The sequence below is a fragment of the Klebsiella sp. GB_Kp047 genome (genome assembly GCF_040065235.1).
GTDB classification, from domain to species: domain Bacteria; phylum Pseudomonadota; class Gammaproteobacteria; order Enterobacterales; family Enterobacteriaceae; genus Klebsiella; species Klebsiella quasipneumoniae.
In genome coordinates, this window is record NZ_JBEAJG010000032.1 from 1 (window position 1) to 181,708 (window position 181,708).

The 181,708-nt window shown below is 58.7% G+C and carries 168 protein-coding genes, 2 pseudogenes and 1 riboswitch; of the genes and pseudogenes, 81 read left to right on the plus strand and 89 right to left on the minus strand.

Annotated elements, in window-relative coordinates:
• Positions 1 to 74 precede the first annotated feature (74 nt).
• Positions 75 to 237: pseudogene (locus ABLV76_RS13565) on the minus strand (hypothetical protein).
• Between the two features lie 69 nt (positions 238 to 306).
• Here ABLV76_RS13565 and nadA point away from each other — a divergent pair.
• Both nadA and pnuC read left to right on the plus strand, forming a co-directional pair.
• Positions 307 to 1,350, plus strand: a complete 1,044-nt coding sequence (gene nadA / locus ABLV76_RS13570) for a quinolinate synthase NadA (protein WP_023319994.1) — start codon at positions 307 to 309, stop codon at positions 1,348 to 1,350.
• Between the two features lie 35 nt (positions 1,351 to 1,385).
• Complete coding sequence (gene pnuC, locus ABLV76_RS13575) at positions 1,386 to 2,105, plus strand: nicotinamide riboside transporter PnuC (RefSeq protein WP_004151689.1); 720 nt, start codon at positions 1,386 to 1,388, stop codon at positions 2,103 to 2,105.
• Here pnuC and zitB read toward each other — a convergent pair.
• On the minus strand, positions 2,102 to 3,046 hold the full coding sequence (gene zitB / locus ABLV76_RS13580) for a CDF family zinc transporter ZitB (RefSeq protein ID WP_004886012.1): 945 nt from the start codon (positions 3,044 to 3,046) through the stop codon (positions 2,102 to 2,104). The two genes, pnuC and zitB, sit on opposite strands and share 4 nt — an antisense overlap.
• 118 nt (positions 3,047 to 3,164) lie before the next feature.
• Complete coding sequence (locus ABLV76_RS13585; RefSeq protein ID WP_017899606.1) at positions 3,165 to 3,542, minus strand: YbgS-like family protein; 378 nt, start codon at positions 3,540 to 3,542, stop codon at positions 3,165 to 3,167.
• A 316-nt stretch (positions 3,543 to 3,858) separates the two neighbouring features.
• Here ABLV76_RS13585 and aroG point away from each other — a divergent pair, with 316 nt between their 5' ends.
• Positions 3,859 to 4,911: a 3-deoxy-7-phosphoheptulonate synthase AroG gene (gene aroG, locus ABLV76_RS13590; RefSeq protein ID WP_023319995.1), complete on the plus strand. Its 1,053-nt coding sequence runs from the start codon at positions 3,859 to 3,861 to the stop codon at positions 4,909 to 4,911.
• 72 nt (positions 4,912 to 4,983) lie between these two features.
• Here aroG and gpmA read toward each other — a convergent pair whose 3' ends face one another.
• The 7 genes from gpmA to modE form a co-directional block, all read right to left on the minus strand.
• Positions 4,984 to 5,736 carry a 2,3-diphosphoglycerate-dependent phosphoglycerate mutase gene (gpmA, locus tag ABLV76_RS13595; RefSeq protein WP_002895089.1) on the minus strand — a complete coding sequence of 251 codons (753 nt, stop codon included), beginning with the start codon at positions 5,734 to 5,736 and terminating at the stop codon, positions 4,984 to 4,986.
• 290 nt (positions 5,737 to 6,026) lie between these two features.
• The gene (gene galM / locus ABLV76_RS13600) at positions 6,027 to 7,070 is read right to left on the minus strand and encodes a galactose-1-epimerase (protein ID WP_049114953.1); all 1,044 of its coding nucleotides are present in this window, start codon (positions 7,068 to 7,070) and stop codon (positions 6,027 to 6,029) included.
• A complete protein-coding gene (gene galK / locus ABLV76_RS13605; RefSeq protein WP_043521777.1) occupies positions 7,064 to 8,212 on the minus strand; it encodes a galactokinase in 1,149 nt (382 codons plus the stop codon). Before galK ends, galM begins: the two co-directional genes overlap by 7 nt.
• Positions 8,213 to 8,214: 2 nt before the next feature.
• Entirely contained in the window at positions 8,215 to 9,261 is a 1,047-nt protein-coding gene (gene galT, locus ABLV76_RS13610; RefSeq protein ID WP_004886023.1) for a galactose-1-phosphate uridylyltransferase, read from the minus strand.
• A 9-nt stretch (positions 9,262 to 9,270) separates the two neighbouring features.
• Complete coding sequence (gene galE, locus ABLV76_RS13615; RefSeq protein WP_004886025.1) at positions 9,271 to 10,287, minus strand: UDP-glucose 4-epimerase GalE; 1,017 nt, start codon at positions 10,285 to 10,287, stop codon at positions 9,271 to 9,273.
• A gap of 209 nt (positions 10,288 to 10,496) precedes the next feature.
• A complete protein-coding gene (modF, locus tag ABLV76_RS13620) occupies positions 10,497 to 11,969 on the minus strand; it encodes a molybdate ABC transporter ATP-binding protein ModF (protein ID WP_348878353.1) in 1,473 nt (490 codons plus the stop codon).
• A 67-nt stretch (positions 11,970 to 12,036) separates the two neighbouring features.
• Positions 12,037 to 12,825, minus strand: coding sequence for a molybdenum-dependent transcriptional regulator (gene modE, locus ABLV76_RS13625; RefSeq protein ID WP_017899612.1), 789 nt, complete (start codon positions 12,823 to 12,825; stop codon positions 12,037 to 12,039).
• Positions 12,826 to 12,977: 152 nt separating this feature from the next.
• On the opposite strand from modE, the gene ABLV76_RS13630 reads away from it, so the two are divergent.
• The 4 genes from ABLV76_RS13630 (at position 12,978) to modC (ending at position 15,793) form a co-directional block, all read left to right on the plus strand.
• Entirely contained in the window at positions 12,978 to 13,127 is a 150-nt protein-coding gene (locus ABLV76_RS13630; RefSeq protein ID WP_048294400.1) for an AcrZ family multidrug efflux pump-associated protein, read from the plus strand.
• Positions 13,128 to 13,269: 142 nt separating this feature from the next.
• Positions 13,270 to 14,043, plus strand: coding sequence for a molybdate ABC transporter substrate-binding protein (gene modA / locus ABLV76_RS13635; protein ID WP_048323447.1), 774 nt, complete (start codon positions 13,270 to 13,272; stop codon positions 14,041 to 14,043).
• Entirely contained in the window at positions 14,043 to 14,732 is a 690-nt protein-coding gene (gene modB, locus ABLV76_RS13640) for a molybdate ABC transporter permease subunit (RefSeq protein ID WP_004886033.1), read from the plus strand. Before modA ends, modB begins: the two co-directional genes overlap by 1 nt.
• A gap of 2 nt (positions 14,733 to 14,734) precedes the next feature.
• Complete coding sequence (gene modC / locus ABLV76_RS13645; RefSeq protein WP_004886036.1) at positions 14,735 to 15,793, plus strand: molybdenum ABC transporter ATP-binding protein ModC; 1,059 nt, start codon at positions 14,735 to 14,737, stop codon at positions 15,791 to 15,793.
• Here the strand turns inward: modC and ABLV76_RS13650 are convergent, their stop codons facing one another.
• Entirely contained in the window at positions 15,794 to 16,612 is an 819-nt protein-coding gene (locus ABLV76_RS13650) for a pyridoxal phosphatase (RefSeq protein WP_004886041.1), read from the minus strand.
• Between the two features lie 227 nt (positions 16,613 to 16,839).
• On the opposite strand from ABLV76_RS13650, the gene pgl reads away from it, so the two are divergent.
• Positions 16,840 to 17,835, plus strand: coding sequence for a 6-phosphogluconolactonase (gene pgl / locus ABLV76_RS13655; protein WP_049004305.1), 996 nt, complete (start codon positions 16,840 to 16,842; stop codon positions 17,833 to 17,835).
• A 109-nt stretch (positions 17,836 to 17,944) separates the two neighbouring features.
• Here pgl and ABLV76_RS13660 read toward each other — a convergent pair whose 3' ends face one another.
• The 3 genes from ABLV76_RS13660 to ycgZ form a co-directional block, all read right to left on the minus strand.
• A complete protein-coding gene (locus ABLV76_RS13660) occupies positions 17,945 to 18,211 on the minus strand; it encodes a biofilm development regulator YmgB/AriR family protein (RefSeq protein WP_004886050.1) in 267 nt (88 codons plus the stop codon).
• Between the two features lie 51 nt (positions 18,212 to 18,262).
• Positions 18,263 to 18,568 carry a hypothetical protein gene (locus ABLV76_RS13665; RefSeq protein ID WP_017899616.1) on the minus strand — a complete coding sequence of 102 codons (306 nt, stop codon included), beginning with the start codon at positions 18,566 to 18,568 and terminating at the stop codon, positions 18,263 to 18,265.
• Between the two features lie 124 nt (positions 18,569 to 18,692).
• Positions 18,693 to 18,938, minus strand: a complete 246-nt coding sequence (ycgZ, locus tag ABLV76_RS13670) for a regulatory protein YcgZ (RefSeq protein WP_004151693.1) — start codon at positions 18,936 to 18,938, stop codon at positions 18,693 to 18,695.
• Between the two features lie 327 nt (positions 18,939 to 19,265).
• Between ycgZ and ABLV76_RS13675 the strand changes: the two genes are divergently transcribed.
• Both ABLV76_RS13675 and ABLV76_RS13680 read left to right on the plus strand, forming a co-directional pair.
• The gene (locus tag ABLV76_RS13675; protein WP_004886055.1) at positions 19,266 to 20,477 is read left to right on the plus strand and encodes a diguanylate phosphodiesterase; all 1,212 of its coding nucleotides are present in this window, start codon (positions 19,266 to 19,268) and stop codon (positions 20,475 to 20,477) included.
• A 154-nt stretch (positions 20,478 to 20,631) separates the two neighbouring features.
• Complete coding sequence (locus ABLV76_RS13680) at positions 20,632 to 21,366, plus strand: MerR family transcriptional regulator (protein ID WP_017899619.1); 735 nt, start codon at positions 20,632 to 20,634, stop codon at positions 21,364 to 21,366.
• A gap of 41 nt (positions 21,367 to 21,407) precedes the next feature.
• Here ABLV76_RS13680 and ABLV76_RS13685 read toward each other — a convergent pair whose 3' ends face one another.
• The gene (locus ABLV76_RS13685; protein ID WP_211774475.1) at positions 21,408 to 21,962 is read right to left on the minus strand and encodes a helix-turn-helix transcriptional regulator; all 555 of its coding nucleotides are present in this window, start codon (positions 21,960 to 21,962) and stop codon (positions 21,408 to 21,410) included.
• 82 nt (positions 21,963 to 22,044) lie between these two features.
• Complete coding sequence (locus ABLV76_RS13690; protein ID WP_004886058.1) at positions 22,045 to 22,257, minus strand: biofilm development regulator YmgB/AriR family protein; 213 nt, start codon at positions 22,255 to 22,257, stop codon at positions 22,045 to 22,047.
• Between the two features lie 370 nt (positions 22,258 to 22,627).
• On the opposite strand from ABLV76_RS13690, the gene ABLV76_RS13695 reads away from it, so the two are divergent.
• On the plus strand, positions 22,628 to 22,924 hold the full coding sequence (locus ABLV76_RS13695) for a hypothetical protein (RefSeq protein WP_165455318.1): 297 nt from the start codon (positions 22,628 to 22,630) through the stop codon (positions 22,922 to 22,924).
• A 53-nt stretch (positions 22,925 to 22,977) separates the two neighbouring features.
• On the plus strand, positions 22,978 to 23,484 hold the full coding sequence (locus ABLV76_RS13700) for a hypothetical protein (RefSeq protein WP_017899621.1): 507 nt from the start codon (positions 22,978 to 22,980) through the stop codon (positions 23,482 to 23,484).
• A 16-nt stretch (positions 23,485 to 23,500) separates the two neighbouring features.
• On the opposite strand, the gene ABLV76_RS13705 is transcribed toward ABLV76_RS13700, so the two are convergent.
• The 3 genes from ABLV76_RS13705 to ABLV76_RS13715 are packed head-to-tail and all read right to left on the minus strand — an operon-like array spanning position 23,501 to position 28,614.
• On the minus strand, positions 23,501 to 24,424 hold the full coding sequence (locus ABLV76_RS13705) for an acyltransferase family protein (protein ID WP_074186554.1): 924 nt from the start codon (positions 24,422 to 24,424) through the stop codon (positions 23,501 to 23,503).
• Positions 24,425 to 24,462: 38 nt separating this feature from the next.
• Positions 24,463 to 27,528 (minus strand): efflux RND transporter permease subunit, encoded by a 3,066-nt coding sequence (locus ABLV76_RS13710; RefSeq protein WP_109882743.1) that lies wholly within the window; start codon positions 27,526 to 27,528, stop codon positions 24,463 to 24,465.
• Entirely contained in the window at positions 27,529 to 28,614 is a 1,086-nt protein-coding gene (locus tag ABLV76_RS13715; RefSeq protein ID WP_017899624.1) for an efflux RND transporter periplasmic adaptor subunit, read from the minus strand. It abuts the gene before it with no gap.
• Positions 28,615 to 29,148: 534 nt separating this feature from the next.
• Between ABLV76_RS13715 and ABLV76_RS13720 the strand changes: the two genes are divergently transcribed.
• Both ABLV76_RS13720 and ABLV76_RS13725 read left to right on the plus strand, forming a co-directional pair.
• Entirely contained in the window at positions 29,149 to 29,580 is a 432-nt protein-coding gene (locus ABLV76_RS13720; RefSeq protein ID WP_004886076.1) for a universal stress protein, read from the plus strand.
• 51 nt (positions 29,581 to 29,631) lie between these two features.
• Positions 29,632 to 32,319, plus strand: a complete 2,688-nt coding sequence (locus ABLV76_RS13725) for a cation-transporting P-type ATPase (RefSeq protein ID WP_348878354.1) — start codon at positions 29,632 to 29,634, stop codon at positions 32,317 to 32,319.
• A gap of 76 nt (positions 32,320 to 32,395) precedes the next feature.
• Here the strand turns inward: ABLV76_RS13725 and ABLV76_RS13730 are convergent, their stop codons facing one another.
• A complete protein-coding gene (locus tag ABLV76_RS13730) occupies positions 32,396 to 33,679 on the minus strand; it encodes a putative acyl-CoA thioester hydrolase (protein ID WP_135682987.1) in 1,284 nt (427 codons plus the stop codon).
• Between the two features lie 214 nt (positions 33,680 to 33,893).
• Here ABLV76_RS13730 and hutI point away from each other — a divergent pair, with 214 nt between their 5' ends.
• From hutI to ABLV76_RS13760, 6 genes are all read left to right on the plus strand, one after another.
• The gene (hutI, locus tag ABLV76_RS13735; RefSeq protein WP_074422220.1) at positions 33,894 to 35,153 is read left to right on the plus strand and encodes an imidazolonepropionase; all 1,260 of its coding nucleotides are present in this window, start codon (positions 33,894 to 33,896) and stop codon (positions 35,151 to 35,153) included.
• On the plus strand, positions 35,150 to 36,106 hold the full coding sequence (hutG, locus tag ABLV76_RS13740) for a formimidoylglutamase (protein ID WP_348878355.1): 957 nt from the start codon (positions 35,150 to 35,152) through the stop codon (positions 36,104 to 36,106). Before hutI ends, hutG begins: the two co-directional genes overlap by 4 nt.
• A gap of 57 nt (positions 36,107 to 36,163) precedes the next feature.
• Complete coding sequence (locus tag ABLV76_RS13745) at positions 36,164 to 36,889, plus strand: histidine utilization repressor (protein WP_017899626.1); 726 nt, start codon at positions 36,164 to 36,166, stop codon at positions 36,887 to 36,889.
• A 142-nt stretch (positions 36,890 to 37,031) separates the two neighbouring features.
• Positions 37,032 to 38,720, plus strand: a complete 1,689-nt coding sequence (gene hutU / locus ABLV76_RS13750) for a urocanate hydratase (RefSeq protein WP_004886099.1) — start codon at positions 37,032 to 37,034, stop codon at positions 38,718 to 38,720.
• Positions 38,717 to 40,252, plus strand: coding sequence for a histidine ammonia-lyase (hutH, locus tag ABLV76_RS13755; RefSeq protein WP_032455741.1), 1,536 nt, complete (start codon positions 38,717 to 38,719; stop codon positions 40,250 to 40,252). The genes hutU and hutH overlap by 4 nt, the downstream gene beginning before the upstream one ends.
• Before the next feature lie 98 nt (positions 40,253 to 40,350).
• A complete protein-coding gene (locus tag ABLV76_RS13760; RefSeq protein WP_348878356.1) occupies positions 40,351 to 41,733 on the plus strand; it encodes an amino acid permease in 1,383 nt (460 codons plus the stop codon).
• 241 nt (positions 41,734 to 41,974) lie between these two features.
• Here ABLV76_RS13760 and ABLV76_RS13765 read toward each other — a convergent pair whose 3' ends face one another.
• Positions 41,975 to 42,451, minus strand: a complete 477-nt coding sequence (locus ABLV76_RS13765) for a kinase inhibitor (RefSeq protein WP_002895575.1) — start codon at positions 42,449 to 42,451, stop codon at positions 41,975 to 41,977.
• A 70-nt stretch (positions 42,452 to 42,521) separates the two neighbouring features.
• Entirely contained in the window at positions 42,522 to 43,811 is a 1,290-nt protein-coding gene (bioA, locus tag ABLV76_RS13770) for an adenosylmethionine--8-amino-7-oxononanoate transaminase (protein ID WP_348878366.1), read from the minus strand.
• Between the two features lie 85 nt (positions 43,812 to 43,896).
• Between bioA and bioB the strand changes: the two genes are divergently transcribed.
• The 4 genes from bioB to bioD are packed head-to-tail and all read left to right on the plus strand — an operon-like array spanning position 43,897 to position 47,545.
• Positions 43,897 to 44,937 carry a biotin synthase BioB gene (gene bioB / locus ABLV76_RS13775; protein WP_004886109.1) on the plus strand — a complete coding sequence of 347 codons (1,041 nt, stop codon included), beginning with the start codon at positions 43,897 to 43,899 and terminating at the stop codon, positions 44,935 to 44,937.
• Positions 44,934 to 46,091: an 8-amino-7-oxononanoate synthase gene (gene bioF, locus ABLV76_RS13780; protein ID WP_049092841.1), complete on the plus strand. Its 1,158-nt coding sequence runs from the start codon at positions 44,934 to 44,936 to the stop codon at positions 46,089 to 46,091. The genes bioB and bioF overlap by 4 nt, the downstream gene beginning before the upstream one ends.
• A complete protein-coding gene (gene bioC, locus ABLV76_RS13785) occupies positions 46,075 to 46,830 on the plus strand; it encodes a malonyl-ACP O-methyltransferase BioC (RefSeq protein WP_023320009.1) in 756 nt (251 codons plus the stop codon). Before bioF ends, bioC begins: the two co-directional genes overlap by 17 nt.
• Complete coding sequence (bioD, locus tag ABLV76_RS13790; RefSeq protein ID WP_023320010.1) at positions 46,823 to 47,545, plus strand: dethiobiotin synthase; 723 nt, start codon at positions 46,823 to 46,825, stop codon at positions 47,543 to 47,545. The genes bioC and bioD overlap by 8 nt, the downstream gene beginning before the upstream one ends.
• On the opposite strand, the gene ABLV76_RS13795 is transcribed toward bioD, so the two are convergent.
• Both ABLV76_RS13795 and ABLV76_RS13800 read right to left on the minus strand, forming a co-directional pair.
• Positions 47,487 to 48,209, minus strand: a complete 723-nt coding sequence (locus tag ABLV76_RS13795; protein WP_017900923.1) for an ATP-binding cassette domain-containing protein — start codon at positions 48,207 to 48,209, stop codon at positions 47,487 to 47,489. The two genes, bioD and ABLV76_RS13795, sit on opposite strands and share 59 nt — an antisense overlap.
• Before the next feature lie 86 nt (positions 48,210 to 48,295).
• Positions 48,296 to 48,508, minus strand: a complete 213-nt coding sequence (locus ABLV76_RS13800; protein WP_004886124.1) for a hypothetical protein — start codon at positions 48,506 to 48,508, stop codon at positions 48,296 to 48,298.
• 410 nt (positions 48,509 to 48,918) lie between these two features.
• Here ABLV76_RS13800 and uvrB point away from each other — a divergent pair, with 410 nt between their 5' ends.
• A complete protein-coding gene (gene uvrB / locus ABLV76_RS13805) occupies positions 48,919 to 50,940 on the plus strand; it encodes an excinuclease ABC subunit UvrB (protein ID WP_130971904.1) in 2,022 nt (673 codons plus the stop codon).
• A gap of 252 nt (positions 50,941 to 51,192) precedes the next feature.
• On the opposite strand, the gene pmrB is transcribed toward uvrB, so the two are convergent.
• The 4 genes from pmrB to yvcK all read right to left on the minus strand — a co-directional run bounded on the left by pmrB (position 51,193) and on the right by yvcK (position 55,614).
• On the minus strand, positions 51,193 to 52,290 hold the full coding sequence (pmrB, locus tag ABLV76_RS13810) for a two-component system sensor histidine kinase PmrB (RefSeq protein ID WP_004886129.1): 1,098 nt from the start codon (positions 52,288 to 52,290) through the stop codon (positions 51,193 to 51,195).
• A 3-nt stretch (positions 52,291 to 52,293) separates the two neighbouring features.
• Positions 52,294 to 52,965, minus strand: a complete 672-nt coding sequence (pmrA, locus tag ABLV76_RS13815) for a two-component system response regulator PmrA (RefSeq protein ID WP_325926255.1) — start codon at positions 52,963 to 52,965, stop codon at positions 52,294 to 52,296.
• Positions 52,965 to 54,605, minus strand: coding sequence for a phosphoethanolamine transferase EptA (gene eptA, locus ABLV76_RS13820; RefSeq protein ID WP_348878357.1), 1,641 nt, complete (start codon positions 54,603 to 54,605; stop codon positions 52,965 to 52,967). Before eptA ends, pmrA begins: the two co-directional genes overlap by 1 nt.
• Positions 54,606 to 54,708: 103 nt before the next feature.
• The gene (yvcK, locus tag ABLV76_RS13825) at positions 54,709 to 55,614 is read right to left on the minus strand and encodes a uridine diphosphate-N-acetylglucosamine-binding protein YvcK (RefSeq protein WP_348878358.1); all 906 of its coding nucleotides are present in this window, start codon (positions 55,612 to 55,614) and stop codon (positions 54,709 to 54,711) included.
• 208 nt (positions 55,615 to 55,822) lie between these two features.
• Positions 55,823 to 55,961: riboswitch (molybdenum cofactor riboswitch) on the plus strand.
• Between yvcK and moaA the strand changes: the two genes are divergently transcribed.
• The 6 genes from moaA to ABLV76_RS13855 all read left to right on the plus strand — a co-directional run bounded on the left by moaA (position 55,949) and on the right by ABLV76_RS13855 (position 59,411).
• Positions 55,949 to 56,938 carry a GTP 3',8-cyclase MoaA gene (gene moaA, locus ABLV76_RS13830; protein ID WP_348878359.1) on the plus strand — a complete coding sequence of 330 codons (990 nt, stop codon included), beginning with the start codon at positions 55,949 to 55,951 and terminating at the stop codon, positions 56,936 to 56,938. Its footprint overlaps the riboswitch before it by 13 nt.
• Before the next feature lie 23 nt (positions 56,939 to 56,961).
• Positions 56,962 to 57,474, plus strand: coding sequence for a molybdenum cofactor biosynthesis protein B (moaB, locus tag ABLV76_RS13835; protein WP_004886139.1), 513 nt, complete (start codon positions 56,962 to 56,964; stop codon positions 57,472 to 57,474).
• A gap of 3 nt (positions 57,475 to 57,477) precedes the next feature.
• Positions 57,478 to 57,966, plus strand: a complete 489-nt coding sequence (gene moaC, locus ABLV76_RS13840; RefSeq protein WP_004886142.1) for a cyclic pyranopterin monophosphate synthase MoaC — start codon at positions 57,478 to 57,480, stop codon at positions 57,964 to 57,966.
• Positions 57,959 to 58,207 (plus strand): molybdopterin synthase sulfur carrier subunit, encoded by a 249-nt coding sequence (gene moaD / locus ABLV76_RS13845; protein ID WP_004886145.1) that lies wholly within the window; start codon positions 57,959 to 57,961, stop codon positions 58,205 to 58,207. The genes moaC and moaD overlap by 8 nt, the downstream gene beginning before the upstream one ends.
• Before the next feature lies 1 nt (position 58,208).
• Entirely contained in the window at positions 58,209 to 58,661 is a 453-nt protein-coding gene (gene moaE, locus ABLV76_RS13850; RefSeq protein ID WP_004886150.1) for a molybdopterin synthase catalytic subunit MoaE, read from the plus strand.
• A 45-nt stretch (positions 58,662 to 58,706) separates the two neighbouring features.
• Positions 58,707 to 59,411: a Bax inhibitor-1/YccA family protein gene (locus ABLV76_RS13855; protein WP_048294413.1), complete on the plus strand. Its 705-nt coding sequence runs from the start codon at positions 58,707 to 58,709 to the stop codon at positions 59,409 to 59,411.
• Positions 59,412 to 59,592: 181 nt separating this feature from the next.
• Here the strand turns inward: ABLV76_RS13855 and ABLV76_RS13860 are convergent, their stop codons facing one another.
• The 3 genes from ABLV76_RS13860 to ABLV76_RS13870 are packed head-to-tail and all read right to left on the minus strand — an operon-like array spanning position 59,593 to position 62,557.
• The gene (locus ABLV76_RS13860) at positions 59,593 to 60,558 is read right to left on the minus strand and encodes a YbhN family protein (protein ID WP_017900169.1); all 966 of its coding nucleotides are present in this window, start codon (positions 60,556 to 60,558) and stop codon (positions 59,593 to 59,595) included.
• On the minus strand, positions 60,555 to 61,799 hold the full coding sequence (clsB, locus tag ABLV76_RS13865) for a cardiolipin synthase ClsB (RefSeq protein ID WP_053810623.1): 1,245 nt from the start codon (positions 61,797 to 61,799) through the stop codon (positions 60,555 to 60,557). The genes ABLV76_RS13860 and clsB overlap by 4 nt, the downstream gene beginning before the upstream one ends.
• Positions 61,796 to 62,557 (minus strand): endonuclease/exonuclease/phosphatase family protein, encoded by a 762-nt coding sequence (locus ABLV76_RS13870; RefSeq protein ID WP_017900168.1) that lies wholly within the window; start codon positions 62,555 to 62,557, stop codon positions 61,796 to 61,798. Before ABLV76_RS13870 ends, clsB begins: the two co-directional genes overlap by 4 nt.
• Before the next feature lie 131 nt (positions 62,558 to 62,688).
• Here ABLV76_RS13870 and ABLV76_RS13875 point away from each other — a divergent pair, with 131 nt between their 5' ends.
• The gene (locus ABLV76_RS13875; protein WP_012542390.1) at positions 62,689 to 63,099 is read left to right on the plus strand and encodes a YbhQ family protein; all 411 of its coding nucleotides are present in this window, start codon (positions 62,689 to 62,691) and stop codon (positions 63,097 to 63,099) included.
• On the opposite strand, the gene ABLV76_RS13880 is transcribed toward ABLV76_RS13875, so the two are convergent.
• From ABLV76_RS13880 to ABLV76_RS13905, 6 genes are all read right to left on the minus strand, one after another.
• Entirely contained in the window at positions 63,061 to 64,167 is a 1,107-nt protein-coding gene (locus ABLV76_RS13880) for an ABC transporter permease (RefSeq protein WP_004886162.1), read from the minus strand. The genes ABLV76_RS13875 and ABLV76_RS13880 overlap by 39 nt on opposite strands.
• Before the next feature lie 130 nt (positions 64,168 to 64,297).
• Positions 64,298 to 65,431: an ABC transporter permease gene (locus ABLV76_RS13885; protein WP_004886164.1), complete on the minus strand. Its 1,134-nt coding sequence runs from the start codon at positions 65,429 to 65,431 to the stop codon at positions 64,298 to 64,300.
• Positions 65,421 to 67,160, minus strand: coding sequence for an ATP-binding cassette domain-containing protein (locus tag ABLV76_RS13890; RefSeq protein WP_240708692.1), 1,740 nt, complete (start codon positions 67,158 to 67,160; stop codon positions 65,421 to 65,423). The genes ABLV76_RS13885 and ABLV76_RS13890 overlap by 11 nt, the downstream gene beginning before the upstream one ends.
• Entirely contained in the window at positions 67,153 to 68,148 is a 996-nt protein-coding gene (hlyD, locus tag ABLV76_RS13895; RefSeq protein WP_017900166.1) for a secretion protein HlyD, read from the minus strand. Before hlyD ends, ABLV76_RS13890 begins: the two co-directional genes overlap by 8 nt.
• The gene (cecR, locus tag ABLV76_RS13900; protein WP_085956527.1) at positions 68,148 to 68,822 is read right to left on the minus strand and encodes a transcriptional regulator CecR; all 675 of its coding nucleotides are present in this window, start codon (positions 68,820 to 68,822) and stop codon (positions 68,148 to 68,150) included. Before cecR ends, hlyD begins: the two co-directional genes overlap by 1 nt.
• Before the next feature lie 57 nt (positions 68,823 to 68,879).
• Positions 68,880 to 69,803, minus strand: a complete 924-nt coding sequence (locus ABLV76_RS13905) for a LysR substrate-binding domain-containing protein (RefSeq protein WP_032455748.1) — start codon at positions 69,801 to 69,803, stop codon at positions 68,880 to 68,882.
• On the opposite strand from ABLV76_RS13905, the gene ABLV76_RS13910 reads away from it, so the two are divergent.
• The 8 genes from ABLV76_RS13910 (at position 69,795) to ybiB (ending at position 79,119) form a co-directional block, all read left to right on the plus strand.
• The gene (locus tag ABLV76_RS13910) at positions 69,795 to 69,932 is read left to right on the plus strand and encodes a hypothetical protein (protein ID WP_032431308.1); all 138 of its coding nucleotides are present in this window, start codon (positions 69,795 to 69,797) and stop codon (positions 69,930 to 69,932) included. The two genes, ABLV76_RS13905 and ABLV76_RS13910, sit on opposite strands and share 9 nt — an antisense overlap.
• 288 nt (positions 69,933 to 70,220) lie before the next feature.
• Positions 70,221 to 71,555, plus strand: coding sequence for an MFS transporter (locus ABLV76_RS13915; RefSeq protein WP_004886173.1), 1,335 nt, complete (start codon positions 70,221 to 70,223; stop codon positions 71,553 to 71,555).
• Between the two features lie 50 nt (positions 71,556 to 71,605).
• Complete coding sequence (locus tag ABLV76_RS13920; protein WP_004886175.1) at positions 71,606 to 72,355, plus strand: glucose 1-dehydrogenase; 750 nt, start codon at positions 71,606 to 71,608, stop codon at positions 72,353 to 72,355.
• 13 nt (positions 72,356 to 72,368) lie between these two features.
• Positions 72,369 to 73,214 (plus strand): transketolase, encoded by an 846-nt coding sequence (locus ABLV76_RS13925; protein ID WP_017900161.1) that lies wholly within the window; start codon positions 72,369 to 72,371, stop codon positions 73,212 to 73,214.
• Entirely contained in the window at positions 73,214 to 74,206 is a 993-nt protein-coding gene (locus ABLV76_RS13930) for a transketolase family protein (protein WP_348878360.1), read from the plus strand. Before ABLV76_RS13925 ends, ABLV76_RS13930 begins: the two co-directional genes overlap by 1 nt.
• Before the next feature lie 215 nt (positions 74,207 to 74,421).
• Complete coding sequence (rhlE, locus tag ABLV76_RS13935) at positions 74,422 to 75,777, plus strand: ATP-dependent RNA helicase RhlE (RefSeq protein ID WP_004886179.1); 1,356 nt, start codon at positions 74,422 to 74,424, stop codon at positions 75,775 to 75,777.
• A gap of 192 nt (positions 75,778 to 75,969) precedes the next feature.
• Positions 75,970 to 78,126, plus strand: coding sequence for an ATP-dependent DNA helicase DinG (gene dinG, locus ABLV76_RS13940; RefSeq protein ID WP_048294418.1), 2,157 nt, complete (start codon positions 75,970 to 75,972; stop codon positions 78,124 to 78,126).
• A gap of 27 nt (positions 78,127 to 78,153) precedes the next feature.
• Positions 78,154 to 79,119, plus strand: coding sequence for a DNA-binding protein YbiB (ybiB, locus tag ABLV76_RS13945; protein ID WP_004886183.1), 966 nt, complete (start codon positions 78,154 to 78,156; stop codon positions 79,117 to 79,119).
• A gap of 109 nt (positions 79,120 to 79,228) precedes the next feature.
• Here ybiB and ybiJ read toward each other — a convergent pair whose 3' ends face one another.
• The 4 genes from ybiJ to ABLV76_RS13965 form a co-directional block, all read right to left on the minus strand.
• Positions 79,229 to 79,489: a DUF1471 family protein YbiJ gene (ybiJ, locus tag ABLV76_RS13950; RefSeq protein WP_004176772.1), complete on the minus strand. Its 261-nt coding sequence runs from the start codon at positions 79,487 to 79,489 to the stop codon at positions 79,229 to 79,231.
• A 285-nt stretch (positions 79,490 to 79,774) separates the two neighbouring features.
• Positions 79,775 to 80,041 (minus strand): DksA/TraR family C4-type zinc finger protein, encoded by a 267-nt coding sequence (locus ABLV76_RS13955; RefSeq protein ID WP_002895824.1) that lies wholly within the window; start codon positions 80,039 to 80,041, stop codon positions 79,775 to 79,777.
• Between the two features lie 20 nt (positions 80,042 to 80,061).
• The gene (locus tag ABLV76_RS13960) at positions 80,062 to 80,322 is read right to left on the minus strand and encodes a DUF1471 domain-containing protein (protein WP_072206909.1); all 261 of its coding nucleotides are present in this window, start codon (positions 80,320 to 80,322) and stop codon (positions 80,062 to 80,064) included.
• A gap of 140 nt (positions 80,323 to 80,462) precedes the next feature.
• Positions 80,463 to 81,077, minus strand: a complete 615-nt coding sequence (locus tag ABLV76_RS13965) for a flavin reductase family protein (RefSeq protein ID WP_004886190.1) — start codon at positions 81,075 to 81,077, stop codon at positions 80,463 to 80,465.
• A 96-nt stretch (positions 81,078 to 81,173) separates the two neighbouring features.
• Here ABLV76_RS13965 and rlmF point away from each other — a divergent pair, with 96 nt between their 5' ends.
• The gene (gene rlmF, locus ABLV76_RS13970) at positions 81,174 to 82,088 is read left to right on the plus strand and encodes a 23S rRNA (adenine(1618)-N(6))-methyltransferase RlmF (RefSeq protein WP_017900155.1); all 915 of its coding nucleotides are present in this window, start codon (positions 81,174 to 81,176) and stop codon (positions 82,086 to 82,088) included.
• Here rlmF and ybiO read toward each other — a convergent pair whose 3' ends face one another.
• From ybiO to rhtA, 6 genes are all read right to left on the minus strand, one after another.
• Entirely contained in the window at positions 82,089 to 84,284 is a 2,196-nt protein-coding gene (gene ybiO, locus ABLV76_RS13975) for a mechanosensitive channel protein (RefSeq protein ID WP_004886194.1), read from the minus strand. It abuts the gene before it with no gap.
• Between the two features lie 110 nt (positions 84,285 to 84,394).
• The gene (glnQ, locus tag ABLV76_RS13980) at positions 84,395 to 85,117 is read right to left on the minus strand and encodes a glutamine ABC transporter ATP-binding protein GlnQ (RefSeq protein WP_004212183.1); all 723 of its coding nucleotides are present in this window, start codon (positions 85,115 to 85,117) and stop codon (positions 84,395 to 84,397) included.
• Positions 85,114 to 85,773, minus strand: a complete 660-nt coding sequence (glnP, locus tag ABLV76_RS13985; protein WP_002895837.1) for a glutamine ABC transporter permease GlnP — start codon at positions 85,771 to 85,773, stop codon at positions 85,114 to 85,116. Before glnP ends, glnQ begins: the two co-directional genes overlap by 4 nt.
• Before the next feature lie 125 nt (positions 85,774 to 85,898).
• Positions 85,899 to 86,645, minus strand: coding sequence for a glutamine ABC transporter substrate-binding protein GlnH (glnH, locus tag ABLV76_RS13990; protein WP_004886198.1), 747 nt, complete (start codon positions 86,643 to 86,645; stop codon positions 85,899 to 85,901).
• Between the two features lie 415 nt (positions 86,646 to 87,060).
• On the minus strand, positions 87,061 to 87,564 hold the full coding sequence (gene dps / locus ABLV76_RS13995; protein ID WP_004886200.1) for a DNA starvation/stationary phase protection protein Dps: 504 nt from the start codon (positions 87,562 to 87,564) through the stop codon (positions 87,061 to 87,063).
• Positions 87,565 to 87,801: 237 nt separating this feature from the next.
• Complete coding sequence (gene rhtA / locus ABLV76_RS14000; RefSeq protein WP_004886203.1) at positions 87,802 to 88,689, minus strand: threonine/homoserine exporter RhtA; 888 nt, start codon at positions 88,687 to 88,689, stop codon at positions 87,802 to 87,804.
• A gap of 351 nt (positions 88,690 to 89,040) precedes the next feature.
• Between rhtA and ompX the strand changes: the two genes are divergently transcribed.
• Complete coding sequence (gene ompX, locus ABLV76_RS14005; protein WP_004886207.1) at positions 89,041 to 89,553, plus strand: outer membrane protein OmpX; 513 nt, start codon at positions 89,041 to 89,043, stop codon at positions 89,551 to 89,553.
• A gap of 96 nt (positions 89,554 to 89,649) precedes the next feature.
• On the opposite strand, the gene ABLV76_RS14010 is transcribed toward ompX, so the two are convergent.
• Entirely contained in the window at positions 89,650 to 91,230 is a 1,581-nt protein-coding gene (locus ABLV76_RS14010; protein ID WP_165707870.1) for a phosphoethanolamine transferase, read from the minus strand.
• Between the two features lie 268 nt (positions 91,231 to 91,498).
• Positions 91,499 to 91,624 carry a manganase accumulation protein MntS gene (gene mntS, locus ABLV76_RS14015; RefSeq protein WP_004886214.1) on the minus strand — a complete coding sequence of 42 codons (126 nt, stop codon included), beginning with the start codon at positions 91,622 to 91,624 and terminating at the stop codon, positions 91,499 to 91,501.
• A 185-nt stretch (positions 91,625 to 91,809) separates the two neighbouring features.
• Between mntS and mntR the strand changes: the two genes are divergently transcribed.
• The 4 genes from mntR (at position 91,810) to ABLV76_RS14035 (ending at position 95,723) form a co-directional block, all read left to right on the plus strand.
• A complete protein-coding gene (gene mntR, locus ABLV76_RS14020; RefSeq protein ID WP_004886216.1) occupies positions 91,810 to 92,283 on the plus strand; it encodes a manganese-binding transcriptional regulator MntR in 474 nt (157 codons plus the stop codon).
• Positions 92,280 to 93,392 (plus strand): anion transporter, encoded by a 1,113-nt coding sequence (locus tag ABLV76_RS14025; RefSeq protein WP_023320026.1) that lies wholly within the window; start codon positions 92,280 to 92,282, stop codon positions 93,390 to 93,392. Before mntR ends, ABLV76_RS14025 begins: the two co-directional genes overlap by 4 nt.
• Before the next feature lie 170 nt (positions 93,393 to 93,562).
• A complete protein-coding gene (locus tag ABLV76_RS14030) occupies positions 93,563 to 94,939 on the plus strand; it encodes a glycoside hydrolase family 1 protein (RefSeq protein WP_004886222.1) in 1,377 nt (458 codons plus the stop codon).
• A gap of 67 nt (positions 94,940 to 95,006) precedes the next feature.
• The gene (locus ABLV76_RS14035; protein WP_004886227.1) at positions 95,007 to 95,723 is read left to right on the plus strand and encodes a GntR family transcriptional regulator; all 717 of its coding nucleotides are present in this window, start codon (positions 95,007 to 95,009) and stop codon (positions 95,721 to 95,723) included.
• A 130-nt stretch (positions 95,724 to 95,853) separates the two neighbouring features.
• On the opposite strand, the gene ldtB is transcribed toward ABLV76_RS14035, so the two are convergent.
• Both ldtB and ABLV76_RS14045 read right to left on the minus strand, forming a co-directional pair.
• The gene (gene ldtB, locus ABLV76_RS14040; protein ID WP_004886230.1) at positions 95,854 to 96,768 is read right to left on the minus strand and encodes a L,D-transpeptidase; all 915 of its coding nucleotides are present in this window, start codon (positions 96,766 to 96,768) and stop codon (positions 95,854 to 95,856) included.
• A 177-nt stretch (positions 96,769 to 96,945) separates the two neighbouring features.
• Positions 96,946 to 97,861: pseudogene (locus ABLV76_RS14045) on the minus strand (tyrosine-protein phosphatase).
• Positions 97,862 to 97,909: 48 nt separating this feature from the next.
• Between ABLV76_RS14045 and ABLV76_RS14050 the strand changes: the two are divergent.
• Entirely contained in the window at positions 97,910 to 99,502 is a 1,593-nt protein-coding gene (locus ABLV76_RS14050; RefSeq protein ID WP_004886235.1) for an ABC-F family ATPase, read from the plus strand.
• Positions 99,503 to 99,878: 376 nt separating this feature from the next.
• Here ABLV76_RS14050 and ABLV76_RS14055 read toward each other — a convergent pair whose 3' ends face one another.
• Together ABLV76_RS14055 and ABLV76_RS14060 are read right to left on the minus strand one after the other, a co-directional pair.
• Positions 99,879 to 102,242 carry a glycoside hydrolase family 31 protein gene (locus tag ABLV76_RS14055; protein ID WP_049115012.1) on the minus strand — a complete coding sequence of 788 codons (2,364 nt, stop codon included), beginning with the start codon at positions 102,240 to 102,242 and terminating at the stop codon, positions 99,879 to 99,881.
• Between the two features lie 15 nt (positions 102,243 to 102,257).
• The gene (locus tag ABLV76_RS14060; protein WP_004886240.1) at positions 102,258 to 103,559 is read right to left on the minus strand and encodes an MFS transporter; all 1,302 of its coding nucleotides are present in this window, start codon (positions 103,557 to 103,559) and stop codon (positions 102,258 to 102,260) included.
• 300 nt (positions 103,560 to 103,859) lie between these two features.
• Here ABLV76_RS14060 and ABLV76_RS14065 point away from each other — a divergent pair, with 300 nt between their 5' ends.
• Positions 103,860 to 104,933, plus strand: a complete 1,074-nt coding sequence (locus ABLV76_RS14065) for a LacI family DNA-binding transcriptional regulator (RefSeq protein WP_004886244.1) — start codon at positions 103,860 to 103,862, stop codon at positions 104,931 to 104,933.
• On the opposite strand, the gene ABLV76_RS14070 is transcribed toward ABLV76_RS14065, so the two are convergent.
• The 6 genes from ABLV76_RS14070 to moeA all read right to left on the minus strand — a co-directional run bounded on the left by ABLV76_RS14070 (position 104,930) and on the right by moeA (position 112,813).
• Positions 104,930 to 106,195, minus strand: a complete 1,266-nt coding sequence (locus tag ABLV76_RS14070; RefSeq protein WP_017900150.1) for a DUF1479 domain-containing protein — start codon at positions 106,193 to 106,195, stop codon at positions 104,930 to 104,932. The genes ABLV76_RS14065 and ABLV76_RS14070 overlap by 4 nt on opposite strands.
• Before the next feature lie 140 nt (positions 106,196 to 106,335).
• Positions 106,336 to 107,151: a Cof-type HAD-IIB family hydrolase gene (locus ABLV76_RS14075; RefSeq protein WP_032455759.1), complete on the minus strand. Its 816-nt coding sequence runs from the start codon at positions 107,149 to 107,151 to the stop codon at positions 106,336 to 106,338.
• A gap of 179 nt (positions 107,152 to 107,330) precedes the next feature.
• The gene (locus ABLV76_RS14080) at positions 107,331 to 109,763 is read right to left on the minus strand and encodes a formate C-acetyltransferase/glycerol dehydratase family glycyl radical enzyme (protein ID WP_004886253.1); all 2,433 of its coding nucleotides are present in this window, start codon (positions 109,761 to 109,763) and stop codon (positions 107,331 to 107,333) included.
• Positions 109,764 to 109,767: 4 nt separating this feature from the next.
• Positions 109,768 to 110,667 (minus strand): glycyl-radical enzyme activating protein, encoded by a 900-nt coding sequence (locus ABLV76_RS14085; protein ID WP_348878361.1) that lies wholly within the window; start codon positions 110,665 to 110,667, stop codon positions 109,768 to 109,770.
• 155 nt (positions 110,668 to 110,822) lie between these two features.
• Positions 110,823 to 111,578, minus strand: a complete 756-nt coding sequence (gene moeB / locus ABLV76_RS14090) for a molybdopterin-synthase adenylyltransferase MoeB (RefSeq protein ID WP_053810617.1) — start codon at positions 111,576 to 111,578, stop codon at positions 110,823 to 110,825.
• Entirely contained in the window at positions 111,578 to 112,813 is a 1,236-nt protein-coding gene (gene moeA / locus ABLV76_RS14095; RefSeq protein ID WP_053810616.1) for a molybdopterin molybdotransferase MoeA, read from the minus strand. The genes moeB and moeA overlap by 1 nt, the downstream gene beginning before the upstream one ends.
• A 235-nt stretch (positions 112,814 to 113,048) precedes the next feature.
• Here moeA and iaaA point away from each other — a divergent pair, with 235 nt between their 5' ends.
• The 5 genes from iaaA (at position 113,049) to gsiD (ending at position 119,347) form a co-directional block, all read left to right on the plus strand.
• Complete coding sequence (gene iaaA, locus ABLV76_RS14100) at positions 113,049 to 113,990, plus strand: beta-aspartyl-peptidase (RefSeq protein WP_023320035.1); 942 nt, start codon at positions 113,049 to 113,051, stop codon at positions 113,988 to 113,990.
• Between the two features lie 17 nt (positions 113,991 to 114,007).
• Positions 114,008 to 115,867, plus strand: coding sequence for a glutathione ABC transporter ATP-binding protein GsiA (gene gsiA / locus ABLV76_RS14105; RefSeq protein WP_017900145.1), 1,860 nt, complete (start codon positions 114,008 to 114,010; stop codon positions 115,865 to 115,867).
• Between the two features lie 32 nt (positions 115,868 to 115,899).
• Complete coding sequence (gene gsiB / locus ABLV76_RS14110; protein ID WP_004886272.1) at positions 115,900 to 117,441, plus strand: glutathione ABC transporter substrate-binding protein GsiB; 1,542 nt, start codon at positions 115,900 to 115,902, stop codon at positions 117,439 to 117,441.
• A gap of 72 nt (positions 117,442 to 117,513) precedes the next feature.
• Positions 117,514 to 118,434, plus strand: a complete 921-nt coding sequence (gene gsiC / locus ABLV76_RS14115; RefSeq protein WP_087832378.1) for a glutathione ABC transporter permease GsiC — start codon at positions 117,514 to 117,516, stop codon at positions 118,432 to 118,434.
• Between the two features lies 1 nt (position 118,435).
• Entirely contained in the window at positions 118,436 to 119,347 is a 912-nt protein-coding gene (gene gsiD, locus ABLV76_RS14120) for a glutathione ABC transporter permease GsiD (protein WP_348878362.1), read from the plus strand.
• Positions 119,348 to 119,885: 538 nt separating this feature from the next.
• Here the strand turns inward: gsiD and rimO are convergent.
• Together rimO and ABLV76_RS14130 are read right to left on the minus strand one after the other, a co-directional pair.
• Positions 119,886 to 121,211 carry a 30S ribosomal protein S12 methylthiotransferase RimO gene (gene rimO, locus ABLV76_RS14125; protein WP_048294427.1) on the minus strand — a complete coding sequence of 442 codons (1,326 nt, stop codon included), beginning with the start codon at positions 121,209 to 121,211 and terminating at the stop codon, positions 119,886 to 119,888.
• Positions 121,212 to 121,446: 235 nt separating this feature from the next.
• On the minus strand, positions 121,447 to 122,688 hold the full coding sequence (locus tag ABLV76_RS14130) for an oligosaccharide MFS transporter (protein WP_049116963.1): 1,242 nt from the start codon (positions 122,686 to 122,688) through the stop codon (positions 121,447 to 121,449).
• Positions 122,689 to 123,065: 377 nt separating this feature from the next.
• On the opposite strand from ABLV76_RS14130, the gene bssR reads away from it, so the two are divergent.
• Both bssR and ABLV76_RS14140 read left to right on the plus strand, forming a co-directional pair.
• Positions 123,066 to 123,449, plus strand: coding sequence for a biofilm formation regulator BssR (gene bssR, locus ABLV76_RS14135; RefSeq protein WP_004201285.1), 384 nt, complete (start codon positions 123,066 to 123,068; stop codon positions 123,447 to 123,449).
• A gap of 115 nt (positions 123,450 to 123,564) precedes the next feature.
• On the plus strand, positions 123,565 to 124,674 hold the full coding sequence (locus ABLV76_RS14140) for a PQQ-dependent sugar dehydrogenase (protein WP_004201287.1): 1,110 nt from the start codon (positions 123,565 to 123,567) through the stop codon (positions 124,672 to 124,674).
• 2 nt (positions 124,675 to 124,676) lie between these two features.
• Here ABLV76_RS14140 and ABLV76_RS14145 read toward each other — a convergent pair whose 3' ends face one another.
• Positions 124,677 to 125,303 carry a glutathione S-transferase family protein gene (locus tag ABLV76_RS14145; protein ID WP_004201289.1) on the minus strand — a complete coding sequence of 209 codons (627 nt, stop codon included), beginning with the start codon at positions 125,301 to 125,303 and terminating at the stop codon, positions 124,677 to 124,679.
• A gap of 255 nt (positions 125,304 to 125,558) precedes the next feature.
• Here ABLV76_RS14145 and dacC point away from each other — a divergent pair, with 255 nt between their 5' ends.
• The gene (gene dacC, locus ABLV76_RS14150; RefSeq protein WP_004201290.1) at positions 125,559 to 126,761 is read left to right on the plus strand and encodes a serine-type D-Ala-D-Ala carboxypeptidase; all 1,203 of its coding nucleotides are present in this window, start codon (positions 125,559 to 125,561) and stop codon (positions 126,759 to 126,761) included.
• A 39-nt stretch (positions 126,762 to 126,800) separates the two neighbouring features.
• Here the strand turns inward: dacC and deoR are convergent, their stop codons facing one another.
• Both deoR and ybjG read right to left on the minus strand, forming a co-directional pair.
• Positions 126,801 to 127,559 carry a DNA-binding transcriptional repressor DeoR gene (deoR, locus tag ABLV76_RS14155; RefSeq protein WP_348878363.1) on the minus strand — a complete coding sequence of 253 codons (759 nt, stop codon included), beginning with the start codon at positions 127,557 to 127,559 and terminating at the stop codon, positions 126,801 to 126,803.
• 102 nt (positions 127,560 to 127,661) lie between these two features.
• On the minus strand, positions 127,662 to 128,255 hold the full coding sequence (gene ybjG / locus ABLV76_RS14160; RefSeq protein WP_004201292.1) for an undecaprenyl-diphosphate phosphatase: 594 nt from the start codon (positions 128,253 to 128,255) through the stop codon (positions 127,662 to 127,664).
• Positions 128,256 to 128,581: 326 nt separating this feature from the next.
• Here ybjG and kdeA point away from each other — a divergent pair, with 326 nt between their 5' ends.
• Positions 128,582 to 129,814 (plus strand): multidrug efflux MFS transporter KdeA, encoded by a 1,233-nt coding sequence (kdeA, locus tag ABLV76_RS14165; RefSeq protein ID WP_023320039.1) that lies wholly within the window; start codon positions 128,582 to 128,584, stop codon positions 129,812 to 129,814.
• A 38-nt stretch (positions 129,815 to 129,852) separates the two neighbouring features.
• Here the strand turns inward: kdeA and ABLV76_RS14170 are convergent, their stop codons facing one another.
• Together ABLV76_RS14170 and ABLV76_RS14175 are read right to left on the minus strand one after the other, a co-directional pair.
• Entirely contained in the window at positions 129,853 to 130,665 is an 813-nt protein-coding gene (locus tag ABLV76_RS14170) for a Cof-type HAD-IIB family hydrolase (RefSeq protein ID WP_211773437.1), read from the minus strand.
• A complete protein-coding gene (locus ABLV76_RS14175; protein ID WP_057214130.1) occupies positions 130,665 to 131,867 on the minus strand; it encodes an MFS transporter in 1,203 nt (400 codons plus the stop codon). The genes ABLV76_RS14170 and ABLV76_RS14175 overlap by 1 nt, the downstream gene beginning before the upstream one ends.
• Before the next feature lie 82 nt (positions 131,868 to 131,949).
• On the opposite strand from ABLV76_RS14175, the gene ABLV76_RS14180 reads away from it, so the two are divergent.
• Complete coding sequence (locus ABLV76_RS14180) at positions 131,950 to 132,513, plus strand: TetR family transcriptional regulator (protein WP_004201296.1); 564 nt, start codon at positions 131,950 to 131,952, stop codon at positions 132,511 to 132,513.
• A 178-nt stretch (positions 132,514 to 132,691) separates the two neighbouring features.
• Here the strand turns inward: ABLV76_RS14180 and ABLV76_RS14185 are convergent, their stop codons facing one another.
• A complete protein-coding gene (locus ABLV76_RS14185; protein ID WP_004179131.1) occupies positions 132,692 to 134,377 on the minus strand; it encodes an aspartate:alanine antiporter in 1,686 nt (561 codons plus the stop codon).
• Between the two features lie 267 nt (positions 134,378 to 134,644).
• Between ABLV76_RS14185 and ybjM the strand changes: the two genes are divergently transcribed.
• A complete protein-coding gene (gene ybjM, locus ABLV76_RS14190) occupies positions 134,645 to 135,028 on the plus strand; it encodes an inner membrane protein YbjM (RefSeq protein WP_004201325.1) in 384 nt (127 codons plus the stop codon).
• Between the two features lie 6 nt (positions 135,029 to 135,034).
• On the opposite strand, the gene ABLV76_RS14195 is transcribed toward ybjM, so the two are convergent.
• Complete coding sequence (locus ABLV76_RS14195) at positions 135,035 to 135,298, minus strand: GrxA family glutaredoxin (protein ID WP_002896352.1); 264 nt, start codon at positions 135,296 to 135,298, stop codon at positions 135,035 to 135,037.
• 202 nt (positions 135,299 to 135,500) lie between these two features.
• On the opposite strand from ABLV76_RS14195, the gene ABLV76_RS14200 reads away from it, so the two are divergent.
• The 12 genes from ABLV76_RS14200 (at position 135,501) to ABLV76_RS14255 (ending at position 146,620) form a co-directional block, all read left to right on the plus strand.
• Positions 135,501 to 135,788: a YbjC family protein gene (locus ABLV76_RS14200; protein ID WP_032455809.1), complete on the plus strand. Its 288-nt coding sequence runs from the start codon at positions 135,501 to 135,503 to the stop codon at positions 135,786 to 135,788.
• Positions 135,772 to 136,494 (plus strand): nitroreductase NfsA, encoded by a 723-nt coding sequence (gene nfsA, locus ABLV76_RS14205; protein WP_004201327.1) that lies wholly within the window; start codon positions 135,772 to 135,774, stop codon positions 136,492 to 136,494. The genes ABLV76_RS14200 and nfsA overlap by 17 nt, the downstream gene beginning before the upstream one ends.
• A gap of 114 nt (positions 136,495 to 136,608) precedes the next feature.
• A complete protein-coding gene (gene rimK, locus ABLV76_RS14210; RefSeq protein WP_004201328.1) occupies positions 136,609 to 137,511 on the plus strand; it encodes a 30S ribosomal protein S6--L-glutamate ligase in 903 nt (300 codons plus the stop codon).
• An 88-nt stretch (positions 137,512 to 137,599) separates the two neighbouring features.
• Positions 137,600 to 138,079, plus strand: coding sequence for a YbjN domain-containing protein (locus ABLV76_RS14215; protein WP_017899416.1), 480 nt, complete (start codon positions 137,600 to 137,602; stop codon positions 138,077 to 138,079).
• Between the two features lie 348 nt (positions 138,080 to 138,427).
• The gene (gene potF / locus ABLV76_RS14220) at positions 138,428 to 139,540 is read left to right on the plus strand and encodes a spermidine/putrescine ABC transporter substrate-binding protein PotF (RefSeq protein ID WP_004201329.1); all 1,113 of its coding nucleotides are present in this window, start codon (positions 138,428 to 138,430) and stop codon (positions 139,538 to 139,540) included.
• A 161-nt stretch (positions 139,541 to 139,701) separates the two neighbouring features.
• The gene (gene potG, locus ABLV76_RS14225; RefSeq protein ID WP_004201330.1) at positions 139,702 to 140,835 is read left to right on the plus strand and encodes a putrescine ABC transporter ATP-binding subunit PotG; all 1,134 of its coding nucleotides are present in this window, start codon (positions 139,702 to 139,704) and stop codon (positions 140,833 to 140,835) included.
• A gap of 10 nt (positions 140,836 to 140,845) precedes the next feature.
• Positions 140,846 to 141,799: a putrescine ABC transporter permease PotH gene (potH, locus tag ABLV76_RS14230; protein WP_004201331.1), complete on the plus strand. Its 954-nt coding sequence runs from the start codon at positions 140,846 to 140,848 to the stop codon at positions 141,797 to 141,799.
• Positions 141,796 to 142,641: a putrescine ABC transporter permease PotI gene (potI, locus tag ABLV76_RS14235; RefSeq protein WP_002896372.1), complete on the plus strand. Its 846-nt coding sequence runs from the start codon at positions 141,796 to 141,798 to the stop codon at positions 142,639 to 142,641. The genes potH and potI overlap by 4 nt, the downstream gene beginning before the upstream one ends.
• Positions 142,642 to 142,698: 57 nt before the next feature.
• A complete protein-coding gene (locus ABLV76_RS14240; protein WP_004201332.1) occupies positions 142,699 to 143,187 on the plus strand; it encodes a YbjO family protein in 489 nt (162 codons plus the stop codon).
• 41 nt (positions 143,188 to 143,228) lie between these two features.
• Positions 143,229 to 144,356: a 23S rRNA (uracil(747)-C(5))-methyltransferase RlmC gene (gene rlmC, locus ABLV76_RS14245; RefSeq protein ID WP_017899418.1), complete on the plus strand. Its 1,128-nt coding sequence runs from the start codon at positions 143,229 to 143,231 to the stop codon at positions 144,354 to 144,356.
• A gap of 78 nt (positions 144,357 to 144,434) precedes the next feature.
• On the plus strand, positions 144,435 to 145,151 hold the full coding sequence (locus ABLV76_RS14250) for a response regulator transcription factor (protein ID WP_004201334.1): 717 nt from the start codon (positions 144,435 to 144,437) through the stop codon (positions 145,149 to 145,151).
• On the plus strand, positions 145,148 to 146,620 hold the full coding sequence (locus ABLV76_RS14255) for an ATP-binding protein (RefSeq protein WP_004201335.1): 1,473 nt from the start codon (positions 145,148 to 145,150) through the stop codon (positions 146,618 to 146,620). The genes ABLV76_RS14250 and ABLV76_RS14255 overlap by 4 nt, the downstream gene beginning before the upstream one ends.
• 83 nt (positions 146,621 to 146,703) lie before the next feature.
• On the opposite strand, the gene artJ is transcribed toward ABLV76_RS14255, so the two are convergent.
• The 7 genes from artJ to yahO form a co-directional block, all read right to left on the minus strand.
• Entirely contained in the window at positions 146,704 to 147,435 is a 732-nt protein-coding gene (artJ, locus tag ABLV76_RS14260; protein WP_004201336.1) for an arginine ABC transporter substrate-binding protein ArtJ, read from the minus strand.
• Between the two features lie 184 nt (positions 147,436 to 147,619).
• A complete protein-coding gene (gene artM, locus ABLV76_RS14265) occupies positions 147,620 to 148,288 on the minus strand; it encodes an arginine ABC transporter permease ArtM (protein ID WP_004201338.1) in 669 nt (222 codons plus the stop codon).
• A complete protein-coding gene (gene artQ / locus ABLV76_RS14270) occupies positions 148,288 to 149,004 on the minus strand; it encodes an arginine ABC transporter permease ArtQ (protein ID WP_004201339.1) in 717 nt (238 codons plus the stop codon). The genes artM and artQ overlap by 1 nt, the downstream gene beginning before the upstream one ends.
• A 6-nt stretch (positions 149,005 to 149,010) precedes the next feature.
• The gene (gene artI / locus ABLV76_RS14275) at positions 149,011 to 149,742 is read right to left on the minus strand and encodes an arginine ABC transporter substrate-binding protein ArtI (RefSeq protein WP_002896390.1); all 732 of its coding nucleotides are present in this window, start codon (positions 149,740 to 149,742) and stop codon (positions 149,011 to 149,013) included.
• A gap of 20 nt (positions 149,743 to 149,762) precedes the next feature.
• On the minus strand, positions 149,763 to 150,491 hold the full coding sequence (gene artP / locus ABLV76_RS14280) for an arginine ABC transporter ATP-binding protein ArtP (RefSeq protein ID WP_004201340.1): 729 nt from the start codon (positions 150,489 to 150,491) through the stop codon (positions 149,763 to 149,765).
• A 226-nt stretch (positions 150,492 to 150,717) separates the two neighbouring features.
• On the minus strand, positions 150,718 to 151,233 hold the full coding sequence (locus ABLV76_RS14285; protein WP_094311332.1) for a lipoprotein: 516 nt from the start codon (positions 151,231 to 151,233) through the stop codon (positions 150,718 to 150,720).
• Between the two features lie 250 nt (positions 151,234 to 151,483).
• The gene (gene yahO / locus ABLV76_RS14290; RefSeq protein WP_004201342.1) at positions 151,484 to 151,756 is read right to left on the minus strand and encodes a DUF1471 family periplasmic protein YahO; all 273 of its coding nucleotides are present in this window, start codon (positions 151,754 to 151,756) and stop codon (positions 151,484 to 151,486) included.
• A 360-nt stretch (positions 151,757 to 152,116) separates the two neighbouring features.
• Between yahO and ABLV76_RS14295 the strand changes: the two genes are divergently transcribed.
• Together ABLV76_RS14295 and ABLV76_RS14300 are read left to right on the plus strand one after the other, a co-directional pair.
• On the plus strand, positions 152,117 to 153,256 hold the full coding sequence (locus tag ABLV76_RS14295; protein WP_004201344.1) for a GGDEF domain-containing protein: 1,140 nt from the start codon (positions 152,117 to 152,119) through the stop codon (positions 153,254 to 153,256).
• Positions 153,257 to 153,287: 31 nt separating this feature from the next.
• Positions 153,288 to 154,118: an N-acetylmuramoyl-L-alanine amidase gene (locus ABLV76_RS14300; protein WP_004201345.1), complete on the plus strand. Its 831-nt coding sequence runs from the start codon at positions 153,288 to 153,290 to the stop codon at positions 154,116 to 154,118.
• Here ABLV76_RS14300 and ABLV76_RS14305 read toward each other — a convergent pair.
• From ABLV76_RS14305 to poxB, 4 genes are all read right to left on the minus strand, one after another.
• Complete coding sequence (locus ABLV76_RS14305) at positions 154,115 to 155,128, minus strand: NAD(P)-dependent oxidoreductase (protein WP_002896399.1); 1,014 nt, start codon at positions 155,126 to 155,128, stop codon at positions 154,115 to 154,117. The genes ABLV76_RS14300 and ABLV76_RS14305 overlap by 4 nt on opposite strands.
• Positions 155,129 to 155,215: 87 nt before the next feature.
• Positions 155,216 to 156,658: an SDR family oxidoreductase gene (locus tag ABLV76_RS14310; protein ID WP_065878982.1), complete on the minus strand. Its 1,443-nt coding sequence runs from the start codon at positions 156,656 to 156,658 to the stop codon at positions 155,216 to 155,218.
• Positions 156,659 to 156,668: 10 nt separating this feature from the next.
• Positions 156,669 to 157,670 carry a low-specificity L-threonine aldolase gene (ltaE, locus tag ABLV76_RS14315; RefSeq protein ID WP_004201348.1) on the minus strand — a complete coding sequence of 334 codons (1,002 nt, stop codon included), beginning with the start codon at positions 157,668 to 157,670 and terminating at the stop codon, positions 156,669 to 156,671.
• A 38-nt stretch (positions 157,671 to 157,708) separates the two neighbouring features.
• Complete coding sequence (poxB, locus tag ABLV76_RS14320) at positions 157,709 to 159,427, minus strand: ubiquinone-dependent pyruvate dehydrogenase (RefSeq protein WP_023320052.1); 1,719 nt, start codon at positions 159,425 to 159,427, stop codon at positions 157,709 to 157,711.
• Between the two features lie 151 nt (positions 159,428 to 159,578).
• On the opposite strand from poxB, the gene ABLV76_RS14325 reads away from it, so the two are divergent.
• Positions 159,579 to 160,013 carry a DoxX family protein gene (locus ABLV76_RS14325; protein ID WP_064150404.1) on the plus strand — a complete coding sequence of 145 codons (435 nt, stop codon included), beginning with the start codon at positions 159,579 to 159,581 and terminating at the stop codon, positions 160,011 to 160,013.
• Between the two features lie 206 nt (positions 160,014 to 160,219).
• Here the strand turns inward: ABLV76_RS14325 and hcr are convergent, their stop codons facing one another.
• The 4 genes from hcr to aqpZ form a co-directional block, all read right to left on the minus strand.
• The gene (gene hcr / locus ABLV76_RS14330; protein ID WP_049093427.1) at positions 160,220 to 161,188 is read right to left on the minus strand and encodes an NADH oxidoreductase; all 969 of its coding nucleotides are present in this window, start codon (positions 161,186 to 161,188) and stop codon (positions 160,220 to 160,222) included.
• A 10-nt stretch (positions 161,189 to 161,198) separates the two neighbouring features.
• A complete protein-coding gene (hcp, locus tag ABLV76_RS14335) occupies positions 161,199 to 162,851 on the minus strand; it encodes a hydroxylamine reductase (RefSeq protein WP_064150680.1) in 1,653 nt (550 codons plus the stop codon).
• 143 nt (positions 162,852 to 162,994) lie between these two features.
• Complete coding sequence (locus tag ABLV76_RS14340) at positions 162,995 to 163,894, minus strand: lysine exporter LysO family protein (RefSeq protein WP_004201354.1); 900 nt, start codon at positions 163,892 to 163,894, stop codon at positions 162,995 to 162,997.
• Between the two features lie 114 nt (positions 163,895 to 164,008).
• Positions 164,009 to 164,704 (minus strand): aquaporin Z, encoded by a 696-nt coding sequence (aqpZ, locus tag ABLV76_RS14345; RefSeq protein ID WP_004201355.1) that lies wholly within the window; start codon positions 164,702 to 164,704, stop codon positions 164,009 to 164,011.
• A gap of 419 nt (positions 164,705 to 165,123) precedes the next feature.
• Between aqpZ and ABLV76_RS14350 the strand changes: the two genes are divergently transcribed.
• The 3 genes from ABLV76_RS14350 (at position 165,124) to macB (ending at position 169,981) form a co-directional block, all read left to right on the plus strand.
• Positions 165,124 to 166,782 carry an ATP-dependent endonuclease gene (locus ABLV76_RS14350; RefSeq protein WP_048323524.1) on the plus strand — a complete coding sequence of 553 codons (1,659 nt, stop codon included), beginning with the start codon at positions 165,124 to 165,126 and terminating at the stop codon, positions 166,780 to 166,782.
• A 146-nt stretch (positions 166,783 to 166,928) separates the two neighbouring features.
• Positions 166,929 to 168,044: a macrolide transporter subunit MacA gene (gene macA, locus ABLV76_RS14355; protein WP_004201357.1), complete on the plus strand. Its 1,116-nt coding sequence runs from the start codon at positions 166,929 to 166,931 to the stop codon at positions 168,042 to 168,044.
• A complete protein-coding gene (gene macB, locus ABLV76_RS14360) occupies positions 168,041 to 169,981 on the plus strand; it encodes a macrolide ABC transporter ATP-binding protein/permease MacB (RefSeq protein WP_069135075.1) in 1,941 nt (646 codons plus the stop codon). Before macA ends, macB begins: the two co-directional genes overlap by 4 nt.
• A 76-nt stretch (positions 169,982 to 170,057) precedes the next feature.
• Here macB and cspD read toward each other — a convergent pair whose 3' ends face one another.
• The gene (gene cspD / locus ABLV76_RS14365) at positions 170,058 to 170,279 is read right to left on the minus strand and encodes a cold shock-like protein CspD (RefSeq protein WP_002896516.1); all 222 of its coding nucleotides are present in this window, start codon (positions 170,277 to 170,279) and stop codon (positions 170,058 to 170,060) included.
• A 325-nt stretch (positions 170,280 to 170,604) separates the two neighbouring features.
• On the opposite strand from cspD, the gene clpS reads away from it, so the two are divergent.
• Together clpS and clpA are read left to right on the plus strand one after the other, a co-directional pair.
• Complete coding sequence (gene clpS / locus ABLV76_RS14370) at positions 170,605 to 170,922, plus strand: ATP-dependent Clp protease adapter ClpS (protein ID WP_002896520.1); 318 nt, start codon at positions 170,605 to 170,607, stop codon at positions 170,920 to 170,922.
• Positions 170,923 to 170,952: 30 nt separating this feature from the next.
• Complete coding sequence (gene clpA, locus ABLV76_RS14375; protein ID WP_004201360.1) at positions 170,953 to 173,232, plus strand: ATP-dependent Clp protease ATP-binding subunit ClpA; 2,280 nt, start codon at positions 170,953 to 170,955, stop codon at positions 173,230 to 173,232.
• 123 nt (positions 173,233 to 173,355) lie between these two features.
• Here the strand turns inward: clpA and infA are convergent, their stop codons facing one another.
• From infA to trxB, 5 genes are all read right to left on the minus strand, one after another.
• Positions 173,356 to 173,574, minus strand: a complete 219-nt coding sequence (infA, locus tag ABLV76_RS14380) for a translation initiation factor IF-1 (protein ID WP_001040187.1) — start codon at positions 173,572 to 173,574, stop codon at positions 173,356 to 173,358.
• Positions 173,575 to 173,924: 350 nt separating this feature from the next.
• Complete coding sequence (aat, locus tag ABLV76_RS14385) at positions 173,925 to 174,629, minus strand: leucyl/phenylalanyl-tRNA--protein transferase (RefSeq protein ID WP_348878364.1); 705 nt, start codon at positions 174,627 to 174,629, stop codon at positions 173,925 to 173,927.
• Between the two features lie 39 nt (positions 174,630 to 174,668).
• Positions 174,669 to 176,390: a cysteine/glutathione ABC transporter ATP-binding protein/permease CydC gene (gene cydC / locus ABLV76_RS14390; protein ID WP_094311331.1), complete on the minus strand. Its 1,722-nt coding sequence runs from the start codon at positions 176,388 to 176,390 to the stop codon at positions 174,669 to 174,671.
• Positions 176,391 to 178,157: a cysteine/glutathione ABC transporter permease/ATP-binding protein CydD gene (gene cydD / locus ABLV76_RS14395; protein WP_017899437.1), complete on the minus strand. Its 1,767-nt coding sequence runs from the start codon at positions 178,155 to 178,157 to the stop codon at positions 176,391 to 176,393.
• Between the two features lie 114 nt (positions 178,158 to 178,271).
• Positions 178,272 to 179,240, minus strand: a complete 969-nt coding sequence (gene trxB, locus ABLV76_RS14400; protein WP_004201366.1) for a thioredoxin-disulfide reductase — start codon at positions 179,238 to 179,240, stop codon at positions 178,272 to 178,274.
• Between the two features lie 532 nt (positions 179,241 to 179,772).
• Here trxB and lrp point away from each other — a divergent pair.
• Together lrp and ABLV76_RS14410 are read left to right on the plus strand one after the other, a co-directional pair.
• On the plus strand, positions 179,773 to 180,267 hold the full coding sequence (lrp, locus tag ABLV76_RS14405; protein WP_000228469.1) for a leucine-responsive transcriptional regulator Lrp: 495 nt from the start codon (positions 179,773 to 179,775) through the stop codon (positions 180,265 to 180,267).
• A 135-nt stretch (positions 180,268 to 180,402) separates the two neighbouring features.
• Positions 180,403 to 181,708, plus strand: a 1,306-nt coding sequence (locus tag ABLV76_RS14410; RefSeq protein ID WP_348878365.1) for a DNA translocase FtsK 4TM domain-containing protein, incomplete at its 3' end; no start/stop codon positions are given.

Below are 181,708 nucleotides of genomic sequence, written 5' to 3' on the forward strand. Positions count from 1 at the left end.
CTGCACGACCCACCAATGTAAAAAGGCGCCCTAAAGGCGCCTTTTTGCTATGCGTCATTCTCCACAATCCTACTTCAGCATGACCCCCTGCCGCCGCTTACCGTGACGCCATAAGGCACGAACCGGTAGCCCGGGAAGATGCGTAGCATCATCCCCGGGGAATAGGTGCTCATGTACAAAATTCATCACGACTTTTTGCTCGTAATCCGCTATCTTGTTTAGCATATAAAACACCATGACCGTGTTAAGGCGCAGACAGGCCATAGTGACGGTCTTAGAGTTAAGCCAGTAAAACGAGATTGCATGATGAGCGTAATGTTTGATCCTGAAACGGCGATTTATCCCTTCCCACCGAAACCGCAGCCGCTGACCGTCGACGAAAAGCAGTTTTACCGCGAGAAAATCAAGCGTCTGCTGCGCGAGCGCGATGCCGTGATGGTGGCGCATTACTACACCGATCCTGAAATTCAGCAGCTGGCGGAAGAGACCGGCGGCTGTATAGCCGACTCGCTGGAGATGGCGCGCTTTGGCGCCCGCCATTCGGCCTCCACGCTGCTGGTCGCCGGGGTGCGTTTTATGGGGGAAACCGCCAAAATCCTTAGCCCGGAAAAGACCATTCTGATGCCGACCCTGAACGCCGAGTGTTCGCTGGATCTGGGCTGTCCGATTGAGGAATTCAACGCCTTCTGCGACGCCCATCCCGATCGCACCGTGGTGGTCTATGCCAATACGTCCGCCGCGGTGAAGGCTCGCGCCGACTGGGTGGTGACCTCCAGCATCGCCGTGGAACTCATTGACCATCTGGATAGTCTTGGTCAAAAGATCCTCTGGGCGCCGGACCGCCATCTTGGCCGCTATGTCCAGCGTCAGACCGGCGCAGACGTGCTCTGCTGGCAGGGGGCGTGCATCGTGCACGATGAGTTTAAAACCCAGGCACTGACGCGTATGAAGGCCCTCTATCCTGAAGCTGCTGTACTGGTCCATCCCGAGTCGCCGCAGGCAATCGTCGAGATGGCCGATGCCGTAGGTTCCACCAGTCAGCTGATCGCGGCGGCGAAAAGCCTGCCCCAGCGCCAGCTGATCGTGGCCACCGATCGCGGTATCTTTTATAAAATGCAGCAGGCGGTGCCGGAGAAAACGCTGCTGGAAGCGCCCACCGCTGGTGAAGGGGCGACCTGCCGCAGCTGCGCGCATTGTCCGTGGATGGCGATGAACGGCCTGAAAGCCATTGCCGAGGGGCTCGAGCAGGGCGGCGCTGAACATGAAATCCACGTCGACGAAGCGCTGCGGACCGGCGCATTAATTCCCCTTAACCGGATGCTGGATTTTGCGGCTACACTACGGGGATAACGTATTGTCGCGTCGCAAGACGCTGAGGGGATGAAATGGATTTTTTTAGCACGCAGAATATTTTAGTACATATACCCATCGGCGCCGGGGGGTACGATCTCTCCTGGATAGAGGCCGTGGGGACCATCGCCGGGCTGCTGTGTATCTGGCTGGCGAGCCTGGAGAAGATCAGCAACTATGCATTCGGTCTGGTCAACGTCACGCTGTTCGCCATCATCTTCTTTCAGATCCAGCTGTACGCCAGCCTGTTGCTGCAGCTGTTCTTCTTTGCCGCTAACGTTTACGGCTGGTATGCCTGGTCGCGGCAAAGCAGCAATCATGAGGCCGAGCTGCAGATCCGCTGGCTACCACGCAGTAAAGCCCTGGGCTGGCTGGCGGCCTGCGTGGTGGCGATCGGCTTGCTGACCCTGTTTATCAATCCGTTTTTTGCCTTCCTGACGCGAATCGCGGTCAGCCTGATGCAAGCGCTTGGTTTGCAGGTCACGATGCCGGAACTGCAGCCGGATGCCTTCCCGTTCTGGGACTCCTGTATGACGGTGCTGTCGGTAGTGGCGATGATCTTAATGACCCGCAAATACGTTGAGAACTGGCTGCTGTGGGTCATCGTCAACGTCATAAGCGTGGTGATTTTTGCCCGTCAGGGCGTCTATGCTATGTCGCTGGAATATCTCTTGCTGACGTTCATTGCGCTGAACGGCAGCCGAATGTGGATAAACAGCGCGCGTGAGCGAGGTTCTCACGCGTTTTCTGGCTAATGATGGTGGTGATGATCGTGCCCGGCGTGCATCGTGTTGAGATGGCACTCCGGGCCGCTGCAGGGCTGGTACTCCATCTGCACCGTGGCATGCTCAATTTCATATTTATGTTCCAGGAAATGCAGGATGCGGTTGAGTAACGCATCATGATCGTGCGGCGGGACCACCTGCACATGCAGCGTCATCACCGGTTTTTCCCCCACCAGCCAGACGTGAACGTGGTGAACATCGCGCACCTCCGGGATAGAGCGGCGGATATCCCGCTGTAGGGCCGCCACATCCAGCGAACGCGGCGCGCCTTCCAGCAGCTCATTCAGACTCTCCTTCAGCAGCCGCCATGCGCTACGTAGCACCAGGCAGGAAACCAGCACGGAAAGGATCGGATCGACAGGCGTCCAGCCGGTGGTGAGGATCACCACGGCGGCCACAATCGCGCCAACCGAACCCAGCAGATCGCCGAGCACGTGTAGCGCCGCGGCGCGCACGTTGAGATTCCGCTCTTCGCTGCCACGATGTAGGATCCAAAACGCCAGCACGTTGGCCAGCAGACCGGCGACTGCAATGACCATCATCGTCACCCCGGCAACCGGCTGCGGATGCTGGAAGCGCTGAATGGCCTCCCAGACAATCAGCATGGTGATCACCACCAGAGCAATGGCATTGAGAAACGCCGCCAGGGTGGTTAAACGCAGCCAGCCAAAAGTATGGCGGGCGTTCGGGGGACGGCTGGCGAAGCGAACCGCCAGCAGCGCAAACAGCAGGGCGGCGGAGTCGGTGAGCATATGGCCGGCATCCGCCAGCAGGGCCAGCGAGCCGGAGATCGCGCCGCCGATGGCTTCTATCAGCATAAAACCGGCGGTGACGATGAACGCCCAAAGCAGCCGGCGGGCGTTGCCGTTATCCGGAGCCTGGGCAGGGGAGTGCGAATGCGAGTGCGCCATGGTGTCGTCCCTTGATAGTTATCATTATCACGCTATGACAGCATAAACAGAGAACGATAACAAACAGAGAAAAGGCGAGCCCAGCTCGCCTTTTCTCTGTTTGCACTCACCGCATCAATTACTGGGTGGTGCCGTCGGTTTTGCTGTTGTCATGGTTCATGCTGTCGCCGTTGTCCAGTTTCTTACCGGTATCCGGACAGCGGCCGTCTTTACACATCGAGTTTTTATGTACCTCATCGCTCGACATATTGTCCTGGCTCATCGTCGAGCCGTCAGGATGAAGCATGGTGCCGCCAGAGCCAGAGTTAATTTGGCTATTATCCACGTTATTCGGCGCCACGTTTTCACGGGCATCCGGCGCCACCTGGCCGGCATCAGCGGAAGAGTTGGCCTGGCCATTGTTGGACTGGGCGCCGGTGTCTGCCGCCAGGGCCGCGCCGCTGGCAAGACTTAAGGTGGCGGTGAGCAAAAGGGTCGTCAGTTTTTTCATATTCATCGGATACTCCTGTTGGGTCGGGAAGCGGTAAAAAACGCCTCCAGCGGTAAGTGTGCCAGGGATCTGACTCGCTATGGTTTAAGACTCCGCAGACGATCGCAGTGTCACTATATAATCCTGAAACGTAAGACTTAATTAGCTTTAACAGTTAAATATTGTAGTTCATGAGCCTGCTTTCGCTACTTTATGGCGTATTTTTGCCTATTTCCAGGATTATTCCATCACTACTGTAAAATCACGTTTACACTATTTCAGCGAAGAGATAGATTGGAGGGATTGCATTTCATTGAATAAGTATGGCAACGCTGGAAAGAAGATGAATTATCAGAACGACGATTTACGCATTAAAGAGATCAACGAATTATTACCTCCCGTTGCGCTCCTGGAAAAATTCCCTGCTACCGAAAATGCTGCAAACACCGTTGCACATGCTCGCAAAGCGATCCACCAGATCCTCAAAGGCGATGATGACCGCCTGCTGGTGGTGATTGGGCCTTGTTCTATTCACGACCCGGCGGCGGCGAAAGAGTACGCTTCCCGTCTGCTGACCCTGCGCGAGGCGTTGAAGGGCGAGCTCGAGATCGTCATGCGCGTCTATTTTGAGAAACCGCGCACCACCGTCGGCTGGAAAGGGCTTATCAACGATCCCCATATGGATAACAGCTTCCGCATCAACGACGGGTTGCGCATTGCGCGCAAACTGCTGCTGGACATTAACGACAGCGGTCTGCCGGCGGCGGGGGAATTCCTCGATATGATCACCCCGCAGTATGTCGCCGATCTGATGAGCTGGGGCGCCATTGGGGCGCGTACCACCGAATCTCAGGTTCACCGCGAGCTCGCCTCGGGGCTCTCCTGCCCGGTGGGCTTTAAGAATGGTACCGATGGCACCATCAAGGTGGCTATCGACGCGATTAACGCCGCCGGCGCGCCGCACTGTTTCCTGTCGGTCACCAAGTGGGGCCACTCCGCTATCGTTAATACCAGCGGCAACGGCGACTGCCATATTATTCTGCGCGGCGGCAAAGAGCCGAACTACAGCGCGAAGCACGTGGCGGAAGTGAAAATCGGCCTGGCGAAAGCGGGTCTTCCGGCCCAGGTAATGATCGACTTCAGCCATGCCAACTCCAGCAAGCAGTTCAAGAAGCAGATGGAAGTGGGCGCCGACGTATGCCAGCAGATTGCCGGCGGCGAGCGCGCCATTATGGGCGTGATGATTGAAAGCCATCTGGTGGAAGGCAACCAGAGCCTCGAGAGCGGTGAAACGCTGACCTACGGCAAGAGCGTCACCGACGCCTGCATCGGCTGGGAGGATACCGACACGATCCTGCGTCAGCTGGCGGAAGCAGTGAAAACCCGTCGCGGCTAAGCTACTCTGCGTTAGCGCAGGTCATAAAAAAAGCGTGGAGATTTCCACGCTTTTTTGTTTTGACCGGGGAAATTACTTCGCTTTACCCTGGTTGGCGACGGCAGCCGCTTTCGCCGCGATCTCTTCCGCATTGCCCAGATAGTAATGTTTGATCGGCTTGAAGTTTTCATCGAACTCATACACCAGCGGTACGCCGGTCGGGATGTTCAGTTCGAGGATCTCGTCTTCGCCCATGTTGTCGAGGTATTTCACCAGCGCGCGCAGGGAGTTACCGTGAGCGGCGATGATCACGCGCTCACCGCTTTTCAGGCGCGGCAGAATGGTTTCGTTCCAGTAAGGCACGACGCGGTCGATGGTCAGCGCCAGGCTTTCAGTGGTCGGTAGTTCGGCGTCGGTCAGTTTTGCATAGCGCGGATCGTGGCCCGGGTAGCGCTCGTCGTCTTTGGTCAGCTCCGGCGGAGTGACAGCGAAGCCGCGACGCCACTGTTTAACCTGCTCGTCACCGTATTTCTCAGCGGTTTCCGCTTTGTTCAGGCCCTGCAGCGCGCCGTAATGACGCTCGTTCAGCTTCCAGGATTTCTCAACCGGCAGCCAGGCCTGATCCAGTTCGTCCAGTACGTTCCACAGGGTATGGATGGCACGTTTCAGCACGGAGGTATAAGCAAAATCAAAGCTGAAGCCTTCAGCCTTCAGCAGTTTACCTGCCGCTTTCGCTTCGCTAACGCCTTTCTCGGACAGATCAACGTCGTACCAACCGGTGAAGCGGTTTTCGTTGTTCCACTGGCTTTCGCCATGACGAACCAGTACCAGCTTAGTTACAGCCATTCTCTTACTCCTCTCTACACGCCATCCCTCGCGCCGCGAACGGTGCGCTGAATATGTTGGTGTATGTGTTATTGATTGATAACTATTCTCATTATATTGCCGTGATTTGGCTCACGGCAATGCTTATCCCTAACCATAGCGAAAATAGTGGCTCAGTGTAAGGTGCTTGTAAAACACAGGTTATTTTTTTGCCCTTTGGTGACGGAAAATAGAGCAGGTTGCTGAAAAAAGAGGCGCCAGAGAGGAGGGCGGGGACGAAAAGCAGCGCCCCCGGCGGAGGGCGCTGGCGATTATCGGGCGATAAACTGATATTCCGTCAGACTGACGTACTCCTGGCCCGGACGTAACACACAGTCCGGCTGCGGCCATTCCGGATGATTCGGCGAATCCGGGAGGAATTCGCTTTCCAGCGCCAGCCCCTGCCAGTCGGCGTAGGGCTCTGTCGTCTGCGACGGGGTGCCGCCGAGATAGTTGCCGGAGTAAAACTGCAGCGCCGGAGCGGAGGTATAGACCGTCATCTGCAGCTTACCGTCCTGCGACCAGACCTGCGCCGCAGGCTGGCTGGCGTCGCCTCCGGCGTCCAGCAGGAAGGCATGATCGTATCCCTTCACCTTTTGCTGATCGGCGTCGGCGAGGAAGTCGGCGGCGATGGTTTTCGGCTGGCGGAAATCAAAGCTGGTGTTAGCAACATCTTTGAGTTCACCACCCGGGATACCGTCGCTTTCCACCGGCAGATACCTCTGGGCGAGGATCTGCAGCTGGTGCTGGCGCACGTCGCGCTGTTCACCGTCGAGGTTGAAATAGACGTGATTGGTCATGTTCACCGGGCAGGGTTTATCCACGGTGGCGCGATAGGTAATCGCGATGCGGTTATCGTCGGTCAGACGATAGTGCGCGGTAGCCTGCAGCGTGCCGGGAAAGCCTTGATCGCCATCGGGCGAGGTCAGGGCGAAGAGCACTTCCTGCTCGTCGGCGCGGACGATGCGCCAGCGACGTTTATCAAACCCTTCGGGGCCGCCGTGGAGCTGGTGGCCCGCGTCGTTTGAAGGCGTAACGTTGACGAGCTGGCCGTCAAGCGGGAAGCGGCTATTGCCGATGCGGTTGGCGTAGCGGCCTACCGAGGCGCCAAGAAACGCGGCCTGGCGGGTATAGTCTTCCAGCCTGGCGCAGCCCAGCAGCGGGCGGCGCAGGTTGCCATCGGCCAGCGGCACCTCGGCGCTGAGCAGCGTCGCGCCCCAGTCCGCCACGGTGACGGTCATCCCCGCCTTATTGCGCAGGGTTACCTGCTGCCATGGCTGGCCGTCCGGCGCCAGCGCGGTGGTTTGCGTTACCATTGGCCAGCCCCCTGTGACGGTTTGCAGACATAGAACGTCTCTTTAATTCCGGTTTTCGCTTCATACTCGTTGGCAACGGCCTGCTGCACGGTATCGACCAGATCTTCCGGGACCAGCGCTACCACGCAGCCGCCAAAGCCGCCGCCGGTCATGCGCACGCCGCCTTTATCGCCGATTGTCGCCTTGACGATCTCCACCAGGGTGTCGATCTGCGGGACGGTGATCTCGAAATCATCGCGCATCGAGGCGTGGGATTCGGCCATCAGCTCGCCCATCCGCTTCAGGTCGCCTTTTTCGAGGGCGCTGGCGGCTTCCACGGTGCGGGCATTCTCCGTCAGCACATGGCGTACCCGCTTCGCGACCACCGGATCCAGCTCATGGGCGACGGCGTTGAATTGCTCAAGGGTGACATCGCGCAGAGCGGGCTGTTGGAAGAAGCGCGCGCCGGTCTCGCACTGTTCACGACGGGTGTTGTACTCGCTGCCGACGAGGGTGCGCTTAAAGTTGCTGTTGATGATGACCACCGCCACGCCTTTCGGCATCGAGACGGCTTTGGTGCCCAGAGAACGGCAGTCGATCAGCAGCGCATGGTCTTTTTTGCCCAGCGCCGAAATCAGCTGATCCATGATCCCGCAGTTGCAGCCGACGAACTGGTTTTCCGCCTCCTGGCCGTTGAGGGCGATTTGCGCGCCGTCCAGCGGCAGATGATACAGCTGCTGGAACACGGTGCCGACGGCGACCTCCAGCGAGGCTGAGGAGCTTAAGCCCGCGCCCTGCGGCACATTGCCGCTGATCACCAGATCCGCGCCGCCGAAGTGGCTGTTCCGCTGCTGCAGATGCTTCACCACGCCGCGGACATAGTTCGACCACTGCTGGCTGTCGTGGCTGATAATCGGCGCGTCGAGAGAGAATTCATCGCTCTGATTGTCGTAATCGGCGGCAATCACCCGCACGGTACGATCGTCGCGCGGCGCACAGCTGATCACCGTCTGGTAGTCGATAGCGCAGGGCAGCACAAAGCCGTCGTTGTAATCGGTATGCTCGCCGATCAGGTTGACGCGGCCTGGCGCCTGAATGACATGGCTGGCCGGGTAACCGAAGGCCTCAGCAAACAGGGTTTGGGTTTTCTCTTTCAGACTCATCATTACACTCCGGATTCACGAAAATGGACGTCGCTGACGGCGCGCAGTCGTTCAGCAGCTTGCTCGGCGGTCAGATCGCGCTGCGTTTCGGCCAGCATTTCGTAGCCAACCATAAACTTGCGGACCGTCGCGGATCGCAGCAGCGGCGGATAAAAGTGGGCGTGGAGCTGCCAGTGATTATGGTTTTCGTCGTTAAACGGCGCGCCGTGCCAGCCCATGGAGTAGGGGAATGAGCACTGGAACAGGTTGTCGTAACGGCTGGTCAGCTTTTTCAACGCCAGCGCCAGATCGCTACGCTGGGCGTCGGTGAGATCGGTAATACGCTGCACGGGCGCTTTCGGCAGCAGCAGCGTTTCAAACGGCCACGCGGCCCAGTAGGGCACGACCGCCAGCCAGTGCTCGGTGTCGACCACGGTGCGGCTGCCGTCGGCCAGTTCGCGCCGGGCATAGTCCAGCAGCATTGGCTGGCCCTGGCTGGCGTAATATTCTTTCTGCAGACGGTCTTCCCGTTCCGCTTCATTGGGCAGGAAGCTATTGGCCCACACCTGACCATGCGGGTGCGGGTTGGAGCAGCCCATCGCTGCCCCTTTATTTTCAAAGACCTGGACCCACGGGTAGCTTTTCCCGAGGTCCGCGGTCTGTTCCTGCCACGCTTTAACCACGCCTTCCAGCGCTTCAAGGCTCAGTTCCGGCAGCGTTTTGCTGTGGTCTGGCGAGAAGCAGATCACCCGACTGGTGCCGCGCGCGCTCTGACAGCGCATCAGCGGATCGTCACTCTCCGGGGCGTCCGGGGTGTCGGTCATCAGGGCCGCAAAGTCGTTGGTAAACACGTAGGTACCGGTGTAATTCGGATTCGTGTCGCCGGTGACCCGGGTGTTGCCCGGGCACAGGAAACAGTCCGGATCGTGGGCCGGCAAGGTCTGTTTTGCCGGCGTTTCCTGCGCCCCCTGCCAGGGGCGCTTGGCGCGATGCGGAGAAACCAGAATCCACTGCCCGGTTAACGGGTTATAACGACGATGCGGATGGTCAACGGGGTTAAATACGCTCATGAAGGTTCCTTAGTCTGGATAACCCTGCGGATGGCGGGACTGCCAGTGCCAGGTGTCCTGCGCCATTTCGTCCAGGTTGCGCGTCACGCGCCAGTTCAGCTCGCGGTCGGCCTTGGCGGCATCCGCCCAGTAGGCCGGGAGGTCGCCATCGCGGCGCGGCGCGAAATGGTAGTTAATCGGTTTGCCGCAGGCTTTGCTGAAAGCATTGACCACGTCGAGCACGCTGCTGCCGACGCCGGCGCCAAGGTTGTAGATATGAACCCCGGCTTTGTCAGCCAGTTTTTCCATGGCCGCGACGTGACCGTCAGCGAGGTCCATCACGTGGATATAATCGCGCACGCCGGTGCCATCTTCGGTCGGGTAGTCGTTACCAAACACGGCCAGCGATTCGCGACGGCCAACGGCGACCTGGGCGATGTAGGGCATCAGGTTATTCGGGATCCCCTGCGGGTCTTCACCCATGTCGCCCGACGGATGGGCGCCGACCGGGTTGAAGTAGCGCAGCAGGGCAATGCTCCACTCCGGCTGGGCTTTCTGCAGGTCGGTCAGGATCTGCTCCACCATCAGTTTGCTTTTACCGTAGGGGCTTTGCGGGGTGCCAGTCGGGAAGCTTTCGACATACGGGATTTTCGGCTGGTCGCCGTAGACGGTGGCGGAGGAGCTAAAGATGAAGTTCTTCACGCCTGCGGCGCGCATGGCGGAGACTAATTTCAGTGTGCCGGTGACGTTATTGTCGTAATATTCCAGCGGTTTGGCGACGGACTCCCCGACGGCCTTCAGCCCGGCGAAGTGGATCACCGCTTCAATGGCGTGGTCGTGGAGGATCTCGGTCATCAGCGCTTCATTACGAATATCGCCTTCAATGAAGGTGGCTTTTTTGCCGCCGAGACGCTCAATCACCGGCAGTACGCTGCGCTTGCTGTTGCAGAGATTGTCGAGGATCACCACCTCATGCCCCTGCTGCAGCAGTTGAACGCAGGTATGACTTCCAATGTAACCGCTACCACCTGTAACCAGAACTTTCATGATTCGCTCCATTCGGCTTATCGTGTATGAGGAAGATAGCATATCAAAGAAGTGAAAAGTGTGACACAGAACAAGTTAGTGGAATCGTTTACACTTGAGGGTGAAACGACATCATTTAATTTATTTTGTTTTATATACAATTGGTTATATTAGGTTGGCGCTATTTTTCTGAAAAATACCAGGGATCTTTCGATCCCCGGCAGGAGGCGTCAGGCCACGGGGCCGAGCTGATAAGTGTAACCGTCTCCACTGGGAACGAATGCCAGGCGATGGGTAATACAGTCCGGGGCATCTTCCGCATGGTGCGAGACAAACAGCAGCTGCGTGGCGCCTTCGCCAATCAGGACGTCGACAAAGCGGCGTACCAGCTGGCGATTGAGGGGATCCAGCCCCTGCAGCGGTTCATCGAGGATCAGCAGGGTTGGATGCTTGACCAGCGCGCGAACGATAAGCGCCAGCCGCTGCTGGCCCCACGACAGGCTGTGAAACGGCGCGTCGGCGGTGCGCTTATCGATGCCGAGAATATCCAGCCATTGCTGCACCAGCTTATGCTGTTTATCGGACACCGCCTGATAAATGCCGATCGAGTCAAAATAGCCCGACAGAATAACGTTGCGGACGTTGGTGCTGACCCGGTAGTCCAGATGCAGGCTGCTGCTGACGTAGCCGATATGCTTTTTAATATCCCAGATGGTCTCGCCGCTGCCGCGGCGGCGGCCAAAGAGGGTGAGATCGTTGCTGTAGCCCTGCGGATGATCGCCGGTGATAAGGCTCAGCAGCGTGGATTTACCGGCGCCGTTGGGGCCGACGATCTGCCAGTGTTCGCCCGGGCTCACGGTCCATGAGAGATGGTTGATGACCGGACGATCGTTGTAGGAGACCACGCCGTCATTGAGCACGATACGCGGCGCCGAGTCTGCCAGCGCATGACGGGCTGGTGGTACATCTGGCTCCGGTAGGGTGATGCCGTCCAGTTTTTCACTGTGCGCCAGCTGAGCGACCAGCGCCTGCTGCAGAAGAGCGCGCTTCTCGCCGGTCTCGCTGAGGAGGCAATCAGCCAGCACGCCGGCGTATTGCACAAACTCCGGGATCTCATCGAAGCGGTTGAGCACCAGCACCAGGGTGAGGCCGGCGCGATGCAGGTCGGCCAGCAGCGCGGCCAACTGCTGGCGGGAGTTGACGTCGAGGCCGTCGAAAGGTTCGTCGAGGATCAACAGTTGCGGATCGGTCATCAGGGCCTGGCACAGCAGGGTCTTACGCGTTTCGCCAGTGGACAGATACTTAAAGCGGCGGTCCAACAGGGCGCTGATGGCAAACTGTTCGGCAAGCTGCGCGCAGCGAGCAGGATCTTTCACCTCGTCCTGAATAATCTCCGCAGTGGTGCGGCCGGTATCTTCTTCTCCGGGGCTAAGCAGGTCGGTGTTATTGCGCTGCCACTCGTCGCTGACCAGCTTCTGCAGCTGTTCGAAGGAGAGGCGTGTTACGCGGGAGAAGTGGCTTTCGCGCTGACCGCTGAGCAGGGTCAGGTCGCCGGCCAGGGCTCGCGCGAGGGCGGATTTGCCGCTGCCGTTGCTGCCGACGAACGCCCAGCTTTCACCCGCCGCCACGCTCAGGTGGTCTATTTTTAAGGTTTTTGTATCGCTCAGGCGAAACGTGCCTTGCGAAATTTGCAATGATGACATGATGTATCCCATTTTTTGCAGCGATGTGCATCAGGGATACGACTTCAGGCGCGCAATGTCAATGGGGTCAGCATAACGTCGCGAGAATGATGCGATCGGCGTTGAAGTAAGCGATCGCCTCCGTCCCTTCCGCCAGGCCAGACGTCTGCGCCTGCGGCAGAGTGGCGCACAGGGTCTGACCGTCGGCCAGCGTCATCAGCACTTCGCACTGCCCGGAGCCGCATTCGATATGGCTGATACGACCCGACAGCTGGTTCTCGGCCTGGCGGGCCACCGCCGGGTCGAGGGTGATGCCGACCCAGGGCGCTTTCAACAGAACCAGCACCTCCTGGCCCTCATCGAGCCCCAGCTTTTCAGCGCTCTGGGCGGTAATGGCGACGTTCAGGCGGGTCTGACCGTCGGCCAGCAGCACCTCAACGTGCTGCTGCACCTGCTGGCGATCGCGGCCGGTAATGGTGCCGAACCACTGGTTGCGGGCGCTGGTCTGCAGGGAAAAGCGCGAGATGGCCGCCAGCAGGCTGTCCAGCGGCAGGGCGTCGTCATCGCTGAGCACATCAAACGCTTTCTGCTGGATCTGCGCCAGCAGATCGTACAGTTGGATCAGACGCTGCCCGTAGCGGGTCAGCACCGCGCCGCCGCCGCCTTTGCCGCCGGTGGCGCGATCCACCAGCGGCTGTTCGCTGAGCTGGTTCATCTCGTTGATGGCATCCCACGCGCTTTTATAGCTGATGCCCGCGTGCTTCGCCCCCTGGCTTATCGAGCCGGTCTGGTCAATCTGTTTGAGCAGGGCGATCCGCCGGGGGTCGGCAAACAGGCGCTGCTGTAGCTTAAGGGTGAGAAGAATTTCGGCCTGCATAATCGTTTCCTGACAAAAAAGCGTATTGTGACCGATAGTCACCCGGTTGCAAAACCTCTCTGCGCGGTTTGTCATTAACCACCGCACAAATGGGGCGTGTTTTTTCGGCTGAAACCGTTACAATCAGGGAATCATACTATCTGGAGTGAACCATGTTAGAGCTTTTGAAAAGTCTGGTTTTTGCGGTCATCATGGTACCGGTGGTGATGGCGGTCATCCTGGGATTGATTTACGGTCTTGGCGAAGTGTTCAACCTCTTCTCCGCTGTCGGCCACAAAGATCGCAGCCAGCAAAATCATTGATTTCCCGGCGCCCGGTTTAACCGGGCGCTGTGCTATTTCCCTCCTGCATCATTTCCCTTCGTTTTATTGTCCTGCATCACTATAAAAACGTTTCGCATATCGTTATATTGTCAAGTACATAACGCATTGACAGGAGATTCAGATGACAGGTTCTTGGTTACGCGGGGTTGTCGGGGTATCACTCACGCTGTGCGTCGCGGGTCAGGCGCTGGCGGCCGAGGGGAAAGTGACCGTTTTCGCCGCCGCGTCGTTAACCAACGCGATGCAGGATATCGCCCAGGCGTATAAGAAAGAGAAAAACGTCGAGGTCGTCTCGTCGTTTGCCTCGTCGTCGACGCTGGCGCGGCAGATTGAAGCAGGCGCCCCGGCGGATCTGTTTATCTCCGCCGATCAAAAGTGGATGGACTACGCGGCTGACAAAAAGGCCATCGATCCGGCGACCCGCGCCACCCTGCTTGGCAATAGCCTGGTGGTGGTGGCGCCGAAAGCCAGCGCGCAGGGTGCGATTACCATTGATGAGAAAACCGACTGGACCAGCCTGCTGAAAGGGGGCCGTCTGGCGGTGGGCGATCCGCAGCACGTTCCGGCAGGGATCTACGCCAAAGAAGCGCTGCAGAAACTGGGCGCCTGGGAGACCCTGTCGCCGAAGCTTGCGCCGGCGGAAGACGTGCGCGGCGCGCTGGCGCTGGTGGAGCGTAGCGAAGCGCCGTTGGGCATCGTCTACGGATCGGATGCTGTGGCCAGCAAAGGGGTGAAAGTGGTGGGCACCTTCCCGGAGGCGTCGCATCAGAAAGTCGAATACCCGCTGGCGATTGTCGATGGCCATCGCAATGCGGCCGTGAGCGCTTTCTATGACTACCTGAAAGGGCCGGAAGCGTCCGCGATTTTCCAACGTTACGGATTTACCACCCGCTGATGTTTCTGAGCGAACCCGAATGGCAGGCGGTGCTGCTGAGCCTGAAAGTCTCCTCCCTGGCGGTGGCCTTGAGCCTGCCCTTTGGCATCTTTTTTTCCTGGCTGCTGGTCAGGCGCACCTTCCCCGGCAAGGCGCTGCTCGACAGCCTTCTCCATCTGCCGCTGGTGCTGCCGCCGGTGGTGGTGGGATATCTGCTGCTGGTGGCCATGGGGCGGCGCGGGTTTATTGGCAGCTGGCTGTATGACTGGTTCGGCATCAGCTTTGCCTTCAGCTGGCGCGGGGCGGTGCTGGCGGCGGCGGTGATGTCTTTCCCGCTGATGGTGCGCGCCATCCGCCTGGCGCTGGAGGGGGTGGACATCAAACTGGAGCAGGCGGCGAGAACCCTCGGGGCCAGCCGCTGGCGGGTATTTTTCACCATTACGCTGCCGCTGACTCTGCCGGGAATTATTGTTGGCACGGTGCTGGCCTTCGCCCGCTCGTTAGGGGAATTTGGCGCGACCATCACCTTCGTCTCCAATATTCCCGGCGAAACGCGTACCCTGCCTTCGGCGATGTACACCCTGATCCAGACTCCGGGCGGGGAGGGGGCGGCGGCTCGTCTGTGCCTCATCGCTATCGGCCTGGCGCTGGTCTCGCTCTTGATATCAGAATGGCTGGCCCGCGTGAGCCGCCAGCGCATAGGAGGATAATGATGCTGGAGCTGGACTTTACCCAGACCCTCGGCAGCCACTGTCTGCAGATCCGTGAAACGCTGCCCAGCAGCGGGATCACCGCCATCTTTGGCGTCTCCGGCGCCGGGAAAACGTCGTTGATCAACGCTATCAGCGGCCTGACCCGGCCGCAGGCGGGGCGGATCGTGCTCAACGGCAGGGTGCTGAACGACACCGCGCAGCGTATCTGCCTGGCGCCGGAGCAGCGGCGGATCGGCTATGTCTTTCAGGATGCGCGCCTGTTTCCCCACTATAAAGTGCGCGGCAATCTGCAGTACGGCATGGCGAAATCCATGGTCAGCCAGTTCGATAAGCTGGTGGAGCTGCTGGGGATCGCTCCCTTGCTGGATCGCCTGCCTGGCCGGTTATCCGGCGGCGAAAAGCAGCGTGTAGCCATCGGCCGCGCTTTGCTGACCGCGCCGGAGCTGCTGCTGCTGGACGAGCCGCTGGCCTCGCTGGATATTCCGCGCAAACGCGAACTGTTGCCCTATTTGCAGCGACTGGCGCAGGAGATCCATATTCCGATGCTTTACGTCAGCCACTCGCTGGACGAGATCCAGCATCTGGCCGATCGCGTGCTGGTGCTGGAGGCCGGTAAGGTGAAGGCTTTCGGTCCGCTGGAGGAGGTCTGGAGCAGCAGCGTGATGCACCCCTGGTTGCCGGCGGAACAGCAGAGTACGATCCTCAGCGCCACCATCGCCGCGCAGCATCCGCAGTACGCGATGACCGCGCTGACGCTGGGGGATCAAATGCTGTGGGTCAACCGGCTCGAACGTCCCGCAGGTGATACCGCGCGGATCCGCATTCAGGCGTCGGATGTTTCGCTGGTGCTGGCCCAACCGTCCGCCACCAGCATCCGCAACATCTTGCGCGCCGAGGTGGTTCAGTGTCTGGAGGTCAACGGACAGATCGAGGTTCAGCTCAGGGTGAGCGGCCATCCTCTGTGGGCTCGAATCAGCCCGTGGGCGCGGGATGACCTGGCGATAGCGCCAGGCCAGCAGGTGTTTGCCCAGATCAAAAGCGTGTCGATCGCCGCCTGATCACAGCAGCTGACGGTAGATAAACTCGGCGATGCTGGCGGACTCATTGTCCCCGATGACCACGTTGGCGCGGGCTTTGACCTCGTCCACCGCATTGCCCATCGCCACCCCGGTGCCTGCTGCTTCCAGCATACTCAGATCGTTGTAGTTATCGCCGAAGGCCACCACATTCTGCATCGACAGCCCCTGGTCAGCGACCCACTGCGCCAGGCGTTTGCCTTTGCTGTTGCCGGCGCGGGCAATATCCACCTGGTCGTGCCACGACCATTCGCACGCCAGGCCCAGCGTCTCGCCGACCTCCTGCGCAAAGCGCTGCAGACGGGGAATGTCATCGTCGGTGAGGGCGAATTTCCATACCGCCTTGACCTCGCGGACCGCCTGCGCCAGCGAGTCGACCTGGCTGAAGACCGGGCGCTGATCCTCCGGTAGCGCCTGCGCCCAGTTGCGGGTGCGGATCACATGCCCGGTGGGCTGTTCGTAAAGCATCGCGTCATCCACATAGGCCAGACCGTGGATCTGCTGTTCGGCGAGCATGGCGGTGAGGCTTACCGCGTGTTCCACCGACATAGGATCGGCCGCCAAAACCTTTTTTGCGTGATAATCATACAAATAAGTGCCATTACAACAAATTGCAGGTGTATCGAGGGCCAGTGCCTGATAAAAAGGATGAATAGCGACGTGATGACGTCCGGTAACGACGATCACCTGGTAGCCCGCCTCTCTGGCGCGGGCCAGCGCTTCCAGCGAAGCGGGCAGGATGGTTTTTTTGCTGGTAAGCAGGGTGCCGTCTAAATCCAGGGCAATCACGCGTGTTGTCATGTGTTATTTCCGGTTGATGTTGAAAAGTACCTGGCCATGATGGTACACCGCCGTGGCGTCAGGACCAATTTTTCCACATCTGCCGTGAATGTCTGTATGCCCTTTGTGCCGCCTTCCGTCGGTAATTCGGTCGGCGATGCGAGTATCATGGGCGGATGTCTTATAATTTTCAGGGTGCTGTTATCCTGAAAATGAAAAATCCACGTGCAGTGAGGGAAGGAGTAGTCATGAAACAAACCGTTTATACCGCCAGCCCGGAAAGCCAACAAATCCACGTCTGGAGTCTTGAAGCGGACGGCAAACTGACGCTGGTGCAGGTGGTTGATGCCCCGGGTCAGGTCCAGCCGATGGTGGTCAGTCCCAATAAGGAGTATCTGTACGTTGGCGTTCGTCCGGAGTTTCGCGTGTTAGCTTATCGCATCACGCCGGATAACGGGGCGTTGACCTTTGCGGGGGAAGCGGCGCTGCCGGGCAGCCCGACCCACATTTCTACCGATCATCATGGCCGCTTTGTCTTCAGCGCCTCCTACAATCAGGGCTGCGTCAGCGTGACCCCGCTGCAGGATGGCCTGCCGGGTGAAACTATCACCGTGGTGGAAGGGCTGGAAGGCTGCCACTCGGCCAATATCTCCCCGGACAACCGTACCCTGTGGGTGCCGGCGCTGAAGCAGGATCGCATCTGCCTGTTTACCCTCAGCGAAGATGGTTTCCTCTCCGCCCAGGAGCCAGCGGAAGTCACCACCGTCGAGGGGGCGGGTCCGCGCCACATGGTGTTCCATCCGAACCAGCAGTATGGTTATTGCGTCAATGAACTCAACAGCTCCGTTGACGTTTGGGAGCTGAAAGACCCGAATGGCAACATCGAATGCGTACAAACTCTGGATATGATGCCGCCTGATTTCACCGGCGTGCGCTGGGCGGCGGATATTCATATCACTCCGGACGGGCGTCATTTGTACGCCTGCGATCGTACCGCCAGCATCATCACGGTGTTCAGCGTGTCGGAAGATGGTAGCGTGCTGGCGGTGGAAGGCTATCAGCCGACCGAGACCCAGCCGCGCGGCTTTAATCTCGATCACAGCGGTAAGTATCTGATTGCCGCCGGGCAGAAGTCGCACCATATCGCGGTGTACGAAATTACCGGCGAGCAGGGGCTGCTGCAGGAGAAAGGCCGCTATGCGGTCGGGCAGGGACCGATGTGGGTGGTGGTCAACGCTCACTGATCCGTCAGGCGGTAAAAGAAAAAACCTCGCGTGAGCGAGGTTTTTTTGATCAGAGCGGACAGGCTCTGTAGGGAAGGTGTTGCCCTGGTAGACCTGAAGCGTGAAAACCTTAGATATCGTCCATGGTGTAGCCGACGACAATCTCCAGCGTTTTACGGATCACGTCTGCGGTCACCACGTCATCGGTGCTTTCCAGCGCCTGAATCAGCCATAAAATAATGGCCTTATTGTTCAGGTGACCCTCGGACTGGAGAATACTGTTGATGGCCAGCGACATCACGGCGGACTCATCAACCAGCTTATCACCGGCGTTACGGAAATAGTCGGAGAGCGCGGTGTCCTGCAGTCCTGCGTAAATATCGGGTTGCTGATGCATAGTCTGTCTCATCACATTCTCACTCTGTGTTATTCACCATGGTTGGGAGACTCAGTGGATCTTTTTACCTTCCAGCGCCATGGCGCTTTGTGTCGGCGAACCTCGGGTTTCCCAACGGCCATTGATTTTCTTTACCTGCAAAGGCGCTTGCTTGCGCTGACGGGCAAGCTTCGCGCAAATTTCTTCGATCACGGCAGCGATGAGCTTTCTTCGCTGTCGGTCTGACTCTGTCGCCTGCATCAACCGAAGTCGAACCAGCAGGGTCGGGGTGGTAATCGGGCGATTCGTTTTCAGAAGCGCGAGCACCGCCTCGCCGATGATCTCATCGGTGATTTCCTCAGTTTCACTGCTATTCATAACCGTCTCTCTGCATGCCACTCTCTCCCTGAACCTGCGAACGGGCATTCAGGTCAGCAGCAGGTTTGTGGAAGCGATCGCCCCTCATCTGCTACTGCGGCGCAACAGGCGACGATCGATGACGTTATTCCTGACCGGCAAACAGCAGACCAATTAAGGTCTGATAGTGACTCTCTTCCTCGGGGGCACGGGCGCGGTCGAGGCGGCTCAACAGTTTGGTGCACAGCGCTTTGCGGTTGAGATGACGCCCTTCGTTGAGAATATCCATCACAATCTGACCCAGCGTTTCCTGCTGGGAAGGTAACGATGCTTTGTTGAAATACTGGGCAATTGCGTTCGCTGTATCTGGAATGTAACCATTCTGCTGCATATGTGCTCCTTTCATTTCATTCATCTGTTAACTGCCATTAAACTTATACAATATTTATTAACCTGTACACACAAAGTTGCACAGAAATGATTCAAAACGTGTTAACATTTTGATTTATAATCGGTTAATTTTTTATGTTTAGTGTGTTTCTGGCTTGTGAAGGTAGGGTTTAGCGTTGCATGTTGTACAAGAAAAGAAAAATGAAAAAGCCTTGCACAAAAAAGGGATTTTTAGTGTATCTTTTTTGTTAAGACAAAACCTAGTTTTACAAGACGATTAGCCTGATAACTGCTACTGTGAATGCTTACCCTCCCATCTGGAATCACTATGCTAACCACCATCATTTATCGCAGCCATATCTGCGACAATGTCTCATTCAAATCGATCGAGGCCATGGTCGCCAGGGCAAACGAAAGAAATGGGCAGGCGGACGTCACCGGTATTTTACTTTTTAACGGGACGCATTTTTTTCAACTCATTGAGGGGCCTGAAGAAAAGGTTCGGGATATTTATCAGCATATTTGCCGCGATCCCCGCCACTATAACCTGGTGGAGCTTCTGTGCGACTATGCGCCGTCCCGCCGTTTCGGTAATGTCGGCATGGAACTGTTTGATTTACGCGAACATGATCGCGAGGAAGTGCTGCAGACGGTGATGGACCGCGGGACCTCAAAATATCAGCTCACCTATGACGACCGGGCACTGCAATTTTTCCGCACCTTCGTCGAATCAACGGAAAAAGCGAACTATTTTGAGATTCCTTCCGCTGACAGCTGGGTATTCATCCCCGATCAGAATACTTTCTATCCTGATACCCCGATAATTGATAATAAGGAAAGCTGGTCCTTTGCCTTCCAGCCGATCGTCGACCCTTTCGCCTGCGAAATTATTTCGTGGGAAGCGCTGTTACGCGCACCGGACGGCCAGTCGCCTGGCGCCTATTTTGCCGGGCTTTCCGGGGACGACATTTATCTCGCCGATCTGCACAGTAAACGGGTGGCGCTGTCGCTGGCAGGGAAATTAGGCTTACGTAATAAGGCGTTAAGTATTAATCTACTACCGATGACGCTGGTTAAAGCGCCGAACGCGGTGGGTTTCCTGCTCGATCAAATTCAGCGTAATGATCTTATTCCTGAGCAGATTATTGTCGAGTTTACCGAGCGGGAAGTGATTTCGCGGATGGATGATTTTACCGATGCGGTGCGAAAGCTAAAGGGGGCGGGCATCAATCTCGCCATCGATCACTTCGGCGCCGGGTTTGCGGGGCTGTCACTGCTGGCGCAATACCAGCCCGACAGAATTAAAATCGACCATGAGCTGATCCGCAATATCCACCAGGATGGGCCGCGCCAGTCGATTGTACAGGCGATTATCAAATGCTGTTTTTCACTGGAGATTGCGGTCTCAGCCGTCGGCGTTGAGCGCGCTGAAGAGTGGATGTGGCTGGAATCAGCCGGTATTTCACAGTTTCAGGGGAATTTGTTCGCCAGCGCGCGCCTGGGGGGCTTGCCTGCCGTCGCCTGGCCAGAGAAAAAATGATCCATCTCGAAATCAGCTAATTATTTTTTCATCTTTTTCCCAAGCGCTGTGAGCCACAACCTGATATCTTTATCTGTACAAGAAAATAGAGTTGTACAGGATGCCTGAATTCGTTAGTTTAGGTATTAAAGTATCAGGTTGATGTGAGGCTGCTATGGCGTTTTACAGTATCGGTGAAGTCGCCGAACGTTGCGGAATCAATCCGGTCACCCTGCGCGCCTGGCAGCGTCGTTACGGGCTACTGAAGCCGCAGCGTAGCGAAGGCGGGCATCGACAATTTGATGAAGAAGATATCCTGCGCATTGAAGAGATCAAGCGCTGGATAGAGCGCGGTGTATCAGTAGGGAAAGTTAAAGCGCTGCTGGAGGATAACCTGCCGGCGGCGCGCGACGAATCCGCGCATCTTCAGGAAGAGATGATGTCCATTCTGCGTTATATGCAGCCTGCCAGAATCCGTGCCAAATTAATGGCGCTAAGCCATCAACACCCCGTCGACACGCTCATCGATAGCCTGTTAGTGCCGGTACGTCAGCGTCTGAAGCTCGATCAGAATACCTCGCTGGTGATTAGCAGTATGCTGGATGGTCTGTTGATTGACTGCGTGGCGCTGTTTCTTGCCGAAGCGCGTAAGAAGAACGGCAGGGAGACGCTGCTGGTGGGCTGGAGCAATGAGGACAGGACCCGTCTGTGGCTGGAGGCATGGCGTCTTTCCCAGCGTGGCTGGCACGTCAACGTCCTCGCCGAACCGCTGGAGTCGCCGCGGCCCGAGCTGTTTCCCGGCCAGCATATCTTCGTCTGGACCGGACGCGCTGCCACCCCTCTGCAGGAAGAGCTGCTCAGCCACTGGCAAGAGCAGGGCTTCAGCATCCATTTTCACGGTAATAATTAATCGCCCCGATCCGCAAAGCAGACCGGGGCTAACGCGCCGGGTTACAGGTGGATCTGGCTCCAGGATTTAAAGGTTTCGCTGCGGCTGATATTAAAAAAATCGGTCCTACCGCTACAGCCGAGCTTTTTAATCAGATTCAGCCGGATCTGATAAATGGTTTTAATATGCAGATTCAGCGACCGGCCAATGCTGGCGACCGCTTCGCCATTGCTGATAAGTTGAATCACTTTCTTTTCCCGCTCGGTAAACTGCACCGAGGCGCCCGGCGCCGGGTGGGTTTTATAGTAGCGGGTGGGCTGGTGCAGAAATATCTTTAACTCTTCCGGCGTTGAATCGGCCGGTAAGCGCAGCATAGGCAGTTCACTCAGAAAATTAAGATCGTTGCCTTCGGTTAACAGAATAAATAACGTATCCCGACGGTTATAGTTGTGCTGCAGTACTGCGAAATAATTGTCGCTGGTAAAGAAAACATGTTTTTTGCGAAAGTAAGTTGCCGGCAGACTATTCAGGATCAGCGACATCCCGTAGAGAAGAAAACGATTATCAAACCACAGATCGTAATGTTCAGTACGATAGCAGGTATTATGGTGTGACATTTTATTTGCCTCAGTTAGCCGATAGAGACCCAGGCGTGCCGGCACCGCAGGGTTGAGCCTGCTGCCAGCTCCGCGGGGTTAATTAATGATGAGGTTTGCTGGACAGCATATCCAGCGCCTGCAAATAGAGGTCGGAAAGTATTTCATTACTTTCCGTTTGCAGGCGATGCTGGATTTCCGTAATCATCCGCTCATTATTTATCGTTCTGTGCTGCTTAATGAGCGTATTTTCAATATTCTTCATCAGGGCCGAATTGAAGACAAACTCTGCTGGAATGGTATTTTTAATATGCATAGCTCGAACTCTCCCACGTATAACGCAAACTGACAATAAAAGTCGCTACGTACCATTGGTACGCGCTAAGTCACGAACAGGAAATGCAAAACCAGGAACCACCGCCTGACTTGCCGCGCCACCGTTAAACATCCCCGCTTCGTTGCGCAACAAGCAGTTAACACTCCAAAACTATAGACGGTGATTCTGCTATGTACAACTTTTTTCAGGACTATATGTACAACGGAACGACTTATTTTTGTATTTTGTATTAATTAATTGATTTTAAAGAATTTTGTTGTTTGCATTACTTGTACATAAAATCCGGTTTGTGCAAGATACCTTTGTAAAACTGGCGGGAAGAGGCTGACGATAATGAGAAGGTGATGTTTTGACCGGCGTGCTGGATGAAATAGCGCCGACGCAGGAAGGGGTACACAGCAACTCTGTCGTCGACAGGTGGCTTTCTTCCGCGTCGGACGCTAATCATAACGAAAAGCAGGTGAGGTTTTGTCTTTTTTTTGCACAATTAGGTAAAGGGAAACACATCGGTCATTTCGTTGTCGGTTTGCTCAGTTTGTTGGCGGATAAGGGGTGTGCTACGCTTTTTAATAACGATGTGGCGGTTGGGCATCGTTATCTTTCCCCCATTTCCCTCTCGGGCTTTTCCCCTTGTCCCGACGGATAAATATGGCAGAAGCTATCTGTCCAGGGACAGGCCTTGAAGACTGAGGAGGGAAAATGCGCGGTAGAACCGTAATGCTCCTGGCCGGGTTAGCGACTCTCGCGCAGGCGAAAGAGATTAACCTCTATTCGATGAATACCGGTTCCTATGTTTACCATTTGACCAATAACCATGGGCAATATACTGAGAATTTCGAAAACCACTTTTTCTCAGTGGAACGTAAATTCTCAGAAGACTCGAAATACAGTCTGCTGATTGGCACTATGAATAATAGCTTCGACGATCGCTGCCTGGCGCTGGGCGTGAGAAGAGACTGGTACCACAACGGCAGCGGATGGACCTTCAAAGGCATTTACGGCTATACCGGCGAATTCTTCTTCGACGCCTTCGAGCATTGCGGCGATCATGGCTCCTATAAAGATTTTAAGGATGCCACCGGGATCGGCTTTTCACCTTATATTTACCATGCCATCCAGTACAACTTTACCGACTATTTCGCTCTTGAGAGTGGCATCATTATTCCCAGCGTGTTTGTGATCAGCATTCAGTGGAGCTTCCGCTAAATCGCCGCGTTGTCGGTTACAGGGTTATCACCTTCTTGAGCAGCGTACTGGAGAGCGCCGCAAGGGAAATGAGCACCGACAGGACAAACGTTAGCGCAATCACTCCCAGCTTGGTGGCTAACGAGTGTATAGGGATCAGCATCACCAGCAGGTGAAAAACGGAGTAGTGCAGAATATAGACCCCGGTCATCGCTTTGCTAACCGTCGCCAGCACCGCCTCCTTCAGTTCGCGGTTCTTTTTAAACTGCACGGCGTTAGCGGCGATCACCAGCAGGACGATCAGAATATAAATCTGCGACCCCGTGAGAATGAACGCATTGCGATCGGCTTTAAACAGCGCGAAGAAAAAGTGGCGCTCATAAAACCAGGTAAATAAATAGACAAAGGGCAGGGCGATAATCGAACCTTTAATGACCCGCGGGTCGCGTATCCACTCCGTGACTCGCGGATCGTTAAACAACTGCCCGGTTAAATAAAAAAGTAGCCATGTCCACAGACGATACTGCGGCGCCAGGCTGAAAAGATGTCTTTCCGGATAGAGCACTGAGAGCAGGTCGTAACCATAAGAGCAGCACAGCAGCGTCAGGACCACGGTGAAAAACAGGCCGCGCCGCTGACTGAGCCAGGCAATCAGGGGATGGAAGGTATAGATGACGATCAGGGCGAAAATAAACCAGGGCTGGATCAGGTAGCCGCGCTGATAAGGCTCCCAGACATAATAGACCGTCATCCAAAACAGAAAGACGATCACCACGCTTTTAATTTTGCCAATTTGCCAGTTGGCGTCGTGACGCGTCTGCGCATCAAGATAGCCGGCCACCACAAAAAACAGCGGCGTGGCGATGGTCGAGACGAAGGTCAGCAGCCCGAGGATCCAGTGATAGTCATAATCAAAGCGATCCCAGGTGTTATAGATGGTGAAAAAAGTCACCGCTGTCATACAGCCGAGTGTCTTAATAATGCTCAGACCGGTACTGTTCATCGTTGAGGCGTCATATCCTTATGGTGAAAGCAGGCGTAAATCACCGGCAGAACCAGCAGCGTCAGCACGGTGGCGAAGGCCAGACCGAACATAATCACCACCGCCATACTCTGGAAAAAAACATCGCGCAGCAGCGGGGCAAGGCCAAGCACGGTGGTGAAGGCGGTCAGCAGGATTGGCCGCAGACGGGATGTTGCCGCATCAATGATCGCTTGTCGTTGATCTTTCTCTTGTTTTTGTTGCTCTATCTCTTCCACCAGCACAATGCCGTTGCGGATCAGCATGCCGCTGAGGCTGAGAAGGCCGATTAAAGCCATAAAGCCGAAGGGGATGCCAGTCAGCAAAAAGCCGGGCGTGACGCCGATCAGCGCCAGCGGGACGGTCAGCCAGATGGCGACGGCGTTTTTTAGCGAACTGAACATCAGCACCGTAATGATAAACATCACCAGATAGCCAAGCGGTAGGGTCGTGAACAGCCCTTGCTGCGCCTCACTGGAATTCTCCGCATCGCCGCCCCATTCGATACGGTAGCCATGCGGCAGCGTCAATGCGTCAATGCGTGGTTTCACCCGGGCGAGAATATCACCCGAGGTTTGGCCGCTTTGCGGACTGGGGTCGGTCTGGACCGTCAGCACCCGGGTACGATCCCGGCGGAGAATCAATGGATCTTCCCACTCCAGTGAGAAGCCATGGATGACGTTACTCAACGGGATATACTGCTGGCGGCTCTGGCTCCAGACCAGCACGTTATTCAGGTGGTTGGCATCCTGTCGCTCCGTTGCCGGCGGCCGGACGATCACCGGCAGCAGATCGGCGCCCTCGCGATATAACCCGGCGCGACTGCCGGAGAAATTCATCTCCAGCGCATGATCAATGTCCTGTTTATCCACCCCCAGCTCGCGCCCCAGCGCCGGGGAGTACTGTGGGCGGATCACCTTGCTGCGGTTCTGCCAGTCGTTACGCACGCTGTCGGTGGCCGGATCTTCGGCGAGAATATCGCTCACCTGACTGGCCAGCGCGCGCAGCGTATCCGGGTCAGGGCCCTTAATGCGCACTTCAATTGCGCTATCCCCGGAGGGGCCGAACATAATGCGTTTAGTGCTGGCGTTCACCTGCGGGTAGTTTCTGGCGATCCAGGCTTCCACGTGGCGGGTGACGGGGGCGATGCCGCGCTGGTCGTCCATCCGCACCATAATTTGCGCGTAGTTGCTGTACTGCCGCTGGCCGCTGTAGGTAAGAATAAAACGCATACTGCCCTGGCCAATGGTGGCGACGGTGGTGACTACCCCCGGCTGGCCGGCGATCGACCGCTCAATATCGCGGGTCATCTGCTCGGTGGCGTTAATATCGGTACCGTAGGGGAGCCACAGGTCGACAAAGAAAATGGGCGTATTCGATGACGGAAAGAAATTCTGCCGAACGAAGGTGAAGCCCCAGATAGCCGCGGCCAGCAGGGCGCCCATCAGCACCAGGGTCACGGTCTTTTGCTGCAGCAGTATTCGCAGCGTCTGCTGATAGCCGCGATAAAAGCGGCCGCGGTATGGATCGGCTTTTTCCGCCGACGCGGCGGCCGACGGGGCGTGTTTAAACAACCACCACTTAATGAGTACCGGCGTGATGGTCAGGGCGGAGAACCAGCTTAGCATCAGCGAGATCAGCAGCACCTGGAACAGGGATTTGCAATACTCCCCGGTGGAGTCCTGCGAGAGGCCAATCGGCGCGAAGGCGAGGATGGCGATGATCGTGGCGCCGAGCAGCGGCAGGGCGGAGCGGCGGATCACATAGTTAATGGCGCCCAGCAGCGGCGAACCTTGCTGGCGGGCGATCAGCACCCCTTCGACAATGACGATGGCATTGTCCACCAGCATACTCAGGGCGATGATCAGCGCCCCGAGGGAGATCCGCTGTAACTCTATCCCCCAGATATACATGATAAGCAGGGTGCCGAGAACGTTGAGCGCCAGCGACAGAGCGATAATGATCCCGCTGCGTACCCCCATGAACACCAGCAGCACGCCGACCACGATCGCCAGGGCCATCAGGAAGTTGGTAATAAAGCCATTGACCGAGTGGGCGACCTCTGCCGCTTGATCGTAAAAAATGGCGATGTCGATCCCCGCCGGTTTGTCGGCGGCCATCTGCTGGAGGCGGGCTTCAAGGGCGTGCCCGACGTCAATGACGTTGACGCCAGGAATAAAAGAGACCCCCATGGTCACCGCCTGGCGGCCGTTGGCATGATAGGTACTGGACGGCGAGTCGGTCAGCCCGCGCGACAGTGTGGCAATATCCCGCAGTCGGGTGGTGGCGCTGGCGCCGTGAGGGCTGACCAGCAGATCCCCCAGCTCATCGATGCTCTGAAACTCCCCGGTGGGGTGAAGGCGGATCGATTCGCTGCCAACGCGGATCTCTCCGGCGCTGGACACCACGTTGAGCCGGGTCAGGATAGCGGCGAGCTGGTTGAGCGTGATCCCGCGCGCCGCCATCTTCGCCAGCGAGATATCAACATTGATCTGTTGCGGAATGACGCCGCCGATAGCGACTTTACCGACCCCAGGAACCAGCACCAGCTCCCGACGCAGCTGTTCGGCATAGCGCACCAGTTCGGGGTTGGTAAAACTGTCGCCCGAGATGGCGAAGAAAAAGCCAAACACATCGCCAAAGTCGTCATTGACGAAGGGGGTCACGACGCCAGGCGGGAAAAGTCGGCTGGCGTCACCGACGCGGCGACGTAGCTCATCCCAGATTTGCGGCAGCTCGCTGGAATGGTACTGCGAAGCGATATTCACCGTAATTTGCGATAAGCCATTTGAGGAGATGGAGCTGACGTTATCCAGTGAGGGAAGCTGCTGAATCGCATTTTCCAGCGGCAGGGTCACCTCCTCCTCCACCTGCTGAGCGGACGCGCCAGGGTAGTGGGTGACGATCACCGCCGTTTTAATGGTGAAGGCCGGATCTTCCAGACGGCCGATATTGAGCAGGGCGAACAGACCCCCCACCCCCAACAGCAGAATGGCTAACCAGACGCGGGTCGGGTTATTAATAAACTGACGGGAAATGTCCATTTATAATCCTCGTTCACGCGTCCAGATCCGCACCGGCTGCCCGGCATGCAGCTCGCTCACGCCCGCCGCGACCACCTGCTCACCCGCGTGGAGACCGTCGGTGATGGTCACTCCCTGCGCGGTCACCTCGCCGACGGTGACTTTGCGCTCTTCAAGAAACCGATGCGCATTGTCGCCTTTCACCACCCAGACGATGGGTTCATTCTTCGGCCGGTTATCCGGGTTAAACACCGCCTCCACTGGCACCACGAGGGTTTCCTTTCCGGCGCTGGCCGGTAAATTGCCGAGGTTGACCGTCACGGTGCCGCTAACCCCGCCGACGGTGGGAAAATCATCCGGCCGCGGCATGGTTAAAATGATCTGCCAGGTGAGGGTGCTGTTATCGCTGCTGCCGGTATGCTCTTTGTATTCCGCCGTAAATTCGCGGCCCGGCAGGGTATTGATCCTGACGACGGGACGGTAGGCGGTATTACGGATATCCAGGGAGGTGAACAGATTTTCGGGAATGCTGAAGACTACATCCAGCAGGTCGGTCCGCGTCAGGGTGATCACCGGCTGGCCGGCGGCGACCACCTGATGGTTGCGGATATGCACGCCGGCGGCAATCCCGCCGAAGGGCGCGGTGAGGCTCATTTGCGCCAGCTCTTCACGGGCGATTTTTAAGGCCGCGTTGGCGGCATCGCGATTGGCGCGCTGCACGTCCATTTCCGCCTGGGAGATGGCCTGACGTCCCGCCAGGGTCTGGAAGCGGTCGAACTGACGCTGGGCGAGGGTGGCCGCCGTTTGTCGCTCATTGACCCGCTGTTGGGCCTCGCGGGCATTCAGGCGCGCCAGCGTTTGTCCCTGGGCGATGGTCGCCCCCTGGCGAATATCCAGCGATTCCACCTGGCCCCCCCGCTTAAACGACAGCTCGGTGGAGTCGCCAGACTCGATACGTGCCGGAAACGTTCGCTGCTGGGTATTGCCCACGGCGGTCACCTGCGCCACCTTGACCATGCGCGGGGCGGACTCGACGGACGGCGATTTCTGATCGCAAGCGGTTGCCAATAAAATAACAACCGGGATGAGAGAAAAATAACGGTTCACAGTATTCCCCTCAGATTCAGGATTTATTTTACATTTTTATTACGCGGCGCACGCTTATTCGGCGAGGGCGGCGACAACCAGATAGGTGAATAGTCCCACCAGCGTGCAGGCGACAATGGCCAACGCGACAAAGAATCCCAGACGTAACAGGCTATAACCAAACATGATTTTCTCCCTTAACACCCACCCGAACCGCAAATGTCATTTAATTCGGCCCTCGCTGTGACCACTGGACATTCGGAGCGGCACTCCTGCTTGTAATCAGCATAGTCGGAGAAAAGGTGAAGTGTTAAAAAAGTGAATACCCCGAGCGTTGGCGACATCGTTGGGGAAAGGGCAGGAGATTCGCAGGTGATAAGAGCTTTTTATAATATTTTTCAGTCTATTAATCCGTCATTTTCTAATGTTAATTTTCCTGTGCTACGTTTAATAACATCTATTCCGCTCGCCGCTTCTGTTGTTGAGATTTCGTTCCTCCCCAAGTATAGGGTTATTCATCACTACGCATTGTATTGGTAATAAAAGGATTATCTCATGTATAAAAATATCGTTGTTCCCGTTGACGTTTTTGATGCAGGCCTGGCCGACAAAGCGCTCTCTCATGCAAAATTCCTTGCCCAACATTCTGCCGGGCAAATTCATCTTGTCCATGTCATTCCGGCATTCTCTCCGGTGTTAACGCGTGGATTTATCTCTGATGCCCGAAAGATGGAAGACCATTTGATTACTACCGCTAAGGAAAAACTGACCGAGCTGGTTAAAAAAAATGGCCTGGCGGAAGACGCCAGCCATCTTTATGTGCGCAGTGGCAATGTTCGCGATCAAGTGATCGCCCTGGCCGATGAGCTAAAAGCGGACGTAGTGATTGTCGGTTCACGCAATCCGGGGATCCAGACTCACCTGCTGGGCTCGGAAGCGGCCAATATCGTGCGCTATGCCCATGTACCGGTTTTCGTTGTGCGCTGATGACGGCGGGATGTCGTCCTGACTTCCGCTTCATAAATCGAGGGAGAGAGTATGAATACAGATAAACCGGGGGCGCCCTACTATCAGCGCTCCGTCGAGGAGACGCTCGCCAGCGTGCAGAGTTCGCCGGACGGGATTAGCGGAACAGAGGCGGCCACGCGCCTGCAGCAGTATGGCGAAAACGCCCTGCCGCAGAAGCCGGGTAAACCCGCCTGGCTGCGTTTTATTGTGCATTTTAACGATGTGCTGATCTACGTCCTGCTGGCGGCGGCGCTGCTCAAGGCGGTAATGGGCCACTGGATCGACATGTCAGTGATCCTCGCGGTGGCGGTGGTCAATGCGCTGATCGGCTTCATTCAGGAGAGTAATGCGGAAAAATCGCTGCAGAGTATCCGTAATATGCTCTCCAGCGAGGCGGTGGTGATCCGCCAGGGCAACCATGAAACCATCCCCACCACCTCGCTGGTACCCGGCGATATCGTGGTGATCCGCGCCGGCGACCGAATCCCCGCCGATTTACGGGTGATTGAGGCGCACAACCTGCGGGTGGAAGAGGCAATCCTCACCGGCGAGTCGACGGTGGTGGAAAAAACCACCGAGCCGCTAAGCGGTGATTTGCCGCTCGGCGATCGCAGCAACCTGGTGTTTTCCGGGACCACCGTCAGCTCAGGGGCGGGGAAAGGGATCGTGGTGGCCACCGGCGGCGATACCGAGCTGGGCCACATCAACCAGATGATGGCGGGCATTGAGAAACATCGCACGCCGCTGCTGGTGCAGATGGATAAGCTGGGCAAAGCCATTTTTATCCTCATTCTGGTGATGATGGCGGCGCTGTTCGTCTTTAGCCTGCTGTTCCGCGATATGCCGGTCTCCGAACTGATGCTGTCGTTAATTAGCCTCGCGGTGGCGTCGGTCCCGGAAGGGTTGCCGGCGATTATCTCCATTATTCTGTCGCTTGGCGTGCAGGCGATGGCCCGTCAGAAAGCGATTATCCGCAAGCTGCCGACGGTGGAAACCCTCGGTGCGATGACCGTTATCTGCTCGGATAAAACCGGGACCCTGACCATGAACGAAATGACGGTGAAGGCGGTGATCACCGCGGACAGCGTCTATCGGGTGGAAGGGGACAGCTATGAGCCGGTCGGTAAAATCCATGCCATCGACGACCCGACGCCGATCGCCGTGGCGCCAGGATCGCTTCTTGAGCGCTATCTGCGCACCATCGATCTGTGTAACGACAGCCAGCTTATCAAAGAGGAAGGCGGGCTGTGGAAAATTACCGGCGGCCCCACCGAGGGGGCATTGAAGGTGCTGGCGGCGAAGATAACCCTGCCGCCGCAGCCCAGCGAGCTGCGTAGTAAAATTCCTTTTGATTCGCAATATAAATACATGTCGACGCTTTACCGGCTGGGCGAAGAGGAGGTGGTGCTGGTCACCGGCGCGCCTGACGTTCTGTTCCGCCTGTGCCAGTATCAGCAGAGCGACAACGGACTGCAGCCGCTGGATCTCCCGTACTGGGAAAGCAAAATTGAAGAGTACGCCCGGGAGGGGCTGCGCATGGTGGCCGCGGCCTGGAAGCCGGCTGCCGCAGGCCAGACCGAGCTGACCCATCAGGATCTGCAGCAGGGGGTCATTTTATTAGGGGTTGCCGGGATGATGGATCCGCCACGTCCGGAAGCGATCACGGCGATTGCCGACTGCCTGCAGGCCGGGATCCGCGTGAAGATGATCACCGGCGACCATCCGCAAACGGCGATGAGCATCGGCAAAATGTTGGGGATTGGCAATGCGGGTAACGCCATCACCGGGCGCGAGCTGGAGGTGATGGACGACGCGCAGCTGAGCGTCGCCGCGCAGCAGTTCGATATCTTCGCCCGCGCCAGCCCGGAAGATAAGTTCCGTCTGGTGCAGGCTCTGCAGAGCAAGAAAGAGATTGTCGGCATGACCGGAGACGGGGTGAACGATGCCCCGGCGCTGAAGCAGGCTGACGTCGGCGTGGCGATGGGGATCAAGGGAACCGAAGTCACCAAGGAAGCCGCCGATATGGTGTTGACCGACGACAACTTCGCCACCATCGCCAGCGCGGTCCGCGAGGGGCGCCGGGTGTATGACAACCTGAAGAAAACCATTCTTTTTGTCATGCCGACCAACCTTGCGCAGGGTTTACTGATCGTGATCGCGCTGCTGGCAGGCAACGTGCTGCCGCTGACGCCGGTGCTGATCCTGTGGATGAACATGGCCACCTCCGCCACGCTGTCGTTTGGTCTGGCGTTTGAAGCCGGTGAGAAAAATATTATGCGGCGGCCGCCGCGCGACCCGAAAATTCACGTCATGGACGGGTTTGCCATCTGGCGCGTGGCGTTTGTGGGGTCGATGATTGCGGTCAGCGCCTTTATTCTCGAAGCCTGGCTGCAGCCGCGCGGCTATTCGCCGGAGTTTATCCGTACCGTGCTGTTGCAGACCCTGGTCACCGCCCAGTGGTTCTATATGCTGAACTGCCGCGTGTCGGATGGTTTCTCGTTAACCAAAGGTTTGCTGGCTAACAAGGGGATCTGGATCGTCAGCGGCGTGCTGCTGGTGCTGCAGCTTCTGATTATCTATGCGCCGTTTATGCAGATGCTGTTTGGCACCACCGGGCTGCCGTTCCGCTACTGGGTGATCACCTTTATCATCGGCTTCGCCATGTTCCTGATCGTGGAACTGGAAAAACCGCTGACCCGCAAATGGCGAACCGCCTGACGGCGTGAAGCGCTGAACGAAAAAGGAAAGAGGGGGCATCGCCCCCTCTTTTATTATGCTTCACGCTTGTTGCGCTTTACTGTTTCGGCTCGGCGACCACGCTGCTTCCCACGCCGCGGTTGTTATATTCCCACATGCGGTTGAAGCTGTTGTCGTTGAGGTTGCGCTGCAGATTGCCTTTGTCATCCGCGCTGCCGGTGTTGCCGCTGAACGGACGGCCGGAGCCTACCGCTGCCGCCCACGGCTGGGCGATGTTAAAGCCTTCATTGATGGCGCTGTCGCGGATCACGACCTGACCGTTGCTGTTGCCGTCAACATCCAGCGCGCGGCCGAGCTGCGCGACGTTATCCCCGGAGGCGGTGAAGCGGCTGTTAGTCGCCAGGAAGCCGTAGGTCACGCTCTTCAGGGTGGCCGGCGCGAAGACATAGGCTTCTTTCTGCGTACGGGAGTTCACCACGCGGAAGTCGGTGTTATCAAACACCACGGCGCCACGGCCAGAAACGATATCCACGTCGCCTTCAATATAGCTGTTGGTCACCAGGGTGCGAGTCTGACGGTTGTCCTGCAGACGGTTCTGCACGCCGCTGTTGGTCACGAAGAAGGTGTTCTGGCGGCCAAGAATGTTCACCTTATCGATCTGCACCTGGTCGCCATCGCTGCGCAGGGCAACGGCCTGGTGGGTACCGGCATCGACGCTGTCGCCAAGGTTGTTGGCGATGGTCAGGTTCTGCAGCTGCAGGCCGTTATTCTGCGACCAGAAGACCGCGGAGCACATCACGCCGACGGTGGCGGTGGATTTGCTCTGGCAGCTGTCGAACATATACCACGCCGGTTTGCCCGGCATGTATTTACCACCCGGATTGACCAGACGACGCCAGGTGTTGCGATCCATTTCAGAATCAATGGCTTCGCTGATTTTTACGTCAATCGGTTTATCGCCGGTACCATACAGAGTCAGGGCGCCCGGCGCCGCCGGAACGTAGACGGTGCCCGGGTATTCGCCCGGCATGATGGCGATAAACAGGCGACGGTTAGAGTGGCGGGCAATTGCCGCATCCACCGCTGCCTGGACGGTGGTATGGGTCACGCCCTGGGTTCCCGCCGGGCCGACGATAAAGTCAGGCTGCGCCGGCAGGCTGATGGCGGACGGCGTCCAGGCCGCGGCATTGGGGTTCAGCGACTGGAAATAGGCCGCCGGGATAAAGTTTTTCGCTTCATCGGCGTTCAGAATGGGACGCGCGGTGGTGCCCGGTGCAGTCTGCGTTGAGGGCTGTTGATCGGCAGGCGTCGAGCTACAGGCGGACAGCGTCACGCCGAAGGCCAGCGCCAGCGCCAGACGGGAAACGGAATATGTGTTCATGTTGCTCCGGGCAAAATTAAGCGTAGTGAAATACCCCGGCTGAGACGCCAGGGTATAAGTCCTTTAAAACCTGCTGTTTTATACTAACTTGAACGAAACGGGAAGATGCGGGCTGAAAAACTTACCTTCTTTACGCAATGAACGCTTTCCCGGGACGGTCCCTAGTCACAAATAAATAACATTTAGTCGCGCTTTTGTTGACATTCCCGACGTTATGAAAATAAATGTCTATACAACCCATGACAAGTTAAGCGCTATGACTGAAGCCACTTCCGAACTCGTTATCTGGCGAAACGCCCGTCTCGCCACCTTGAACCCCGATCACGCTCAACCGTACGGTCTGCTGGAGCGCCACGCGCTGCTGGTCCACGACGGTCGCATTGCGGCGATCGTCGCCGAAGATGACCTTCCCAGCGGGCGCAGGATCGATCTCGAAGGCCGGCTGGTCACGCCGGGATTAATCGACTGCCACACCCATCTCGTCTTCGGCGGCAGCCGGGCCCAGGAGTGGGAGCAGCGTCTGAACGGCGTCTCCTATCAGACCATCAGCGCCAGCGGCGGGGGGATTAATGCCACCGTGCGCGCCACCCGCGACAGCAGCGAAGCCGAGCTGCTGGCGCTGGCCCAGCCGCGGCTGGCCCGCCTGCTGCGTGAAGGGGTGACCACTCTGGAGATCAAATCCGGCTACGGTCTCGATCTGCAAAACGAGCGCAAAATGCTGCGGGTCGCCCGCCAGCTGGCCGACGACAATGGCGTCGAGCTTTCGGCGACGCTGCTCTCTGCCCACGCCACGCCGCCGGAATATCAAGGCGACGCCGACGGCTATATTACGCTGGTCTGCGAGACGATCCTGCCGACGCTGTGGCGGGAGGGACTGTTTGAAAGCGTCGACGTCTTCTGCGAAAACGTCGGTTTCAGCCCGCAGCAAACCGAGCGGGTGTTTCAGGCGGCGCAGGCGCTAGGCATCCCGGTTAAAGGTCACGTTGAGCAGCTCTCTTCGCTGGGCGGCGCGCAGCTGGTGAGCCGTTATCACGGACTGTCCGCCGACCATATCGAATATCTGACGGAAGAGGGGGTGGCGGCGATGCGCGAGAGCGGCACCGTGGCGGCCCTGCTGCCCGGCGCGTTCTACTTCCTCAATGAAACCCGCAAACCGCCGGTGGAACTGTTGCGCAAGTACCAGGTGCCGATGGCGGTGGCGACGGATTTCAACCCCGGCACCAGCCCCTTCGCCAGCCTGCATCTGGCGATGAACATGGCCTGCGTCAAATTTGGCCTGACGCCGGAAGAGGCGTGGGCCGGCGTGACGCGCCATGCCGCGCGGGCGCTGGGGCGGCAGAACAGCCACGGCCAGCTGGCGGCGGGCTTTGTGGCGAACTTTGCCATCTGGGATGCTGAGCATCCGGTCGAGATGGTGTATGAGCCGGGGCGCAGTCCGCTCTGGCAGCGTGTGGTACGAGGAGAACTACAATGATGCTGTGGCAAGCTACCCCCGCTAACCTTTGGCAAGGTCGCGACGACAGCGCGGAAGCGCCGAATGCGCTGCGTCTGTTCCAGACCATTCCCCGCGCCGAACGCTTCGCGCCGCAGGAGATGCCCGGCGATATCGCGCTGCTCGGCTTCGCCTGTGACGAAGGCGTCCGGCGCAACAAAGGGCGTACCGGAGCGGCTGACGGCCCGGCGACCCTACGCCGGGCGCTGGCCAATATGGCCAGCCATCAGGGCCACGACCGCTGCGTGGATATGGGCACGATTAGCGTCGAAGGCGACCAGCTGGAAGCCGCGCATCAGGCGCTGCGCGAGGCGGTGACCGCCTGCCAGCGCGCCGGCAAACGCACGCTGGTACTGGGCGGCGGCCACGAGACCGCCTTCGGTCACGGCGCCGGGATACTGGATGCCTTCCCCGGCGAAAAAGTGGGCATTATTAACCTCGATGCGCATCTGGATCTGCGCTTTGCCGAGTGCGCCAGCTCCGGGACGCCGTTCCGCCAGCTGGCGCTGGAGTGTGACGCGCAGCAGCGCGGTTTTCACTATACCTGCATTGGGGTCAGTCGGGCGGCCAACACCCAGGCGCTCTGGGAAGAAGCGGCGCGGCGCGAGGTGGCTATTGTGGAGGATCTACAGGTATTAGAGGCCTTCGAAACCCGGGTGCTGGCGGAGCTTGAGCGCAATATCGCGCAATTCGACCGTCTGTATCTGACTATCGATCTTGACGTGCTGCCGGCGCGCGAAATACCGGCGGTGTCCGCGCCGGCGGCGCTGGGCGTGCCGCTGGCGACCCTGCTGCGCATCGTAGAGCCGTTGTGCCGCAGCGGTAAGCTGCAGGCGGTGGATCTGGTGGAGTTCAACCCGCAGTTTGACATTGACGGTCAGGGCGCCCGCGCGGCGGCCCGTCTGGCATGGCAAATCGCCCATTGGTGGCAGTAGCCATTCCGGTATATTCTGGGTGTTTCGCCGCCCATTTTGCAAAAGGAAAGCCAGGCTATGTTTTCACAGCAACCCCGTTCCGCGCCCGCGCCTTTTTATGAGAAGGTGAAGCAGGCTATCGGTGAAAAAATTCACAGCGGCGTCTGGCGACCGCATGACCGTATCCCTTCGGAAGCGGAGCTGGTGGCCCAGTTCGGCTTCAGCCGGATGACCATCAACCGCGCGCTGCGCGAGCTAACGGATGAAGGCCTGCTGGTCAGGTTGCAAGGGGTGGGGACCTTTGTCGCCGAGCCGAAAGGGCAGTCGGCGCTGTTTGAGGTGCGCAGCATTGCCGAAGAAATTCTTGCCCGTCACCATCAGCACCGCTGCGAGGTGCTGCTGCTGGAGGAGACCCGGGCGGATCATATTCAGGCGACGGCGCTCAGCGTAGCGGAAGGCACCCGCATCTTTCACTCGCTGATGGTGCATTACGAAAACGAGGTGCCGGTACAAATCGAAGATCGCTGCGTCAATGCCGCGGTGGTGCCGAACTATCTCCAGCAGGATTATACCGCCACCACGCCCCATGATTATCTGTCGCTGATCGCCCCGTTAACCGAAGGTGAACATATTGTTGAAGCGGTGCAGGCCACAGCGGAAGAGTGCGCGCTGCTGCATATTCACGCCCACGATCCCTGCCTGCTGATCCGTCGCCGCACCTGGTCGACAACCCATATCGTTTCCCACGCGCGCCTGCTGTTCCCCGGCAGCCGTTATCGTCTGCAGGGCCGCTTTGGCTCCTGATCCACACTGGCGTCAGCAAAACGTGATTGCTGACGCAATATAACAAAATTGTATCATTTCTGTTAAATCCTGGCTTGCGCATGCTTGTATAGACAAGTATATGTATCTACGTAAACAACGTTCATTGTCAGGAGAAACCCCGATGTCGCAAAGCAAATATCGCCAGCTGGACGTCCGTGCGCCAAGAGGCACGACGCTGACCGCGAAGAGCTGGTTGACCGAAGCCCCGCTGCGTATGTTAATGAATAACCTCGATCCCGATGTCGCCGAAAACCCGCACGAGCTGGTGGTCTATGGCGGTATTGGTCGCGCAGCGCGCAACTGGGAATGCTATGACGCTATCGTGAAGGCGCTGAAGAACCTGGAAAGCGACGAAACCCTGCTGGTCCAGTCCGGCAAGCCGGTGGGCGTTTTCAAAACCCATGAAAACTCGCCGCGCGTGCTGATCGCTAACTCCAACCTGGTCCCGCACTGGGCGACCTGGGAACACTTCAACGAGCTGGATGCCAAAGGGCTGGCGATGTACGGCCAGATGACCGCTGGCAGCTGGATCTACATTGGCAGCCAGGGCATCGTGCAGGGCACCTACGAAACCTTCGTCGAAGCCGGTCGTCAGCACTATCAGGGCAGCCTGAAAGGCCGCTGGGTGCTAACCGCCGGGCTGGGCGGCATGGGCGGCGCGCAGCCGCTGGCCGCGACGCTGGCCGGGGCCTGCTCGCTGAACATTGAATGCCAGCAGAGCCGCATCGATTTCCGTCTGCGCACCCGCTATGTGGACGAACAAGCTACTTCTCTGGATGACGCCCTGGCGCGCATCAAGAAATACACTGCCGAAGGTCGCGCTATCTCCATCGCCCTGTGCGGCAACGCCGCGGAGATCGTGCCGGAGCTGGTGAAACGCGGCGTGCGCCCGGATATGGTCACCGACCAGACCAGCGCCCACGACCCGCTGCACGGCTATCTGCCGAAAGGCTGGAGCTGGGAAGAGTATCAGCAGAAAGCCGAATCCGATCCGCAGGGCACCATTCTGGCGGCGAAACGCTCGATGGCCGACCATGTGCAGGCGATGCTGGCCTTCCATGAGATGGGGGTCCCGACCTTTGACTACGGTAACAACATTCGCCAGATGGCTCAGGAAGTGGGCGTCAGCAACGCCTTTGATTTCCCGGGCTTCGTGCCGGCCTATATCCGCCCGCTGTTCTGTCGGGGTATCGGACCGTTCCGCTGGGTAGCGCTCTCCGGCGATCCGCAGGATATCTACAAAACCGACGCCAAAGTGAAAGAGATCATTAAGGATGATAAGCATCTGCACCACTGGCTGGATATGGCGCGCGAGCGCATCAGCTTCCAGGGGCTGCCGGCGCGTATCTGCTGGGTCGGTCTGGAATGGCGGCAGAAGCTGGGCCTGGCGTTTAACGAAATGGTGCGCAGCGGCGAAGTCTCCGCGCCGATCGTCATTGGCCGCGATCACCTTGACTCCGGCTCCGTCGCCAGCCCAAACCGCGAAACCGAAGCGATGCGCGACGGCTCTGACGCGGTCTCCGACTGGCCGCTGCTCAACGCCCTGCTCAACACCGCCAGCGGCGCGACCTGGGTGTCGCTGCACCACGGCGGCGGGGTAGGCATGGGCTTCTCGCAACACTCCGGGATGGTTATCGTCTGCGATGGCACCGATGAAGCGGCGGCGCGTATCGCCCGCGTCCTGCACAACGACCCGGCCACCGGTGTGATGCGTCATGCCGACGCGGGGTACGAGATTGCCATTGAATGCGCAGCAGAACAGGGTCTCAATCTTCCGATGGTCGCGGCAACGCAGGGGAACGCGAAATGAAATCTTTAACTCTGATCCCGGGGCAACTCAGCCTGTCGCAGCTCCGCGACATCTACAGCCACCCGGTGAATATTACCCTCGACAGCGGCGCGTTTGCCGCCATTGACGAGAGCGTGGCCTGCGTCAACGCCATCCTTGCCGAAGGGCGGACTGCCTACGGCATTAACACTGGTTTTGGCCTGCTGGCGCAGACCCGGATCTCGACGGAAGATCTGGAGAACCTGCAGCGTTCGCTGGTGCTGTCCCATGCGGCGGGCGTTGGCGAGCCGCTGGACGATGACCTGGCGCGCCTGATTATGGTGCTGAAGATTAATAGCCTGTCCCGCGGTTTCTCCGGGATCCGCCTGAGCGTGATCCAGGCGCTGATTGGCCTGGTGAATGCCGGCGTGACGCCGTGGATCCCGGCGAAAGGTTCCGTCGGCGCCTCCGGCGACCTCGCGCCGCTGGCGCATATGTCGCTGACCCTGCTTGGCGAAGGCAAAGCGCGGGTACGCGGCGGCGAATGGCTACCGGCCACCGAAGCGCTGCGTCAGGTTGGGCTGGAGCCGATTACCCTGGCGGCGAAAGAGGGGCTGGCGCTACTCAACGGCACCCAGGCCTCGACCGCTTTTGCCCTGCGCGGTTTGTTCGAAGCCGAAGATCTGTTCGCCTCCGCGGTCGTTTGCGGGGCGTTAACCACCGAAGCGGCGCTGGGTTCGCGTCGTCCGTTCGATGCGCGTATTCATGAGGTACGCGGCCAGCGCGGGCAGATTGATGCGGCGGCGCTGTATCGCCATCTGCTGACCGACGATAGCGCGATCTCGCAGTCGCACCATAACTGCAGCAAGGTGCAGGACCCGTACTCCCTGCGCTGTCAGCCGCAGGTGATGGGCGCCTGCCTGACCCAGATCCGCCAGGCGGCGGAAGTGCTGCTGGCCGAAGCCAACGCGGTCTCTGATAACCCGCTGGTCTTCGCCGCCGAAAATGACGTCATCTCCGGCGGCAACTTCCACGCCGAACCGGTGGCGATGGCCGCGGATAATATCGCGCTGGCGATCGCCGAAATCGGCTCGCTCTCCGAGCGCCGCATCGCGCTGATGATGGACAGCCATATGTCGCAGCTGCCGCCGTTCCTCGTGAAAAATGGCGGGGTGAACTCCGGGTTTATGATTGCCCAGGTCACGGCGGCAGCGCTGGCCAGTGAAAACAAAGCGCTGTCGCACCCGCACAGCGTCGACAGCCTGCCGACCTCCGCCAACCAGGAAGACCACGTCTCGATGGCGCCGGCGGCCGGTCGCCGCCTGTGGGCGATGGCCGAGAACACCCGCGGCGTATTGGCCGTTGAGTGGCTGGCGGCGGTGCAGGGGCTGGATATGCGCGAAGGGCTGACCACCAGCCCACTGCTGGAAGAAGCGCGTCATCTGCTGCGCGAACGTGTCCCTCATTATACGCAGGATCGCTACTTCGCCCCGGATATCGATAATGCCATTGCGCTTCTGGCGGCCCGTCACCTGACGCGTCTGCTGCCTGCCGTACTGCCAGGCCTGCACTAATCACCGTTGTTCTCTGTACCCGCGTCGGGGGAAGTCATTCCCCCGACCGCCCTACATCGCATATTTGTCGTCATATAAAAAAACCAGGACACCTGTATATGCAACAACAACACAAGCCACATCTGCTGCGCGGGCTCAATGCCCGACACATTCGATTTATTGCGCTCGGCTCCGCTATCGGCACCGGGCTGTTCTACGGCTCGGCCTCCGCCATCAAGGCGGCGGGCCCGGCGGTGCTGCTGGCCTATCTGATTGGCGGCGCGGCGGTGTTTATCGTCATGCGCGCGCTGGGCGAGATGGCGGTGCGCAACCCGGTTTCCGGCTCCTTCGGCAGCTACGCCCGCCAGTATCTCGGGCCGCTGGCCGGGTTTATTACCGGCTGGACCTATACTTTTGAAATGGTGATCGTCGCCCTGGCCGACGTCACCGCCTTCGGCATCTATATGGGATTGTGGTATCCCGATGTCCCGCGCTGGATCTGGATCCTCAGCATCATCTTCTTTATCGGCGCCATGAACCTGTGCAACGTGCGGGTGTTCGGCGAGATGGAGTTCTGGCTGTCGCTGGTGAAGGTGGTGGCGATTATCGCCATGATGCTGGCGGGCGCCGGGATCATCTTCTTTGGCTTCGGCCATAGCTTCCCGGCTACCGGGCTGGAAAATCTCTGGAGCCACGGCGGCTTTGATCCTAACGGCTGGCAGGGCGTTATCGCTTCGCTTGGCATCGTGATGTTCGCTTTCGGCGGGGTGGAGATTATCGGCGTCACCGCCGCGGAAGCGAAAGATCCGAAAAAGGTCATCCCGCAGGCCATCAATACCATTCCGCTGCGTATTATCCTGTTCTACGTCTGCACCCTGGCGGTGCTGATGGCGATTTTCCCGTGGAACAGCTTTGGCGAGCAGGGGAGTCCGTTTGTGCTGATTTTCGACGGTCTGGGGATCCCGGCGGCGGCGACAATCCTTAACATCATCGTGATCAGCGCCAGCATTTCGGCAATTAACAGCGATATCTTCGGCGCCGGGCGCATGATGTACGGCATGTCGAAAGAGGGGCTGGCGCCGAAAAGCTTCCAGCGCATCGCCAGCAACGGCGTACCCTGGATGACGGTGGTGGTCATGGGCGGCGCGCTGCTGGCGGCGGTGGTGCTGAACTATCTGATCCCGGAGCAGGTCTTTGTGCTGATTGCTTCGCTGGCGGCATTCGCCACGGTGTGGGTGTGGCTGATGATCCTGCTGTCCCATTTCGCCATGCGCCGTAGTTTGTCTGCCGAAGAGCGCAGCCAGATTGCCTTCCCCGTCCCGTTCTGGCCGGTTGCGCCGCTGTTGACGCTGCTGTTTATGGGGCTGGTTATCGCGGTGCTGGGGATGTTTGCTGAGACGCGGATGGCGCTGATTGCCGGCCTGGTCTGGCTCGGGCTGCTGACGGTGGTGTGGTACGCGCGGGTGCGTAAAACGGCGCTGCAGGTAGCCACTGAACAGTAAGGCCAATTTCCCCGGTGGCGCTGCGCTTACCGGGGCTACAAATGGCACGGACCGTAGGCCGGGCAAGGCGTCAGCCGCCGCCCGGCATAAAAGCGGCTCCGTGCCCGCGGCAATCGCCCGGCGGCGCTGCGCTTGCGTGGGACTGGGGGTATTGTAGGTCGGGTAAGCGCAGCGCCACCCGAAAAACAAATGGCGCCGCAAGTAGCCCGGATAAGGCGACAGCCGCTATCCGGGGGGGAGATTAACTGAACAGGGCGGTGATGGAGGCGCTGGCGAGGGAATGGAAATGGACGTTAAAGCCGACCATTGCGCCGCTGGCCTCGGCATCCACTTCAATTTTCTCGACGTCCAGGGCGTGGACGGTAAAGATATAGCGGTGGGTTTCGCCCTTCGGCGGCGCTGCGCCGCCGTATCCCGCCTTGCCAAAATCGGTGCGAGTCTGAACGGCCTCTTCCGGCAGCTCCGCCTGACCGGAACCGGCCCCTTGCGGCAGGACGCGGGTATCGGCCGGCAGGTTAGCCACCACCCAGTGCCACCAGCCGGAGCCGGTCGGCGCATCCGGATCGTAGCAGGTCACCACAAAGCTTTTGGTTCCCGCGGGCACATCATCCCACATCAGATGCGGCGAAATATTGTCGCCATCGTAGCCCATGCCGTTGAAGACGTGACGATTAGGCAGCTTACCGCCGTCCTGGAGATCGTGACTGATCAGTTTCATGCTTCATCCTCATTGATAATGCGCTGATTAACCTGGAAGTGTAGCCTGCACCACGACGCAATTCCGCTATTTATTCGCTAAAAAATGTTTCGTCCTGCACCGCCAGGTTAACGGCGCGGGTCAGGCGGGACAGCTGGTCAGGCGCGATGATGTACGGCGGCATCAAATAGATCAGGCGGCCAAACGGGCGGATCCACACCCCCTGCTCGACGAAAAAGCGCTGCAGGGCAGCCATATTGACCGGGCGACGGCTTTCAACCACGCCAATAGCGCCCAGCACGCGGACATCGGCTACCAGGGCGGATCCCCGCGCCGGCGCCAGCTCGGCCAGCAGCTGGGCTTCAATCGCCGCCACTTGCCGCTGCCATTCGCCGCTCTCCAGCAGGCGCAGGCTTTCGCTGGCCACCGCGCAGGCCAGCGGGTTGCCCATAAAGGTCGGGCCGTGCATAAAGCAGCCGGCTTCACCGTTGCCGATGGTTTCCGCCACCTCGCGGGTGGTCAGCGCGGCGGAGAGGGTCATGGTGCCGCCGGTCAGCGCCTTGCCCAGACACAGAATATCGGCGGCGATACCGGCGTGCTCGCAGGCGAACAGCTTGCCGGTGCGGCCAAAGCCGGTGGCAATCTCATCGGCGATCAGCAGTATCCCTTCCCGGTCGCACATTTTACGCACCCGCTTCAGCCACTCCGGATGGTACATCCGCATCCCGCCCGCGCCCTGTACGATCGGTTCGAGGATCACCGCGGCGATGTCGTGACGGTGCGCGGCCATCAGGCGGGCAAAGGGCACTATATCCATTTCATCCCACTCGCCGTCAAAGCGGCTCTGCGGCGCGGGGGCGAACAGGTTATCCGGCAGATAGCCCTGCCACAGGCTGTGCATCGAGTTCTGCGGATCGCAGACCGACATCGCGCCGAAGGTATCGCCGTGATAGCCATTGCGGAAGGTCAGGAAACGTCGACGCGGTTGGCCTTTCGCCTGCCAGTACTGCAGGGCCATTTTCATCGCCACCTCAACCGCCACCGAACCGGAATCAGCGAGGAAAACGCACTCCAGCGATTCCGGAGTCATTGCCACCAGCTGGCGGCACAGGGCCACCGCCGAGGGGTGAGTGATCCCGCCGAACATGACGTGCGACATCTGGTCGATTTGCGCTTTCATCGCCGCATTAAGACGCGGGTGATTGTAGCCGTGGATTGCCGCCCACCAGGAGGACATACCGTCAACCAACTGTTCGCCGCCGGCGAGGGACAGCTCGCAACCGTGGGCGGAAACCACCGGGTAGACCGGCAGGGGGGAAGTCATAGAGGTGTAGGGGTGCCAGATGTGGCGCCGATCGAAGGCGAGATCGTCCAGGGTCATAAGTGACTTGTAAACCATTTTGAAAACATTTAGGTTTACGAGTATAAACCGAACCGTAAATTAACAAAACCCTTTGGAGAAGCCAATGGCTCACCACGTACGTTGGACAATGTCGCAAGTAACTGAATTATTTAATAAACCACTCATCGATCTGTTATTCGAAGCGCAGCAAATCCACCGGCAACACTTTGATCCGCGCCAGGTGCAGGTCAGCACCCTGCTGTCGATCAAAACCGGCGCCTGCCCGGAAGATTGTAAATATTGTCCGCAGAGCGCGCGCTATAAAACCGGGCTCGAAACCGAGCGCCTGATGGAAGTCGAGCAGGTGCTGGAATCAGCGCGTCAGGCGAAAAACGCCGGCTCGACCCGCTTCTGCATGGGCGCGGCGTGGAAAAACCCCAATGACCGCGATATGCCGTATCTGGAGCAGATGGTGAAAGGGGTGAAGGCCCTGGGGCTGGAGTCGTGCATGACGCTTGGCACTCTGACAGACAGCCAGGCGCAGCGCCTGGCCGAGGCGGGCCTCGATTACTACAACCACAACCTCGATACCTCGCCGGAATTTTACGGCAACATCATCACCACCCGCACCTACCAGGAGCGCCTGGATACCCTGGACAAAGTGCGTGACGCCGGGATCAAAGTCTGCTCCGGCGGTATCGTCGGGCTGGGGGAGACCGTGAAAGACCGCGCCGGCCTGCTGCTGCAGTTGGCTAACCTGCCCACGCCGCCGGAAAGCGTACCGATCAACATGTTGGTGAAGGTCAAAGGTACGCCGCTGGCGGATAACGACGATGTCGACGCTTTCGATTTTATTCGCACTATCGCCATCGCGCGCATCATGATGCCCACCTCTTACGTGCGTCTCTCCGCCGGCCGCGAGCAGATGAACGAGCAGACCCAGGCGATGTGCTTTATGGCCGGGGCGAACTCGATTTTCTATGGCTGCAAACTGCTGACGACGCCTAATCCGGAAGAAGATAAAGACCTGCAACTGTTCCGCAAGCTGGGGATCAACCCGCAGCAGACGGCGGTGCTGGAAGGTGATAATGAGCAGCAGCAGCGCCTGGAGCAGGCCTTACTCACCCCGGACACTGAGGAATATTACAACGCGGCGGTGCTATGAGCTGGCAGCAGCGAATCGATCGGGCGCTGGACGAGCGACGAGCGGCGGATGCTCTTCGCCGCCGCCTGCCGGTGACGCACGGCGCCGGGCGCTGGCTGGCGCGGGAAGGGGAGCGCTGGCTTAACTTCTCCAGCAATGACTATCTTGGCCTGAGCCAGCATCCGGCGATTATCGCCGCCTGGCAGCAGGGGGCGGAACGTTATGGCGTCGGTTCCGGCGGTTCGGGACACGTAAGCGGCTATAACGAGGCCCACCGCGCGCTGGAAGAGGAACTTGCCGACTGGCTGGGCTATCCGCGCGCGTTGCTGTTTATCTCCGGCTTTGCCGCCAATCAGGCGCTGATCGCCGCCCTGGCGGATAAAGAGGATCGGATCGTGGCCGACCGCCTGAGCCACGCCTCCCTGCTGGAGGCGGCAAGCCTCAGCCCGGCGCAGCTACGCCGTTTCGCCCACAACGATCCGCAGCAGCTCGCGCAACTGCTGGCTAAGCCGCTGGCGGGCGAACAATTGGCGGTCACTGAAGGCATTTTCAGCATGGATGGCGACAGCGCGCCGCTGGCGGCCATTCACGCCGCGGCGCAGGCAGCAGGGGCATTGTTGCTGGTGGATGACGCCCACGGCGTCGGCGTGGTCGGCGACGAAGGACGCGGGAGCTGCGCCGCGCAGGCGGTGCGCCCTGAGCTGCTGGTGGTTACCTTCGGCAAGGCCTTCGGCGTCAGCGGCGCGGCGGTGCTGTGCGACGAAGCAATGGCCGATTATCTGCTGCAGTTTGCCCGTCATTTGATCTATAGCACCGCGATGCCGCCCGCCCAGGCGGTGGCGCTGAGCGCCGCGCTACGGGTGATTCGCAGCAATGAAGGACAGCAGCGTCGCGACATCCTGGCCGCCCGCATCCGGCAGTTCCGCAAGGGGATGGGCGAGACGTCGCTGGGTTTGACCGACTCCGTCAGCGCGATCCAGCCGCTGATCGTCGGCGATAACGGCCGGGCGCTGAGCCTGGCCGCACGTCTGCGCGACGCGGGCTGCTGGACGACGGCGATCCGTCCACCGACGGTGCCGGTCGGCAGCGCTCGTCTGCGCCTGACCCTGACCGCCGTCCATCAGGCTGAGGACATTAACCGTTTACTGGAGGTGCTGCATGGCCACGGTGAATAAGCAGGCGGTGGCCGCGGCGTTTGGCCGGGCGGCCGGCGGCTATTCGCAACATGATGAACTGCAGCGGCGCAGCGCGGAATTGCTGCTGCGCCAGCTGGCGCGTCGCGATTTTCCCCGGGTGCTGGATGCTGGCTGCGGCCCCGGCGGCATGAGCCGCCGCTGGCGTGAGGCGGGCAGCGTGGTGACCGCGCTGGATCTCTCCCCCGGGATGCTGGCCCAGGCGCAGCGTAACGACGCCGCTCAGTATTACCTGCTGGGCGACATTGAGGCGCTGCCGCTGCCGGACGCCTGCGTCGATCTGGCGTGGAGCAATCTGGCGGTGCAGTGGTGCGACGATCTGCGCGCCGCCCTTGGCGAGCTGTACCGGGTGGTGCGCCCCGGCGGCAGGGTGGCGTTTAGCACGCTGCTGGCCGACTCGCTGCCGGAGCTCAATCAGGCGTGGCAGGCCATCGACGACCGGCCGCATGCCAACCGTTTTCTCAGCGAAGCGGCGGTGCGCGCGGCGCTGAGCGGCCTGCGGGCGTCCGGCGAGGTGCATCAGATTAGCCTGCCGTTCGCCGACGCGCTGAGCGCCATGCGATCGCTGAAGGGCATCGGCGCCACCCATTTGCACCAGGGGCGGGCATCAGCCCCGCTTGGCCGCGGCAAACTGCGCGAGCTACAGCTGGCCTGGCCGCAGCGGCAGGGCGTCTGCCCGCTGACGTATTCTCTTTTTACAGGAGTCATTGAGCGTGACTAAACGTTTTTTTGTCACCGGGACCGATACTGAAGTCGGGAAAACCATCGCCAGCAGCGCCCTGCTGCAGGCAGCGAATCAGCTGGGTTTTCATACCGCTGGCTACAAGCCGGTGGCTTCCGGCAGCGAGCTTACCGCCGCAGGGCTGCGTAATGAAGACGCCCTGGCGCTGCAGCGTCATAGCCGGGTCGCGCTGCGCTATGAACAGGTTAACCCGTATACCTTCGCCGAGCCGACCTCACCGCACATCATCAGCGCCGACGAAGGGCGGCCGATCGCCGCGGCGAGGCTCTCCAGCGGGCTGCGCGAGTTAGAACGCCTCGCCGACTGGGTGCTGGTGGAAGGGGCCGGCGGCTGGTTTACGCCGCTGTCGGAAACCCTGACCTTTGCCGACTGGGCGCAGGCGGAGCAGCTGCCGGTGATTCTGGTGGTGGGCGTCAAGCTCGGCTGCATCAACCACGCGATGCTTACCGCCCAGGCGGTACGCCAGGCAGGGCTGCCGCTCGCGGGGTGGATCGCCAATGACGTGCAGCCGCCAGGCAAGCGCCACGCCGAGTATCTGGCGACGCTGAAAAACCGGCTGGCCGCGCCGTTCCTCGGCGAAATACCGTGGCTTGCCGATATCGCGCAGCGCGACGATCTCGGCCAGTATCTGGATCTCAGGGCGCTGGATCCGGCGTCATCCACTGCGCCAGCAGCGGTTCATCCAGCGCCATAATATCGCCTTCGGCGACGTTACGGCCCCGGTGCAAAACACAGAAACGATCCGCCACCCGGCGGATAAAGGGCAGGTGCTGCTCGGCGAGCAGCACCGTCAGGCCGATATCGCGATTCAACCGCAGCAGCAGATCCGCCAGCTTTTGCAGACAGCGCGGCCCTCTGCCGCGCGAGGGTTCATCAAGGATCAGCAGCCGTGGCTGGACAATCAGCGCCCTGGCCAACGCCAGCTGGTACTGATCGTCGTCGCTCAGCGAGGCGCCTTTGCGCTGCCGTAGGGCATAGAGTTCGGGAAAATGCTCATAGATTTCGCCGCCGCTGGCGTTAGCCCCGGGTTTCCCGGCCGCGAGGGCAATATGCAGATTCTCTTCCACGCTGAGCTGCGAAAAGATGCGTTTATCCTGCGGCACATAGCCGATACCGATGGCGCTGCGCGACTGGGCCGACAGGGGCGTGAGATCCTGCGGCGGGGCGCCAATGTCATGCCAGGTCATCCGGCCGCTGGCCACCGGCAGGTGCCCGGCAATGCAGTTAACCAGGGTGGTTTTTCCCATGCCCTCGCGTCCCAGTACGCCAATGCACTCCCCCGGGCGTAGTTCAAGATCGACATTCCACAGTGAATGCTGGTTGCCGTAAAAGTGATTTACTGCCTGTAAATTCAACATGGACGTTTTCTCCTTATCCTGGCGTCAGGGCGACAGAAAGATGCTGCAAAACTCTTGCCAGGAAAAAGAACGCTCGGAAAAAAACGCTAAATGCCGATACCATCAGGCACAGCCAGCGCCTGGGGTGCACTTTTCCGGTGCCCGACGCTAAAGGGTGGTGCAAAAAGCAGCAAAAATCGAGCGGCTTTAAGCGGATAGTTATCAAAAATAGTTCGATAAAAATTTTTCGCCACGTGATTAAGGCCGCCAGACGATTTGCGCCGGGCGGCGGCGGTCTTGGGCTGCAGACAGTTATCCACTATTCCTGTGGATAACCTTGTGTATTAGAGTTAGAAAACCTGCGGTAAGCTAGAGCGTACGCGGCTTGCGGCTGAATTGGCGCGAAAGGCGTCTTTTCTTTAAAAACATTAAATATCAGCTTGTTAGATAAAATCAATGGGTGTAAGAAAAGCGTCATCTGCTGCCATAAAACTTTCACCCGTCCGCTTGACAAATGTTAAAAGGTAAAAATTTCTGGGGATAACCCTGACGGCCGGAGGATTATTCCGCCCGGCGCGCGTTTTATACCCTGCTTACCGGCAAAAAAGGCCATATTGTGGCGCTATCATAAGCACGCACTGTTTAAATATCCAGTATAATTTATTGGCAAAAAACGGCCCGGGGGGTAGAATTAAACACCGGCCGCTAAATCTTTTTCAGGTTCTGATTGATGAGTAAATCGTTTGTTCTGCATTCCGCCTTTCGCCCCTCCGGAGACCAACCGGAAGCCATCCGCCGCCTGGAAGAGGGGCTGGAGGATGGGCTCGCGCATCAAACGCTGCTGGGGGTCACCGGCTCCGGTAAGACCTTTACCATCGCCAACGTGATTGCCGATCTGCAGCGGCCGACGATGGTGCTGGCGCCAAACAAAACGCTGGCGGCCCAGCTCTACGGCGAGATGAAAGAGTTTTTCCCGGAGAATGCCGTCGAGTATTTCGTCTCCTACTACGATTACTATCAGCCGGAAGCCTATGTCCCCAGCTCAGATACCTTCATTGAGAAAGATGCCTCGGTAAACGAACATATCGAGCAGATGCGCCTGTCGGCCACTAAAGCGCTGCTTGAGCGGCGCGATGTGGTGGTGGTGGCCTCGGTCTCGGCTATTTACGGCCTCGGCGACCCGGACCTGTATCTGAAAATGATGTTGCATCTGACGGTGGGGATGCTGATTGACCAGCGGGCGATCCTGCGCCGCCTGGCGGAACTGCAGTATACCCGCAACGATCAGGCCTTCCAGCGCGGCACCTTCCGGGTGCGCGGCGAGGTGATCGACGTCTTCCCGGCGGAATCGGACGATATCGCCCTGCGCATTGAGCTGTTTGACGAAGAAGTTGAACGCCTGTCGCTGTTCGACCCGCTCACCGGCCATGTGGAATCGACGGTGCCGCGCTACACCATTTATCCCAAGACCCACTACGTGACGCCGCGGGAGCGCATTGTCCAGGCGATGGAAGAGATCAAGCTGGAGCTGGCGGAGCGGCGTAAGGTGCTGCTGGCCAACAACAAGCTGCTGGAAGAGCAGCGCTTAACCCAGCGCACCCAGTTCGACCTAGAAATGATGAACGAGCTGGGCTACTGCTCGGGCATTGAAAACTACTCGCGCTTCCTCTCCGGGCGCGGCCCCGGCGAGCCGCCGCCCACCCTGTTCGACTACCTGCCGGCAGACGGCCTGCTGGTGATTGACGAATCTCACGTCACGGTGCCGCAGATCGGCGGTATGTACCGCGGCGACCGGGCGCGCAAAGAGACGCTGGTGGAGTACGGCTTCCGCCTGCCGTCGGCGCTGGATAACCGGCCGATGAAGTTTGAAGAATTCGAAGCGCTGGCGCCGCAAACCATCTACGTGTCGGCCACCCCCGGCGCCTACGAGCTGGATAAATCCGGCGGCGAGGTGGTGGATCAGGTGGTGCGGCCGACCGGTCTGCTGGATCCGATCATCGAAGTGCGGCCGGTGGCGACCCAGGTCGACGATCTGCTGTCGGAGATCCGCCTGCGCACGGCCATCAACGAGCGCGTGCTGGTCACTACCCTCACCAAGCGGATGGCGGAAGACTTAACCGAGTACCTTGAGGAGCACGGCGAGCGGGTGCGCTATCTGCACTCGGATATCGACACCGTCGAACGTATGGAGATTATCCGCGACCTGCGTCTTGGCGAGTTTGACGTGCTGGTCGGGATCAACCTGCTGCGTGAGGGGCTGGATATGCCGGAGGTGTCGCTGGTGGCGATCCTGGATGCGGACAAAGAGGGCTTCCTGCGCTCCGAACGCTCGCTGATCCAGACCATCGGCCGCGCGGCGCGCAACGTCAACGGCAAGGCTATCCTGTACGGCGATAAGATCACCCCCTCGATGGCGAAAGCCATCGGCGAGACAGAGCGTCGACGGGAGAAACAGCAGCGCTATAACGAAGAGCACGGCATTGTGCCGCAGGGGCTCAACAAGAAAGTGGTGGATATCCTGCAGCTGGGCCAGAGCCTGGCGAAAACCAAAGCCAAAGGGCGCGGTAAAGCGAAGGCCGTCGATCCTGCCGGGCTCAGCGGCGTGGATATGACGCCAAAAGCGCTGCAGCAGAAAATCCACGAGCTGGAAGGGCAGATGATGCAGCACGCGCAAAACCTCGAGTTCGAAGAGGCGGCGCAAATTCGCGACCAGCTGCATCAGCTGCGCGAACTGTTTATCGCCGCCTCCTGAGTCCCGGCGTGTACTGCCGGGAGGTGGACGTGCGGGAAGCAGACAAGGCGTGGCCCTTATCGCCCTGTTCCGCAGCCAGATAACCATTCGCGGTGAAGAAAAAAGGCCGCAAAGCGGCCTTCTTAATGTTTGCTTAATCTCGCCAGGCGACACTATCCTCAACCTGATGAGGATAGCGCCCATGCAAAAAATCAACTTCCGTGAATATCTGGCGGTCGCCACCGCCCTGGTCATTATTGTTGCCTTCTTCCATCAGTGGGTGCTGACGTTCTGACCCCCGCGCCGCGGGAATAACACCCACGCGCGGACCCCTGGCCCCGGCTGGCGGTTATGTAAAAAGAACTGGGCGTCATGCAGCTGAGCGATGCGCGTGACGATGCTCAGTCCTAGCCCTATACCGCCGTAGCGACTGTCCATGCGCACGAAGGCCTTACTGAGTTCGCCGCTTTTCGCCTCATCAATCCCCGGTCCTTCATCTTCCACTGCCATCACCGGCATCAGACCCGCTTTCACCGACACGCGGATCGTCGATCCTTGCGGGCTGTAGCGATGGGCATTCTCCACCAGATTGCGCAGAATGACGCGGATGAGCGTCGCGTCGCCAGAGACGACGGCCTCGCTTTCGACATCCGTCAGCAGCAGCCGTTGCTGGCGCTCGGCCAGCATGGTCTCCAGCTCATCCTGCAGCGGTTTGACCACGTCATCCAGCAGCAGCACCTGCTGATAGCTGCCGGCGGAAAAGGACTGACCGACGCGCGCCAGCTGCAGCAGCTGCGAAATGCTGGTGGTCATCTGGTCGAGCCGCTGGATCAGCGGGTCGACGCCCATGCCGTGCACTTTCGCCAGCAGCTCAAGGTGCAGCCGCAGCCCGGCCAGCGGGGTGCGCAGCTCGTGCGCCACGTCGGCGGTAAACAGTCGTTCGCGATCGAGAGTCAGATTGAGGCGGGAAACCAGCTGATTCAGGGCGGTGGTCACCGCCGTCACCTCGGGCACCGATTCGCTGAGCACGATGGGGGTGAGGTTGTCCGGGGTACGACTCTCCAGCTCGCTTTGCAGACGTGACAGCGGGCGGGTGATTTTGCGTACCGCCAGCATGCTGATATACAGCGCCAGACCTACGATCAGCAGGCTCGGCACCAGCAGGCTGGCGACCGCTTCCCGAACCTCATGCTCCACATGCTTTTGGTTGTTGTGCCCTTCGATGGCGCTGGCCACCAGCAGCTGGATCTGCTCTTTGCTCTCATGCCATAGCCAGAAGACGCTGATCAGCTGGCAGACCACCAGAATGGCGCCGATGGTCAACAGCAGCCGGTGACGCATGGTCCAGTTTTCGGTTGCAAACAGAGCCATGGTCTATTCCGTATCGATGTTGTTAGCCAGCATATAGCCGAAGCCCCTGACGGTGCGGATCCGCGATTTGCCAATCTTATCGCGCAGGTTATGGATATGCACTTCCAGGGTATTGGTCGCTGGCTCATTGTCCCAGCTGTAGATATCGTTGTAGAGGATCTCGCGATGTACCGGGCTGCCGGCTTTCATCATCAGCCGCGACAGCAGGGCATACTCCTTCGGCGTCAGATCCAGCGCCGTCTCACCGAGCCACACCTGGCGGCGGGTGACGTTGAGGCGCAGATCGCCGACGCTGATTTCGTTATCGCCCTGATTATTATGCCGACGGAGCAGGGCGCGAATGCGCGCGTTTAGCTCTTCCAGGGCAAAGGGTTTCACCAGATAGTCATCCGCGCCGGTGTCGAGACCGCTAATGCGATCCTCAAGGGTATCGCGGGCGGTGAGGATCAGCACCGGCTGGGTCATTTTCTCCCGCCGCATACGGGCGAGAAAATGCAGGCCGTCTTCGTCCGGCAGGCCGAGGTCGAGTACGATCAGGCTGTAGTGATTGCTGGCCAGCGATAGCGCCGCTTCGTGCGCCGTGGAGACGCCATCGCACACGTATCCTTCGCTTTGCATCGCCAGGATTAACCCCTGCAACAACAGCGCATCGTCTTCAATGACTAAGATTTTCATCAACCAGCCTCTCTACATGGCGTTAAAATATCATCTGCCGCCTGGTACTCGTGGGTGCTGACGCCGAGCAGGCCGAGCAGGGTGGAGAACAGATTATCTTGTGAATAATCCTTCGTCTTAGCCTGTTGTTGCAAACACTGGCTGGAAACACCGTAACGTTGCTGGTAATCCGGCGACAGCCACAGCAGCATGGGCACGTGCTTTTGCGTATCCGGCGCAATGGAGTACGGCAGACCATGCAAATAGACGCCATTTTCGCCCAGCGATTCGCCGTGGTCGGACAAATAAACCAGGCTAGTGGTGAATTTGTCCTGTTTAGATTGCAGTAGTTTTATCGCTTTATCAACGACATAGTCGACATACAGAATGGTGTTATCGTAGGTATTGGTCAACTGTTGTTGCGTACAACTTTGGATTTCATTGGTATCGCAGGTTGGGGTGAATTTTTTGAATTCAGCCGGATAGCGATTGTAATAGGTTGGGCCGTGGCTGCCGATGGTATGCAGTACGATAATGCCATCCTGTCGCAGGTTATCGATATAGCTGTCGAGATTATGGAACAGCACGTCGTCGTAGCACTCGCCGTCGATGCACTGTCCGGTTAGCTTCAGATCGGTCACGTTCTGATGCGGTACCCGATCGCATGCCCCCTTGCAGCCGCCATCGTTGTCGTTCCACAGCACCTGGATGCCGGCGCGCTGCAGAATATCCAGGACGCCTTCCTGGTGATGGGCCAGCTCTTCGTCATAGCGCGCGCGCGGCATATTGGAGAACATGCAGGGCACGGAAACCGCAGTTGCTGTGCCGCAGGAGGTGGTTTTCGGGAAGTACACCACGTTGTCCTGTTGCAGGCGCGGGTTAGTCTCCCGATCGTAGCCGCCCAGCGAGAAGTTCTCGGCGCGCGAGGTTTCACCCAGTACCACAATCGTCAGGTTCTTACGGGGACCGTTATGCATCACCGGTTTCTGCGTGGCATCTTCGCCAATCTTCACCAGCGGCAGGTTGTCCATGCGATGGTGCGCATACCAGGAGTTCAGCGCCACAATGCTGTTGGAGGGGCTCAGGGATTTCACCAGCTCTTTGTTGTTACGGAACACCGAGGCGTAATCTTTGTAGAACAGCGCGGCCACCAGAATTATCAGTAGTGCCGAAACGGCGATATTGAGCAGACGCATCGCCGCGCCGCGCCAGAAAGAGGCAGGTTTACGAACTTTAATCCACCAGGCCACCAGAACCATCAACAGGCCGGAAACTCCAAGCACGATGACCATTTTCGTCGACAACAGAGCGAAGCTTTCCGCCGGGGTGGTATCGAAGATATTGGCGATCATCGAACGGTCAATCACCACGCCGAAGGACCAGATAAAGTACTGAGCCGAAGCGCTGAGTAGAATAAAAAGGCTAATCACCAGCCGGTCCAGCTTCAGGAACGAGGCGAGGGTGGTGAGGATATTCATCACGCAGATGGCCACGATTGGCATACTGAGGAATACCAGCCAGTTATGCAGGCTATTTACCGGCAGTAGCGGGAAAACCTGGCGATAAAAAGCCAGGTTGAGAAAGATACCGATATAGCAAGCAAAGAGAATCAGATACGTTGTGCGGCTGAGAACGGGCCGACGCAGAGGCAATAAAGACATAACACCTACCTACAGAAAGAGATAGGGGTATAATGCCAGCTCTGTTTTAAGACAACCTTAAGATTTTAAGGTGCGCCGAAAGCCGATCCTCCGGCGCGCAGGATCAGCCCGGCAGCTGGAGCGCTTTCTCCAGCGCCCCTCGCAGCAGCGCCCGGTCATGGCGATAGGGAACGTCGCTGGCTTCCAGCGGCGTCTGAATCACCAGCCGGTTGTCGATGCCGCTGATATCGGCTTTTGGGCCGGCGATGACCGCATCCACCACCCGCTTGCCCACATAGCGCTCCATAATCGCGATGCGCTCCGCCAGCGACAGCCTCGCGGCCGGGCTGTGCTCTTTGCCGAGGTTATCGATAAACACCATCGGCGCCGGAGTGCGACGCAGCGCCTGGGCCATCTCGTCAAGCAGCAGGATTGGCAGCAGGCTGGTATAGAAACTGCCCGGGCCGATAAGGATCAGATCGGCTTCGGCGATGGCCTCCACCGCCTCACGGGTGGCCGGTACCGGCGGGGTGAGCATCAGCTCCTGCGGCACGCTATCGAGCTGATCGATATTGACTTCACCGTAAACTTCATGGCCTTCATGATCGAGCGCCATCAAATCCACCGGTTGTTCCGACATCGGAATAAGAAAAGCGTCCACTTTGAGCAGGTTTCTGATCAAATTGATCGCTTCCAACGGCCGCACGCTGAGGTGATCCAGCGCCTTTAACATCAGATTTCCCAGGTTATGGCCGGAAAGCTCGCCATTGCCGCTAAAACGGTACTCAAACATCGCCGACGCCACGCTCGGCTCGGCGATTAACTGATTGATGCAGTTGCGCATATCGCCCCAGGCAATGCCGCCTTCCGAGCGGCGGATCCGCCCGGCGGATCCCCCGTTGTCGGTGGTGGTCACAATGCCAGTCAGCCGTGAGCCCAGCGAGGAGAGGGAGGACATTACCCGACCCAGACCATGCCCGCCGCCGAGCGCCACCACCCGATCCAGGTCAGCGAATGTACGATTGCGCATAGAAATTCCTTATTTCACATAAACGGCCACACACTACCCGATCTACCCCTAAAAGACGATGGGAGGAGCCCGACAAACTGACCGATATCAAGGCAAAAAGATGATTTATGGCTATTCTGTAGCGAAAATGCACGAAGGTAGCGATATATATAAGAATATATAGCGAAATCGCAAATGGCGAAACCGTCTGGAACGCGCTACTATCGGCATAACCTGTTAACACTCTAGCCTCTTCGCCTGTGTCAAAAGATATGGCGGTTTGGCCGCGACGCCGCCGGTTGTCGCCAGGGCGTGGGAAGAAATGACCGCGTCTCCCGTATTTGGAAAGGTGTATATGGCCTCACAGCTTACCGATGCATTCGCGCGTAAGTTTTATTACCTGCGTCTGTCGATTACCGATGTGTGCAATTTCCGTTGCACCTACTGCCTGCCGGATGGCTACAAGCCCGGCGCCGTCAATAACAACGGCTTTCTTAGCGTAGACGAAGTGCGCCGGGTCACGCGCGCTTTCTCCGCGCTGGGCACTGAAAAAGTTCGCCTCACCGGTGGGGAACCCTCCCTGCGCCGTGACTTCACCGAGATCATCGCCGCCGTGCGTGAAAACCCGGCGATCCGTCAGATTGCCGTCACCACTAACGGTTATCGCCTGGCGCGCGATGTCGAACGCTGGCGCGATGCCGGGCTGACGGCGATCAACGTCAGCGTCGATAGCCTCGACGCCCGCCAGTTCCATGCCATCACCGGCCAGGGTAAATTCCACCAGGTGATGGACGGGATTGACGCCGCCTTCGCCGCGGGCTTTGACAAGGTGAAGGTGAATACCGTACTGATGCGCGATGTTAATCATCACCAGCTTGATACCTTCCTCGCCTGGATCCAGCCGCGTCGTATTCAGCTGCGTTTTATTGAGCTGATGGAAACCGGCGAGGGCAGCGACCTGTTCCGCCGTCACCATCTCTCCGGCATGGTGTTGCGCGACGAGCTGCTGCGTCGCGGCTGGATCCACCAGATCCGCCAGCGCAGCGATGGTCCGGCGCAGGTCTTTTGTCATCCGGACTACGCCGGCGAGATCGGCCTCATCATGCCGTACGAAAAAGACTTCTGCACCACCTGCAACCGTCTGCGCGTCTCCTCCGTCGGCAAATTGCACCTGTGCCTGTTTGGCGAAGGCGGCGTCGACCTGCGCGACCTGATGGCCGATGATCGGCAGCAGGCCGCGCTGGAAGCGCGGATCGCCGAAGCCTTAACCCATAAAAAGCAGACCCATTTCCTGCATCAGGGCAACACCGGTATTACGCAGAACCTGTCCTATATTGGCGGATAATCGTTTTCGAAAGGAGCATTCAGATGAGCCAGGCTAGCGCTGAGTTTATTCCGACCCGTATTGCTATTCTTACCGTTTCCAGTCGTCGCGGCGAAGCGGACGACACTTCCGGCCACTGGCTGCGTGAGGCGGCGCAGGAGGCGGGGCACCATGTCGTCGATAAGGCGATAGTCAAAGAGAACCGCTACGCCATCCGCGCCCAGGTATCGGTGTGGATCGCCAGCGATGAGGTACAGGTGGTGCTGATCACCGGCGGGACCGGGTTCACCGAAGGGGACCAGGCGCCGGAAGCGCTGCTGCCGCTGTTTGACCGTGAGGTGGAAGGTTTTGGCGAAGTGTTCCGCATGCTGTCGTTCGAAGAGATCGGCACCTCGACGCTGCAGTCCCGGGCCGTGGCCGGCGTCGCTAACCACACGCTGATCTTCGCTATGCCGGGCTCGACGAAAGCCTGCCGCACGGCGTGGGACAACATCATTGCCCCGCAGCTGGATGCCCGCACCCGTCCTTGTAATTTTATTCCTCACCTGAAGAAATAATGTATGTCACAACTGACCCATATTAACGCCGCGGGCGAAGCCCATATGGTGGATGTCTCCGGCAAAGCGGAAACGGTACGCGAAGCGCGCGCCGAGGCTTATGTCGAGATGCAGGCGACAACCCTGGCGATGATTATCGACGGCAGCCATCATAAAGGCGACGTTTTCGCCACGGCGAGGATCGCCGGGATCCAGGCGGCCAAGCGCACCTGGGAGCTGATCCCGCTGTGCCATCCGCTGATGCTCAGCAAAGTGGAAGTCAATTTGCAGGCGCAGCCGGAACATAACCGGGTGCGCATCGAATCGCTCTGCCGCCTGACCGGCAAAACCGGCGTCGAGATGGAAGCCCTTACCGCCGCCTCGGTTGCCGCGCTGACCATTTACGATATGTGCAAGGCGGTGCAGAAGGATATGGTGATTGGCCCGGTGCGCCTGCTGGCGAAAAGCGGCGGCAAGTCCGGCGATTTTAAGGTGGACGAACGCCATGATTAAGGTTCTGTTTTTTGCCCAGGTGCGCGAGCTGGTGGGGACTGATTCGCTGACTCTCGACGCCAGCGAGCTGGCCACCGTTGAGGCTGTGCGTCAGCAGCTTGCCGCTCGCGGCGATCGCTGGGCGCTGGCCCTGGAGGAGGGCAAGCTGCTGGCGGCGGTTAACCAGACGCTGACCGCCTTTGACCATCCTGTCGCCAGCGGGGATGAAGTGGCGTTCTTCCCACCGGTCACCGGAGGCTGACATGACGCAAACTCGTATCGTCGTTAGCCCGGCGCGCTTTAGCGTTGGCGAGGAGTATCTCTGGCTGGCCGAACGCGACGAAGACGGCGCGGTGGTTACCTTCACCGGCAAAGTGCGTAATCACAACCTCGGCGACAGCGTGAAAGCGCTGACTCTCGAGCACTATCCGGGGATGACCGAGAAATCGCTGGCGGAGATTGTCGACCAGGCGCGCGAGCGCTGGCCGCTGGGCCGGGTGACCATTATCCATCGCATCGGCGAAATGTGGCCGGGGGAAGAGATTGTGTTTGTCGGCGTCACCAGCGCCCACCGCGGCAGCGCCTTCGCCGCCGGCGAGTTTATGATGGACTACCTGAAAACCCGCGCGCCGTTCTGGAAACGCGAGGCGACACCGGAGGGCGAGCGCTGGGTCGATGCCCGCGACAGCGATCGTCAGGCGGCAGAGCGCTGGTAGTGTGATACGCTTACAGAGTGAAACTTTGTTAATCAGGAGAGAGTCATGGACAGATATCCGCGTTCCGATTCAATAGTGCAGGGCCGCAGCGGCCTGCAGACTTATATGGCGCAGGTGTACGGCTGGATGACGGTCGGCCTGCTGCTGACGGCGTTTATCGCGTGGTTTGCGGCGAATACCCCGGCGGTGATGATGTTCGTCTTTTCGAGCAAAATCACCTTTTTCGGGCTGATCATCGCCCAGCTGGCGCTGGTGTTTGTGCTGTCGGGGATGGTGCAGCGGCTGAGCTCCGGGATGGCGACCACCCTGTTTATGCTCTATTCGGCGCTCACCGGGTTGACGCTGTCGAGCATTTTTATCGCCTACACCTACTCCTCCATCGCCAGCACCTTTGTGGTCACCGGCGGGATGTTCGGGGCGATGAGTCTGTACGGCTACACCACCAAGCGCGATCTGAGCGGCTTCGGCAGCATGCTGTTTATGGGGCTGATTGGCATCGTGTTGGCGTCGCTGGTTAACCTGTGGCTGAAGAGCGAGGCGCTGATGTGGGCCGTGACCTACATCGGGGTGGTGCTGTTTGTCGGCCTGACCGCCTACGATACCCAGAAGCTGAAAAACATCGGCGAGCAGATTGATACCCGCGACAGTGCCAATCTGCGTAAATACTCGATCCTCGGCGCCTTAACGCTGTATCTGGATTTCATCAACCTGTTCCTGATGCTGCTGCGTATTATGGGCAACCGCCGCTAACCTGTTTATATCAAAAGGTTGCATCCCCTACCGCCCGGCAAGCGCAGCGCCGCCGGGCGAGACGTCAGGCACGGTACCCGTGGTATTGCCGGGTGGCGGCTGCGCCTTACCCGGCCTGGAGGACCCCCCTCACAGGCTCACACCCCGTAGGCCCGCGCAAGCGCAGCGCCGCCGGGCGATTTCATTCGCGGGCCAGCTTGCGCTGGTTCTTTTGCCGCAACTTTTTCGCCCGACTCTCCAGCAGCAAATAGGCCACCGTCGCCAGCAGCAGCGGCAGGAAATAATAGAGCGCGCGCCAGGCGAGGAGAGCGGCGATGATCGCTCCCTTCGAAATCTCTTCCCCGGAGAGCATGGCGATGAACACCGCCTCCAGCACGCCAATCCCGGCCGGAATGTGGATAATCACCCCGGCGATACTGCTCACCAGCAGTACCCCCAATACAAGGAAATAGTTAATCTCGCTGCCCAACAGCAGCCAGATGATCGCCCCCATCGCCATCCAGTTCGCCGCCGAGACCCCCATCTGCAGCAGCGCGAATCGCCAGGAGGGCAGCACCAGCCGCTGACCTTTGATCGTCAGGTGACGGCGTTTGGCGAAGGCGCAGCCAAACAGATAGCACAGCGTGAGAAACAGCATCACTCCGCCGATAATGCGCAGAGTGGTCTGACTGATGTACCAGTGCGGCGGCAGCTTCACCAGATCCGCTGTAAATATCACCCCACCGAGCAGGATATAGCCCAGCCAGTTGGTGGTGATGCTTAATGAAAAAATACGGGTGATGGTGCCGCCGTTGAGCCCCAGCCGCGAGTACAGCCGGTAGCGCATGCCGATGCCGCCGACCCAGGTGCTGAGGGTCAGGTTGAAGGCATAGCAGATAAACGACACCAGCATCACCTGGCGTTTCGCCAGCTTATGCCCACAATAGGCCCGGCCAAGCAGATCGTAGCAGCCGTAGATCAGATAGCTGACGATGACCAGCGCAATGGCGCTGAACAAGGCCAGCCGATCGTAGCCGCGGATCACCTTCCATACTTCCTGCCAGTCGACCTTCTGCGCGTAAATCACCAGCAGGACGATCACGGCGATAAAAAAGAGTACGGTCAGCACTCTTTTTGCCATCCGCCAGCGAGGGTGCGATTTGCTCATAGTGGATTATCCCTGGTAGGTGACTCGACGCGATCCTGAGTTTCAATCTCCGGCTGCACCGGCGGGCTGACCCTGGCCAGCCGCGGAGTATGGGCCGGCAGCCAGCCGACCCACGCCGGAAAGTGGCGCAGAAAGTGGAAGGCCATCACGCTCACCCCCAGCCGCCACCAGTTGCGTTTCGGCAGCATCGTTTTATCGATCCGCTGACAATCCCGGGCGATAAGCCCGTTAAGATTATCGCGCAGCGTCTGGTTAAACACCCGGTCGTGGATGATCAGATTGGCTTCCAGATTCAACGACAGGCTGAGCGGATCGAGGTTGCTCGACCCAACGGTGGCCCAGTGGTCGTCCGAGAGGGCGACTTTGCCATGCAGCGGACGGCGGCGATATTCGTAGATCTGCACGCCGCCTTTGACGAGGTAGTGGTAGAGCAGGTGGGCGCCAAACTTCACAATCGGAATATCCGGTTCGCCCTGGACGATCAGCTTCACCCGCACCCCGCGCCGCGCGGCATTGCGCATCGCATGCAGCAGACGGTAGCCGGGGAAAAAATAGGCGTTCGCGATTATCACCTCCCGGCGGGCGCTGGTCAGCATCTTCAGGTAGTGGCGTTCGATATCGTCGCGGTGATCCTGGTTATCGCGCCAGACGAACAGCGCCTGCGCCTCGCCGGGGGTCTGGTTGATCTCCGGCTGATGGCGACGACGGCGCCACCAGCGGCGGGCGGTTTCGCTGTTGGGCAGATTCTCCAGTTCGAACTGCAGAATATCGAGCACCACCGGCCCTTCGACCTGCACCGTGTAATCCTGTTTGGCCTCCGGGCCATAGTCGCTCATATGTTCGGCGGAGTAGTTGATGCCGCCGACAAAGGCGGTGGTGTCGTCGATCACCACGATTTTACGGTGCATGCGACGGAACAGGTTGGTACGCATTCCCATCAGCTTAGGGCGCGGGTCGTAATAGCGGAAAATCACCCCCGCGGCGGTCAGTTCACCGACAAACTCATCGCTAAGATCCGGCGAGCCGTAGCCGTCAAGCAGCACTTCCACCTGGATGCCGCGGCGGGCTGCCTTCAGCAGAACCGCGTGCAGCCGCCAGCCGACCTCATCTTCAAACCAGATAAAGGATTCGAGGATCACCCGCCGGCTGGCGCGACCGATGGCCGCAAACAGCGCCGGGTAATACTGGTCGCCGTTCTCCAGTAGCGTAATGCGGTTGCCTTCCTGCCAACGACATTTCACAAATGAATCTCCACGCTAAGGGGTGCATGATCGGACAGATGCCGCCACTGTTTGAGGGCCAGCGCCTTCGGGCGGCTGGCGTGGGCGTTCTTGACGTAAATGCGATCGAGGCGCAGCAGCGGAAAACTGACCGGAAAGGTGCGCGCCGGCCGTCCGCGGGCGCGGGTAAAGATCTCTTCCAGCCCTGCCTGGACCTTTAACGGCTGGTTAGCCTGCTGACGCCAGTCGTTAAAATCTCCGGCCACCACCACCGGCTCGCCGGCGGGTAGGGTATTGACCCACTCCGCCAGCATCGCCAGCTGCGCCTGCCGCTGGTCGGCACGCAGTCCGAGATGGACGCAAATGACGTGAATCGTAACGCCGCTCTGCGGCGGTACGATGCGGCAGTACAGCAGGCCGCGTTTCTCCCCATTGCCGACCGAGATATCGCGATTTTCATAGTATTCAATCGGGAAGCGCGACAGCACGGCATTCCCGTGGTGACCTTCCGGATAGACCGCGTTGCGCCCATAGGCGTAGTCGCTCCACATGGTGTCGGCAAGAAATTCGTAATGGGTCTTATCTGGCCAGTTTTCGATATGCAGCGGGTGAACTTCGTGAGCGCCCATCACTTCCTGCAGGCAAACTATGTCAGCGCTGACGCTGCGAACGGCTTCGCGCAGCTCGGGCAAAATAAAACGCCGATTAAACGCCGTAAAGCCTTTATGGGTGTTAATTGTCAGCACGTTCAACGAAAATCCCGACGTTGGCTCAGCCATAATTCTCCAGTAAATGTCACTTTCCTGAATAAAATAGTGTAGTAGACGTCACAAAAAGATGCGGTGATACGGAATTTTCCGTAAAGTGCGGTACTCTGAGTAGCAGAGAAAAATCCTTCAGGAGAGAAGCCATGAAGTGGCAACAACGTGTACGCGTCGCAACAGGTCTTAGTTGCTGGCAGATTATGTTGCATCTACTGGTCGTGGCAGTGCTGGTGATGGGATGGATGAGCGGCGCGCTGGTGCGCGTCGGATTAGGGCTGTGCGTCCTCTACAGCGTCACGCTGCTGGCGATGCTGTTTCTGCAGCGTCACCATGAGGCGCGCTGGCGCGATGTGGGAGACTTCCTTGAGGAGCTCACCACCACCTGGTACTTCGGCGCCGCCATGATAGCGCTGTGGTTGCTGTCGCGCGTGCTGCACAACAACCTGCTGCTGGCCCTCGCCGGGCTGGTGATACTGGCAGGCCCGGCGGTGGTCTCGCTGCTGGCGAAAGATAAAAAATTACGCAATCTTTCTTCGGAACATCGCATACGCCGCTGAGCCGGTGGTGGCCGCTATGACCAGTAGCGGCCACAAACTTCCCCACACAATCTCCAGACTCGCATCCTTCAAATAAATTTGCTTGGTGATATCGGTAAAGTGGCGGATCGGGTTTATCCACGTCAGATCCTGCAGCCACTGCGGCATGTTTTCCACCGGTGAAACATAGCCGGAGAGAAGAATCGCCGGCATCATAAAGACGAACACGCCAATAAACGCCTGCTGTTGCGTTGAACATAGCGATGAGATCAATAAGCCAAATCCCACCAGCGACAGACCGTAAATCACCATGGTGAAATAGAACAGCAGCAGCGAGCCGGCAAACGGGATCTGATAGGCCCAGATACCAATCGCCAGCACGATAGTCGCCTGCAGGGTGGCGACGATCAGCGCCGGTACCGCTTTACCGACAAAGATTTGCCAGGTGGCGAGGGGCGAGACCAGCAGCTGATCGAGGGTGCCCTGCTCGCGCTCGCGGGCCACCGACAGCGAGGTGACGATCATCACCCCGATGGTGGTGATCATGGCGATGAGCGACGGCACCACGAACCATTTGTAGTCGAGATTCGGGTTATACCAGTTGCGCACCACCAGTTCGCTGTTGTTCGGCTTCGCTTTGTCCTCCAGCAGTTCCTGCTGGTAATTTTTCACGACCTGCTGCAGATAGTTGGCGGCGATTTGCGCGCTGTTGGAGTTGCGCCCGTCGAGCAGGAGCTGCAGCGGGGCGGTTTGATAGTTGTCGAGGTTGCGTGAGAAATCCGCCGGGAAGCGCACCACCAGCAGGGCTTTTTGTTCATCGATGGTCGGCTGGATCGCCTGCGGGCTTTTCAGCAGCAGGACGTGGGTAAAGGCTTTGGCGCGGGCGAAGCGCTGAGTGAGTTCCACCGCGTGGCGACCGCTGTCCTCGTTATAGATGGCGATGGTGGCGTTGGTCACCTCCAGCGTCGCGGCAAAGGGAAACAGCAGCACCTGAATCAGCACCGGCATGATTAAAATCGCCCGCGTCTGCGGTTCGCGCAGCAGCGACTGCAGCTCTTTGCGGATCAATGTCCATAAACGGTGAAACATAATAGCTCCTTTGGCCCATTCAACAACGCCGGGCGGCACTGCGTTTGCCCGGCCTGGGAGGATCGGCGAACCGTATAATCGATGTTGGTTAAACCGTAGGCCCGGTCAGCGCAGCGCCATCGGGCAAAACCTAATCCAGACGCCGCTTGGTTTTCAACCATGTCAGACCGATAAACATCACCGCCGAAGCAATCAAAAACAGCACATTCACCAGCAGTACCACTGGAATATTGCCCGCCAGAAACAGGCTTTGCAGGGTGTTGACGAAATATCGCGCCGGGATCACGTAGGTCACGGCGCGGATCACCGCCGGCATACTATCTATCTGGAAAATAAACCCGGACAGCATAATCGACGGTAAAAACGCGGCGTTCAGCGCCACCTGCGCGGCGTTAAACTGGTTGCGGGTAATGGTTGAGATAAGCAGCCCCATCCCCAGGGTGCTGAGCAAAAACAGACTGGTGATGACAAACAGGATCGGCAGCGAACCGCGATAGGGCACGCCGAGAATAAATACTGACACCAGCATACACAGCAGCATCGCCAGCATGCCGAGGAAGTAGTAGGGAATGAGCTTGCACAGCAGCAGTTCGGCGCGGGTGATCTCCGTCGACAGTAGCGCCTCCATGGTGCCGCGCTCCCATTCCCGCGCCACCACCAGCGAGGTCAGTATCGCGCCGACTACGGTCATGATAATGGTGATCGCCCCGGGGATAATAAAGTGCTGGCTGATAGCCGCCGGGTTAAACCAGTAGCGCATCTGCACGTCGATCAGCGGTTCAAAGGTCTCGCCGCGATCTTCCGCCCGCTGCTGCTGCCAGATCTGCCAGATCCCCTCCACGTAGCCCTGGGCGAAGTTAGCGGTATTGGGTTCGCTGCCGTCGGTGATGAGCTGGAGCGGCGCGCTGGCGCCGGGGCGGGCCATCTGGCGGTCGAAGTCCACTGGAATGACCACCATGGCGCGGATGCGACCGGCCTGCATCAGCTGAATTAACTGCTGGCGATTATCGCTGACGGTGGCGTCGATGTAGGGTGAGCCGGTCATGGTATGGACGAAATCCAGCGCCTCTTCGCTCTGCTGCTCCAGCAGAACCCCCACCCGCAGCTTGCTGGAGTCGAGGTTAATGCCGTAGCCAAAGATAAACAGCAGCAATAGCGGGATCACCACCGCAATCAGCCAGCTGCTGGGATCGCGGACGATCTGCCGGGTCTCTTTCACGCACAGGGCGCGGACCCGTCGCCAGGAGAGAAGGTTACTGCTCATGGCCATTCTCCTTATCCCAACGGTTAATCAGGGTAATAAACGCCTGCTCCATGGTCGGGTCCGTCTGGTTGTCATCCGCCGCCTGGGCCTTCAGCGCGTCCGGGGTGCCGCTGGCGATAAGCTTGCCGTGATAGACCAGCCCAATGCGGTCGCAATACTCCGCCTCATCCATAAAGTGAGTGGTGACCATCACCGTCACCCCTTTATCCACCATGCTGTTAATATGCAGCCAGAACTCGCGACGAGTGAGGGGATCGACCCCGGAGGTGGGTTCGTCGAGAAACAGAATGTCGGGCTCATGCATCAGCGAGCAGGCCAACGCCAGCCGCTGCTTATAGCCGAGCGGCAGCTCGTCGGCGGCGTGGCGGGCAATGCTGTTCAGACCGAAGGCATCGCTCATGCGGGCGATTTTGTCATTTTGCGCCCGGCCGCGCAGGCCGTAGACGCCGGAGAAAAAGCGCAGGTTCTGCTCGACGCTGAGGTTGCCGTACAGCGAAAATTTTTGCGCCATATAGCCCAGATGCTGACGCGCCTTGCCGGAGCTGACCTTAAGATCCATCCCCAGCACCAGCGCTTTGCCGGAGGTGGGCACCAGCAGGCCGCACATCATTTTGAAGGTGGTGGATTTCCCGGCGCCGTTGGGGCCGAGCAGGCCGAAGATCTCGCCGCGCTTGACCTGGAAATCGACGTGGTCGGTGGCGGCGAAATCGCCAAATTTTTTCGTCAGCGACTGCGCCTCAATCACCGTTTCGTCTTTACTGCCGTCAACGCGATGGATAATCGCCCCCAGCGGCGATTCGGCGGTGCCGGCGCCGCCAAGCAGGTCGATAAAGGCGTCTTCAAAGCGCGGCGCGGTGTCGGCCACCTGCAGCGGCGGTATATCGTCATGTTCCTGAACCTCATCGATGCGGGCCTCCTTTTTCAGGATCAGACGCACCGATTTGCCCTGAATCACCCCGTCGCTAACCTGCGGCAGCTTCAGCGCCCGCTGCAGCAGGCGGCGGTTGTTCTCCTGCGGGCTGGAGACCAGAAAGCTGCGCCCGGCCATGGTTTGCGTCAGGGCCGTCGGCTCTCCTTGATAAAGCAATTTGCCTTCGTTCATCAGCAGCACATCGCGACACTGCTCGGCTTCATCGAGATAAGAGGTGCTCCACAGGATCAACATGCCGTCGCCGGCCAGCTCGTGCACCATCTGCCATAGCTCGCGGCGGGAGATCGGGTCGACGCCGACGCCGGGTTCATCCAGCAGCAGCACCTTCGGGTCACCCACAAGGGTACAGGCGAGCCCCAGTTTTTGCTTCATACCGCCGGAGAGCTTGCCCGCCAGCCGTTCGGTGAACGGGCCAAGGGCGGTAAAATCCAGCAGGCGGTCGAAAATTTTCTTCCGTGCCTCGCCGGTGACGCTGCGCAGGTCGGCGTACAGGGTCAGGTTTTCCATCACCGTCAGATCTTCATACAGGCCGAACTTCTGCGGCATATAGCCGAGCACCGCGTGCAGAGCGCTGTCGTCTTTTAGCGGATCAAAGCCGATCACCCTGGCGCTGCCCTCATCAGGCTTGAGCAACCCGGCGAGCATCCGCATCAGGGTGGTTTTCCCTGCGCCGTCGGGGCCTACCAGCCCGGTGACGTAGCCGGCGCGGATCGTACAGGTCAGCGGCGCCACCGCTGGCCTGTCCATCCCGGAGAAACGGCGGCTCAGGCCGTTTAAGGCGATGACGGCCTCACTCATGTCCGTTCCCGTGGTTAAAGGAGACGGTCACCGGCATCCCCTGGCGCAGGGCGCCGTCGGCATCGGTCACCACAATACGCAGACGATAAACGAGGTCGGTACGCAGATCCGGCGTTTCAACGGTCTTCGGCGTGAATTCAGCGCTTGGCGAGACAAAGCCGATTTTGCCGTGATAGGGCTTATCCGGCCGGCTGTCGGTATAGAGCAGCACCTCTTGTCCCGGCTGCGCCTGGCCGAGGTTTTTCTCATCAACGTAGGCCCGGACCCATACCGGATGGGTTAATGACAGCGTCAGCACCGTGCTGCCGGCGTTGAGCATGGTGCCGGGCTCGACGGCGCGGGTCATCAGCGTGCCGTCGGAAGGGGCGGTCAGCACCGTATCGTGCAGGTCCAGTTTGGCCTGCGCCAGCGCCGCCTGGGCCTGTTCGAGGCTGGCTTTGGCCTGGGCTATCTCCTGCGGACGGTTGCCGGCGCGGTATTGACGCAGTTTATCCTGCGCTGACTTCAGCGTTGCCTGCGCCTGGTCGCGCGAGGAGCGGGCGTTCTCCAGATCGTTGGCGGAAATGGCGCTGCTGGCGCGTAAACCCAGCTGGCGCTGATAAAAGTTTTGCGCGTAGTCGTAAGCGGCCTGCGCCTGATTTACCGCCGCCGCGGCCTGGGCAATCTCTTCCGAGCGGTAGCCGGCCATCATCAGGTCATACTGCGCCTGGGCGGTGGAGACGTTGGCCTGCGCCTGCAGCAGGGCGTTTTCATAGGGAGCTCGGTCAAGCGCGCCGAGGGTTTGCCCGGCGCGGATGCTGTCGCCTTCGTCGACGGTCAGCGAGGCCAGCCTGCCGCCGACGCGGAAGCTCATATTGACGGTGCGGATATCGACATTGCCATACAGGGTCAGCGGCTGCTGCCGGCTGCTCTGGTACCACCACCAGCCGCCGCCCAGCGCGGCGAGAAGAATCACGATCAGCAGAATGACGACGACGGGTTTTTTCATCAGCCCAAACTCCTTTGCGATAACCCATGCAGGATGAAATCGATATGACAGGTAATGACCTCAAAAATCTGTTCGGTTTTTTGCGCGTCAAACTGCGTCCAGCCGGTGCGCAGCAGGATAGTTTCACGCCCGAGACGGAAAGCGAGCACCTCGCCCAGCAGGGCGTGGGTATGAAGGATCATTTGCGTATCACCGGCATCGCGGCCAGTCCAGGCGGCGATTAGCCGGGTGAGATAGTGGTGCAGGGGGGCGATCACCTGCTGGTGGATCAGATGGTACGCGGCGGTGGGCGCCAGCTGTTCCCGGGAAATAAATTTGCTCAAGTTGACCGTATCCTCCTGGGTCAGCAGCAGGATCATGTTATGGCAGGCGCTGAGGATAAGGGCGCGGATCGCCTGGCGATCCGGCGACTCTCCGGCGAGCAGAGCCTCCGCCGCTTCGGCGTGCGGGCGAAAATTGTCACCGATAAAATCGGCGATCCACTGGCCGCAGGCGAGATACAGGTCGTCTTTCGAGCCAAAATAGTAGGTGATAGCGGCGATATTCTGCCCGGCCTGGGCGGCGATGTCGCGGGTGGTGGCGTGCTGGCCATACTCGCCAAACTGGGCGATAGCGGCCGCGATAAGCTGACTTTTTGCCTGTTCGCCTTTACTGGTCATCGCGCTCTTAAAAATTAATCAATCGATTGATTAACTTTAGGCGTCGACTGGCGCTTTGTCCACCCGCCAGGGCTAAATATGAAAGCCGTCTTCCTCTAGCTCCCCGGCGACCCAGGCGAAGAAGCGCTGCACTTTTTCCTTCTGTTCATTAGCGTGGGGAAGGACGAAGTGGTGCGCGCCGACCGGCATGCTCCGTTCGTCGGCAAACACCGGCGTCAGCTGTCCCTGGCGCACATGGCCGCCGGCCAGCAGATTGCTTTCCAGGATCACCCCCATCCCCATCCGGGCCGCCTCGATGCTCATGTACGACCGGTCGAAATTAAAAATAAAGTTTTTGTGCCAGCCGCGGACCTTGTGCCACGACAGCCAGTTGCTCCAGTTAATTAAGGTGCTGTCGGAATGGATCAGATCGCAGGCCAGCAGATCTTCCGGGGCGTGAACCGCATGGCGGGTTAAATAAGAGGCGGCGCTGTAGGGCAGGACGCACTCATTTTTAATGGTTCTGACCAGCAGCGTCGGCCACTGCGACAGCCCGTGGCGAATATCGATATCAATATTATCCCGGGAAAACTGAATGCTTTCGTAAGAGCAGGTGAGGCTGATTTTTAGCTCCGGCCACGCCTGACGGAATTTATCCAGCCGCGGCATTAGCCACAGCAGGCCGAAGCTCGGCGCCGAGTGAATGCGTAAATAATCCTGATGAATATCGTTGATCACCTGGCTGGTGGCCTGGCCAATCATATTCAGCGCTCCGGAGACCTCTTTAAGATATTTTTCTCCCACCGTGGTTAACATCACGCCTTTGCTGCTGCGGGAAAACAGTTTTTTTCCCAGCAAGTGCTCAAGACTGGCTATCTGATGGCTGACCGCCGAGGCGGTAATGTTGAGATTCTCTGCCGCCAGGTTGAGGCTGCCGGTCGCGGCGACTTCAATAAAAGCCTGGATATTGCGTAAAGAGGGCATCGGCAGATTTTTATTGGGCAGTGGTTGACTCATGGCGGCATCCTGCGCGGGGCGCGAATAAAAGAAAATGGCGAACAGCGTGGCGCAGCCGTGATGAACAGCCCAGGGAAAAGCGAAAAAACCATTTTAATTTGTGATGGGCTTAACAATTTATCTCGTTAAAAGCACGCCTCTCAGTAAACGCTAAAAATTTGCGGGGAGTCACTAACTCAATTTTTCTCAATCATAATTGAGCTTTTTTGAATACCGTTTCATTTTTGGGTTGTTATATTCCCCTCACAGGCCTGATCACAAACTGCGATGCGCTTGGATCGCAATAATAAAACACCTAACCACCTGTTTCGCTGTGCAAAAAGACATGTCTCTCTTGTTGCGCCGGGGCGCGTGAAACGCGGCGACCCAGACGGCAACCTACGGCGAAGTGGATGAGGTATAAGATGAGGAAACCCTATGTCACGTATAGATACGCTGGTCTGTACTGACGCCAGGAAAACAAAATATCGTTTTGTGGTTTTGACGATGATTTTCCTGGTGTATGCCATCAATTACGCCGACAGAACGAATATCGGCGCGGTACTGCCGTTTATCATTGATGAATTTCATATCAATAATTTTGAGGCCGGGGCGATTGCCAGTATGTTTTTCCTCGGCTATGCGGTCAGCCAGATCCCGGCCGGCTTTTTCATCGCCAGACGCGGCACCCGGGGGCTGGTTTCACTATCCATTTTCGGCTTTTCCGCTTTTACCTGGCTGATGGGCACGGTGAGCTCCGTGTTTGGCCTGAAGCTGGTGCGGCTGGGCTTGGGGCTGAGCGAAGGTCCCTGCCCGGTGGGGCTGGCGTCGACGATAAATAACTGGTTTCCGCCGAAAGAGAAAGCCACAGCAACCGGCGTTTACATCGCGGCGACCATGTTTGCGCCGATTATCGTGCCGCCGCTGGCGGTGTGGATTGCGGTGACCTGGGGCTGGCGGTGGGTCTTTTTCTCCTTTGCCATTCCCGGGATCGTGGCGGCGATAGCGTGGTACCTGTTGGTCAAGTCAAAGCCCGCGGAGAGCGGATTTGTATCTCAAAGCGAACTGGCAGAGATCAACGCCGGGCGCGACAGCCATCATAACGACGGTGTACGCGAAAATATATTAATCGCCGATCGCTTCACCTGGCTGGATAAAATTATTCGGGTGAAAAAAATGGCGCCTGTGGATACGGCGAAGGGCTTATTTACCTCAAAAAATATTCTCGGAGACTGCCTGGCCTATTTTATGATGGTCAGCGTGTTATATGGGTTATTAACCTGGATTCCGCTGTATTTAGTGAAAGAGCGCGGTTTCGATGTGATGAGTATGGGCTTCGTAGCCAGTATGCCGTGCATTGGCGGCTTTATTGGCGCGATTGGCGGCGGATGGATTTCGGATAAATTATTAGGCCGCCGGCGCAAACCCACCATGATATTCACAGCGGTATCAACCGTAGTCATGATGTTAATTATGCTAAATATACCGGCAAGCACCCTGGCGGTCTGTATTGGTTTATTCTTTGTCGGTTTCTGTTTGAATATCGGCTGGCCGGCTTTTACCGCCTACGGTATGGCGGTTTCGGATACGAAAACTTATCCCATTGCCTCTTCTATTATAAATAGCGGCGGTAACCTCGGCGGATTTGTAGCGCCGATGGTGGCCGGTTTCTTACTGGATAAGACGGGGAGCTTTAATTCTGTATTTACCTATTTTGGTATCTGCGCCGCATTGGGTTTGGTGGTGATTCTTTTCCTCGATGAGCCACAATAACGAAAATAGATCCTGTTAATTAATATGACGTAATGTCATGGAGTGAAACTATGTTATTAAAAGATAAAGTCGCCATTATTACTGGCGCGGCCTCCGCACGCGGTTTGGGTTTTGCGACTGCGAAATTATTCGCCGAAAACGGCGCGAAAGTGGTCATTATCGACCTCAATGGCGAAGCCAGTAAAACCGCCGCGGCGGCCCTGGGCGAAGGCCATCTCGGCCTGGCGGCGAACGTCGCCGACGAAGTGCAGGTGCAGGCGGCCATCGAACAGATTTTGGCGAAATACGGCCGGGTCGATGTGCTGGTCAATAACGCCGGGATCACCCAGCCGCTGAAGCTGATGGACATCAAACGCGCCAACTATGACGCGGTGCTCGATGTCAGCCTGCGCGGCACGCTGCTGATGTCGCAGGCGGTGATCCCCACGATGCGGGCGCAAAAATCCGGCAGCATCGTCTGCATCTCGTCCGTTTCCGCCCAGCGCGGCGGCGGTATCTTCGGCGGTCCGCACTATAGCGCGGCAAAAGCCGGCGTGCTCGGCCTGGCGCGAGCGATGGCGCGCGAACTTGGCCCGGATAACGTCCGCGTTAACTGCATTACCCCAGGGCTGATTCAGACCGACATCACCGCCGGCAAGCTGACGGACGACATGACGGCCAATATTCTTGCCGGCATTCCGATGAACCGCCTCGGCGACGCGGTGGACATCGCCCGCGCCGCGCTGTTCCTCGGCAGCGACCTCTCTTCCTACTCCACCGGTATCACCCTGGACGTTAACGGCGGCATGTTAATTCACTAAGCGAGGCACAGAGATGAAGATCACCGAATCACAAAAAGTCGCTGCGGCGGCGTGGCGTATCCGCCGCTACGCCCTGCAAATGGGTGAAGTGCAGGGGCAGGGCTATATTGGCCAGGCGCTGGGATATGCCGATGTGCTGGCTACCGCCTTCAGCCACGCCATGACCTATCGCCCGGAAGATCCTGAGTGGGAGGGGCGCGATCGGTTCCTGCTTTCTCATGGCCATTACGCTATCGCTTATTATGCCGCGCTGCTGGAGGCGGGCATTATTCCGGAAGCGGAACTGGAAACCTACGGCTCCGACGACAGCCGCCTGCCGATGTCCGGCATGGCGACCTACACCCCGGGGATGGAGATGTCCGGCGGCTCGCTGGGGCAGGGGCTGTCTATCGCCGTCGGCATGGCGCTCGGGCTGCGGCAGAAACAGAGCACAGCCTGGGTCTACAACTCGATGTCCGATGGGGAGCTGGACGAAGGTTCGACCTGGGAAGCGGCGATGTCGGCGGCTCACTATGGCCTGACCAATCTGATTAACCTTGTCGACGTCAACAAACAGCAGGCCGACGGCGATTCACGCAAGATCCTCGGCTTTGAGCCGCTGCAGGATAAATGGGCCGCCTTCGGGTGGTACGTACAGCGCGTAGACGGTAACGATCTGCCGGCGGTGATGGCCGCCTTTGACAACGCGAAAAGTTATTCCGGCAACCAGCCGCGGGTCATTTTATGCGACACGCTGATGGGCAAAGGGGTGCCGTTCCTCGAAACCCGCGATAAGAACCATTTTATTCGCGTCGATGCCGACGAATGGCAAAAAGCGATTGCGGTGCTGGACGCTAACAAACCGGAAGGAGTGCTGTAATGAGCCAGAGTAAACCCCGTTTAAAAACGTCGGCGATGATTGCTTCGATTGCCGATGAAGGCCAGGTGACCGTCTCTGCGCCCTTTGGCGTCGCGCTGTCGAAACTGGCGGCGCAGCGCCCTGAAATCGTCGGTATGACCGCGGACCTGTCAAAATATACTGACCTGCATATTTTCGCCCAGGCCTTCCCGGATCGTTTTTTCCAGATGGGAATGGCGGAGCAGCTGCTGATGGCGGCGGCGGGAGGCATGGCGAAGGAGGGATTTATTCCCTTCGCCACCACCTATGCCGCCTTTGCGACCCGTCGCGCCTATGATTTTATTCATCAGGTGATCGCTGAGGAACATCTGAACGTCAAGATCTGCGCGGCGCTGCCGGGCCTGACGACCGGCTATGGCCCCAGCCATCAGGCCACCGAAGATCTGGCGATCATGCGCGGTATCCCCGGCATGGTCATCGTCGATCCCTGCGATGCGCTGGAGATTGAGCAGGCGGTACCGGCCATTGCCGATCACCAGGGTCCGGTGTATATGCGCCTGCTGCGCGGAAAGGTGCCGCTGGTGCTGGATAAATACGACTATCAGTTCGAACTGGGCAAAGCGAAGCTGCTGGAGGACGGCAACGACGTGCTGATTATCTCCTCCGGGCTGATGACCATGCGCGCCCTGGAGGCGGTTGAAAAGCTGCTGGCCGATAATATCAGCGTGGCGGTCCTGCACGTGCCGACCATCAAACCGCTGGATGAAAAAGCGATTATTGAACAGGCGTCGAAGCCGGGTCGGCTGGTGGTCACCGCCGAAAACCACACCGCTGTCGGCGGGTTAGGGGAGGCGGTGGCCGCCCTGCTGATGCGCAAGGGGGTTCGCTGCGAGCTGGATACCGTTGGTCTGCCTGACGCGTTTCTGTTGGCCGGCGCGCTGCCGACCCTCCACGATCGCTACGGCATTTCCACCACGAAGATCGTCGAAAAGATTAAGTATCGTCTGCGTTAACCGCGCTGTGGCGACGCGCCTGGCCGCTGAGCGCTCTCAGCGGCCTTCTTCCTCCCGCCAGCCAGGCGCGGCATTCTTTTACAGATTTTATGCGGCCTGTCACAAAATCTGCTAGACTGCGCCCCTTCATGGCATTGTGGTTTTTGCCATCTCTTATCGCAATAATCTCCCTGAAAACTACGCCCTTCACCGGGCCGGGGCGGTTCGGAGTTGTTATGTCTTTTGATTCCCTTGGCCTGAATCCCGATATCCTGCGCGCTGTCGCTGAGCAGGGCTACGTTGAGCCGACCCCTATCCAGCAGCAGGCGATCCCGGCGGTACTGCAGGGCCGCGACCTGATGGCCAGCGCCCAGACCGGCACCGGTAAAACGGCGGGCTTTACTCTGCCGCTGCTGCAGCGCCTGATCCAGAACGAGCCGCATGCGAAGGGCCGTCGTCCGGTGCGCGCGCTGATCCTGACCCCGACCCGCGAGCTGGCGGCGCAGGTGGGCGAGAACGTGCGGGATTACAGCAAATATCTGAATATTCGCTCGCTGGTGGTGTTCGGCGGCGTGAGTATCAACCCGCAGATGATGAAGCTGCGCGGCGGCGTCGATATCCTCGTCGCCACCCCGGGCCGTCTGCTGGACCTCGAACATCAGAACGCCGTCAGCCTCGATAAAGTGGAAATCCTCGTACTGGATGAGGCGGACCGCATGCTGGATATGGGCTTTATCCATGACATCCGCCGCGTACTGGCGAAACTGCCGCCGCGTCGGCAGAACCTGCTGTTCTCGGCGACCTTCTCCGACGAGATCAAAGGCCTGGCGGAGAAACTGCTGCACAACCCGCTGGAAGTGGAAGTGGCGCGTCGCAACACCGCCTCCGAGCAGATCACCCAGCACGTCCATTTTGTTGATAAGAACCGCAAGCGCGAACTGCTGTCGCAGCTTATCGGCGAAGGCAACTGGCAGCAGGTGCTGGTCTTTACCCGCACCAAGCATGGCGCCAACCACCTCGCGGAGCAGCTCAACAAAGACGGCATCCGCAGCGCGGCGATCCATGGCAACAAGAGCCAGGGGGCGCGTACCCGCGCGCTGGCCGACTTTAAATCCGGCGGCATTCGCGTGCTGGTGGCGACCGATATCGCCGCCCGCGGACTGGATATCGAAGAGCTGCCGCACGTGGTGAACTACGAGCTGCCGAACGTGCCGGAAGATTATGTCCACCGTATTGGGCGTACCGGTCGCGCGGCGGCCACCGGCGAAGCCTTGTCGCTGGTGTGCGTCGATGAGCACAAGCTGCTGCGCGATATCGAGCGCCTGCTGAAAAAAGAGATTCCGCGCATCGCGATTGCCGGCTATGAGCCGGACCCGTCGATTAAAGCCGAACCTATCCAGAACGGTCGCCAGCAGCGCGGCGGCGGTCGTGGTCAGGGGCAGGGACGCGGCGGCCAGGGGCAGGGGCGCAGCGGACAGCCGCGCAGCCAGAGCAGCGCCCCGCGTCGCCAGGACGGCGAGGCGCCGAAAGCGCGCACTCAGGACGGCAAACCGCCGCGCCGCCGTCGCCCGCGTAAGCCGGCTGGCGAATAACAGGCTGATGCCCGGGCCGCGATAACGCGGTTAAGCACGGCTCAGGCCCGTCTGTCCGCTACGCGGCGGCGGGCCTTTTTCTTTCCATTACACTATTTGTCGAGCACGCTTCCACACACAGCAGAAAGCAATACCTCCGGACGGGTAAAAATGGCACAATAGTGGCTGTTTATACAGTATTCAGGTTTTCTCATGGCTTTGACCGCTGCGCTTAAAGCGCAAATCGCCGCCTGGTATAAGGCGCTTCAGGAACAGATCCCGGACTTTATTCCCCGCCCCCCGCAGCGGCAGATGATCGCTGATGTGGCGAAAACCCTCGCCGGGGATGAGGGCAGGCATCTGGCTATCGAAGCGCCGACCGGCGTCGGTAAAACGCTGTCATACCTTATCCCTGGCATTGCCATCGCCCGTGAGGAACAAAAAACGCTGGTGGTCAGCACCGCCAACGTCGCCCTGCAGGATCAAATCTACAGTAAAGACCTGCCGCTGCTGCGCAAGATTATCCCCGACCTGCGCTTCACCGCCGCCTTTGGTCGCGGACGCTACGTCTGCCCGCGCAACCTGGCGGCGCTGGCCAGCACCGAGCCGACGCAGCAGGATCTGCTGGCTTTCCTCGACGACGATCTCACCCCGAACAACCAGGCGGAGCAGAAACTGTGCGCGACGCTGAAGCAGGACCTTGACAGCTATCGCTGGGACGGCCTGCGCGACCATACCGACAAACCCATCGACGATGGACTATGGAGCCGGCTGAGCACCGATAAGGCCAGCTGCCTGAACCGCAACTGCCACTATTATCGCGAGTGTCCGTTCTTTGTGGCGCGGCGGGAAATTCAGGAGGCGGAAGTGGTGGTAGCCAACCATGCGCTGGTGATGGCGGCGATGGAGAGCGAGGCGGTGCTGCCGGAGCCGAAAAACCTGCTGCTGGTCCTTGATGAAGGCCATCATCTGCCGGACGTCGCCCGCGACGCGTTGGAGATGAGCGCCGAGATCACCGCCCCCTGGTTTCGCCTGCAGCTGGATCTGTTCTGCAAGCTGGTGGCTACCTGCATGGAGCAGTTCCGCCCGAAAACCACGCCGCCGCTGGCCAATCCGGAGCGGCTCGCCGGCCATTGCGAAGAGCTGTTCGAGCTGATTGCGTCGTTGAATAATATTCTCAATCTCTACATGCCCGCCGGCCAGGAAGCGGAGCATCGCTTCCCGATGGGCGAACTGCCGCAGGAGGTGATGGAGATCTGCCAGCGGCTGGCGAAGCTCACCGAGACGCTGCGCGGGCTGGCGGAGCTGTTTCTTAACGATCTCAGCGAAAAGACCGGCAGCCATGACGTGGTGCGTCTGCATCGGGTGCTGCTGCAGATGAATCGCGCCCTCGGCATGTTTGAAAGCCAAAGCAAGCTGTGGCGTCTGGCGTCGCTGGCGCAGTCCTCTGGCGCGCCGGTGACCAAATGGGCGACGCGGGTAGTGCGAGACGGCCAGATCCACGTCTGGTTCCACTGCGTCGGCATCCGCGTCAGCGATCAGCTTGAGCGGCTGCTGTGGCGCAGCGTGCCGCATATCGTGGTGACGTCAGCGACGCTGCGCTCTCTTAACAGCTTCTCGCGCCTGCAGGAGATGAGCGGCCTGAAGGAAAAAGCGGGTGACCGCTTCGTGGCGCTGGATTCGCCGTTCAACCACGTGGAGCAGGGGAAAATTATTATTCCTCAAATGCGCTATGAACCGTTGATGGATAACGAAGAGCAGCACATTGCCGAGATGGCGGCCTATTTTCGCCAGCAGGTGGAGAGCAAGAAGCATCTCGGGATGCTGGTGCTGTTTGCCAGTGGGCGAGCGATGAATCGCTTCCTGGAGCATGTGACCGACCTGCGTCTGATGCTGCTGGTGCAGGGCGACCAGCCGCGCTACCGGCTGGTGGAGCTGCATCGCAAACGGGTGGAAAGCGGCGAGCGCAGCGTGCTGGTGGGCCTGCAGTCCTTTGCCGAAGGTCTCGATTTAAAGGGCGATCTGTTAAGCCAGGTACATATCCATAAAATCGCCTTTCCGCCCATCGACAGCCCGGTAGTGATCACCGAAGGCGAATGGCTGAAAAGCCTCAATCGTTATCCCTTCGAGGTACAGAGTTTGCCCAGCGCCTCCTTTAATCTTATTCAGCAGGTGGGGCGTTTGATCCGTAGCCATCACTGCTGGGGAGAGGTGGTAATTTACGATAAGCGTCTGTTGACCAAAAACTACGGCGCGCGTCTACTGAACGCGTTACCTGTTTTTCCCATAGAGCAGCCGGGCGTTCCGGAGGTTATAGTAAAACGGAAAGCAAAACAGACAGCAAAACAGACAGGCCGCAAACGTCGCTGACGACGGCGCGTTGCACCAGGGGGAGCCATGGAGTACAGCAAAATTATAAAAGAGGTGGGCCGCGGTAAGAATCATGCCCGCGACCTGGATGAAGAGACCGCCCGTGCGCTCTACGCGCGGATGCTGAACGGCGAGGTGCCGGAGCTGGAGCTGGGAGGAATATTAATCGCCCTGCGCATCAAAGGCGAAGGCGAAGCGGAGATGAAAGGCTTTTACGCCGCGATGCAGCAGCATACGCTGCGCCTGACCCCGCCGGCAGGCAAGCCGATGCCGATCGTTATCCCCAGCTACAATGGCGCGCGCAAGCAGGCGAACCTGACGCCGCTGCTGGCGATGCTCCTGCATAAGCTGGGGTTTCCGGTCGTGGTTCACGGCGTCAGTCACGATCCGACCCGGGTGCTGACCGAGACCATTTTTACCCTGCTGGACATTCCGGCTACCCGGCATGCCGGTCAGGCGCAGGCGCAGCTGGAGGGGCATGAACCGGTGTATATCCCGGTGGGCGCCTTCTGCCCGCCGCTGGAGAAACAGCTGGCGATGCGCTGGCGGATGGGCGTACGCAACAGCGCCCATACGCTGGCCAAACTGGCCACGCCGTTTGGCGAAGGGGAGGCGCTACGCCTCTCCAGCGTGTCGCATCCGGAATATGTTCCCCGGGTGGCGGGCTTCTTTCGCGAGACCGGTGGCCGCGCGCTGCTGATGCACGGTACCGAAGGCGAAGTGTACGCCAACCCGCAGCGCTGCCCGCAGATCAGCCTGATTGATGACCAGGGCGTGCGGGTGCTGTGCGACCGCCAGACCGAGGCGGCGGCGGAAGTTATTCTGCCGGCCTCGAAAGATCCCGAAGTGACCGCGCGCTGGATCGAGCGCTGCGTCGCCGGCGTCGAACCGGTACCCCACTCGCTGAAGATCCAGCTCGCCTGCTGTCTGCTGGCCTGCGGCGAGGTCTCAACCCTGGAGCAGGGTCTCAGCCGCGTCAACGACTGCTGGTGATCGGATCGGCAGGATAAAAAAAAGCCCGTCCGGTGGCTCGGACGGGCAAGGCAAGGGTATTAAAGGTCTTTTCAGGGTTAATTCAGTGGCTTACAGGGTTGAGTTGCGATTATTTATAGATAACCGCGGTACCGCTCAGTTTGTTGTTGGTGTTAGCGGAAGTGATGCTATAGCCGGTTGCGCCAGCGGCTTCGGCTTTAGCAGCCAGTTTCGCTTCCAGACCATCTAACGTGGTTGCGCCTTGCGCAGACACCACACCGATCTTATTCATGCTTTCAGCCTGAGCGGGGGTAACCGGCTCGGCGGCAAAGGCGCCGAAGGAAAGGGCGGTCAGAGCGATGGCAGCGGCAGCATATTTGATGTTTTTCATAGTTAATCTCTCGCAGGTTGTTCTGTTCAGGGGACGATGTTCCGTCGATGTGATAAGTATCACGCTTTTTTGCGGGAGATAAAATCGAAGGAAATTCACAGTCTTTATCGATTTTTTTGAATGACTAATAATTTACTGATTATTAATAAATTATTTATGATTCTTTTTGTCTGATGGCGGAGCGAGGGAGACCGGCACGCTTAAGGGCACATATTGCGACATTTATCGCCAAAAAGTGTGCGCGAAAAGATAATGCGAAAAGCTGTCATGAACGGTAAAGGAAAGTCAGCGTAGCTGGCTATCCTTGGAGCCACGGCGATTATATCCTGAAAATGTATTGTTATGTAAATCTTTCTCCTGTTGGCACTTCACGCAGTATCTGACGCCAGGAATAGCCTGTCGTCGAGCCTCCGGAATCGGTTCTCCGCATTCATCACAAAATTTGTTGCTTTCGCCGCGTGGAAGCTCGCGGCGGGCGCGAGCCACCGCATCGTCAATGGTGCTGTCGATCTGATCCTGAACGGCGCCGTCGCCTGCCCAACCTGATGCCATCGTCTGCCTCCTGTAAAAGGTTATTGATAAATTATAGCTGAACCGTACAGCCGGTTACCGCTGCTGGCGGCATTGACCCGCCAGGCTATCGCCCCACGGCGGTGGGCCTTATCCGTGAGGGCTGCCACCAGGTCGTCAAGGGTACGGGCGCCGGAAGCGGAGACGGTGCCGACAGGGCGCAGCGGCCCGTCATAGGGCAGTTCAGGTGTCAGCGGCAGGGAAGAGGCCGCATTGGCCTGAGCGGCAAGCGCAGCGGCAAACAGCAGCGAGGTGATTTTCATCAGCATATCCTCATAAACAGCATGGGACATAGCTTAAGTGTAGGCCTTTCCAGACCGCGCAGCAGGGAATTTTTTATGCAAAAACAAGGCGTTTTGCATGCTACCGGCGCAGGGTGGCGATACTCTGGCCGGTAAATTATTTAGCGGGCGTCCGGGCGGATCATGTCAAAACGCAGGCTGTCATCAATACTGTAATAGGCGCTCGGACCTCCGGCGCGCAGGATCGGCTGAGCGCGGGCGGTTTGATAGATGCCGTTATCCAGCAGTGATTCATCGATATGCACGGCGACCACTTCGCCGAGCACCAGCCATGTATCGACAAGGTTGCCGTCGGCGGTGGCGAGCTGGATACATTGCGACAGGCGGCACTCAAAGTTCACCGGGCTCTCTGCCACCCGGGGGGCCTTGACCAGGCGGCTGGCGGCGGCGGTGAGCCCGGCGCGCACGAATTCATCCTCATGGTGCGGGATCGAGGCGGAGGTTTCGTTCATCGCTTCGGCCAGCGGGCGCGTCGCCAGGTTCCACACGAACTCCTTCGTTTCGACGATATTTCGCACGCTGTCTTTCCAGCCGCTGCTGGCGAAACCAATGATCGGCGGGCGATAGTTAAAGCAGTTAAAAAAGCTGTATGGCGCCAGATTATGCTGGCCCTCGGCGTCCTGCGAGGCGATCCAGCCTATCGGGCGAGGCCCGATTATCGCGTTCAGCGGGTCATGCGGCAGGCCGTGGCCCTGCGAAGGTTGATAAAAGTACATGCTGCACCTGTCACGGATAAAGGAGATATCCAGACTCCCTTATTTACCGCGCCGCCGTCAACGGGTATCTTACGCGGCTGTTCAAAGGAGATTGTCATGAAAGCCCAGAAACCGGGGTTACACCCGCGTAACCGCCACCATCAACGCTACGACCTGCCCGCGCTCTGCCAGGCTCATCCTGACCTGCAGGGATACATTACGCTCAATCCGCGGGGTGAGCAGACCATTGATTTTGCCAATCCGCAGGCGGTTAAGGCGTTGAATAAAGCGCTGCTGGCGCATTTCTACGCGGTCAAACACTGGGACATTCCTGACGGTTTTCTCTGTCCGCCGGTGCCCGGGCGGGCCGATTATATTCATCATCTGGCGGATCTGCTGGCCGGGGACAGCGGCGAAGTGCCGAAGCAAGCCACGATCCTCGATATTGGCACCGGCGCCAACCTCATCTATCCTCTGATCGGCGTTCACGAATACGGCTGGCGCTTTACCGGCAGCGAAATCAGCCCGGAAGCCTTCGCCAGCGCGCAGGCGATTGTTAATGGCAACCCGGGATTGACCCGGCAGATCCGTCTGCGTCGGCAAAAAGAGAGCCAGGCCATCTTCCACGGCGTGATCCACAAAAACGAGACCTATGACGCCACCCTGTGCAATCCGCCGTTCCATGACTCCGCAGAGAGCGCCCGGGCGGGCGGCGAGCGCAAGCGCCGCAATCTCGGACTCGGCGCCGACAGCGGGCTTAACTTTGGCGGTCAGCAGCAGGAGCTGTGGTGCGAGGGGGGCGAAGTGGCCTTTATCTCGCAGATGATCCGCGAAAGTCAGGCCTTCGCCCGCCAGGTGAAATGGTTTACCTCGCTGGTGTCGCGCGGCGACAATCTGCCGCCGCTCTACCGCCTGCTGACCGAGGTCGGGGCAGTGAAAGTGGTGAAAAAAGAGATGGCCCAGGGGCAAAAGCAGAGCCGCTTTATCGCCTGGAGCTTTATGGACGACGCCAAACGCCGCCGTCCGTTCTAACTACTCCACGGCCGGGCTGTCGGCGCCCGGCATCGGCAATTGCTGCCAGGTCTGTACCGGGGCGCGAACCCCGGCGCGATCGAAGTGCTTTTTCACCTGGGTATCAAGGGCAAAGCGCACCGTCCACTGCTTCAGCGGCAGGGTGGTGAAGCTGACGCGCAGCGTAAAGGCGGTATTGCTCAACCCCACCAGCCCGGCGAACGACGGTTCGCCAATGATTAGGCCGCGGATCTCCTCCTGGGCCAGCAGATCGTCCACTGCCGCCTTCAGCGCCTGGCTGGCTTTATCCAGATCCTCATGGCGATCGACGTCATAGTTAGCCACCACCGAGCCAATGCCGCGCACGAAGTTGGCAAAGGTGGTGATCGAGGACCAGGGAATAATGTGATAGGCGCCGGTATCCTGGCGCACCCCCACTGAGCGAATCGACATCCGTTCCACCGTGCCGGTCAAAGGCCCGATGGTGACCAGGTCGCCGGTATTCATCCCGTTCTCAAACTGGATAAAAATGCCGGTGATAATGTCTTTAACCAGGGTTTGCGCGCCAAACGAGATGGCCAGCCCTAACGCCCCGGCGCCCGCCAGCAGCGGCGCGATATTGACCCCAATCTCCGAGAGCAAAATCATCACCGTGATGGTGCTGATCACCACCGCCAGCGCGTTGCGAAACAGGGTTAGCAGCGTACGGGCCCGCGCGCTGGGCAACGGACGGCCATGGATATCCGAGGCCAGCCGGTTTTCGATCAGGCTGGCCAGCACCGTCCAGCCGATAGCGGAGAAGAAGAGTATAAGAGCGATACGGATCAGCACATCCACCGTTTTTTGCCCGGCATCGTTGTGCAGCCATTCGCGGAAGTCAAACAGCCCCCAGGCGCTCAGGAGCAGCATAATGGCGACACAGACGGTGAGAATGCGCGCTGCCTTCAGCGAGGCGGAGATCCAGCCGTTCAGCCGCTTTTGCAGCTCAGGATAGTTGCGCTGGGTGGCAGGGGAGAGAGTGATGGTTTTGGCTATCCAGCGCGACAGGATGCCGGACACCAGCGCCGCGCCGCCGATAATCGCCAGGCTGCGCAGGGTGGCGCCCATCATAAATTTCAGGCTGTTGCCTGGGTCGAACAGGGAAAAGAAGAAGAGCACCACAAAGTAGGCGCAGGCCAGCCAGTGCCAGATCAGGGCGAAGGCGCGGATAAACAGGCTAAAAAAGGAGAGCGAGCGGTCAGCCAGATGGATCAGCCCCTGCGTAATCACCGCTTTGTTATGAAAAATCAGATACAGCGCCCACAGCGTAATGCACAGCATGATGATGACGTTAGCCAGCGCGCCGACCTGAACATTCACCTGGTTAGAGATAATCGGCACCGCGACGATCAGGCCGTAGCCGATCAGGCTGCTGAGGGCGCTCAGGCGCAGACTCCAGTAGGAGGCGGCCTCGTCGCTGAGGTTAAAGGGCCTGAGCGCTGGAATGCGCGGGCAGAAAATGAGCCGCAGGATGGCTTTAAAGAACTCGATCAGCGCGAAGGCGTTGAGGAAAAGGCTCTGCTGAAAGGCGATAGTGGGGTTGTTGCCATCCAGACGATCGCTCAACAGCTGACCGACAAACAGGGTCAGCGCCAGCAGCAGCAGATCGATAATAAACGCCCCGGCGATGGTCAACGGCAGCTGGAGCCAGTTTCCGCGATCGCGGTTTTTATGCCGTCCCCATTCGCCCATTTTACGATACAGCGGCAGCGCCGCGAGGCGTACCAGCCACCAGAAGGCAAACACCAGCCCGGCCAGCAGTAAAAAATGCCAGGCGGCGCTGGTAAAGGTTTGTGGATTAAAGGGCTTATGCGGCGAGCCGGTAATATTGCGCCACAGCTGGGAAAAGCGCGATGAGAGCTCATCGCCATATTCCCGGCTGATCTGCGTGACGTTCTCCAGCACGGTGGTCTCTTCTTTCACCGCCGGCGGCGTCAGCGTCGGGGTGCTGTCGGGCGGCGGCGTGGCGGCCGCTTTACGCAGCTGGTCAATGAGCTCCTGACGGGCGGCGTCGTTGGCCAGCACGTCGGCCAGCGCGGCATAGGCCGCTCTTTTCTGTTCTACATCGGGTTCGCTGGCGCTGGTTTTATCGGCGTTAGCGGTCGGCACGCCGGGCAGGGCGGCGGCGGAAAGCGGGGCAGTAAACAGCGCAGCGAGCAAAAGCAGGATCCACGGCATGGGCACCTCCGTTGCAACGTAAACGGGTAAGTATAGAAGCCGCTGGCGGAAGGGGAGGGAAGAGGAATCTGGAAAGCGGCTCTCTCCGCGAGGGAGAGAGCCGTTGTGGGTCAGGCGACGTGCTGCAGGAATTCGCGCAGACGCGGGCTTGGCGGGTTGTTCACCAACTCCTGTGGATTGCCGTCTTCGGCAATTCGTCCTTTGTCGATAAAGATCAGTCGCGAGGCCACTTTTTCGGCAAAGCCGATTTCGTGGGTCACAATCACCATCGTCATACCCTCTTCCGCCAGATCCTGCATCACCTTGAGCACTTCATGGCGCAGTTCCGGGTCGAGCGCGGAGGTGGGCTCATCAAACAGCATCATCTTCGGCTTCACCGCCAGCGCGCGGGCGATGGCCACACGCTGCTGCTGGCCGCCGGAGAGTTCAGACGGATAGTGATGCGCGCGCTCAGCCAGACCGACTTTCGCCAGCAGATCTTTCGCCAGCTTCTCCGCTGCCTGTTTGCTGGCGCCGCGTACCCGCAGCGGGCCAAACATCACGTTTTCCAGCGCCGTCAGGTGCGGGAACAGGTAAAACTGCTGGAACACCATTCCTGCTTCCTGACGAATCAGACGTTCGTCCACCTTTGGATCGTTGACCTTCAGGCCATCGACAATCAGATCGCCGCTGGTGATCTCTTCCAGTTTATTGATACAGCGCAGCATCGTCGATTTACCGGAGCCGGACGGGCCGATGATGACCACCACTTCACCCTGATTGATTTTCAGAGAGATATCGTGCAGCACCTGGGTTGGGCCAAAGTGCTTGGAGACGTTTTTAAATTCAATCACAGGATTTTCATCCTTCTTTCAAGACGACGCAGAATAAAGCTCAGGACCAGGGTGATGATCAGGTAGATCACGGCAACGGCGCTCCAGATTTCCAGCGCGCGGAAGTTGCCGGCGATGATCTCCTGTCCCTGACGGGTCAGTTCGGCGACGCCGATGACGATGAACAGCGAGGTATCCTTGATGCTGATGATCCACTGGTTGCCCAGCGGCGGCAGCATGCGGCGCAGCGCCAGCGGCAGGATCACGTGGCGAATGGTTTCGCGACGCGACAGGCCGAGCGCCAGGCCCGCTTCGCGGAAGCCTTTATGAATGGAGAGCACCGCGCCGCGGGTAATTTCCGCGATATAGGCGCCCGAGTTAATCATGATGGTCACTACCGCCGCGGAGAAGGGGTCAATGCGCAGATCGCTAAAGGCCATCGGCAGCGCAAAGTAGATGAACATAACCTGCACCACAATCGGGGTGCCGCGAATGATTTCAATAAACACCAGCGCGATGTGGTTGGCGATCCAGCCGCCGAAGCAGCGGGCGAAACCGGCCACCAGACCGATGATCAGGCCGCCGGCCAGGCCGAGGACGGAAATCCACAGCGTCATTTTGGCGCCTTCCAGCAAAATCGGAATGGCGGGCCAGATGGCACTCCAGTCAAACTGCATAATACGTTCCTGTTACCGTGTCGAGAGCAGAGGAAAGCCTCCGCCAAAATACGGTCTCCCGCAGCGTCTGTGCCGGAAGACCGTTGTGATGTCGCCGGGCCTGCGCCCGGCGAAGGACATTTTTATTATTTTGGTTCAGTGCCGAACCATTTTTTATAAATTTCGTTGTAGGTGCCGTTCTCGCGCAGCGTTTTCAGCGCACCGTTCACTTTCTCACGCAGCTCGTCGCTGCCTTTCGGGAAGGCGATACCGTAGTTTTGCGCTTCCAGTGATTCACCTACCGCTTTGAATTTGCCGTTGCCCGCAGTTTTGATGAAGTAGAGGATGTTCGGCGTATCGTGCAGGACGGCATCCGCGCGGCCGGTACCCAGCTCCATATAGGCATTATCGATGTTCGGGAACTGACGCAGATCTTTGGTTTTGATATTAGCTTTGGCGTAGTCAACGGAGCCGGTGCCGCTCTTCACCGCGACCACTTTGCCGTTCAGATCTTTCACATCTTTGATGTCGTTATTATTGGCGTTGACCATCACCAGCAGGCCGCTTTTGTAGTAGCCGTCAGAGAAGTCGATGGCTTTTTTACGCTCGTCGGTAATGGTGATCCCCGCCAACGCCAGATCGATATTTTTGGTTTGCAGCGCCGGGATAATGCCGCTGAAGTCCATCGGCTTCAGGGTGTAGTCGAGCTTCAGCTCTTTGGCGATGGCCGCCCACAGGTCAACGTCAAAACCCACATACTTATCGCCTTGCTTAAATTCGAACGGGACGAACGCCGTATCGGTGGCGACAACCAGGGTCTTATTGGCGGCATGGGAAGAAACCGCAAAAGCCAGGGTCAGTGCAGCCAGTGAAACTTTAAATACAGACTTCATAGCATTTCCTTTTATATCCACGGGACGATCCCCTGCGAGAACGACTAGCCTAATGAAAAAATCGTGCCACTTTTACAACCTGTTGTTTTTAAACAAACGAAGCGGTAGCCGCTGCACAATATCGATCATTTCAGGCAAAGAGTGCACCATAACGGGGCGTTATTTTGGTGCATCCTGTGGTCGCTGAATAACGAGCCCATTTTTAGCGCAAACCCTGATGGGAAAACAATCTCGGTGTAACGATTGTGTGAGGTGATTATTACAATTGTTTTACTTTTGTGCGCATTTTCATCAATTTGACGCCCTGAAATGGTGCAAGGACAGCGGGTGAGGGAAAGGCGGAGGGGAAAAACAGCAAGGGTTGGGATGGGAAAGCAAAGGCGCCGTCGACCGCGCTGCGGCCGACGGCAAAGCCTTACTCGATGTTCGCTTCAATAAACCACAGGAATTTATCCAGGTCGCGGGAAGCGGCGGTGAAGATATCTGCGGTATCTTCGTCTTTGGCTTCACCGATCGCTTTGCGCACATCGTTCGCCACTACCGCGTAACGGTCCGCCAGCGCTTTCAGGTGATCCTGAACATGATGGATATCCAGCGGATAGCTCTGCAGCGGGGTTTTGCTGTTGATCACCTGAGTGGTGCCCAGGGCGACGCCGCCCAGCTGTACGGCGCGCTCCGCCATGGTATCCAGATGCTCAGTGAGCGCGGTACGGAAGCCATCCAGCATTTCGTGCACGGCGATAAAGTTCGCACCGCGCATATTCCAGTGTGCCTGCTTGGTGATAAGGGACAGGTCAATGAACTGGATCACCTGGCGATTCAACAGCTCAATGGTCGCTTTCTTTTCGCTGTCAGCGACATCGTTGCGGGTATAGACCAGATTAGATGCTTTTGATTTAACCAGTTTAGCGGTACTCATCGTTTCATATCCTCTTGATATTGATGCTCGTCACACTTCAAAGCTGAATGATGTGGAGCGTTGTCCCAGGTAACTTCGGGACTAAGTATAGCAAGGGTTTTAAAGTATGAGGCATCGGCAGGCCATATTACTCCGATAGCGTAAAGTGGTTGGCTATTTGAAAAAACAAGCTAAGTCAGAAGGTTAGCGGAGGCTGGCGGGCCCGTAACTCGCGCGGGCCGCCGCCGTAACAGAATGTTAATTGATATCGACTTGCTTAATTTTGCTCTGCCGCTGCATGGTCAGCGTGGCGCCCATTGAGGCGATGATAATAGCGCCCAGCGCCAGGGTCTGGGAGAGATTCAGGGTTTCGCCGAGGAAGACCATACCGGACAGGGCGGCTAGCGCCGGCTCGAGGCTCATCAGCGTGCCGAAGGTGCGCGTCGGCAGGCGCGTCAGGGCCATCATCTCCAGGGAGTAGGGGAGTGCAGTGGAGAGAATGGCAATCCCCAGCCCCAGGGGCAGCAGCGACCATTGCCACAGCGTATCGGTAGCTTGCGCCATGCCTAACGGGACAAAGACCAGCGAGGCGATAAGCGACCCCATCGCCACCGTGGCTGGACCATGCTCCTCGCCCGCGCGCTGGCCGGTCAGAATATAGACCGCCCAACAGGCTCCGGCGCCGAGAGCGAACAGCGCGCCGGTTAAATCCACCTGCGCCACGTTCTGGCCCAGCGGCAGGAGATACCACAGCCCGAGGATCGCCAGCGCCACCCAGACAAAATCCAGCGGGCGGCGCGAGCCGAAAAGCGCCACCGCCAGCGGGCCGGTAAACTCGAGGGCTACCGCCACGCCGAGCGGAATACGCTGCAGGGATAAATAAAACAGATAGTTCATCGCCCCGAGCGCCAGGCCGTACAGCAGCAGCGGCACGCGCTGGGCCGGAGAGAAACGCAGCCGCCAGGGCTTGAACACCACCACCAGGATCAGCGTCCCGAGCGCCAGGCGCAGGGCGGTAACCCCCGGGGCGCCGACCACCGGGAACAGCGATTTGGCGAGCGATGCGCCGCTCTGAATCGAGGTCATAGCGATTAAAATCACCACTATTGGCAACCATGCCGCCGCTTTTCGGGATGGACCGGGCATCCTTTCTCCTGTCAGTTTTTGTCAAAAGGGGTAAAAGTTCCAGTGTACTGGAATTAGCTGCTGACGGTTGAGCTAATGTTGAAAAAAACAGGGGCAAAAACAGTACAATGGCGAACGTTGCTGAGAAATTCACCAGGTGATTAGGATTAATCTGGATGCTTGCGAATTTCTTAATGAGCGTTAAACTGTAAGTTAACGCCAAAAACTGTTGTTTTCCATATTGTTATAGAAATATGGAAACTTTTGGTTACATGAAAAAGTATGTTAGACAATGTAAACTCCAAAGAGTTTCCCAAAAGTTTTTGATATATTTAAGGCTTAGGACTTATTAGAAACACATTTGAGGTGGTTATGAATAAAATTGCACGTCTTTCAGCACTGGCCGTTGTTCTGGCTGCATCCGTAGGTACCACTGCATTTGCTGCAACTTCTACTGTAACCGGCGGTTACGCGCAGAGCGACATGCAGGGTAAAGCGAACAAAGCTGGCGGTTTCAACCTGAAATACCGTTACGAGCAAGATAACAACCCGCTGGGTGTTATCGGTTCCTTCACCTACACCGAGAAGGATAACAACAGCAACGGTACTTACAACAAAGGTCAGTACTACGGCATCACCGCAGGTCCGGCTTACCGTCTGAACGACTGGGCAAGCATCTACGGCGTAGTGGGTGTTGGTTACGGTAAATTCCAGAACAACAACTTCCCTAATAAATCCGATATGAGCGACTACGGTTTCTCCTACGGTGCTGGTCTGCAGTTCAACCCGATCGAAAACGTTGCCCTGGACTTCTCCTACGAGCAGTCTCGTATTCGTAACGTTGACGTCGGCACCTGGATTGCTGGCGTGGGTTACCGCTTCTAATCACTCCGGTGATATAAAAAATCCGCCTTCCGGGGCGGATTTTTTTTGCCTGGCGATCGCCAGCCCGGCCGGTTGGCCGGCGCTGAACGCGTCGTTTTAGTTGATGGTGAACTCATCGCTGCCGAGGTGTGAATAGTCTACCTTCTGCAGCTGGAAGTTGGTGATATACACCGGGCCGGCCTTCTGCTCAGAGATAAACCGATAGCGCGGGGCGATTTCCGCCGCCTTGATTCCGGTCCATTGCGAGAAGAAGCTGAGGAAATCATTCGCCGAGCGCTGCGCCTTAATCACTTTATGCGCTTTGTCATCGCTGGAGAGCACCATAAACGGCACCTGGAAGTTCTGCTGGAACTTATCGTCGTGCGCCAGATACTGCACCTCTTTGCCTCGCTCCTTGAACGCCAGACCATGATCGGAAAAGTAGGTCAGGGAAAAGGTGGCGCCGGAATTTTGCAACTGACTGTAGAGCTTAGCCAGCAGGGTATCGGTTTGCGTCATGCTGTAGAGATAGCAGGAGGTCTCTTTCGACTGGACGAAAACCGTGTATTTGCCTTTGGTTCGGTCGCAGGCCTGCGGGTGCGAGCCCATCAGGTGCAGAACAATCAGCTGCGGCTGGGTGCGCTGGGTGGAGAGTACCTGCTCGGTCAACTTGAGTAACTGCTCGTCCTGGGTGTTTTTATTGGCTTCGAAATCGCCGTTTTTCAGGAACTGCACTTCGTCCGCCCGTTTGGCGATACTGGCGATAGCGGTGTCGTACTCGCCGATCTGTCCCTGATTGGAGAACCACCAGGTCTGGAAACCGGCGCGGTTGGCGAGGGTGACAAAGTTATCCTGAAACTGCGGTTTGCCATCGACCACCCGGTTAAGCGTCAGGCCGAGGGATTTTTGCGTCGAGCCGCTGGCGGCGACGTAGTTGTTAAACAGATACCCGTTCACCGAACTGGCAAACGGCGTGTTGTCCCAGTGGCCGCCGAAGGCGCCGAGGGCGTCGCGGCGGGCGCTTTCACCGATCACCACCACATAGAGATGGTACTTCGGCTTCACCGCCAGCACGTGCCAGCTGTCTTTCATGCCGGCCAGCTGCGCCATCCGCGCCTGCTCGTCCAGCACCTCGTTATTATTCACCACCACGTCTTTGACAAAACGGAAGGCCGGGTAACCGGTATCGATTACCTTGAATACCCCGCCCCAGGCGAGATTTTGCACCGGCTGGAGAAAAAAGATCCCGATGCTGAACAGCAGGCCCAGGGTCTCCATTTTTCCCCAGCGGGTCTGCCCGACGATCCTGCGGCGGACCGCAATGATCCCCAGCGCGAAGATAAATACCGCCAGCAGATAGTTGTACCACGGGAAGATGGTGAGAATTTCGGTGGACTCTTCCACGTTGGTGGCGTGCAGCGCCAGCAGGGTGTTGAAGTTGGGCGCGCCGTAAGCCTGGCCAAAGGGGTAGTAGAGGGCCGCCAGCAGAGAATAGGCGCCGACCACCCCTTTCTGCACGCGCGGAAAGGCGCGCCACAGAAGATGTAACACGCAGGTAAATGCCACGGTATAGAGCAGGCTAAATTCATAGCCCAGCGCCAGGTTAATCAACAGCGATTGTAAAAAGTAGAATCCTGTCCATGGGTTCAGTGCCAGTCGGCGGGCGACCAGCGTATCTTTCAGGGTGGTGACATTCATAGTAAACAATCAAAAAGAGGCCATGCGCATCCCCTGGCGTCAAGGGGTAAAACCTGCTGGACAGTGCGTGAAGAGGGTCTCTGCGAGCCGCGAATGTGGCAGGGCTGTGCAAAGATAGGGCTTGTAAATGGTAAGGTCAACCAGACATAACAGATTGTTTTGCGAGGGCGCTTACAAAACTTGAAAAAAGGTGGGGGGAACGGGATAAACCGGTCAGTTTAGCGGCGGATGATGACAGAAAAATGAAGCGGCGTACCGCGACGCCGCCTCAGGAATGGGGTTTGTCCTGCTGCGGTTTACCGTTGATCATCTCGCACAGCATACCGAGCAGCATTAAGCGTACTTTAAAGGGGGAATGACTAAACACGTTTAAGCACCTCTTGAATTCGTTCATCTGCTCTCCTCCTGCCTGTTCGCTCCATCATTCCCTGATGGATGTTTGCATTATATACAGATATAGCACAGGCTATATTTTATAGCTATGGCTAAAACGTTAATTTTTTGTGCTCTTGGCGCAATCCATTACAATGTGGATCTTTTTATATGATGCTTGACGCGTCACACGAATGAGGAAGCACAATGAACCGTCGCGCAGGTAAGCCAATAACAAAAAAAGTGACGCAGTTGGTAAATGTTGAAGAGCACGTTGAAGGGTTCCGTCAGGTGCGGGAAGCGCATCGACGCGAGCTGATTGACGACTATGTTGAACTGATTTCCGATCTCATCCGCGAGGTGGGCGAGGCGCGTCAGGTGGATATGGCCGCCCGGCTGGGGGTCTCGCAGCCTACCGTCGCCAAGATGCTCAAACGGCTGGCCAGCGTCGGCCTTATCGAACAGATCCCGTGGCGCGGCATATTCTTAACCGCGGAGGGTGAGAAGCTGGCCCAGGAGAGCCGCGAGCGCCATCAAATCGTGGAGAACTTCCTGCTGGCTATCGGCGTCAGCCCGGAGATTGCCCGCCGCGATGCGGAGGGAATGGAGCATCACGTGAGCGAGGAGACGCTGGCGATGTTCCTGAAATTTACCCAAACACAGGGATCTCAGGAAGCATGACTCTTCCCTTCGTCCAGTCGCTGCTGCGCGACCGTTTTCTCCATCTGCTGCTGATTATCGCCTGCGTACTCAGCGTGATGGTGCCGTTTGTCCCGGCAAGCTGGCCGGCGGCCATTGACTGGCATACTATCATCACCCTCAGCGGCCTGATGCTGTTGACCAAGGGGATTGAACTGAGCGGTTATTTTGACGTGCTGGGGCGTAAAATGGCCCGCCGCTTTGTCACCGAACGCCAGCTGGCTATGTTTATGGTGCTGGCGGCGGCGCTGCTATCCACCTTCCTCACCAACGACGTCGCGCTGTTTATCGTGGTGCCCCTGACCCTGACGCTGAAGAAGTGGTGCGCCATCCCGGTGAACCGGCTGATTATTTTCGAAGCGCTGGCGGTGAACGCCGGGTCGCTGCTGACGCCGATCGGCAACCCGCAGAATATCTTACTGTGGGGACGCTCCGGTCTCTCTTTCCCTGGATTCATCGGCCAGATGCTACCGCTGGCGGCGGCAATGATGCTGACCCTGCTGGCGCTGTGCTGGTTCTGTTTCCCGGCAAACCGGCTCAACTACCAGAGTAGCGATAAGGCGCCATCGTGGCAGCCAAAGCTGGTCTGGAGCTGTCTGGGATTGTATCTGGTGTTCCTGACCGCGCTGGAGATGAATCAGGCGCTGTGGGGGCTGGCGCTGGTGCTGCTGGGCTTCCTGATACTGGCCCGGGCGGTGATCGTCCATGTGGACTGGTCGCTGCTGCTGGTGTTTATGGTGATGTTTATCGACGTCCATCTGCTGACCCAGCTTCCGGCGCTGCACCAGGTGCTGAGCGGGGTCGGGGCGCTCTCCGGCGGTGGACTGTGGCTGACCGCCATCGGCCTGTCGCAGGTGATCAGCAATGTGCCCTCGACCATTCTGCTGCTCAACTATGTCCCGCCGTCGATCCTGCTCGCCTGGGCGGTTAACGTGGGCGGCTTTGGTCTGCTGCCGGGCTCGCTGGCCAATATCATCGCGCTGCGCATGGCAGGCGATCGGCGGATCTGGTGGCGTTTCCATCTCTACTCCATTCCCATGCTGCTGTGGGCGGCCCTTACCGGCTATTGGCTCTTCAAACTCTGCGCCTGATTTTCGCAGCGGTACGCCGCCCTCCACGCCGTTCGACAGGATCGCCCCTCGGGGCGATCTTTTTTTTGCCCGGCTCACAGAAAACGATCCCTGGCTTTGCGCATCCGTTCGCTTTTCGGTATATGACTAGTCATGAAATTTAAATGACTAGTCATATACCGAGGCGCAGGATGAAGAACAGACTACCGGCAGATTTCTTATGGGGTAATTCCGTCTCCAGCATGCAGACGGAGGGGGCGTGGAACGAGGGCGGCAAGGGGATGTCGGTGTACGATATCCGGCAACCGGCGGAATTCGCTTCCGACTGGAAGGTGGCGACCGACTCCTATCATCGCTATCGGGAAGATTTCGATCTGATGCAGGATCTGGGCATGAACTGCTACCGTTTTCAGATAGCCTGGAGCCGGGTGTGTCCTGAGGGAGACGGCGAATTTAATGAAGAGGGCATCGCCTTCTACCATCAGTTTATTGATGAACTGATCGCCCGCGGCATCGAGCCGATGATCTGCCTGTACCACTTCGATATGCCGCTCTCGCTGGCGGAGCGCTACAACGGATTCACCGACCGCCGGGTGATGGACGCCTTTATTCGCTATGGCCAGAAGATGATCGCCTGCTATGGCGACAAGGTGAAATACTGGCTCACCTTTAATGAACAGAATCTGTACCATTCGCCGGAAGCGTTTCTGATTTCCGGCTACCTGCAGGGGGAGAAGACCCTGCGCGAGCTGTATCTGATCCAGCATCATGTGATGATGGCGCACGTCCATCTGACCGATCACCTGCATCAGACGAAGCCGCAGTGTCTGATGGGCGGAATGCTGGCCCACGCCCTGGTTTATCCGGCGACCTGCAAACCGCGCGATATCCTGTGCGCCCAGCAGCTGGACGAGTTTTTAAACCAGAACCTGCTGCGGGCTTACGCCGGGGAGGGCTACAGCCCGGAAGTGATGCATTTTGTCGCCGCTGAAGGGTTCGATGATATCTATCGTCCTGAGGATCTGGCGCTGATGGCGACGGTGAAGGTCGATTATCTGGCGTTCAGCTATTACGCCAGCCGGACGCTGAACAGCGACACCATCCCGGCGGGAACGGCGGTTAACAACTATATGCTGTTTGGCAATCAGGATAACCCGTTCCTGAAAGCGACAGAATGGAACTGGCAGATCGATCCGCTGGGCTTCCGGACCATCATCACCCGCTATTATAACGACTGGCGCCTGCCGGTGTTCCCGATTGAAAACGGCATCGGGGTGATTGAGTCGTGGGACGGTGAACATCCGGTTGCCGACGATTACCGCATCGCCTACCATCGCGACCATATCAACGCCATGAAAGCGGCCATGTTTGAGGATGGGGCGCAGGTGATCGGCTATCTCGGTTGGGGATTAATCGATATCCTGAGCTCGCAGGGTGATATGCGTAAGCGCTACGGCGTGGTCTACGTCAATCGCGAGAACCATGACCTCAAGGATCTGCGGCGGGTGCCGAAGAAGAGCTATGCGTGGCTGAAGCAGGTGATCCACAGCAACGGCGACGTGATGTAACGATGTTCTGGCGGTCAGGTCTAGTATGCTGCCCGCCAGTCACTCACAGAATGTAAAAGGACCGGGAATGACGGCGAAGTATCTGCAAATTGCGCGGGAAATAAAAAAACGCATCATCAGCCAGCAGTATCCTGCCAGCGCGCCGCTACCCGACCAGTTTGCGCTGGCGGCGGAGTTCAACACCAGCCGGATGACCATCCAGCAGGCGATGCGCCAGTTAATCGTCGAAGGGCTTATCTATACTCGCAAAGGGCAGGGCACCTTTGTGCGGAAAAATTTCCTTCAGCTGTCGCAGTGGGAGCTGCCCGGTAGCGACTATTTCGGCGCCACCAAAACCTGGGAACATCTTGGCGAGGTGCAAAGCGAAGTGGTGCGCTTCGAGGTGCGTTTTCCCACTGACAAGGAGCAGAGTTCGCTGCTGATCGACGCCGATGCCCCGGTGTATGACTTTGTCCGCCTGCGGCTGCTCAACGGCGAGCCGGTGTCGCTGGATTTGACGGTCATGCCGGTGGGGCTGGTGCCGGGGTTAACCAAAAGCCATCTGGAAGGGTCGGTGTTTCGCTACGTGCAGGAGACGCTGGGGCTGAAGCTGATGGGATCTTACCGCGTGGTGCGGGCGATGAAGCCGGACGAACTGGATAAACAGCATCTTCACTGCGAGGCCACCGATCCGGTGCTGGAGGTGGAACAGGTTATCTATCTGGAAGACGGCACGCCGCTGGAGTACGCCCACTGCCACTATCGCTACGACCACGGCGGGATTATTCTGGTGAATAACGGCTAGACCGGGGACCCTGCCGGCGCAGCGCTCAGCAGGGCCACGGTGTTGTCAGGTTTAGCCAGCCGCAGCCAGGGACAATACAGATAAAAAAACGGCGGGCCTGATGCCCGCCGTTTTTCTTGTCATGCAGAACTTAGTTCAGACGCACCGGCATACCGGAGCGGTTCTGGATAGCCTGCTCAACCACGCTCTGATCGACATCAGACTGGCTGGTGATCGCCTGTACCGGTTGAGTCAGGGTGATCGGCACGATCTCGCCGCCCTGGAACTGGGCTTCGGTGGTCGACAGCGGGTTGTGAACCTCGATGTAACGGCTGCCGTCCGGCTCGGTGGTGGCTTTTACCGGCTCATCGATAAACTGCACGCGGGTGCCGACCGGCACGTTCTCAAACAGGAATTTGATGTCATCGTTGCGCAGACGCACGCAGCCGTGGCTCACGCGCAGGCCGATACCGAAGTTAGCGTTGGTACCGTGGATGGCGTACAGGCGGCCGATATACAGCGCGTACAGACCCATCGGGTTATCCGGACCGGCCGGTACGACGGCAGGCAGCGGGTTGCCGGCGGCAGCGTATTCCGCATGCATCTTGGCGGTCGGCGTCCAGGTCGGGCCAGCCTTCTTACGTTCGACTTTGGTGGTCCAGTTGATTGGCGTATCTTTACCCAACTGGCCGATGCCGATCGGCAGAACGATCACGGTATTGGTGCCTTTCGGGTAGTAGTACAGACGCATTTCCGCGCTGTTGATGATGATCCCTTCATGCACGGTATCCGGCAGGATCAGCTGCTGAGGGATGTTCAGGACGCTACCGCCCTTCGGCAGATAGGTATCCACCCCCGGGTTGGCTTCCAGCATGTTGGAAAGCCCCATCTGATATTTGGCCGCGAAGTATTCCAGCGGCTGCTTGTTATCATCCGGAATGGTGATGACCTGGTTCTGACCAACCAAACGGCTGCCATCGGTTGGCAAAGGATAGGTGACAGCAGACGCTGTATTGCAAAAGCCTACGATGGCGAAGGCTGCCGCTAAGAGTGTAGATAATTTCATAGTTTTTAATGTCGTGTGCGAAATCAACGCCACACAGGCCTTTGTTAATGATTGAGACAGTAGATGGGAGCGCATTATATGTGCATTCCGCTGAACAGGTAAATCAGATGTGTACGAAATCACATTTTTTTCCCTGTCGCCTCGGCTGCCGCGCCCTGGCGTTCGGGGCGACAGGGGTTAGTCTTCCAGCAGCCGGGCCTGCAGCGCGACGCGGGCTGGGGCGGTGAGCTGATACTCTTCCGCCAGCCAGGCGTCGACATTGCCATAGCGCTGCTGAATGGCCGACAGCGCGGCGGCGAGATAGGACTCTTTCACCGTCAGGATGTCCGCCAGGCTCTGGCGCCCCTGGGCCGTCAGGTCATTGCCGAGCATCTCCAGCATCCAGGCCTCCACCTGCGTCAGCATGCCATGGGTGAGGAGATACTCCTCCATCACCGTCTCGCTGTCGCATCCGACGGCGAACAGGGTTAACGCGCAGCCGACGCCGGTGCGATCTTTACCGACCGCGCAGTGTTGCAGCAAGGCGCCGTCGAAAGGGGTCGTCAGCCACGCGGCGAGCTGGCGATAGGCCGGGTTGTTAAACGGCAGCTGGCGATAGAGTTGCAGCATAAACTGCTCGCCGTTCAGCGCATTAAGGGTGGCGGCATTCAGCTCGGTGACCTTCGCATTGACCTCGCCGAGCGGCGGATTGGCCGGCGCGTTGAGATAGTGGGTGAGCGGGCTCAGTTTGTCCGGGGTGCGCTGCACTTCACCGGGGTCGCGGTAGTCGAGCACCCGGCTGAGCGGCAGGGTATCCAGGTGGTTGAGATCCTCAGCCGTTAGCCGGTTTAGCGCGCCGGAGCGCAGCAGCTTGCCGCTGCGTACCCGGCGTCCGTCGCCGGTGCGCTGGCCGCCCAGGTCGCGAAAATTGATGCCGCCCTGCAGGGATAAAAAGGCCGGATGTCGCGGTAGGCTGGTGGTCATGGTACTCCTCATCATCACGTACAGAATAACGGTTTGCGCGCAGGTCTCTGGCGCATCTGACAAAGACCATAGCACAAGCGCCGCGGCGGAATTTACCGCAGACCGTGAAAAGTGCGTCATTTACTGGCATAATGTCTGCTGTATCACACCCCTCATACTCTTTTTTCAGGATATCCCCGTGCTAGTATCCAGCAACGTTACCATGCAGTTTGGCAGTAAGCCGCTGTTCGAAAATATCTCCGTTAAATTTGGCGGCGGCAACCGTTATGGTCTGATCGGCGCCAACGGCAGCGGTAAATCGACCTTTATGAAGATCCTCGGCGGCGATCTCGAACCGACGCTGGGCAACGTTTCTCTCGACCCGAACGAGCGCATCGGTAAGCTGCGTCAGGATCAGTTCGCCTTTGAAGCGTTCACCGTGCTGGATACGGTGATCATGGGCCACAGCGAGCTGTGGGAAGTGAAGCAGGAGCGCGATCGCATCTACGCCCTCGCTGAGATGAGCGAAGAAGATGGCTATAAAGTGGCCGACCTGGAAGTTAAATATGGCGAAATGGACGGTTACTCTGCTGAAGCGCGCGCGGGCGAACTGCTGCTGGGCGTGGGCATTCCGGTTGAACAACATTACGGCCCGATGAGCGAAGTCGCCCCGGGCTGGAAGCTGCGCGTCCTGCTGGCGCAGGCGCTGTTCTCTAACCCGGACATTCTGTTGCTCGACGAACCGACCAACAACCTGGACATCGACACCATTCGCTGGCTGGAGCAGACGCTGAACGACCGCGACAGCACGATGATTATCATCTCGCACGACCGTCACTTCCTGAACATGGTCTGTACGCACATGGCGGATCTGGACTACGGCGAGCTGCGCGTCTATCCGGGCAACTACGACGAATACATGACGGCGGCCACCCAGGCGCGTGAGCGTCTGCTGGCGGACAACGCCAAGAAAAAAGCGCAGATTGCCGACCTGCAGTCTTTCGTTAGCCGCTTCAGCGCCAACGCCTCTAAATCGCGTCAGGCCACCTCGCGCGCGCGCCAGATTGACAAGATCAAGCTGGAAGAGGTTAAAGCCTCCAGCCGTCAGAACCCGTTTATCCGCTTCGAGCAGGACAAGAAACTGTTCCGTAACGCGCTGGAAGTGGAAGCCCTCACCAAAGGCTTTGAAGAAGGTCCGCTGTTCAAAAACGTCAACCTGCTGCTGGAAGTGGGCGAGAAGATTGCCATTCTGGGCGCCAACGGCGTGGGTAAATCCACGATGCTGAAAACCCTGGTGGGCGAACTGCAGCCCGATAACGGCACCGTGAAATGGTCTGAAAACGCGCAACTTGGCTACTACGCGCAGGATCATGAATACGAGTTCGAAAACGACCTGACGGTCTTCGAGTGGATGAGCCAGTGGAAACAGGAAGGCGACGACGAGCAGGCGGTGCGCAGTATCCTTGGTCGACTGCTGTTTAGCCAGGATGACATCAAGAAGCCGGCGAAAGTACTGTCCGGTGGTGAGAAGGGGCGGATGCTGTTTGGTAAGCTGATGATGCAGAAGCCAAACATCCTGATCATGGACGAACCGACCAACCACCTGGATATGGAATCCATCGAATCGCTGAACATGGCGCTGGAGATGTATCAGGGTACCCTGATATTCGTCTCCCACGACCGAGAGTTCGTCAGCTCGCTGGCCACCCGCGTGCTGGAGATTACCCCGGAACGGGTGATCGACTTCAGCGGCAACTACGAAGACTACCTGCGCAGCAAAGGTATCGAGTAATTCCTCTTCGTTACCCGGGTAGCGGCTATGCCTTACCCGGGCTACGCCTGGTATGGGATCTGTAGGCCCGTGCAAGCGTAGCGCCGCCGGGCAATAACCGCGGGTAAAGAGCCACTTTCGCGCCGGATGGCGGCTGCGCCTTATCCGGCCTACGGTCGGTGCTATTGTGAGCTTAAGAGCCCTATCTTGTACCCATGGTTACTGGAACTGTCCGTTACCGGGGCTACCAAACCGCACAGTGCTGTAGCCCCGGTAAGCGGTAGCGCCACCGTGGATTTTGAGGCCACCCGTTTGTAGCCCGGATTAGGGTAGCGCAATCCGGGAACATCATTAAATCCAGGCCGGGCAAGGCGTAAGCCGCCGCCCGGCATATCGCTTAGCGCCTCCACTCCGTTCCTTCAACGCCATTCACCAGCAGTTTGCGTTTTTCTCCTGCCGGTAATGACAGCTTCAGCGCTTTCCACGCCGGGCGATAGTTGCCGCGGGCGTTGACCTTCAGGTTGATGGTGCTGCTGTCGCACGCCATTTCCCACTCCAGCCATAGCGCATCGCCCTGTTTATAGCCCCAGCTTTCGCCGTCATCCTCAAACAGCAGACCCGAAGAGGTCCCGACGCCTTTCAGCGGGAACAGCTGCAGTTCGCGACGATCGTCCTGTTGCGCAGCAACATGACGGATGCGCTCGCTGAGCGGCAGACCGGCCCCGGCGCGCACCAGCAGCGGCAGCTTTTCCAGCGGCGCGTCGAGGGTGACCCACTGGCCGCCGGCGAACCACTGGTGGCTGTAGAAATCGTACCAGCCGGCCTGATTATCCGGCAGCCACACCTCACGCTGACGGGCGCCAGGCTCGACCACGCTGGCCACCAGCAGGTCGCGCCCCAGCAGGAAGTCATCGCATTCGGCGAAGGTCTGCGCGTCGTGTTGATGATCGAGGAAGGTCGGGCGCAGCATCGGCTCGTCGTCAGCATGTGCCTGCCACAGCAGGGTATACAGATAGGGCAGCAGGCGGTAGCGCAGCTCAATCGCGGAACGAATGGCCGGGGTAACGGCCGGATACATCCAGGCTTCGTTGACCGTCTGGTCGTCATTCCATGAGTGAATGGTAAAGCGCGGGTGCATCACGCCGTTTTGTACCCAGCGCACAAACAGCTCCGGCTCCGGTTTATCGCCGGAGAAACCGCCGACGTCGTGGCCGACGTTAAACAGCCCGGAAAGGCTCATGCCCAGCCCCATGCGGATGTTATAGCGCAGCGTATCCCAGTTGGTGCGGTTATCGCCGCTCCAGGTCTGGACGTAGCGCTGCATGCCGGCGCAGCCGGAGCGAGAGATGAGATACGGGCGCTTTTCCGGCGCAAAGCGCTGCTGGGCTTCCATCGAGGCGCGCATCATCAGCAGCGGCATCACCGGGCGAATATGCTTGATGGCGATTTCGCGGCCAAAGCCGTAGCAGCGCGCTTCGCCGTCCCACACCTCATACTCGTTATTATCGTTCCAGGTCGAATCAATGCCCATCTCCAGCAGCTGGCTGGTGACCCCTTCCTGCCACCAGGCCACGGTTTGCGGATTGGTGAAGTCGAGGTGCGATCCTTCATCGTCCCAGAAGCTGGAGCGCTCCGGCGCGTCGGTTTGCGAATCGCGAATAAAAAGACCGCGCTCCGCCACTTCGCCATAGCGCGGATGATCCTGCAGCAGGCAGGGTTTGATATTGGCGGCCAGCTTCAGCCCGGCATCATGGAACGACTGGCTCATCACTTTCGGCTGCGGCACCTTGTCGTAGTTCCAGTTAAAGACGTAGCGCTTGCCGTTAATCGAGGTATAGCCGGATGAGAGCTGGAACGAATCGCACGGAATAGCGTGCTCATTGCACAGGCGGATGAAGTTCATCAGCTGATTTTGCGCATCCGGCGCGTCGGTGTAGTGCATGGTCGAGCCGCTGTAGCCGAGGCTCCATTTTGGCCCGAACAGGGTTTTACCGGTCAGACGTACAAAGGCTTTGGTGACATCCAGCACCTGTTTACCGGTGAACAGGTAGTAATCGATATCGCCGGCTTCCGCCTGCCAGCGGCGGTAGGCGGTGTGGTAGTTGTCGATTTCGTTACCCAAATCCAGCCAGCAGCTGCTCAGGTTGTCGTAAAACAGACCATAGCTGACGTCGCTGCGCTGGGTGATGGTGAACGGAATATGTTTATACAGCGGGTCGGTGCTGGCGGCGTTGTAGCCCATGGCGTCGAGGTTGCGCATCTCATAACGCTTACCGGTGCGCTGCAGATCGCCGGCCTTTTCGCCCAGGCCATAGAAACGCTCGTCTTTCCGGCGGCTCAGATAGTGGGCGACGCCGTCGCCGTGGGCATTGGCCAGATAGGCGCTGGTGGGGCGGTCGTTAGCAAGCTGCTGCCATTCCCCGGCGTCGTCGCGATAGCTCCACTCCAGCCACAGCGGCTGATGGACGGTGACGCGCAGCTGGCGGGTGGCGATGGTCAGCGTATCGGCCTCCTGTGTCAGCTGCCAGGCCGGGAGACTAAAACCGCTGAGGTCATCCCGGGCGCGGCCTTCCCACGGCACATCCTGCTGCGGGGCGATACTCCAGGTGCGATCCAGCGCCAGCTGGCCCTGGCGTTTCAGCAGCACGCGGAATAAATTCTCTTCCAGTACGTACAGGCACAGGGTGTGCTGGCCATCGACCGTCAGTTCAACGTGATGCTCCAGCTGTTGATGTAAACTCCAGTGTTTCAACGTTTTCATATCTTACATCCACTCTCAGGCGCGCTTGGCGCGACGTTCAGCAATAAATGCCACCAGGAAAACGGCGCCAATCAGGTCAAAGAAACCCATGGCGATGAACAGCGGGTTGAAGCCAATTTTGTCGGCGGTCACCCCGATTAATAACGAGAACAGGAAGCTGGCGATCCACGCCGCGGATCCGCGCATACCGTTTACCGTCGCCATTTGTCCCTTGTCGAACGACTCCACCACCAGCGCGCTGAGCATGCAGGAGATGATCTGATGTCCGAAGCCGCCAATGGAGATCAGGACGATGGTGATATAGGGATCGCGGGTGATAGCGACGAGGGCCAGGGAGATCATCAGAAATGCGCCGGTCACCGAGCTGGCGATCACTGAGTTGACTCGCGTACAGCCGAACCAGCGAACGTACAGGCGGGTGAGGTAGCCGCTGACCACGCTGCCGAGGTCGGCGGCGAGGAAAGGCAGCCAGGCGAACATGGCGATCTGCTTGAGATCCATGCCGTGCTCTTTGGCCAGGTACAGCGGTACCCAGAAGCTCAGCACCGCCCAGGCGGGCTCGGCCATAAACGCGGGAATGGCGATCCCGTAGAAACGTTTATTCTTCGAGACGGTTTTGAGTGCGGTAAAGAAGGGCTGTTTCACCGGTGGCGCTTCGTTATCCTGCTTGATGTACTCCAGCTCGCTTTTGCTGAGGTTGGGGTGCTTTTCCGGGTTCTGATAGAAGGCCCACCACAGCACCACCCACAGCAGGGCCAGCGCGCCGGTAAACATAAACGCCCCCTGCCAGCCGAAGGAAGCGTGGGCGAAGTAGATAATCGGCGGGGCGAGCATTGCGCCGATAGAGAACCCGACGCCAGCCCAGCCGGCGGCGATTGGCCGTTCAGACTTCGGAAACCACTCGCCGATGGTTTTGGCGTTGGCCGGGGTGGCGGCCGCCTCGGCCCCGCCCATAAAGAAGCGCAATATCGCCAGGTGCAGCCAGCTGCCGGCCCCGGCGTGGGCGATACAGGCCAGCGCCCACAAGGTGGCGCAGATCATAAACCCGAGCTTCAGGCCGATGACGTCGATAAGCCAGCCACAGAGCGGCTGGAAAATCGTGTAAGCCAGCTGAAACGCGCCGACGATCCAGGAATATTGTTCGGTGGTAATGCCGAGCGTCGCTTTCAGTTCCGGGGCGATAATCCCCAGCGAGTTGCGTGTGATGTAGTTGACGGTGACGCCAAGTAAAAACAGGACCAGCACCCACCAGCGCAGGTTTTTTACCACCCGGCGCGTTTTGCTGACCGCGATATCATTGTTGAGGCCTTGACTCATAGCACACTCCACATGACGTTAGTAGGGGGAAAGTGACGACCTCAATCCTTGAGTGGCCACGTAGTGTTATTAACTATTTGAATAGTCTATTTTTTTATCTCAACATCATTGGTATAACTAGTATGGGAGATGTTGGACCAATTCAGGCTAAGGGAGAAAAAACGGCGGGCAAAGTGCTATTTATGCAAGTTTTTTCATGAAATGACCGGGATCTCAAATTTTGCGCTGTCATTTGCTTACAGGGAGCGCTTTGGCGATTATGAAAATTCTTTCATTTTCCAATCGGAGCTGGATCACAAAATGGATAAAAAGCTGCGCGTCGCCGAAATCGCCGCCCGCACTGGGCTGTCGGCCAGTACCGTTTCGCGCGTCCTGGCCGGAAAGGCGAATACCAGCGACAAGGCGCGCCGGGCGGTGCTGGAGTGCGCCCGCGAGCTGGGGGTCATGCAGGGGCTGGCCGCCGGGCGTCTGCTGCTCAATAATCTGCTGGTGTTTGCCCCGCAGCGCGCCTTCGATGAGCGGTCGGATATCTTCTACTACCGGGTGATCCAGAGCATCAATAACGCGCTGGCGGCGCATGAAGTGCGCCTGCGCTACTGCGCGCTGGACGAAAACGACAGCGACGCCAATCTGTTTCTTGCCCGCATGAACGAAGCGGAAACCCAGGCCGCGGTGCTGCTGGGGATCGACGATCCGCATATTCATGGCCTGGCGGCGGATCTGGGTAAACCCTGCGTCTTGATAAACTGTCGGGATGAAGGGATGCGGTTGCCGTCCATTGCCCCCGATCATCGTTTGATTGGCCAGTGCGCCGCCCGCTATCTGTTTGATATGGGGCATCGGGTGGTGATGAACGTCATGTGTTTGCGCCGCTATACCATGGAGCTGCGGCTGGGGGGGATCGAGGAGGCGTGGCGCGCGCGCAATTTGCGCTTTACCGCCAGCCGGGATCTCATCAGCGTCGCCAACTTTAGCGCCAGAGAGACCGAAGAGCAGGTGGGGGCCTGGCTTGATGGCTTACAGGGCAGGCCGTTGCCCACCGCCTTCCTGGTGGGCGGCGATTTCATGGCCGCCGGCACGGTCAGCGCATTGCAAAAGCGCGGCCTGCGGGTGCCGCAGGATGTCTCGGTGATGAGCATCGACGGGTTTAATCTGGCGGCGATCCAGGAGGTGCCGCTGACCGCGGTGCATGTGCCGCGGGATGAACTGGGCAGCGAGGCGGTGCATCTCCTGCAGCAGCGCCTGCTGCGCCCGGAGGCGCCGCACGGTTCGCTGCTGCTGCACGGCACGCTGGTGGTGCGCGATTCGGTACGGCGGATCCGGCCGGGCAAAGGCCATACCGCCGTGGAGCCGCAGGGGCTGTATGACGATTAAACCGGGATACCCAGCGCCCGCTTGCCGTGGATGTTCAGATCTTCCAGAGTGAAGCGCCCCTGCCAGCTGGCCTCATAGTCCTCGCGCGGGAAATCCCCCGGCGAGGCCCCTTTTTCCAGAGCAATTTTCACTTTCTGCGCGTAGGCGAGGTTCTTTTCGCACATCGGCGCTGCCGGAATGTACATCACATTGCCCCAGCCCTGCTGATTTTCCACCGGCGCCACCGAGTGAATGACGTCGCAGTGCCACCAGACGGAATCGCCAGCGTTCAGCGCCGGAATCGAACTGAGGGCTTTGATCAGCAGCGGGTGCCACTGCTCAGAGATCGGCAGTACTCTGCCCGGCGCGACGCCGCACAGCTCATCTTCCGGCACATCGTCAAGCAGTGGGCGCAGTAGAACATAAGCCATCGCCTCGGGGATCGGCACCACGTGCAGTAGCCCCTGACCCGGGATCATGTCCGATAGCGCGGTCCAGCCCTGGAAGGTGCGGAACACTGAGCATTTGGTGGTGTTGTCGACGGTGTACTCTTCCACTTCAGTACGGTGCGCGGCGTCCCACGGATCGTAAGCGTCGACATGACCGTTAAACACGTTGGCGAAGACCTGCTGGTAGGCGGGGAGCAGCCAGCGCTCCAGCGCACCGGAATCGGTATGCGCGCCCAGCCCCTTCGAGGTGGTTCCCGGCGGACGGCGGCGAATGCGGTCAGGGTAAATGACGCTGACGTCCGGATCGAACCAGCGCTTGCCGTCCTGCTCAAAGCGCCACAGGCGGTTGAGGAAGGACTGCGCCGCCGCCATTTCATCGCTCTGGCGGGCCTGCATTTGCGAGGGCGACCAGTAGATGGGATAGATTTCCGGCCGCGAAGCCTCAAGCGTACCGAAGAAGCTGTCGCCTGGCCCTTTATAGACCTCGTCGAAATGGTTCAGATCCAGATATTCCAGCATCGCGGTATCCCAGGCCAGCGCCTGTTCGCGCGGAAAGTGGCCTTTGATCACCGCGCAGCCCCGACGCTTAATGGCCGCGCGCTGGGCATCGCTCACGGTTCCCTCGGCGATATCGCGGAACGGAATGGTTGGCCAGACCTCCTGGCCTGCGGCTTTCAGCGTCTCAATTTCCTGCAGGCGCTCGCTGATGCGCGCTGAGAGCTTATCGAACACCGCCTGGACGTCGCCGATTTGCGCCCGCAGCGCCTGCTTCATCTGGCGAATCGCCGCTTTGTGGTCGGCGGGGAGTGTTTCGTGGGTCGGGAGAGCAGCCATAATAACCTCGCTGTATCTTTCATTCGAAAGTATTAAATCTTACAAACGTTAATTTAAGTTAAAATGGAGTTAATGCAAGTTTAAAATCTTGCTGCGGCGCACAAAATGGACAAGCCGGGGCGTGCAGCCCCGGAGAGAGGTCAATCGTTGAAGGGAGCGCTGTTATCGAGGACGGCCTGAATGACGTTCAGCGCGCCGTCATGGTTATTATCGTCGGTCGCGTATCCGGCGATAGCCTTAATGCTGTCGGCGGCGTTACCCATGGCGAAAGCGTATTTCACCAGCTTCAGCATTTCGGCGTCGTTGCCGCTGTCGCCGATGGCCACGCACTGCTGCGGCGACAGGTTCCAGCGCTTGAGCAGGCGGCTGATGCCGTTGGCTTTATGCAGGCCGGGAATAATCAAATCGACAAAGCCAAAGCCGCTGGTGACCGGCTTCATAATGCCGTCGAGCGACACGTGCAGTTTATCGATCAGCTGCGGGATCTCACTGTCCGGCAGGTTCAGAGAGAATTTGAACAGCGTATCGTCGATGGCGTGATAGTCGCTTACCCGCTGCAGACGGTGGTAGTGCTTTGACATCAGGTCGACGAAGGCATCCGGGGCGTTATCGCTGACGTAAGCGCTCTGCAGGCCGCAGGCGACGAAGTTTAGCTGCGGATCTTTGAGTAGTTCGCCAATCACCACCTGCGATTCGTGGCGGGTCAGTTCGCCGTGGAACAGCTGCTTACCATGCGCAAAGACCAGCGCGCCGTTTTCGGCGACGAACGAGATCTGCTCGCGGATCTCCGGGAAGAAGGAGATCAGCTGATAGTACTGGTTGCCGCTGGCGACAACGAATTCAATGCCGCGCTGCTGCAGCTGGGCGAATTGCGCCAGAAACCGTGCACGATCGTAGGTTTTGGCGTCATTGAGAAAAGTTCCGTCCATATCGGTGACGATAACTTTAACGGTCATAAGGGGGTGCTCCTGGCTTAACTTCGACCAGTAACATTCTAATTACAATGTGATGGGGAGCACAAATTTATTTCGAATGAAAGTTCATGCATTCAGAAAATGCCGGGAGGCGGCGTTGCCTTTCCCGGCCTGCAGGACAGGGAAGGCCCGCTAAGCGTCGCGCCAGCGGGCCTGAGGGGTTAGAGCGTATGCTCGGTACGGGCGATGATATCGTCCTGGGTATCCGGCGACAGGGCGGTAAAGAACGCCGAGTACCCGGCGACGCGCACCACCAAATCGCGGTACTGGTCGGGGTGTTTCTTCGCCTCCAGCAGCGTGTCGCGCGAGACAATGTTGTACTGGATATGCCAGCCTTTATGCACCTCGAAGAAGGTGCGCAGCAGCACCATCAGCTTCTGCTTATCGGACTCGTTCTCCAGGGTGGACGGATTCAGCTTCTGATTAAGCAGCACGCCGCCGAGGATCGCCCCGGTGGGCAGTTTACCCACCGAACTGATGACCGCCGTCGGCCCCAGATGGTCGGTTCCGGAAGCCGGGCTGGCCCCTTCCGCCAGCGGGGTGTGCGCTTTACGGCCATCCGGCGTCGCCATGGTCTGCGCGCCGAACGGCACGTTGGCGGAGATAGACGACGTGCCGGCGTAATAGTTGCCGCCGATCGGGCCGCGGCCATAGCGCGGGTTGTGATACTGCTTCAGCTCGTCGATATAGGTCTGGTAGGCCCGCGCCAGCAACGTGTCCACGCTGTCATCATCGTTACCGTACTTCGGCGCGCCGTTGATCAACCGCTGGCGCAGCTGCTCGTGGGTCAGGCCGTCGAAATCTTCCGCCAGCGCCTTCGCCAGCTCCTGCTGGCCGATAACGCCCTGATCGAAGACCAGCTTTTTCACCGCCGCCAGGCTGTTGCCGAGGTTGGCGATGCCCACCTGCAGACCGGACACCCAGTCATATTTCGCGCCGCCTTGCTTGATACTCTTCGCCCGTTCGATGCAGTCGTCCACCAGCGCCGAACAGAGAATATCGTGGACGTTCTCTTCCAGCATGGTATCGACCACGTACTCAATCTCAATCGACTTACGGGTGTAGTAGCGGATCTGGCGGTCCCAGTCGGCCAGCACCTCGTCGAAGTTAGCGAAGTTGCCTTTCGACAGGGCGTGCTCCTGCGGCAGAAACACCTGGCCGCTGGTGGCATCGCGGCCGCCTTCCAGCGTCGCCAGCATCACCCGCGCGAAGTTGATAAAGCTCATGCCGGTGCAGCGATAGCCCCATTTGCCGCCGACCGCGGTTTCGATACAGCCGATGGCCGCATAATCGTAGGCGTCCTGCGGCTCAATACCCAGCTTGATAAATTCCGGGATCACGATTTCGTCGTTATTAAACGCTGGCATACCGAAGCCGCAGCGGATCACCTGGACGCAGGCGTCGAGGAAATCGTTGCTCATTCCGGCGTGGTAGCGCACGCTGAGGTTCGGCTGGGTCGAACGCAGACGACCGCAGGATTCCAGGATGGCATACGACAGCGGGTTGACCGCGTCCTGCGGCTGGCCATCCACCAGGTTCTGGCCGCCGATGGTGACGTTCTGATACAGCGGGCTGCCGGCCGAGGCCTTGGAGTGCGAGCCGGAGCGGATCTTGTTAACCTCCAGCAGCTTCAGCCAGCAGCTGTGCAGCAGCTCAATGGCCTGTTCGCGATCCAACGATTGCTGCAGCTCAACGTCGCGGCGGTAGTACGGATAGAGGTACTGGTCCATGCGGCCAAACGAGACCGAGTGGCCATTGGATTCAATCTGCAGGATCAGCTGAATGAAGTAGCACAGCTGCAGCGCCTGCCAGAAGGTCTTCGGCGGCTCATGGGCGATGATGTCGCAGTTTTCGGCAATCGTCAGCAGCTCCTCGCGGCGTGCGTCACGGGATTCTGCCGTCGCCATCTCGCGCGCCAGCGCGGCGAAGCGTTTGCTGTGGTCGCTGACCGCCGCCAGCACAATATCAATCGCTTTCAGGAATTGTTCGCCGTGCAGGTCTTCCAGCACCGTCAGATTGATGCGCGACCGGCGTTCGGCGACTTTCGCGCGCAGGCCGTCCAGGCCTTTCTCCAGCAGCAGCGGGTAGTTGACCGCCAGGTGGGCGTCGCCGGAGGTCATATTGCCCTCTGCCTTAATAATGCCGGTGGCGAGCAGCGCTTTCTGCTCATCGGTAAACATGCCGTAGCAGCGGTCCTGTACGGTCTGGCCGCGCCACCACGGGCACACTTCATGCAGCACGCGCTTGTTCTCTTCGCTGACCGCGAAGCCGGCGCCGGGGCGGTCGGCGAGATCGTCGATCTCTTTTTCGATCCAGCTGACGGTGTATTCCGGGAAGATCGGCGCGGCGCGCACTTCGCTGGCCTGGTTGCCGACGATCAGCTCATCGTGCTTGATCCAGATGGTGCGCTCGGCAAGGTGATGCGCCAGCGCCAGGGCACGACGCACCGGGATTGGCTTATCAAGATGCTGCTGATACATCTCGGTGTAGTGGCGGGCGCGTTCGGTACAGACCGGTGGCTTGACAATATGCACCAGCGCCATTTTATGGGCCTGGATGCGGGCGCTGAGGGTGTTGAGTTTCAGAGTCGTCATAAGGTTATCCTCGTAAGATCGCCATTAGCCCCTTGCTCCGCGCATAATCCTGCGCAAAGGCGAGCAGCTCGGGAGCATCCAGCGGTTTATCCGGTGCGGTGTAGGGCTGACTGAGTAACTGGTATTTATTCATTCCCAGCGTGTGGTAGGGCAGGAAATGGATTTCGCTGACCCGCAGGCGGTCGGCGGCAAAATCAGTGATGGCGGTGATGTCGGCTTCGCTGGCGTTGAATCCCTGGATCAGCGGCACGCGAATAATCATGTTTTTCCCCGCCTGCGCCAGACGCTGCAGGTTGTCCAGCACCCGGCGGGCGCTGCCGTCGGTCCACTGCCGGAAAACGGCCTCGTCGACATGCTTCAGGTCGGCGAGAAACAGGTCGACAAAGGGTAAAGACGGTTCAATGTATTTCCACGGCACGTGCAGGCAGGTTTCCACGGCGGTGTGAATGCCTGCCTGATGACTGGCTTCGAACAGCGCTTGCGCCAGCGTTGGGTTCATAAAGGGTTCGCCGCCGGAAAGAGTGATGCCGCCGCCGCTGCGATCGTAGAATGGTTTATCACGCAGCACCGTCGCCATGATCTCCTCGACGCTCTTCTCCTCGCCGCACACCGTGAGCGCGGTGGTGGGGCAGCAGTCGCGCAGCTCGGCGATATGGCTGTCGTTAACGTTTTGCCGGTGAATGATCAGGCCATCGAGGGTGCGGGTGATAACCGCCGGCGCCGCCTGCTGGCACAGCTCGCAGCCGGCCAGGCACAGCCGCGGGTCATACAGCAGATCTTCGCTACGGGCGCGGCTCTCCGGGTTCTGACACCAGCGGCAGCCCAGCGAGCAGCCTTTCAGGAAGACGACGGTGCGGATCCCTGGGCCGTCATGGGTGGAATAGCGCTGGATATTGAAGATCATGGCTTACCCTCTTTTTTTGCGTATGAATATAAAAACACTTTCGAATGAAAGTTATATTGACGCAAATCAACAAGCGGGATGGGGATAAGTCAGAGGGGAGAAAATAACGAGAGCGGTCACAAAACCACCGGCGACTCTCGTCGCCGGTAGGGGGATTAGTGCGAGCCGCATACCTCGCACTGCGGGTGGCGCATCAGCTTCATTTCACGAAACTGGCAGGTCATGGCGTCGTACATCACGATTTTTCCGCTGGCGGGCGTGCCGTAGCCAGTCAGCAGCTTAATGGCCTCCATCGCCTGCAGAGAACCGATAGTGCCCACCAGCGGGGCCATCACGCCGGCTTCGACGCAGGTGAGGGCATTTTCGCCAAACAGGCGGCTCAGGCAGCGGTAGCAGGGTTCGCCCTGCTGATAGGTGAAGACGCTGATCTGCCCCTCCATGCGGATCGCCGCCCCGGAAACCAGCGGGGTTTGGTGGCGGAAGCAGCCGGCGTTGAGCTGGTTACGGATGGCGACGTTGTCGGTGCAGTCGAGCACCAGATCGTGCCCGGCAATCTGCGCCGCCAGCGCCGGTTCGTCCAGTAAGGCATTGAGCGGCACCAGATGAACGTGCGGATTTATGCGCGCCAGCGCCTCGCGGGCGGAATTCACCTTAGGCTGGCCGAGGGTGGCATCGCTGTGCAGCGTCTGGCGCTGCAGATTGGAGAACGAGACGGTGTCGAAATCGAGCAGGGTGAGCTGCCCCACCCCGGCGGCGGCCAGATACTGCGCGGCGGCGCAGCCAAGCCCGCCGAGGCCGACCACCAGCACCCGAGCGGCCTTTAGCCGCTCCTGGCCGTCAAAATCAAAACCGCGCAAAACAATCTGCCGGTTATAGCGCAGCATCTCTTCATCGCTCAGCTCCACGGCCATTACAGCCCCCCAAACAGATGGCTGAACGGTTCGACGTCGACCCATTCGCCCGCTTCAACGTGGCCGCGCTCGCGCTCCAGCACGATAAAGCAGTTGCCGAGGCTGAAAGAGCTGAAAATGTGCGAGCCCTGATGGCCGGTGGTGGTCACCACCAGCTCGCCGTCCGGGTTGCGCTGCAGAATACCGCGTTGAAAATCGAGGCGGCCCGGCGACTTTTTCAGTCGCGTGGCGGCGCGTACCCGCAGGCGGGTTGCCTGAAGCGGGCCGTACTTGCCCGAGAGCTTCGCCAGCAGCGGCTGCACCAGCTGACAGAAGGTGACGGTGGCGGAAACCGGGTTGCCCGGCAGGCCGCAGAACCAGCTGCTGCTGAGCTTGCCGAAGGCGAAGGGTTTGCCCGGCTTGATCGCCAGCTTCCAGAAGCCGATCTCCCCCAGCTCTTCAAGAATGGTTTTGGTGTAGTCGGCCTCGCCCACCGAGACGCCCCCGGAGCTGATGACCACGTCGGCCTGCTGGTCGGCGGCGATAAAGGCTTCACGCAGTTGCGCCGGATCGTCAGGAATAATGCCGAGGTTAATGACCTCGCAGCCCAGCTGTTCGAGCATCAGATGCACCGCCAGGCGGTTGGTATCGTAAATCTGGCCGTCGCCGAGCGGTTGACCCGGCAGCTGCAGCTCATCGCCGGTCGAGAAGACCGCGACGCGAAGCTTGCGCACCACCTCGACGTCGGCAATGCCCAGCGAGGCCAGTACCGGCAGCTCGGCTACCGTCAGGGGCGTTCCCGCCGGGAAGACCACCGCGCCATGGGCGATATCTTCTCCGCGGCGGCGAATATGCTGCCCGGCTTTCACCGGCGCGGTAAAGCGCACGCCGGCGTCGGTCTGTTCAGTCTCTTCCTGCATGACTACCGCGTCGCAGCCTGCAGGCACCGGCGCGCCGGTCATAATGCGGATACAGGTGCCGGTGGGCCAGGCGTCGTGAAACGGCTGGCCGGCGAAGGCCTTCCCGGCGACCGGCAGGGCCGCGCCGTCGCGAAGGTCGCTCAACCGGACGGCATAGCCATCCATCGCCGCGTTATCAAAGCCGGGGACATCCAGCGGGGAGATAATGTCATGGGCGGTAACGCGCGCGAAGGCCTGCAACAGCGGTACAGTTTCCGTGGCGCTCAGCGGCGTAATACGATCGAGCATCTGGGTGAGGGCTGTGTCGAGCGGCATCAGTCCGGCGGTAAAATCCATGGGTCACTCCTGCGGGCAAAACGGCGAAAACGCCTATTATGGCAGAAAAGCGGCGCGGGCTGTATGCCACCTGGGTACGAGGCTTTACATCGCCCGCCGCTCTTTCTATATTCAAAAATTGTATAAGACATTCAGCAATATAATGATATCAATACCCTTATTCCTGACGTGACCGGCGCCGCGACGCGCTACGACAGGGCGGGGGCTATCCACTTCATCGTTAAGGACTGGCGAAATGGGCAAGGCGGTTATAGCAATTCACGGCGGCGCAGGGGCGATTTCTCGCGCGCAGATGACGCCGGAGCGGGAGCGGGAGTACGTGGCGGCGCTGTCGGCTATCGTCGAAAGCGGACAGAAAATGTTGGCTGCGGGCGCCAGTGCGCTGGATGCCGTGACCGAGGCCGTCCGTCTGCTGGAGGAGTGTCCGCTGTTTAACGCCGGGATCGGCTCGGTATTTACCCACGATCAAACCCACGAACTGGACGCCTGCGTGATGGACGGCTACAGCCTGCAGGCGGGGGCGGTGGCCGGGGTCAAACATTTACGTAATCCGGTGCTGGCGGCGCGTCTGGTGCTGGAGAAGAGCCCGCACGTGCTGCTGATCGGCGAGGGGGCGGAAAATTTCGCCTTCTCCCACGGAATGGCGCGCGTCGATAACGATCTCTTTTCCACCCCCGAGCGCCTGCTGCAGCTGCAGGAGGCGAAAGCGGGTGGGGAGATCATCCTTGACCACCATGCCGCTCCGCTCGACGAACGCCAGAAAATGGGCACCGTCGGGGCGGTGGCGCTCGATCTGGCCGGCAATCTGGCGGCGGCGACCTCCACCGGCGGCATGACCAACAAACTGCCCGGACGCGTTGGCGACAGCCCGCTGCCGGGCGCGGGGTGCTACGCCAACAACGCCAGCGTGGCGGTCTCCTGCACCGGCACCGGCGAAGTCTTTATGCGTACTCTGGCGGCCTACGATATCGCCGCTCTGATGGAGTACGGTCAGCTCAGTCTCTATTCTGCCTGCGAGCGGGTGGTGATGGAGAAGCTGCCGGCCCTCGGCGGCAGCGGCGGACTGATTGCCGTCGATCGCGAAGGCAACGTCGTTTTACCGTTTAACAGCGAAGGCATGTACCGCGCCTGGTGCTATGCCGGCGATACGCCGACCATTGGCATTTATCGCGAATAGAACAAGGGAGAGGGAGAGTGCCGCAAACTCACGAAACGGATACCTGCGAAGTACTGGTGGTGCGCAACCTGAACGTGGCGTTTCGCCAGCAGGATGCGCCAGAGGTGCAGGCCGTGCGTCAGCTTTCCTTCAGCCTGCGCCGCGGCGAGACGCTGGCGATTGTCGGGGAGTCTGGTTCGGGAAAATCGGTCACCGCTCTGGCGCTGATGCGTCTGCTTGACGCCGCCAGCAGCGAGGTGAGCAGCGAGGGGCTGTGGCTGCGACGGCGCAACCGGCAGGTGATCGCGCTCAATGAGCAATCGGAGGCCGAAATGCGCCGGGTACGCGGCGCGGACCTGGCGATGATTTTTCAGGAGCCGATGACTTCGCTGAACCCGGTGTTCACCATCGGCGAGCAGATCGCCGAATCCCTGCGTCTGCACCAGGGGCTGGGGCGCGAAGAGGCGCTGCGCGCGGCAAAAAAGATGCTCGACCAGGTGCGTATTCCCCAGGCGGAAGAGATGCTCTCACGCTATCCGCACCAGCTCTCCGGCGGCATGCGCCAGCGGGTGATGATCGCCATGGCGCTCTCCTGTCGGCCGGCGGTGCTGATTGCCGACGAGCCGACCACGGCGCTGGATGTCACCATCCAGGCGCAAATTTTGCAACTTATCGCCGTCCTGCAAAAGGAGATGGCGATGGGGGTAATCTTTATCACCCATGACATGGGGGTGGTGGCCGATATCGCCGATCGGGTGCTGGTCATGTATCGCGGCGAGGCGGTGGAGACCGGCAGCGTCGAGGAGATTTTCCGTTCACCGCAGCACCCTTATACGCAGTCGCTGCTGGCGGCGGTCCCCCGGCTGGGGGAGATGCGCGGTCGGGATCTGCCGCGCCGCTTTCCGCTGCCGGGGCAGCCGCTGGCGGAGACAGAAACGCCAGACACGGTGGTGGCGGGGGAGCCGATTCTGCAGGTGCGCGATCTGGTGGCCCGTTTCCCGGTGCGCGGCGGGCTGCTCAATCGCGTGACGCGCGAAGTGCATGCGGTGGAGAAGGTGAGTTTTGATCTCTGGCCGGGAGAGACCCTCTCTCTGGTGGGGGAGTCCGGCTGCGGCAAGTCGACCACCGGCCGGGCGCTGCTGAGGCTGGTTGAGACCCAGGGCGGCACCATTACCTTCGACGGTCAGCGGATCGATACCCTCTCCGGCAGCAAGCTGCAGTCCCTGCGGCGCAATATTCAGTTTATTTTTCAGGATCCTTACGCCTCGCTCGATCCGCGCCAGACGGTCGGCGATTCGATTATGGAGCCGCTGCGGGTGCATGGCCTGCTGGACAGGGAGGCGGCGCGCGAGCGGGTCGCCTGGCTGCTGAAGCGCGTGGGGCTGCAGCCGGAGCATGCCTGGCGCTACCCCCACGCCTTTTCCGGCGGCCAGCGGCAGCGGATCTGCATTGCCCGCGCGTTGGCGCTGAATCCGAAGGTGGTGATTGCCGATGAGTCGGTGTCGGCCCTGGATGTCTCCATTCGTGCGCAGATTATCAATCTGATGCTCGACCTGCAGCGCGAGATGGGCATCGCGTTTCTGTTTATTTCCCATGATATGGCGGTGGTGGAGCGCATCAGCCACCGCGTGGCGGTGATGTATCGCGGCCGGATAGTCGAAATCGGCCCGCGCCGCGCAGTGTTTGAAAACCCGCAGCACCCCTATACCCGTAAGCTCATGGCTGCCGTACCGGTGGCCGACCCGGCCTACCGTCATCCGCAGCGGGTCCTGCTGTCTGATGACGTCCCGGGCAATATCTATAAGCGGGGCGAGGAGATCGCCAGCCCGCCATTGCAGCAAGTTGGGCCGGGCCACTTCGTCGCCCGCGACGCCGCCGACGTGCTGGGCAGAACATAACAACACATAACGCACCTTTTCAGGAGAACACGATGACACAACCTGTTTCACGCAAATGGTGGCTGGCGCTGAGTATCGCGGCGGCCCTGGCGAGCGCCCCCGCTTTTGCCGCCAAAGATGTGGTGGTGGCGGTCGGGTCTAACTTCACGACGCTCGACCCCTATGATGCTAACGATACTCTGTCGCAGGCGGTGGCGAAGTCCTTTTATCAAGGCCTGTTCGGCCTTGATAAAGAGATGAAGCTGCAAAATGTCCTTGCCGAGAGCTACACCGTGTCGCCGGATGGCCTGGTGTACACCATCAAGCTGCACAGCGGGGTGAAATTCCAGGATGGCACCGACTTTAACGCCGAGGCGGTCAAGGCTAACCTCGACCGCGCCAGCAACCCGGAAAACCATCTCAAGCGCTATAACCTGTATAAAAATATCGCCAGCACCGAGGCGGTTGATCCGACCACGGTGAAAATCACCCTCAAACAGCCGTTCTCGGCGTTTATTAATATTCTCGCCCATCCGGCGACAGCGATGATTTCGCCGACGGCGCTGAAAAAATATGGCAAGGATATCGGCTTCCACCCGGTGGGCACCGGGCCGTATAAGCTCGATACCTGGAACCAGACCGACTTCGTGAAGGTCAGCAAGTTCGATGGCTACTGGCAGCCGGGGCTGCCGAAGCTGGATTCCATTACCTGGCGACCGGTGGTCGATAACAATACCCGGGCGGCGATGCTGCAGACCGGCGAGGCGCAGTTTGCCTTCCCGATCCCCTACGAGCAGGCGCCGCTGCTGGCGAAAAACAGCAAACTGGAGCTGGTGGCCAGTCCGTCGATCATGCAGCGTTACATCAGCATGAACGTGACGCAGAAACCGTTCGATAATCCGAAGGTGCGCGAAGCGATCAACTACGCCATCAACCGCCAGGCGCTGGTCAAGGTGGCGTTTGCCGGCTATGCCACCCCGGCGACCGGCGTGGTGCCGCCATCGATTGCCTACGCTCAGAGCTATCCCGCGTGGCCTTACGATCCGGCGAAAGCGCGCCAGCTGCTAAAAGAGGCCGGCTACCCCAACGGGTTTAGCACTACGCTGTGGTCGTCACATAACCACAGCACCGCGCAGAAAGTGCTGCAGTTTACCCAGCAGCAGTTGGCGCAGGTGGGCATAAAGGCGCAGGTGACGGCGATGGACGCCGGTCAGCGGGCGGCGGAAGTGGAAGGTAAAGGGCAGAAAGAGAGCGGGGTACGGATGTTCTATACCGGCTGGTCCGCCTCCACTGGCGAAGCCGACTGGGCGCTGTCGCCGCTGTTTGCTTCCCAAAACTGGCCGCCGACCCTGTTCAACACCGCTTTTTACAGCAACCCGCAGGTGGATAGCGCGCTGAGCGAGGCGCTGAAAACCACCGATCCGCAAGAGAAAACCAAACTCTACAAAGCGGCGCAGGATATTATCTGGAAAGAGTCGCCGTGGGTGCCGCTGGTGGTGGAGAAACTGGTCTCCGCCCACAGCAAGAACCTCACCGGCTTCTATATCCAGCCGGACACCGGCTTCAGCTTCGAACAGGCAGATTTAACACCGTGAAGGTCGAGATGATGCCCTCCGGCGCTAGTGGGCGGAGGGCGGTTTTTACGCGGGGCGGGTTGTGGAGGTACGATGCTCAACTATGTGATTAAGCGCCTGCTGGGGCTGATCCCCACCCTGCTAATCGTCGCGGTGCTGGTGTTTCTCTTCGTCCATATGCTGCCCGGCGACCCGGCGCGGCTGATTGCCGGACCAGAGGCCGATGCCCAGGTGGTGGCGATGGTGCGCCAGCAGCTGGGGCTTGACCAGCCGCTGCACGTCCAGTTCTGGCACTACATCACCAACGTGCTGCGCGGCGATTTTGGCATGTCCATGGCCTCGCGGCGTCCCGTTGCCAGTGAGATAGCCAGCCGCTTTATGCCCACCCTGTGGCTGACGCTGGCCAGCATGAGCTGGGCAGTGCTGTTTGGCATGGCGGTGGGGATCGCGGCGGCGGTGTGGCGCAATCGCTGGCCTGACCGTCTGGGAATGGCGCTGGCGGTGAGCGGTATTTCGTTTCCGGCCTTTGCCCTCGGCATGTTGCTGATGCAGGTGTTTTCGGTTGAGCTGGGCTGGCTGCCGACGGTGGGCGCCGACAGCTGGCGGCACTATATTTTGCCGTCGCTGACCCTCGGCGCGGCGGTGGCGGCGGTGATGGCGCGCTTTACCCGCGCGTCGTTCGTCGATGTGCTGCATGAAGACTATATGCGTACCGCCCGGGCGAAAGGGGTGAGCGAAACGCGGGTGGTGCTCAAGCATGGTCTGCGCAATGCGATGATCCCGGTGGTCACCATGATGGGGCTGCAGTTCGGTTTCCTGCTCGGCGGCTCGATCGTCGTGGAGAAGGTCTTCAACTGGCCGGGGCTGGGGCGACTGCTGGTCGATTCGGTAGAAATGCGCGATTACCCGGTGATTCAGGCGGAAGTGCTGCTCTTTTCGCTGGAGTTTATTCTTATCAATTTAGTGGTGGATGTGCTGTACGCGGCCATAAACCCGGCTATCAGGTATAAGTAAGGTGCGATTGCTTAACTGGAGAAGGCAGGCGGCGCTGAACGCCATACCGGGCATCAGGCCCGGCGAGATCCATACCCCCTGGCATGAGTTCTGGCGGCGCTTTCGGCGTCAGCCGGTGGCCATGGGCGCCGGTATTTTCGTGCTGTTGCTGATTGCGGTGGCCATCGTCGCCCCATGGATAGCGCCGTACGATGCGGAAAATTATTTCGACTACGACCGGCTTAACGAGGGGCCTTCGCTGGTGCACTGGTTCGGTGTCGACTCTTTGGGGCGCGATATTTTCAGCCGGGTGCTGGTGGGGGCGCAGATCTCGCTGGCCGCGGGGGTGCTGGCGGTGCTGATTGGCGCGGCCATCGGCACGGTGCTTGGGCTGCTGGCCGGCTACTATGAGGGCTGGTGGGACCGGCTGATTATGCGTCTGTGCGACGTGCTGTTCGCCTTTCCGGGGATCCTGCTGGCGATCGCGGTGGTCGCCGTCATGGGTAGCGGGATGGCCAACGTGATTATCGCCGTGGCGATCTTCTCGATCCCGGCGTTCGCCCGGCTGGTGCGGGGCAACACCCTGGTATTAAAGCAGCAGACCTTTATTGAATCGGCGCGCAGCATTGGCGCCAGCGATGCCACCATCCTCTTCCACCACATCCTGCCGGGGACGGTGTCGTCGATCGTGGTTTATTTCACCATGCGCATTGGGGTATCGATTATTTCGGCGGCCAGTCTGTCGTTTCTCGGTCTCGGCGCGCAGCCGCCCACGCCGGAGTGGGGCGCGATGCTCAACGAGGCGCGGGCGGATATGGTGATGTCCCCGCACGTGGCGCTGTTTCCGGCGGTGGCGATTTTCGTGACCGTGCTGGCGTTTAATCTGCTGGGGGATGGCCTGCGCGATGCGCTGGATCCGAAGTTAAAGGGGTAGGGTGAGGGAAAGCACCGCCGTGCGGTGCTTTATATTATTTGTGGCTTCAGCGCACATTACGCTCCCGGTTAATCTTCTGCGTTATGTCTCTCATAGCGCAGGGAGCGCACAGGGGGCGGCCAGTCGCCGCCGCCCCCTGTACCCCCGGGCTCCGGCCAGCAACATCGCCACTGCGTGGTGCCTTCGACTTATCCCTGCAGGCTTCGGGTCGGGCCGAGGCAGCGTCCCTGCAAAACACGGCCCTCAGCCCGCATCCATGCGGGCTGCCCCGGCCTTCCGGGAACGTCTCAGCGATGTTGAGGCCGCCAGCACCGGCAGTTTCAGCGGCCCCATGTCCGGCGGCGATTCACATATTGGGACTGGACCCCGTAGGCCGGGTAAGCGTAGCGCCACCCGGCAAAATAACGGCGCAACAGGGTTGCCTGGAAGGTCATCAACGCTTGCCCGGCAGCGCTGCGCTTGCGCGGGCCTGGGGGGGGAGCCTACGGGAGGACCCCGTAGGCTGGGAATGCACTAAGCCGCTATCCGGGAAGCTGGACTAGACCCGGGTTCCCCACAGGTCGTATTCGTCGGCGTGCTCGACTTTCACCCGCACCACGTCACCCGGCTTAACGCCGGTTTCGCCGTTCAGGTAGACCGCGCCGTCGATTTCCGGGGCGTCGGCCATGCTGCGGCCAATGGCGCCTTCTTCATCAACTTCATCCACCAGCACCAGGATTTCGCGACCCACTTTTTCCTGCAGACGCTCGGCAGAGATCTGCTGCTGCAGCTGCATAAAGCGGTTCCAGCGCTCCTCTTTCACCTCTTCCGGCACCTGATCCGCCAGCTCATTGGCGGTGGCGCCTTCAACCGGGCTGTACTTGAAGCAGCCGACGCGGTCGAGACGCGCCTCTTTCAGGAAGTCGAGCAGCATCTGGAAATCTTCTTCCGTTTCCCCCGGGAAGCCCACGATAAAGGTGGAGCGCAGGGTCAGATCCGGGCAGATTTCACGCCACTGCTTGATGCGCGCCAGCTGACGGTCCGCGGAACCTGGACGCTTCATCAGCTTCAGGATGCGCGGGCTGGCGTGCTGCAGCGGAATATCGAGGTACGGCAGAATTTTGCCTTCTGCCATCAGCGGGATCACATCGTCAACGTGCGGGTACGGGTAGACATAGTGCAGGCGCACCCAGATGCCGAGCTTCGCCAGCTCTTCGCACAGGCTGACCATGCTGGTCTTCACCGGCATACCGTTGTGGAAACCGGTGCGGTGCTTGACGTCGACGCCGTAGGCGGAGGTGTCCTGCGAAATCACCAGCAGCTCTTTCACGCCAGCGTCAGCGAGGCGTTTGGCTTCCGCCAGCACTTCGCCAATCGGACGGCTCACCAGGTCGCCGCGCATGGACGGAATAATGCAGAAGGTGCAGCGATGGTTGCAGCCTTCAGAAATTTTTAAGTAGGCGTAGTGGCGCGGCGTCAGCTTAACGCCCTGTTCCGGCACCAGGCTCAGGAACGGGTTGTGCTTCGGCTTTGGCGTATAGTGGTGGACGTGCTCCAGCACCTGCTCATAGCTGTGCGGACCGGTGATCTCCAGCACCTTCGGGTGCACTTCACGGATCTGATCCTCTTTTGCGCCGAGACAGCCGGTGACGATCACTTTGCCGTTCTCTTTCAACGCTTCGCCGATCGCTTCCAGCGATTCCTGCACAGCGCTGTCGATAAAGCCGCAGGTATTAACGATCACCATATCGGCGTTGTCGTAGGTAGGAACGACGTCATAACCTTCGGTACGCAGTTCGGTCAGGATACGCTCTGAGTCCACGAGGTTTTTCGGGCAGCCCAGGGAGACGAAGCCGATTTTCGGCTGGTGCGTGACATTGCTCATAGCTTAAAAAGTGTTCAATTATTGGAATGGTCAGGGCAGGAATTCTACAGATCTTTGCGAAAAAGAGTATAGCTCCGTCACGGTTAATGGTGAAAAAGCGCACCCAGCCCTGCCTTTCATGCCCCTGCCGCTAAAGCGGATCCCGCACGCCCCGGAGCAGAGGGGCGGGAAACGCTTCCGGCAAGCCGTGCGCGCAAGCGGCGATTCACGCCCGGCGTTGCTGCCGGGCAGAGACTTATTGCGCCGGGGTGACGGCTCCGGAGGGGGCGGCGCCGGGCTTTTTCGGCTCGCGCTTATCCTGCAGCGTGAAGACAGAGATCAAAGTAAAGAGCCCGGCGATGCCGCCGAGGATCAGATAGGTGTCGGCGAAGCCAATAGTATCGTACAGATAGCCAGCCAGCGGGGAGTAAATGGCGGTGGCGATCGAGGCGACAAACAGCACCAGTAAATAGACTGTCGAAGAGAGCTTGTGGTCGAAGTTGGCGGCGATGAATTTAAAGACCGACACCAGAATTAACGGTTTCTCCAGGGCATGCATCATTTTTACTGCGCCAATCCACACCGGGCCAAGAGGCACCGCCGAACCAACAATACGTACCGACATGATCAGCCCGGCAATGATCAGCGCCCACTTGGCGCCGGTCCGGTTAACAAACCACGGCATCAGGCATAAGAACAGCGTTTCGCCGCACACCTGAATGGAGGCGAGGATCCCATACCAGCGGTTGCCTTCCTCCGGCGTCGGGAACTGTTGCGAAAAGTACTGGGCAAACTGCTGATCGTAGGTGTCATAAATCTGCGTGACGAACAGGGTAAAGAGCAGCAGCATCCAGAACTGACCATTCTTCGCCAGCTCGAGGGCATGGGAGACCTTCAGCGATTCGCTTCGCGCTACATCGGCGTCGGTTAATTCAATTTTGGTCAGCATAAAGCAGATGGCGGCGATGACGATGGCGAGGCTGGCGAGCCAGAAGGCCAGATTAGGATTGCTGTCGATATATTTACCCACAATCCAGGCCGCCGCTGCCCAGCCTAACGAGCCCCACATCCGCACCCGACCGTATTCGAACTGGTAGCGACGGGAAATCTTATCGATGTAAGAGTCGATCACCCCGCAGCCGGAGTTAAAGATGATCCCCAGATAGATCCCCCCCAGCAGCGCGCCGAACCAGAAATTGTGCACCAGCAGCGGCGCGTAAACATAGATAAAGAAGGGGCCCACCGGCAGGAGCAGGGCGACCAGCAGCCAGATAAGCCGTTTTTTCAGGCCGAACTTGTCGGAGATAAAGCCGAAGAAAGGCTGCATCAGCAGGGCGATAAAGGCGTTGACCGAGTAGAGCAGGCCGGTCTTCGTGGCGCTGATGCCAAGATGCTGGGTGGTCCAAATGACAAAGAAAGCCATGGTCGACGACCAGGCGAACAGGTAGAGGAAATCGAAAAGACTCAACAGAAGGTAGTTTCTTTTACCGGGCGTCATGGTTCAGTTCCTTGCAAACGGGCAGAGAGATTATCAGCGAACCGCGGCCGCGGTCGCTGTTTTTATTAAATGTTATACGTATTACATTAATGATTTGTTATGGCATTCTGTCTGACGATCGTGCAATAGCGTCTGCGTTATAATGTGATCATTGCAGCACTATTTTGGCCACTTAATGGCGATTATGGCGATTTTGTTTCTTCGTGAAATTAAATGTGATCGTGTGACATTATTTTTGTTGTAGACCTGACAAAGCGGCAAGGTTGTCAAATTGTAAAGGGTGTTAAAGTCTTGGGAATAATTGACCTGGCGCATCATTTTGTACAAAAAATAACCGTATTATGGATAGGGTAAAGGACGACAGAGGAGGAACCGTGATGACCGTTGACAGACTATACCGCCACCTTTTGCAGAAGCTCATTAACGCCAATATCGATATTGACGCCTATCTGCAGCTGCGGAAGGCCAAAGGCTACATGTCAGTCAGCGAAAATGACCATCTGCGTGAAAACTTGTTTGAGCTTTGCCGTGAAATGCGTGCCCAGGCGCCGCGCCTGCAGCATGTCATTTCACCGGAGGAAAAGGATGCCCTTCGTTTGGCCGGCGAGTCCGTCGCCGCCGCTGCAGTATGCCTGATGAGCGGGCATCATGATTGTCCGCTGTACATCGCTGTTAACGTAGAGAAGCTAGAACGCTGTCTGACAGGATTGACTTCAAATATTCATAAATTGAATAAATTGTCGCCAATTCCTCATGCCTGATCGGCTGAAACCCAGGGGAAGTGGATGCTTCCCCTGTTAAAGGTTATGTAAAAATCCCCGCGCAAATTTCCCCGCTGGCTACCCTTTAGCGCAGAGCTGACGAAAGGAGAATGCCATGCGTCCGATCCCGCTGCTGTTGCTATTGAGCGCCCTGTCGTTGCCGGCCCTGAGCCAGGCCGCGGCGCGGGTGGAGGTATTGCAGAACCGGCTGGCCCATCCGTGGAGCCTGGCATTTCTCCCCGGCGACCAGGGCATGTTGATTACCCTGCGTGGCGGCGAGCTCAAGCGCTGGCAGCCGGGTAAAGGCCTGTCGGCGCCGATAGCCGGCGTGCCGCAGGTGTGGGCCAACGGCCAGGGGGGCTTACTGGACGTGGCGCTGGCCCCGGATTTCGCGCAGTCGCGGCGGGTGTGGCTAAGCTATGCGGAAAGCGACGCCAGCGGCAAAGCGGGCACCGCGGTGGGCTACGGGCAGTTGAGCCAGGATGCCACTCAACTGACGAATTTCACCGTGGTGTTTCGCCAGCAGCCGAAACTCTCCGTCGGCAATCATTTTGGCGGCCGGCTGGTGTTTGACGGCAAAGGGCATCTCTTTATTGGCCTCGGGGAGAACAATCAGCGTCCCACCGCTCAGGATCTCGACAAGCTGCAGGGAAAAGTGGTCCGCCTGACGGAGAACGGGGGTGTGCCGCCGGATAATCCCTTTGTTGGCCGGGCCGACGTGAGGCCGGAAATCTGGGCCTACGGCATCCGCAACCCACAGGGGATGGCGATAAATCCGTGGAGCGGGGCGCTGTGGCTGAACGAGCACGGCCCGCGCGGCGGGGATGAAATTAATATCCCGCAGGCGGGAAAAAACTACGGCTGGCCGCTGGCGACGCACGGCATTAACTACAGCGGCCTACCCATTCCGGAGGCCAGGGGCAAAACGGTTCCGGGAACCGAGCCTCCCCTGTATGTCTGGCCGGTCTCGCCCGGGGTAAGCGGGATGGCCTTCTACGCGGCGCAGACCTTTCCCCAGTGGCAACATAAGCTGTTTATCGGCGCGCTGAAGGAGACGTCGCTGATTGTTCTGGCGGTGGACGGCAACCAGGTCCGCGAGGAGGGGCGCCTGCTGGAGGCGCGCGGGAAACGCATCCGCGACGTTCGCGTGGGACCCGACGGCTATCTGTATGTGTTAACCGACGAGTCTAACGGCGAGCTATTGCGGCTGAGTCCGGAGAAGTAGCGTCAGGTGACCGGGATCTGCACCACTTCGCGCCAGGCGGGACGCTGGCTAATCTGCTGATACCAGCGCTGCAGATGGGGCCGCGGTTGCCAGCTGTCGAGGATCGACAACAGGTTGTAGACGAAGGGGGCGACGGCAATATCGCCAAGGCCGAACTGCTCGCCAGAGAGCCACGGCATTTTGGCCAGTTCGTCATCCAGCATGGCGAACAGCGTTTCGCAGGCGCTGATCCCCGCGGCTATGGCCGCCGGGTCGCGTTGCTCCGGCGGCGTCCTCACCAGGCCCATTAACACCGGGCGATGAGCGGGAGAGAGGGTGCCGTTGGACCAGTCCATCCACTTTTCGCCTTGCGCGCGCTGCGCCGGCGCGGCCAGCCACAGACGGTCAACGCCATACTGGGCGGCAAGGTAGCGAATAATCGTATTTGATTCCCACAACACCACCCCGGTGGCATCGTCCTTTAACAGCGGCACCAGCCCGTTGGGGTTCATCGCCAGATATTCCGGGTCATGATTGAGACCAAACTCCAGCCCGGCGAGGATCTGCTCATACGGCAGATCCAGCTCCTCCAGCACCCAGCGCACTTTCTTCACGTTGGTCGAATTATTACGTCCCCACAGTGTAATCATTTTCGCTCCTGAGTTTGTTTCACTGCCGTTGCAGCGCGATCGGCGATCATGTTGGGATAAAGTTAATATTTAGGCAATCACGATCAAAAAAATTGTTCTGATTAAAGCACGGCGGCATGTTATTGCGTAAACTTTAAAAACTTTACCAACTCGCTGTTTCTTTAAGGTCATTTGTACGCTTTACTCACCGGTTGCTGCGGCGCGGTCAGAGTGGCGCGGCATATTTTGTTTGGAAAGGATACTTGGGTGGCTCTTATGATGCATGACGCTTTTTCCCTTCGCGGCCTCGCGGCAGGTTGCGCGCTGTTATTTCTTGTCGCACCTGCGGTGCAGGCTGCAGAACAACTCCCCGACGCCCCTTCGATTGACGCTCGCGCCTGGATCCTGATGGACTACGCCAGCGGGAAGGTGCTAAGCGAAGGCAATGCCGATGAAAAACTCGACCCGGCCAGTCTGACGAAGATCATGACCAGCTACGTGGTGGGGCAGGCGATAAAAGCGGGAAAAATTAAACTGACCGATATGGTGACCGTCGGGCGCGATGCCTGGGCGACCGGCAACCCGGCGCTGCGCGGCTCATCGGTGATGTTCCTCAAGCCCGGCATGCAGGTTTCCGTGGAAGATCTGAACAAAGGGGTCATCATTCAGTCCGGTAACGACGCCAGCATTGCCATTGCGGACTACGTGGCGGGCAGCCAGGACGCTTTCGTCAGCCTGATGAACGGCTACGCCAAAAAAATGGGGCTGACCAACACCACCTTTATGACCGTTCACGGCCTTGATGCGCCGGGGCAGTTCAGTACCGCTCGCGATATGGCGTTGTTGACCAAAGCGATGATCCACGATGTACCGGAAGAGTACGCGGTACATAAAGAGAAAGAGTTCACCTTTAATAAAATTCGTCAGCCAAACCGTAACCGTCTGCTGTGGAGCACCAACCTCAACGCCGATGGCGTGAAAACCGGGACCACCGCCGGGGCCGGCTATAACCTGGTTTCTTCGGCCACGCAGGGCGATATGCGTCTGATTGCCGTGGTGCTGGGGACCAAAACCGACCGCATTCGTTTTAACGAGTCAGAAAAACTGCTGACCTGGGGCTTCCGCTTCTATGAAACCGTGACGCCGATTAAACCGGATGCCACCTTCGTCACTCAGCGCGTGTGGTTTGGCGACAGCAGCGAAGCGAAACTGGGGGCTGGCGAAGCGGGCTCTATCACCCTGCCGAAGGGGCAGCTGAAAAACCTGAAAGCCAGCTACACCTTAAACCAGCCGCAGCTTACCGCGCCGCTGGAGAAGGGGCAGGTGGTCGGGACTATCGACTTTAAGCTGAATGATAAAACCATCGAGCAGCGCCCGCTGATCGTCATGGAGCCGGTGAAAGAGGGCGGCTTCTTCAGCCGAATGATCGACTTCGTACTGATGAAATTGCACGGCTGGTTCGGCAGCTGGTTCTCCTGATGTCATGACCGCGCCCGGCGGGGCGCGGTCCGTTCATGTTCAGTACAGCAGCGAAATCTGCTGCGCCTTCGCCAGCGCGACCAGCTCGCCATCCGGGCAGATGTCGCTGGCGATCACATCAAACTTCGCTAACGCCCCCATGCGCGCCGGACGCACTTTGCCAAACTTGCTGTGGTCTACCACCAGCACGTGGTAGCGCGCGTGTCGCATCGCCCAGTGCTTGACCGGCAGTTCCTCCAGGTTATAGCAGGTTGCCCCTTGCTCGCAGTCAATGCCCGCCGCCGAGTAAAAGGCGATGTCAGGGCTCAGATGGCTGAGGGTATCCTCAAGGCTCAGCGGCATAAAAATCGCGTTGCTGGCATGAAATTCCCCACCGCACAGGACCGCGCGGCACTGGGGCTTTTCCTGCAGGGCCAGAAAGGTGTTCAGGGAGTAGCAGACGCCAGTGAAGGGCAGGGCGTCGTCAATGGCGTCGATGATCCACGGGGTGGTGGTTCCGCAGTCGAAGAAGGCCATCTGATGGGCCTCCAGCAGCGCGGCCGCATGGCGGGCGGCGCGGCGTTTTTCCTCGACCAGCCGGGTTTTTTGGTCGCTGAGCAGGTAATGGGTGGCGCTGCGCGGCTCCAGCACAATGTATCCGCCGAGCAGCACGACCGGACCGCTGTGGCCGTTGAGGTCGCGACGAATGGTCATTTCCGACACCCCGAGCAGGGAGGCCGCTTCTTTCAGATGCAGCTTATCGCTGCGCTTGAGTGCCTGAATGAGCTGACTGATGCGTTCGTCACGGCGAGTTTCCATATTCCCTCTGCGCTAAAATTGCCCTGCGGAGGCAGGGCGTTAGCGGGATTTTACCTGTCGCTTGCGGGTTAGTCACGCGGTCGCCGCCGCGACGGTCGGCCTTTAGCCGCGCACCCAGCCTTTGCGGATCGGCAGGGAGAAGCAGAGGCGATAGAGGCGCTGCAGCTGACGGTACAGCGCCGAGCCGACAGTATGCCAGATTAGCGCCGCGCCAAGGCAGCCGCACATCCCGGCCAGCAGGCCGCCGACCATGTCCAGCGGCCAGTGGACGCCGAGATAGACGCGGGACCACGCGATGGCGGCGGCAAGGGCCATCAGCAGGGCGCCGGACCAGACGCGGTGCCAGAACAGGAAGGCCAGGGCAAAGGTAAAGCTGACGGTGCCGTGGTCGCTGGGGAAGGAATCGTCCGCCGCGTGGTGCAGGAAGTTATAGCCCACGCCAGCGACAAACGGCCGATCGTGCGGATAGAGGTGGCCGATCGCCCATGAGACGGTCAGGCTGATGCTCAGCGCCAGCATCAGCTTAAACACCATCTGCCGCTGGGCAGGCCCCCACAGCCACAAGGTCACCACCAGCAGGGGCACGATCAGAATTAGATCTTTAGCGATGAAAATCGCCACCTCAATGGCCCACTGCGGCGAGGCCGGGGTCGCGTTGAGCAGGGCGAACAGCGCGTAGTTAATATTTTCCAGCATAGACTTCCAGGCTCGTTGGTCCGATAGCAAATAAGCCGCTTACCCTAAATAAAAGCGGTGCGGAGATAAAGCAGTATTGTCTTAAATATCAGGTTGTTAAGAAATGTCGCCTTCTGAGGTGCGGCGCTAACTCCCTGAAAAGCGTCAGTATATCCTTTGTCACATGGCTGAAACATAAACGGAATATATACGCAGAGTGAATTGCTAAGGCGAGCCCTGACGCTGGCGCGAAACTCGCAATATTGTGCGGTGTCACCCACAATTCACTATCTCCGCGCCGGGAGTTTCATTACACTTTGCGCGATTTTTGATAGATAAGAGATTTCATGCAAAATTATTCGCTTTCAGGTCGCCGCCTCGGAAGGCAGGCGCTGCTGTTCCCGCTATGTCTGGTGCTGTACGAGTTTTCCACCTATATCGGCAACGATATGATCCAGCCGGGTATGCTGGCCGTGGTTCAGGAGTTTCAGGTGGGCAACGAGTGGGTACCCACCTCGATGACCGCTTATCTGGCCGGCGGCATGTTTCTACAGTGGCTGCTGGGGCCGCTGTCGGACCGTATTGGCCGCCGTCCGGTGATGTTGACCGGGGTGGTGTGGTTTATCGTAACCTGCCTGGCGACGTTGCTGGCGCAGACCATTGAACAGTTCACCCTGCTGCGCTTCCTGCAGGGGATCAGCCTGTGTTTTATCGGCGCGGTCGGCTACGCGGCGATCCAGGAGTCCTTTGAGGAGGCGGTGTGTATTAAAATCACCGCCCTGATGGCCAACGTGGCGCTGATTGCCCCGCTGCTGGGGCCGCTGGTGGGCGCCGCCTGGGTGCATATCCTGCCGTGGGAGATGATGTTCGTGCTGTTCGCCGTGCTGGCGGCTATCTCGTTTGTCGGCCTGCAGCGGGCGATGCCGGAAACCGCGACGCGACTGGGTGAAAAGCTGTCGGTCAAAGAGCTGGGCCGCGACTATCGGCTGGTGCTGAAGAACCTGCGCTTCGTCGCCGGCGCGCTGGCTACCGGCTTTGTCAGCCTGCCGCTGCTGGCGTGGATCGCCCAGTCGCCGGTGATTATTATCAGCGGCGAACAGGCGACAAGCTATGAGTATGGCATGCTGCAGGTGCCGATTTTCGGCGCGCTGATTGCCGGCAACCTGGTGCTGGCGCGCCTGACTTCGCGCCGTACCGTGCGCTCGCTGATTATCATGGGCGGCTGGCCTATCTTGTTTGGCCTGCTCCTCTCCGCGGCGGCGACGGTGGTCTCTTCCCACGCGTATCTGTGGATGACCGCCGGTCTGAGCTTCTACGCCTTCGGGATTGGCCTGGCGAACGCCGGCCTGGTGCGCTTAACCCTGTTCGCCAGCGAAATGAGCAAAGGCACGGTTTCGGCGGCGATGGGGATGCTGCAGATGCTGATCTTCACCGTCGGCATCGAGCTCAGCAAACATGCTTACGAGCTCGGCGGCAACGGGCTGTTCAGCCTGTTTAACCTGTTGGGCGGGGTACTGTGGCTGGGGCTGATGATCTACTTCCTGAAAGATAAAAGCGTCGGCAATTCGCAGCAGGGATAACCGGTTGAAAACCCGGATGCGCTCGCATCCGGGTCTTATCAGGCGAATGGCGCTTCGCGATCCAATACCTTATCGATAATCTGCAGAACACCCTCTTCGTTATTGTGCGGCGCGTGATAGCGGGCGACGGCTTTGACGTCTTCCCGGGCGTTGGCCATGGCGAAGCCAAATCCGGCGTGCTGCAGCATTTCGATATCGTTGCCGCTGTCGCCGAACGCCACCACCTCGTGATCTTCAATACCCCAGCGCTGTTGCAAAATACGCAGGCCGTTGGCTTTGTGCACCCCCGGGATAATTAAGTCGATGCTACCGTAGCCGGTGGCTACCGCTGTCACCATGTCCCCCAGCGCCGCGTGCAGCTTCGGCTGAATTTCCGGGATCAGGCGGTCCGGCACGTTGAGACCAAATTTGAGGATGGTGTCATCGAGATGGTTAAAATCATCCACCAGTTCAAGGCGGTGATAATACTTCGCCGCCACCCTCTTCAGCGCGTCGTTGTAGCGGTTGAGGGTGTAGGCGCTGCGCTTCCCGCAGGCGATGATTTCGATATTCGGCAGCGTCTGCAGATGGTCGACCACGGCGTTGAAATGGTGAACCGGCAGCTGGCAGTTGAAGACGTCTTCATTGTCGCTCACCACCCAGCCGCCGTTTTCCGCCACGAAGGCGATCTGGTGGGCGATCTCCGGGAAGAAGGAGATCAGCTGGTAGTACTGGTTGCCGCTGGCGACCACGAAGCGAATGTTTTGCTCGCGCATTCGCTGATACTGGGCGAGGAAGCGCGGCCGGTTGTAAGTTTTGGCATCGCTTAAAAAGGTGCCGTCCATATCCACCGCAATCAGTTTGATGCTCATTAGCTGTTCTCCATAACGGGTTCAGACTGTGGCTTAGCCACCGCGCGGGCGACCAGCGCCGCCACCATCACCAGGCCCAGCACCACCATCATGGCGCTGCGCAGGCCGAAATGCTCGCCGAGGAAGCCCAGCAGCGGCGGCCCGACGAGGAAAGCAAGATACCCGGTAATCGCCACCACGCTGACGCGCTTAGGGGCATCCGGACCGGTATCGCTGGCGGCGGAGATGGTCAACGGGAAGCCGAGCGAGGCGCCAATGCCCCACAGCAGCACCGAAATGCCCGCCACCCAGGGGTTGTCGACGAAGATAATCAGGCCAATGCCCATAGCGCCCATCACCGCGCTGCCGCGAACCACCGTCACCCGGCTGTAGCGATCGATAAACCAGCCGCCGGTAAAGCGGCCCAGCGTCATGCCGAGGGTGAAGCCGGCATAGATCAGCGAGCCGGAGGTGGGGCTAAAGCCGTGGCCGTCCACCATCAGCAGCGGCAGCCAGTCATTGGCTGAGCCTTCGGCGAAGGCCATCGCCAGGACGATGACCCCGATAAGCAGCAGCTGCGCATCGCGCCATACCGGCAGACCTTTCGCCTCGCCGTGGGCGGCTTCGGCGGCATTTTTACCGGTACCCTCCGGAATGGCACGGATAGCAATGGCGATGGGCAGGATGGCCACCAGCGCGGCCGCCAGGATATGCGGGGCGGCGGGAAGGCCGAACCCGGTCACCGCCATGCCCACCCCGGCGCCGAACAGGGTGCCAAAGCTGTAGAAGCCGTGCATCATCGGCAGCACCGTTTTATTCATCTCCCGCTCAACCGCCGCGCCTTCGACGTTAATGGCGACCTCTGCCGAGCCAAAGCTGGCGCCAAAGATGGCCAGACCGAAGGCGAACAGCGGGGCGGAGGCAAGCCACAGCGCCAGGCTGAGCACCAGCATGCCGAGTACGGCGAAGGACATGGTGGTGCGGATGACCTTGCGGGTGCCAAAGCGCTTCACCAGCCACGCCGAGCAGAGAATACCGCTCATCGACCCCACCGACAGGCCAAACAGCACGACGCCCATCTCTGCGGTAGAAAGCGCCAGCAGATCGCGGATCGCCGGCGTGCGGGTGGCCCAGGAGGCCATTAACAAGCCGGGGATGAAAAAGAACATAAACAGCGCCCACAGTCGAAGCTGGAGCGCTCTGCGCGAAGATTGCGTCGTCATCCGTAAACGCCTTAAAGGAGAAGAGTGAAGACAACAGTAGCAAGCATGTGTACATTTGTACATAAACCGGAAGAGGAAAATCATGGCCCGTAGACCGAACGATCCGCAGCGCCGCGAGCGCATCCTGCAGGCGACGCTGGACACCATCGCGGCGCACGGCGTCCATGCGGTGACGCACCGTAAAATCGCCACCTGCGCGAATGTGCCGCTGGGGTCGCTGACCTACTATTTCAGCGGCATCGAGGCGCTGATCGAGGAGGCGTTCAGCCTGTTTACCGCCGAGATGTCGGCGCAGTATCAGCAAAGCTTCGCCGGGGTAGCGAACCGGCAACAAGCCTGCGATGCCATCGCGGAGCTGATCTTCAGCGCCCAGGTGACCACGGCGCGCAATATGGAGCTAATGTACCAGCTGTACGCGTTCTGTAGCAGCCAGCCAGCGCTGAAGGCGGTGATGCAGAACTGGATGCGGCGCAGCCAGCAGACGCTGGAGCAGTGGTTTGCCCCTGACACCGCCCGCGGCCTCGACGCCTTTATTGAAGGGATGACCCTGCACTTTGTCACCGACCGCGCGCCGCTGTCGAAGGCGGCGATCCGCATGATGGTCGGGCAGCTGGCGGGGGAGAGGGCGCAGGAAGAGGGGAGCTGAGGCGGTGTTTCACCCGGAATGGCTAAACGCAGGCAACAAAAAACCCATCAACCTTGAACCGAAGTGGCGGGGTTGATGGGCTCCACAAAATGGGGACATCAAAGAAAAGCAGTGGCATTACTTATGACTGATGCCCTGAGAAAAAGTTCTGCCTGTGGCGGCTTTTTTCGCAAAAAATTTATTGTAGCCCCGGCCAGATGATCACGATGAGCGTCCCGGCGAGGGTGAGCAGCACGTTGGCGATGGCGTAGGTGCCCGCATAGCCGAGCGCCGGAATGTTGCTGCGCGCGGTATCGCTAATGATCTCCATCGCCGGGGCGCAGGTGCGCGCCCCCATCATGGCGCCGAACAGCATCGCCCGGTTCATGCGCAGCACATAGGCGCCAAACAGGAAGCAGATCACCACCGGCACCAGGCTGACGATAAGCCCTGCCGCCAGCATCTGGCCGCCGACGGCGCCCAGCCCGTTATTGATCCCGGCCCCGGCGCTGAGCCCGACCCCGGCCATAAACACCATCAGGCCAAACTCTTTCACCATGTTCAGCGCCCCCTGCGGGATATAGCCGAAGGTTGGGTGGTTGGCGCGCAGGAAGCCAAGCATGATGCCGGCGAACAGCAGGCCGGCGGCGTTGCCGATGCCGAAGCTGAAGGAGCTGAACTGGAAGGTGATCATGCCGATCATCAGGCCGACGATAAAGAAGGCGCAGAAGGCCAGCAGGTCGGTCACCTGGCTGTGAATGGAGATAAAGCCGATGCGATCGGCAACGGTCTTCACGCGGCGGGCGTCGCCGCTGACCTGCAGCACGTCGCCTTTGTTCAGCACCACGTTGTCGTCGATAGGCATCTCGATCTGGCTGCGAATAACCCGGTTCAGGAAGCAGCCGTGGTCGGTGAGCTTGAGCTGCGCCAGGCGGCGGCCGACGGCGTTGTGGTTTTTGACCACAATCTCTTCGGTGACGATGCGCATGTCGAGCAGATCGCGGTCGAACACCTCTTTACCGTTGCGGAAGCTCGGGTCGAGGCGAGCGTGCGCGTCCGGGTAGCCCACCAGCGCAATATCGTCGCCCATCTGCAGCACCGCGTCGCCGTCCGGGTTGGCCAGAATGCCGTTGCGGCGGATGCGTTCGATATAGCAGCCGGTCTGGCGATAAATGCCCAGCTCGCGCAGATTTTTGCCATCCGCCCACGCCACCAGCTCCGGGCCGACGCGATAGGCGCGGATCACCGGCAGGTAAACTTTACGTTTGGAATCGGTATCGAGGCCGCGCTCGCGGGCGATTTGCTGGGCGCTGGTCTGCAGATCCTGATGCTGCAGCTTGGGCATATAGCGGGCGCCGACGATGAGGCTCACCAGACCAACCAGGTAGGTCAGGGCATAGCCGAGGCTCAGATGGTCAAGCGACTGCGCCAGCTGATCGCTGGGCAGGCCGAAATGGCGCAGAGTGTCACCCGCGCCCACCAGCACCGGGGTGGAGGTCATCGCCCCCGCCAGCATACCGGCGGTGAGCCCGATATCCCAGCCGAACACTTTACCCAACACCATGGCGATCAGCATCGCGCTGCCGACCATCACCAGCGCCAGCATCAGATAGTTTTTCCCGTCACGGAAAAAAATCGAAAAAAAGTTAGGACCGGCTTCCACGCCGACGCAAAAAATAAACAGCATAAAGCCGAGATTAAGGGCATCGGTGTTAATCGCGAAATGCTGCTGACCTAATAATAGAGAAACGACTAAAACGCCAATGGAATTACCAAGTTGTACTGAGCCGAGACGCAGTTTTCCCAGGCATAGTCCTAATGCAAGTACAACGAATAATAACAGGATGTAATTCCCGTTTAACAAATCTGCGACGTTTATATTCACGAAAGCCAACTTCTCGTTTACTAGTAAGTTGTTGAAGGAAATGGTTATTTGGTCTAAGGTTGCTCAGGCGTTCGCGTTGTCGCGAACCTATTCTGGCACCCTGTTATAACCAGCAAAAATATACCCGCTAGTTTAATCCTTCCTGGATGCGGCGGCTAGTGACAATCGTTTTCAGGCTGGCAGGGGAGTTATTGGCATGGATTGCCGAAATGCTTTATCTGACTGGGCGACGTGGACGTGAGTTAGAGGCAACATCAGGAGGATACGGTGAAATCTGAGCGTAGTTGGGCCGGCATTATCTGTGGCTTCGTTCTGTTCATTGTGGTGTGCTTATCGTTGTTGTTACATATGAAAGGGGCCTTTCGCGCCAGCGGCAACCCGGAGCTGGGCCTGCTCTTCTTTTTGCTGCCAGGAGCGGCGGCGAGCTGTCTCTCTCCCGGTCGGCGGGTGCTGCGTCCTTTGCTCGGCGCGATGCTGGCGGCGCCGGTCTGTATGGTGACGATGCGGCTGTTTTTCGTCACGCACCGGACGTTCTGGCAGGAGATGGCGTGGGTACTGAGCGCGGTGTTCTGGTGTGCGCTGGGGGCGTTGTGCTTTTTGTTTATCTGCGCCTGGCTTGATACCTGGCGCAGTCATTCATCGAGCAAATAAATTTACTCAGGCAAACAGGCCAAGGTTCTCTTTCGCCCAGGCTTCGAAATCGGTGCAACCGCCGATGTGTTTCTGGTCGACGAAAATCTGCGGTACGGTTTCAACCGGTTTGCCGACGGTTTTTTCCAGGTCAGCTTTGCTGATGCCTTCGGCGTGAATATCCACGTAACGGTAGTTAAAATCATCACGCTCGTTGGTCAGTTTTTCGGCCAGCTCTTTGGCGCGAACACAGTAAGGGCAGCCTGGACGACCAAAAATAACGGTAAACATTGCTTCTCTCCTTAAACCTCAGCCGGATGGCGAATGGCGCTTATGATGCCTGCATTGGTCGGTGAGGGAAAGCAGGTTCTGCCTTTTGCTTCGATGGTTTACGGCTATGTTTGATAAATGTCTTACTATCAAAACCCGTATACTGACCCGGCGGCGCGGCGGCATTGGCTGGCGCGTTGCGTTTATCAACCGGAGAGGCGTGATGCGAAAATTTGCCCCGTTGCCGAAAAGCATTCTGCTGGTTGAGATCCTCGGGATGGGGCTGTTAACCCTTGCCTGGCTCTCACTTAACCAGTATGTCCAGCTGCCTGCGTCCATTGCCAGCCCGACCGCGGCGCTGGTGATGCTCTTTGTCGGGATCGTGCTGATGATCCCCGCCGCCATCGTCGTGATGTGGCGGATGGCGCAGATCGTGGCCCCGCAGTTAACCCACTCTCCTGAGCCTGAATCCTTGTCTGACAGAGAAAAACGAAATGACGCCGACCATTGAGCTGCTGCGCAGCCACCGTTCTATCCGCCACTTCACCGATGCGCCCGTGAGCGACGAACAGCGCGCGGCGATTATCGCCAGCGCGCAAGCGGCATCTACCTCGAGTTTTTTACAGTGCACCTCCATCATCCGTATTACTGACCCGGCCCTGCGTGAACGTCTGGTCCCGCTGACCGGCGGCCAGCAGCATGTCGCCCAGGCGGCGGAGTTTTGGGTCTTCTGCGCCGACTTTAATCGCCACCTGCAGATCTGCCCGCAGGCGGAGCTGGGGCTGGCGGAACAGCTGCTGATCGGCGTTGTCGATACGGCGCTGCTGGCGCAGAACGCGCTGACCGCCGCCGAGTCCCTCGGGCTGGGCGGCGTCTATATCGGCGGGTTGCGCAACAGCATCGAGGCGGTGACCGAGCTGCTGGAGCTGCCAAAGCACGTCCTGCCGCTGTTCGGCCTTTGCCTTGGCTGGCCGGCGGATAACCCGGACATCAAGCCGCGGATGCCGGCCGCCATGCTGGTGCATGAGAACCGCTATCAGCCGCTGGATAACGCGCTGTTGGCGGAGTATGACGACCAGTTGGCGCACTATTATCTGTCGCGCGGCAGCAACGCCCGCCGCGATACCTGGAGCGATCATATCCGTCGCACTATCGTGAAAGAGAGTCGTCCGTTTATTCTCGACTATCTGCATAAGCAGGGGTGGGCAACGCGCTGATTACGTGTACACTGCTGCTCCGGCCAGGCGGTATCCACCGCTGGCGGCAGGAAAGGTGAAAATGTGTTCGATAGCTGAGGCCCGCCAGAGCGGGTCTTTTTGCAGAGGTGCAGGATGAAAATTGCCATATTATCCCGGGATGGAACGCTTTATTCATGTCGACGCCTGCGCGAAGCGGCGCAACAGCGCGGGCATCAGGTCGAGATCCTCGATCCGCTTTCCTGTTATATGAACGTCAGTCCGGTGGCCTCGTCGATCCACTACAAAGGTCGCCAGCTGCCGCACTTTGATGCGGTGATCCCGCGCATTGGCTCAGCGATCACTTACTATGGCACCGCGGCCCTGCGACAGTTTGAGCTCCTGGGAAGCTATCCGCTGAACGAATCGGTCGCTATTACCCGCGCTCGCGATAAGCTTCGCTCGCTGCAGCTGCTGGCGCGCCAGGGCATCGATCTGCCGCTGACCGGCATCGCTCACTCCCCCGATGACACCAGCGATCTGATCGCCATGGTCGGCGGCGCGCCGCTGGTGGTGAAGCTGGTGGAGGGCACCCAGGGGATCGGCGTGGTGCTGGCGGAGACCCGTCAGGCGGCGGAGAGCGTGATAGACGCCTTTCGCGGGCTGAACGCCCACATCCTGGTGCAGGAGTACATTGCCGAGGCAAAAGGCTGCGATATTCGCTGCCTGGTGGTCGGCAATGAGGTGGTGGCGGCGATCGAACGGCGGGCTAAAGAGGGCGATTTTCGCTCTAACCTGCACCGCGGCGGCATGGCCTCGGTGGCGCAGATTAGCGACGAGGAGCGGGCCATCGCCATCAAGGCGACGCAAACCCTGGGGCTGGACGTCGCCGGTGTCGATATTTTACGCGCCACCCGCGGGCCGCTGGTGATGGAGGTAAATGCCTCGCCCGGGCTGGAAGGGGTGGAAACCACCTCCGGTGTGGACATCGCCAGCAGGATGATCGCCTGGATCGAGCGCCAGGCGACACCGGAATTCTGTTTGAAAATAGGCGGCTAACCGCCGGATGCAAGACTGTCATGGTATGCGGCGCTTTTTTTGCGTAAGCTATGGCGTCGTTTTTCCACTGTAAGAGGTCACAGGCACTATGGATTCACTGGTCGTTCCGGGTCTGGATACGCTACGTCGCTGGCTGGATGAGATCGGCATCAGCTTTTTTGAGTGCGATTCCTGCCAGGCATTGCACCTGCCGCATATGCAGAATTTCGACGGTATTTTTGATGCCAAAATTGACCTGGTGGACAACGTGGTGCTCTTTTCCGCCCTGGCGGAGGTGAAGCCGACTGCTCTGTTGGCGCTGTCAGCGGATCTCTCGGCCATCAACGCCAGCTCGTTAACCGTGAAGGCGTTTATCGACATTCAGGACGATAATTTGCCCAAGCTGGTGGTCTGTCAGTCGCTGTCTATCGGTCCTGGGGTGACCATGGAGCAGTTCGCCTGGTTCTTCCGCCAAAGCGAGGAGCAGATCTCGATGGTGATCCTCGAAGCCGGCGCCAATCAGCTGTTGTACAAAGGCGAAGAAGAAGAGCCGGCCGCGGAAAACGTGCAATACCATTTTCTTCACTAAACCTGCCTAAAATTAGCGCAGCCACTACCGCAGCGGCTGCGTATTACCCGCTTTTATTCTGTATTTAACCTTTCTTTAAAGCATTATTCACCGCCATTCAGGCCGTTTTGGCTTATCACGTAGACCGTTACTGCATAAAAATTTGATAAAAGGCGTTTTTTTACCTGGGCTATAGCCTCTTATTCTGGCTACAGTTATTCTGGCGATGCTTCCAGTTGCGAGCAACCACTCCGGGAGAGATCCGCTCTCCTTTTCTCAGGCAATGAAAAAATATGCATGATTTTTGCATGCGTAGAAATGCGTATATTTGAGCCCGTAAGTTAACGGGCGTTGAGAAGGAAAAGAGATATGACCGCCTTTGGTAAAAAATGGTTAACAGGTCTGGTTACGGGTGCGCTGATGGCCGTCTCTGCCGGTTCGCTCGCCGCCGAACAAAAAACCCTGCATGTCTATAACTGGTCTGATTATATTGCGCCGGACACTGTGGCCAATTTCGAAAAAGAGACCGGGATTAAAGTCGTGTATGACGTTTTTGATTCCAATGAAGTGCTGGAAGGCAAATTAATGGCCGGCAGCACCGGTTTCGATCTGGTGGTGCCGTCGGCAAGCTTCCTTGAGCGCCAGCTGGCGGCGGGGGTGTTCCAGCCGCTGGATAAGAGCAAGCTGCCCAACTGGAAGAACCTTGATCCCGAAGTGCTGAAGCTGGTCGCCAAGCATGACCCGGATAATAAATACGCTATGCCTTACCTGTGGGCGACGACGGGCATTGGCTATAACGTGGATAAAGTGAAAGCCGTCCTCGGCAAAGATGCGCCGGTGGACAGCTGGGATCTGGTGCTGAAGCCGGAGAATCTTGAAAAACTGAAAAGCTGCGGCGTCTCCTTCCTCGACGCGCCGGAAGAGATTTTCGCCACTGTGCTGAACTACCTTGGCAAGGATCCGAACAGCAGCAAAGCGAATGATTACACCGGTCCGGCTACCGATCTGCTGCTGAAGCTGCGGCCGAACATCCGCTACTTCCACTCTTCGCAATATATTAACGACCTCGCCAATGGCGACATCTGCGTGGCGATCGGCTGGGCAGGGGACGTCTGGCAGGCGGCAAACCGTGCGAAAGAGGCCAAGAACGGCGTCAACGTCTCTTACTTTATTCCGAAAGAGGGCGCGCTGGCGTTCTTTGACGTCTTTGCCATGCCGGCCGATGCCAAAAATAAAGATGAGGCCTATCAGTTCCTTAACTATCTGATGCGCCCGGATGTGATCGCCAAAATCAGCGACCAGGTGTTCTACGCCAACGGCAACAAGGCTTCCACGCCGCTGGTCAGCGAGACTATCCGTAACAACCCGGCGATTTATCCGCCAGCGGATGTGTTCGCCAAACTGTTCACGCTGAAGGTGCAGGATCCGAAGATCGACCGCGTGCGTACCCGCGCGTGGACCAAAGTGAAGAGCGGTAAATAAACTCTGACGGCCCGGTAAGCGGGCCGAATCAGAACGGCACTCGCCGGGAAATGGCAGCGCGCCCGGCGAGCAGAAGCACCAGGATGGTGCACATGCACTGTTAAGCACGAAGTATGGCACCGGACCATATGGTGATCGTTTTTTTGCCGGAGAGCACCCGATTGAACGACGTAATGCCCCGCCCACAGGCGAAAGCCCCCAAAGCGCTGACCCCGCTGCTGGAAATCCGTAACTTAACCAAGTCGTTTGACGGCCAGCATGCTGTCGACGATGTCAGTCTCACTATTTACAAAGGCGAAATTTTTGCTCTGCTGGGCGCATCAGGCTGCGGGAAATCGACCCTGCTGCGCATGCTGGCGGGCTTTGAGCAACCGACCGCCGGACAGATTATGCTCGACGGCGTGGATCTGGCGCGCGTGCCGCCCTATCAGCGGCCTATCAATATGATGTTCCAGTCCTACGCCCTGTTTCCCCATATGACCGTTGAGCAGAATATCGCCTTCGGCCTGAAACAGGATCGTCTGCCGAAGGCGGAAATCACCGCCCGGGTGCAGGAGATGCTGGCTCTGGTGCACATGCAGGAGTTCGCTAAACGTAAGCCGCACCAGCTCTCTGGCGGCCAGCGCCAGCGTGTCGCGCTGGCGCGCAGTCTGGCGAAACGACCTAAGCTGCTGCTGCTCGACGAACCGATGGGGGCGCTGGATAAAAAGCTGCGCGATCGCATGCAGCTGGAGGTGGTGGATATTCTTGAGCGCGTTGGCGTGACCTGCGTGATGGTGACCCACGATCAGGAAGAGGCCATGACCATGGCGGGCCGTATCGCCATCATGAACCGCGGCAAGTTTGTGCAGATTGGCGAACCGGAAGAGATTTACGAACACCCGACCACCCGCTACAGCGCCGAGTTCATCGGCTCGGTGAACGTCTTTGAAGGACTGGTGAAAGAGCGCCTCGAAGATGGCCTGGTGCTGAGCTCGCCGGGCCTGGTGCATCCGCTGAAGGTTGACCCCGACGCCTCGGTGGTGGACAACGTGCCGGTATGGGTGGCGCTGCGTCCGGAGAAGATCATGCTGTGCGATGAGCCGCCGGCGGATGGCTACAATTTTGCCGTCGGCGAGGTGATTCATATCGCCTATCTGGGGGATCTCTCTATCTATCATGTGCGCCTGCAAAGCGGGCAGATGATCAGCGCCCAGCTGCAGAATGAGCACCGCCATCGGAAAGGGACGCCCACCTGGGGTGACGAGGTGCGTTTATGCTGGGATGCGGACAGCTGCGTTGTACTGACGGTGTAAGGAGAGGGCGATGAGTACCGTTGAATCCCCGTCAGGGGCGAAAAAACCGGGCGGCTTCGCGCTGTGGGCGGCGCGCCTGCAGATGGCACATGGCCGCAAGCTGGTGATCGCGCTGCCCTATCTGTGGCTGATCCTGCTGTTTATGCTGCCGTTCCTGATCGTGTTCAAGATAAGTCTTGCCGAGATGGCGCGGGCGATCCCTCCCTACACCGATCTGATGGAGTGGGCGGATGGCCAGCTGACGCTGACGCTTAACTTTGCCAACTTCCTGCAGCTGACCGACGATCCGCTCTATTTCGAGGCTTATCTCCAGTCGCTGCAGGTGGCGGGCATCTCGACGCTCTGCTGCCTGCTGCTGGGCTATCCGCTGGCCTGGGCGGTGGCGCACAGCAAGCCATCGACGCGCAATATTCTGCTGCTGCTGGTGATCCTTCCGTCGTGGACGTCGTTTTTGATCCGCGTCTATGCCTGGATGGGGCTGTTGAAGAGCAACGGGGTGTTGAATAACTTCCTGCTGTGGCTAGGGGTTATCGATCAGCCGCTGGAGATCCTGCACACCAACCTGGCGGTGTATATCGGTATCGTCTATGCCTATCTGCCGTTTATGGTGCTGCCTATCTATACCGCGCTGACCCGCATCGACTATTCGCTGGTGGAGGCCTCGCTGGACCTCGGCGCCCGGCCCCTGAAGACCTTCTTTCAGGTGATCGTTCCGCTCACCAAAGGGGGGATTATCGCTGGCTCCATGCTGGTGTTTATCCCGGCGGTGGGGGAGTTCGTGATCCCGGAGCTGCTGGGCGGGCCGGACAGCATTATGATTGGCCGCGTGCTGTGGCAGGAGTTCTTTAACAACCGCGACTGGCCGGTCGCCTCGGCGGTGGCGATTGTTATGCTGCTGTTGCTGATTGTGCCGATCATGTGGTTCCACAAGCACCAGCAAAAACAGATGGGGGAGCAGGGATGAACGACTTGCCTGTAGTACGCTCGCCGTGGCGCATTCTGATCCTCGTGCTCGGATTCACCTTCCTTTATGCCCCGATGCTGATGCTGGTGATCTACTCGTTCAACAGCTCGAAGCTGGTGACGGTCTGGGCCGGGTGGTCGACGCGCTGGTATAGCGAACTGTTCCACGATGACGCGATGATGAGCGCGGTGGGGCTGAGCCTGACTATCGCCGCCTGCGCGGCGACGGCGGCGGCGATCCTGGGCACCATCGCCGCGGTGGTGATGGTGCGCTTTGGGCGTTTTCGCGGCTCCAACGGCTTCGCGTTTATGATCACCGCGCCGCTGGTCATGCCGGACGTGATCACCGGGCTCTCGCTGCTGCTGCTGTTCGTGGCGCTGGGTCACGCCATCGGCTGGCCGTCTGATCGCGGGATGTTGACCATCTGGCTGGCGCACGTCACCTTCTGTACCGCCTACGTGGCGGTGGTGATCTCCTCGCGCCTGCGCGAGCTGGACCACTCGATCGAAGAGGCGGCGATGGATCTGGGCGCCGCGCCGCTGAAGGTCTTCTTCGTCATCACGCTGCCGATGATTATGCCGGCGGTGATCTCCGGCTGGCTGCTGGCCTTCACGCTGTCGCTGGATGACCTGGTGATCGCCAGCTTTGTCTCCGGTCCCGGGGCCACGACCTTGCCGATGCTGGTCTTCTCCAGCGTGCGCATGGGGGTCAACCCGGAGATCAACGCCCTGGCGACGCTCATCCTCGGCGTGGTCGGTATTGTTGGTTTTATCGCCTGGTATTTGATGGCCCGCGCAGAAAAGCAGCGAGTGCGCGATATCCAGCGTGCAAGACAAGGCTGAACCACCTAAAATCGGTACAGCAGCCTCCGGTCGGCGCCACCCTGTGGCGCCGTTTTCATGGAAGACATTACGTTGGGATTGTTTACGAAAACTCGCTCATCGCATGCCCGCCTTAACGTCCCTGCGCTGGTGCAGGTGGCGGCCTTTGCTATTATTTTGATTCGCGGTTTGGATCTGCTGATGATCCTCAATCTGTTGGGCCTGCAGGGGCTGAACGAATTCATACACCGTAGCGTCCAGACCTGGAACCTGACGCTGGTCTTCCTCGGCAGCCTGGCGCTGGTGTTTATCGAAATCTGGTGCGCCTTCTCGCTGGTGAAAGGGCGCAACTGGGCGCGCTGGGTCTATCTGCTGACGCAGATGATAGCCGCCGGCTACCTGTGGGCGGCGTCGCTGGGCTACGGGTATCCGGAGTTGTTCAGCATTCCCGGCGAATCCAAACGGGAGATCTTCCACTCGCTGGTGATGCAAAAACTGCCTGATCTGCTGGTCCTGACGCTGCTGTTTGTGCCCGCGAACTGCCGCCGGTTTTTCCGCCTGCAATAACGGTGATACAATCCCCGCCCCTGGAATTTTGAAGGTCAATTATGCATTGCGCACTCTACGACGCCGGCCGCTGCCGCTCCTGTCAATGGCTGGAACGGTCGGTTCCGCAACAGCTCGCCGATAAAATGGCCGACCTGCGCACGCTGCTGGCGGCGATCCCCGTCGCCGACTGGGGCGAGCCGGTCAGCGGGCCGGAGGCGGCATTCCGTAACAAGGCCAAAATGGTGGTCAGCGGCAGCGTTGAGCGTCCGCTGCTGGGGATGCTGCACCGCGACGGCACCCCGGTGGATCTCACCGACTGCCCGCTCTATCCCGCCGAGTTTGCGCCGGTGTTTGCCGTCCTGAAGCCCTTTATCGCCCGCGCCGGGTTAACCCCCTACAACGTCGCGCGCAAGCGCGGGGAGCTGAAATATCTGCTGCTAACCGCCAGCCAGCAAGGGGAGATGATGCTGCGCTTCGTGCTGCGCTCAGAGGCCAAGTTGGCCCAGCTGCGCGCCGCGCTGCCCTGGTTACAGGCACAGTTGCCGCAGCTTAAGGTGATCACGGCGAATATCCAGCCAGTGCATATGGCTATTATGGAAGGCGAGCAGGAGATCTTCTTCACTGAACAGCAGGCGCTGGGGGAGGTCTTTAATGAGGTGCCGCTGTGGATCCGTCCGCAAAGCTTCTTTCAAACTAACCCGACGGTAGCCAGCCGGCTGTACGCCACCGCCCGCGACTGGGTGCGCGCGCTGCCGGTCCAGCATATGTGGGATCTGTTTTGCGGCGTCGGGGGTTTTGGCCTGCACTGCGCGACGCCGGCGATGCGCCTGACCGGTATAGAGATTGCCCCGGAGGCGATCGCCTGCGCCAGGCAGTCTGCCGCGCAGCTGGGGCTCAGCAATCTGCATTTTCAGGCGCTGGACTCCACGCAGTTCGCCACGCATGAAGCGGATATCCCGCAGCTGGTGCTGGTCAACCCGCCGCGTCGCGGCATTGGCGCCGAACTGTGCGACTATTTAAGCCGCATGGCACCGCCCTATATTATCTATTCCAGCTGTAACGCCCGCACCATGGCGACCGACATTGCTCTTCTTAGCGGCTATCGCGTCGAGCGGGTCCAGCTGTTTGATATGTTCCCCCACACCGCCCACTACGAAGTGCTGACCCTGCTGGTCCGCGAAGTTTAAACAAAATGTGAAGGCTTTGCGTCGCAGAAATCGGGTAAGCTTGACGCAGCATGTTTTGTTATTGGTGGGGGGAATCTAATGGCCAAAACCATTCTGCTGGTGGAAGATGATGAGGATATTGCCACGCTGCTGCGGCTCAATCTTCAGGATGAGGGCTATCAGATTGTGCATGAGGCCGATGGCAGCCAGGCTCTCGCCCGGCTGGAAACGCGGGTCTGGGATGCGGTGATCCTCGATTTGATGCTGCCCGGCGTCGATGGCCTGGAGATCTGCCGGCGTATCCGCCAGATGACCCGCTATCTGCCGGTGATCATCATCAGCGCTCGCACCAGCGAAATGCACCGCGTGCTGGGCCTGGAGATGGGCGCCGACGACTATCTGGCGAAACCCTTTTCGCTGCTGGAGCTTATCGCCCGCGTTAAAGCGCTGTTTCGTCGCCAGGAGGCGATGGGGCAGAACCTGTTGATGGACGCCGGGCGCCTGTCCTGCCATGGTCTGAGCATCGACCCGCTGTCTCGCGAAGTGAGGCTGCGCGGCGAGTTGGTGGACCTCACGCCGCGCGAATTCGAGCTGCTGTATTACTTTGCCCGCCATCCCGGGGAGGTGTTTTCGCGGCTGGCGCTGCTGGAGCAGGTCTGGGGATATCAGCACGAGGGCTATGAGCACACGGTCAATACCCATATCAACCGCCTGCGCAGCAAAATCGAACGTGACCCGGCCGAGCCGGACATCATTCTGACCGTCTGGGGCAAAGGCTATAAGTTCGCCCCGGTGACGCAAGAGGCCGCCCCGTGATCCGCCGCCTGAGCCTCAGCCAGCGGCTGGCGCTGGTGGTGGTCTCCCTGCTGATACTGTGCGCGGCGGCGGTGTGCGTCGTTCAGTTACATAGCAGCGCGCAGTATGGCAACGCCATGGTGCAGCGCCTCTCCGCCGGGCTGGCTCAGCAAATTGTGGCCCGCGAACCGCTGCTGGACGCCCACGGCGAGGTCAACCGGCAAACCCTGAAGTCGCTGTTTGACCGTCTGATGACCTTTAATCCCAGCGTGGAGCTCTATCTGCTGTCGCCGGATGGCGACCTGTTGGCCGATGCGGCGCCGCCGGGACATATCCAACGCCAGCGGATCGACATGGCGCCGGTGCAGGTTTTTCTCACCGGCAGTACGTCGCCGGTGTATGGCGACGATCCCCGCAGCCTTGACGGGCGAAAAGTCTTCAGCGCCGCCCCGCTGCGCGTCGACGGCCAGCTGCGCGGTTACCTGTATATCATTTTGCAGGGGGAGACCTTTAATCAGCTGGCGGCCGACGCCTGGCAAAAAACGCTGTGGAGCATTGTTCTGTGGACCCTGCTGCTGGTGACTCTGTTTGGCCTGCTGGCGGGAGGCCTGGCATGGTTCTGGGTGACCCGGCCGGTCCGCCAGCTCACCGCCCAGGTGGCGGCGAACGATCGGGACAGCATCAGCGCCATCAAAACCCTGGCGGCCCGCACGCCGGAGCCCCATCCCGGTAACGAGGTGGCGGTGCTCGAAAATCGCTTTATTGACCTTGCCCGGCAGATAGCCGGTCAGTGGGATCGGCTGGCCGACAGCGACCGCCAGCGCCGCGAATTTGTGGCCAATATTTCCCACGATTTACGTACGCCGCTCACCTCGCTGCTGGGGTATCTGGAAACGCTGACCCTGAAGGACGAACGGCTGACCGCCGAGGAGCGCAGGCAGTATCTCACCATCGCCCTGCGCCAGGGCAACAAAGTGCGCCATCTTTCGCAGCAGCTGTTTGAGCTGGCGCGACTGGAGCACGGGGGCATTAAGCCGCAGCGCGAGCGTTTCGCGATGGGGGAGCTGATTTCCGACGTGGCGCAGAAGTTTGAATTAACCGCCCGCACGCGCGAGGTGAACCTGCAAATTGATGTGCCGGGGCCGCTGCCGCTGGTTAACGCCGATGTGTCGATGATTGAGAGGGTGGTGACCAATCTGCTCGACAACGCCATGCGGCATACTCCCGTCGGCGGGGAGATTCGTCTGGCGGTCTGGCAGGAGAATCAACAGATCCAGGTCGAAGTGGCTGACAACGGAACGGGCGTCGATGCCGCGCTGCGCGACGATCTGTTCCAGCGGCCGTCGGCGTTGTCTGCCCAGGCGTCGCGGGAGGATCGCGGCGGGTTAGGGCTGCTGATTGTGAAACGAATGCTGGAGCTGCACGGGGGCGGGATCAGGCTGGTGGAGTCGGTAAGCGGGGCGCGGTTCAGGTTCTTCGTGCCACTTTGAGAAATTGCCGGGTGGCGGCTACGCCTTACCCGGCTACGGGGAAAGTGTAGGCCGGGTCAGCGCAGCGCCACCCGGCAAAAAAGTTACTCCGGGAACCACTGGTTGCTGATTTTCTGGTAGGTACCGTCGGCTTTAATCGCCTTCAGCGCCGCGTTCAGTTTCTCCAGCAGCGCCTTGTTATCCGGGCGCACGGCAATCCCAAGGCCGGTGCCGAAGTATTGCGGGTCGGTCACTTTCGGCGTGGCTGCCCCCAGCTGCGGGTTAGTTTTCAGCCACTCGTTGACCACCGCCGTGTCGCCGAACACGCCGTCGATACGGCCATTTTTCAGATCGATAATCGCGTTCTGGTAGCTGTCATAGGCGACGGTCTTCACCTCAGGATGTTTATCCTGCAGATATTTCTGGTGGGTGGTGCCGTTTTCCATGCCGATCCGTTTGCCTTTCAAATCATCGAACGAGTGGAATGCGTCTTTTTTGGCGATCACCAGCGCGGAGTTGGCGTAGTACGGGTCGGTGAAGGCGACCTGCTTGCTGCGCTCCGGCGTAATATCCATTCCGGAAATCACCGCGTCATACTTCTTAAACTTCAGCGCCGGGATCAGGCTGTCAAACGCGTGGTTGGTAAAGGTGCATTCTGCCTGCATTTGTTTGCACAGCGCATGGGCCAGATCGATATCAAAGCCGACAATCTGGTTATTAGCGTCCATCGATTCAAACGGCGGATAGGTCGCGGACACGCCGAAGCTGATTTTCTCCGCGGCGGCGGCGCCGAAGGTGAACGTGGTGAGCAGTGCAGCCAGAACTAACTTTTTCATCGTGGAACTCCCGTCTGTCAATCTTATGATTATTCGCCGTGTCTGCGGCATAGGGTGACAATGCCATTAAATGAATTTGTATGCAATAAAAATGATTAAGTATTTTATTTGATATAAAAAAAAACGGACAGGTATTAGACTTGTCCGTCTTGTTGTTCACTTATTATGCAAAATACGCCAGGCGCTAATTACGCCGCTCGAAGGCTAGCGCTTTGCGCTCCACCAGCCGCATCAGCAGCGTCAGCAGCCCGTTGACGATGAGATAGATAATCCCGGCGGCGCCGAACACCATCACGTCGTAGGTCCGTCCGTACAGCAGCTGGCCGTGGCCCATCACTTCCATCAGGGTGATGGTGTAGGCCAGAGAGGTACTCTTAAAGACCAGCACCACTTCGTTGGAATAGGACGACAGCGCGCGCTTAAAGGCATACGGCAGCAGGATCGCCAGGGTATCCTTTTTACTCATCCCCAGCGCGCTGCACGACTGCCATTGCCCGTCGGGGATCGCCCGGATGGCGCCATAAAACAGCTGGGTGGTATAGGCGGCGCTGTTGAGCGACAGGGCGATCAGGGCGCACAGCCACGGCTCGGAGATAAGGTGCCAGAGCCAGGGATATTCCTGTAGCGAAGGAAACTGTCCTGGGCCGTAGTAGATCAGGAAGATCTGCACCAGCAGCGGCGTACCGGTAAACAGGGTGATGTAGCCGCGCACTATCCACACCAGCCCCGGCGTCTTCAGCGTCAGGATAATGGTAAAGATCAGCGACAGGATCAGCGCCACGATAATCGACGCCACGGTCAGCGTCAGGCTGGTATGCAGTCCTTTCAGCAGTTCGGGTAAGTAGTCGAGCATCAGCCTGGTCTCCGTTCGAAGCGCGTCGCACGCTGGTCAATCCGCTTAAGGATGTATTGACTCAACAGGGTGATGACGAGATAGATTGCCGCGGCAATGATATACCAGTTAAAGGGCTCCTGAGTGCGGGTGGCGATGCTTTTAGTCTGCAGCATCAGATCGTTGACGCTGATAAGGCTCACCAGCGCGGTGTCCTTCAGCAGCACCAGCCACTGGTTGCCGAGACCGGGCAGCGCATGGCGCCACATCTGAGGCATCACCAGGCGGAAGAAAATGGCCGCTTTCGACAGCCCGAGCGCCTGGCCGGACTCCCACTGACCCTGCGGAACGGCTTTCAGCGCGCCGCGCAGCGTTTGCGAGGCGTAGGCGGCATACAGCAGCGACAAGGCGATCGCCCCGCAGAGGAACGGACTGACGTCAAAGTTCTCAATCTGCATCTGCACCGGGATCTGGATGAACCCGAGCGGGATGGTAAAACCGTCAGAGAGCGTCAGCAGCAGCTGGGACGAGCCAAAATAGATAAACAGCACCACCAGAATTTCAGGTAGTCCGCGCAGGATGGTCACAATGCCGGTTGCAAGCCAGGCTACCGGGCGCCATTTCACTGACTCCAGTACCGCGAAGAGCATCGCCAGGACGAGGCCGATGGCGAGCGCGCAAACGGCAAGGCCGACGGTCATCCCGGCGGCGCTTGCTAATGGAAAAATTTCGTTCATTCAGTCTTACTTCTGGAACCATTTGTTATAGATGGTCTGGTAAGTGCCGTCTTTCTTCACTTTTTCCAGCGCAGCGTTAAATTTCTGCTGCAGGTCGGTGTTGCCCTGACGCACGGCAATGCCCAGCCCGGTGCCGAAATAGGCTTTGTCGGTCACTTTATCGCCCACGGCCGCCAGCTTCGGATTGCTCTTCAGCCATTCGGTGACCACGGCGGTATCACCAAAGACCGCGTCAATACGACCGTTCTGCAGATCCAGCTTCGCATTCTGGTAGCTGTCGTAAGGGACGGTAGTGATTTCCGGATGTTTATCGGTGATAAATTTCTGGTGCGTGGTACCGTTCTGTACGCCCACTTTTTTGCCCTTCAGCTGATCAATGCTGGTGAACTTGCCCTGCTGACCGACGAACAGCGCCGAGTTGTCATAATACGGGGTGGAGAACAGTACCTGCTTTTCACGCTCAGGCGTGATGTCCATCCCGGCCATGACCGCGTCGAAACGGCGGAATTTCAGCCCCGGGATCAGGCTGTCAAAGGCCTGGTTGGTGAAGGTACAGGTGGCATCGATCTCTTTACACAGCGCGTTAGCCAGATCCACATCGAAACCGACGATCTGGTTGTTGGCGTCCACCAGCTCAAACGGAGGGTAGGAGGCCTCGGTGGCGAAACGAATGGTCTGCGCGGCGGAAGCGGAGAGGCTCATGCCTGCGAGCAGGGCGGCAATCAGTACTTTTTTCATCGTCATTTCCCCGAAAAACATCAATGTGAAAGATAGTTTTTAAACGCGTCAGTTTGCGGATGCGTGAAGCAGGAGGCATCCCCTTGCTCGACGACATGGCCATTTTCCATATACACCACCCGGCTGGCCGTCTTGCGCGCCACTTCAACTTCATGGGTGACGATAACCTGGGTGATGCCGGTTTCAGCCAGCTCGCGGATGATGCTAACGATCTGGGCGGTGATTTCCGGGTCGAGCGCCGCGGTAGGCTCATCGAACAGCAGAACCTGCGGCTCCATCATGAGCGCGCGGGCGATCGCCACACGCTGCTGCTGGCCGCCGGATAAATGCAGCGGGTAACGATCGCTGTAGGGCTTCAGACGCAGGCGCTCCAGCAGCTTCTCGGCGCGAGCCAGCGCCTGATCCTTGCTTAACCCCAGTACGCGACAGGGGGCTTCGATCAGGTTCTGCTGTACCGTCAGGTGCGGCCACAGGTTGTACTGCTGAAAAACCATGCCGACGTTCTGCCGCAGTTCGCGAATCGCTTTATCGGACGGCGCTCTGGTGAAGTCGAAATGGTTACCGGCGATGGTTAACGAACCGGAACGCGGCATCTCCAGCAGGTTGAGTACGCGCAGCAGCGAGCTCTTCCCGGCACCGCTGGGGCCGAGCAGCACCAGCGTTTCCCCCTGCGGGCAATCCAGCGTGATGTCGAACAGCGCCTGGTGCGCGCCGTAGAAGCAATTAATGCCGTTTAGTTTAATACTCATCTGGGCAGTCTGATACGAATAGCTATTGAGGCCGCAAATAGTACCTTTGGCAGAATAGTTATGCAATATTTATGCGTTAAAAGTTAAATCTAAACCACGTTTAGCTTTAAAGTTAGCACAAAATATTGCCTGGTGGGTGAGGGGGGCGTAAATGTCGGCATTCTCGGGGCGAATACCGACATTTTACCGGGGTTATCGTTTCAGCGGCGTCGCTTCAACTCCCGAACTAGCGTTTCTCCAGACTCTGTCGCAACGTTCCGGCCGGCGCGTGGCTGTTGTTGCCGAGATAGCGAACGTCATCGACGGCCCAGCATTGGCCTTCCTGGATCATCAGCACTTCGTCTTTCCAGTTCTGGGTTCCCTGTTTCAGCTCCACGCGCAGCGGAATGTTGCGCGCATCGCGATTAGGGATGGTTGAGGCGCTGGCGACGACGGCGCTGTCCGCGGGGGTGCTGCTGCTGGAGAACGGGTTAGCCTGCAGCAGCTTGCTGTTGGCCGGATCCTGACGGGCGTCATTGAGTAACTTCGCCAGGCCGTCGCTGAGATAGGGGCGCAGCGCCGCCGCATCCTGAGTACGGTTCTGGATCTGAATGTCGTAGAATTTTTGCGCTACGTCGTCAGGGCCGCCTTCGACACAAGGGCCGCTGCGGGTGCCATTATCTTTATAGGCCGGGGTGACGGTCGTACAGGCGCTGAGCGCCAGCGCGCAAGGGAGAAGTGCTGCAAGAAGTTTGTAGCGCATGATGATTTCCTTATAAGCGAACTACGTTTTCAGTTTCCGTTAAAGCATAGCGTATAGCGTGCGGATTGTACTTGACGCAAAGAGCTAAGACCTTGATGTGGCTACAGCCTTAGGGCTGGAAATCAGCAGGGGGATGACGGCGGTTTTCAGGCAGAAAAAATCACGGCGGGATAAAAATAAATTATGGCTTTGCATAAACAAGAAACACTACCCCGGAAACAGGGTAGTGTTTCTTGAGAGATAAGATTAGTTATTTCTTCTTATAGATATTAGCGGAAATGTGCAGTTTTTTATCCGTGTTCCCGGAAGAGAGCACGATAACATCCGCGCCTTTTTCATCAGCTTTTTTAATCAGCTCTTCACGAGCATCGCTCGGTGCGGTCTGGCCGGTAGAAGAAATGGTGCCGATCTTGGTGTATTGCGTATGGACCTTATCAAAAGCTTCTTTCGATAAAATCTCAGCGGAGAAGGCGTTCGCCGTTAAAAACAATGCCGCACCTGCCACTAAAGCTGCATATTTCATATTTTTAGACTCCATTGTTTATCTTGCTATCATCATGCTCTTGTTTTAACTCACCAATGAGCGATTTCAGATTGTACTAACACTGCTTTTTTTTCAAGCAAAATACTGCAATTTTATGACGGCTAGTTAACTCTTTTTTAAAGAAAAGATGACAGAATTCGCATTGATAATGCTTGCTTTTTTTTGCCGTTTACACATCGTGAACGGAGCATACTAATTTCTACTGACATTAGCTGAAAATCAGCTTAAGAGGCCGGGGCAGGGGAGACAGCGCGCGGACAGACATTCCCGGAAACATAGTTTATCATATAGACAAGCAGGGGCTGCGCCTATGGTCATGCAGGTCACCAGGGAGATAAGATGTTAACAAATAAGCGAGAGCGCGCCCGGCAGCAGCGAACCGCGTTGTGGGCCACCAGAGATGATGTCCAGCGCCATGCGCTGTCAATGAGTCTACCCTGGCTGGCTTTTGTAAATATCGCGTTTGCGTTAATGATTTTCTCCCGCAACTTTATTTTTACCTATTTTGATAAGAAGCTCCTGACTCACCAGGCGGTTATTCCTTATATCGAAATAGCGCTGATTGCGGTTATTATTATTTCGGCCATTTTAGTGATTATTGCCATCACGCCGCGTCTGGCGCAGGGGCGTTATACGCTGAATATCATCACCGCGCTGCTGCTGGTGCTCAGCCTGTGCTGGTCCCTGAGTAATTACTGTTTTATCTTTTTCTGGGCTTTGCCCTTCGCCTGGCCGCTGCTGGTTATATTGTTGACCACTGGCCTCACTGCGTTGTATCACCATTGGCCGGGCATTATCGCTTTTATGCTGCCGCTATGGGGGACGGCCTTGCTAGCGGGAATTCAGATCCACTATCACGCTGAAATTCGCTTTTTGATCCTGTGGACCATCTTTACGGCGATTTTGCTGTATGGACGACGTATTCTCCAGCGCTGGTACGATGAAGCCTGGGATACGCATCAGGAAAATATGCAGCTTATTCAGCGGCTGGAAAGTATTGCCAACCAGGATGCATTAACCGGGACCGCTAACCGCCGGGCGCTGAATGCGTATCTGGCGGAGATCTGGCAGCAAAACACGCCGTTGTCGCTGATGATGATCGATGTCGATTACTTTAAACGCTATAACGATCGCTATGGTCATCAGGCTGGTGACGAGTGCTTATCTTCTGTCGCGCAGGTGCTGAAAATGGCGGTCCGGGCCGAAGATGATCTGGTGGCTCGCTATGGCGGCGAGGAATTTGTGGTGGCGTTGCCTAGGGTTCCCCTGGTGCATGCCACCGCGATTGCCGAGCGCATTCAGCAGAAAATTCACGAGGCGGCGCTTCCTCATGAGGCATCAGAGGTGGCGTCGGTGGTGACCGTCAGTATCGGGATCGTCGATTCCGATGGCACGGTCCCGATGGAGACGCTGATCGCCCGGGCGGACAGTGCGCTGTACCAGGCGAAAAATAAAGGACGTAATCAATGGTCTTATTAACCCGGAGACGCTGCCGGGCAAGGGAGAAGGGATGAAACGGATTGCCTATGTACTCCTGTTGGCGCTACTGCTGGCCGGCTGCGCGGGGGAAAAAGGCATCATCGATCGCGACGGATATCAGCTGGACACTCGCCATCCGGCGCAGGCGGCCTATCCGCGCATAAAAGTGCTGGTTATCCACTATACCGCAGATAATTTTGATGTCTCCCTGGCAACCCTGACTGATAAAGAGGTCAGCTCCCACTATTTAATTCCTGAACAGCCGCCGCGCCACCATCATAAACCGCGGATCTGGCAGCTGGTGCCGGAAGAGGATCTGGCCTGGCACGCCGGGGTGAGCTACTGGCGCGGCAGCACGCGCATCAACGATACTTCCATTGGTATTGAACTGGAAAACCGCGGCTGGCAGAAGACTGCGGGGGGTAAAAGCTTTACCCCCTTTCACCCGGAGCAGATCGCGGCCCTGATCCCGCTGGCGCGCGATATTATCACCCGCTACCACATCGCGCCGCAGAACGTGGTAGCCCATGCCGATATCGCCCCGCAGCGCAAAGACGATCCGGGACCGTTGTTCCCCTGGCAACAGCTGGCGCAGCAGGGGATTGGCGCCTGGCCGGACGAGCAGCGGGTGGCTTTCTATCTGAACGGGCGCCCGGCCAGTGAGCCAGTGGACCCTGAGGTAGTACTGGATTTGCTGGCGCGCTACGGCTATCAGGTCACGCCGGAGATGACTCCCGCGCAGAAAAAACGAGTGATTACCGCCTTCCAGATGCACTTCCGCCCCCAGCGCTGGGATGGCGTAGCAGATGCGCAAACCGAAGCGATAGCCGAGGCGCTGTTAGAAAAGTATGGTCAGGGTTAGCGGTGAAGTTTACCGTGGTCGCGCAGCCAGGCGGCGGTACGCACAATCCCGTCGTCCAGCGTCACCACCGGCTGATAACCCAGCTCATCCTGCGCGCGAGTGATATCGAGCGTAAAATCAAAATTCAGTTTCGAGACGCCGTAGTGGGTAAAGGCCGGCTCTTTGGCCGTTTTATCGCCAAAACGCTCCATGCTGCGGGCGATAATATCCAGCATCGGGTAGGGGACTGAGCGGATCCGGCATTTGATGCCCAGCTCGTCGATCAGTTTCTGCACGATACTGCGCAGGGTGCGCGGTTCGCCGTTGCTGATATTCCACGCGCGGGCGGAGGGAAGATGATCGCACGCCGGCTGGCTCGCCAGCCACATCGCGTGGACGGCGTTTTCATAATAGGTCATATCGACCAGCGCGCTGCCGCCCCGCGGCAACAGGACGCTGCCATAGTGTTGCATCATTTGCGCCAGCCGGGGAATAAAGACTTTATCGTGCGGCCCGAACAGGCTCTGCGGGCGCAAAATGGTAAAACGGGTGTGCGGGTTGGCCTGCGCCAGCAGGTTGATCACCTCTTCGCTGGCTGCCTTGCTGCGGGCAAACTCGTTGGCGAAGCGGTGCGGGCGGAAATCTTCCTGAATATCGCGATGGTGGTGATAATCAAAATAGAGCGAGGGCGAAGAGATATGAACGAAATTGCGTACGCCCCATGCTACAGACCACTCGCCGAGGCGACGGGTGGCGCGGACGTTAGCGAGATCGAAAGCCTGCTGCGTGCCCCAGGGCGAGGTAAAGCTTGAGCAGTGCCACAGGGTATCGATACCGGCGAGCATCACTTTAGCCTGCGAAGAGACCAGCTCGGTTAAATCCGCCGGGATGAATTCCGCCCCCATTTTGCTCAGAAGCTTACCCATCGCTTCGTTGCGCCCGGTCGCTCGCACGCTGATGCCCTTGTTGCGCAGATATTCCACTGCGTTGCGGCCTAATCCGCTGGTCGCACCGGTAACCAGTACCTTCATATCACTCTACTGTCCCAGAAAAGAATTTCGTGCGCATTTTTCCGTGATTCTCCCGACTATGCAATGAGAATCATGAAAGAATAATGCTTATCCTTCGACTCTGCCTGAGATTTGTTCGGCCAACCGGGCGATGCGTTGCGCCATACCGCGGAAAATAAACAGGTGCGCCGGGATCATCAGCAGCCAGTAGACCAGGCCCGGCATACCGTGCGGGTGCCACCAGGCGCGGACGTCCAGTTCACGACGATCGCCTTTATCGTTAATGGTAAAGCTTAACCGGCCCAGCCCCGGCGCTTTCATGCCGAACAGCAGAGTGAGCTGTTTTTCTTCCTCCACAATAATCACCTTCCAGCTGTCGACCGTATCGCCGGTCTGCAGATAGTCGCGCTGCGGTCGCCCTTTGGCCAACCGGTGGCCGACCAGCAGATCCATCGCGCCGCGGGTTTTCCACAGCAGATTGCCGAAAAAATATCCCTCTTTACCGCCGATTTGGTTAACAACCTGCCACAAAGCTTCGCGGCTCGCCGGAGTGGCGACGGTGCAGCCTGCCTGTTTCGGATAGTAGCCGTACTCCGGTCGCCAGCGGGCGAAAGCCTGGGCGTCGTAGCCCCAGTCGCTGGAGTTTACCAGCTGCTCTTCTTCTTTCAGGGTGCGGCGAACCGCCTGATCGAAGGGGATCAGCGTTTGCGGGATCAGCGCCCGCAGCGTCCGGTCATCGGCGATCAGATCGTGCTTCAACCCCTGAATCAGCGCTTTGGCGATGGTCGGCGGCACCGAGGTGATGACATTGAGGAACCACACCGAGATCCAGCGCGTCGGCAGGGGAATCGGAATAAGCGGGCGGTGTTTGCCGCTGACGGCCATAAAGCGAATGAACTGCTGCTGGTAGCTTAACACCTCCGGACCGGCGGCTTCGAAGACGCGGTGCGCGTCGGAAGGATGATTCAGCAGCTCAACGAGGTCAACGAGCAGGTTTTCCAGCGCGACAGGGGTGGTACGCGAACGCACCCAGCGCGGAGGAGTCAGCACCGGCAGGTTATAGACCATGTCGCGCATCACCTCGAAGGCGGCGGAGCCGGCGCCGACGATAATCCCGGCCCGCAGCTCGGTGACCGGCACACCCGACTCGCGCAGGAGATCGCCGGTGACCTGACGAGCGCGCAGATGGTCGGACTGTTCCTGCGCTGGTGCCTGCAGCGAGCTGAGAAAGATAATCTGACGCACCGGCGTCTGGCGCAGGGCATCGCGAACATGCGTCGCCACCCGACGCTCATGGGCGATAAAATCGCCGCCTTCGCCCATGCCATGTACCAGATAATAAAGCGTATCGATACCCGTGAGCAGAGCAGGCAGAATCTGCGGCTGGTTGAGATCGACGGACCGGCAGGTGACGCCGGGCAAATCGAGCTTTTGCAGTCGGTCGGTATGGCGCGCCGCCGCCAGCACTGGATAACCCCGCGCGCTTAACTCGCGCACCAAATGCTGGCCTATATAGCCGCTGGCGCCGAGCACCAGAACAGATTGCGACACGCCTGACTCCTTAGCGTTGTAAAAAAGCCTGCCAGTGGGCGACCACCTCGCTCAACTGCTGACGGTCGACATCCAGGTGAGTGACCAGACGGACGACTGGCGAAGCGTTGATCAGCACGCCGCGCGCCTGCATAAACTCGCCGAGCGCCCGGGCCTGCTCATCACCGACGCGAACGAACAGCATGTTGGTATCGTGACGAGTAACGTCGGCGCCGATGGCGCGCAGCTGATCCGCCATCCACGCGGCGTTATCATGATCCTCCTGCAGGCGCTGGACATTATTTTTCAGTGCGTACAGCCCGGCGGCGGCCAGAATGCCCGCCTGGCGCATCCCGCCGCCGACCATTTTCCGCCAGCGAACGGCGCGACGAATGTACGCCTCACTACCGACCAGCAGCGAGCCTACCGGGGCGCCAAGCCCCTTTGACAGACAGATGGTGAAGGAGTCGCAGTATTGGGCGATATCGCGTAACTCGCAGCCGTAGGCCACCACGGCGTTAAAGATGCGCGCGCCGTCGACGTGCAGCGCCAGATTGCGCTGGCGGGTAAACGCCCAGGCTTCCTGCAGATAGTCGCGAGGCAGCACCTTACCGTTATGGGTGTTTTCCAGACTCAGCAGGCGGGTCGGGGCAAAATGGATATCGTCAGGTTTGATTTTTGCTGCGACTTTATCCAGCGGCAGCGAACCGTCCGCCGCGGCGTCAATCGGCTGCGGCTGAATACTGCCGAGAACCGCCGCCCCGCCGGCTTCGTACAGATAGTTATGCGCCCCCTGGCCGACGATATACTCTTCGCCGCGCTGGCAATGGCTGAGCAGGCCGACGAGGTTGGCCTGGGTGCCGGTGGGCAGAAACAGCGCCGCCTCTTTGCCGGCCAGGTCGGCGGCGTAGCGCTGAAGTTCATTGACGGTAGGGTCGTCGCCATACACATCGTCCCCGACCGGGGCGGCCATCATGGCTTCCAGCATGGCGCGCCCGGGGCGGGTAACGGTATCACTGCGCAGATCGATCACGGCTATTCCTTGTTCTGGTTCAGAGTATTGCTTCTGTTTTACCTGAGCCAGTTGGTTTTCGCCAGTTCGATGACTTCATCGCCGCGCCCGCTGATGATCGCCCGCAGCATATACAGGCTAAAGCCTTTAGCTTGCTCCAGCTTGATCTGCGGCGGGATCGCCAGCTCCTCTTTGGCGACCACGACGTCGACCAGCACTGGACCGTCGGTGCGGAAGGCGGTCTGCAGCGCTTCATCCACCTCGGAGGCTTTCTCAACGCGAATACCTTTAATCCCGCAGGCTTCGGCGATGCGGGCGAAGTTGGTGTCGTGCAGCTCCGTGCCGTCGGTGAGATAGCCCCCGGCCTTCATCTCCATCGCCACGAAACCCAGCACGCTGTTGTTAAAGATGATAATTTTCACCGGCAGCTTCATCTGCGCCAGCGACAGAAAATCCCCCATCAGCATGCTAAACCCGCCGTCGCCGCACATGGCCACCACCTGACGCTCCGGCGCGGTGGCCTTGGCGCCAATGGCCTGCGGCATGGCGTTGGCCATGGAGCCGTGATTGAATGAACCCAGCAGGCGGCGTTTGCCGTTCATCTTGAGATAGCGTGCCGCCCAGACGGTCGGGGTGCCGACATCGCAGGTGAAAATGGCGTCTTCATCGGCAAAATGGCTGATCTGCTGCGCCAGATATTGCGGGTGGATCGCCTTCTCGCTGGGCTTCGCCAGATCGTCGAGTCCTTTTCGCGCGTCGCGATAGTGCTCCAGCGCCTTATCGAGGAAGCGGCGATCGGTTTTCTCTTCCAGCAGCGGCAGCAGCGCCTTCAGCGTTGATTTAATGTCGCCCACCAGCGCCATATCGACCTTACTGTGCGCGCCGATGCTGCCGGGGTTAATGTCGATCTGAATAATTTTGGCGTCGGTCGGATAGAAGGCGCGATAGGGGAACTGGGTGCCGAGCAGGATCAGGGTGTCGGCATTCATCATGGTGTGGAAGCCAGAAGAGAAGCCAATCAGCCCGGTCATGCCCACATCATACGGGTTGTCATACTCCACATGCTCTTTACCGCGCAACGCATGGACGATGGGAGCTTTAATTTTCGCCGCGAACTCCACCAGCTCCTGGTGGGCGCCGGCGCAACCGCTGCCGCACATGAGCGCGATATTGCTGGAGTAGCGGATAAGCTGGGCCAGCTTGCGCAGCTCTTCTTCCGCCGGGGTGACCGTCGGCAACGGCGCATGATACCACTGGCTGCTGGCGCTCTCCGGGGCCGCCTTCAGCGCCACGTCGCCGGGCAGCACCACCACCGAAACGCCGCGGTTGATCACCGCCTTGCGCATCGCCACCGCCAGCACCTGCGGGATCTGCTCCGGGGTGGAGACCAGCTCGCAGTAGTGGCTGCATTCGCGGAACAGCTCCTGGGGATGGGTCTCCTGGAAATAGCCGCTGCCAATCTCGCTGGATGGAATGTGGGCGGCAATCGCCAGCACCGGGACATGGTTGCGGTGACAGTCAAACAGACCGTTGATCAGATGCAGGTTACCCGGTCCGCAGGAACCAGCGCAGACCGCCAGTTCGCCGGTCAGTTGCGCCTCCGCGCCGGCGGCGAAAGCGGCAACCTCTTCGTGCCGGGTGGCCATCCAGTCGATGGTGCCCATGCGGTTCAGGCTATCGCTCAATCCATTGAGGGAATCGCCGGTGACGCCCCAGATACGTTTCACGCCGGCCTGTTCCAGCATTTTGGCAATGTATGCGGCCACGGTTTGTTTCATGATCTCCATCTCCTTTTTTTGATAACGCCTTCAAGCTTAGATGAAACTGCAGCTTACGTTGCCGATTGCCCTCAATTTTTTGCTGGTTTTATTGCTGAAGCATTGGGCATACTCTGGGATCTCACAGGGTGTAAAACAGGAAGCACATCAAATGGTTAAGGGATTGTTAAACGCAGTAAACAGAACGCTGTCGCATGAAGACGCCGGTAAACTCTTGTTACGACTCGCCGTCGGCGGGTTAATGCTGTTTCACGGTTTGCACAAGCTGCTGGATGGCGTGGATGGCATTAGCGGGATGCTGGCGGCGAAGGGGTTGCCGGGGTTTATCGCCTACGGTGTGCTGGCGGGGGAAGTGGTCGCCCCCTGTTTGTTGATTGTCGGCATCCTGACGCGCCCTGCGGCGCTGGTGTTGGCTTTCACCATGGTGGTAGCGTGGCTGATGGTCGGTCTCGGCAAGACATTTGCGCTTGATGCGGTGGGGGCGTGGGCGATCGAGAATCTGGTCTATTTCTTTGTTGGCGCGCTGGCGATTGCGCTTTTGGGCGCCGGGCGTTACTCGCTGGCCGGTCAGTCGGTCTGGCGGTAAAAATGCCTCATTCGTCCTGGGGCGTAAAGTCGATACTGTTGTCGGTTTGCCGCTTTTCAGTCCGGGAAAGCGTTTATCTCATGTCGCCTGAGAGTTTATTGTCGCCAGGGGTTTTCCCGGAGGCGGCGCATTGCGCCTTCTCCGGGCTACCAAATCGCACAGCGCTGTAGCCCCGGTAAGCGGTAGCGCCACCGGGGATTTTGACCTCAGGCGAGAACCAGATCGCTCTGCGGGCGACAGGAGCAGGCCAGCACATAGCCGTCGGCGATTTCATCTTCGGTCAGCGTCATGGTGCTGGTGACGCTATACTCCCCGGAAACGACTCTGGTTTTGCAGCAGCCGCAGACGCCGGCGCGGCAGGCGACGGTCACCGGCACCTGATTGCTCTCCAGCGCCTCGAGCAGGGTGGTGCCCACCGGCGCGTAAAACTCTCTCGCCGGCTGCAGTTTGGTGAATTTCAGCCCGCTGGTGGCGGCCTCTGCCACCGGGGTGAAGAACTTCTCCTTAAAGAAGCGGGTGACACCCAGGGCGGCCACCTCCTGCTCAACCTTCTCCATATACGGCGCTGGCCCGCAGGTCATCACGGTGCGGCTGGCGATATCCGGCACGCTCTGCAGTAGCTCCAGGGTCAGACGGCCGGCGACAAAACCGTGCGTTGCGTTGTGCTCCGCCACCAGGGTAACCGGATAGTTGCGCCACTCCTCGGCAAAGATCACATCCTCCGGCGAACGAACGCTATAGATCACTTGCACGTCTGCCAGCGGGCGGTACTTCGCCAGCCAGCGGCGCATCGACATTATCGGCGTCACCCCGCAGCCGGCGGCCAGCAGCAGGAATTTATCTTCTGCTTTATCGTCGCAGATAAACTCGCCCATCGCATCGGACAGCCAAAGATAATCGCCGCGTTTGACCTCGTGGGTTAACCATTGTGAACCCGCACCCTCGTTAATGCGGCGAACGGTCAGCGTAATATACTCGCTGACCCCCGGCGTGGAGGAGAGGGTGTAGGCGCGCAGCGTTTCCGCGGAATCACGCACGCTGACCAGGGCGTACTGCCCGGCGCGATACGGATAGTAATCGTGGCACAGCAGCGAAAGGGTCCACACGTCCGGGGTTTCCTGGTGAATGTGGTGAACCTGCATCCGCCACGGGCATTGCGAAGTTGGCATGGTCATCAGGGACTCCTTACGCGCTCAGCAGCTGCTGCATATCTTGTTCCACGGTGGTCACGGAACGCAGACCAAACTTCTCATTGAGGACAGCCAGCAGATCCGGAGTGAAGAAGCCTGGCGCCGTCGGGCCGGTGACGATATTTTTCACGCCGAGAGACAGCAGCGTCAGCAGGATGACAATCGCTTTCTGTTCGAACCAGGAGAGCACCAGCGACAGCGGCAGATCGTTGACGCCGCAGCCCAGTTTTTCCGCCAGCGTGACCGCCAGAATAATCGCCGAATAGGCATCATTACACTGACCAGCGTCGACCAGACGCGGCAGGCCTTCGATATCGCCGAAATCCAGCTTGTTAAAGCGGTATTTACCGCAGGCCAGCGTCAGGATCAGACAGTCGTCCGGCACGCTGGTGGCAAAATCGGTGAAATAGTTACGTTCCCCGCGCGCGCCGTCGCAGCCGCCGACGAGGAAGATATGGCGCAGTTTTTCACGGCTGACCAGATCGATCAGCGTATCCGCCGCGCCGAGCAGGGTCTGACGGCCAAAGCCGACGGTGATCAGATGCGGGATTTCGCTGTACGGGAAGCCCGCCATCTGCTGCGCCTGGGCAATGACCGGGGAGAAGTCTTCGCCTTCCAGGTGGTTCACGCCCGGCCAGCCGACGATGCTGCGAGTCCAGATGCGATCGTCGTAAGCGCCGACGGTGGGATCGATGATGCAGTTAGAGGTCATCACGATGGGGCCCGGGAAGCGGGCGAATTCCACCTGCTGGTTCTGCCAGCCGCTGCCGTAGTTGCCGATCAGATGTTTGAATTTACGCAGCTCCGGATAGCCGTGCGCCGGCAGCATTTCGCCGTGGGTATAGACGTTGACGCCGGTGCCTTCCGTCTGCTCCAGCAGGTTGTAGAGATCTTTCAGGTCGTGGCCAGAGATCAGGATACATTTACCTGCGGTGGCTTTTACGTTGACCTGAGTCGGCGTTGGGTGGCCATATTTCGTGGTTTCGCCGGCGTCAAGGATGCTCATCACTTTGAAGTTCATCTGGCCGATTTCCATCGAACATTCGAGCAGCGCATTCATATCCGCAGGCCAGGTGCCCAGCCACGCCATGATCTTGTGGTACTGGGCGTAAATGGCGTTGTCGTACTGGCCGAGCACGTGGGCGTGTTCCATATAAGCCGCAGCGCCTTTCAGACCATACAGGCACAGCAGGCGCAGGCCGAGGATATTCTCGCCGATAGCGGCTTTATCTTTATTCGGGGCATAGTCTGCCGCCTGACGCTGCAGGCCACCCAGATCGTCGCCGACCAGCTGCAGGTCGGCCACCGGGCTGTCAACTTTGGCGCTGGCATCAAGGTCCAGGCACTGCGCTTTCAGCGCCTCACGCATGGCAATCGCCTGACGGGCATAGCCGACGATGCGCGGAGAATCGAAATTGACGTTAGTTAGCGTAGAGAAGAAGGCGCGGGGGGCGAAGCTGTCGACCTCATGATCGATAATGCCATATTCGCGGGCCTTAAGCGCCCAGGCGGAGAGGCCTTGCAGTGACGCAATCAGCAGATCCTGTAGATCGGAGGTTTCCGCTGTTTTACCGCACATCCCCTGCGCGTAAGAGCAGCCGTTGCCGGCCGGGGTACGAATGGTTTGTTCACATTGCACACAAAACATGGTCACACCTTTAAAGTTATATTTGATATACATGTTTAAGGTTATGCCCGAGCGCGTGAGGAGAAAAGGTATTTCTGATACAACTTAAAGGGAGATTGATTTAGCGCAAAATTGGCGGCAGGAAGTCTGCCGCCAGCGCCTACTCAGGCGGCAAAAAAGGCGATCAGGATCGGGACCAGCAGGCTCAGCAGAAAACCGTGCACGATAGCGGCAGGGACGATCTCCACGCCGCCGGAACGCTGCAGCACCGGTAGGGTGAAGTCCATGGAAGTGGCGCCGCACAGACCCAGCGCCGTGGAGCGGCTACGGCGAATCAGGCCCGGAATTAACATGATGGCCAGCAGCTCGCGGCACAGGTCGTTGAAGAACGCCGCGCTGCCGATTACCGGGCCAAAGGATTCGGTCAGTAAAATACCGGAGAGTGAATACCAGCCGAAGCCGCTGGCCATCGCCAGACCGGTCTTTAGCGGCAAATCCAGAATAAAGGCGTTGAGGATGCCGCCGAGTAATGAACTGATCGTGACCACCACGGCGACGATCATTCCCCGGCGGTTAAGGACTATTTGTCGCAGACTCATTCCATTATTGCGTAATTGAATACCGACGAGGAACAGGAGAAAGATCAGCGTATATTCGCTGGCTTCGGTGGCGTGTTGTAAAAAAGGCAGGCCGGTCAGGCCAAGCAAAAAACCGAGGACCACCACCCCGCACAGCTGGAGTGATTCCAGGGCCATGGCCAGGCGCGAGGGTAATTTCTCCTGACGATGCAGACTGCGCCAGGGCATTTTTCTTTCCAGCCACAGCAGAGCGGTAATATTACACAGTAAAATGATGACCACGCTCACCGCGGCGTAATGCAATATCGCCAGCAGATTGCTGGCCAGATTGTCGAGAAACGCCAGGCTGATACCCATAAAAAAGAGGATCACATAGACAATCCAGCTCAGCATCCGGTGAATCAGTTTTAGCGCAGAGGAGTGACGAAGAGGCAGTAAATAGCCGACGACCAGCGGCAACAGAATGATGAACAGTCCCGAGAACATGAACGATGCAGCCCTTGCATGATGAGAATAGCGCTCATGACACTACCCAAATAGCCGGGCCGAGTAAAGCTGTCGCCAGAAAGAAAAAGCCCGGAGACCCGGGCTTAGAAAGGATTAATCGCGTTTTTCCAGCAGAGTGCGGTACAGCACGCCGCCAAGGATCCCGCCGACGATCGGCATGACCCAGAACAGCCACAGCTGCTGCAGCGCCCAACCGCCCTGGAAAATCGCCACCGCGGTGCTGCGCGCCGGGTTGACGGAAGTGTTGGTGACCGGAATGCTGATTAAATGGATGAGAGTCAGCGCCAGGCCGATAGCGATCGGCGCGAAGCCCGCAGGCGCGTGTTTATCGGTAGCGCCATGGATAACCAGCAGGAAGCCGCAGGTCAGTACGATTTCAATAACGATAGCCGACAGCATAGAGAAGCCGCCCGGGGAGTGTTCGCCATAGCCGTTTGAGGCAAAGCCGCTGGCGGCGGCATCAAATCCGGCTTTACCGCTGGCCACCACGTACAGCACCGCGGCGGCAATAATTCCGCCGACCACCTGGGCGATAATATAGCCAATGACCTCTTTCGCCGGGAAACGACCACCGGCCCACAGGCCTAAGGTTACCGCCGGGTTGAAATGACCGCCGGAAATATGGCCAACCGCATACGCCATGGTTAATACGGTTAAACCAAATGCCAGCGCCACGCCGGCAAAACCGATACCCAACTCGGGAAATGCTGCGGCAAGTACGGCGCTACCGCAGCCGCCAAATACAAGCCAGAAGGTGCCGAAGCATTCGGCTGCTAATTTTCTGAACATAACCACCTCAATTTAAATGTATACGCGCACGAGCGGACCGTGCCGGTCTTTATTTATCGTGATAAGGGACGACGATAAAAATAAAGCGGCGTTATTCTAGAGATAATCGCCATCCCAGAGCCAGTTAAATATATTGATATTATTTGATTTAGGGCAAGGTGAAGGGATTGCGTTTGCCAGTTTAACTCTTCCTATATCCATCCAAGATTATCAATAGTGTAGAACATAACGTCTGAAATAAAACTATTTTGTTTGATGAATAATCAATAGCCGTTAATAGACGATAAGTGCGTAATTTTATGAATATATTTAATCTCCCGAATAGGATGCGCAGAGGTGATTAAGCGGAGTGTCATCTTGCCGCCGCCCTCGCTATACTGTTGATTACTGAAGGAGAGTGGTGGTGTAGCGGAGGGGATATGCTTCTTGAGCGCGTAGAAATCGTCGGTTTTCGCGGTATCAATCGTCTGTCGTTGATGCTGGAGCAAAATAACGTCCTGATCGGGGAGAACGCGTGGGGGAAGTCCAGTCTGCTTGATGCGCTGACCCTGCTTTTGTCGCCAGAGTTCGATCTTTATCACTTTGTCCGCGATGACTTCTGGTTTCCCGCAGGCGACATCCAGGGGCGCGAGCACCATTTGCATATTATTCTGACCTTTCGTGAAACCGAGCCGGGGCGCCATCGGGTGCGGCGTTTCCGTCCGCTTCAGCGCTGTTGGGTGCCCTGTGATGACGGGTATCACCGGGTCTTCTACCGCCTGGAAGGCGAACTCGCCGATGACGATAGCGTGATGACCCTGCGCAGTTTTATCGATGGCGAAGGCGAAGCGCTGGTGCTGGAGGATATCGATGAGCTGGCCAGACACCTGGTGCGTTTGATGCCGGTGCTGCGCCTGCGCGACGCGCGCTTTATGCGGCGCATTCATAACGGAACGGTACCGCACTCGCCGCAGATTGAGATCACCGCCCGCCAGCTGGATTTTCTGTCCCGCGAACTGGTCAGCCACCCGCAAAATTTATCCGACGGTCAGATCCGTCAGGGGTTGTCGGCCATGGTGCAGCTGCTGGAGCATTACTTTGCCGAGCAAAGCAGCGCACAGACGCGACATCGCCTGATGCGTCGACGTTCCCATGATGAGCAGCGTAGCTGGCGTTACCTGGATATTATCAACCGCATGATCGACAAGCCCGGCGGGCGCAGCCATCGGGTGATCCTGCTGGGGCTGTTTGCTACCCTGCTGCAGGCGAAAGGGACGGTGCGCCTCGATCGCGACGCGCGGCCGCTGCTGTTGATTGAGGATCCCGAGACCCGCCTGCACCCGATCATGCTCTCCGTCGCCTGGCATCTGCTGAATTTGCTGCCGTTGCAGCGTGTGACCACCACCAACTCCGGAGAGCTGCTGTCCCTGACGCCGGTGGAGCAGGTTTGTCGGCTGGTGCGTGAATCGGCGCGGGTGTCGGCATGGCGGCTGGGGCCGGGCGGAATGAATGCCGAAGAGAGTCGACGCATTGCCTTTCACATCCGCTTCAATCGCGCCTCATCGCTCTTCGCCCGCTGTTGGCTGCTGGTGGAGGGGGAGACGGAAACCTGGGTTATCAACGAGCTGGCCCGCCAGTGCGGCCATCATTTTGATGCTGAAGGGGTGAAAGTGATTGAATTCGCCCAGTCGGGCCTGAAGCCATTGATCAAATTCGCCCGCCGGATGGGGATCCAGTGGCACGTGCTGGTGGATGGCGATGAGGCAGGAAAAAAATATGCCGCGACCGTACGCGGTCTGCTGAATAACGATCGCGAGCTGGAGCGCGACCATCTGACCGCTCTGCCGGCGCTGGATATGGAACACTTTATGTATCGTCAGGGATTTGATGACGTTTACCACCGGGTGGCGCAGATCCCGGATAATGTGCCCATGAATATGCGGCGGGTGATCACCAAGGCCATCCATCGCTCATCCAAGCCGGACCTGGCGATTGAGGTGGCAATGGAAGCCGGCCGCCGTGGGGTGGACGCTGTGCCGACGCTGCTGAAAAAAATGTTCTCGCGGGTACTGTGGCTGGCCCGCGGTCGCGCTGATTAATCTCTTCGCCGTCGGGAATTTCGGCGGCGCAAAGCTCTCCGGCAGCTAAACAAAACATCATTGGCGCGAAAAATGGGTGTCCTGTTGCCGACGGGTTTCGATAGAATCACCGCCTGGAGCGGCAGGGAAACAGCAGGAATCGGAATATGAAAGTGAAGGGAAAACGCAGGACCGTCTGGTGGCTGTTGGCGATCGTTGTGCTGGGTCTGGCTGTCTGGGGATGGCGGATCCTCAATGCGCCGCTACCGCACTACCAGACGCTGGTGGTGCGCAAAGGCGATCTCCAGCAGAGCGTGCTGGCCACCGGCAAGCTGGATGCCCTGCGAAAAGTTGACGTCGGCGCCCAGGTCAGCGGACAGCTGAAGACGCTGCACGTGAATATCGGCGATAAGGTCAAAAAGGACCAACTGCTGGGGGTTATCGATCCTGAGCAGGCGCAAAACCAGATCAAAGAGGTGGAGGCGACGTTGATGGAGCTGCGCGCCCAGCTCAATCAGGCGCGCGCGGAGAGTAAGCTGGCGCAGGTGACCCTGGCCCGTCAGCAGCAGCTGGCGCAGCGCCAGCTGGTCTCGCGACAAGACCTCGATACCGCGGCCACCGACCTGGCGGTGAAACAGGCGCAAATCGGCACCATTGAAGCGCAAATTAAGCGCAACCAGGCAACGCTCGACACGGCGAAGACCAACCTCGACTACACGCGGATCCTGGCGCCGATGGCTGGTGAAGTGACGCAAATTACTACCCTGCAGGGACAGACGGTGATCGCTGCCCAGCAGGCGCCGAACATTCTGACCCTGGCGGACCTCAGCACCATGCTGGTGAAAGCGCAGGTCTCCGAAGCGGATGTCATCCACCTCAGACCGGGACAAAAGGCGTGGTTTACCGTGCTGGGCGACCCGCTAACTCGCTATGAAGGCAAGCTGAAGGACATTCTGCCGACGCCGGAAAAAGTCAACGACGCCATCTTCTATTATGCCCGCTTCGAGGTCCCGAACCCGCAGGGAATTCTGCGCCTCGACATGACCGCGCAGGTGCATATCCAACTGGCCGAGGTGAAGAACGTGATCACCATCCCGCTGAGCGCCCTGGGTGATGCGGTCGGTGATAACCGCTACCACGTCCGGCTGTTGCGTACCGGTGAGGTCAAAGAGCGTGAGATTGTCATTGGCGCGCGCAATGATACCGACGTCGCGGTGGTACAGGGTCTTGAAGAAGGGGATGAGGTAATCGTCGGCGAGAGCGCGAGCGGGGCGGCAAAATGACGGCCCTGCTCGAGCTGCGTGATATTCGTCGCAGCTATCCTTCCGGCGACGGCAGCGTTGAGGTCCTCAAGGGGATCACCCTCAGTATCCATGCCGGGGAGATGGTGGCGATCGTGGGCGCCTCCGGCTCGGGTAAATCAACGCTGATGAACATCCTTGGCTGCCTCGACAAACCCACCAGCGGCACCTATCGGGTGGCGGGAACCGATATTGCACAGCTGGATGGCGATGCGCTGGCCCGTCTGCGGCGGGAGCACTTTGGTTTTATCTTTCAACGCTATCACCTGCTGTCGCATCTGACCGCCGCGCAGAACGTCGAAGTGCCGGCGGTGTATGCCGGCAGTGAACGGCGGGCGCGCCTGGCGCGCGCGCATGAGCTCCTGGCGCGCCTGGGGCTTGGCGATCGCGCCGACTATCAGCCGTCGCAGCTGTCCGGCGGCCAACAGCAGCGGGTCAGTATCGCCCGCGCCCTGATGAATGGTGGGGAAGTGATCCTCGCCGATGAGCCGACCGGCGCGCTGGACAGCCATTCCGGCGAAGAGGTGATGGCGATCCTGCATCAACTGAAAGCGCAGGGCCATACGGTTATCATTGTTACCCACGATCCGCAGGTTGCCGCTCAGGCGGAGCGGATCGTTGAGATCCGCGATGGCGAGATCGTCCGCAACCCGCCCGCCTGCCGCCAGGGCGGCGGGCTGCGCGCCCGTCAGCATGGGGAGCCCTCGGCGTGGCGTCAGTTTACCAGCGGCTTTCGCGAGGCGCTGGTCATGGCCTGGCGGGCGATGGCGGCGAATAAAATGCGCACCCTGCTGACCATGCTCGGCATTATTATCGGGATTGCCTCGGTGGTGTCGATCGTGGTGGTGGGCGATGCCGCCAAACAAATGGTGCTGGCGGATATTCGCGCGATAGGCACCAATACCATTGACGTCTACCCTGGCAAGGATTTTGGCGATGACGACCCGCGCTATCAACAGGCGCTGAAGTATGACGACTTGCTGGCGATCCAGAAACAGCCGTGGGTGCGTTCCGCCACGCCGGCGGTGTCAAAAAGCCTGCGCCTGCGCGCCAACAATATTGACGTTGCCGCCAGCGCGGAAGGGGTCGGGCCGCAGTACTTTAATGTTTACGGCATGACCTTCAGCGAGGGCAATACCTTCAATGAACTGCAGCTCAACAGCCGGGCTCAGGTGGTGGTGCTCGACAGCAATACCCGTCGCCAGCTGTTTCCTAATAAAGCGAAAGTGGTGGGCGAGGTGATCCTGGTGGGTAATATGCCGGCCACGGTGATTGGCGTTGCGGATGAAAAGCAGTCGATGTTCGGCAGCAGTAAAATTCTCCGCGTCTGGTTGCCTTACACCACCATGGCGGGAAGAGTGATGGGCCAGTCGTGGCTGAACTCGATCACCGTCCGGGTTCATGAAGGCTATGACAGTGACACTGCTGAAAAACAGCTGCTGCGTTTGCTGGAGCTGCGGCATGGTAAAAAAGATGTCTTCACCTGGAATATGGACAGCATCTTGAAAACCGCCGAAAGGACCACACATACCTTACAGCTGTTCCTGACACTGGTGGCGGTGATCGCCCTGGTGGTCGGCGGGATTGGGGTGATGAATATTATGCTGGTGTCGGTGACCGAACGGACGCGGGAGATCGGCATCCGCATGGCGGTTGGCGCGCGGGCCAGCGATGTGCTGCAGCAGTTTCTCATCGAGGCGGTGCTGGTTTGCCTGGTCGGCGGCGCGCTGGGGGTAACGTTGTCGCTGATGATCGCGTTTATTCTTCAGCTGTTTCTCCCGGGCTGGGAGATCGGTTTTTCGCCGCTGGCGCTGGTGACGGCGTTTCTCTGTTCGACGTTAACCGGGGTGCTGTTTGGCTGGCTGCCGGCGCGCAATGCGGCGCGGCTCGATCCGGTGGATGCCCTGGCGCGGGAGTAGTCGGGATGAGAAATAAAAATGCCAGTCAGAAGGACTGGCATTTTATTAGCAGGATGTACACAATGAAGCAAAAGAGTTATGCAGCCGTTTCCGCTTCCACAGGGACGATCACGCTGGCGTGGTTGCCTTTTGGCCCCTGGTGAACATCAAACCGAACGGCTTGTCCGGCTTTTAGCGTTCTGTAACCATCCATCTGGATGGTGGAGTAATGGGCGAAAATGTCTTCGCCGCCGCCCTCAGGGCAGATAAAACCGAACCCTTTGGCATTGTTGAACCACTTAACAGTACCCATTTCCATACTTCGACATCCTTCGTAAATCTTTATTAGTAAGATGGAATGAACCGGTGGTGGAGTGACGAGTTGTTCAATTGCTCGCCAACTCTCGCCACTACAATTTAGAGAAATACGAAAACGCGTCAAGCGATTGAGGAGGGGGAACGGCGAAAAATGCGTCAAAATTTGAAGCAGTTAACGCTATTGCCGGGGAATGTGACAGCCGTCGCGGATAGAAGCGATAGATGATAGTTATCTATGATCTGTTGTAGATTTGTGATGAGCATAACCTCTGGTCATCGACAGGCCTCCGCCTGTTGGCAACAGCAACCGATGATGAACACTGACGATGAGTAAGAGAGATTGGCTGGACTTCGAGCACCTGGTTGACGACGAAGTTCGTGATGCGATTAAACCGCCATCTATGTATAAAGTGATATTGGTCAATGATGACTACACTCCAATGGAGTTTGTTATTGACGTGTTACAAAAATTCTTTTCTTATGATGTTGAACGTGCAACGCAACTGATGCTCACGGTTCACTATGAAGGTAAGGCGATTTGTGGCGTGTTTACCGCGGAAGTGGCGGAGACCAAAGTCGCTATGGTGAATCAGTACGCGAGGGAGAACGAGCATCCATTGCTGTGTACGCTGGAAAAAGCCTGAATTCAGGCATGAAAATTGGGGGAGGTGCCTATGCTCAATCAAGAACTGGAACTCAGTTTAAATATGGCTTTCGCCAGAGCGCGCGAGCACCGTCATGAGTTTATGACCGTCGAGCACTTGCTGCTGGCTCTGCTAAGCAACCCCTCGGCCCGTGAGGCCCTGGAAGCGTGTTCAGTGGACCTGGTGGCATTGCGTCAGGAACTTGAAGCCTTCATCGAACAAACCACACCCGTCCTGCCAGCCACGGAAGAAGAGCGCGACACCCAGCCGACGCTGAGCTTCCAGCGTGTGCTGCAGCGCGCCGTTTTCCACGTGCAATCTTCTGGCCGCAGCGAAGTGACCGGCGCCAACGTGCTGGTGGCCATTTTCAGCGAGCAGGAGTCGCAGGCCGCCTACCTGCTGCGTAAACATGAAGTGAGCCGACTCGATGTGGTGAACTTCATTTCTCATGGTACACGCAAAGATGAGCCGAGCCAGTCTTCCGATAACAGCGGAAGCCAGCCTGGCAATGAAGAGCAAGCCGGCGGGGAGGAACGTATGGAAAACTTCACCACCAACCTCAATCAGCTTGCTCGCGTTGGCGGCATCGATCCCCTGATCGGCCGTGAAAAAGAGCTGGAGCGCGCCATTCAGGTCCTGTGCCGTCGGCGTAAAAATAACCCGCTGCTGGTGGGGGAATCCGGCGTCGGTAAAACCGCCATCGCCGAAGGCCTTGCCTGGCGTATTGTGCAGGGCGATGTGCCGGAAGTCATGGCTGACTGCACCATTTACTCGCTTGATATTGGTTCTCTGCTGGCCGGGACGAAATACCGTGGCGATTTTGAAAAACGCTTTAAAGCGTTGCTGAAACAGCTGGAGCAGGATACCAACAGCATCCTGTTCATTGATGAGATCCACACCATCATCGGTGCGGGAGCGGCGTCTGGCGGCCAGGTCGATGCGGCTAACCTGATCAAACCGCTGCTTTCCAGCGGCAAGATCCGGGTGATTGGCTCCACCACTTACCAGGAGTTCAGCAACATCTTTGAAAAAGATCGTGCGCTGGCCCGCCGTTTCCAGAAAATCGATATTACCGAACCGTCGGTGGAAGAGACCGTCCAGATTATCAACGGCCTGAAGCCGAAGTACGAAGCGCACCACGATGTGCGTTATACCGCCAAGGCGGTGCGTGCGGCGGTTGAGCTGGCGGTGAAATACATTAACGATCGCCATCTGCCGGATAAGGCGATTGACGTGATTGACGAGGCGGGGGCGCGGGCGCGCTTAATGCCGGTCAGCAAGCGTAAGAAAACGGTCAATGTGGCGGATATCGAGTCCGTGGTGGCGCGCATTGCGCGGATCCCTGAGAAGAGCGTCTCCCGCAGCGATCGCGATACGCTGAAAAACCTTGGCGATCGACTGAAAATGTTGGTCTTTGGTCAGGATAAGGCCATCGAGGCGCTGACGGAAGCCATCAAGATGGCGCGCGCCGGGCTGGGCCATGAGCACAAGCCGGTGGGTTCATTCCTGTTCGCCGGGCCGACCGGGGTGGGGAAAACCGAAGTGACCGTGCAGCTGGCGAAGGCGCTGGGTATTGAGCTGCTGCGTTTTGATATGTCCGAATATATGGAACGTCATACCGTCAGTCGTTTAATCGGGGCGCCTCCGGGCTACGTCGGCTTCGACCAGGGCGGGCTGCTGACCGATGCGGTGATTAAACATCCGCATGCGGTGCTGCTGCTCGATGAGATCGAAAAAGCGCATCCGGACGTGTTCAACCTGCTGCTGCAGGTGATGGACAACGGCACGCTGACCGATAACAACGGACGTAAAGCGGACTTCCGCAACGTGGTGCTGGTGATGACTACCAACGCCGGGGTGCGGGAAACCGAGCGTAAATCGATTGGCCTTATCCAGCAGGACAACAGTCCGGACGCAATGGATGAGATCAAGAAGATCTTTACGCCGGAGTTCCGTAACCGTCTCGACAACATCATCTGGTTCGATCACCTCTCCACCACGGTGATCCATCAGGTTGTCGACAAGTTTATCGTCGAGCTGCAGGTTCAGCTGGATCAGAAAGGCGTCTCCCTGGAAGTCAGCCAGGAAGCGCGCGACTGGCTGGCGGAAAAAGGCTACGACCGGGCAATGGGGGCACGTCCAATGGGACGCGTCATTCAGGACAACCTGAAAAAACCGCTGGCGAACGAGCTGCTGTTTGGCTCGCTGGTCGACGGCGGGCAGGTGACGGTCTCTCTGGACAGCGCGAAAAATACGCTGACCTACGACTTCCAGAGCGCGCCGAAGCACAAACCGGAAGCCGCCCATTAAGGCGATATCTTCAATGTAAAAAACCGGCCAGGGGCCGGTTTTTTTTTGCCTGCTGGCGGTAGAAATGAAAAGACCGGGAATTATCCCGGCCTTCAGCATCTGACGCCTTAAGGGCGAAAACAATCAGCGACTACGGAAGACAATGCGGCCTTTGCTCAGGTCGTACGGGGTCAGCTCAACAGTCACTTTGTCGCCCGTCAGAATGCGGATGTAGTTTTTACGCATTTTACCGGAGATATGCGCGGTTACCACGTGACCGTTTTCCAGTTCTACGCGGAACATAGTGTTAGGCAACGTTTCAAGTACGGTGCCCTGCATTTCAATATTGTCTTCTTTGGCCATCTAGTCCTCTGGGGTATCACTACCGTAGTTTTGAACCGGCAAGATAATGCCGAAGTTCATCATGTAAGTAAAGTTTTACGTGTCTACCCTGAATCATTCACCTTGCCGCAAGGCGCGCAGTCAGCACGCCGGCAATGGAAATATGACGGGTATGAATCGCCGAAGTAGTTTTGGCGCATTGCCCGGGACACACACGGCCATGCCGCGTGACAGGCGCAAACGTAAAGGGGAGTGACAGAACGATGGGCGTTATCTGACTCTTATTATTCCCAAACGGCGGCGGGGCAACAGGCAGAAGCTACTCTACCGCGCAATTATACCATCCTGACGCAAAATGTGCTGAAAACATTTTATTGTCCGCCCGGAAATAGCACCCGCGGTACCCAAAATCGCTCGGGCAGACGGTAGCCGCGTAATACTGACAGATAGTCCAGATAATCGCGGCGGGGAATATCCACCGCGCCTAATGATGCGGTATGGTTGTTCAGCACCTGACAGTCAATTAATTTACCGCCGCTCTGCGCAAAGTCCTGGCAAAATACCAGCAGCGCGGTTTTGGAGGCATTTTCCGCCCGGCTGAACATCGACTCGCCGCAAAACAGCGCCCCCTGTGCCACGCCGTACATTCCCCCCACCAGAGTATTCTCCTGCCAGACTTCAATGGAGTGGGCATGCCCCAGTTCATGCAGCTGGTGGTAGGCGCGAACGATGCTGCTGGTTATCCAGGTGCCTTCGTCACGATCGCTGGCGCAGCCCTCTATCACCTCGCCAAAGGCGTGGTTGAGCGTGACGCGGTAGGGCGAACGCTGATGATAGCGCTTCATGCTGCGGCTGAGATGGAACTGTTCCGGCCAGAGCACCGCCCGGGGATCGGGCGACCACCAGAGGATCGGGTCGCCGGGGGAAAACCAGGGAAAAATACCACGCTGATAGGCCATCAGCAGGCGCGCGGGGCTCAGATCGCCGCCGAGCGCCAGCAGGCCGTTAGGTTCACGCAGGGCGCCTTCCGGAGAAGGGAAGGCGATAGAATGCCGGGAGAGCTGAACCAGACGCATTTTAACCTCAATACGCATCAGCAAAAATTAGATAATAGCCTACAGACGCTGTTTAAACTGGAAGTACCGGCCCTGTTTAGCGAGCAGCTCCGCGTGACTACCTTGCTCAATTATCTGGCCGTTGTCCATGACTATTATCTGATTAAAACGCGCCAGGCCTCGCAGGCGGTGGGTGACCATCAGCACGGTTTTCTCGCGTAAGACTTCCGCCAGCAGATGCAGGATCTGGCTTTCGGTGGCCGCATCCAGACCTTCTGTCGGTTCGTCCAGCAGCATCAGCGGCGCATCGTGGAGCAGCGCACGGGCAATGGCCAGCCGGCGCAGTTCGCCGCCGGAAAGCTGGCGTCCGCCTTCGCCCAGCCAGCCGTTGAGTCCGCCATCTTCCAGCAGTTTTTCCAGACCTACCTTCTCAAGGGTGGCGCAGAGCAGAGTGTCATCAGCCTCAGGCGCCGCCAGCAGCAGGTTGTCGCGCAGGGTGGCGCTGAACAGGTGCACGCGCTGCGGCACCACGCTCATTGACTGCCGCAGGGTGGCTTCGCTGAGCCCGGACAGCGGCTGGTCGTTGAGCAATATTTCACCCTGTGTCGGATCCCATGCGCGGGTGAGTAACTGCAACAGCGTCGACTTTCCGCAGCCGGTTCGGCCAAGAATAGCAATATGTTCCCCGGCGGCAATCTGCAGGGAGATGTTCTCCAGAGCGGGGGAGGGCTGCTGCGGGTAGCGGAAGGTGACCTGCCTGAAAGCTAAGGCCACCTGCGCAGGCCTGCTGGCCTCGCCCTCGACGAAGGAGACTTCCGGCTGCTGGTCAGTGATCTGCGAGATCCGCAGCGCGGAGGCGATCACCTGACCTAAATGCTGGAAAGCGCCGGTGACGGGCGCCAGGGCTTCGAAAGCCGCCAGGGCGCAGAAGACGAACAGGGCGATCAGCGCCCCGGGCTGACTGTTGCCGCCGACGCCATCTGAGGCCAGCCAGAGCATGGCCACCACGGCGATACCGCCGATCAACAGCATCAGCGCCTGCGAAAGCGCGGTCAGCTCGGCCTGGCGACGCTGCGCCTCCTGCCAACTGAGCTCGGTCTTTTCCATTTGCGCGCGATAGCGGTCGCTGGCGTTAAACACCATCAGCTCCGCCTGGCCCTGCAGCCAGGCGGTAAGCTGTTGCCGATACTGGCCGCGCAGCTGGGTCATACTCTCTCCGGCCGGTTTACCGGCGCGATAGAACAGCGGCGGCATAACCAGCAGGGTCACCAGCATGATACCGCCGAGCGTTAGCGCGAGGGTGACATCGAGCAGGCTTAATCCGCAGGTCACCACCACAATCACCACCAGCGCGCCGACCAGCGGCGAAATGACCCGCAGGTAGAGATGATCCAGGGTGTCGACGTCGGCTACCACGCGGTTGAGCAGTTCACCCTGGCGAAAGCGCGCCAGCCCCGCCGGAGAGAGGGGGAGTAGTTTGCTGAAGGTGAAGACGCGCAGGTGCTGTAGCACGCGGAAGGTGGCGTCGTGGCTGACCAGACGCTCGAAGTAGCGTCCGGCGGTCCGGATAATCGCTGCGCCGCGAACGCCCGCGGCGGGCAGCATATAGTTAAAACTGTAGATCCCGGCGACGCCCACCACCGCAGAGGCGGAGAGAAACCAGCCGGAGAGCGTCAGCAGGCCGATACTGGCCAGCAGGGTCACAATAGCCAGTACGATGCCGAGCAGCAGCATCCATTTGTGGCGTTTGTACAGTGCCAGATAGGGTAAGAGCGCGCGCATTTAAATCTCCTCCTGACGATGGGCCAGCAGCGCCGAGAAGACCCCGCCGGCGCGGGCCAGCGTGGCGTAGTCGCCTTGTTCGATAATCTGTCCGTCCTGCATCACCCAGACGGCATCCCAGTCCGCCAGTCCCTCAAGCTGATGGGTAACCAGCAGCGTGGTTTGCTGGGTGGAGGCGTGGGTCAATGCCTGCATGACCCGTTGTTCGCTATGGGCGTCGAGGCTGGCGGCGGGTTCATCCAGCAGCAGCAGGCGGCACGGCACCAACAGCGCGCGGGCGACCGCGATACGCTGCGCCTGGCCGACCGACAGACGGCCCGCCTGATCGCCCACGGCGGTATGGATCCCATCCGGCAGCAGAGCGATAAACTCGCTCACCCAGGCCTTGTCCAGCGCCAGTCGAAGCTGGGCATCGCTGGCTTCCGGCCACGCCAGCAGCACATTTTCCCGCAGCGTGGCGGCAGGAAGCTGGGGATTCTGCCCCACCCAGCTTAACAGGCGACGCCAGCGATCGGCGTCCAGCTCTCGCAGCTCCACGCCATTGACCTTCAGCGAACCCTCATAGGGCAAAAAGCCGAGCAGGGTGTTCAGTAGTGAACTTTTCCCTGAGCCGCTCTGCCCCACCAGCACCACCCGCGCGCCTGCAGGCAGTGAAAAGGTCAGCGGCCCGGCGAGGACTTTCCCTTCGGGAGATTTAATCAGCAGATCGCGCGCTTCCACGCCAATCAGATCGTTGTCATTTAAGGTTTTTTCGCCACGCTCCACCTGGGTCAGCGGGGTTTCCATAAACGTTTTCAGGCTGTCTGCGGCGCCGACGGCCTGGGCTTTGGCATGGTAGAAGGTGCCCAGGTCACGTAATGGCTGGAAAAACTCCGGGGCGAGGATCAGCGTCAGGAAGCCCGCCATCAGCGTGACGCCCGCGCCATAGTGGCCGAAGTTAAGCTCGCCAAGGTATGAGAAGCCGAAATAAACCGCTACCAGCGCAATGGAGAGCGAGGTGAAAAATTCCAGTACCCCGGAGGAGAGGAACGCCAGGCGCAGGACTTCCATGGTGCGTTGGCGAAAATCCTGCGAGGCGTCGCGAATATTATCCGTTTCGGCCTGGCCGCGGTGAAAAATACGCAAGGTTTCCATGCCGCGCAGGCGGTCGAGGAAGTGGCCGCTGAGGCGGGCCAGCGCCTGGAAATTACGCCGGTTGGCATCGGCGGCGCCCATCCCAACCAGGGCCATGAACAGGGGGATCAGCGGCGCAGTGCCGAGGAGGATCAGCGCGGCGGCCCAGTTTATCGGGAAAATAGTGATAACGATCAGCAGCGGCACGCAGGCCGCCAGCGTCATTTGCGGCAGGTAGCGGGCATAATAATCGTGCATATCATCGATCTGCTCGAGGATAAGCGTTGCCCAACTGCCGGCCGGTTTGCCCTGGATCCACGCCGGGCCCGCCTGCTGGAGGCGGTCGAGCACCTGGCGGCGAATTTCATAGCGAATATGCTGCCCGGCCTGAAAGCCGACCCGTTCACGCAGCCAGACCACCCAGGCGCGCAGCACAAAGGTCAGCACCAGCAGGGTTAGCGGCAGCAGCAGGGCGGTCGCAGGAATATTCTCCATCACCATCCGATGCAGGATCCGCGCCAGGAACCAGGCCTGCGCCACGATCAGCAGACCGCTCGCCACGCCAAGGAGGCGGGAAATCATCAACCAGCGACGGGAGATAATGCTTTGCTGTTTTAACCAGCGGGTTAACTCTTGTTGACGGGTTTTATTCATTGCGCGCTTTGCAGGTGTCGTTATCGGAATATTGGGCACGGCAATGTTACATCGCGGCAAAAATAAAGGCGACTTTTCGTCGCCTTCTTTACCTTTGTTACTGACTTGTAAAGATTATTTGCAGGCGTCAGCCAGACCGTCGAGGTAACGTTCAGCGTCCAGCGCCGCCATGCAGCCGGTGCCGGCGGAGGTGATAGCCTGACGATAAATATGGTCCATCACATCGCCGGCGGCGAACACGCCCGGGATGCTGGTCTGGGTCGCATTGCCATGGATACCGGACTGCACTTTGATGTAGCCGTTCTCCAGCTCCAGCTGACCTTCAAAGATGGCGGTGTTCGGGCTGTGGCCGATGGCGACAAACAGACCGGCTACTTCCAGGGACTCGACGTTGTCGCTGTTTTTGGTATCGCGCAGACGCAGGCCGCTGACCCCCATCTGGTCGCCGGTCACCTCTTCGAGGGTGCGATCGGTATGCAGCACGATGTTGCCGCTTTCCACTTTGTCCATCAGGCGTTTGATGAGGATTTTTTCCGCACGGAAGGAATCGCGACGGTGGATGAGGTGTACCTCAGAGGCGATGTTTGACAGATACAGAGCCTCTTCAACCGCGGTGTTGCCGCCGCCGATCACCGCTACTTTCTGGTTGCGATAGAAGAATCCGTCACAGGTGGCGCAGGCGGAAACGCCGCGGCCCTTGAAGGCTTCTTCGGAAGGCAGGCCCAGGTAACGGGCGGAAGCGCCGGTGGCGATAATCAACGCGTCACAGGTGTATTCGCCGCTGTCGCCGGTCAGACGGAACGGCCGGTTTTGCAGATCGACGCGGCTGATATGGTCGAAAATAATCTCGGTTTCAAATTTCGTGGCATGCTCGTGCATGCGCTCCATCAGCAGCGGACCGGTCAAATCGTTCGGATCGCCTGGCCAGTTTTCCACTTCCGTCGTGGTGGTCAGCTGACCGCCTTTTTCCATCCCGGTGATCAGCACCGGCTGCAGGTTGGCGCGTGCGGCATAGACCGCCGCGGTGTATCCCGCAGGTCCAGAACCAAGGATAAGCAGTTTACTGTGTTTGGCTGTGCCCATGAGATCCCCATAATAATTGGCATACATTGGGCTGGGATTGTAGGGAATTTGTTGTCGTAAAAAAAGAGCGCAGCGATTTTGTTAACGATGTGTGCAATAGAAGCGGCCGATGAATTGGCGATTTTCCCGGCAAGGAATATAACTATTTCTACTGTTGGCGGGACAATTATAAGACGAAAAAATGAGAATCAACCAGGGTAGATGATGAATATCTGGCATCTTGTACTAAAAATCGATGTTTTGCTTTGACAATCCCCTGTGCTTTTGCGAAAACATTCAAGGAAGAAGAAAAGCAGTATTTGGCGTGCGGCGAATTTTCATGCACGCAAATGCCATTTTTATCCGGGTTAACGAAATCTACGCATGGTGTGGACAGACGCCATGCGTGATGTCGGTGACTGCCGTCAGGCAACGGGCTTCTCACGTACCCCTGGGTTACCCAATGTCGTACGGGTAATAACAGGATGGGCTCTGGCAGTGAAGGCACAGAGCCGGAACAGGAGTAGGGAAGGAATACAGAGAGACAATAATAATGGTAGATAGCAAGAAGCGCCCTGGCAAAGATCTCGACCGCATTGATCGTAACATCCTGAATGAATTGCAAAAAGATGGGCGAATTTCTAACGTCGAGCTTTCTAAACGGGTGGGACTTTCTCCGACGCCTTGCCTTGAGCGTGTGCGTCGTCTTGAAAGACAGGGTTTTATTCAGGGCTATACGGCGCTGCTCAACCCGCATTATCTGGATGCATCACTTCTGGTATTTGTTGAGATTACTCTGAATCGTGGCGCACCGGATGTGTTTGAGCAATTTAACGCCGCAGTGCAAAAACTTGAAGAAATTCAAGAGTGTCATCTGGTTTCCGGTGATTTCGACTATCTGTTGAAAACCCGCGTACCGGATATGTCAGCGTATCGTAAATTACTGGGCGAGACCTTGCTGCGCCTGCCGGGCGTTAACGACACCCGTACCTATGTGGTAATGGAAGAAGTCAAGCAAAGTAATCGTCTGGTTATTAAGACGCGCTAACACGGAACAGGTGCAAACTCGACGTAGTTTGATTACACTCCTGTTAATCCATACAGCAACAGTGCCGGGGAGACCCGGCGCTGTTGTCCGTTTTAGCAGCAGGCAGGAAACAGCCTGATACCTGGAGAGCCTTTCTTGAGCCAGGAATACACCGAAGACAAAGAAGTCAAACTTACCAAACTCAGCAGCGGGCGCCGACTCCTCGAGGCGATGCTCATCCTTTGCTCCCTCTTCGCCATCTGGCTGATGGCGGCATTACTGAGCTTTAACCCCTCGGACCCAAGCTGGTCGCAAACGGCATGGCATGAGCCTATCCATAATTTAGGCGGCGCCCCCGGCGCGTGGCTTGCCGATACCCTCTTTTTCATTTTTGGCGTCATGGCCTACACCATCCCGGTGATCATCATCGGCGGATGCTGGTTTGCCTGGCGGCATCAGGAAAATGACGAATATATTGATTATTTCGCCGTTTCGCTGCGCCTCATCGGTGCGTTAGCCCTGATCCTGACCTCCTGCGGTCTGGCGGCGATTAACGCCGATGATATCTGGTACTTCGCCTCTGGCGGGGTGATTGGCAGCCTGCTCAGCACCACCCTGCAACCGCTGCTGCACAGCAGCGGCGGCACCATCGCGCTGTTGTGCATCTGGGCGGCCGGCCTGACGCTGTTTACCGGCTGGTCGTGGGTCAGCATTGCGGAAAAACTGGGCGGCGGCATCCTGTCCGTACTCACCTTTGCCAGCAATCGTACCCGTCGGGATGATACCTGGGTCGATGAAGGCGAATACGAAGACGACGATGAAGAGTACGACGACGAAGAGGCGGCAACCCCCCAGGAGTCGCGTCGCGCCCGTATCTTGCGCAGCGCACTGGCGCGGCGTAAACGTCTCGCTGAGAAGTTTACCAACCCCATGGGGCGTAAAACCGACGCGGCGCTTTTCTCCGGCAAACGGATGGATGACGGGGAAGAGGCAGTGCAGTACAGCGCCAGCGGTGCGCCTGTTGCCGCCGACGATGTACTGTTTTCCGGCGCCAGCGCCGCGCGTCCCGCAGAGAATGATGTGTTGTTCTCCGGCGCCAGCGCCGCGCGCCCGGGCGATTTCGACCCTTACGATCCGTTGCTGAACGGCCAGAGTATCGCTGAGCCGGTGGGCGCAGCGGCGGCGGCCACTGCCGCGCCGCAGCCGTGGGCCGAATCACCGGCTGGTCATCAGGGCGCTGCGCCGGTTTATCAGCCGGAAGCTGGTTACCCGCCGCAGCCCTACCAGCCAGAGCCGGCACCGTATCAGCAGCCTGCTTATGCTCCTCATGCCGGTCAGCCGGCACCGCAGGCGTATCAGCCTGAGCCAGTGCAGTATCAGCAGCCGGTTTACGATCCGTATGCCGGCCAGCCTGCGCCGCAGGGGTATCAACCCGAGCCTGCGCCGTATCAGCAGCCGGTTT

Excerpts from the sequence above, each read along its gene's own strand:
- nadA (WP_023319994.1), top strand. The coding sequence starts at position 307 with ATGAGCGTAATGTTTGATCCTGAAACGGCGATTTATCCCTTCCCACCG.
- pnuC (WP_004151689.1), top strand. The coding sequence starts at position 1,386 with ATGGATTTTTTTAGCACGCAGAATATTTTAGTACATATACCCATCGGC.
- zitB (WP_004886012.1), bottom strand. The coding sequence starts at position 3,046 with ATGGCGCACTCGCATTCGCACTCCCCTGCCCAGGCTCCGGATAACGGC.
- ABLV76_RS13585 (WP_017899606.1), bottom strand. The coding sequence starts at position 3,542 with ATGAATATGAAAAAACTGACGACCCTTTTGCTCACCGCCACCTTAAGT.
- aroG (WP_023319995.1), top strand. The coding sequence starts at position 3,859 with ATGAATTATCAGAACGACGATTTACGCATTAAAGAGATCAACGAATTA.
- gpmA (WP_002895089.1), bottom strand. The coding sequence starts at position 5,736 with ATGGCTGTAACTAAGCTGGTACTGGTTCGTCATGGCGAAAGCCAGTGG.
- galM (WP_049114953.1), bottom strand. The coding sequence starts at position 7,070 with ATGGTAACGCAAACCACCGCGCTGGCGCCGGACGGCCAGCCATGGCAG.
- galK (WP_043521777.1), bottom strand. The coding sequence starts at position 8,212 with ATGAGTCTGAAAGAGAAAACCCAAACCCTGTTTGCTGAGGCCTTCGGT.
- galT (WP_004886023.1), bottom strand. The coding sequence starts at position 9,261 with ATGAGCGTATTTAACCCCGTTGACCATCCGCATCGTCGTTATAACCCG.
- galE (WP_004886025.1), bottom strand. The coding sequence starts at position 10,287 with ATGAAAGTTCTGGTTACAGGTGGTAGCGGTTACATTGGAAGTCATACC.
- modF (WP_348878353.1), bottom strand. The coding sequence starts at position 11,969 with ATGTCATCATTGCAAATTTCGCAAGGCACGTTTCGCCTGAGCGATACA.
- modE (WP_017899612.1), bottom strand. The coding sequence starts at position 12,825 with ATGCAGGCCGAAATTCTTCTCACCCTTAAGCTACAGCAGCGCCTGTTT.
- ABLV76_RS13630 (WP_048294400.1), top strand. The coding sequence starts at position 12,978 with ATGTTAGAGCTTTTGAAAAGTCTGGTTTTTGCGGTCATCATGGTACCG.
- modA (WP_048323447.1), top strand. The coding sequence starts at position 13,270 with ATGACAGGTTCTTGGTTACGCGGGGTTGTCGGGGTATCACTCACGCTG.
- modB (WP_004886033.1), top strand. The coding sequence starts at position 14,043 with ATGTTTCTGAGCGAACCCGAATGGCAGGCGGTGCTGCTGAGCCTGAAA.
- modC (WP_004886036.1), top strand. The coding sequence starts at position 14,735 with ATGCTGGAGCTGGACTTTACCCAGACCCTCGGCAGCCACTGTCTGCAG.
- ABLV76_RS13650 (WP_004886041.1), bottom strand. The coding sequence starts at position 16,612 with ATGACAACACGCGTGATTGCCCTGGATTTAGACGGCACCCTGCTTACC.
- pgl (WP_049004305.1), top strand. The coding sequence starts at position 16,840 with ATGAAACAAACCGTTTATACCGCCAGCCCGGAAAGCCAACAAATCCAC.
- ABLV76_RS13660 (WP_004886050.1), bottom strand. The coding sequence starts at position 18,211 with ATGCATCAGCAACCCGATATTTACGCAGGACTGCAGGACACCGCGCTC.
- ABLV76_RS13665 (WP_017899616.1), bottom strand. The coding sequence starts at position 18,568 with ATGAATAGCAGTGAAACTGAGGAAATCACCGATGAGATCATCGGCGAG.
- ycgZ (WP_004151693.1), bottom strand. The coding sequence starts at position 18,938 with ATGCAGCAGAATGGTTACATTCCAGATACAGCGAACGCAATTGCCCAG.
- ABLV76_RS13675 (WP_004886055.1), top strand. The coding sequence starts at position 19,266 with ATGCTAACCACCATCATTTATCGCAGCCATATCTGCGACAATGTCTCA.
- ABLV76_RS13680 (WP_017899619.1), top strand. The coding sequence starts at position 20,632 with ATGGCGTTTTACAGTATCGGTGAAGTCGCCGAACGTTGCGGAATCAAT.
- ABLV76_RS13685 (WP_211774475.1), bottom strand. The coding sequence starts at position 21,962 with ATGTCACACCATAATACCTGCTATCGTACTGAACATTACGATCTGTGG.
- ABLV76_RS13690 (WP_004886058.1), bottom strand. The coding sequence starts at position 22,257 with ATGCATATTAAAAATACCATTCCAGCAGAGTTTGTCTTCAATTCGGCC.
- ABLV76_RS13700 (WP_017899621.1), top strand. The coding sequence starts at position 22,978 with ATGCGCGGTAGAACCGTAATGCTCCTGGCCGGGTTAGCGACTCTCGCG.
- ABLV76_RS13705 (WP_074186554.1), bottom strand. The coding sequence starts at position 24,424 with ATGACAGCGGTGACTTTTTTCACCATCTATAACACCTGGGATCGCTTT.
- ABLV76_RS13710 (WP_109882743.1), bottom strand. The coding sequence starts at position 27,528 with ATGGACATTTCCCGTCAGTTTATTAATAACCCGACCCGCGTCTGGTTA.
- ABLV76_RS13720 (WP_004886076.1), top strand. The coding sequence starts at position 29,149 with ATGTATAAAAATATCGTTGTTCCCGTTGACGTTTTTGATGCAGGCCTG.
- ABLV76_RS13725 (WP_348878354.1), top strand. The coding sequence starts at position 29,632 with ATGAATACAGATAAACCGGGGGCGCCCTACTATCAGCGCTCCGTCGAG.
- ABLV76_RS13730 (WP_135682987.1), bottom strand. The coding sequence starts at position 33,679 with ATGAACACATATTCCGTTTCCCGTCTGGCGCTGGCGCTGGCCTTCGGC.
- hutI (WP_074422220.1), top strand. The coding sequence starts at position 33,894 with ATGAAAATAAATGTCTATACAACCCATGACAAGTTAAGCGCTATGACT.
- hutG (WP_348878355.1), top strand. The coding sequence starts at position 35,150 with ATGATGCTGTGGCAAGCTACCCCCGCTAACCTTTGGCAAGGTCGCGAC.
- ABLV76_RS13745 (WP_017899626.1), top strand. The coding sequence starts at position 36,164 with ATGTTTTCACAGCAACCCCGTTCCGCGCCCGCGCCTTTTTATGAGAAG.
- hutU (WP_004886099.1), top strand. The coding sequence starts at position 37,032 with ATGTCGCAAAGCAAATATCGCCAGCTGGACGTCCGTGCGCCAAGAGGC.
- hutH (WP_032455741.1), top strand. The coding sequence starts at position 38,717 with ATGAAATCTTTAACTCTGATCCCGGGGCAACTCAGCCTGTCGCAGCTC.
- ABLV76_RS13760 (WP_348878356.1), top strand. The coding sequence starts at position 40,351 with ATGCAACAACAACACAAGCCACATCTGCTGCGCGGGCTCAATGCCCGA.
- ABLV76_RS13765 (WP_002895575.1), bottom strand. The coding sequence starts at position 42,451 with ATGAAACTGATCAGTCACGATCTCCAGGACGGCGGTAAGCTGCCTAAT.
- bioA (WP_348878366.1), bottom strand. The coding sequence starts at position 43,811 with ATGACCCTGGACGATCTCGCCTTCGATCGGCGCCACATCTGGCACCCC.
- bioB (WP_004886109.1), top strand. The coding sequence starts at position 43,897 with ATGGCTCACCACGTACGTTGGACAATGTCGCAAGTAACTGAATTATTT.
- bioF (WP_049092841.1), top strand. The coding sequence starts at position 44,934 with ATGAGCTGGCAGCAGCGAATCGATCGGGCGCTGGACGAGCGACGAGCG.
- bioC (WP_023320009.1), top strand. The coding sequence starts at position 46,075 with ATGGCCACGGTGAATAAGCAGGCGGTGGCCGCGGCGTTTGGCCGGGCG.
- ABLV76_RS13795 (WP_017900923.1), bottom strand. The coding sequence starts at position 48,209 with ATGTTGAATTTACAGGCAGTAAATCACTTTTACGGCAACCAGCATTCA.
- uvrB (WP_130971904.1), top strand. The coding sequence starts at position 48,919 with ATGAGTAAATCGTTTGTTCTGCATTCCGCCTTTCGCCCCTCCGGAGAC.
- pmrB (WP_004886129.1), bottom strand. The coding sequence starts at position 52,290 with ATGGCTCTGTTTGCAACCGAAAACTGGACCATGCGTCACCGGCTGCTG.
- pmrA (WP_325926255.1), bottom strand. The coding sequence starts at position 52,965 with ATGAAAATCTTAGTCATTGAAGACGATGCGCTGTTGTTGCAGGGGTTA.
- eptA (WP_348878357.1), bottom strand. The coding sequence starts at position 54,605 with ATGTCTTTATTGCCTCTGCGTCGGCCCGTTCTCAGCCGCACAACGTAT.
- yvcK (WP_348878358.1), bottom strand. The coding sequence starts at position 55,614 with ATGCGCAATCGTACATTCGCTGACCTGGATCGGGTGGTGGCGCTCGGC.
- moaA (WP_348878359.1), top strand. The coding sequence starts at position 55,949 with ATGGCCTCACAGCTTACCGATGCATTCGCGCGTAAGTTTTATTACCTG.
- moaB (WP_004886139.1), top strand. The coding sequence starts at position 56,962 with ATGAGCCAGGCTAGCGCTGAGTTTATTCCGACCCGTATTGCTATTCTT.
- moaC (WP_004886142.1), top strand. The coding sequence starts at position 57,478 with ATGTCACAACTGACCCATATTAACGCCGCGGGCGAAGCCCATATGGTG.
- moaD (WP_004886145.1), top strand. The coding sequence starts at position 57,959 with ATGATTAAGGTTCTGTTTTTTGCCCAGGTGCGCGAGCTGGTGGGGACT.
- moaE (WP_004886150.1), top strand. The coding sequence starts at position 58,209 with ATGACGCAAACTCGTATCGTCGTTAGCCCGGCGCGCTTTAGCGTTGGC.
- ABLV76_RS13855 (WP_048294413.1), top strand. The coding sequence starts at position 58,707 with ATGGACAGATATCCGCGTTCCGATTCAATAGTGCAGGGCCGCAGCGGC.
- ABLV76_RS13860 (WP_017900169.1), bottom strand. The coding sequence starts at position 60,558 with ATGAGCAAATCGCACCCTCGCTGGCGGATGGCAAAAAGAGTGCTGACC.
- ABLV76_RS13870 (WP_017900168.1), bottom strand. The coding sequence starts at position 62,557 with ATGGCTGAGCCAACGTCGGGATTTTCGTTGAACGTGCTGACAATTAAC.
- ABLV76_RS13875 (WP_012542390.1), top strand. The coding sequence starts at position 62,689 with ATGAAGTGGCAACAACGTGTACGCGTCGCAACAGGTCTTAGTTGCTGG.
- ABLV76_RS13880 (WP_004886162.1), bottom strand. The coding sequence starts at position 64,167 with ATGTTTCACCGTTTATGGACATTGATCCGCAAAGAGCTGCAGTCGCTG.
- ABLV76_RS13885 (WP_004886164.1), bottom strand. The coding sequence starts at position 65,431 with ATGAGCAGTAACCTTCTCTCCTGGCGACGGGTCCGCGCCCTGTGCGTG.
- ABLV76_RS13890 (WP_240708692.1), bottom strand. The coding sequence starts at position 67,160 with ATGAGTGAGGCCGTCATCGCCTTAAACGGCCTGAGCCGCCGTTTCTCC.
- hlyD (WP_017900166.1), bottom strand. The coding sequence starts at position 68,148 with ATGAAAAAACCCGTCGTCGTCATTCTGCTGATCGTGATTCTTCTCGCC.
- ABLV76_RS13905 (WP_032455748.1), bottom strand. The coding sequence starts at position 69,803 with ATGAGTCAACCACTGCCCAATAAAAATCTGCCGATGCCCTCTTTACGC.
- ABLV76_RS13915 (WP_004886173.1), top strand. The coding sequence starts at position 70,221 with ATGTCACGTATAGATACGCTGGTCTGTACTGACGCCAGGAAAACAAAA.
- ABLV76_RS13920 (WP_004886175.1), top strand. The coding sequence starts at position 71,606 with ATGTTATTAAAAGATAAAGTCGCCATTATTACTGGCGCGGCCTCCGCA.
- ABLV76_RS13925 (WP_017900161.1), top strand. The coding sequence starts at position 72,369 with ATGAAGATCACCGAATCACAAAAAGTCGCTGCGGCGGCGTGGCGTATC.
- ABLV76_RS13930 (WP_348878360.1), top strand. The coding sequence starts at position 73,214 with ATGAGCCAGAGTAAACCCCGTTTAAAAACGTCGGCGATGATTGCTTCG.
- rhlE (WP_004886179.1), top strand. The coding sequence starts at position 74,422 with ATGTCTTTTGATTCCCTTGGCCTGAATCCCGATATCCTGCGCGCTGTC.
- dinG (WP_048294418.1), top strand. The coding sequence starts at position 75,970 with ATGGCTTTGACCGCTGCGCTTAAAGCGCAAATCGCCGCCTGGTATAAG.
- ybiB (WP_004886183.1), top strand. The coding sequence starts at position 78,154 with ATGGAGTACAGCAAAATTATAAAAGAGGTGGGCCGCGGTAAGAATCAT.
- ybiJ (WP_004176772.1), bottom strand. The coding sequence starts at position 79,489 with ATGAAAAACATCAAATATGCTGCCGCTGCCATCGCTCTGACCGCCCTT.
- ABLV76_RS13955 (WP_002895824.1), bottom strand. The coding sequence starts at position 80,041 with ATGGCATCAGGTTGGGCAGGCGACGGCGCCGTTCAGGATCAGATCGAC.
- ABLV76_RS13960 (WP_072206909.1), bottom strand. The coding sequence starts at position 80,322 with ATGAAAATCACCTCGCTGCTGTTTGCCGCTGCGCTTGCCGCTCAGGCC.
- ABLV76_RS13965 (WP_004886190.1), bottom strand. The coding sequence starts at position 81,077 with ATGTACTTTTATCAACCTTCGCAGGGCCACGGCCTGCCGCATGACCCG.
- rlmF (WP_017900155.1), top strand. The coding sequence starts at position 81,174 with ATGAAAGCCCAGAAACCGGGGTTACACCCGCGTAACCGCCACCATCAA.
- ybiO (WP_004886194.1), bottom strand. The coding sequence starts at position 84,284 with ATGCCGTGGATCCTGCTTTTGCTCGCTGCGCTGTTTACTGCCCCGCTT.
- glnP (WP_002895837.1), bottom strand. The coding sequence starts at position 85,773 with ATGCAGTTTGACTGGAGTGCCATCTGGCCCGCCATTCCGATTTTGCTG.
- glnH (WP_004886198.1), bottom strand. The coding sequence starts at position 86,645 with ATGAAGTCTGTATTTAAAGTTTCACTGGCTGCACTGACCCTGGCTTTT.
- dps (WP_004886200.1), bottom strand. The coding sequence starts at position 87,564 with ATGAGTACCGCTAAACTGGTTAAATCAAAAGCATCTAATCTGGTCTAT.
- rhtA (WP_004886203.1), bottom strand. The coding sequence starts at position 88,689 with ATGCCCGGTCCATCCCGAAAAGCGGCGGCATGGTTGCCAATAGTGGTG.
- ompX (WP_004886207.1), top strand. The coding sequence starts at position 89,041 with ATGAATAAAATTGCACGTCTTTCAGCACTGGCCGTTGTTCTGGCTGCA.
- ABLV76_RS14010 (WP_165707870.1), bottom strand. The coding sequence starts at position 91,230 with ATGAATGTCACCACCCTGAAAGATACGCTGGTCGCCCGCCGACTGGCA.
- mntS (WP_004886214.1), bottom strand. The coding sequence starts at position 91,624 with ATGAACGAATTCAAGAGGTGCTTAAACGTGTTTAGTCATTCCCCCTTT.
- mntR (WP_004886216.1), top strand. The coding sequence starts at position 91,810 with ATGAACCGTCGCGCAGGTAAGCCAATAACAAAAAAAGTGACGCAGTTG.
- ABLV76_RS14025 (WP_023320026.1), top strand. The coding sequence starts at position 92,280 with ATGACTCTTCCCTTCGTCCAGTCGCTGCTGCGCGACCGTTTTCTCCAT.
- ABLV76_RS14030 (WP_004886222.1), top strand. The coding sequence starts at position 93,563 with ATGAAGAACAGACTACCGGCAGATTTCTTATGGGGTAATTCCGTCTCC.
- ABLV76_RS14035 (WP_004886227.1), top strand. The coding sequence starts at position 95,007 with ATGACGGCGAAGTATCTGCAAATTGCGCGGGAAATAAAAAAACGCATC.
- ldtB (WP_004886230.1), bottom strand. The coding sequence starts at position 96,768 with ATGAAATTATCTACACTCTTAGCGGCAGCCTTCGCCATCGTAGGCTTT.
- ABLV76_RS14055 (WP_049115012.1), bottom strand. The coding sequence starts at position 102,242 with ATGAAAACGTTGAAACACTGGAGTTTACATCAACAGCTGGAGCATCAC.
- ABLV76_RS14060 (WP_004886240.1), bottom strand. The coding sequence starts at position 103,559 with ATGAGTCAAGGCCTCAACAATGATATCGCGGTCAGCAAAACGCGCCGG.
- ABLV76_RS14065 (WP_004886244.1), top strand. The coding sequence starts at position 103,860 with ATGGATAAAAAGCTGCGCGTCGCCGAAATCGCCGCCCGCACTGGGCTG.
- ABLV76_RS14070 (WP_017900150.1), bottom strand. The coding sequence starts at position 106,195 with ATGGCTGCTCTCCCGACCCACGAAACACTCCCCGCCGACCACAAAGCG.
- ABLV76_RS14075 (WP_032455759.1), bottom strand. The coding sequence starts at position 107,151 with ATGACCGTTAAAGTTATCGTCACCGATATGGACGGAACTTTTCTCAAT.
- ABLV76_RS14080 (WP_004886253.1), bottom strand. The coding sequence starts at position 109,763 with ATGACGACTCTGAAACTCAACACCCTCAGCGCCCGCATCCAGGCCCAT.
- ABLV76_RS14085 (WP_348878361.1), bottom strand. The coding sequence starts at position 110,667 with ATGATCTTCAATATCCAGCGCTATTCCACCCATGACGGCCCAGGGATC.
- moeB (WP_053810617.1), bottom strand. The coding sequence starts at position 111,578 with ATGGCCGTGGAGCTGAGCGATGAAGAGATGCTGCGCTATAACCGGCAG.
- moeA (WP_053810616.1), bottom strand. The coding sequence starts at position 112,813 with ATGGATTTTACCGCCGGACTGATGCCGCTCGACACAGCCCTCACCCAG.
- iaaA (WP_023320035.1), top strand. The coding sequence starts at position 113,049 with ATGGGCAAGGCGGTTATAGCAATTCACGGCGGCGCAGGGGCGATTTCT.
- gsiB (WP_004886272.1), top strand. The coding sequence starts at position 115,900 with ATGACACAACCTGTTTCACGCAAATGGTGGCTGGCGCTGAGTATCGCG.
- gsiC (WP_087832378.1), top strand. The coding sequence starts at position 117,514 with ATGCTCAACTATGTGATTAAGCGCCTGCTGGGGCTGATCCCCACCCTG.
- rimO (WP_048294427.1), bottom strand. The coding sequence starts at position 121,211 with ATGAGCAATGTCACGCACCAGCCGAAAATCGGCTTCGTCTCCCTGGGC.
- ABLV76_RS14130 (WP_049116963.1), bottom strand. The coding sequence starts at position 122,688 with ATGACGCCCGGTAAAAGAAACTACCTTCTGTTGAGTCTTTTCGATTTC.
- bssR (WP_004201285.1), top strand. The coding sequence starts at position 123,066 with ATGACCGTTGACAGACTATACCGCCACCTTTTGCAGAAGCTCATTAAC.
- ABLV76_RS14140 (WP_004201287.1), top strand. The coding sequence starts at position 123,565 with ATGCGTCCGATCCCGCTGCTGTTGCTATTGAGCGCCCTGTCGTTGCCG.
- ABLV76_RS14145 (WP_004201289.1), bottom strand. The coding sequence starts at position 125,303 with ATGATTACACTGTGGGGACGTAATAATTCGACCAACGTGAAGAAAGTG.
- dacC (WP_004201290.1), top strand. The coding sequence starts at position 125,559 with ATGATGCATGACGCTTTTTCCCTTCGCGGCCTCGCGGCAGGTTGCGCG.
- deoR (WP_348878363.1), bottom strand. The coding sequence starts at position 127,559 with ATGGAAACTCGCCGTGACGAACGCATCAGTCAGCTCATTCAGGCACTC.
- ybjG (WP_004201292.1), bottom strand. The coding sequence starts at position 128,255 with ATGCTGGAAAATATTAACTACGCGCTGTTCGCCCTGCTCAACGCGACC.
- kdeA (WP_023320039.1), top strand. The coding sequence starts at position 128,582 with ATGCAAAATTATTCGCTTTCAGGTCGCCGCCTCGGAAGGCAGGCGCTG.
- ABLV76_RS14170 (WP_211773437.1), bottom strand. The coding sequence starts at position 130,665 with ATGAGCATCAAACTGATTGCGGTGGATATGGACGGCACCTTTTTAAGC.
- ABLV76_RS14175 (WP_057214130.1), bottom strand. The coding sequence starts at position 131,867 with ATGACGACGCAATCTTCGCGCAGAGCGCTCCAGCTTCGACTGTGGGCG.
- ABLV76_RS14180 (WP_004201296.1), top strand. The coding sequence starts at position 131,950 with ATGGCCCGTAGACCGAACGATCCGCAGCGCCGCGAGCGCATCCTGCAG.
- ABLV76_RS14195 (WP_002896352.1), bottom strand. The coding sequence starts at position 135,298 with ATGTTTACCGTTATTTTTGGTCGTCCAGGCTGCCCTTACTGTGTTCGC.
- ABLV76_RS14200 (WP_032455809.1), top strand. The coding sequence starts at position 135,501 with ATGCGAAAATTTGCCCCGTTGCCGAAAAGCATTCTGCTGGTTGAGATC.
- nfsA (WP_004201327.1), top strand. The coding sequence starts at position 135,772 with ATGACGCCGACCATTGAGCTGCTGCGCAGCCACCGTTCTATCCGCCAC.
- rimK (WP_004201328.1), top strand. The coding sequence starts at position 136,609 with ATGAAAATTGCCATATTATCCCGGGATGGAACGCTTTATTCATGTCGA.
- ABLV76_RS14215 (WP_017899416.1), top strand. The coding sequence starts at position 137,600 with ATGGATTCACTGGTCGTTCCGGGTCTGGATACGCTACGTCGCTGGCTG.
- potF (WP_004201329.1), top strand. The coding sequence starts at position 138,428 with ATGACCGCCTTTGGTAAAAAATGGTTAACAGGTCTGGTTACGGGTGCG.
- potH (WP_004201331.1), top strand. The coding sequence starts at position 140,846 with ATGAGTACCGTTGAATCCCCGTCAGGGGCGAAAAAACCGGGCGGCTTC.
- potI (WP_002896372.1), top strand. The coding sequence starts at position 141,796 with ATGAACGACTTGCCTGTAGTACGCTCGCCGTGGCGCATTCTGATCCTC.
- ABLV76_RS14240 (WP_004201332.1), top strand. The coding sequence starts at position 142,699 with ATGGAAGACATTACGTTGGGATTGTTTACGAAAACTCGCTCATCGCAT.
- rlmC (WP_017899418.1), top strand. The coding sequence starts at position 143,229 with ATGCATTGCGCACTCTACGACGCCGGCCGCTGCCGCTCCTGTCAATGG.
- ABLV76_RS14250 (WP_004201334.1), top strand. The coding sequence starts at position 144,435 with ATGGCCAAAACCATTCTGCTGGTGGAAGATGATGAGGATATTGCCACG.
- artJ (WP_004201336.1), bottom strand. The coding sequence starts at position 147,435 with ATGAAAAAGTTAGTTCTGGCTGCACTGCTCACCACGTTCACCTTCGGC.
- artM (WP_004201338.1), bottom strand. The coding sequence starts at position 148,288 with ATGCTCGACTACTTACCCGAACTGCTGAAAGGACTGCATACCAGCCTG.
- artQ (WP_004201339.1), bottom strand. The coding sequence starts at position 149,004 with ATGAACGAAATTTTTCCATTAGCAAGCGCCGCCGGGATGACCGTCGGC.
- artI (WP_002896390.1), bottom strand. The coding sequence starts at position 149,742 with ATGAAAAAAGTACTGATTGCCGCCCTGCTCGCAGGCATGAGCCTCTCC.
- artP (WP_004201340.1), bottom strand. The coding sequence starts at position 150,491 with ATGAGTATTAAACTAAACGGCATTAATTGCTTCTACGGCGCGCACCAG.
- ABLV76_RS14285 (WP_094311332.1), bottom strand. The coding sequence starts at position 151,233 with ATGCGCTACAAACTTCTTGCAGCACTTCTCCCTTGCGCGCTGGCGCTC.
- yahO (WP_004201342.1), bottom strand. The coding sequence starts at position 151,756 with ATGAAATATGCAGCTTTAGTGGCAGGTGCGGCATTGTTTTTAACGGCG.
- ABLV76_RS14295 (WP_004201344.1), top strand. The coding sequence starts at position 152,117 with ATGTTAACAAATAAGCGAGAGCGCGCCCGGCAGCAGCGAACCGCGTTG.
- ABLV76_RS14300 (WP_004201345.1), top strand. The coding sequence starts at position 153,288 with ATGAAACGGATTGCCTATGTACTCCTGTTGGCGCTACTGCTGGCCGGC.
- ABLV76_RS14305 (WP_002896399.1), bottom strand. The coding sequence starts at position 155,128 with ATGAAGGTACTGGTTACCGGTGCGACCAGCGGATTAGGCCGCAACGCA.
- poxB (WP_023320052.1), bottom strand. The coding sequence starts at position 159,427 with ATGAAACAAACCGTGGCCGCATACATTGCCAAAATGCTGGAACAGGCC.
- ABLV76_RS14325 (WP_064150404.1), top strand. The coding sequence starts at position 159,579 with ATGGTTAAGGGATTGTTAAACGCAGTAAACAGAACGCTGTCGCATGAA.
- hcr (WP_049093427.1), bottom strand. The coding sequence starts at position 161,188 with ATGACCATGCCAACTTCGCAATGCCCGTGGCGGATGCAGGTTCACCAC.
- hcp (WP_064150680.1), bottom strand. The coding sequence starts at position 162,851 with ATGTTTTGTGTGCAATGTGAACAAACCATTCGTACCCCGGCCGGCAAC.
- ABLV76_RS14340 (WP_004201354.1), bottom strand. The coding sequence starts at position 163,894 with ATGTTCTCGGGACTGTTCATCATTCTGTTGCCGCTGGTCGTCGGCTAT.
- aqpZ (WP_004201355.1), bottom strand. The coding sequence starts at position 164,704 with ATGTTCAGAAAATTAGCAGCCGAATGCTTCGGCACCTTCTGGCTTGTA.
- ABLV76_RS14350 (WP_048323524.1), top strand. The coding sequence starts at position 165,124 with ATGCTTCTTGAGCGCGTAGAAATCGTCGGTTTTCGCGGTATCAATCGT.
- macA (WP_004201357.1), top strand. The coding sequence starts at position 166,929 with ATGAAAGTGAAGGGAAAACGCAGGACCGTCTGGTGGCTGTTGGCGATC.
- macB (WP_069135075.1), top strand. The coding sequence starts at position 168,041 with ATGACGGCCCTGCTCGAGCTGCGTGATATTCGTCGCAGCTATCCTTCC.
- cspD (WP_002896516.1), bottom strand. The coding sequence starts at position 170,279 with ATGGAAATGGGTACTGTTAAGTGGTTCAACAATGCCAAAGGGTTCGGT.
- clpS (WP_002896520.1), top strand. The coding sequence starts at position 170,605 with ATGAGTAAGAGAGATTGGCTGGACTTCGAGCACCTGGTTGACGACGAA.
- clpA (WP_004201360.1), top strand. The coding sequence starts at position 170,953 with ATGCTCAATCAAGAACTGGAACTCAGTTTAAATATGGCTTTCGCCAGA.
- infA (WP_001040187.1), bottom strand. The coding sequence starts at position 173,574 with ATGGCCAAAGAAGACAATATTGAAATGCAGGGCACCGTACTTGAAACG.
- aat (WP_348878364.1), bottom strand. The coding sequence starts at position 174,629 with ATGCGTCTGGTTCAGCTCTCCCGGCATTCTATCGCCTTCCCTTCTCCG.
- cydC (WP_094311331.1), bottom strand. The coding sequence starts at position 176,390 with ATGCGCGCGCTCTTACCCTATCTGGCACTGTACAAACGCCACAAATGG.
- cydD (WP_017899437.1), bottom strand. The coding sequence starts at position 178,157 with ATGAATAAAACCCGTCAACAAGAGTTAACCCGCTGGTTAAAACAGCAA.
- trxB (WP_004201366.1), bottom strand. The coding sequence starts at position 179,240 with ATGGGCACAGCCAAACACAGTAAACTGCTTATCCTTGGTTCTGGACCT.
- lrp (WP_000228469.1), top strand. The coding sequence starts at position 179,773 with ATGGTAGATAGCAAGAAGCGCCCTGGCAAAGATCTCGACCGCATTGAT.